A 230686-nucleotide genomic window follows, 5' to 3' on the forward strand; every position below is an offset into this window, starting at 1 on the left:
AGACTGCTTGCATGGCGAAAGGAGGTAAGCCGACGATTTCAGCGGGACGCTGAAACGGGAAAGCCCCTCCCGAGGAAGGGGCCATAAATAAGGAAAGGGTCATGATGAAGCTACTCATCATCGTGGTGCTCTTAGTCATAAGCTTCCCCGCTTACTAAGACTACCAGGGCGGGGGAAACCCCGCTCTACCCTCACTCCTGAAAGTATGCCTTCACGATAAGATTGTCAATCCGCAGGCTTTGTAGTCTGCGATCCTGCCAGCAAATATTCTTTGCGAGTCGTTACGCAATAATCACAGAGGAAACTATTTTATTCACGCGTTAGCGATAGACTGCATTCAGGGCGAAAGGAGGTAAGCCGATGATTTCAGCGGGACGCTGAAACGGGAAAGCCTCTCCCGGAGAAGAGGGCTTTTAATAAGGAAAGGGTTATGATGAAGCACGTCATCATACTGGTGATACTCTTAGTGATTAGCTTCCAGGCTTACTAAGAACACCAGGGGGAGGGGGAAACCTCTCCCTAACCCTCACTCCTGAAATTATGTCACTCCGCCCTTAGTGTCAATCGACGGCTCTCCGTTCTTGCGAGGCGAATAGCAAAATTTTCTGCGCCGCCGGGCCTAATTCTGAAAGTTTCTTCGTTTGCTCTTATTTCATTATTGCAGTCGGTATGATACCGGACCTCGATAATTCTCTAAGAAAGGATTTCTTATGAGCGAACAAATCACGTTTGCCACCAGCGATTTTGCCAGTAACCCGGAACCACGTTGCCCCTGCATTTTGCTGCTGGATGTTTCTGGTTCTATGAACGGTAGACCTATTAATGAACTTAACGCCGGATTGGTTACCTTTCGTGATGAACTGCTTGCTGATCCGCTGGCTTTAAAAAGAGTGGAACTCGGCATTGTGACGTTCGGCCCGGTGCATGTGGAACAACCCTTTACCAGCGCCGCTAATTTTTTTCCGCCCATCCTGTTTGCCCAGGGCGATACACCAATGGGTGCGGCCATTACCAAAGCCCTGGATATGGTAGAGGAGCGGAAACGTGAGTATCGTGCAAATGGTATTTCGTATTATCGCCCGTGGATTTTCCTGATTACCGATGGTGCACCAACCGATGAGTGGCAGGCTGCAGCCAACAAAGTGTTTCGGGGGGAAGAAGATAAAAGGTTTGCTTTCTTTTCCATCGGTGTTCAGGGGGCGGATATGAAGACGCTGGCACAAATTAGCGTTCGTCAGCCTTTGCCTCTGCAAGGATTACAATTCCGTGAACTGTTTAGCTGGTTATCCAGTTCGCTGCGTTCGGTTTCCCGCTCCACGCCGGGAACGGAAGTTGTGCTGGAAGCGCCAAAAGGCTGGACGTCAGTGTGAGCTGGCGTCTGGTCTATGCATCAACCGTTGGAACGTCGCACATCAGCGCGGACTTGCCTTGTCAGGATGCCTGCCAGATGCAGATTGCCTGGTTAAATGACCAGCAGCCATTATTGTCGGTATTTGTCGCTGATGGCGCAGGCAGTGTCTCGCAGGGTGGCGAAGGCGCGATGCTCGCCGTCAATGAAGCGATGGCTTATATGTCGCAAAAAGTGCAGGGCGGGGAATTGGGGCTTAATGATGTCCTCGCCACAAATATGGTACTGACCATTCGTCAACGACTTTTTGCCGAGGCGGAAGCCAAAGAATTAGCGGTTCGCGATTTTGCCTGCACATTTCTGGGACTGATTTCATCGCCTGACGGCACCTTGATTATGCAGATTGGCGATGGCGGCGTGGTGGTAGATTTGGGTCACGGTCTGCAATTGCCTCTCACGCCGATGGCGGGTGAATATGCCAACATGACGCACTTCATTACCGACGAAGATGCCGTTTCCAGACTGGAAACTTTCACCAGCACTGGGCGTGCGCACAAAGTTGCAGCATTTACGGATGGTATCCAGCGACTGGCGTTAAATATGCTGGATAATTCTCCTCATGTGCCTTTCTTTACCCCGTTTTTCAATGGACTGGCGGCAGCAACGCAGGAACAACTCGATTTATTACCTGAATTGTTAAAGCAGTTTTTGTCCAGCCCGGCGGTAAACGAGCGTACGGATGATGATAAAACGTTGGCACTGGCGCTGTGGGCAGAGTGAGTTTCTCATGGCGGTTGAAGACAACAATTCAACCGCCAGTTTAAACAATAAATATAACGGCTGATTAGCGAACTAATTTTGCTCTTAGCTCGTCGGCTTCTTCTTTTGGATAGGTGACCAATAAAGGATCAATGGTATAACCGCCGTAAATTTTATCCCCGCGCGTATACATCCAGTCTGAAATATCTTCTTTCTTGATTTTCCACTCCTGGCCATATTCTACGTTTGTAACAATACCAGGGTCATTGCTGATTACGCCAATAAACATGCCGTTAGAATAAGTGACATCCGTAAGCCAGAAATGCTCGGTTCTTCCGTGATCGGTTATCGGGGCTTTGACTGCGAAAGTATCGGCATCTTTTTTATTCATAACCTCGATGAATTTATCGGTTTCTTTCCGCGCATGTTTAATCGCGTCAGACATCGCTTGTTTATCATAACCTCCCGTCACTAACGTATCCGAAACTTCACTAAAGCCCGCGGTAGTAAAAAATAGCAGACTCAACATAAGTAATATCTTTTTCATTTTTTCTCCAGAATCCCTTTGTAGTCAAAGTTAGCAAAAACCTGTGGAAGTTAATCATTATCAGGCCGAAATTGAATTGTATCCTGATAAAATTGCATTATCATTTTTATTCTTGAGTGGGTTTTCCCCATATAGAAATAATTTTAATGGTTAGTTGTTATTATTCATTGAAATATAATATAACTACCCGCGAAATATTATGAAAACAAATATAAAAGTATTTACATCGACAGGTGAATTGACCACTCTTGGCCGTGAACTGGGCAAAGGTGGTGAAGGCGCGGTTTATGATATCGAGGAGTTTGTCGATAGCGTCGCCAAGATTTATCACACGCCGCCACCCGCCTTAAAACAGGACAAACTTGCCTTTATGGCTGCGACAGCTGACGCGCAGTTGTTGAATTATGTCGCCTGGCCGCAGGCAACGCTTCACGGTGGACGAGGCGGAAAAGTTATCGGTTTTATGATGCCAAAAGTTTCTGGTAAAGAACCGATTCATATGATCTATAGCCCGGCACATCGTCGCCAGAGTTACCCTCATTGTGCGTGGGATTTTCTACTCTATGTTGCGCGCAATATTGCTTCATCTTTTGCTACGGTTCACGAGCACGGGCACGTCGTGGGTGACGTAAACCAGAACAGTTTTATGGTAGGTCGCGACAGCAAAGTGGTACTGATTGATAGCGACTCCTTTCAAATTAACGCCAATGGCACACTGCATTTATGCGAAGTCGGCGTGTCGCATTTTACGCCGCCAGAGCTACAAACCTTGCCATCATTTGTCGGTTTTGAACGCACAGAAAATCACGATAATTTTGGCCTTGCGTTGCTAATTTTTCACGTCTTGTTTGGTGGGCGGCATCCTTATTCTGGTGTGCCGCTTATCTCTGATGCGGGTAATGCGCTGGAGACGGATATTACCCATTTCCGTTATGCCTACGCGTCAGATAATCAGCGACGTGGTTTAAAACCGCCGCCACGATCTATTCCGCTATCGATGTTACCGAGTGATGTTGAAGCCATGTTTCAGCAGGCATTCACGGAAAGTGGCGTGGCAACCGGGCGTCCGACGGCTAAAGCGTGGGTAGCGGCACTGGACTCTCTACGCCAACAGTTAAAGAAATGTATCGTTTCAGCAATGCATGTTTACCCCGCTCATTTGACTGACTGCCCGTGGTGTGCGCTGGATAATCAAGGTGTTATCTATTTTATTGATCTCGGCGAAGAGGTCATTACCACCGGCGGGAATTTTGTGCTGGCGAAAGTCTGGGCGATGGTGATGGCGTCAGTAGCACCGCCAGCATTGCAACTGCCATTACCCGATCATTTCCAACCGACTGGCAGGCCGCTTCCTTTAGGCCTGTTACGGCGCGAATACATCATTCTGCTTGAGATCGCACTGTCAGCATTATCGCTGCTGCTTTGCGGCCTTCAGGCAGAACCGCGTTATATTATTTTGGTTCCTGTGCTGGCGGCTATCTGGATTATTGGCAGTCTGACAAGCAAAGCGTACAAAGCAGAAGTTCAGCAACGCCGTGAGGCATTTAATCGTGCGAAAATGGACTATGACCATTTAGTCCGCCAGATCCAGCAGGTAGGCGGCCTGGAAGGTTTTATCGCCAAACGGACGATGCTCGAAAAAATGAAGGACGAAATTCTCGGGTTACCGGAAGAAGAGAAACGCGCTCTGGCAGCACTTCATGACACTGCAAGGGAACGGCAGAAGCAGAAGTTTCTGGAGGGATTTTTTATTGATGTTGCCTCTATTCCCGGCGTTGGCCCTGCGCGTAAAGCGGCGTTACGGTCTTTTGGTATTGAAACAGCCGCAGATGTTACCCGTCGTGGCGTTAAGCAAGTGAAAGGGTTTGGCGACCATCTGACCCAGGCGGTTATCGACTGGAAAGCGAGCTGTGAACGCCGTTTTGTGTTCAGGCCGAATGAAGCGATAACGCCAGCAGACAGACAAGCGGTAATGGCGAAAATGACCGCCAAACGACATCGGCTGGAATCGGCGTTGACAGTCGGCGCGACAGAGTTGCAGCGATTCCGCCTTCATGCTCCAGCACGGACCATGCCGTTGATGGAACCGTTACGTCAGGCAGCAGAAAAACTGGCTCAGGCGCAGGCAGATTTAAGCCGCTGCTGAGCCATTTTTCAATTAACGAAACACCACTTCCGCCCAGCGTGCCAGCCCGGCGGTGACGGAGCCAAAGTCATCGCCGCCTGCAATCGGAATGCCCGGCAACTGTTCTGCCAGCGCTTTTTTAATCAGCGGAGAACGGGCGCTACCGCCGGTCAGGTAGATAACGTCCGGTTTTTCCTGGGCGTTATCCAGGGCCAGTTGCACCTGTTCCAGAATCCGCGTCAGTGGCTGGCTGAGGGCGCTTTCCAGCCCTCGCTGGCTAATCAGCGTAGCCAGTTCATTGCTGATAAACGGCAGTGAGGCGCGGGTTTCCGCTACGCTTGAAAGAGCAATTTTGCACTCTTCTGCGCTACGCACCAGGCGATAGCTTAAACGCTGACGCCAGACTTTCTGTAACAGGGCCACTTTTTCCGGTTCGCGGGCATCGCGTACCAGATCGTTAAGCAGACGACCGTTGGCACTACTGTAGAAATCACTCTGCGCAGGTACGTCGTTGATGGCAACCGCATTCCACCACGGCAGGATCGGCAGGGCGATGCCTTTTTCGGTTTCGCCACCCATACCCAGCAGTGGCATCAGGTTTTTAAACGCCAGCGCGATATCCAGATCGTTACCGCCAATACGGCAACCACTGTGACCCAGCAGGCTGGCTTCACGATCGAGACGCGAACGCCACTGCGGCCCCATCAGCAGCAATGAACAGTCAGTCGTACCACCGCCGATATCCACCACCAGCACCCGTTTTTCTTCCTGCAAGGTGGCTTCGTAATCCAGCCCAGCCGCGACCGGCTCGTACTGGAATACCACGTCCCTGAATCCGGCACGCTTCGCCGCGCGTTCCAGAATCCCTTGCGCCTGGGTGTTTGCTTCATCACCGCCCAGCCCCTGGAAGTTGATCGGACGACCAATCACCGCCTGAGTAATCGCTTCTGGCAGCTGTGCCTGCGCCTGCTGGCGAATGTGCAACATCATTGCGCAGACCAGATCCTCAAACAGCGCTACCTGCTGCGGTTTTAAGCCGCTGGCACCGAGGAACGATTTTGGTGATTTCACAAACCACACTTCTTCTGGATCATCAATGTACTGTGCCAGTGAGGAAAGACCGAACTGCACGCTTTTCGCCGTAACATCGATATCTTCTTCGCGGTTATAACGAATCGCCCGACGTAACAGCGCCTGCGTTTCATCGTCGTCTGCCGGAACATCATGATGGCGGTACAGCCATTCGCTTACCGCTTCACGCGTTGGCGCGCAAAGCATTGAAGGCAGCAGCGTGCTGTCGTTTTCCATTTTTAGCAAATGCGGTTTACCGTCACGCATGACCGCCACTGAACAGTTTGCTGTACCGTAATCAAAACCAATAAACACGAAATAATCCCCATGCCGGTGAAGAAGGGGCGTGACTTTAGCGAAATGTTGCCGTCGCGACAACCGGAATATGAAAGCAAAGCGCAGCGTCTGAATAACGTTTATGCTGAAAGCGGATGAATAAGGAGATGCGATGTATACCCTGAACTGGCAGCCGCCGTATGACTGGTCGTGGATGTTGGGATTTCTCGCCGCCCGTGCGGTGAGCAGTGTGGAAACGGTCGCGGACAGTTATTATGCCCGTAGTCTGGCGGTGGGCGAATATCGCGGCGTGGTGACTGCTATTCCGGATATAGCCCGCCATACTCTGCACATAAATTTAAGTGCAGGTTTAGAACCTGTTGCCGCAGAGTGTCTGGCGAAAATGAGCCGCCTGTTTGATCTGCAATGTAACCCACAAATTGTTAACGGTGCGTTGGGCAGGTTAGGCGCGGCGCGGCCCGGATTGCGTTTACCCGGCTGTGTTGATGCTTTTGAGCAGGGCGTGCGGGCGATTTTAGGCCAACTGGTGAGCGTGGCGATGGCGGCAAAATTGACCGCCAGAGTGGCACAGCTTTATGGCGAACGGCTGGATGATTTTCCGGAGTATATCTGCTTCCCGACGCCTCAGCGGCTGGCAGCAGCAGACCCGCAGGCATTAAAAGCGTTAGGTATGCCGTTGAAACGGGCAGAGGCGCTGATTCATCTGGCAAATGCGGCGCTGGAGGGCACCTTACCAATGACAATACCGGGCGATGTGGAGCAGGCGATGAAAACGCTGCAAACTTTTCCGGGTATCGGGCGCTGGACGGCGAATTATTTTGCTTTGCGTGGCTGGCAGGCGAAAGATGTTTTCCTGCCGGATGATTATCTGATTAAACAGCGATTTCCGGGAATGACACCGGCGCAAATCCGCCGTTATGCCGAGCGCTGGAAGCCCTGGCGTTCTTATGCGCTGTTGCATATCTGGTATACGGAAGGCTGGCAACCAGACGAAGCATGACGTTGGTCGCCGGATGCGGTGCGAGCGCCTTATCCGGCCTGGGGAATGAGCGATTTGTAGGCATGATAAGACGCGTTAGCGTCGCATCAGGCGATGGGGAAGCACGCCTCAGTTAATCGCGAAATAACTACTATTCACCAGCAAATCCAGCGGTTGGGCATCGGCAATCACCTCACCATAAATCAGATCGACGCCGATGCCAGAAAGCGTATCCATCACTAAGGGTAAAACGACTGGCCCGGCGATGGTTTTCATCCCGAGTCGCTGAGCGTGCCCCTGAATAATCGTAATCAGCATCTCATCCATCAAATTACCCTGCACGTTGGCGCATAACTCACCATCAAGTAGCAGGTAATCTGCCATATTCGCTTTCAGCGAGTTGAAGATTTGCAGATCGCGGCCCACCTGGCTGAGCACTATCCGACATCCCGCCAGCCGCAGTTTTTGCACGCTTTCTGCGTGATCTAAAATCGCTTCAGCCGGAATAATCAGATGTAATAACCGTGGTGGTAGAGGGCTATTTTCCAGCTGCTCAAGCAGATCATTCACCAGCGTGGCGCTACTCAAACCGGCAACGGAAAGGGGGAGGGAGATGCTTATGCCTTTACTGGCAACCGCTTTTGCGGCCTGCTGGAAAAATTCGTGGAATACCCGGCGGTCAAGAGCATGGCTAAGCGCCGGATCGCTGAAGCTACGACGAAATGTTTGTTCATCAATAATCTCGCCTTCGCAACTCCAGAGCTTAAGTGAAATCAGCCACAAATTACGCGCTTCCGGGATCCGTGGCGAAGCGACACCGTGGGCGAGCATCATCAACTGATTCTCTTTAATCATCCGCCACTGTTCATCAAGCGACATCGCCGCCCGTTCGCTATGTGCGGCAGCTTGCTGCGGTTCGTAAACCGTCACCCGGCCCCGGCCACCATTTTTGGAGGCATAACAGGCGATATCAGCCTGCGACATCACTTCTGCCGCCTGATGATTGTTGTCATCAATCAAGGTAATCCCGGCACTGGCACCTACCCGATGCACACGGCCTTCCCATATAAAGTGATAGTCATTCACGGCACTGATAATGCGTGTAGCGATAAAACGCGCGCTTTCAACATTACAGTCTGGTAGCAGCAGACCAAATTCATCCCCACCGAGTCGCGCCAGCACGTCGCTGGAACGCAGCATACTCAGCATTAACGACGCCAGTTCGCGCAGCAAAGCGTCACCCGCCGCATGCCCGGCGCTGTCATTCACCGCTTTAAAGCGATCAAGATCGATAAACACCAGGGCATGTCGCTGATGTGTACTGTTTACCGTTTGCAGCAGGATACGCAGTTGTTTCTCAAAACTGGCGCGGTTGGCGAGATGCGTCAGTGCATCATGGGAGGCGCTGTAGCTCAGCTGGCGCAGCATTTTGCGTGATTCGGTAACGTCCTGAATCACCAGAACCGAACCAATATTGCTGCCGTCCAGAGTACTTAACGGCGTAATACTGTAATGCACGTCGTAACTGCCGCCGCTCCGACAGTGCAACACCACATCTTGCTCGATCGCGGAACGTGAGGTGTCGGCACTGTAAATGTTCTCCATTAATGGTCCGTTGTCGCCAAAAGTAATATGCAACACCGTCAGGAGCGGAACACCTAACGCTTCTTCCTGCGTCCAGCCGCTCATCTTCTCCGCCACTGGATTCATAAAGGTAATTTTCATCGCCATATCAATACAGACCACGGCTTCACCGATGGAATCAAGCGTAATGTGCAGGCGCTCTTTTTCCTGAAACAATGCCTCGTTAAGCTGTTTCACTTCGGTCATATCCATATTGATGCCGAGGAGACGTTCGACTTCGCCTTCTTTATTCAGTACCCGGTTGGCGAGGGCGCGGATATGGCGAATACCGTCTTTTACGGTAATGCGAAATTCCAGTTTAAAGGGCGAGCGTGATTGCAACGAATCACGAATCACTTTTTCGGCATGCTGGCGATCTTCCGGCAGCACGCACTCGTACCACACCTGCCAGTTCGGTTTGATATGTGGAGGAATTTCATACAGCTCGAACATCCGCTTATCCCAGCTAAAAATATTCGGCTTCAACTCCCACTCCCAGATGCCAATCCCGCCCGCTTCGTTAGCCAGAGTGATGCGCTCCATCAGTTGCTGATTGACCTGTTCGGTGCGTTTTAGCTCGTTAATGTCTTCAATCTGAGCGATAAAATAGAGCGGCGTGCCATCCGTGTGGCGCACCAGTGAGACGGCAAGCAACGCCCAGACAACATCGCCATTGCGGTTGTAGTAGCGTTTTTCCATTGAATAGGTGTTTATTTCACCGCTTATCAGCTTTTCAACCTGTTGGAGATCTTTATTGAGATCCTCCGGCCAGGTCAGTTGCTGAAAGGTGAGTCCGCGCAGCTCTTCCTGACTGTACCCGAGAAACTGGCAGAGCGCTTTGTTGGTTTGCAGCCATTGTCCCTCGGTGCCCACTAACGCCATACCGATAGCGGAATATTCCATCGCGTTCCGAAAGTGGGTTTCGCTTTCGGAAATGTGTTTGCGTTCCGCACGAAAGGCATACATCACCATGGTCATGATGTTGGCGGGCAGCAGGATCAGCAAAAACGGTAGCCACGGCATATGGCTCATCAGGTACGTACGCGGCGTAGCAAGCAGGGAGGGATCCGCGGCCATCATCAGCGACACCATCATCACCGTGGTAAGGAAGATCAAAAAGGCTTCCATTCGTGGCAGACGCACGGCGCTCCACATCAACAGCACAATAATGAAAGTAAAAGGCCACGGCAGATACAGCATCGAAAGCCAGCTTAACGTCAGTGTGATGGCTAACGTGAGCAGCGACTCAAAAAGCAACCGTGGGTTGCGATGGCGCAGCAGATAGTGTGGTTTAAATAACAATCCCAGCGGCACCAGTGCCAGAGCGCCGATGGATTCTGACAGTACCCATATCAAAAATGCCCTGAGAGGATCGTCTCCGGGCGTCAGCAGGACAACCAGAACACCCCCCAACAGAGGCGGAACAATGGCGCTGCCGAGTGCCAGACGCAGCCAGTCAGCCAGATTTTGCAAGGGGTTATACCACGGCAGCAATTTACGTAGCAGCACTGCCCCGACCACGGCTTCAACAATATTGATGGTCGTCCAGGTCATGTTCAGCGAGCTGGTGGAAAAAAGCAGGATGGATGCGGCGATATTTCCCAGCGAACAGCTCAGCGCAATTCCCGGCCACATGCGCCCGGCATGGCGATAAAACGCCACCATCATGATGGACGTCGGGAACCACAGTGGGGCGAGTTGGGTGCCAAACTGCGAAAGCTCAAGCGAGAAAAGGGTAAAGATAAACGAGACTAAACCTAAACTGACCAGGTGAAGCAGCGGGTGGGGCAGGGCAATTAATACATGCTGTGATTGTTTGCTCATTACCGCTTTATCCGCAAGACCTGGTCGCCAGTATTCGTTTCTGTGTTTATGCTAGTACAAAAGTTTTACATTTTATATGCGAATTGCTCATAAAGTGACGTAAAGGCGGATAATTTGCGCAACTGCGTTTAACATTTTTTACCTTACATAAAACTGATCAACGTAATTTGCCCCCGGGAATTCTTTGTCAACAATTAACTCTGAGCGCGCGGCAACGCTATTCGACTGGTATCAGACGGATGAAATCCCTATAATTGCCGCGTTTGGCGCTTCGTCGCCCCCTTCCTAACATCCAGGTTAATCAGGTCGCTAAATATATGACTGATCAGTCTCATCAGTGCGTCATTATCGGTATCGCTGGCGCATCGGCTTCCGGCAAGAGTCTTATTGCCAGTACCCTTTATCGTGAATTGCGTGAGCAAGTCGGTGATGAACACATCGGCGTAATTCCCGAAGACTGCTATTACAAAGATCAAAGCCATCTGTCGATGGAAGAACGCGTTAAGACCAACTACGACCATCCCAGCGCGATGGATCACAGTCTGCTGCTTGAGCATTTACAAGCGTTGAAACGCGGCTCGGCAATTGACCTGCCGGTTTACAGCTATGTTGAACATACGCGTATGAAAGAAACGGTGACGGTTGAGCCGAAGAAGGTCATCATTCTCGAAGGCATTTTGTTGCTGACGGATGCGCGTTTGCGTGACGAACTTAACTTCTCCATTTTCGTTGATACCCCGCTGGATATCTGCCTGATGCGCCGCATCAAGCGTGACGTTAACGAGCGTGGGCGTTCAATGGATTCAGTGATGGCGCAATATCAAAAAACCGTGCGCCCGATGTTCCTGCAATTCATTGAGCCTTCTAAACAATATGCGGACATTATCGTGCCGCGCGGCGGGAAAAACCGCATCGCGATCGATATATTGAAAGCGAAAATAAGTCAGTTCTTTGAATAAGCTTGATAAATTGTGTACCGTTCAGTGATAACCTAGTATGCCCTTGACGTAATTGGCGTTAAGGGAGTGATGCGCGAAAGGAGAAAATGCCATGCGTCTGTGTGACCGAGATATTGAAGCCTGGCTTGATGAAGGCCGTTTGTCGATCAACCCACGTCCGCCAGTGGAGCGTATTAACGGCGCGACGGTGGATGTACGCCTGGGCAATAAATTTCGTACCTTCCGTGGTCACACGGCAGCGTTTATCGATCTGAGCGGTCCCAAAGATGAAGTGAGCGCCGCGCTTGACCGCGTGATGAGCGATGAGATCGTTCTCGACGAGGGCGAGGCGTTCTATCTTCACCCAGGAGAGCTGGCGCTGGCGGTGACGCTGGAGTCGGTGACGCTGCCAGCCGATCTGGTGGGCTGGCTGGACGGGCGTTCCTCACTGGCGCGTCTGGGGCTGATGGTGCACGTCACCGCGCACCGCATCGATCCGGGCTGGTCTGGTTGCATTGTGCTGGAGTTCTACAACTCCGGTAAGCTGCCGCTGGCGCTGCGTCCGGGCATGTTAATTGGTGCGCTGAGCTTTGAGCCGCTTTCCGGCCCGGCGGTGCGACCTTACAACCGCCGTGAAGATGCGAAATATCGCAACCAGCAGGGCGCGGTAGCCAGCCGAATCGATAAAGACTAATTCAGGCCCATTGAGGATACCATGAGACGATTTCTGACGACGCTGATGATACTCCTGGTCGTGCTGGTGGCCGGGTTATCTGCGTTAGTGTTGCTGGTGAATCCGAATGATTTCCGCGACTATATGGTCAAGCAAGTTGCTGCACGTAGCGGTTATCAATTGCAGCTCGACGGGCCACTGCGTTGGCACGTCTGGCCGCAGCTTAGTATCCTCTCCGGGCGAATGTCTCTCACCGCCCAGGGCGCAAGCCAGCCACTGGTTCGCGCCGACAACATGCGTCTGGACGTGGCGCTTTTACCACTACTGAGTCATCAACTGAGCGTTAAGCAGGTGATGCTAAAAGGGGCAGTGATCCAACTGACGCCGCAGACGGAAGCGGTGCGCAGTGAAGACGCTCCGGTTGCACCGCGCGACAATACCTTGCCGGATCTGTCAGACGATCGCGGATGGTCGTTTGATATATCCAGTCTTAAGGTGGCGGACAGCGTGCTGGTGTTCCAGCATGAAGATGACGAGCAGGTGACAATCCGCAATATTCGCCTGCAAATGGAACAAGATCCCCAACATCGTGGTTCATTTGAGTTCTCCGGGCGGGTTAATCGCGATCAGCGCGATCTCACGATATCCCTTAACGGTACGGTAGATGCTTCTGATTATCCGCATGATTTAACGGCGGCTATTGAACAAATTAACTGGCAGTTGCAGGGTGCCGATTTACCAAAACAAGGTATTCAGGGGCAGGGGAGTTTCCAGGCCCAGTGGCAGGAGTCACATAAACGCCTTTCATTTAACCAAATTAGTTTGACCGCCAATGATAGTACGCTAAGCGGGCAAGCACAGGTTACGCTGACAGAGAAACCGGAATGGCAGCTGAGGCTGCAATTCCCGCAACTGAATCTTGACAACCTCATCCCGCTTAATGAAACCGCGAATGGTGAAAACGGTGCCGCGCAGCAGGGGCAGAGCCAATCAACGTTGCCGCGCCCGGTCATTTCTTCGCGTATTGATGAACCGGCCTATCAGGGACTGCAAGGCTTTACGGCTGATATTTTGTTGCAGGCCAGTAACGTGCGCTGGCGCGGAATGAATTTTACAGATGTTGCCACGCAAATGACCAACAAGTCGGGTTTGCTGGAAATTACTCAACTGCAGGGCAAACTTAACGGTGGACAGGTTTCACTGCCGGGCACGCTGGACGCGACATCAATAAATCCGCGGATAAACTTCCAGCCACGGCTGGAAAACGTTGAGATTGGTACCATTCTGAAGGCGTTTAACTATCCGATTTCGTTGACCGGAAAAATGTCACTGGCTGGTGATTTCTCCGGTGCTGACATAGATGCCGACGCATTCCGCCACAACTGGCAAGGACAGGCACATGTCGAAATGACCGACACGCGCATGGAAGGGATGAACTTCCAGCAGATGATTCAGCAAGCGGTAGAGCGTAATGGCGGTGATGTGAAGGCCGCTGAAAACTTTGATAACGTGACGCGGCTTGACCGCTTTACCACCGATTTGACGTTGAAGGATGGCGTCGTGACGTTAAACGACATGCAAGGTCAATCGCCTGTGCTGGCGCTGACAGGGGAAGGCATGTTGAATCTGGCAGATCAAACCTGCGACACCCAGTTTGATATTCGGGTCGTGGGTGGCTGGAACGGGGAAAGCAAACTGATTGATTTCCTGAAAGAAACGCCAGTACCGCTGCGGGTTTATGGCAACTGGCAGCAACTCAATTACAGCCTGCAAGTGGATCAGTTACTGCGCAAACATCTACAGGACGAAGCGAAACGTCGCCTGAATGACTGGGCCGAGCGGAATAAAGATTCCCGTAATGGCAAAGATGTGAAGAAGTTGCTGGAGAAGATGTAGGTTACCAGGTGACCAGTCCTGTAGGCCTGATAAGACGCGTAAAGCGTCGCATCAGGCGTTCGTGGCGGCATCATTATATTCTGAATATGTAAGATCGAAGGCTGTTCCGTTCACTTGATGTTCCTCGCTACTATGGAACGCTCAAGCCGGTGAACGTGCCAGGGTGGCTCAATCTCCACCACCCTGGCAACCCGGGCTCCCGGCGGTAAATCGCCGATGGCGCGGTTCCCTCATCTTATTCCTTTCGGCTATTGGGTAAAATGACCGATACCATCACACCTCGTACTCCATCTCGCCATCCTTACGCAGCGGTATAATCTGCACCTTCTGCACGCGATGGCTTTCTACCTGCAACGTTTTAAGCAAATAATCCCCCACCTGAACTTCTTCGCCAGGTTTTGGAATACGCTGCAAATACTCCATCAACAGCCCGGCAATGGTGTGATATTCACGTTTTTCATCCAGCGGCAGCGGCACATATTGCACCAGATCCTCCAGCGGCATATGACCATTCGCCGTCCAGGAACCGTCCGCATTCTTCTGAATATCATGGCGGGCGTCGATCTCTTCCACTTCGTTCGGTAAGTTACCGGCAATGGTTTCAGTGACGTCACTTAATGTCACAATCCCTTCCACCGAGCCAAACTCATCCACCACAAAAGCAAAGTGCGTGCGGGCATTACGGAACTGCTCCAGGGCAGGTAACAACGGCAAGGTTTCCGGGAACACCAGCGGCTGGCGAATCAACACCCGCAGGTTGAGCGGTTCGCCGCGCAGAGACTGTTGTAGCAGGTCGATAACGTGAACAACACCGAGCAAATCTTCTGCGTCATCACCGTCGGTAACCACCAGCCGCGTATGCTGATTTCGCTCCAGCAACTGGCGGATTTCTTCTTCCGGCGCGTTGAGATCGATATGCTCAATATCGTGGCGCGACGTCATAATGCTGCTGACGGTACGCTGGTTAAGATTAAGTACCCGCTCAATCATCCGCCGTTCCTGCGGATTAAAGATCTGCTGGTTACCATGATCCACCAGCATGGACGCGGTTTCGGCGTCCAGTTCCGCATCTTCTTTTTGCCCGCTAAGCAGGCGCATTACCGCTTCGGTAGTCCGCTGGCGCAGCGTCTGGTTAGCGGAAAGAAAACGTCGCCGGTTAAAGATAGCCAACTGATTGAGCGCCTCGATCATCACCGAGAAACCAATGGCAGCGTACAGGTAGCCTTTCGGAATGACGAAGCCGAAACCTTCTGCCACCAGGCTAAAGCCAATCATCAACAGGAAGCTTAAGCAGAGAATAACGATCGTCGGGTGACTGTTAACAAATTGCGTTAACGGCTTGCTGGCCATCAACATCAGGCTGATAGCGATAACCACGGCGGCCATCATGACCAGTAAATGGTCGACCATCCCGACGGCGGTAATCACTGAGTCGAGTGAGAAAATGGCGTCCAGTACCACAATTTGCGTCACCACGCCCCAGAACTTCGCACCTTTGCGTTGTGTGGGATTATTGCTGTCTTTCCCTTCCAGCCGTTCGTTCAGCTCCATCGTGGCTTTGAACAACAGGAAGAAACCACCAAACAGCATGATTAAGTCGCGGGCGCTAAAGGTAAACGAGCGGAAGCTGAACAGCGGTTGAGTCAGGGTGACCAGCCAGGAGATTGACGCCAGCAGTAACAGGCGCATTAACATTGCCAGCAGCAGCCCGGTAACCCGTGCGCGGTCACGCTGCTTCGGCGGTAGTTTTTCGGCGAGGATGGCAATAAAGACCAGGTTATCAATGCCGAGGACCAGTTCGATCACAATCAGCGTGATTAACCCGGCCCAGATAGACGGATCGGCAATCCATTCCATAGTAAGTACAAAACCTATTCGTTGTATGACAAATGTCACAATTCGATCATGGATAAATCGGGGCAAAAATGCAATGTTGCAGCACTATTTATCTCATATTATTTGAGGGTAATAACCTCACATTATCCCTGAATTAAAAGTGGTAATAATAAAACATTATTTAAGAAATATCGCATGTGGAGACACTATATTAAATATTGTCAACCTAAAGAAACTCCTAAAAACCATATTGAATGACACTTAATATAATTCTTAAAAATAGCCAATTACCGAATTGTTATCTTGCCTGCTATTCCGTTAGCTGTAACACTTCCTCCTGCATTATTGGAAAGCCAATATTCAATTACCATAATGTCACCTTATATTCGGAAGTTAATTTCCGTAATAACCCTTTCTCATCAACGACTGCATGCTGAGAGGGTGTGAAAAATTAAACTAAATCAGTGTATTGGTAGCTAAAAAGCCAGGGGCGGTAGCGTGTCTGGATGCCTGAAAGACCAGTCTGAATTATTCTGTCAATAGCCTGCGGATGAAATCAATTTTTTTAGGACTGATGCCAGTTAAATTTTTATTCAATTAACTGCAAGGTAAATGTGCATGGCGACATTGCTATTAATAGTGCACAGGATAATTACTCTGCCAAAGTGATAAATAAACAATGATGAAATCCAAAATGAAATTGATGCCATTATTGGTGTCAGTAACCTTGATAAGCGGTTGCACAGTACTTCCGGGCAGCAATATGTCGACGATGGGCAAAGACGTCATCAAACAGCAGGACGCTGATTTCGATCTCGACAAAATGGTGAATGTTTATCCGCTGACCCCGCGCCTGATTGACCAATTACGCCCACGCCCGAATGTAGCGCGCCCCAATATGACGCTGGAAAGTGAGATCGCGAATTACCAGTATCGCGTCGGGCCGGGGGACGTTCTTAATGTCACCGTCTGGGATCACCCGGAACTCACCACGCCAGCCGGTCAGTACCGCAGCTCCAGCGACACCGGCAACTGGGTACAGCCTGACGGCACTATGTTTTACCCGTATATCGGCAAGGTCCACGTAGTCGGGAAAACGCTCGCTGAAATCCGCAGTGATATTACCGGGCGCTTAGCGACGTACATCGCTGACCCGCAGGTGGACGTTAATATCGCCGCCTTCCGCTCACAAAAGGCCTATATCTCCGGTCAGGTGAATAAATCCGGTCAACAGGCGATCACCAACGTGCCACTGACTATTCTCGACGCCATCAACGCCGCAGGTGGCCTGACCGACACCGCTGACTGGCGCAACGTGGTGCTAACACACAATGGTCGTGAAGAGCGCATTTCTTTGCAGGCGCTGATGCAAAACGGCGACCTCAACCAGAATCGCCTGCTTTACCCCGGCGATATTCTCTACGTGCCACGTAATGATGATCTGAAAGTATTTGTGATGGGTGAAGTGAAGAAACAGAGCACCCTGAAAATGGACTTTAGCGGCATGACCCTGACTGAAGCCCTGGGCAATGCTGAAGGCATCGACATGACCACCTCCAACGCCAGCGGCATCTTTGTCATTCGTCCGCTGAAAGGCGAGGGCGGGCGTAACGGCAAGATTGCCAATATCTACCAGCTGGATATGTCCGATGCCACGTCGCTGGTGATGGCGACAGAATTCCGCCTGCAACCTTATGACGTGGTGTATGTCACCACCGCCCCGGTTTCCCGCTGGAACCGTCTGATCAATCAGTTGCTGCCAACTATTAGCGGTGTCCGTTACATGACGGATACAGCCAGCGACATTCATAACTGGTAATCGTCATGTTTAACAACATCTTAGTTGTCTGTGTCGGCAATATTTGCCGTTCCCCGACGGCGGAACGCTTACTGCAACGTTATCACCCGGAGCTGAAAGTGGAGTCCGCTGGACTCGGCGCGCTGGTCGGTAAGGGCGCTGATCCTACCGCTATCAGCGTCGCCGCAGAACATCAACTGTCTCTGGAAGGTCACTGTGCCCGTCAAATCAGCCGCCGTCTGTGTCGCAACTACGACCTGATTTTGACCATGGAAAAGCGCCATATCGAACGCTTATGCGAGATGGCACCGGAGATGCGCGGCAAAGTGATGCTGTTTGGTCACTGGGATAACGAATGTGAAATCCCCGATCCGTATCGCAAAAGCCGGGAAACGTTTGCAGCGGTGTACACATTACTTGAACGGTCTGCCCGCCAGTGGGCGCAGGCATTGAACGCAGAGCAGGTATAAGAATGACAGAAAAAGTAAAACAACATGCCGCTCCGGTAACGGGCAGTGATGAAATCGATATTGGTCGCCTGGTCGGCACCGTCATTGAAGCGCGCTGGTGGGTGATTGGCATCACCACCGTATTCGCCCTCTGTGCCGTGGTTTACACCTTCTTCGCCACGCCGATTTATAGTGCCGACGCACTGGTACAAATCGAGCAAAACAGCGGCAATTCGTTAGTGCAGGACATTGGTTCGGCATTAGCCAACAAACCGCCTGCATCGGACGCCGAGATCCAGTTGATTCGTTCGCGTCTGGTGCTTGGTAAAACGGTGGACGATCTCGACCTCGATATTGCAGTGAGCAAAAACACGTTCCCGATTTTCGGTGCGGGCTGGGATCGCCTGATGGGACGTCAGAACGAGACGGTGAAAGTGACCACCTTTAACCGCCCGAAAGAGATGGCGGATCAGGTGTTTACGCTTAATGTGCTGGACAACAAAAACTACACCCTGAGCAGCGACGGCGGCTTTAGCGCCCGGGGGCAAGCGGGCCAGATGCTGAAAAAAGAAGGCGTCACGCTGATGGTTGAAGCCATTCACGCCAGCCCGGGCAGTGAGTTTACCGTCACCAAATACTCCACGCTGGGGATGATCAACCAACTGCAAAACAGCCTGACGGTAACGGAGAACGGCAAAGACGCTGGCGTTTTGAGCCTGACTTATACCGGTGAAGATCGTGAACAGATCCGCGACATTCTTAACAGCATCGCCCGTAACTATCAGGAACAAAATATTGAGCGCAAATCGGCGGAAGCGTCGAAAAGCCTCGCCTTCCTCGCGCAACAGTTACCGGAAGTACGTAGCCGCTTGGATGTTGCCGAAAACAAACTGAATGCCTTCCGTCAGGATAAAGATTCTGTTGATCTGCCGCTGGAAGCAAAAGCGGTGCTCGATTCGATGGTGAACATCGATGCGCAGTTGAACGAACTGACCTTTAAAGAGGCGGAAATCTCCAAGCTGTACACCAAAGTTCACCCGGCGTACCGCACGCTGCTGGAGAAACGTCAGGCGCTGGAAGACGAAAAAGCCAAACTTAACGGTCGCGTAACGGCGATGCCGAAAACCCAGCAGGAGATTGTCCGTCTGACCCGCGATGTCGAGTCTGGTCAGCAGGTCTATATGCAACTGCTGAATAAAGAGCAGGAGCTGAAAATCACCGAGGCCAGCACCGTCGGCGATGTGCGCATTGTTGACCCGGCAATCACTCAGCCTGGCGTGCTGAAACCGAAGAAAGGGCTGATTATCCTCGGCGCGATTATCCTTGGCCTGATGCTTTCTATCGTGGGTGTGCTGCTGCGCTCGTTGTTTAATCGCGGCATTGAAAGCCCGCAAGTACTGGAAGAACACGGTATTAGCGTCTATGCCAGCATCCCGCTGTCGGAATGGCAGAAAGCGCGTGATAGCGTCAAAACCATCAAAGGGATTAAACGCTATAAACAGAGCCAGCTACTGGCGGTGGGGAATCCAACCGATCTGGCGATTGAAGCCATCCGTAGTCTGCGTACCAGTTTGCACTTCGCGATGATGCAGGCACAGAACAATGTGTTGATGATGACCGGGGTTAGCCCGTCAATTGGTAAAACCTTTGTCTGCGCCAACCTGGCGGCGGTGATCAGCCAGACCAATAAACGCGTGTTGTTGATCGACTGCGATATGCGCAAAGGCTACACCCACGAGCTGTTGGGCACTAATAACGTTAATGGCCTGTCGGAAATTCTGATTGGTCAGGGCGATATTACTACCGCTGCTAAACCGACCTCTATTGCCAAATTTGACCTGATCCCGCGCGGTCAGGTGCCGCCAAATCCTTCTGAACTGTTGATGAGCGAACGCTTTGCCGAACTGGTGAACTGGGCGAGTAAAAACTATGACCTGGTGTTGATTGATACGCCGCCGATTCTGGCAGTGACCGATGCGGCAATTGTTGGTCGTCATGTCGGAACCACGTTAATGGTGGCGCGTTATGCGGTCAACACATTGAAAGAAGTGGAAACCAGTCTGAGCCGCTTTGAGCAAAACGGTATTCCGGTGAAAGGGGTGATTCTGAACTCCATCTTCCGCCGCGCCAGCGCGTATCAGGATTATGGCTATTACGAATACGAATATAAGTCGGATGCGAAATAACGACGCCTGCATTCGCACCGCCCCGTAGGCCGGATAAGGCGTTCACGCCGCATCCGGCAAGCAAACCAGCTCATAAGCCGGGAGAACAACCTATGAAAAACAATCCGCTGATCTCAATCTATATGCCGACCTGGAACCGCCAACAACTGGCGATTCGGGCAATAAAATCGGTTTTGCGCCAGGACTACAGCAACTGGGAGATGATCATCGTGGATGATTGCTCCACCTCCTGGGAACAACTGCAACAGTACGTCACCGCCCTCAACGATCCGCGTATCACTTACATTCACAACGACATTAACAGCGGGGCGTGCGCGGTACGTAACCAGGCGATTATGCTGGCGCAAGGGGAATATATCACCGGGATTGATGACGATGACGAATGGACACCCAACCGTCTGAGCGTCTTCCTCGCCCATAAACAGCAACTGGTCACACACGCCTTTTTGTACGCTAACGACTACGTTTGCCAGGGCGAAGTCTATTCCCAACCGGCAAGCTTGCCGCTGTATCCCAAATCGCCGTATTCACGCCGCCTGTTCTACAAACGCAATATCATTGGCAACCAGGTCTTTACCTGGGCATGGCGTTTCAAAGAGTGTTTGTTCGATACCGAACTGAAAGCGGCACAGGATTACGACATCTTCCTGCGGATGGTGGTGGAGTACGGCGAACCGTGGAAAGTAGAAGAGGCGACGCAGATCCTGCATATCAATCACGGTGAAATGCAGATCACCTCGTCACCGAAAAAATTCTCCGGGTACTTCCACTTTTACCGCAAGCACAAAGACAAATTCGACCGCGCCAGCAAAAAATATCAGCTGTTTACCCTCTACCAGATCCGCAATAAACGTATGACCTGGCGCACTTTGCTGACGCTGCTGTCGGTGCGTAACGGCAAACGTCTGGCTGATGGTATTCGGGGGCGCTAAAGATGCTGGAAGATCTGCGCGCCAACAGCTGGAGTTTACGCCCGTGCTGCATGGTTCTTGCCTATCGTGTTGCTCATTTTTGTTCGGTGTGGCGCAAAAAGAACGTCCTCAACAATCTGTGGGCGGCCCCGCTGCTGGTGCTGTATCGCATTATCACCGAATGCTTTTTCGGTTATGAAATCCAGGCTGCCGCGACCATTGGCCGCCGCTTTACTATCCATCACGGTTACGCCGTCGTGATCAATAAAAACGTGGTAGCGGGGGATGATTTTACCATTCGCCACGGCGTCACTATCGGCAATCGTGGTGCCGATAACATGGCATGTCCACACATTGGCAACGGCGTCGAACTCGGTGCCAACGTCATTATTCTTGGTGATATCACGCTTGGTAACAACGTCACCGTGGGCGCGGGCAGCGTGGTGCTCGACTCTGTCCCGGACAACGCGCTGGTGGTGGGAGAAAAAGCGCGAGTGAAGGTAATTAAATGAATATTTTGCAATTTAATGTGCGACTGGCGGAAGGCGGGGCAGCAGGTGTGGCGTTAGATCTCCACCAGCGTGCGCTGCAACAGGGGCTGGCGTCACATTTTGTCTACGGTTACGGCAAAGGCGGCAAAGAGAGCGTCAGCCATCAGAACTATCCGCAGGTCATCAAACATACGCCGCGGATGACCGCGATGGCGAATATTGCTCTGTTTCGTCTGTTTAATCGCGATCTGTTTGGCAATTTCAATGAGTTATATCGCACCATTACTCGCACAGCGGGTCCGGTGGTCCTGCATTTTCATGTGCTGCACAGCTACTGGCTAAATCTTAAGAGCGTGGTGCGCTTTTGCGAAAAAGTGAAAAACCATAAACCGGACGTCACTCTGGTCTGGACGCTGCACGACCACTGGAGTGTTACCGGACGCTGCGCCTTTACCGACGGTTGCGAAGGCTGGAAAACAGGCTGCCAGAAATGCCCGACCTTAAATAACTATCCGCCGGTGAAGATTGATCGCGCACACCAACTGGTGGCGGGCAAACGCCAGTTATTCCGTGAGATGCTGGCGCTGGGCTGTCAGTTTATTTCCCCCAGCCAGCATGTGGCTGACGCTTTCAATAGCCTGTACGGTCCAGGGCGTTGCCGGATTATCAATAATGGCATTGATATGGCAACTGAAGCGATTCTGGCGGACTTGCCTCCGGTGCGCGAAACCCAGGGCAAGCCGAAAATCGCGGTGGTGGCGCATGATCTGCGTTACGACGGCAAAACTAACCAGCAACTGGTACGCGAGATGATGGCGCTGGGCGACAAAATTGAACTGCATACCTTTGGTAAGTTCTCGCCGTTCACCGCTGGCAACGTGGTTAATCACGGCTTTGAAACCGACAAACGTAAGCTGATGAGCGCGCTCAATCAGATGGATGCGCTGGTATTCAGTTCTCGCGTCGATAACTACCCGCTGATTTTGTGTGAGGCGCTATCGATTGGCGTGCCGGTGATTGCCACCCATAGCGATGCGGCGCGGGAAGTGTTGCAAAAATCCGGCGGTAAAACCGTCAGCGAAGAAGAGGTGCTGCAACTGGTGCAGTTAAGCAAACCGGAAATCGCGCAGGCGATATTTGGTACCACGCTGGCTGAGTTCAGCCAACGCAGCCGCGCCGCCTACAGTGGACAACAGATGCTGGAGGAGTATGTCAACTTCTATCAGAATCTGTAGCTACCTGTTGCTGCCGCTGATTTATCTGCTGGTTAACGTCAAAATCGCCCAGCTTGGCGAAAGTTTCCCCATCACCATCGTCACTTTTTTACCTGTCTTGTTACTGCTGTTTTTAGAACGCATCAGCGTTAAAAAATTGATGATTGCCTTAGGGATTGGCGCGGGACTCACGGCGTTTAACTATCTGTTTGGTCAGTCGCTGGATGCCAGTAAATACGTCACTTCAACTATGCTGTTTGTCTATATTGTGATCATTATTGGCATGGTGTGGAGTATTCGTTTTAAAACAATTTCGCCACACAACCATCGCAAGATATTACGTTTCTTTTATCTGGTGGTCGGGCTGGTGGTGGCGCTGGCGGCGGTGGAGATGGCACAAATTATCCTCACCGGTGGCAGCAGTATTATGGAGTCGATTTCGAAATATCTGATTTACAGCAACAGCTATGTGCTGAATTTCATTAAATTCGGCGGCAAGCGCACGACAGCACTTTATTTCGAACCGGCATTTTTCGCTCTGGCATTAATCTCAATTTGGCTCAGCATCAAACAGTTTGGTATCAAAACGCCTAAAACAGATGCTATGATTCTCGCAGGGATAATATTATCCGGATCGTTTTCAGGGGTTATGACCTTTATCCTGTTTTATTTGCTGGAGTGGGCATTTCAATATCTGAATAAAGAGGCGATTAAGAAAAAGTTACCGTTAGCATTGATTTCTCTGGCTGTATTCCTGGTTGGTGTGGTAATCGCGTTTCCTTATATTTCCACCCGTCTGGGCGATTTAGGTACGGAAGGATCGTCATCATATTATCGTATTGTCGGTCCGCTGGTGATGGTCGGTTATTCTTTGACCCATATTGACGGTGTAGTCAGATTTGGCTCACTTTATGAATATGTCGCATCATTCGGAATATTTAACGGTGCGGATGTCGGAAAAACCATAGACAATGGTTTGTATCTGCTGATTATTTATTTTTCCTGGTTCGCGGTGTTTTTATCACTGTGGTACATGGGGAAAGTGATAAAAATGATGATCAACGCTTTTGGTGATAACCGCAATTTTCGCGTGCAATTATATCTTTTTACTCCGGTATCGCTGTTTTTTACCGGTTCGATATTTAGCCCGGAATATGCATTTTTAATCGTCTGTCCGTTTATTTTGCGAAAAGCGTTAAATATTACGAGGTAAGAATAAGAACATGTTGCTTAGCATAATCACTGTCGCGTTTCGTAACCTCGAAGGGATAGTCAAAACACATGCCTCGCTGGCGCATCTGGCGCAGGTGGAAGATATCAGCTTCGAATGGATTGTTGTCGATGGCGGTTCCAACGACGGCACCCGTGAGTATCTGGAAAATCTCAATGGTATCTTTAACCTACGCTTTGTCAGCGAGCCAGATAACGGTATCTACGACGCCATGAACAAAGGCATTGCGATGGCACAAGGCAAGTTCGCGTTGTTTCTCAATTCGGGCGATATTTTTCATCAGAATGCCGCAAATTTTGTCCGTAAGTTAAAAATGCAAAAAGATAACGTGATGATCACCGGCGATGCGCTGCTGGATTTTGGCGACGGGCATAAAATTAAACGTAGCGCCAAACCGGGCTGGTATATTTATCACAGCCTGCCCGCCAGTCATCAGGCGATATTTTTCCCTGTATCCGGCTTGAAAAAATGGCGTTATGACCTGGAATATAAAGTTTCTTCCGACTACGCGCTGGCAGCCAAAATGTATAAAGCCGGTTATGCATTTAAAAAACTCAATGGCCTGGTGTCTGAATTTTCCATGGGTGGGGTATCTACCACCAATAATATGGAATTGTGTGCTGACGCGAAAAAAGTCCAACGACAAATATTACATGTGCCTGGCTTTTGGGCTGAATTATCCTGGCATTTACGCCAACGTACTACCTCAAAGACGAAAGCCTTATATAACAAAGTCTGAATATAAGGAAAACCAATGCAAGATTTAAGCGGTTTCTCGGTGCCGAAAGGGTTCCGGGGCGGCAACGCTATTAAAGTGCAATTATGGTGGGCAGTACAGGCAACAATATTTGCCTGGTCGCCACAAGTATTGTATCGCTGGCGGGCTTTTTTATTACGTTTATTCGGAGCAAAAATAGGAAAAAACGTAGTTATTCGTCCGTCAGTAAAAATTACCTATCCGTGGAAATTAACCTTAGGTGATTACGCGTGGGTCGGCGATGACGTCAATTTATATACCCTCGGTGAAATAACCATTGGCGCACATTCGGTGATATCGCAAAAAAGTTATTTATGCACCGGTAGCCACGACCATGCAAGTCAACATTTCACCATTAACGCCACGCCTATTGTGATTGGCGAGAAATGCTGGCTGGCAACCGATGTCTTTGTTGCCCCAGGCGTCACAATCGGCGACGGCACCGTCGTGGGTGCACGAAGCAGTGTTTTTAAATCGCTTCCGGCAAATGTGGTTTGCCGGGGGAATCCCGCAGTGGTGATACGCGAACGCGTTGAAACTGAATAAATTCAAAAATACAGAGGAATAATACATGTCAAAAGTCGCTCTCATCACCGGTGTAACCGGACAAGACGGTTCTTACCTGGCAGAGTTTCTGCTGGAAAAAGGTTACGAGGTGCATGGTATTAAGCGTCGCGCATCGTCATTCAACACCGAGCGCGTGGATCACATTTATCAGGATCCGCACACCTGCAACCCGAAATTCCATCTGCATTATGGCGACCTGAGTGATACCTCTAACCTGACGCGCATTTTGCGTGAAGTACAGCCGGATGAAGTGTACAACCTGGGCGCAATGAGCCACGTTGCGGTCTCTTTTGAGTCACCAGAATATACCGCTGACGTCGACGCGATGGGTACGCTGCGCCTGCTGGAGGCGATCCGCTTCCTCGGTCTGGAAAAGAAAACTCGTTTCTATCAGGCTTCCACCTCTGAACTGTATGGTCTGGTGCAGGAAATTCCGCAGAAAGAGACCACGCCGTTCTACCCGCGATCTCCGTATGCGGTCGCCAAACTGTACGCCTACTGGATCACCGTTAACTACCGTGAATCCTACGGCATGTACGCCTGTAACGGAATTCTCTTCAACCATGAATCCCCGCGCCGCGGCGAAACCTTCGTTACCCGCAAAATCACCCGCGCAATCGCCAACATCGCCCAGGGGCTGGAGTCGTGCCTGTACCTCGGCAATATGGATTCCCTGCGTGACTGGGGCCACGCCAAAGACTACGTAAAAATGCAGTGGATGATGCTGCAGCAGGAACAGCCGGAAGATTTCGTTATCGCGACCGGCGTTCAGTACTCCGTGCGTCAGTTCGTGGAAATGGCGGCAGCACAGCTGGGCATCAAACTGCGCTTTGAAGGCACGGGCGTTGAAGAGAAGGGCATTGTGGTTTCCGTCACCGGGCATGACGCGCCGGGCGTTAAACCGGGTGATGTGATTATCGCTGTTGACCCGCGTTACTTCCGTCCGGCTGAAGTTGAAACGCTGCTCGGCGACCCGACCAAAGCGCACGAAAAACTGGGCTGGAAACCGGAAATCACCCTCAGAGAGATGGTGTCTGAAATGGTGGCTAATGACCTCGAAGCGGCGAAAAAACACTCTCTGCTGAAATCTCACGGCTACGACGTGGCGATCGCGCTGGAGTCATAAGCATGAGTAAACAACGAGTTTTTATTGCTGGTCATCGCGGGATGGTCGGTTCCGCCATCAGGCGGCAGCTCGAACAGCGCGGTGATGTGGAACTGGTATTACGCACCCGCGACGAGCTGAACCTGCTGGACAGCCGCGCCGTGCATGATTTCTTTGCCAGCGAACGTATTGACCAGGTCTATCTGGCGGCGGCGAAAGTGGGCGGCATTGTTGCCAACAACACCTATCCGGCGGATTTCATCTACCAGAACATGATGATTGAGAGCAACATCATTCACGCCGCGCATCAGAACGACGTGAACAAACTGCTGTTTCTCGGATCGTCCTGCATCTACCCGAAACTGGCAAAACAGCCGATGGCAGAAAGCGAGTTGTTGCAGGGCACGCTGGAGCCGACTAACGAGCCTTATGCTATTGCCAAAATCGCCGGGATCAAACTGTGCGAATCATACAACCGCCAGTACGGACGCGATTACCGCTCAGTCATGCCGACCAACCTGTACGGGCCACACGACAACTTCCACCCGAGTAATTCGCATGTGATCCCAGCATTGCTGCGTCGCTTCCACGAGGCGACGGCACAGAATGCGCCGGACGTGGTGGTATGGGGCAGCGGTACACCGATGCGCGAATTTCTGCACGTCGATGATATGGCGGCGGCGAGCATTCATGTCATGGAGCTGGCGCATGAAGTCTGGCTGGAGAACACCCAGCCGATGTTGTCGCACATTAACGTCGGCACGGGCGTTGACTGCACTATCCGCGAGCTGGCGCAAACCATCGCCAAAGTGGTGGGTTACAAAGGCCGGGTGGTTTTTGATGCCAGCAAACCGGATGGCACGCCGCGCAAACTGCTGGATGTGACGCGCCTGCATCAGCTTGGCTGGTATCACGAAATCTCACTGGAAGCGGGGCTTGCCAGCACTTACCAGTGGTTCCTTGAGAATCAAGACCGCTTTCGGGGGTAATGATGTTTTTACGTCAGGAAGACTTTGCCACGGTAGTGCGCTCCACTCCGCTTGTCTCTCTCGACTTTATTGTCGAGAACAGTCGCGGCGAGTTTCTGCTTGGCAAAAGAACCAACCGCCCGGCGCAGGGTTACTGGTTTGTGCCGGGAGGGCGCGTGCAGAAAGACGAAACGCTGGAAGCCGCATTTGAGCGGCTGACGATGGCGGAACTGGGGCTGCGTTTGCCGATAACAGCAGGCCAGTTTTACGGTGTCTGGCAGCACTTTTATGACGATAACTTCTCTGGCACGGATTTCACCACTCACTATGTGGTGCTCGGTTTTCGCTTCAGAGTATCGGAAGAAGAGCTGTTACTGCCGGATGAGCAGCATGACGATTACCGCTGGCTGACGTCGGACGCGCTGCTCGCCAGTGATAATGTTCATGCTAACAGCCGCGCCTATTTTCTCGCTGAGAAGCGTACCGGAGTACCCGGATTATGAAAATACTGGTCTACGGCATTAACTACTCGCCGGAGTTAACCGGCATCGGCAAATACACCGGCGAGATGGTGGAATGGCTGGCGGCACAAGGTCATGAGGTGCGGGTCATTACCGCACCGCCTTACTACCCGCAATGGCAGGTGGGCGAGAACTATTCCGCCTGGCGCTACAAACGAGAAGAGGGGGCCGCCACGGTGTGGCGCTGCCCGCTGTATGTGCCAAAACAGCCGAGCACCCTGAAACGCCTGTTGCATCTGGGCAGTTTTGCCGTCAGCAGTTTCTTTCCGCTGATGGCGCAACGTCGCTGGAAGCCGGATCGCATTATTGGCGTGGTGCCAACGCTGTTTTGCGCGCCGGGAATGCGCCTGCTGGCGAAACTCTCTGGTGCGCGTACCGTGCTGCATATTCAGGATTACGAAGTGGACGCCATGCTGGGGCTGGGCCTTGCCGGAAAAGGCAAAGGCGGCAAAGTGGCACAGCTGGCAACGGCGTTCGAACGTAGCGGACTGCATAACGTCGATAACGTCTCCACGATTTCGCGTTCGATGATGAATAAAGCCATCGAAAAAGGCGTGGCGGCGGAAAACGTCATCTTCTTCCCCAACTGGTCGGAAATTGCCCGTTTTCAGCATGTTGCAGATGCCGATGTTGATGCCCTTCGTAACCAGCTTGACCTGCCGGATAACAAAAAAATCATTCTTTACTCCGGCAATATTGGTGAAAAGCAGGGGCTGGAAAACGTTATTGAAGCTGCCGATCGTCTGCGCGATGAACCGCTGATTTTTGCCATTGTCGGGCAGGGCGGCGGCAAAGCGCGGCTGGAAAAAATGGCGCAGCAGCGTGGACTGCGCAACATGCAATTTTTCCCGCTGCAATCGTATGACGCTTTACCCGCACTGCTGAAGATGGGCGATTGCCATCTGGTGGTGCAAAAACGCGGCGCGGCAGATGCCGTATTGCCGTCGAAACTGACCAATATTCTGGCAGTAGGCGGTAACGCGGTGATTACTGCTGAAGCCTACACAGAACTGGGGCAGCTTTGCGAAACCTTTCCGGGCATTGCGGTTTGCGTTGAACCGGAATCGGTCGAGGCGCTGGTGGCGGGGATCCGTCAGGCGCTCCTGCTGCCCAAACACAACACGGTGGCACGTGAATATGCCGAACGCACGCTCGATAAAGAGAACGTGTTACGTCAATTTATAAATGATATTCGGGGATAATTATGGCGCAGTCGAAACTCTATCCAGTTGTGATGGCAGGTGGCTCCGGTAGCCGCTTATGGCCGCTTTCCCGCGTACTTTATCCCAAGCAGTTTTTATGCCTGAAAGGCGATCTCACCATGCTGCAAACCACCATCTGCCGCCTGAACGGCGTGGAGTGCGAAAGCCCGGTGGTGATTTGCAATGAGCAGCACCGCTTTATTGTCGCGGAACAGCTGCGTCAACTGAACAAACTTACCGAGAACATTATTCTCGAACCGGCAGGGCGAAACACGGCACCTGCCATTGCGCTGGCGGCGCTGGCGGCAAAACGTCATAGCCCGGAGAGCGACCCGTTAATGCTGGTATTGGCGGCGGATCATGTGATTGCCGATGAAGACGCGTTCCGTGCCGCCGTGCGTAATGCCATGCCATATGCCGAAGCGGGCAAGCTGGTGACCTTCGGCATTGTGCCGGATCTACCAGAAACCGGTTATGGCTATATTCGTCGCGGTGAAGTGTCTGCGGGTGAGCAGGATATGGTGGCCTTTGAAGTGGCGCAGTTTGTCGAAAAACCGAATCTGGAAACCGCTCAGGCCTATGTGGCAAGCGGCGAATATTACTGGAACAGCGGTATGTTCCTGTTCCGCGCCGGACGCTATCTCGAAGAACTGAAAAAATATCGCCCGGATATCCTCGATGCCTGTGAAAAAGCGATGAGCGCCGTCGATCCGGATCTCAATTTTATTCGCGTGGATGAAGAAGCGTTTCTCGCCTGCCCGGAAGAGTCGGTGGATTACGCGGTCATGGAACGTACGGCAGATGCTGTTGTGGTGCCGATGGATGCGGGCTGGAGCGATGTTGGCTCCTGGTCTTCATTATGGGAGATCAGCGCCCACACCGCCGAGGGCAACGTTTGCCACGGCGATGTGATTAATCACAAAACTGAAAACAGCTATGTGTATGCTGAATCTGGCCTGGTCACCACCGTCGGGGTGAAAGATCTGGTAGTGGTGCAGACCAAAGATGCGGTGCTGATTGCCGACCGTAACGCGGTACAGGATGTGAAAAAAGTGGTCGAGCAGATCAAAGCCGATGGTCGCCATGAGCATCGGGTGCATCGCGAAGTGTATCGTCCGTGGGGCAAATATGACTCTATCGACGCGGGCGACCGCTACCAGGTGAAACGCATCACCGTGAAACCGGGCGAGGGCTTGTCGGTACAGATGCACCATCACCGCGCGGAACACTGGGTGGTTGTCGCGGGAACGGCAAAAGTCACCATTGATGGTGATATCAAACTGCTTGGTGAAAACGAGTCCATTTATATTCCGCTGGGGGCGACGCATTGCCTGGAAAACCCGGGGAAAATTCCGCTCGATTTAATTGAAGTGCGCTCCGGCTCTTATCTCGAAGAGGATGATGTGGTGCGTTTCGCGGATCGCTACGGACGGGTGTAAACGTCGCATCAGGCAATGAATGCGAAACCGCGGTGTAAATAACGACAAAAATAAAATTGGCCGCTTCGGTCAGGGCCAACTATTGCCTGAAAAAGGGTAACGATATGAAAAAATTAACCTGCTTTAAAGCCTATGATATTCGCGGGAAATTAGGCGAAGAACTGAATGAAGATATCGCCTGGCGCATTGGTCGCGCCTATGGCGAATTTCTCAAACCGAAAACCATTGTGTTAGGCGGTGATGTCCGCCTCACCAGCGAAACCTTAAAACTGGCGCTGGCGAAAGGTTTACAGGATGCGGGCGTTGACGTGCTGGATATTGGTATGTCCGGCACCGAAGAGATCTATTTCGCCACGTTCCATCTCGGCGTGGATGGCGGCATTGAAGTTACCGCCAGCCATAATCCGATGGATTATAACGGCATGAAGCTGGTTCGCGAGGGGGCTCGCCCGATCAGCGGAGATACCGGACTGCGCGACGTCCAGCGTCTGGCTGAAGCCAACGACTTTCCTCCCGTCGATGAAACCAAACGCGGTCGCTATCAGCAAATCAACCTGCGTGACGCTTACGTTGATCACCTGTTCGGTTATATCAATGTCAAAAACCTCACGCCGCTCAAGCTGGTGATCAACTCCGGGAACGGCGCAGCGGGTCCGGTGGTGGACGCCATTGAAGCCCGCTTTAAAGCCCTCGGCGCGCCCGTGGAATTAATCAAAGTGCACAACACGCCGGACGGCAATTTCCCCAACGGTATTCCTAACCCACTACTGCCGGAATGCCGCGACGACACCCGCAATGCGGTCATCAAACACGGCGCGGATATGGGCATTGCTTTTGATGGCGATTTTGACCGCTGTTTCCTGTTTGACGAAAAAGGGCAGTTTATTGAGGGCTACTACATTGTCGGCCTGTTGGCAGAAGCATTCCTCGAAAAAAATCCCGGCGCGAAGATCATCCACGATCCACGTCTCTCCTGGAACACCGTTGATGTGGTGACTGCCGCAGGTGGCACGCCGGTAATGTCGAAAACCGGACACGCCTTTATTAAAGAACGTATGCGCAAGGAAGACGCCATCTATGGTGGCGAAATGAGCGCCCACCATTACTTCCGTGATTTCGCTTACTGCGACAGCGGCATGATCCCGTGGCTGCTGGTCGCCGAACTGGTGTGCCTGAAAGATAAAACGCTGGGCGAACTGGTACGCGACCGGATGGCGGCGTTTCCGGCAAGCGGTGAGATCAACAGCAAACTGGCGCAACCCGTTGAGGCGATTAACCGCGTGGAACAGCATTTTAGCCGTGAGGCGCTGGCGGTGGATCGCACCGATGGCATCAGCATGACCTTTGCCGACTGGCGCTTTAACCTGCGCACCTCCAATACCGAACCGGTGGTGCGCCTGAATGTGGAATCGCGCGGTGATGTGCCGCTGATGGAAGCGCGAACGCGAACTCTGCTGACGTTGCTGAACGAGTAATGTCGGATCTTCCCTTACCCCACTGCGGGTAAGGGGCTAATAACAGGAACAACGATGACAAATCTAAAAAAGCGCGAGCGAGCGAAAACCAATGCATCGTTAATCTCTATGGTGCAACGCTTTTCAGATATCACCATCATGTTTGCCGGACTATGGCTGGTTTGCGAAGTCAGCGGACTGTCATTCCTCTACATGCACCTGTTGGTGGCGCTGATTACGCTGGTGGTGTTCCAGATGCTGGGCGGCATCACCGATTTTTATCGCTCATGGCGCGGTGTTCGGGCAGCGACAGAATTTGCCCTGTTGCTACAAAACTGGACCTTAAGCGTGATTTTCAGCGCCGGACTGGTGGCGTTCAACAATGATTTCGACACGCAACTGAAAATCTGGCTGGCGTGGTATGCGCTGACCAGCATCGGACTGGTGGTTTGCCGTTCGTGTATTCGCATTGGGGCGGGCTGGCTGCGTAATCATGGCTATAACAAGCGCATGGTCGCGGTGGCGGGGGATTTAGCCGCCGGGCAAATGCTGATGGAGAGCTTCCGTAACCAGCCGTGGTTAGGGTTTGAAGTGGTGGGCGTTTACCACGACCCGAAACCGGGCGGCGTTTCTAACGACTGGGCGGGTAACCTGCAACAGCTGGTCGAGGACGCGAAAGCGGGCAAGATTCATAACGTCTATATCGCGATGCAAATGTGCGACGGCGCGCGAGTGAAAAAACTGGTCCATCAACTGGCGGACACCACCTGTTCGGTGCTGCTGATCCCCGACGTCTTTACCTTCAACATTCTCCATTCACGCCTCGAAGAGATGAACGGCGTACCGGTGGTGCCGCTTTACGACACGCCGCTTTCCGGGGTTAACCGCCTGCTCAAACGTGCGGAAGACATTGTGCTGGCGACGCTTATTCTGCTGCTGATCTCCCCGGTGCTGTGCTGTATTGCGCTGGCGGTGAAACTCAGTTCACCAGGGCCGGTTATTTTCCGCCAGACTCGCTACGGCATGGATGGCAAGCCGATCAAAGTGTGGAAGTTCCGTTCCATGAAAGTGATGGAGAACGACAAAGTGGTGACCCAGGCGACGCAGAACGATCCGCGCGTCACCAAAGTGGGGAACTTTCTGCGCCGTACCTCGCTGGATGAATTGCCGCAGTTTATCAATGTGCTGACCGGGGGGATGTCGATTGTCGGTCCACGTCCGCACGCAGTAGCGCATAACGAACAGTATCGACAGCTCATTGAAGGCTACATGCTGCGCCATAAGGTGAAACCGGGCATTACCGGCTGGGCGCAGATTAACGGCTGGCGCGGCGAAACCGACACGCTGGAGAAAATGGAAAAACGCGTCGAGTTCGACCTTGAGTACATCCGCGAATGGAGCGTCTGGTTCGATATCAAAATCGTTTTCCTGACGGTGTTCAAAGGTTTCGTTAACAAAGCGGCATATTGATATGAGCTTACGTGAAAAAACCATCAGCGGCGCGAAGTGGTCGGCGATTGCCACGGTGATCATCATCGGCCTCGGGCTGGTGCAGATGACCGTGCTGGCGCGGATTATCGACAACCACCAGTTCGGCCTGCTTACCGTGTCGCTGGTGATTATCGCGCTGGCAGATACGCTTTCTGACTTCGGTATCGCTAACTCGATTATTCAGCGAAAAGAAATCAGTCACCTTGAACTCACCACGTTGTACTGGCTGAACGTCGGGCTGGGGATCGTGGTGTGCGTGGCGGTGTTTTTGTTGAGTGATCTCATCGGCGACGTGCTGAATAACCCGGACCTGGCACCGTTGATTAAAACATTATCGCTGGCGTTTGTGGTAATCCCCCACGGGCAACAGTTCCGCGCGTTGATGCAAAAAGAGCTGGAGTTCAACAAAATCGGCATGATCGAAACCAGCGCGGTGCTGGCGGGCTTCACTTGTACGGTGGTTAGCGCCCATTTCTGGCCGCTGGCGATGACCGCGATCCTCGGTTATCTGGTCAATAGTGCGGTGAGAACGCTGCTGTTTGGCTACTTTGGCCGCAAAATTTATCGCCCCGGTCTGCATTTCTCGCTGGCGTCGGTGGCACCGAACTTACGCTTTGGTGCCTGGCTGACGGCGGACAGCATCATCAACTATCTCAATACCAACCTTTCAACGCTCGTGCTGGCGCGTATTCTCGGCGCGGGCGTGGCAGGGGGATACAACCTGGCGTACAACGTGGCCGTTGTGCCACCGATGAAGCTGAACCCAATCATCACCCGCGTGTTGTTTCCGGCATTCGCCAAAATTCAGGACGATACCGAAAAGCTGCGTGTTAACTTCTACAAGCTGCTGTCGGTAGTGGGGATTATCAACTTTCCGGCGCTGCTCGGGCTAATGGTGGTGTCGAATAACTTTGTACCGCTGGTCTTTGGTGAGAAGTGGAACAGCATTATTCCGGTGCTGCAATTGCTGTGTGTGGTGGGTCTGCTGCGCTCCGTAGGTAACCCGATTGGTTCGCTGCTGATGGCGAAAGCGCGGGTCGATATCAGCTTTAAATTCAACGTATTCAAAACATTTCTGTTTATTCCGGCGATTGTTATAGGTGGGCAGATGGCGGGCGCGATCGGCGTCACGCTTGGCTTCCTGCTGGTGCAAATTATCAACACCATTCTGAGTTACTTCGTGATGATTAAACCGGTTCTTGGTTCCAGTTATCGCCAGTACATCCTGAGTTTATGGCTGCCGTTTTATCTCTCGCTGCCGACGCTGGTGGTCAGTTATGCGCTGGGCATTGTGCTGAAAGGGCAACTGGCGCTGGGGATGCTGCTGGCGGTGCAAATAGCCACGGGGGTGCTGGCGTTTGTGGTGATGATTGTGCTGTCGCGCCATCCGCTGGTGGTGGAAGTGAAGCGTCAGTTTTGTCGCAGCGAAAAAATGAAAATGCTTTTACGGGCGGGGTGAGTTGCTGTTTTCGGTTCCGACAACGGTTGCCGGATGCGGCGTAAAACGCCTTATCCGTCCTACGGTTCTGTGCTCGGGACCTGTAGGCCTGATAAGACGCGTCAGCGTCGCATCAGGCACTGAATGCCGGATGCGGCGTGAACGCCTTATCCGTCCTACGGTTCTGTGCTCGGGTCTTGTAGGCCTGATAAGACGCGTCAGCGTCGCATCAGGCAAAAAGCGGCAACGAACAAAACAAACGCAGCCTCACCTGGCATCAAATTTATGAGGAAAAAATGAAATTACTTATTCTGGGCAACCACACTTGCGGCAATCGTGGCGACAGCGCCATCCTGCGCGGCTTACTTGATGCCATCAACATTCTCAATCCACACGCCGAAGTGGATGTGATGAGCCGCTATCCGGTCAGTTCTTCCTGGCTGCTCAACCGCCCGGTAATGGGCGATCCGCTGTTCCTGCAAATGAAACAACACAACAGCGCGGCGGGCGTTGTCGGGCGCGTTAAAAAAGTCCTCCGTCGCCGCTACCAGCATCAGGTATTGCTCTCACGCGTCACCGACACTGGCAAGCTGCGCAATATCGCCATCGCCCAGGGATTCACCGACTTCGTGCGCCTGCTGTCAGGTTACGACGCCATTATCCAGGTCGGCGGATCGTTTTTTGTCGATCTCTATGGCGTGCCGCAGTTTGAACATGCACTTTGCACGTTTATGGCGAAAAAGCCGCTGTTTATGATTGGTCACAGTGTTGGCCCGTTCCAGGATGAGCAATTTAACCAACTGGCGAACTACGTTTTTGGTCACTGCGACGCGCTGATCCTGCGCGAATCGGTCAGCTTTGATCTGATGAAACGCAGCAATATCACCACCGCAAAAGTGGAACATGGCGTCGATACCGCGTGGCTGGTCGATCACCACACAGAAGACTTCACCGCCAGCTATGCCGTTCAACACTGGCTGGACGTTGCCGCACAACAGAAAACGGTGGCCATTACCCTGCGCGAACTGGCACCGTTTGACAAACGTCTCGGCACCACTCAACAAGCGTATGAAAAAGCCTTTGCCGGGGTGGTCAATCGCATTCTCGATGAAGGGTATCAGGTGATTGCGCTCTCCACCTGTACGGGCATTGACAGCTATAACAAAGACGACCGCATGGTGGCGCTCAACCTGCGCCAGCACATCAGCGATCCTGCCCGTTACCACGTAGTGATGGATGAACTCAACGATCTGGAAATGGGCAAAATTCTGGGGGCCTGTGAACTCACCGTCGGTACGCGCCTGCACTCTGCCATTATCTCGATGAATTTTGCCACTCCGGCAATTGCCATCAACTACGAACATAAATCCGCCGGGATTATGCAGCAGCTGGGACTACCGGAGATGGCAATTGATATCCGTCATTTATTAGACGGCAGCCTGCAAGCGATGGTTGCGGATACCTTAGGCCAGCTTCCGGCGCTGAATGCGCGACTTAGTGAAGCCGTCAGTCGTGAGCGTCAGACAGGAATGCAGATGGTGCAGTCTGTGCTTGAGCGCATCGGGGAGGTGAAATGAAGGTCGGCTTCTTTTTACTGAAATTCCCGCTGTCGTCAGAAACCTTCGTCCTTAACCAAATTACCGCGTTTATTGATATGGGATTTGAGGTAGAGATTCTCGCGCTGCAAAAAGGCGACACACAAAACACCCACGCGGCATGGACGAAATACAACCTTGCTGCCAGAACCCGCTGGTTACAGGACGAACCTACGGGCAAAGTGGCGAAACTGCGCCACCGAGCCAGCCAGACCTTGCGCGGCATTCATCGTAAAAATACCTGGCAGGCGCTCAACCTCAAACGCTATGGTGCCGAGTCGCGGAACCTGATTTTGTCTGCCATTTGCGGCCAGGTCGCAACACCGTTTCGCGCCGATGTGTTCATCGCTCATTTTGGTCCCGCGGGGGTAACCGCAGCAAAACTCCGCGAACTGGGTGTCATTCGCGGCAAAATTGCCACTATCTTCCACGGTATTGATATCTCCAGTCGGGAAGTGCTCAACCACTACACTCCCGAATATCAGCAACTGTTTCGCCGTGGCGACCTGATGTTACCGATAAGCGATCTGTGGGCCGGAAGGCTGCAAAAAATGGGCTGCCCGAGGGAAAAAATCGCCGTATCGCGCATGGGCGTAGATATGACGCGCTTTAGCCCGCGTCCCGTGAAAGCGCCCGCAACGCCGCTGGAGATTATTTCCGTCGCACGCTTAACCGAGAAAAAAGGCCTGCATGTGGCGATCGAAGCCTGCCGTCAGTTGAAAGAGCAGGGCGTGGCATTTCGCTATCGCATCCTCGGCATTGGCCCGTGGGAAAGACGCCTGCGCACCCTCATCGAACAATATCAACTGGAAGATGTGGTGGAGATGCCGGGCTTTAAACCGAGCCATGAAGTGAAAGCGATGCTCGACGACGCGGATGTCTTCCTGTTGCCATCGGTTACAGGTGCGGATGGTGATATGGAAGGTATTCCGGTGGCGCTAATGGAAGCGATGGCGGTCGGTATTCCGGTGGTTTCTACTCTGCATAGTGGAATACCGGAACTGGTGGAGGCTGACAAATCCGGCTGGCTGGTGCCTGAGAACGATGCTCGCGCACTGGCGCAACGACTGGCGGCGTTTAGCCAACTGGACACCGACGAATTGGCTCCGGTCGTCAAACGCGCGCGCGAAAAAGTTGAACACGATTTTAACCAGCAGGTGATCAATCGAGAACTCGCCAGCTTGCTGCAGGCTTTATAGAGGAGAACGCATGCCATTTAAAAAACTCTCCCGACGCACGTTCCTGACGGCAAGCTCGGCGCTTGCCTTCCTCCATACCCCTTTCGCCCGCGCGCTTCCCGCCCGACAAAGCGTTAACATTAACGACTACAACCCACACGACTGGATCGCCTCATTTAAACAAGCCTTCAGCGAAGGGCAAACAGTCGTCGTGCCTGCCGGATTGGTTTGTGACAATATCAACACCGGCATCTTTATCCCTCCCGGTAAAACGTTACACATTCTTGGAAGCTTGCGCGGCAACGGCAGAGGGCGATTTGTCTTACAGGACGGCAGCCAGGTGACAGGGGAGGATGGCGGCAGTATGCATAACATCACCCTGGATGTGCGTGGTTCTGACTGCACCATCAAAGGGCTGACTATGAGCGGCTTTGGCCCGGTGACGCAGATTTATATCGGCGGCAAAAACAAACGGGTCATGCGCAACCTGATCATCGATAACCTGACCGTTAGCCACGCTAATTACGCCATCTTACGCCAGGGATTTCATAACCAGATTATCGGTGCCAACATCACCAATTGTAAGTTCAGCGACTTACAAGGCGACGCCATTGAATGGAACGTGGCAATTAACGACCGTGATATTTTGATATCTGACCATGTCATCGAGCGCATCAACTGTACCAACGGCAAAATCAACTGGGGCATCGGCATAGGCCTTGCGGGAAGCACTTATGATAACAACTACCCGGAAGACCAGGCAGTGAAAAACTTTGTCGTGGCGAATATCACGGGATCGGATTGTCGGCAGTTGATACATGTTGAAAATGGTAAACATTTTGTTATTCGTAATATCAAAGCCCGCAATATCACGCCGGATTTCAGTAAGAAAGCGGGCATTGATAACGCGACAGTCGCTATTTACGGTTGTGACAATTTCGTGATTGATAATATTGAAATGATTAATAGCGCCGGGATGTTAATCGGCTATGGGGTAATTAAAGGCAAATATCTCTCGATACCGCAAAATTTCCGGGTGAATGATATTCAACTGGATAATACTCATCTTGCTTATAAATTGCGCGGCATTCAAATCTCCGCCGGGAATGCTGTTTCCTTTGTGGCGCTAACTAACATTGAGATGAAGCGTGCGTCGCTGGAGTTACACAACAAACCGCAACATTTTTTTATGCGAAATATCAATGTGATGCAGGAATCCTCAGTTGGACCCGCATTGAGCATGAACTTTGACATGCGCAAAGACGTTCGTGGTGTTTTTATGGCGAAAAAAGAAACACTGCTGTCTCTTGCAAATGTTCATGCGGTGAATGAAAAAGGACAAAGCTCCGTCGATATCGACAGGATTAATCACCATATTGTTAATGTGGAGAAGATTAACTTTAGATTGCCGGAACTGAGGGAGTAGATTTGCGACCATTCCTGGAAAAATGGAGTCATACTTAGGAACAATGCTACTGCAATCCACAACGAAGCGGCGTAACATCACAAGTAATTCAGTAATCAATTCAGGGTAATTGATGCTGGCGAAAAAAATCGAACAAGCTATAATTCAGCAACCATTTTACAGGTGGATGAAATAATGACGAATTTAAAAGCAGTTATTCCTGTAGCGGGTCTCGGGATGCATATGTTGCCTGCCACTAAGGCGATACCCAAAGAGATGCTACCAATCGTCGACAAGCCAATGATTCAGTACATTGTTGACGAGATTGTGGCTGCAGGGATCAAAGAAATCCTCCTGGTAACTCACGCGTCCAAGAACGCGGTCGAAAACCACTTCGACACCTCTTATGAGTTAGAATCACTCCTTGAGCAGCGCGTGAAGCGTCAACTGCTGGCGGAAGTACAGTCCATCTGTCCGCCGGGCGTGACCATTATGAACGTGCGTCAGGGCGAACCTTTAGGTTTAGGCCACTCCATTTTGTGTGCGCGACCTGCCATTGGTGACAACCCATTTGTCGTGGTACTGCCAGACGTTGTGATCGACGATGCCAGCGCCGACCCGCTACGTTACAACCTTGCTGCCATGATTGCACGTTTCAACGAAACGGGCCGCAGCCAGGTGCTGGCAAAACGTATGCCGGGTGACCTCTCTGAATACTCCGTCATCCAGACTAAAGAGCCGCTGGACCGTGAGGGTAAAGTCAGCCGCATTGTTGAATTTATCGAAAAACCGGATCAGCCGCAGACGCTGGACTCAGACATCATGGCCGTAGGTCGCTATGTGCTTTCTGCCGATATTTGGCCGGAACTGGAACGTACTCAGCCTGGTGCATGGGGACGTATTCAGCTGACTGATGCTATTGCCGAGCTGGCGAAAAAACAATCCGTTGATGCAATGCTGATGACCGGCGACAGTTACGACTGCGGCAAAAAAATGGGCTATATGCAGGCGTTTGTGAAGTATGGCCTACGCAACCTGAAAGAAGGGGCGAAGTTCCGTAAAGGTATTGAGAAGCTGTTAAGCGAATAATGAAAATCTGACCGGATGTAACGGTTGATAAGAAAATTATAACGGCAGTGAAAATTCGCAGCAAAAGTAATTTGTTGCGAATCTTCCTGCCGTTGTTTTATATAAACCATCAGAATAACAACGAGTTAGCAGTAGGGTTTTATTCAAAGTTTTCCAGGATTTTCCTTGTTTCCAGAGCGGATTGGTAAGACAATTAGCGTTTGAATTTTTCGGGTTTAGCGCGAGTGGGTAACGCTCGTCACATCATAGGCATGCATGCAGTGCTCTGGTAGCTGTAAAGCCAGGGGCGGTAGCGTGCATTAATACCTCTATTAATCAAACTGAGAGCCGCTTATTTCACAGCATGCTCTGAAGTAATATGGAATAAATTAAGTGAAAATACTTGTTACTGGTGGCGCAGGATTTATTGGTTCAGCTGTAGTTCGTCACATTATAAATAATACGCAGGATAGTGTTGTTAATGTCGATAAATTAACGTACGCCGGAAACCGGGAATCACTTGCTGATGTTTCTGATTCTGAACGCTATGTTTTTGAACATGCGGATATTTGCGATGCACCTGCAATGGCACGGATTTTTGCTCAGCATCAGCCGGATGCAGTGATGCACCTGGCTGCTGAAAGCCATGTTGACCGTTCAATTACAGGCCCTGCGGCATTTATTGAAACCAATATTGTTGGTACTTATGTCCTTTTGGAAGCCGCTCGCAATTACTGGTCTGCTCTTGATAGCGACAAGAAAAATAGCTTCCGTTTTCATCATATTTCTACTGACGAAGTCTATGGTGATTTGCCTCATCCAGATGAAGTAAATAATACAGAAGAATTACCCTTATTTACTGAGACGACAGCTTACGCGCCAAGCAGCCCTTATTCCGCATCCAAAGCATCCAGCGATCATTTAGTCCGCGCGTGGAAACGTACATATGGTTTACCGACAATTGTGACTAATTGCTCGAACAACTATGGTCCTTATCATTTCCCGGAAAAGCTTATTCCACTGGTTATTCTTAATGCACTGGAAGGTAAGGCATTACCTATTTATGGCAAAGGAGATCAGATCCGCGACTGGTTGTATGTTGAAGATCATGCGCGTGCGTTATATACCGTCGTAACCGAAGGTAAAGCGGGTGAAACTTATAACATTGGTGGGCACAACGAAAAGAAAAACATCGATGTAGTGCTCACTATTTGTGATTTGCTGGATGAGATTGTACCGAAAGAGAAATCTTATCGTGAGCAAATCACTTATGTTGCTGATCGTCCGGGACACGATCGCCGCTATGCTATTGATGCTGAGAAGATTGGTCGCGCATTGGGATGGAAACCACAGGAAACGTTTGAGAGCGGGATTCGTAAAACGGTGGAATGGTACCTGTCCAATACAAAATGGGTTGATAATGTGAAAAGTGGTGCCTATCAATCGTGGATTGAACAGAACTATGAGGGCCGCCAGTAATGAATATCCTCCTTTTTGGCAAAACAGGGCAGGTAGGTTGGGAACTACAGCGTGCTCTGGCACCTTTGGGTAATTTGATTGCTTTTGATGTTCACTCTACTGATTATTGCGGTGATTTTAGTAATCCTGAAGGTGTAGCTGAAACCGTAAGAAGCATTCGGCCGGATATTATTGTCAATGCAGCCGCTCACACCGCAGTAGACAAAGCAGAATCAGAACCGGAGTTTGCACAATTAATTAACGCAACAAGTGTCGAAGCGATTGCGAAAGCAGCAAATGAAGTTGGAGCCTGGGTTATCCATTACTCGACTGATTACGTCTTCCCTGGAAATGGCGATATGCCATGGCTGGAGACGGATGCAACCGCACCACTAAATGTTTACGGTGAAACCAAGTTAGCCGGAGAAAAAGCGTTACAGGAATATTGCGCGAAGCATCTTATTTTCCGGACCAGCTGGGTCTATGCAGGAAAAGGAAATAACTTCGCCAAAACGATGTTACGTCTGGCAAAAGAGCGTGAAGAATTAGCGGTTATTAACGATCAGTTTGGTGCGCCAACAGGTGCTGAACTGCTGGCTGATTGTACAGCACATGCCATTCGTGTCGCACTGAATAAACCGGATGTCGCAGGCTTGTACCATTTGGTAGCCAGTGGTACCACAACCTGGTACGATTATGCTGCGCTGGTTTTTGAAGAGGCGCGCAAAGCAGGCATTCCCTTGCACTCAACAAGCTCAACGCAGTACCAACAACAGCCTATCCTACACCAGCTCGTCGTCCACATAACTCTCGCCTTAATACAGAAAAATTTCAGCAGAACTTTGCGCTTGTCTTGCCTGACTGGCAGGTTGGCGTGAAACGAATGCTCAATGAATTATTTACGACTACAGCAATTTAATAGTTTTTGCATCTTGTTCGTGATGGTGGAGCAAGATGAATTAAAAGGAATGATGAAATGAAAATGCGTAAAGGTATTATTTTAGCGGGTGGTTCTGGTACACGTCTTTATCCTGTGACTATGGCTGTCAGTAAACAGCTATTACCTATTTATGATAAACCGATGATCTATTACCCGCTCTCTACACTGATGTTGGCGGGTATTCGCGATATTTTGATTATCAGTACACCTCAGGATACTCCTCGTTTTCAACAATTGCTGGGTGACGGTAGCCAGTGGGGCCTGAATCTTCAGTACAAAGTGCAACCTAGCCCAGATGGCCTCGCGCAGGCATTTATCATCGGTGAAGAGTTTATTGGTGGTGATGATTGTGCTTTGGTTCTTGGTGATAATATCTTTTACGGTCACGATCTGCCGAAGCTAATGGAGGCCGCTGTTAACAAAGAAAGTGGTGCAACGGTATTTGCCTATCACGTTAATGATCCAGAACGCTATGGTGTCGTTGAGTTTGATAAAAACGGTACGGCAATCAGTCTGGAAGAAAAACCGTTAGAACCAAAGAGTAATTACGCCGTTACAGGTCTGTACTTTTATGATAACGACGTGGTTCAGATGGCGAAAAACTTGAAGCCGTCTGCACGTGGTGAGTTAGAAATTACAGATATTAACCGTATTTATCTTGAGCAGGGACGTCTGTCTGTCGCGATGATGGGGCGTGGCTACGCGTGGCTGGACACGGGGACTCATCAGAGTCTGATAGAAGCAAGTAATTTTATTGCGACAATTGAAGAGCGCCAGGGATTGAAGGTTTCCTGTCCTGAAGAGATTGCATTTCGTAAAGGTTTTATTGATGTTGAGCAAGTAAGAAAATTAGCTGTACCACTAATAAAGAATAATTATGGGCAGTATCTTTATAAAATGACGAAGGATTCAAATTAATGAATGTGATTAGAACTGAAATTGAAGATGTGCTAATTCTGGAGCCAAGAGTATTTGGTGATGATAGAGGTTTCTTTTATGAGAGCTTTAATCAATCAGCATTTGAACATATTCTAGGCTATCCGGTCAGCTTTGTTCAAGACAATCACTCACGTTCATCAAAAAATGTACTCAGAGGCCTTCACTTTCAACGCGGCGAGTACGCACAAGATAAACTTGTACGCTGCACTCATGGAGCAGTTTTTGATGTTGCTGTTGATATTCGACCCAATTCGGTATCCTTTGGTAAATGGGTTGGTGTTCTGCTTTCAGCTGATAATAAGCAGCAGTTGTGGATACCAAAAGGGTTTGCTCATGGCTTTTTGGTTCTGTCTGATATCGCTGAATTTCAATATAAAACTACAAACTATTATCATCCTGAAAGCGATTGTGGAATATGTTGGAATGATGAACGCATTGCAATTGATTGGCCCCAAACATCAGGGTTAATCCTTTCGCCAAAAGATGAAAGGCTCTTTACGTTAGATGAGCTTATCAGATTAAAATTAATTGCATGAATACGAATAAATTATCTTTAAGAAGAAACGTTATATATCTGGCTGTCGTTCAAGGTAGCAATTATCTTTTACCATTGCTTACATTTCCATATCTTGTAAGAACACTTGGTCCTGAAAATTTCGGTATATTCGGTTTTTGCCAAGCGACTATGCTATATATGATAATGTTTGTTGAATATGGTTTCAATCTCACAGCAACTCAGAGTATTGCCAAAGCAGCAGATAGTAAAGATAAAGTAACGTCTATTTTTTGGGCGGTGATATTTTCAAAAATAGTTCTTATCGTCATTACATTGATTTTCTTAACGTCGATGACCTTGCTTGTTCCTGAATATAACAAGCATGCCGTAATTATATGGTCGTTTGTTCCTGCATTAGTCGGGAATTTAATCTACCCTATCTGGCTGTTTCAGGGAAAAGAAAAAATGAAATGGCTGACTTTAAGTAGTATTTTATCCCGCTTGGCTATTATCCCTCTAACATTTATTTTTGTGAACACAAAGTCAGATATAGCAATTGCCGGTTTTATTCAGTCAAGTGCAAATCTGGTTGCTGGAATTATTGCACTAGCTATCGTTGTTCATGAAGGTTGGATTGGTAAAGTTACGCTATCATTACATAATGTGCGTCGATCTTTAGCAGACGGTTTTCATGTTTTTATTTCCACATCTGCTATTAGTTTATATTCTACGGGAATAGTTATTATCCTGGGATTTATATCTGGACCAACGTCCGTAGGGAATTTTAATGCGGCCAATACTATAAGAAACGCGCTTCAAGGGCTATTAAATCCTATCACCCAAGCAATATACCCAAGAATATCAAGTACGCTTGTTCTTAATCGTGTGAAGGGTGTGATTTTAATTAAAAAATCATTGACCTGCTTGAGTTTGATTGGTGGTGCTTTTTCATTAATTCTGCTCTTGGGTGCATCTATACTAGTAAAAATAAGTATAGGGCCGGGATATGATAATGCAGTGATTGTGCTAATGATTATATCGCCTCTGCCTTTTCTTATTTCATTAAGTAATGTCTATGGCATTCAAGTTATGCTGACCCATAATTATAAGAAAGAATTCAGTAAGATTTTAATCGCTGCGGGTTTGTTGAGTTTGTTGTTGATTTTTCCGCTAACAACTCTTTTTAAAGAGATTGGTGCAGCAATAACATTGCTTGCAACAGAGTGCTTAGTTACGTCACTCATGCTGATGTTCGTAAGAAATAATAAATTACTGGTTTGCTGAGGATTTTATGTACGATTATATCATTGTTGGTTCTGGTTTGTTTGGTGCCGTTTGTGCGAATGAGTTAAAAAAGCTAAACAAAAAAGTTTTAGTGATTGAGAAAAGAAATCATATCGGTGGAAATGCGTACACAGAGGACTGTGAGGGTATCCAGATTCATAAATATGGTGCACATATTTTTCATACCAATGATAAATATATATGGGATTACGTTAATGATTTAGTAGAATTTAATCGTTTTACTAATTCTCCACTGGCGATTTATAAAGACAAATTATTCAACCTTCCTTTTAATATGAATACTTTCCACCAAATGTGGGGAGTTAAAGATCCTCAAGAAGCTCAAAATATCATTAATGCTCAGAAAAAAAAGTATGGTGACAAGGTACCTGAAAATTTGGAGGAGCAGGCGATTTCATTAGTTGGGGAGGACTTATACCAAGCATTGATAAAGGGTTATACGGAGAAGCAGTGGGGAAGAAGTGCAAAAGAATTGCCTGCATTTATTATTAAGCGAATCCCAGTGAGATTTACGTTTGATAACAATTATTTTTCCGATCGCTATCAAGGTATTCCGGTGGGAGGCTACACTAAGCTTATTGAAAAAATGCTTGAAGGTGTGGACGTAAAATTAGGCATTGATTTTTTGAAAGACAAAGATTCTCTAGCGAGTAAAGCCCATAGAATCATCTACACTGGACCCATTGATCAGTACTTCGACTATAGGTTTGGAGCGTTAGAATATCGCTCTTTAAAATTTGAGACGGAACGCCATGAATTTCCAAACTTCCAAGGGAATGCAGTAATAAATTTCACTGATGCTAATGTACCATATACCAGAATAATTGAGCATAAACATTTTGACTATGTTGAGACAAAGCATACGGTTGTTACAAAAGAATATCCATTAGAGTGGAAAGTTGGCGACGAACCCTACTATCCAGTTAATGATAATAAAAACATGGAGCTTTTTAAGAAATATAGAGAGTTAGCTAGCAGAGAAGACAAGGTTATATTTGGCGGGCGTTTGGCCGAGTATAAATATTATGATATGCATCAAGTGATATCTGCCGCTCTTTATCAAGTGAAAAATATAATGAGTACGGATTAATGATCTATCTTGTAATTAGTGTCTTTCTCATTACAGCATTTATCTGTTTATATCTTAAGAAGGATATATTTTATCCAGCCGTATGCGTTAATATCATCTTCGCACTGGTCTTATTGGGATATGAAATAACGTCAGATATATATGCTTTTCAGTTAAATGACGCTACGTTGATTTTTCTACTTTGCAATGTTTTGACATTTACCCTGTCATGTTTATTGACGGAAAGTGTATTAGATCTAAATATCAGAAAAGTCAATAATGCTATTTATAGCATACCATCGAAGAAAGTGCATAATGTAGGCTTGTTAGTTATTTCTTTTTCGATGATATATATATGCATGAGGTTAAGTAACTACCAGTTCGGGACTAGCTTACTTAGCTATATGAATTTGATAAGAGATGCTGATGTTGAAGACACATCAAGAAATTTCTCAGCATACATGCAGCCAATCATTCTAACTACTTTTGCTTTATTTATTTGGTCTAAAAAATTTACTAATACAAAGGTAAGTAAAACATTTACTTTACTTGTTTTTATTGTATTCATCTTTGCAATTATACTGAATACTGGTAAGCAAATTGTCTTTATGGTTATCATCTCTTATGCATTCATCGTAGGTGTTAATAGAGTAAAACATTATGTTTATCTTATTACAGCTGTAGGTGTTCTATTCTCCTTGTATATGCTCTTTTTACGTGGACTGCCTGGGGGGATGGCATATTATCTATCCATGTATTTGGTCAGCCCTATAATCGCGTTTCAGGAGTTTTATTTTCAGCAAGTATCTAACTCTGCCAGTTCTCATGTCTTTTGGTTTTTTGAAAGGCTGATGGGGCTATTAACAGGTGGAGTCTCTATGTCGTTGCATAAAGAATTTGTGTGGGTGGGTTTGCCAACAAATGTTTATACTGCTTTTTCGGATTATGTTTATATTTCCGCGGAGCTAAGCTATTTGATGATGGTTATTCATGGCTGTATTTCAGGTGTTTTATGGAGATTGTCTCGAAATTACATATCTGTGAAAATATTTTATTCATATTTTATTTATACCTTTTCTTTCATTTTTTATCATGAAAGCTTCATGACTAATATTAGCAGTTGGATACAAATAACTCTTTGTATCATAGTATTCTCTCAATTTCTTAAGGCCCAGAAAATAAAGTGAAAATGTATTTTTTGAATGATTTAAATTTCTCTAGACGCGATGCTGGATTTAAAGCAAGAAAAGATGCACTGGACATTGCTTCAGATTATGAAAACATTTCTGTTGTTAACATTCCTCTATGGGGTGGAGTAGTCCAGAGAATTATTAGTTCTGTTAAGCTTAGTACATTTCTCTGCGGTCTTGAAAATAAAGATGTTTTAATTTTCAATTTCCCGATGGCCAAACCATTTTGGCATATATTGTCATTCTTTCACCGCCTTCTAAAATTTAGAATAGTACCTCTGATTCATGATATTGATGAATTAAGAGGAGGAGGGGGTAGTGATTCTGTGCGGCTTGCTACCTGTGATATGGTCATAAGTCACAATCCACAAATGACAAAGTACCTTAGTAAATATATGTCTCAGGATAAAATCAAAGACATAAAAATATTTGATTACCTCGTCTCATCTGATGTGGAGCATCGAGATGTTACGGATAAGCAACGAGGGGTCATATATGCTGGCAACCTTTCTAGGCATAAATGTTCTTTCATATATACTGAAGGATGCGATTTTACTCTCTTTGGTGTCAACTATGAAAATAAAGATAATCCTAAATATCTTGGAAGTTTTGATGCTCAATCTCCGGAAAAGATTAACCTCCCAGGCATGCAATTTGGACTCATTTGGGATGGAGATTCTGTCGAAACCTGTAGTGGTGCCTTTGGCGACTATTTAAAGTTTAATAACCCTCATAAGACATCTCTTTATCTTTCAATGGAACTTCCAGTATTTATATGGGATAAAGCCGCCCTTGCGGATTTCATTGTAGATAATAGAATAGGATATGCAGTGGGATCAATCAAAGAAATGCAAGAGATTGTTGACTCCATGACAATAGAAACTTATAAGCAAATTAGTGAGAATACAAAAATTATTTCTCAGAAAATTCGAACAGGAAGTTACTTCAGGGATGTTCTTGAAGAGGTGATCGATGATCTTAAAACTCGCTAAACGATATGGTCTCTGTGGTTTTATTCGGCTTGTTAGAGATGTCTTATTGACTCGTGTATTTTACCGGAACTGTAGAATTATTCGATTTCCCTGCTATATTCGCAATGATGGTAGCATTAATTTTGGTGAAAATTTCACAAGTGGAGTCGGTCTCAGGCTGGATGCATTTGGACGTGGCGTGATTTTTTTTTCCGATAATGTGCAAGTTAACGACTATGTTCATATCGCCTCAATTGAGAGCGTTACGATAGGTCGGGATACGCTTATTGCAAGTAAAGTATTTATTACCGATCATAATCACGGTTCCTTTAAGCACTCTGATCCAATGAGTTCGCCAAATATACCTCCAGACATGCGCACGTTGGAATCTTCAGCTGTTGTAATTGGCCAGAGGGTTTGGTTGGGTGAGAATGTGACGGTTTTGCCTGGAACAATTATTGGTAATGGAGTCGTAGTCGGCGCCAATTCTGTTGTTAGAGGTTCTATTCCCGAAAATACTGTCATTGCGGGAGTACCAGCAAAAATCATAAAGAAATACAATCATGAGACCAAATTATGGGAAAAAGCATAGTCGTTGTTTCTGCGGTCAATTTTACCACTGGCGGTCCATTTACCATTTTGAAAAAATTTTTGGCAGCAACTAATAATAAAGAAAATGTCAGTTTTATCGCATTAGTCCATTCTGCTAAAGAGTTAAAAGAAAGTTATCCATGGGTTAAATTCATTGAGTTTCCTGAGGTTAAAGGGTCGTGGCTAAAACGTTTGCACTTTGAATATGTAGTTTGTAAAAAACTTTCAAAAGAGCTGAATGCTACGCATTGGATTTGTCTGCATGATATTACGGCCAATGTCGTCACTAAAAAAAGATATGTGTATTGTCATAACCCTGCACCTTTTTATAAAGGAATTTTATTCCGTGAAATTCTTATGGAGCCTAGCTTTTTCTTATTTAAAATGCTATACGGGCTGATATATAAAATAAACATTAAAAAAAATACTGCAGTGTTTGTTCAACAATTCTGGATGAAAGAAAAATTTATCAAGAAATATTCTATAAATAACATCATTGTCAGTCGGCCAGAAATTAAATTATCTGATAAAAGCCAACTTACTGATGATGATTCTCAATTTAAGAATAACCCTTCTGAGTTGACAATATTTTACCCTGCTGTTCCACGAGTATTTAAAAATTACGAGCTTATTATTAGTGCAGCAAGGAAATTGAAAGAACAATCCAATATTAAATTTCTGCTTACTATCAGTGGTACAGAAAATGCGTATGCAAAATATATTATCAGTCTTGCAGAAGGACTGGATAATGTTCATTTCCTCGGGTACTTGGATAAAGAAAAAATCGATCATTGTTATAATATTTCAGATATAGTTTGTTTTCCCTCTAGGTTAGAAACATGGGGATTGCCGTTGTCTGAAGCTAAAGAGCGAGGTAAGTGGGTATTAGCATCAGATTTCCCATTTACTAGAGAAACTCTTGGTAGTTATGAAAAGAAAGCTTTTTTTGATTCTAATAACGATGACATGTTAGTTAAACTTATTATTGACTTCAAAAAAGGTAACCTCAAAAAAGATATCTCTGATGCAAATTTCATTTATCGTAATGAAAATGTATTAGTTGGGTTTGATGAACTAGTTAATTTTATTACTGAAGAACATTGAAATGGTATATATAATAATCGTTTCCCACGGACATGAAGACTACATCAAAAAATTACTCGAAAATCTTAATGCTGACGATGAGCACTACAAGATTATCGTACGCGACAACAAAGACTCTCTATTATTGAAACAAATATGCCAGCATTATGCAGGCCTGGACTATATTAGTGGAGGTGTATACGGCTTTGGTCATAATAATAATATTGCGGTGGCGTATGTAAAGGAAAAATATAGACCCGCAGATGATGATTACATTTTGTTTTTGAATCCCGATATCATCATGAAGCATGATGATTTGCTGACATATATTAAATATGTCGAAAGTAAGCGTTATGCTTTTAGTACATTATGCCTGTTCCGAGATGAAGCGAAATCTTTACATGATTATTCCGTAAGAAAATTTCCTGTGCTTTCTGATTTTATTGTGTCATTTATGTTAGGGATTAAGGAAGGTGCGAACAAGTCCCTGATATGAGATCATGTTTGTCATCTGGAGCCATAGAACAGGGTTCATCATGAGTCATCAACTTACCTTCGCCGACAGTGAATTCAGCAGTAAGCGCCGTCAGACCAGAAAAGAGATTTTCTTGTCCCGCATGGAGCAGATTCTGCCATGGCAAAACATGGTGGAAGTCATCGAGCCGTTTTACCCCAAGGCTGGTAATGGCCGGCGACCTTATCCGCTGGAAACCATGCTACGCATTCACTGCATGCAGCATTGGTACAACCTGAGCGATGGCGCGATGGAAGATGCTCTGTACGAAATCGCCTCCATGCGTCTGTTTGCCCGGTTATCCCTGGATAGCGCCTTGCCGGACCGCACCACCATCATGAATTTCCGCCACCTGCTGGAGCAGCATCAACTGGCCCGCCAATTGTTCAAGACCATCAATCGCTGGCTGGCCGAAGCAGGCGTCATGATGACTCAAGGCACCTTGGTCGATGCCACCATCATTGAGGCACCCAGCTCGACCAAGAACAAAGAGCAGCAACGCGATCCGGAGATGCATCAGACCAAGAAAGGCAATCAGTGGCACTTTGGCATGAAGGCCCACATTGGTGTCGATGCCAAGAGTGGCCTGACCCACAGCCTGGTCACCACCGCGGCCAACGAGCATGACCTCAATCAGCTGGGTAATCTGCTGCATGGAGAGGAGCAATTTGTCTCAGCCGATGCCGGCTACCAAGGGGCGCCACAGCGCGAGGAGCTGGCCGAGGTGGATGTGGACTGGCTGATCGCCGAGCGCCCCGGCAAGGTAAGAACCTTGAAACAGCATCCACGCAAGAACAAAACGGCCATCAACATCGAATACATGAAAGCCAGCATCCGGGCCAGGGTGGAGCACCCATTTCGCATCATCAAGCGACAGTTCGGCTTCGTGAAAGCCAGATACAAGGGGTTGCTGAAAAACGATAACCAACTGGCGATGTTATTCACGCTGGCCAACCTGTTTCGGGCGGACCAAATGATACGTCAGTGGGAGAGATCTCACTAAAAACTGGGGATAACGCCTTAAATGGCGAAGAAACGGTCTAAATAGGCTGATTCAAGGCATTTACGGGAGAAAAAATCGGCTCAAACATGAAGAAATGAAATGACTGAGTCAGCCGAGAAGAATTTCCCCGCTTATTCGCACCTTCCTTAATAAAACAAAAATTCCTAAAGAAAGTATCTATTCTGATACGGTTGTTGATTGGTGCGCAGGATCATTTATGCTGGTACGTTTTTCAGATTTTGTGCGTGTAAATGGCTTCGATCAAGGTTACTTTATGTACTGTGAAGATATTGACCTGTGCTTGAGGCTTAGCCTGGCTGGTGTCAGACTTCATTATGTTCCCGCTTTTCATGCGATACATTATGCTCATCATGACAATCGAAGTTTTTTTTCAAAAGCCTTCAGATGGCACTTAAAAAGTACTTTTAGATATTTAGCCAGAAAACGTATTTTATCAAATCGCAACTTTGATCGAATTTCATCAGTTTTTCACCCGTAATATAAAGCCGTAAGCATATAAGCATGGATAAGCTATTTATACTTTAATAAGTACTTTGTATACTTATTTGCGAACATTCCAGGCCGCGAGCATTCAGCGCGGTGATCACACCTGACAGGAGTATGTAATGTCCAAGCAACAGATCGGCGTAGTCGGTATGGCAGTGATGGGACGCAACCTTGCGCTCAACATCGAAAGCCGTGGTTATACCGTCTCTATTTTCAACCGTTCCCGTGAGAAGACGGAAGAAGTGATTGCCGAAAATCCAGGCAAGAAACTGGTTCCTTACTATACGGTGAAAGAGTTTGTCGAATCTCTGGAAACGCCTCGTCGCATCCTGTTAATGGTGAAAGCAGGTGCAGGCACGGATGCTGCTATTGATTCCCTCAAACCATATCTCGATAAAGGAGACATCATCATTGATGGTGGTAACACCTTCTTCCAGGACACTATTCGTCGTAATCGTGAGCTTTCAGCAGAGGGCTTTAACTTCATCGGTACCGGTGTTTCTGGCGGTGAAGAGGGGGCGCTGAAAGGTCCTTCTATTATGCCTGGTGGCCAGAAAGAAGCCTATGAATTGGTAGCACCGATCCTGACCAAAATCGCCGCCGTAGCTGAAGACGGTGAACCATGCGTTACCTATATTGGTGCCGATGGCGCAGGTCACTATGTGAAGATGGTTCACAACGGTATTGAATACGGCGATATGCAGCTGATTGCTGAAGCCTATTCTCTGCTTAAAGGTGGCCTGAACCTCACCAACGAAGAACTGGCGCAGACCTTTACCGAGTGGAATAACGGTGAACTGAGCAGTTACCTGATCGACATCACCAAAGATATCTTCACCAAAAAAGATGAAGACGGTAACTACCTGGTTGATGTGATCCTGGATGAAGCGGCTAACAAAGGTACCGGTAAATGGACCAGCCAGAGCGCGCTGGATCTCGGCGAACCGCTGTCGCTGATTACCGAGTCTGTGTTTGCACGTTATATCTCTTCTCTGAAAGATCAGCGTGTTGCCGCATCTAAAGTTCTCTCTGGTCCGCAAGCACAGCCAGCAGGCGACAAGGCTGAGTTCATCGAAAAAGTTCGTCGTGCGCTGTATCTGGGCAAAATCGTTTCTTACGCCCAGGGCTTCTCTCAGCTGCGTGCTGCGTCTGAAGAGTACAACTGGGATCTGAACTACGGCGAAATCGCGAAGATTTTCCGTGCTGGCTGCATCATCCGTGCGCAGTTCCTGCAGAAAATCACCGATGCTTATGCCGAAAATCCACAGATCGCTAACCTGTTGCTGGCTCCGTACTTCAAGCAAATTGCCGATGACTACCAGCAGGCGCTGCGTGATGTCGTTGCTTATGCAGTACAGAACGGTATTCCGGTTCCGACCTTCTCCGCAGCGGTTGCCTATTACGACAGCTACCGTGCTGCTGTTCTGCCTGCGAACCTGATCCAGGCACAGCGTGACTATTTTGGTGCGCATACTTATAAGCGTATTGATAAAGAAGGTGTGTTCCATACCGAATGGCTGGATTAATCTGATTTAACCAACAATAAAATTGAGGCCCGGCGTATATTGCACCGGGCTTTTTTTTGCCAAATATCTTATAGACTAAATTTCACTGCTTAATATTAACTTAATAAATATCAGCTATTCTTATAAAGAAAATCTGAATTGTTTTTCGTTGCGTTGACCATCGAACAACGTAGCGTTAAAACTTTTAGCTCTTATCAGGATGCTAAAAACATCATGATTCACAGTTAAGTTAATTCTGAGAGCATGAAATGAAAATCACCATTTCCGGTACTGGCTATGTAGGCTTGTCAAACGGGCTTCTAATCGCACAAAATCATGAGGTTGTGGCATTAGATATTTTACCGTCACGCGTTGCTATGCTGAATGATCGGATATCTCCTATTGTTGATAAGGAAATTCAGCAGTTTTTGCAATCAGATAAAATACACTTTAATGCCACATTAGATAAAAATGAAGCCTACCGGGATGCTGATTATGTCATCATCGCCACTCCAACCGACTATGATCCTAAAACTAATTATTTCAATACATCCAGTGTAGAATCAGTAATTAAAGACGTAGTTGAGATAAATCCTTATGCGGTTATGGTCATCAAATCAACGGTTCCCGTTGGTTTTACCGCAGCGATGCATAAGAAATATCGCACTGAAAATATTATATTCTCCCCGGAATTTCTCCGTGAGGGTAAAGCCCTTTACGATAATCTCCATCCTTCACGTATTGTCATCGGTGAGCGTTCAGAACGCGCAGAACGTTTCGCTGCTCTGTTACAGGAAGGCGCGATTAAGCAAAATATCCCGATGCTGTTTACCGACTCCACTGAAGCAGAAGCGATTAAACTTTTTGCAAACACCTACCTGGCGATGCGCGTGGCGTACTTTAACGAACTGGATAGCTATGCAGAAAGTTTAGGTCTGAATTCCCGTCAAATAATCGAAGGCGTTTGTCTCGACCCACGTATTGGCAACCATTACAACAATCCGTCGTTTGGTTATGGTGGTTATTGTCTGCCGAAAGATACCAAGCAGTTACTGGCGAACTACCAGTCTGTGCCGAATAACCTGATCTCGGCAATTGTCGATGCTAACCGCACGCGTAAAGATTTTATTGCCGATGCCATTTTGTCACGCAAGCCGCAAGTGGTGGGTATTTATCGTCTGATTATGAAGAGCGGTTCAGATAACTTCCGTGCGTCTTCTATTCAGGGGATTATGAAACGTATCAAGGCGAAAGGTGTTGAAGTGATCATCTACGAGCCAGTGATGAAAGAAGACTCATTCTTCAACTCTCGCCTGGAACGTGATCTCGCCACCTTCAAACAACAAGCCGACGTCATTATCTCTAACCGAATGGCAGAAGAGCTTAAGGATGTGGCAGATAAGGTATACACCCGCGATCTCTTTGGCAGCGACTAACATCTTGTTATCAGGGCTATTTACGCCCTGATTGTCTTTTGTTACTTACACAACAATTCATTATTTTTATCACTTATCCTATAGCATTCACGAGGATTATCGCTAAACTATGCGGACTTGGAAATTTCCGTCAGTTAGGGTAATGATGAGAGTAGAAAATAATAATGTTTCTGGGCAAAACCATGACCCGGAACAGATTGATTTGATTGATTTACTAGTGCAGTTGTGGCGTGGCAAGATGACAATCATCATTTCCGTCATTGTGGCTATTGCCCTGGCTATTGGATATTTGGCAGTAGCGAAGGAGAAATGGACGTCAACAGCAATTATCACTCAGCCCGACGTGGGGCAAATTGCTGGCTATAACAATGCCATGAATGTTATCTATGGTCAGGCTGCACCGAAAGTATCGGATTTGCAGGAGACGTTAATTGGTCGCTTCAGTTCTGCCTTCTCTGCATTAGCAGAAACGCTGGATAATCAGGAAGAACGAGAAAAACTTACCATCGAACCTTCTGTTAAGAACCAGCAATTACCATTGACTGTTTCTTATGTTGGGCAAACTGCAGAGGGCGCACAAATGAAGTTGGCCCAATACATTCAGCAAGTTGACGATAAAGTGAATCAAGAGCTAGAAAAGGATCTCAAAGACAACATTGCTCTGGGACGGAAAAACTTGCAGGACTCTTTAAGAACGCAGGAAGTAGTCGCGCAGGAGCAGAAAGATCTGCGTATCCGTCAGATTCAGGAAGCGTTGCAGTATGCGAATCAGGCGCAGGTGACAAAACCGCAGATTCAACAGACTGGCGAAGATATCACACAAGATACGTTGTTCCTTTTGGGGAGCGAAGCGCTGGAGTCGATGATTAAGCATGAGGCGACCCGTCCGTTGGTGTTCTCGCCAAACTACTATCAGACTCGTCAAAACCTGCTGGATATCGAAAGCTTAAAAGTTGATGATCTTGATATTCATGCTTACCGTTATGTGATGAAACCGATGTTACCTATTCGTCGTGATAGCCCGAAAAAGGCAATTACCTTGATTCTGGCGGTGCTGCTGGGTGGCATGGTTGGCGCGGGGATTGTGCTGGGGCGTAATGCTCTACGCAATTACAACGCGAAGTAATCTTTTCGGTTTTAAAGAAAAAGGGCAGGGTGGTGACACCTTGCCCGTTTTTTTGCCGGATGCGGCAACAATATCGCATCCGCTTACCCCGCAACTCACTGATGCCGTTTACGCAGGTTCTCAATTACCGTCGTTAAATCCAGCCCCTGATCCTGCAACAACACCAGCAGGTGATACATCAAATCAGACGCCTCGTTGGTCAGCTCAAAGCGGTCATGTACCGTTGCTGCCAGCGCGGTTTCCACGCCTTCTTCACCCACTTTCTGCGCAATGCGTTTGGTGCCGCTGGCATACAGTTTGGCGGTGTAGGAGGTTTCCGGATCGGCAGATTTGCGCTCGGCGAGCAGTTGTTCCAGTTGATACAGGAACAGCCACTGGTGAGCGGTGTCGCCGAAGCAACTGCTGGTGCCTTTGTGGCAGGTCGGGCCGATGGGATTCGCCAGCACCAGTAACGTGTCGTTGTCGCAGTCCGGGGCAATACTCACTACGTTGAGGAAATTGCCCGACGTTTCGCCTTTGGTCCACAGTCGCTGTTTAGTGCGCGAGAAGAAGGTGACTTTGCCGCTTTCGAGGGTTTTGTCTAAGGCTTCCGGGTTCATATAGCCCAGCATTAGCACTTCGCCGGATACCGCGTGTTGCACAATCACCGGCATAAGTCCGTCGGTTTTTTCCCAGTCCAGTTCGCGACGTTGTTGTTCTGTTAACATATCCTGATCTCCACGCCCTGTGTTGCCAGGTACGCTTTTAATTCACCAATATTGATTATTTGTTTGTGGAATACGGAAGCTGCCAGCGCGCCGTCAACGTCGGCATCGCGGAAGGCTTCGAGGAAGTGTTCCATGGTGCCCGCGCCACCGGAGGCAATCAGCGGGACGTGGCAAACTTCACGCACTTTTTTCAGTTGTTCGAGGTCGTAACCGTTACGCACGCCGTCCTGATTCATCATATTGAGGACGATTTCTCCGGCACCGCGTTTTTGCACTTCCTGTACCCAGTCGAGCGTTTCCCATTGAGTGACGCGGGTGCGGCTTTCATCGCCGGTATATTGATTCACATGATATTTACCGGTTTCGGCGTCGTACCAGGTATCAATACCGACCACAATACACTGCACGCCAAAGCGATCGGCCAGGCGAGTAATTAATGTTGGGTCTGCCAGCGCAGGAGAGTTGATGGAAATTTTATCCGCGCCAAAGGAAAGAATTTTCGCGGCATCTTCCAGAGACTTAATCCCACCCGCCACACAAAACGGAATGTCGATCACTTCCGCCACGCGAGATACCCAGCTTTTATCTACCACACGGCCATCGCTGGAAGCGGTGATATCGTAGAACACCAGTTCGTCAGCGCCTTCTTCAGCGTAGCGTTTTGCCAGCGGCACGATATCGCCAATGATTTCATGGTTGCGAAACTGTACGCCTTTCACCACCTGACCATCACGAACGTCGAGACATGGGATTATGCGTTTTGCCAGCATGCGATGGCCTCCTTCACGGTGAATTTACCTTCCAGTAATGCCCGACCAACTATTACGCCGCGCACACCAGTGCCACGCAGGGCCGCCACATCATCAATGTCGCCAATACCGCCGGAGGACTGAAATGCCACCTGCGGATATCTGGCGCACACTTCTTCATATAAAGAGACGTTAGAGCCTGCCAGCGTGCCGTCGCGCGAGATATCGGTACACAGCACATGTTTCAGGCCGACGGGCAGATAGGTTTCCACCAGTTGTTCCAGTGAAACGCCCGAGTTCTCTTGCCAGCCGCTGACTGCCACCTGCTTGTTGCCTTGCTCGTCAATACGGACATCCAGCGCCAGCACTAAGGCATCGGCACCGAAGCGTTCAAACCAGCCTTTCACCATATCTTGTGATTTCACCGCGGTGGAGCCGACCACTACGCGCGCAACGCCCGCTTCCAGTAACGCCGCCACATCTTCTTCGCTACGCACGCCGCCGCCAACCTGCACCGGAACGTTAACGCCCGCGACCAGGGTTTTAATCAGCGGGATTTGACGTTTAGCCGGATCTTTTGCCCCGGTCAGATCCACCAGGTGCAGCACTTCGGCACCCTGCGCGGCGTAATCCTGCAATCGCGGCAGCGGGTCGTTACCGTAATCGCGCTGTTTGCCGTAATCGCCCTGATGGAGACGCACCACAGTGCCGTCGATTAAATCTAATGCCGGAATAATCATCACATCTCCAGGAAGTTTTTCAGCAACTTAGCACCAGCGGCACCAGAACGCTCCGGGTGGAACTGCACGCCGTAGAAGTTATCTTTTTGTACCGCCGCGGTGAACGGTTCGCCGTAATTACACTGGGCGATGGTCCACGGATTGACCGGCATTGCGTAGCTGTGAACAAAGTAAAAGTACGCGCCGTCTTCAATCCCCTGAAACAGGCGGTTGCCTGCCTGCGGGTAAACGCGGTTCCAGCCCATATGTGGCAGTGGCAGACCAAAGTCGGTCATTTTCGGCACGTCTTCGTCGATGATGCCCAGCAAGTCGACGCCGTTGCTCTCTTCGCTGCGCCGCCCCAGCAGTTGCATCCCTAAGCAGATGCCCAGCACCGGTTGGGTACAGGCTTTGATGAGATCAAACAGCTCGCGCTCACGTACCTGATCCATCGCCGCTTGCGCAGTGCCAACGCCGGGTAAAAACAGTTTATCGGCCAGCAACACGACGTCCGGGTCACGGCTGACTTTGGGTTCATAACCGTGACGCGCAATGGCAGACTTCACCGAGTTCAGGTTGGCGCAGCCGGTATCAAGGATCACCACGTTCATTACAGCACTCCTTTCGACGAGGGCAGGGTATCGCCTTCCACGCGGATGGCCTGGCGCAGGGTGCGACCAAAGGCTTTGAACAGACTCTCTACACGGTGATGATCGTTTTTACCTTTGGTTTTCAGGTGTAGCGTCACGCCCATGGTGTATGAGAGCGAACGGAAGAAGTGCTCGATCATTTCGGTGCTGAGATCGCCCACGCGCTGGTAGGTAAACTCGGCTTTATATTCCAGGTGCGGGCGACCAGAGATATCCAGCGCGCAGCGGGCAAGGCATTCGTCCATCGGTAGCACAAAACCAAAGCGGCAAATACCGCGTTTGTCTCCGAGGGCGATTTTTAGCGCTTCGCCCAGCGCCAGGCCGGTATCTTCGACGGTGTGGTGATCGTCGATATAGAGGTCGCCTTTGACGTTGATTTCCATGCGGAAACCGCCGTGGGTAGCGATCTGATCCAGCATATGATCAAAGAAGCCAACGCCGGTGTTAATCTTGCTGCCACCTTCACGATCCAGCCACACCTGAACGTCAATCTGCGTCTCTTTGGTATTACGCACTACGTGAGCGTAACGGTCACGTCTGGTGAGTTGCTCGCCAATCATTGGCCAGTTCAGGGTTTCGCGGTCGTAGCGTAAACCAGTAATGCCCATGTTTTCCGCCAGTTGAATGTCGGTCGCGCGATCGCCAATCACATAACTGTTAGCGCGATCCATCGCTTGCTCAGCCAGATAACGTTCCACCAGTTTTACTTTCGGCTTACGGCAGTCGCACTCATCGGCGGGCAGGTGCGGACAAATCAGCACTTCATCAAACTGTACGCCTTGCGAGGTGAAGATCTGCATCATCAGGTTGTGCGGGCCATCGAAATCCGCCTGTGGGAAACTTTGTGTTCCAAGACCATCCTGATTAGTGATCATCACCAGCTTGTAGCCCGCTTTTTGCAGCTTCAGCAGTTCCGGGATCACGCCCGGTTCAAAGGCGAGTTTATCAAAACGGTCCACCTGAAAATCACTCGGCGGTTCGCTAATCAGGGTTCCATCGCGATCGATAAAAAGATACTTCTGACTCATCAAACTTGCTCCGCACGTAAGGCGTCAATGACGCGCTGGCTTTCTTCACGGGTTCCGACGGTAATTCGCAGGCAGCCGCTTAAAGAGGGTTGTTTATTCTGATCACGTAAGATAATGCCCTGATCCCACAAAGATTTAAACACCGCACTGGAGGCTTTAAAGCGCGCCAGAATGTAGTTGGTTTCAGAGTCGAAAACCTGCTCTACGCAGGGGATCTCTTTCAGTGCGGCAATCAGGTATTCGCGTTCTGCAATAATTTGCGCTACCCGTTCGCGCATGGCGACGATTCCCTGTGGGCTTAACGCCTGGGCCGCAATGTCGGCAACCGGCGTCGAGAGCGGGTAGGGGGCGATCACTTTCATCAGCAGGTTGATGACTTCTTCGTTTGCCAGCGTAAATCCGCAACGAAGCCCCGCCAGAGCAAAAGCTTTCGACAGTGTGCGTAAAATAGCCAGGTGCGGATATTCCGCCAGCCAGCCAGCCAGCGATGCCTGCGGGCAAAACTCGATATAGGCTTCATCGGCAACCACAATCGCCTTACCGCGGGTTAACTCCAGCAGGGTGCGAAAATCCTGCGGATTGATCAGTTGCCCGGTCGGGTTATTGGGGCTGCAAACATAAACCACTTTTACGCCGTCCAGCTTGTCGGAAATGCCCTGTAAGTCCAGTTGCCAGTTGTCCAGCGTCGGCACTGTGCGGCACTCGACGCCAATCGTTTCGGCGCTGACGCTGTACATGCCGTACGTTGGCGGGCAGTAGAGGATGGCGTCTTTACCCGGTTCGCAAAAAGCGCGAATCAGCAGTTCAATACCTTCGTCCGCGCCACGGCTGACCAGCACCTGCTCCGGTTTTACGCCTGCATATTGCGCGTAATTTTCAATCACCGCTTTCGGCTGGCATTCCGGGTAGCGGTTGAGCGTTTGCTGAGTAAGCTGAAACTCCACGGCAGTGGGGTATTCGTTGGCGTTCAGCCAGACATCGCCGTTACCGCCCAGACGACGCGCCGACTGATACGGCGTCAGGTTGCGGACGTTTTCACGCGCTAAATCGGTAATAGTCACGGTGCTCATGCTTGCTCCTTAAGGGCGTTAACACGCAAAGTAACGGCATTTTTGTGGGCGGTCAGGCGCTCGGCGGCGGCCAGTGTTTCTATGGTTGAAGCCAGCGCGGAGAACCCCTCTTTCGACAGTTCCTGTACGGTCATGCGCTTCTGGAAATCTGCCAGCCCGAGGCTGGAACAGGTGGCGGTGTAACCGTAAGTCGGTAGAACGTGGTTGGTGCCGGAGGCGTAATCACCTGCCGATTCCGGTGACCAGTCACCAAGAAATACCGAACCGGCGCTGGTGATGCTATCGACCAGTTCACGGGCGTTGCGGGTCTGAATGATCAGGTGCTCCGGGCCGTACTGGTTGGAGATCTCCACGCACTGCGCTAAATCTTTAGTCACGATCAGGCGGCTGGCGTTCAGTGCCTGGCGGGCGGTTTCGGCACGCGGCAGTTCTGCCAGTTGGCGTTCGACGGCCTCGGCAACGCGACGCGCCATATCAGCAGCGGGCGTCAGTAAAATCACCTGTGAGTCCGGGCCGTGTTCAGCCTGAGAGAGCAAATCAGAAGCCACGAAATCCGGCGTAGCGCCGCTGTCAGCAATCACCAGCACTTCCGACGGGCCTGCGGGCATATCGATCGCCGCACCGTCCAGACGCTGGCTCACCTGACGTTTCGCTTCGGTGACAAAGGCGTTACCCGGCCCGAAGATTTTGTCCACTTTTGGCACAGATTCCGTACCAAACGCCAGTGCGGCAATGGCCTGTGCGCCGCCGACGTTAAACACGTCCTGCACACCGCACAGCTGCGCCGCATAAAGGATCTCATCGGCAATCGGCGGCGGTGAGCACAGCACCACTTTTTTACAGCCCGCAATACTCGCCGGAGTCGCCAGCATTAATACCGTTGAGAAGAGCGGGGCGGAGCCGCCAGGAATATACAACCCAACTGAAGCTACCGGACGCGTGACCTGCTGGCAACGCACGCCTGGCTGCGTTTCTACATCTACCGGCGGCAGTTTTTGCGCAGTGTGGAAGGTTTCAATATTCTTTACTGCCACCGCCATCGCCTGTTTTAGCTCGTCGCTCAGGCGTTCGCTGGCGGCGGCGATCTCCTCTGCAGACACCTTCAGCGCGGTAACCGTGGTTTTATCAAACTTCGCGCTGTATTCCCGCAGGGCCTCATCGCCGCGTGCTTTCACGTTATCGAGAATATCGTTAACAGTGCGGGTAATGCTTTCAGAGGCGGAAATCGCCGGGCGCATTAACAGCTGGCGTTGTTGCTCCGCAGTACAGCTATTCCAGTCAATGATTGTGTTAAAGCTCATGGCGATCACTCCATCATCTTCTCAATCGGCAGGACCAGAATTGAACTGGCACCCAGCGCTTTCAGTTTTTCCATGGTTTCCCAGAACAGGGTTTCGCTGCTGACCATGTGCATCGCTACGCGCTGTTGGTCACCCGCCAGCGGCAGAATAGTTGGGCGTTCGGCACCTGGCAGCAGGGCGATGACTTCATCCAGACGTTCGGTCGGTGCGTGCATCATGATGTATTTTGATTCGCGCGCCTGGATCACACCCTGAATACGGGTCAGCAGTTTGTCGATCAGTTGCTGTTTGGATTCTTCCATTTCGCCATCGCGTTGAATCAGGCAGGCTTTCGAGCGATAGATAACTTCGACTTCGCGCAGGCCGTTAGCTTCCAGCGTGGCACCGGTGGAAACCAGATCGCAAATCGCATCCGCCAGTCCGGCACGCGGGGCGACTTCAACAGAACCGTTCAGTAAGCAGGATTTAAAAGAGATGCCTTTCTGGTCGAGATAACGCTTGAGCAGGTGAGGATAAGAGGTGGCGATACGTTTACCGTTTAAGGAGAGCGGACCGTCCCAGGCTTCATCAACCGGCGTTGCCAGCGAAAGACGACAGCCGCCGAAATCCAGACGACGCAGGGTAAAGTAGCGTGGATCTTCACCCTGGGCGCGGCGGTTAAGCAGCTCTTCTTCCAGCACGTTTTCGCCGATAATCCCAAGGTCTACCACGCCATCCATTACCAGACCGGGAATGTCGTCGTCACGCACGCGCAGAATATCAATCGGCATGTTTTCTGCCATCGCGATCAGGCGCTGGGTGTGAAGATTAATTTTAATGCCACAGCGCGCCAGCAATTCGCGTGAGTCATCACTTAAACGGCCGGATTTCTGCATAGCTATGCGTAAACGAGTGTTGTCTGTCATTTTGTTATTCCTCTTTAAACCTGTCTGAACCGTTATCAACCGCGCAATAAAAAAGCCCCCGGAAGGTGATCTTCCGGGGGCTTTCTCATGCGTTCATGCACCACTGGAAGATCTGAATGTCTTCCAGCACACATCGCCTGAAAGACTAGTCAGGATGATGGTGATGATGGTGGTGTTTAAATTGAACGCGTGTCATAAAAGTCTCTGTGAATGTTTATTCAACTGATGTCTTTTAACCTAAACCACTTTCACGTTAGAAAGCAAGGGCTTTTTTATATATTTTATGGCAATGGATTTGTTTAATGAATGAGCGGGGAAAGGAGGGGGCTAAGAGGACTGTCCTCTTAGCTGATGGCACCAAAAATAGCGAAGCCTGGATTTTCGTCTCACTGACAATACCTTGATCTACAAACTAATTAATAAATAGTTAATTAACGCTCATCATTGTACAATGAACTGTACAAAAGAGGAGATTGACATGCGTACAATTAGCTACAGCGAAGCGCGTCAGAATTTGTCGGCAACAATGATGAAAGCCGTTGAAGATCATGCCCCGATCCTTATTACTCGTCAGAATGGAGAGGCTTGTGTTCTGATGTCACTCGAAGAATACAACTCGCTGGAAGAGACGGCTTATCTACTGCGCTCCCCCGCTAACGCCCGGAGATTGATGGACTCAATCGATAGCCTGAAATCAGGCAAAGGAACGGAAAAGGACATCATTGAGTGAAACTAATCTGGTCTGAGGAATCATGGGACGATTATCTGTACTGGCAGGAAACAGATAAGCGAATTGTTAAAAAGATCAATGAACTTATCAAAGATACCCGCAGAACGCCATTTGAAGGTAAGGGGAAGCCAGAACCCCTGAAACATAATTTGTCAGGTTTCTGGTCCCGACGCATTACAGAGGAGCACCGTCTGGTATACGCGGTTACCGACGATTCACTGCTCATTGCAGCATGTCGTTATCATTATTGAACAGATTCATTCATAGAATGAATTGTCAGTTTTGATACGCTAGCGTAGCCTTATAGATCTAAGGTGTATCAGGAGATAACGGATGAAAAAGGTCGCAATTGTCGGGTTAGGGTGGTTAGGCATGCCGCTGGCGATGTCACTTTCAGCGCGAGGCTGGCAAGTCACCGGGAGTAAAACCACACAAGATGGTGTCGAAGCGGCCCGAATGAGTGGCATTGATAGCTATCTGCTTCGCATGGAGCCTGAGCTAGTTTGCGATTCTGACGATCTGGATGCCCTGATGGATGCCGATGCGCTGGTCATTACGCTTCCGGCACGTCGTAGCGGCCCCGGCGATGAGTTCTATTTACAAGCGGTACAAGAGTTAGTGGATAGCGCGCTGGCCCATCGTATTCCCCGCATTATTTTTACCAGCTCAACATCTGTCTATGGCGACGCGCAAGGCACGGTGAAAGAAACCACCCCGCGTAATCCAGTAACCAACAGTGGACGAGTATTAGAAGAACTCGAAGACTGGCTGCACAATTTACCCGGTACTTCGGTCGATATTCTGCGTCTTGCGGGCCTGGTCGGACCGGGACGTCATCCCGGACGCTTCTTTGCCGGAAAAACCGCGCCTGATGGTGAACATGGTGTTAATTTAGTCCATTTAGAAGATGTTATTGGCGCTATCACTCTGTTGTTACAGGCACCTAAAGGCGGACACATCTATAATATATGTGCGCCAGCTCACCCTGCGCGTAATGTTTTCTATCCGCAGATGGCCCGTTTACTGGGGCTGGAACCTCCGCAGTTCAGAAATAGTCTGGACAGCGGCAAAGGTAAGATTATTGATGGCAGTCGGATTTGTAATGAACTGGGATTTGAATACCAGTATCCCGATCCGCTGGTAATGCCGCTGGAGTAAACGATCACGCCAGCAGGACGCCGCATGCACTGCAAGGGGGCGTGTATGAAACCACTGCTGGATGTGTTGATGATCCTCGATGCCTTAGAAAAAGAAGGCAGTTTTGCGGCGGCGTCGGCCAAACTCTACAAGACGCCGTCCGCTCTGAGTTACACCGTTCACAAGCTGGAAAGCGACCTTAATATTCAATTGCTTGATCGTAGCGGACACCGCGCTAAATTCACCCGCACCGGAAAAATGTTATTAGAGAAAGGGCGGGAAGTTCTGCATACCGTGCGGGAACTGGAAAAGCAGGCGATCAAACTGCATGAAGGCTGGGAAAACGAGCTGGTGATTGGCGTGGACGACACGTTTCCTTTTTCTCTGCTTGCGCCACTCATTGAAGCTTTTTATCAACATCATAGCGTGACGCGCCTGAAGTTTATCAATGGCGTACTCGGTGGTTCATGGGATGCCCTGACTCAGGGGCGAGCGGATATTATTGTTGGCGCGATGCATGAGCCACCATCTTCCAGTGAGTTTGGTTTTTCACGGTTGGGCGATCTGGAACAAGTCTTTGCGGTCGCGCCTCATCATCCGTTAGCCCTGGAAGAAGAGCCGTTAAATCGTCGTATTATTAAGCGATATCGGGCGATTGTGGTGGGGGATACTGCGCAGGCAGGCGCTTCTACGGCATCACAACTTCTCGACGAACAAGAAGCCATTACCGTTTTCGATTTTAAAACCAAACTGGAGCTGCAAATTAGCGGCCTCGGCTGCGGCTATTTACCCCGTTATCTGGCGCAACGTTTTCTCGATAGTGGCGCGTTAATCGAGAAGAAAGTGGTCGCCCAAACTCTCTTTGAACCCGTCTGGATTGGCTGGAACGAACAGACCGCAGGACTTGCCAGTGGCTGGTGGCGGGATGAAATTTTAGCAAATAGTGCGATCGCCGGTGTTTATGCAAAATCTGATGACGGAAAATCAGCCATTTAAAGAAAAATTATTCTGACAAGCCTCTCATTCTCTTGTCATTTCCCCCCCATTTAGGCACAATGCGCCGCTGTCAAAAAATGACTAAAAACCGACGTTTCATCAGCGTCGGTTATTTTTTGCTTCAAACCAATCATTCATACCAAGAGGCCGGGCTTCGTACCGGATAGATATTTACTAAAAATCGACAGTTGTTGTCGCTGAGGAATCCAAAAAAATGGGGCAATTTTTTGCTTACGCGACGGTTATCACCGTAAAGGAGAATGACCATGTCGCATAACGTTACTCCAAACACCTCTCGCGTGGAATTGCGTAAAACGCTTACGTTAGTTCCGGTTGTAATGATGGGTCTTGCCTATATGCAGCCGATGACGCTGTTTGATACTTTTGGTATCGTTTCAGGCCTCACGGATGGTCATGTGCCGACAGCCTATGCGTTCGCATTGATTGCGATCCTGTTTACGGCTCTGAGCTACGGGAAGCTGGTTCGCCGCTATCCTTCTGCTGGCTCTGCATACACTTACGCCCAGAAATCCATTAGCCCGACTGTCGGCTTTATGGTGGGTTGGTCTTCTCTGCTCGACTATCTGTTCGCGCCGATGATCAACATTCTACTGGCGAAAATCTATTTTGAAGCTCTGGTGCCTTCCATCCCATCGTGGATGTTTGTGGTGGCGCTGGTGGCCTTTATGACCGCCTTTAACCTGCGTAGTCTGAAATCCGTAGCGAACTTCAACACTGTAATCGTCGTGTTGCAGGTAGTGCTGATCGCGGTGATTCTGGGCATGGTTGTTTATGGCGTATTTGAAGGTGAAGGCGCTGGTACGCTGGCGAGCACTCGTCCATTCTGGTCTGGCGATGCGCATGTTATCCCGATGATTACCGGGGCGACAATCCTGTGCTTCTCCTTTACCGGCTTTGACGGCATCAGCAACCTGTCGGAAGAAACCAAAGATGCAGAGCGCGTGATCCCGCGTGCGATTTTCCTGACCGCGCTGATCGGCGGCATGATCTTCATCTTTGCAACTTACTTCCTGCAGCTGTACTTCCCGGATATCTCTCGCTTTAAAGATCCGGATGCGTCACAGCCTGAAATCATGCTGTACGTTGCGGGTAAAGCGTTCCAGGTTGGCGCGCTGATCTTCTCCACCATTACCGTACTGGCGTCCGGTATGGCGGCGCATGCAGGCGTAGCGCGTCTGATGTACGTAATGGGTCGTGACGGCGTATTCCCGAAAAGCTTCTTCGGTTATGTACACCCGAAATGGCGTACTCCGGCGATGAACATCATCCTGGTTGGCGCGATTGCCCTGCTGGCAATCAACTTCGACCTGGTAATGGCAACGGCGCTGATTAACTTTGGTGCGCTGGTGGCGTTCACTTTCGTTAACCTGTCGGTCATCTCGCAGTTCTGGATCCGTGAGAAGCGTAACAAGACGCTGAAAGATCACTTCCAGTATCTGTTCCTGCCGATGTGTGGTGCGCTGACCGTTGGTGCGCTGTGGGTTAACCTGGAAGAAAGCTCAATGGTTCTGGGTCTGATCTGGGCTGCTATCGGTCTGATTTACCTGGCTTGCGTCACCAAGAGCTTCCGTAATCCGGTTCCGCAGTACGAAGACGTAGCATAATCATCTTTTCTAATAATAAACCGGAGTCGAATGAACATTTGGCTCCGGTTTTTTTATTCTTTTGTATCGAACTCCTCATTAATAACCATTTGTTCTAATTTAGAGAATTTGGTTATTGGTCTGCATTCCACCAGTCATGAATAATTTCCTCATTAACATTCATCTGGTTAATTAATTTATGTTTTCAATGATATTAAGCGGGCTAATTTGTGGTGCTCTGCTGGGATTTGTCATGCAGCGTGGGCGTTTTTGCCTGACAGGTGGTTTTCGCGATATGTATATCGTGAAAAATAATCGCATGTTTTACGCCTTGCTGATTGCAATTTCGGTACAAAGCGTGGGGGTTTTTGCGTTAATTCAGGCGGGCCTACTGACTTACGAAGCCGGGGCGTTCCCGTGGCTTGGTACTGTTATAGGTGGGTATATCTTCGGGCTGGGAATTGTTCTGGCGGGTGGATGTGCCACCGGGACCTGGTATCGCGCGGGTGAGGGATTGATCGGCAGTTGGATCGCGCTTTTCACTTATATGGTGATGAGTGCGGTGATGCGTTCTCCACATGCCAGTGGTTTAAATCAAACCTTGCAGCACTACAGTACTGAACATAACTCTATTGCTGAGACTTTTAATTTGTCTGTGTGGCCGTTGGTTGCCGTTTTGCTGGTGATAACGCTCTGGGTGGTGATGAAAGAGTTGAAGAAGCCAAAACTCAAAGTCGCGACCTTACCGCCGCGCCGAACCGGGATCGCTCATATTCTGTTTGAAAAACGCTGGCATCCCTTTGTCACAGCTGTACTCATCGGTTTGATTGCGCTTTTAGCCTGGCCCCTGAGTGAAGCAACCGGACGCATGTTTGGGTTAGGAATCACTTCCCCAACGGCCAATATTCTGCAATTTCTGGTCGCGGGTGACATGAAATACATTAACTGGGGCGTTTTCCTGGTGTTAGGGATCTTCGTGGGGTCATTTATTGCAGCCAAAGCGAGCCGTGAGTTCCGCGTTCGCGCAGCTGATGCACAAACAACATTACGTAGCGGGTTAGGTGGTGTACTGATGGGCTTCGGTGCCAGTATTGCAGGTGGTTGCTCTATCGGTAATGGACTGGTTATGACTGCAATGATGACCTGGCAGGGCTGGATTGGCCTTGTATTTATGATTCTCGGAGTCTGGACTGCGTCCTGGCTTGTGTATGTTCGACCGCAGCGTAAGGCGCGACTGGCAACTGCTGCGGCAAATTAAGTAAGGTGTAAAGATGGTGATTAAAAAGCTGGATGTGGTGACGCAGGTCTGTCCGTTTCCACTCATAGAAGCAAAAGCAGCTCTGGCAGAAATGGTCAGCGGCGATGAGTTAGTGATTGAGTTTGATTGCACCCAGGCAACTGAAGCAATCCCACAGTGGGCGGCAGAAGAAGGACATGCCATCACCGATTATCAGCAGATTGGCGATGCAGCGTGGAGCATCACCGTTCAAAAAGCCTGACTCAACATTGTCCTCCGCCGTACCAGCGGCGGAGGCTTCAAATTAGACAATCTCTTCCGCGTACTGCCAAAGTGCTTTTAACAGCGCCACTTTCTCTTTGTCATCGGCATATTGTTGTACCAGCATCTGCAATTCATCAGCATAACCCTGCAAAAACTCTGGCGTGAAGACCTGGCGACGGTGCTCCAGCCAGCGTTGCTGCTCGGCATAATCCAGCGTCCCCGGGAAGTTGCGTGCCCGATAATTGAACAACAGCTTTTCAATCCGTTTATCAACAAAAGTGATATCCAGTGCCGGTAAATTACGCGGCTCGGTTTCCAGCACAATTTTCATTGCTGCACGATCTGCGTCACTGAAAAAGCCGTTATAAAGCTGTGCATCCACGTTATCTGAAGGCGTAAACGGTTCGGCTTCCGCGAATATCGCCACCACTTTTTCGCGCACTTGCGGATTTTCACGCAGAATTTTCAGGTTATCGAGGCAATGCTGACGATTAATTCCCAGTCGGTCGGCATCTTCCGGGCGTAGCGTATTCGCCTGGGCCAGCACCGGACATTTATTGATATGCACCAGCTTAACCGGAACGGCGGCGTTATCGCCAAGATCGGTTTTTGCGGTATATAAACGCTCGCGCAATGTGTCGCTATCCAGTTCCAGTAATGGCGAAATGTCTCCTGCCAAATCCACCATAATTACGGCATTGCGATTTTCAGGATGCCACGCCAGCGGTGCCACCCAGCTGGTATTGCCGCGCCATGCTCCAAACATTCCGGAAACGTGCACCAGGGGTTTCATCTGCGGAACATCAATCAACGCCATCAGTTTGTGTTTATTACGATGGGTAAAGAGATAATCAAACAGGCGTGGCTGACGCGTTTTTACCAGCTTTGCCATCGCAATAGTGGCGTACACATCAGCCATCGCATCGTGGGCGTTGCTATGTTCAATACCATTCGCTTTGGTTAAATGCTCAAGGCGAAAGCTCGGTAGACCGTCATCATTTTCAGGCCAGTTTATTCCTTCCGGGCGCAGGGCATAACAGGCACGCATAACATCCAGTAAATCCCAGCGCGAGTTATCATGCTGCCAGCTCCAGGCGTAAGGATCGTAGAAATTACGATAAAAAATGTTGCGTGTGACTTCGTCGTCGAAACGCACATTGTTGTAGCCCAGAATACAGGTCTTCGGTACGGTAAAAAGCGAGTGAATACGGGCGGCAAACGCGGCTTCGTTTTCTCCTTTCGCCCGTGCTTCCTGCGGGGTAATACCGGTAATTAATACGGCTCCTGGCTGGGGTAAATAGTCATCAGCGGGCTTGCAGTAAAAGACTTCGGGTTCGCCGATGACATTGAATTCGCTATCGGTGCGAATGGCTGCGAACTGTGCAGGGCGATCTAACGCGGGGTGCGTGCCAAAGGTTTCGTAATCGTGAAACAAAAAGGTAGATTGTTGCTTACCGTCATTCATCATTAGGTTAAATCCGTTATTTCTGCTGTCTGCCAGAGTATCAAATATCACCGTGCTAATCAGCTTTAGCGCCACAATTTGGCAGCGAGTGGCAACAGATCATGTCAGATAAAAATGAGAGGGTAGTCACATTTTCTTGCACTTTATTCCAGCCAGTTCATAAGTATTTCCGTAAAAAGAACAGCTATTTGAAACTCCTGAGGGTTTGCTGTTGAAACGCCGTCTTATTATTGCTGCTTCTTTGTTCGTTTTTAACTTATCGTCTGGTTTTGCGGCGGAAAACATTCCTTTTTCACCTCAGCCTCCAGAGATTCATGCCGGGTCCTGGGTATTGATGGATTACACCACCGGTCAGATCCTCACCGCGGGTAATGAGCATCAACAGCGCAATCCCGCCAGCCTGACAAAGCTGATGACGGGTTATGTCGTGGATCGCGCTATCGATAGTCATCGCATTACGCCAGACGATATTGTCACCGTGGGGCGCGATGCGTGGGCGAAAGATAATCCGGTGTTTGTCGGTTCTTCACTGATGTTTTTGAAAGAGGGCGATCGCGTATCGGTACGTGATTTAAGCCGTGGTTTAATTGTGGATTCCGGAAATGACGCTTGTGTTGCTCTGGCTGACTATATTGCCGGTGGGCAACGGCAGTTTGTTGAAATGATGAACAACTATGCCGAGAAGCTGCATCTCAAGGATACGCATTTTGAAACAGTGCATGGTCTGGATGCACCTGGCCAGCATAGCTCGGCTTATGATTTAGCTGTGCTTTCTCGTGCTATCATCCACGGCGAGCCCGAGTTTTATCATATGTACAGTGAGAAAAGTCTCACCTGGAACGGTATCACCCAGCAAAACCGTAACGGGTTGTTGTGGGATAAAACCATGAATGTTGACGGCCTGAAAACGGGTCATACTTCTGGTGCCGGGTTTAATCTCATTGCTTCGGCTGTAGATGGGCAGCGTCGTCTCATTGCAGTGGTAATGGGGGCTGACAGTGCAAAAGGTCGTGAGGAAGAGGCAAGAAAATTACTGCGTTGGGGGCAACAAAACTTTACTACGGTGCAAATTTTGCACCGTGGGAAAAAGGTCGGAACGGAACGCATCTGGTATGGCGATAAAGAAAATATCGACCTGGGAACGGAACAAGAGTTCTGGATGGTGCTACCGAAAGCCGAAATTCCACATATCAAAGCCAAATATACCCTTGATGGTAAAGAACTCACCGCGCCAATTAGCGCCCATCAGCGGGTAGGGGAAATTGAACTTTACGACCGTGATAAACAGGTGGCGCACTGGCCGCTGGTTACTCTGGAATCTGTCGGGGAAGGCAGCATGTTTTCTCGCCTGAGTGATTATTTCCACCATAAGGCCTGACCTTTCTTTTGCAGCAGACTGGCAGGAGTGCGAGTCTGCTCGCATAATCAACACTCATTCCTTGTGGTTTTAATTTTGCAACTATACTGTATATAAAAACAGTATCAATGGAGGCGTCATGAACTACGAGATTAAGCAGGAAGAGAAACGTACCGTTGCAGGTTTCCATCTCGTTGGCCCGTGGGAACAGACGGTAAAGAAAGGCTTTGAGCAGTTGATGATGTGGGTAGATAGCAAAAATATTGTGCCGAAGGAGTGGGTTGCTGTCTATTACGACAATCCAGATGAAACACCCGCCGAAAAATTACGCTGCGACACCGTCGTGACGGTGCCGGGTTACTTTACGCTTCCCGAAAACAGTGAGGGCGTCATTCTGACAGAAATTACAGGTGGTCAGTATGCGGTGGCGGTAGCTCGTGTAGTCGGTGATGATTTTGCTAAACCCTGGTATCAGTTCTTTAATAGTCTCTTGCAGGACAGTGCTTATGAAATGTTACCAAAGCCCTGCTTCGAGGTTTATTTGAACAATGGCGCGGAAGATGGGTACTGGGATATCGAAATGTATGTTGCGGTGCAGCCAAAACATCACTAATTCATCTCAGGGCGGTGTGTTAACGCGATGACCACTCTTTTTTTTGAAAGCGAAAAGAGTAAGATGCGCCTTTCAATTTTTTCGCTCCTGCCGGGAAATTACACTGTTCCCGGTTTGTCCGTCGGATAATTCAGAGGCGCGCCTTCTGGCCGACAGATGAGTTATGAGCGCTTTTAATCTCATTACGGAGTTTCTGCGTGCGTGCCGATAAGTCATTAAGCCCGTTTGAAATCCGGGTATACCGCCATTACCGCATTGTGCATGGTACTCGGGTCGCGCTGGCATTCCTGCTCACTTTTCTCATTATCCGCCTGTTTACTATCCCGGAAAGCACCTGGCCGCTGGTCACCATGGTGGTGATTATGGGGCCAATCTCGTTCTGGGGTAACGTTGTCCCTCGCGCCTTTGAGCGTATTGGCGGTACGGTGTTGGGTTCGATTTTAGGTCTTATCGCTCTGCAACTGGAGTTAATCTCGTTACCGCTGATGTTAGTCTGGTGCGCGGCGGCCATGTTCCTTTGCGGTTGGCTGGCGCTGGGCAAGAAACCGTATCAAGGTTTATTGATTGGGGTGACGCTGGCAATTGTTGTGGGTTCCCCGACAGGTGAAATTGATACGGCGTTATGGCGAAGCGGCGATGTGATCCTCGGCTCTTTACTGGCAATGTTGTTTACCGGTATCTGGCCACAACGGGCGTTCATCCACTGGCGCATTCAACTGGCGAAAAGTCTGACCGAGTATAATCGGGTCTATCAATCTGCATTCTCACCGAACTTACTCGAACGCCCACGTCTGGAAAGCCATCTACAAAAACTCCTGACCGATGCCGTGAAAATGCGTGGACTGATTGCGCCCGCCAGCAAAGAAACCCGTATTCCAAAATCGATATATGAAGGTATCCAGACCATTAACCGCAATCTGGTTTGTATGCTGGAGTTGCAAATCAATGCATACTGGGCCACGCGCCCCAGCCATTTCGTGTTATTGAACGCGCAAAAACTTCGTGATACCCAGCACATGATGCAGCAAATACTGCTGAGCCTTGTTCATGCGCTGTACGAAGGTAATCCGCAGCCGGTTTTTGCCAATACGGAAAAATTGAACGATGCTGTGGAAGAGCTGCGTCAGTTGCTCAATAACCACCATGACCTGAAGGTTGTGGAAACACCAATCTATGGTTATGTGTGGCTGAACATGGAAACGGCGCATCAGCTTGAGTTGCTATCGAATCTGATTTGCCGGGCCTTGCGCAAATAATTCCTGAACTTCAGAATCATCTTGCTGCTGCTTCGATTCAGCAAGGATAAAGGGTATGATAGTGAAAAGGGATAAAAGCATTGTCATCTGCGGCAGCTATGAGTAATGTTGGCCCTAACGAATAGCGGTTGCTTAAACGAATCCGACTCTCACATTATCAGGGGTATAAAAATGGAAACTACCAAGCCTTCATTCCAGGACGTACTGGAATTTGTTCGTCTGTTCCGTCGTAAGAACAAACTGCAACGTGAAATTCAGGACGTTGAGAAAAAGATCCGTGACAACCAGAAGCGCGTCCTGCTGCTGGACAACCTGAGCGATTACATCAAGCCGGGGATGAGCGTTGAAGCAATCCAGGGCATCATCGCCAGCATGAAAGGTGACTATGAAGATCGCGTTGACGATTACATCATCAAAAATGCCGAGCTCTCCAAAGAACGCCGCGATATCTCCAAAAAGCTGAAAGCTATGGGCGAAATGAAAAACGGCGAAGCGAAGTAATTCCCGTTTTATTCAATGAGGGTTGCCCGGCAACCCTCATTGCTCATTGATTCTTATCTGTGTATCACCGTCATCATTCTCATCCGAGAACCAATCGAAATTAACAACAGCCTTCTTCTGTATGCAGCAAGGCAAAAAGTTCTGTAACTCCATTGTTATTAACTGCACTGGTTACTAACACGTTGTGCGCTCCAGCTTCCCGTAACCAACTTTTCACCAAAGATATTTGTTCCATGCTGGCTAAATCTGCTTTGGTTACTACTCCAATGACCGGGTGATTCATGGCCCGGTAGGGCGTTTTTACCTCTAATTCCTGCTTCAGCGCTGAGATTCCTGCTTGTTGCCAGAAAAGCAGGCACCTGCCGTCTGAACGGTATCGATCCGGAAGCGTATCTGCGCCATATTCTGAGCATACTGCCGGAATGGCCCTCCAACCGTGTTGACGAACTCCTGCCATGGAACGTAGTTCTCACCAATAAATAAGCGTCAATACGGTGCTCCGTTGACGCTTACTTTAATCCGTTTTCTGAGCTTAGATTTTTCTGTTCCTACCCAGACCGTGGATTTGGAATTCATTTTTTGTCAGGTCAATGCTAATCGTTAAAACGGCCATAACGCACCTCCACTGGAAGGTTTATCAGTAATATCCTACCGTTGCTTCATGGTCGGGGCGTCCATTCCATTATTATCGGTTTTCCTTTCTGTTTATAAATGAAAACGCCAGCTGTATTCAGGCTGGCGTCAGGAGAAATGAAGCCTGTTGAGTGAGATTCACCGGTTCTGGTGCAGAAGCTGCAGATGGCGCAGGGTAAGGACATCTTCTCTTGCCTGCTTAATACAGGACAACAGTGCTGTTTCTGTGGTTAATGGCACTATACCCTGTATCACTGCATTGTCTTACAGCAACTGGTGAGGGCTGGCATAAGTTGCCGGTGTTTCGGTAGAGTCACGGTCATCCACCACGCGGAGTGAATAACCGTTTTCAGCGGCCTTATTAATCAGTTCAGTGATATTAACACCATCAATGTCAACGACAATGTGCCCCATATCCAGCGCCTGTACGTTAACGCTGTCGGCTTCCAGTGTCATCATTTCGCCTCCGGATACTTACCCAGGGTAATGTTATTTACCGTTCTGTAATTGTCGCGGGTCATCAGGCCGGTCGCCCTGCGAGCCCGGAGGATATCGATGCTGTTTATTAACTGAGAGCGGGTACAGGCGCTGAATCCCGGCTGGTCGGTACGCACCAGCGCGTATTTTTCCACGAGAAAGTTCACCGCATCACACAGTGAAATGCCTGCCTCAATATGCTGCTCAATCACACGTTCATCGGCAAAAGGTGTGTCATTCAGTGTGAGGCCATAGTGCTGGTCCAGCAGTCGGGACAGCAGTATCTGCCAGATTTCAACAGGAGACGGGCGAGAACTGGCCGCCTGCCCGGGTAATACAGGTAATGTTTTCATACTGAAGATTTTCCTGATATGCAGATATAAAAATGGAAAAGTGGCGTGGTGAAAACACCAGGCCGTAGCAGAAGGCTATTCTGGAGAGTTAATTTTTCATTTCGGGCGTCGGATAAACAGCCAGATAAACGTAATCACAACTGCTGAGGGTATCGGCTTTGCAGGTCAGCCCTTTTGCATACAGCGTGACGGTATGCTGATGGCGGGGATTCAGTTCACCGCTGGTGAGCATGAGTTCCAGTTGTTTCATCAGCAGCGGAAAGGCCTGGTCCAGGTGGTACGCATCTGCATCGCTGAACAGGCCTCTGATACCGGCGCGGTCGGCAAGGTAATGCAACCGGTTACCCTCCTGCACCAGACGTGCCCCGAAACAGGGCGTCACGGTGCAGGGCAGCCCCCACCAGGGGCGGTCGTGATTGTCGTCGGGAAGTGTTGTCCCGGGGAGTGTGTCTGACACGATAAAATCCTTACAGAAAATCGGCTAAGAATGGTCCGGTAGTGGCGATAATTCTGCTCATCAGAATTCCCACTCAGTTCAGGGTGACGCTCATCAGCCGGACATACGGACCAAAACTGTCCTTACGGCGTTCAGCAAACACGGCCAGCACACCGGGAATATCCTGCACTTCACGACCGGTATACGCTTCAGCACTGCCGTGCCAGCGGTATTTACCGGTACAGAACGGAAAAAGACGGGATGTCGGATGTTGTTGGTGAATACGCATGGCTTCACCACGGGTGATAATTTTCATAATGGGATACCTCTGAAGACAGAAGATAAAAGTGAAAACAGGTGTGATGTGGTTGTGAAGGGTTAAAGCAGACCATGTTCGGCAAAGGAGAAAACCTGGTTGCCACCGACTATCAGATGGTCCGGCACCCGGATATCCACCAGGCCCAGTGCCTGTACCAGACGTTCGGTGATAAGCCGGTCTGCCTTACTGGGTGTGACTTCACCGGACGGGTGATTGTGTGCCAGTACCACGGCAGCGGCATTGTGGTACAGGGCGCGTTTAATCACTTCCCGGGGATGGACTTCCGTGCGGTTGATGGTGCCGGTGAAGAGGGTTTCACCGGCAATCAGCTGATTCTGGTTGTTCAGATACAGCACCCGGAATTCTTCACGCTCCAGTCCCGCCATGTTCAGAATCAGCCATTCCCGTGCTGCACGGGTGGAGGTGAAGGCCACGCCGGGTTCATGAAGATGGCGGTCCAGGGTTTTCAGGGCCCGTTGAATGAGGCTGCGCTCGCCGGGCGTCATCTCTCCTCTACTTTACCTTCGCGGATCTTATTCCTCATGGTTTCAACAGCGCCGGCATACTGATCACGGGGGACTTCCAGTTGCATGGGGCCATTATTTCCCATGTAACGATACTGTCCGTTTTGTCCGTCGAATGCCGCACCGACGCTACGGGCTGCAGTTGAACAATATTTCGTCTGGATTTCTGTTCCGCTGACCAGTCTGTCTGCTCCATTTCTGGCATTATTATCACCGAGGATCCGTGCGTTTTTCAGACGGACTCTGTCGACAATATGGTTTCCCCGTTCAGCGGCAAACCCATGTCCCTGCCCTCCGGAAGCAAACATTTTCTCATTTGTACTCCAGGTTTCCGGCAGTTTCATGAGAATCAGACCATTCGCCGTTGCATCGGAAATAAAGCTGTTGTAAGGGCGTTCATAAATTTCCTGACACAGTGTTTCTGTTTCGCGACAAAGAGAGGAGCAGTACCATTCCGGATCCGGCTTATGATTTTCCGGGGCATGATGTACTTCTGTCAGCCCGCAGGAGGCACAGATACGAAGCTCATCCACGTGATGGAATGATACAAAACGGCGACCTTCTGAAAAGGGATACCAGTCACCGCCGTCCAGGCAACGATCGAGAAAATCGTCATTCGCTTCCGGTGATAAATTCAGGCGGTTCCGGAAGAGCGTTTTCAGTTCATCAGGTGTGAATGACAGGTTCTCTTTCAACTGTTCGTTAAACCCTGCCATGTTTCTTTCATACCAGGCATTGTTCAGTAACCAGTTTCCGTCTGCCAGTTCAAATTCCCTCAGCTCTCCCCGGGAAATCCGTTGAGAAATGAGCGTCAGCCAGATGCGCTCCGTCAGTGAGTCAGGAAGGCTGTAATCGTTTTGCAAACTGGTCAGCCACGATTTACTGTTGAGCACCGGTTGTTCTTCCAGTGTCTGGCTGATGGCACAGGTCAGTTTTTTCAGCGCCTGGATCTGGCTGGCCGCCCATAGCAGCGTCACTAATGCAGCCAGCCAGTACAACAACCCGCCCCACCACATCAGTGACGGTGAAATATCGTACTGTAACGCGATCAATGGTGCGCATGCAGAACACGCCATAAGGAAAAAGGCAGTATAAAAACAGCAGTAATACCCGTTAATTTCCTTGCTGATATCTTCTGGTGTGATCCCGTTCTGCTGAATGTTTTTGATCTGCAGGGGAACAGCCAGCAGACCACCGGCGAGAGCGGTGGTCAGAATAAATTTCACAGAGTCAAAGGTGTGAGCCTCCAGCGCGATATGTTTACCATCAAGTCCCCACATGAAGCTGATGATCATTCCGGCAATCGTCAGAAATACGCCTGCCAGCCAGCGAATATGGAACAACCGGGTTATGCGTTCGGTGATATAGCCAGCCAGTAAGGCCGGGCCGAACAGACACAGCAATATGAGCCCTGCCAGCGCAGAAGCCGTGCTGATTAATGCTCTGAACAAAAGGCGAAGAATGGCAAATCCTGCGATCAGCAGGATCAGCGCGCCGACTATCTGTAACATAGTCACTCCGTGATGAATATCATGTTATTGTTAATGCCAGCGAATGTGGCGTTGAAGATCCGTTGCGCCGGTCCGGGTCCCGGTCATGATGACCGGGACCACAGAGAGGCGATGGTTCTGTCAGAAGGTCACATTCAGTGTGGCCTGACCGTTATACCCTTCAGCGCTGCTGCCGCTGACGCTGTGGGCATAACCGGCCTGAACGCCCAGGGTGATATTTTCCCGGACACGGGCTTCCAGTCCGGCCTGCAGGTCCAGTGATGTGCCATTCTGTGAGGGAGAGAACGTCATCCCGCTGCCTGCAGTGGAAGTCCCCACACGCATATCTCCCCGGGAGCTGAAGGTGCGGATAACAGAAGGCTGTACCCACCAGTTCACCGGTAATTCACTCACACTGTGTTTTGCACTGTCACGCAGGGGGGCACGGGATGAGGTGCCTTCGCCAAAGGTCATATCGTTGTGGCTGCCCAGACGGAAACCGGCACGCACATGTTGTGCACTGCCATGCCCGAACTTCACATAACCGGCGTTGTCCTTACCGTCATCCAGGGAAAGTCCCTGCCAGGTATACTGCAGTTGTGGCTCCAGCATCAGGTTGTCAGTGATACTGAAGGGCAGACCGGTTTCCAGTGAGCCCAGCCAGCCCCAGCCCCGGGCGCGGAAGTCGTTATTGTCCGATGACGCTTTCATGCTGTGGCGGGTTCCCTGTGCCACAATGTCAGCCCACAGGCCGGAGGACGTGTGTACCAGATTCAGGTATCCGCCCAGGCTGCCGGCATCATCCCGGACCGTGCCGGCACGGGAGCCGTCATCATCCTTAACATCAACGGAAGAATGGCCAGCAGCACCATATACCCCCGCGGTCACAGACATACCGGCAACCTCTGTTCTCATCAGGTCACCCTCCAGACGGACGAATCCATAGCTGCCGCTGCTTTCCGGCGTGGCCCCACGGGCAATACCGCCATTGTTATCGTGACCGAGATGACCGCCCTGAATGCTGAGACGGACGCTGTTGTTTTCACCATTTACACCGGTCTGATGGCTGCGGGAGCCTGCCACAATCCGGTCATAGTCCATTGCCTGTGTCAGCATGGAGGCATACAGGGGGACTTCTGCACGATAAGCATTTTCACTGCGCAGATACCAGCTCTCATCACTGTCCCGGTTGAGGGAGTAGTTAAAGGCACCGGCCTGCAGCCTGTTCCCCTGGACAAAGGCCCCTTCCTCCGTGGTGGCACCGTTAATGGCTTCCACCACCTGAATACCCTTACCGCTGGTCGCCAGCCCCGACGCACTGTTGCCGGCGTTCACCAGGTTCAGGATGGTTTTTCCGGTTGCCCTGCCGCCGTCAATGACCAGTCTGTCAGCATTGTTCTGTGCCATATCCGGGCGTACACGCAGGCTGATGGTGCCATTCTGTCCGTTCAGGTTTTTCACTTTCAGGGTTGCCGGTACGAACTTCCCTGTGCGGGTGGAGGTGAAATGAATCTGTCCGGCATGGCTGAGGTCATCCACCACCGACTGCACCGTGGCGTTATCGGGGATATTCCAGGTGGCACCGGAGGCGAGAGTGACATTCGTGGGGTCAATGGCACCGTTCAGCACAGTGCTGCCGGTCAGCTTCAGGGCTGTACCGCGCTGAGCAATGACATCCGTGGTGACGGTACTGTCGTTCAGCGTCAGCGTGCCTTCATTCAGGTTGACGGCTTTCTGGGTGAGTGTGGTGTTGCTGACAGTGAGTGTGCCACTTCCTGATTTTTCCACGCTGCCGTTACCGGTGAGAGAGCCTCCCTGCAGGAGTGCATCGCCTTCACGGATGGTCAGGGTATCGTTGTTCACCGTCTTCCCGGAAAGGGTAAGTATGGCGCCGTTATTCAGCGTGGTGGTGCCCGCCAGTGTGCCGCCCCTGGCGGTGAACAGTCCGCCATTTACCGTGGTATCCGTGGCCGTATCACCGGCGTTCAGCGTGAATGAACTGCCTTTTTCCAGCATCAGGGCATCCGCCTGACCGCCTCCGATACTGAATGCCTTTCCGTCGCTCCGGGTACCACTGACAGCGGCACCGGAATCGGCCAGCAGTACACCGCCATTTCCCATGGATACGGTGGTGGCGGTGCCACCGTTGCGGACATCCAGCGTTCCGCCATCATCCACGCGGGTATTAGTGGCTGTGTGTCCGGTCAGCACATCCAGGCGTCCGCCATTTTCCAGTACGACATTATCAGCTTTACCCTCCACAACAGAGAATGCTCCCAGGCGGTTTATGCCGGTAACGGTTGCAGCCGTACTGGTAACCAGTGCGCCGCCCTGCTTCAGGGTGACATTCGTGGCTGTACCACCGGCGTCCACCTGCAGTCTGCCCTTCTGATTAACGGTGGTATTCCCGGCCACACCCCCGTTTTTGACAATCTGCCAGCCGTCACTGTTCACAACAGTGTCAGACGCTGTACCGCCGTTGTGCACATACTGGTATCCCCCATTCAGCGTGGTATCCAGTGCGTGACCATGTACAGTCTGGTCGCCGCCGGCATAAACCACAGTGGTATTTGCCGTTCCTTCAGCTCTCACAATCTGGCGACCGTTTTTATTGATGGTTGTGCGTACGGCATCCCCGCGAACAAACTGCCCGGTATCACCGTTTTCTGCATCCGGTCCCCCTTCCGCCCCGGTATTAACAACGGTATCCGTTGCCACTGTACCGGGCTTGACGACCTGCCAGCCCTTATCATTAATGACGGTTCCTGTGGCTATCGCCCCCTCATGCATCCACTGTTCGCCACCATTCAGCGTGGTGTTCACAGCCCGTCCCTGAAGGCTCTGTCCGCCTCCGGCACTGATAACCGTGTCTGAGACACTTCCACCGGGGTTCACTCTCTGAAGACCACCACTGGTGACAGTCGTTTTGTTGGCTGTTCCGCCATCCTGTACCCATTGCCCGCCGGTATTGGCCTCGTTATCCGGCCCATACTCCAGCCCGGTACTGATGGTCATTCCGTTGGTCGTACCGAAGACAATCTGGTTGTCATGATTTGCCAGTGTTCCGCCGTTCACGGTTTCTCCCGGGTGCACAACGATGTCAGCAGCCAGCACCGGGAGTGACGTGACTGCGGCAAGAGACAGTGCAACCGCCACACCGCCACGTTTACCCCGTGCGCGGGCCAGTTCGGAGGCAACCACGAAAGCGCCCGTCATGTGATTCCATACCAGCCTGTAGCAGGTATTCAGATGTCGTTTCATCAGCTTTTCCTTAGATTGAGGGTGAATAAAAAAGCCGGTACCCACAAACGTGGATACCGGCAGGTAAAGGGTTACAGTGCCGGAGGTCCGGCTGTGGGAGTTTCTGAATTGTGGTTCTGTTGTTCCCTGAATGTCTTTCTGTACGTATCTGTGCATGTTACTGACAAAGGTTATTATTAGCTTATCGATCGATATAAACGATCGATAAAATAGATATTGATCGTTTTATTCTATTATTGAGCTATTGCACGGACAAGAGAGACAGTAACGAAAACAGTGCTTTTGTGAGCAGACTCAGAGTCAGGGAGGGCATCAGTCACGACAGGTTCAGAAGAAAATCCAGTTCCATACCGCACGGGCAACAGAGACCACCGTGTCACGGACGGCACGCAGAACCGTGCGTGCAACAGAGGCAATACAGACGCTCTCCGCCGTGTCAAATATCCGGTCCACCGCACCGGTAAACTGTTCACGGGCCTGAGACCGGACAGATTCCGTGCGCAGCTCGTCCTGCAGTCGGGTCATCAGGGGACTGGCGGCATGGTCGGGAAGCGCTGTCATGAGCGCACTGACCAGCGTATCCAGTTCCCAGCCGGTGCGGGCCGATACGGCCACAACCGGATGTACGGGCCGGAACAGACGGAATACCGCCTCCGTTTTTTCGCGAATATTCTGTGCCTGTGCAGGAGAAGGCTGAATACCGGCCATATCCCATTCATGGCAGGGCTCCGTTTTGTCGGCCTGCGTCACCACAAACAGCACCTGCTGATGTCCGCACTGCAGGATGTGTCGCCAGAAATACTCATCCACAGACAGGGCACGGTCATCGGCTTTAATCAGCCACAGTACCAGGTCAAGTTCAGGCAGAATGTCACGGTACCCGCTTACGCGAGAGCAATAAGTGGCTGGCCACCATTCTCGATACAAAACTCTGCTGAATAGCAGCGATTTTCCCAGCGTGGTGCGTCTTTTGCATTTTACTGGTTCTGAGTTATCAATTATCTGTTCACTAATGACTACTCTAAAAAGTTGTATCAATTTAAGTGATATAGGGAGTCCGGAGATTCACCCTTTTTGGTGATGAAGTTAACAATACCGCCAATTGCCTGTGAACCGTACAGTACGGAATATGGACCTTTCACTACCTCAACACGCTCCAGCGCAGACTCATCTATCAACAGTCCCACACCATAATTATCTCCGGCGCGCTGATAAGTTACCTCCTGACCATCAATGAGAATTAAAACACGGGAGGATGCTTCGCCACTAGACTGGCCCCCTGAATCTCCAGACAACCAATATCACTTAAATAAGTGATAGTCTTAATACTAGTTTTTAGACTAGTCATTGGAGAACAGATGATTGATGTCTTAGGGCCGGAGAAACGCAGACGGCGTACCACACAGGAAAAGATCGCAATTGTTCAGCAGAGCTTTGAACCGGGGATGACGGTCTCCCTCGTTGCCCGGCAACATGGTGTAGCAGCCAGCCAGTTATTTCTCTGGCGTAAGCAATACCAGGAAGGAAGTCTTACTGCTGTCGCCGCCGGAGAACAGGTTGTTCCTGCCTCTGAACTTGCTGCCGCCATGAAGCAGATTAAAGAACTCCAGCGCCTGCTCGGCAAGAAAACGATGGAAAATGAACTCCTCAAAGAAGCCGTTGAATATGGACGGGCAAAAAAGTGGATAGCGCACGCGCCCTTATTGCCCGGGGATGGGGAGTAAGCTTAGTCAGCCGTTGTCTCCGGGTGTCGCGTGCGCAGTTGCACGTCATTCTCAGACGAACCGATGACTGGATGGATGGCCGCCGCAGTCGTCACACTGATGATACGGATGTGCTTCTCCGTATACACCATGTTATCGGAGAGCTGCCAACGTATGGTTATCGTCGGGTATGGGCGCTGCTTCGCAGACAGGCAGAACTTGATGGTATGCCTGCGATCAATGCCAAACGTGTTTACCGGATCATGCGCCAGAATGCGCTGTTGCTTGAGCGAAAACCTGCTGTACCGCCATCGAAACGGGCACATACAGGCAGAGTGGCCGTGAAAGAAAGCAATCAGCGATGGTGCTCTGACGGGTTCGAGTTCTGCTGTGATAACGGAGAGAGACTGCGTGTCACGTTCGCGCTGGACTGCTGTGATCGTGAGGCACTGCACTGGGCGGTCACTACCGGCGGCTTCAACAGTGAAACAGTACAGGACGTCATGCTGGGAGCGGTGGAACGCCGCTTCGGCAACGATCTTCCGTCGTCTCCAGTGGAGTGGCTGACGGATAATGGTTCATGCTACCGGGCTAATGAAACACGCCAGTTCGCCCGGATGTTGGGACTTGAACCGAAGAACACGGCGGTGCGGAGTCCGGAGAGTAACGGAATAGCAGAGAGCTTCGTGAAAACGATAAAGCGTGACTACATCAGTATCATGCCCAAACCAGACGGGTTAACGGCAGCAAAGAACCTTGCAGAGGCGTTCGAGCATTATAACGAATGGCATCCGCATAGTGCGCTGGGTTATCGCTCGCCACGGGAATATCTGCGGCAGCGGGCTTGTAATGGGTTAAGTGATAACAGATGTCTGGAAATATAGGGGCAAATCCAGCCACGAATGCGGATTTGTTTACGGCCTGCCAAGGAGTTGTCTGTTATCTCTACTCCGGGGATGTCCTGCAAATTATCGGCTATGGAGGCATTGGTGGAGTTCTGCAATGTTTGTTGGTCAATAACCTGTATAGTCGCCGGGCTTTCCCAAAGGTTGCTTGCCGAACGATTCGTGGTCACGACGAGCGTCTCTTCGTTGCTGATTTTTGTTTCTGAAGAAGTTGCGGTTGCAGTAGAAACTATCCCAGAAATGCATAATGACAGAGTGGAAAGGATATAAATTCGACAAGGTATATTATATAACATTTCATCCCTCATTAATACAAAGTACAAATGATTACTGTAATGATAATTATTTTCATTTATGTTCTCATATATCTATAATTATTGTCATCTTCATAAATTGTAAATATCAAACATTTTTGACCTTAATCATGTTTTTTGATAGATATTTTACGACTGAACATATCCGTCGTTTCCTCTGACTCGTGTCAGTCGGTCTCTGGTTGTATCCACGGACCGCACTCTTGACATAAGAGTGCGGTCCGTGGAAAACGGAGTTGAAAAAATGGTGTCTGAAAGAAGGTACCATCATTGTGATGACAAATACTTTGGCGTGGATAATGTAATTAATTGCTGAAATTGACCGTATATGCGGTAAGACTCATATCAGTATCAGGTCCGGTTAATTGCTGATACTAATATAAACTTTTTACAAAAGGATGAATGCAGAAGGTTACTCTAATGGCCAGAGTGATGACAATGATGGTCAGACGTTGACCTGCAGAAACTGCATTTTAATTGGTCTATAAAGTCTGCAAGAGGAATCAGGGTCAGATCAGTGAGTCTTATCGCGGCCCGAAGCTATGACTGAAAGAAGGCTGGATACAGAATTGCAACAATTTGGCAATGTCAGAACACAGAAGCTTTGCAAGCAGGTGAAAGGTTATGTCTAGCAAAAGGAGTATATCAGAATATATCTACTGATGTACAAAACACAACAATAGCTTCATGATATATAAATACGTGATGACGAGTGGTACTCCGCATGGTTATTTAACTTCTCAGCACCACTAATGATCCTGAGCAACTTCGTATTTGGGCCATTACCATGGAGTAGAAAGCTGTGTCTGAGAATGCAGAATTTGAGAAAAGAATTCGCTTTCTTGGAGAGCTTCTGAAAATGGCACGCTAACAACGTTTTGTTAAAAAATGTGAATCACTTGCCGGGGCTGCATTTTCTATTCGAGGAGAATGTTGACGTAGATATTACAGAAATCTCAGCGCATCAGGATAAACTGCTACCTTAGGTCAACCACCAAAAGAAAATACAATACGTCCAGTTTGTATGCCTTTAATAACACATCTTCTAAATGTTGAAGAATTATCCCGCCTGCTGAAGAACGTTGCTCTGAGTGTGATAAACCTTTTTATTCTTGATGATGTCAGCGAGAAGATGGAATATATCCCCGACTGGGTCGTGGTTACCCGGTTAAACATCTGGTGGCGCTAATAAATCTGGCAAGTCACATTCTGTTGAATGCTGTGACAGTGCCTTACCGAGAGAGCGAAATTGTGGTGTTCTAGGGAAGGTGCGAACAAGTCCCTGATATGAGATCATGTTTGTCATCTGGAGCCATGGAACAGGGTTCATCATGAGTCATCAACTTACCTTCGCCGACAGTGAATTCAGCAGTAAGCGCCGTCAGACCAGAAAAGAGATTTTCTTGTCCCGCATGGAGCAGATTCTGCCATGGCAAAACATGGTGGAAGTCATCGAGCCGTTTTACCCCAAGGCTGGTAATGGCCGGCGACCTTATCCGCTGGAAACCATGCTACGCATTCACTGCATGCAGCATTGGTACAACCTGAGCGATGGCGCGATGGAAGATGCTCTGTACGAAATCGCCTCCATGCGTCTGTTTGCCCGGTTATCCCTGGATAGCGCCTTGCCGGACCGCACCACCATCATGAATTTCCGCCACCTGCTGGAGCAGCATCAACTGGCCCGCCAATTGTTCAAGACCATCAATCGCTGGCTGGCCGAAGCAGGCGTCATGATGACTCAAGGCACCTTGGTCGATGCCACCATCATTGAGGCACCCAGCTCGACCAAGAACAAAGAGCAGCAACGCGATCCGGAGATGCATCAGACCAAGAAAGGCAATCAGTGGCACTTTGGCATGAAGGCCCACATTGGTGTCGATGCCAAGAGTGGCCTGACCCACAGCCTGGTCACCACCGCGGCCAACGAGCATGACCTCAATCAGCTGGGTAATCTGCTGCATGGAGAGGAGCAATTTGTCTCAGCCGATGCCGGCTACCAAGGGGCGCCACAGCGCGAGGAGCTGGCCGAGGTGGATGTGGACTGGCTGATCGCCGAGCGCCCCGGCAAGGTAAGAACCTTGAAACAGCATCCACGCAAGAACAAAACGGCCATCAACATCGAATACATGAAAGCCAGCATCCGGGCCAGGGTGGAGCACCCATTTCGCATCATCAAGCGACAGTTCGGCTTCGTGAAAGCCAGATACAAGGGGTTGCTGAAAAACGATAACCAACTGGCGATGTTATTCACGCTGGCCAACCTGTTTCGGGCGGACCAAATGATACGTCAGTGGGAGAGATCTCACTAAAAACTGGGGATAACGCCTTAAATGGCGAAGAAACGGTCTAAATAGGCTGATTCAAGGCATTTACGGGAGAAAAAATCGGCTCAAACATGAAGAAATGAAATGACTGAGTCAGCCGAGAAGAATTTCCCCACTTATTCGCACCTTCCCTAGTGCATAGTCGCCACCATTCCGGATAATTCTATTACGTTGTTTTACAAGTTCTTTTACAGCGCAGATCTGTCGCTGACGTTGAATCAATAGCCTGGATTTCAGAACACAATGCCCGTTTGCTGGTTGTTCCGGCAGTAGCATTAATTCATTATCTGAATGAAATGTGTCAATCCACAGAAACCGCTGTCAATGACGCATTTTGTCGGACGTTAACACGAGAAAGTCTGGCTATTCCGTAATGCCATCTTATTTCGTAATGGATTGAGAATGCTGGATTTTTAATTATATTACGCGCAGTATTAATCGCGTAAATGTTTTGCGGTCAGCAACGGTGGGGGATCCATTGTTCTGTTCAATGAATACCATCATACATTTGAATCAGGAGTCGGTATGATGATTTTGGTGACGGGGGGCGCACGGAGCGGGAAGAGTCGCCACGCAGAGGCGCTTATTGGGGACTCTTCACAGGTTCTGTATATCGCTACCTCGCAAATCCTTGATGATGAGATGGCTGCACGGATAGAACATCATCGGCAAGGCCGCCCGGAGCACTGGCGCACAGTGGAGCGCTGGCAACATCTTGATGAATTAATTCATGCAGACATTAACCCGAATGAGGTTGTGTTGCTTGAATGCGTTACCACAATGGTGACTAATCTGTTGTTTGATTATGGCGGCGATAAAGACCCTGATGAATGGGATTATCAGGCGATGGAACAGGCGATTAATGCTGAGATTCAGTCGTTGATTGCTGCCTGCCAACGTTGCCCCGCAAAGGTTGTATTAGTGACTAACGAAGTGGGAATGGGGATTGTGCCGGAGAGTCGTCTGGCACGACATTTTCGTGATATTGCCGGGCGGGTAAATCAGCAGTTGGCCGCTGCGGCAAATGAAGTATGGCTGGTGGTTTCGGGTATTGGAGTAAAAATCAAATGAGTAAATTATTTTGGGCGATGCTCTCATTTATTACGCGTCTGCCTGTACCGCGTCGCTGGTCCCAGGGACTGGATTTCGAGCATTATTCTCGCGGTATTATTACTTTTCCTTTGATTGGATTATTGCTTGGCGCGATTAGCGGGCTGGTCTTCATGGTGCTGCAGGCATGGTGTGGCGCACCACTGGCGGCACTGTTTAGCGTACTTGTGCTGGTGCTGATGACCGGGGGATTCCATCTGGACGGCCTCGCTGATACCTGTGATGGCGTATTTTCTGCACGTAGCCGCGATCGCATGTTGGAAATCATGCGTGATAGCCGTTTAGGCACCCACGGCGGTCTGGCATTGATTTTTGTGGTACTGGCAAAGATTCTGGTGTTAAGCGAGTTGGCTCTGCGTGGCGAATCGATCCTTGCATCGCTGGCGGCAGCATGTGCGGTCAGCCGCGGGACTGCCGCATTATTGATGTATCGTCATCGTTATGCGCGGGAAGAAGGGCTTGGCAATGTGTTCATTGGCAAAATTGATGGGCGACAAACCTGCGTCACACTCGGCTTAGCCGCTATTTTTGCTGCCGTATTATTGCCGGGTATGCATGGTGTGGCTGCTATGGTGGTGACGATGGTGGCGATTTTCATCCTCGGTCAGCTTCTCAAACGTACGCTGGGCGGGCAAACGGGCGATACGCTGGGAGCAGCCATAGAGCTTGGTGAACTGGTCTTCCTGCTGGCACTGCTATAAAGAGACGTGAGATGCAAATACTTGCCGATTTACTGAATACGATCCCAGCCATCGATTCTACCGCTATGTCGCGTGCACAACGGCATATTGACGGGTTACTCAAACCTGTTGGTAGCCTGGGAAAGCTGGAGGTGCTTGCCATACAACTGGCAGGAATGCCGGGGTTGAATGGCATACCGCATGTGGGCAAAAAAGCGGTACTGGTTATGTGTGCCGATCACGGCGTCTGGGAGGAAGGGGTCGCTATTTCTCCAAAAGAAGTGACAGCCATACAGGCTGAAAATATGACCCGTGGAACAACCGGCGTGTGTGTGCTGGCAGAACAAGCGGGCGCTAACGTCCACGTAATTGATGTTGGTATTGATACTGCTGAGCCTATCCCCGGGCTTATCAACATGCGTGTCGCACGAGGTAGCGGCAATATTGCTTCAGCTCCGGCAATGAGTCGCCGTCAGGCTGAAAAGTTGCTTTTGGACGTCATATGTTATACGCAGGAGCTGGCAAAAAACGGTGTCACGCTGTTTGGTGTAGGTGAACTGGGGATGGCAAACACGACACCGGCAGCAGCAATAGTCAGCACAATCACTGGCCGGGATCCTGAAGAAGTGGTTGGGATTGGCGCAAACCTGCCGACAGATAAACTGGCTAATAAAATTGATGTTGTGCGTCGGGCGATTACGTTGAATCAACCAAATCCTCAGGATGGTGTTGATGTCCTGGCAAAAGTGGGTGGATTTGATTTGGTCGGAATAGCTGGAGTGATGTTAGGTGCTGCTTCCTGCGGTTTACCCGTGTTGCTGGATGGATTTCTTTCTTATGCTGCTGCGCTCGCAGCCTGCCAGATGTCTCCTGCGATCAAACCGTATCTCATTCCTTCTCACCTGTCGGCAGAAAAAGGCGCGCGTATAGCGCTCTCGCATTTGGGGCTGGAGCCTTATCTCAATATGGAGATGCGTTTAGGTGAGGGGAGTGGCGCAGCTCTGGCGATGCCCATCATCGAAGCTGCCTGTGCGATATACAACAACATGGGCGAACTTGCTGCCAGTAATATTGTTCTACCGGGGAATACGACTTCTGATTTGAACAGTTAAAAACGAAAAGTCTGATAAAAGCTATACTTAACGGATAGCTTTCGCGACATAGGAAAGGGACATGATGCGTCGTGTAAATATTCTTTGCTCATTTGCTCTGCTTTTTGCCAGCCATACTAGCCTGGCGGTAACTTATCCATTACCTCCAGAGGGTAGCCGTTTAGTGGGGCAGTCGTTTACTGTAACTGTTCCTGATCACAATACCCAGCCGCTGGAGACTTTTGCCGCACAATACGGGCAAGGGTTAAGTAACATGCTGGAAGCGAACCCGGGCGCTGATGTTTTTTTGCCGAAGTCTGGCTCGCAACTCACCATTCCGCAGCAACTGATTTTGCCCGACACTGTTCGTAAAGGGATTGTTGTTAACGTCGCTGAGATGCGTCTTTATTACTACCCACCAGACAGTAATACTGTGGAAGTCTTTCCTATTGGTATCGGCCAGGCTGGGCGAGAAACCCCGCGTAACTGGGTGACTACCGTTGAACGTAAACAAGAAGCTCCAACCTGGACGCCAACGCCGAACACTCGGCGCGAATATGCGAAACGAGGGGAGAGTTTGCCCGCATTTGTTCCTGCGGGCCCCGATAATCCCATGGGGCTGTACGCGATTTATATTGGCAGGTTGTATGCCATCCATGGTACCAATGCCAATTTTGGTATTGGGCTCCGGGTAAGTCAGGGCTGTATTCGTCTGCGCAATGACGATATCAAATATCTGTTTGATAATGTTCCTGTTGGGACGCGTGTGCAAATTATCGACCAGCCAGTAAAATACACCACTGAACCAGATGGCTCGAACTGGCTGGAAGTTCATGAGCCATTGTCGCGCAATCGTGCAGAATATGAGTCTGACCGAAAAGTGCCATTGCCGGTAACCCCATCTTTGCGGGCGTTTATCAACGGGCAAGAAGTTGATGTAAATCGCGCAAATGCTGCGTTGCAACGTCGATCGGGAATGCCTGTGCAAATTAGTTCTGGTTCAAGACAGATGTTTTAAGAGCGTTGGTAATTAGAAAGCAAAAAGCCTGCTAGAAAGCAGGCTTTTTTGAATTTGGCTCCTCTGACTGGACTCGAACCAGTGACATACGGATTAACAGTCCGCCGTTCTACCGACTGAACTACAGAGGAATCGTGTGAACGGGGCGCATATTAATGGCAGTGCATGGTGATGTCAAAGGGTGAAATGCATTTTTTTGTTTGTTTGCTGTCAATTTCAACAAAGTGGTGAGCTTTCAATCTTATTGGGTAATGAACCATCGTGGTGCATACCCTCCTTTTATAGGGCAGGGGAACGCGACAGCTGATTAAAGGAGCAAATGACGAATCTATCATAATCTCTTATTTGACAGTTGGTTAGCTTGTACATCAACACCAAAATAAAACTGGCAAGCATCTTGCAATCTGGTTGTAAGTAATGGCGGCACTTGGGCCGATTCTTAAAAACCGGAGGCAACATGAACTTCAGACGCCTGAAATACTTCGTAAAAATTGTAGATATTGGTAGCCTGACCCAGGCTGCTGAAGTATTGCATATCGCACAACCAGCGCTCAGCCAGCAGGTTGCCACACTGGAAGGTGAGTTAAATCAACAACTTTTGATCCGTACAAAGCGGGGCGTTACACCAACAGACGCCGGAAAAATTCTCTATACCCATGCGCGGGCCATTTTACGTCAGTGTGAACAGGCCCAACTGGCGGTGCATAACGTTGGTCAGGCATTATCGGGGCAAGTCTCGATTGGCTTTGCACCAGGAACCGCTGCGTCATCCATCACCATGCCCTTATTACAGGCGGTTCGCGCTGAATTTCCGGAGATCGTTATCTATCTTCATGAAAATAGTGGTGCAGTGCTTAACGAAAAATTGATAAATCACCAACTCGATATGGCGGTGATTTATGAGCATTCCCCTGTGGCTGGTGTATCCAGTCAGGCTTTGCTGAAAGAAGATCTTTTTCTGGTAGGAACTCAAGATTGCCCGGGGCAAAGCGTTGATGTGAATGCTATTGCGCAAATGAACCTCTTTCTCCCCAGTGATTACAGTGCTATTAGACTTCGTGTTGATGAGGCTTTTTCCCTACGGCGACTCACGGCAAAAGTTATTGGTGAAATTGAGTCTATTGCCACGCTTACCGCAGCGATTGCCAGCGGCATGGGCGTTGCAGTATTACCCGAATCGGCCGCGCGTTCGTTATGTGGCGCAGTAAATGGGTGGATGTCACGCATTACCACTCCTTCCATGAGTCTCTCTTTGTCATTAAATTTACCCGCCAGAGCGAACTTATCGCCACAGGCACAGGCAGTGAAAGAGTTGTTAATGTCAGTGATTAGTTCTCCAGTGATGGAAAAAAGGCAGTGGCAATTGGTGAGCTAAGTGTTATATCGGGATGGAATAAGATGCGGGTTTTTATTATTTGTTATGCCGGGCATTAGACTTTAACAATAACGGGAAATCTGAACTGCCCGGAGTTTACCGTGAATTTCCAACAACTAAAGATAATCCGCGAGGCTGCACGTCAGGATTACAACCTGACAGAGGTTGCGAATATGCTTTTTACCTCACAGTCAGGCGTCAGCCGTCATATTCGGGAACTGGAGGATGAACTTGGCATCGAAATATTTGTTCGACGAGGTAAGCGACTGCTGGGCATGACTGAACCGGGCAAAGCATTACTGGTCATTGCAGAACGTATTCTGAATGAAGCCAGTAATGTTCGTCGGCTTGCAGACCTGTTTACCAACGATACGTCTGGCGTTCTCACTATTGCAACGACGCATACTCAGGCACGTTATAGCTTGCCAGAGGTCATTAAAGCTTTTCGCGAACTTTTCCCGGAGGTTCGGCTCGAGCTAATCCAGGGGACGCCACAGGAAATTGCGACATTGTTGCAAAATGGCGAAGCTGATATTGGTATCGCCAGCGAGCGTTTGAGTAATGACCCGCAGCTCGTCGCCTTCCCGTGGTTTCGTTGGCACCATAGTTTGCTTGTTCCACACGATCATCCCTTGACGCAAATTTCACCATTGACGCTGGAATCAATAGCGAAGTGGCCGTTAATCACTTACCGACAGGGGATTACGGGGCGCTCACGTATTGATGACGCATTTGCCCGCAAAGGTTTGCTGGCAGATATTGTATTAAGTGCGCAGGATTCTGATGTCATTAAAACCTATGTTGCTCTTGGGCTTGGGATCGGATTAGTTGCCGAGCAATCCAGTGGCGAACAAGAGGAAGAGAATTTAATCCGCCTGGATACGCGGCATCTTTTTGATGCTAATACTGTCTGGTTGGGACTGAAGCGAGGACAACTTCAGCGTAACTATGTCTGGCGCTTTCTGGAACTTTGTAATGCAGGACTGTCAGTTGAGGATATCAAGCGGCAGGTGATGGAAAGCAGTGAAGAGGAAATTGATTATCAGATATAGCAAAAATCCCGCTATAAAAGCGGGCTTTTCAGGAATTTGGCTCCTCTGACTGGACTCGAACCAGTGACATACGGATTAACAGTCCGCCGTTCTACCGACTGAACTACAGAGGAATCGTTGTTGAGGAACATCTTAACGGCGAAAAATCTTTTGTCAAACCCGATTTTTAAATTCCCCAACTGTTTGCCGTTTCTATCAACAGTTTGTTGCATTTGCAGACAATTTGTTGGCGAAAATCTTTGCAGCTTTGCTGATTCTCCCTCATTATTTGAAATGTGGTTTCACTTTCTGCAATTAAGGTCGGCTTTGAATATCTCCTCTGCTTTACGCCAGGTTGTTCACGGCACTCGCTGGCACGCTAAACGCAAGAGCTACAAAGTGTTGTTCTGGCGCGAGATAACCCCGCTTGCTGTTCCTATCTTCATGGAGAATGCCTGTGTCCTGTTGATGGGGGTTCTGAGCACTTTTCTGGTCAGCTGGCTGGGAAAAGATGCGATGGCCGGCGTGGGATTGGCGGACAGCTTCAATATGGTCATTATGGCTTTTTTTGCTGCTATCGATCTTGGTACTACTGTCGTTGTGGCATTTAGTCTCGGTAAGCGGGATCGACGACGAGCGAGGGTGGCGACGCGGCAGTCATTGGTGATCATGACGTTGTTTGCCGTACTGTTGGCAACGCTTATTCATCATTTTGGCGAACAAATTATTGATTTCGTCGCGGGTGATGCCACGACAGAAGTTAAAGCACTGGCGTTGACTTATCTGGAGCTGACGGTACTCAGTTATCCAGCAGCTGCCATCACTCTTATTGGTAGCGGGGCACTTCGTGGTGCAGGGAATACGAAAATACCGCTATTGATTAACGGTAGCCTGAATATTCTTAATATTATTATTAGCGGCATATTGATTTACGGCCTTTTCTCCTGGCCGGGACTGGGATTTGTCGGGGCAGGGCTGGGTTTAACCATTTCTCGTTATATTGGCGCAGTTGCAATTTTGTGGGTGCTGGCGATTGGTTTTAATCCTGCGCTAAGGATTTCGTTAAAGAGCTATTTTAAACCGCTGAATTTTAGCATTATCTGGGAAGTCATGGGGATTGGTATTCCCGCGAGTGTCGAATCAGTGTTATTTACCAGTGGTCGGTTATTAACCCAAATGTTCGTTGCCGGGATGGGGACCAGTGTTATTGCCGGAAATTTTATCGCGTTTTCAATTGCGGCTCTTATCAACTTACCCGGAAGTGCGCTCGGCTCTGCTTCTACGATCATTACAGGCCGAAGGTTGGGGGTAGGGCAGATAGCGCAAGCAGAGATTCAGTTGCGGCATGTGTTCTGGCTTTCCACTCTTGGATTAACGGCCATCGCCTGGCTAACGGCTCCCTTTGCCGGGGTTATGGCATCGTTTTACACCCAGGATCCACAGGTTAAACATGTCGTTGTGATTCTGATTTGGCTAAATGCTTTATTTATGCCTATTTGGTCCGCCTCATGGGTGCTACCCGCTGGATTTAAAGGTGCTCGTGATGCCCGTTACGCCATGTGGGTTTCGATGTTGAGCATGTGGGGTTGTCGGGTTGTAGTCGGTTATGTGCTGGGAATCATGCTTGGCTGGGGTGTGGTTGGTGTCTGGATGGGAATGTTTGCCGACTGGGCTGTGCGGGCCGTGCTGTTTTACTGGCGAATGGTTACTGGACGTTGGCTATGGAAATACCCTCGACCCGAGCCGCAAAAGTGTGAAAAAAAGCCAGTTGTGTCGGAATAAACGACAAAATGCAGATTATTTCAGCAAACGATTTCAAATTTAAAAAACAGGCTTTGACATTGTGGGTGGGCATCGCTAATATTCGCCTCGTTCTCACGATTCCTCTGTAGTTCAGTCGGTAGAACGGCGGACTGTTAATCCGTATGTCACTGGTTCGAGTCCAGTCAGAGGAGCCAAATTTTAGTTTTGAGACATCTCTATGAGTCTCAAAACAGTTAAAAAATAAAAATTATTTTTACCCGGTTACCTTGTAAAAAAGTGACCGGGTTTTTTGATTTCTGTGTTTCGTGCGCTTAATCGAGTCTCACGCTTCAGTGAGCAAATTGTCCCTCCCCAACAGACATCACGATTCGCAAGGTCAAAAACTCTGTTCCATGAAGTACCGTACAAAGATAAAGAGAAAAATGCCTTATGCGGGATGTCGCTATCGCGTCTTTATCGGGAAACTATGCGTAATTGCCACTTTGCCTTCTGTAATCAGAAAAAGAAGAACTGGAATTTTAATAAATATTATTTCTCTGGGAACGGGGGGGTATAATCAATATGACGAGTTGAATATTATATTTTTTATAAGAATTATATGAGATTAAAGAAATCTGCCGTAAAGACAGATTTCTTTAAAAGATAATTAGAGATTTGCGACGTTATGATAAACTTTTTGTACATCGTCGTCATCTTCAAGGGCATCAACAAGCCCTTCAAAGATTTCTAAATCTTCTGGGGAAAGCTCAACTTCAGATTGAGCAATCATTTCTAATTCTGTTGTTGAGAACTCAGTGATTCCAGCTGCTTTTAGAGCCGCGATTCCTTTATGAAGGTCAGTAGGTTCAGTATAAATAACAATGTTACCTTCTTCTTCAGTCACATCACGAACATCAACTTCAGCTTCAAGTAAAATTTCAAAAATATGGTCAGGGTCTGTCCCTTTAAATACAATCACACCCGTATTGTCAAACATATAGCTGACAGAACCTGCCGCTCCGATATTGCCGCCTTTTTTATTGAAAATTGTGCGAACGTTAGCAATCGTACGGTTAACATTTGAAGTCAATGTCTCGGCGATAATCATTGAGCCATTAGGACCAAAGCCTTCATAACGTCCCTGCACGAACGTTTCATCTCCGCCGCCTTTGGCTTTATCAATTGCTTTATCAATAACGTGCTTTGGAACTTGTGCCTGCTTTGCACGTTCAATAACGAATTTTAAAGATGTGTTTAATTCTGGATCGGGTTCACCTTGTTTAGCAGCAGCATAGATTTCTACACCGAATTTTGCATAAATTTTAGACGTTGCACCGTCTTTAGCCGTTTTTTTAGCAACAATATTGGCCCATTTACGTCCCACTGGAATGATCTCCTCGAAAATTTATTTACATTACTGGTAAATCGTTAACATGTGTTAATTCAGCATATTATATCATAACAGGAAAAATCTCGTCTATTAGAAATAAAAATATTCTAAAGCCATAATCTTATATTTAATTTTATAAAAACTTATATTGTTGGCGGGATTTTTTATAATTGTGTTTTGAAAGCATACTTGCTTTTAATATGTGGAAATCATTAAGACGATAATAAAACTCGTATCCGCCCAAGGAAGCAAACAGCCCACGATTATTGCAGGCTATTTGCCAGGTGTCTTACTTACTCCTTCACATCTATTTCTGATAAGAAGGTTCAGAACTTATTATCGGAACGGCGGCTCATTAAAGGTTCGTAATTTACGCGAATGCAGTCGGTCGCCTTCTGCGCGCAGCAAATCGATCGCCCGAATGCCAATTTGCAGATGTTCGGAAATAGCGCCTTCATAAAAACGGTTAGCCTGGCCGGGAAGTTTAATCTCGCCATGCAACGGTTTATCTGAAACACACAGTAGTGTCCCGTATGGCACGCGGAAACGATATCCTTGCGCGGCAATGGTTGCACTTTCCATATCAATTGCTACGGCCCGGCTTAAGTTAAAACGAAGTGCAGAAGCTGAGTAACGTAATTCCCAGTTCCTGTCATCTGTGGTTACCACAGTACCAGTACGTAGCCGCTGTTTGACTTCCTCACCGGGCCTGCCGCTCACCAGCTTGGTGGCGTCATAAAGCGCACGTTGCACTTCAGCAATGCTCGGAATAGGAATATCGGGCGGCAGAACCGCATCAAGAACGTGGTCATCGCGTAAATAAGCGTGTGCAAGTACATAATCGCCAATGGCCTGACTTTCACGTAATCCGCCACAGTGACCAATCATCAACCAGACATCCGGGCGTAGCACTGCCAGATGATCGCAGATGGTTTTAGCATTTGACGGTCCCACGCCAATATTCACCAGAGTAATACCCTGACCATCGGCGGTAATTAAATGCCATGCTGGCATCTGATGTTTTTTCCATGCAAGGTCGGAAATGGCTTCTTCTGGCGCTTCGGTTTCGGCGGTGATCCAGTTCCCGCCAGCACAAGAAAGGGCAATGTAGGGACTATCAGGATCGAGGATCTGGCTGCATCCCCAACGAACGAATTCATCCACATAACGTGTGTAGTTGGTAAACAAGACGAACGGCTGAAAATGTTCAACTGGCGTACCGGTATAATGGCGCAACCGTGCGAGGGAAAAATCGACGCGGCGCGCATCAAAATGCGATAGCGGGGAGAATTCAGTTGGATGATAAATGCCGTCTGCAGTTTCATCGCCAATTTGCGCCAGTTCTGTTGTCGGGAAGTAGCGAGTTAACCCAGCGCTCATTGAGCGATCAAGTGTCAATTCAGAGCCATCGATGACATAAGGATAAGGGATTTCATGCTGCGAGGGTTGCACTGAGATATGCGCACCATAATCCTGATACAGCAACGTAAGTTGTTCATTAAGATACGAACGAAAGAGAGTAGGGCGAGTAATCGTGGTGGTGTAGCTGCCTGCGTGGGTAAAGCGACCAAATGCGCGCGTTTTGGGGGGATTGGTTGTGCTACCGTCCCAGGTTACGGTCAGTGATGGATAGACAAAAAGACCTTGTTTGCGGGCGTTTTCATCAGGTAATTCGCCACTTGTAATATAGTTGCCAATGGCGTTGCGTAATGCGACTACAGATTGCTCATACAGCGCGTCGAGTTTATCCAGTGCCTGAGCTGGGGTCAGACCGGAGCCCTTATTATTCATGTGTGTCTCCTGTTCCATACAATTACCGCACATCCGATAGTATGTCACAGAAATGTGAAACAAAAGTGTAAGGCGAAGATCGGATGATCTTCGCCAGGCTATCAAGCGCGTTGACTGTCTTTCATCAACAAAGCGGTCATTGCGGAAATCAGGCATCCAGCCAGCAAATAAATGGCGACGCTATGCCAGTTCCCGGCAAAGTAAGTGATGAGTGCAGCGGCAATAAAAGGTGTAAATCCACCGCCAACCACACTGGCAACCTGATAACCGACTCCAGCGCCACTATAGCGATAACTGGCACCAAACATTTCGGTAAACATCGGTTGTTGCACACACACCACCATGTCATGCGCAATGTTTGCCAGCATTATGGAGAAGAAAACTATCCAGAAAATAGATTGTGCTTCAAGCGCCATAAAGAAAGGAAATGCGCTCAACGTTCCGATTAACGTACCTGTGATATAAACCCTACGGCGACCAAAACGATCGGCAAGCCAGGCAAAACAGGGAATTGTCAGGCAGCTTAATCCACCTACCAGCAAACCAATATTAAGGAAAAGTTCGCGCGGTAGCCCCATATTCTGGGTTGAATAATTAAGTGCAAAGGCAGTAACGATGTACATCGTCAGCAATTCGCACAGTCGTAGCGCAATAATCTTCAGGAAAGCACCGGGATGTCGTAACAGCGCTTCGATAACCGGGATGCGTTTTTTCGCGGCAGCTTGATAATGTTGCTGTTGTTCAAATTCCGCGGACTCCTCCATGCCATTGCGCACCCACAATGCTCCCAGTACCAGTACGATGCTAAACAGGAAAGGAATGCGCCAGCCCCAGCTTAAAAACTGTTCGTCAGTCGTCATCATACTGATCAATGAAACCAGTCCGGTTGAAAGCAGTAAACCTACACCGTAGCCAACTTGTACACCGCTACTGTAAAAGGCTTTTTTATTTTTCGGTGCACTTTCAACGGAAAGCAACGCCGCGCCTCCCCATTCGCCGCCGACTGCAAATCCCTGAATGGCACGCAGTGTCACCAGCAAAATAGGTGCCCACCACCCAATGGTCGAGAATGAAGGAAGAATACCAATCAAGGCTGTCGCGATGCCCATCATCCAGACGGTCAGCATTAACATGCGCTTACGTCCCAGTCGGTCGCCAAAGTGACCGAAAATGACACCGCCGAGCGGACGGAAAAGAAATCCGACGCCAAAGGTAGCAAATGCGGCGAGCGTTCCCATCGCCGGGCTTACTTGCGGGAAAAACTCGCGATTAAACACCAGTGCGGCGGTGATGCCATAGAGTAAAAAATCATACCAGTCGACGACGGCACCAGCGAAGCTGCCTAACGCAGCTCGTCGGGCGCGACTTAACGAAAGCGTCCCTTCATCGGGACGAGTGGAGATGAGCGTGGAGTCCATAATGATCCTGTTTGTACTGTCTTTTTATAATTAGTATGGAAAAGGTAACTCACATTGCCGTCGATCTATAAACGAACCTTATGAGACTACCTCGACAGAGCGCATCTGCAAATGATTTTATGGCTGATTAGCGGCAACATGAAAAATTCGATGGAAGATGAAAGCGCAGGAGTTGCTGGTGTTGTTTAAGGATTAAGCAGAGGACCCACAGGTTAGAGATATGAAACATAAAAGTCCGCATATGCACAAAATGGCACCCTGATGAGTCTGATAGACTGCATTGCATTATAACCAGTAGGGAGGCGAGGTTAGGTATGTTTTTAGCATCATTGTTGAGACGTATTGCATTTAGTTACTACGATTATAAAGCTTATAATTTCAATATTGAAAAAACAGACTTTGTTGTCATCCATATTCCCGATCAGATTGGCGATGCTATGGCCATCTTTCCTGTTATTCGGGCGCTTGAATTGCATAAAATTAAGCATCTTTTAATTGTAACGTCGACAATTAATTTAGAAGTCTTTAATGCGCTTAAACTTGAACAGACTAAATTAACATTAGTCACAATGACTATGCAGGATCACGCAACATTAAAAGAAATAAAAGATTTAGCAAAGAACATAACACAGCAATACGGTACGCCGGATCTTTGCATTGAGGGGATGCGTAAAAAGAACCTGAAAACGATGTTATTTATCAGTCAGTTGAAAGCAAAAACGAATTTTCAGGTTGTTGGTATAACCATGAATTGCTTCTCCCCTTTGTGCAAGAACGCGTCCAGTATGGATCAGAAACTCCGGGCTCCCGTACCTATGACATGGGCATTTATGATGCGTGAGGCGGGTTTTCCAGCAGTCAGGCCAATATATGAATTGCCACTAAGTGAGGATGTACTCGATGAGGTGCGCGAGGAAATGCGATCGTTAGGATCTTACATTGCGTTCAATTTAGAAGGTAGCTCGCAGGAACGTACATTTTCATTATCGATTGCAGAAAATCTAATAGCAAAAATTTAAAGTGAAACAGATATACCAATAGTGATCGTTCATGGACCCAAAGGTGAAGATAAAGCCAGGGCATTAGTGGATTGTTATAATAATGTCTACCGTTTATCCTTACCACCCTCGATTAAACGTTCAGCAGCAATCATAAAAGATGCTTATATCGCAATAACTCCTGACACCTCAATATTACATATGGCAAGTGCCTATAATACCCCTGTTGTTGCAATTTATGCTGATTACAAAACGCGATGGCCCGCAATGGCCGATGTCTCGGAGTCAGTCGTCGTTGGGCAAAAAATTGACAATATAAGTCTGGATGAATTCGCAAAGGCATTAAAAAGTGTTTTGGCGAGAATATGAGACAGTACTTATGCATAGTAATGCCGATCTGTTATGAACGGTGGTGTCATCAATACTCTGAGGCTGGTCAATCATCACAGAAAACCAGCCTTTAGATCAAAGCAGTACTCACCGAAAATGATCATAGTCACATCGAACGCGATTCTGGCGGTGCCGCATTTTTATTTATTCATTTTCTGTGAGAGAAGGGCTAGTTCTGTAGAGGGAATGTAAAAAAGAGTGCCCCGAATGGAACACTCTTTAAGAAATTATAACGGAAAATCACAGGTTTTTATAACATGTCGCATAAGCAAACCCAAGCTTTTCAAATACGCTTTGATCACCTGTTGCCAGGGAAACTACGTATTGTTCGCTTGAGTTTGCGGGACTAGATGACCAATACATATTTGATTGAAAACCAGCGTCAGTCGTGTAATGCCCCATATCTCCCCATTCACTGTACAGTGACCCGATGCCTCGGGAACTACAGTGGTTTAAATAGTTTGCTCTGGGGAGCGTGTAGCCATTGCTGCTGCAAAAATTTTCAGCAAGGCTGTATATCATGAAAGCCTCGCCGGCGTTCACCCACCAACTCTTCACACGGATTTCGTATACATAGCTAGGGCCTCCTGATTTTGGCGTCGCCGTAATCCTTTCCGAATTGCTGCCGACATTTTTAAATGTCACTTTACCGGTAGCATCAACATCGACCCAGGAGGCAGAGCTTGAAAACTCATAATCAGCCGCCGTTTTTCCTGGGGCAAAGTTGTCATTATTCAACTGATAATACGCCCCGGTGAACCCCTGCGAAGGGAATGTAGTTGTCGGTAGGTCAGTACCATTGACTGATACTGTACCGCTCATTATTTTGTCTTCTGCGCGAGTGAATTGTATTGTGGTACTCAGACCAGCTTGATGAACACCATTCAATACAGGGATCAGCGTTGCGATACCCTCTCCGCCTCCTGTAACAGTGGCTTTGTAATCACCGTTGATATTTAGACTGTAATCAATTGCGCTAATTTTTATATAGGGCACGTTAGTACCTGATTGCACAAATTCCATCCCTTCAGAAACTTTGATCGGATTGCCTGATATATCGTGCAGAACAAGACGTAATTCAGCACTATCGGTATAGTCCCCTTTCAGTGATGACCGATTGCTCTTAAGGACGGACTGCGAGGTGTCTGCCGGGCCAGCCACCAGCGTTATATCTACTGTTTGCATTCCACCAGCGGTCGTGACTGCGCTTACCGTGACGCTACCTGTCATCGCTCCTTTCACGCTTGTTGTCGCGATTCCGTTTTGATCGGTCACCGCTGTTAATGACGTTAATGTGGCAGAGCCGCTTTTTAAGGCGAAGTACACAGTGAGACCTTCGATCAGGTTACCACTGCCATCCTCAACCGTTGCCTTTAAGGTACTTAAATCAGTGTTGGTGGCGGCGATAGTCGATGGATCAGCGATAAAGCTAGCAACATGGGCGGTGCTTGAGTTGCCAGTGACTTTCACGGTTGTCTGTGTCTGTATTGTTACGCCGTTATGGAAAGATGCAGTCACCGTATATGTACCGACTTTATTGCTGGTCAAAACGACTGGAGCCTGACCTGAAGAGTTAGTTCTCACTTTTCCGCCACTTAACGTCGCCCCTTCTGGCGTTACGCTAAAGTTGATGACCTGACCCTCCACTGGAGTGCCATTTGCAGAGGTTAGCGTTGCCGTCAGAGTAGCGCCTGTAGGGGCATAGACACCGATAAGCGGACTGGACGCCGTGAGTGTCAGTTTTTCATCAATAGCCTCCAGTTGTTTCTCAAGTGAGGCTCCATTCGGCAGGGATGCTTTCACCATATACGAACCGTTTCTTTCGGGCGTCATGGTGACCTCGGCTACACCCTGCGTATTAGTAGAGACCGTATTCTGGCTGATGATCATTTGCGAGGATGGCTCTGCACTGAATGTCACGGGTTGATGCGCAACCGGGTTGCCAAACTGGTCGTTAACGTGAGCTTTAACTGCTACGTCTTGTGCGACCATTACCTGACCTTCCGGTATCTCCAGACTGGTAATCGTCGCAGAATTAACATCTGCACTGGCATTCAGTAATCGCGAGATGACTTCAGTAGGTTTATCTGCCAGAGAGGCTGAAACTGTTTTCAGTCCGACCTCGGTGCTTGTCACAAGAATTTCAGCGAAACCCCGATCATCCGTTTCAACGCTGGTGCTGCTTAGCGTGACGGAGGTTCCGCGGAAATTAACTTTTATGCCTTCTACCGGGTTGCCGTTAGCGTCAGTGACGCTTGCCGTCATGGTTGCGCCCTCGGTCGTGCTGACGACGAATGAGTATACAGAGGTTAAGGAGGCTAGTTTTGCGGTACCAGCATCGGCAATCAAAGTCACCTGTTTCGTATCACTGACACCATAATTGTTCACGCTAACTGTCACGGGGTAGGTGCCGGATTTTGTACCGCTCAGTGTAACTTCAGCCTTGCCGTTGATATCAGTAATGGCGGAACCGCCTTGTCCGAGAGTAAAGCTTGCGCTCACATCTGCCGGTAGCGTGAATGTCACCGCCTCATTGGCTAACGGGTTGCCGTTTCCATCAGTCACTGTTGCCTGCAGCCTGGTCATCCCGACGTTATTAGCGATAAAATTGTCCTCGGTAACGTTAAGATTAACCTGCGCAGTGAGCGTATCCGCAATAAAGTTCACCACCAACTGCTCACTCTTACCGCCAGTCATCGATGCTGTAACAGTATGAGCGCCTGCTTTTGTACCTTTCAGCGTGACTTTCGCTTTGCCTTCAGCATCAGTAATCACTTTACCGCCATCGCTCAGCGTGAAGTTCGCCTTCACATCTTCCGGCAGAGTAAATGTTACCTCAGTGTTGGCTATCGCATTGCCCTCTGTATCAGCGACTGTTGCTGTTAGTGTCGTGAGATCGTTATTGTCGGCAATCACCGGATCCTTCGAGGCTGCCAGCGTGATTTCAGCATTCGCGACGTTCGGCACATAGGTCACTGTTTGTTGCATCGAATCGCCATTTTCGAGGGTTGCCGTCAATTGATAAACCCCGGCTTTTGTAGCGGTAAAGCTTGCGTAAAAATTGCCGTCGTGGTTGGTAGTATATATAGCGTTATTACTGGGGGTCACGCCTTCACTTGGTGAAACGCTGAGGGTTACCTCCTGCTGGGGGACACCGTTGCCGTAATTATCCTTCACCTCAATATACAGACTGGTTGTCTCGCCTGCGGAGACTGTATCAAAAAGTGCCTGTAGCAAGGTGAGATGTGCCGTAGACGCATCAGCGTTGACATTAATTGATGTGCTAAGCGTGGAGCTACCATTTTCCAGACTGGCCTCAACGGTATCCGGTCTCGCTCCTGATTCTATCGAGGAGCGGGTATTGGTATAAGTGACGGTAGCCTTACCCTGTTCGTTCGTCACGGCTTGACCGCCGTTCGTCATTTCGGCTGTCGCTGCGTTGCTGGTGAAGTTCACAGTCACACCTTTCACCGGAAAGCCATTATTATCAACGACTGTGGCGGTGATGACGCTGCCGGAGCTGTTCTGCGGGGTACCGGCGATTATGCTGTCTGGGACAGGCGCCAACTCGATAATTTTTGCCGCCGCTGTGTCGCCAATAAAATGCACAGTTTTGTTGTCGCTGGCACCATTATTAGCCAGTGATGCAGTAACCGTCTTCTCACCAAAGGCAACGCCTGCGAGAGTGGCCTGCGCGATGCCAGACTCGTTGGTATTACTTACTCCCGGGGTCAGGGTGAGTCCTGAAGAGGCTGAGCTGAATGTTACCGGAAGATTATTCACCTCATTGTCGAACTGATCTTTAACCGTTGCAGTTAGCGTTGCGCTATCGACGCCATTACCTGTGATCTCATCTTTTGATATCTGCAGGACAACCTGAGCCGAGGCTTTGTCCGCCACAAATGTTACCGGCTGCGAATCACTGGTATTGTTATTACCCAGCGTTGCGGTAACCGTATGCGTGCCCGCTTTTTTACCTTTCAGCGTGACATGCGCTTCCCCATTGGCCTGAGTGATGGCAATACCGTTATTTTCAAGGGTAAAGTTTGCCGCAACGTCCTGTGGCATGGTGAAGTTTACCGTTATCCCCGCCACCGGATGATTCGACGGATCTTTCACTGTTGCTGTCAGAGTTGTCTCATCCACGCCATTCCCAATGATTTCCGCTTTCGATGTTTGCAAAACGACAACCGCTCTGTCTTTATCCGCCACAAACGTCATTGGCTGTGCATCGCTGACATTGCTGTTAGCCAGACGAGCCATGATCATATGCGTGCCCGCTAACGTGCCGGTCAGGGAGGCGATTGCAACCCCGTTACTATCCGTCATGCCTTTTCCTCCGTTGCTAATCGAGAACTTACTTGCGACGTCGTTTGGCACAGAGAAGGTGATTTCTTTATCTTTTAGTGGGTTGCCATTTTTATCCTGCAAGGTTGCAGTCATATATTGCGGAGCTGTGTTGGTGACGGTGATATCACCTGAAGGCACACTGAGGGTCAGGGCAGCAGTACTTTGATCACCGATAAAATTCACCTGTTGATTAGCCTGGGAACCAGAGCTCACAGAGGCCGTAACCCTATAATCACCATTTTTCAAACTGGTCAGCGTAGCTGTGGCGATCCCGTCGTGGCTATTCACTTCGGTTTGGCTCAGTTTCGCCTCTGCTGAATTAACATTGAAAGTGACCATGACGTCATTGAGCAGGTTGCCTTTTGCATCCCGGACGGTCGCGGTCATTGTGACGCTGTCATTGCCGTCAGCAACCACTTCATTTTTCGACTTCTGCAGATCAACCTGCGCAGTACTCGAGTCGCCGACAAAACTGACGATTAACGTTTGTTTCACGCCATTTTCAAGGGTGACTTCAACCGTGTTGTCTTCCTGCTTACTACTTTTCAGATCAAAAGTCGCCAGACCATTAACATCCGTTTTTGCGGTGTTTTGATTGTTGAAGGAAGTTGCCGATCCGCTTAATACCGCAAACGTGACGGTATGATCATTGATTGGGTTGCTTCCTTCATCAGCGACATTGACCGAGACGGTGTTTGCTGCATTCTCATTGGCGAGCACACCATTATTGCTGGCAGATAATGTCGCAATTTTCGCTGACTGCGGGTTGGCGTCGATGATAAATCCAGCGGTATGCAAATCTTCATTCCAGTTTTGCATTAATAGCTTCGCAGTAAGTCCACTGCCTTTGGTATAGGCGGTATAGGTCGCCTTATAGACGCCATCTGCGGTTTCTTTCCAGTCTGTAGTGACTCCTGGTTTCACGTTGTCGATGCTGACTGCGTTATTCAGTTGCTGTTTTTGTTCCTTAACAGGTTTGTCATTTTCATCTCTCAGTTCTACCGTCACCTCGATAGGATTGCCGGAGAGATAACGGTCCTTATCAATCTTAATTGACGAGTGAGTTCGGGATGACGAAACAGAAATGATATTCACCACGGCGGGGGCTTTAGCCGCATCCACACCATTCAGCTGTGGCATCAGCGTCAGCGTGCCAGACATCGCTCCTGTGGTCAGGATCTGGGTATAGCTTCCGTCACCATTATCTTTCCAGTCAGAAAGGGTGATGTCCTGAACACCTTCGTGACGCGTCGAGAGCACCAGCCCGACAACAGGATTACCTGCTGCATCATGCGCAATAAAAGTCAGTGTGGCGGTTGAATGGGAATCCGCGTTCAATGTTTGGGTACTTAACGATACCGAGGAATCTTTCTGGCTTAGCGTAGGTGCCTGAACGACCACCATGCTCTGTTCACGATTCGACAAATTGCCTTTGACATCTTCGGCGGTGACTTCAATCGGCCAGGTGTTATCGGTTTCTGGCGTACTGGTGAACCGGTAAGCCGGCAGGGTAACCAGAATATCTTTACCCGTTGTGACCACTTTGCCACCGGCAGCTTCCAGTGCGGTGGCTTCGACGTTATAGCCTTTCAGGGCATATTTGGTTTGTAGCGACGAAACCAGTGATTTCACTTCTCCTGACTTCCCTGTCACGGGGTCTGTCAGGGTCAGGCGAACCAGTTCTTTTTTGCGATATTCCAGAACGATATTGTTGTTGCGATCCACCAGATCATAACGGCTGCCTGCAAGGCTACGCCGTGCAGCGACTTCATTCGGGTCAAGCTGTTTCTGCATTGCGCTGCCAGGTTGCCAGGTAAAATCGACGGCAAAACGGGTGTCATTTTCGCCCTGTTTACCCTGGCGTTGCTCCGCGCTGAAGGTCATCAGCGGGAAGGGGGTATAGTTAAGTCCAGCGGTTATGGCATGAGGATTACTTTGCCGATCGTCTTTATCGAACAGGGCCACTTCATCGCCATAATACTGTTCATAGACCAGTTTACCGCCAAGGTGCGGCCAGGCGGGTAGCCAGCTTTCTGCGCGTACATCCCAGCCATTGGCCGGGCGTGCTTCATAATCGTTGTCCAGTTCAGGTGCGCTGCGCCAGTTGGTCAGTCGCAAATAGCCGTTACTGCTTAATTTTAGATAGTCGCGCCAGTACTCCGCGCCAATGCCGGCGCGGGAGTGGTAACGGCTAAGATCGTGGTCGAAAAAGAAGTTGATGCCCGACATCCATGTGGGAGTGAAATGACGCCAACCTAAGCCGTTGTTAATCTGCGTACGCTCGTCAGTACGATGGAGAGTATGCTGACTGAAAAAGAGATTATCAGGCGTTTCATACCACGGATGGAGAAAATCGAACTGGGAGTTCTTCAGGCTAAAATCTTCATCCACGCCCAGCGTGATTCTTGCGGTACCGAAGCGGCTTAACCAGTCTGTCATTGCGCCTGAAGCCTGAGAAGAGGCCCATCCACGCGCCATATTTGCCGCTTGCTCGCTGTTCATATCTTCGGCGAGCAGAGACCCGATTTGCTGTGAAGTACTGGCTATCTGTTGCTCGAGGTTGTCACTGCTATTACCCGGCGGCGGGGTTAATTTTTTTTCACTAACTTGTGCCGGGACATCCAGTTCATCACCCTGGCGGACATTATCAAAACCTCGAGCAAACGTACGAAACTGGTTGAGTTTGCGTAACTCAGCCACCGAAATACCGAAACGTTCGGCAACGCTTTGGGCCGATTCCAACGCTCCAAGGGTGTAGGGCACCGTATTGGCATTTGCAATGGCAATTTGTGCAGGAACTGGTTGTTGGGTTGCGGCGTTTACCACACCTTGTGCTGCCGCAGCCATAGGGAACGCAAGTTGAGTTATCAGACAGATACCCGCAGTTAAGCGGCGTAGTTTAATTCCCATCCCGCATAATATTTGTCGGTCATTTATTTCTTCTCCACTTCTCTTCTTCGTAGCCATGCTTACCTTCCCTGAACGAGCTAACATAAATGCGCCCTTTCTAGCACAGCGAAAAAATGTAAATACTGATAGCAATATGATTGAAAATTAATAACTTTTCGTTAGGCAGTTTTGGGTGTGAGTTGCAAGAGGGGAGACTACTGAATAACTCAAGTTTTATAATCGAGGGGAAAATGGTGATGGCGTTCATAGCAAAACGCCCTCAACCATAAAGGTCGAGGGCGCTTAAGATGTTAAAAACCCGCTATCCGTTAAAAAACAATGTTCAACTAAGGTCAGTGACATTGCGCTAAAAGAGCGAATTTTTAGAATTTGGCTCCTCTGACTGGACTCGAACCAGTGACATACGGATTAACAGTCCGCCGTTCTACCGACTGAACTACAGAGGAATCGTGTGAACGGGGCGAATATTACTTAGCGGTACCTTGTCTGTCAACACTAAATTTCATAAGTCATTTCAATTGGTTAATTAATCTGCAAAGTTGTTAATTAATGAACATTCGTCGCCGAAAACGAGTCTGTATCATTAGCGTGATGCAGTCTCTGCAAAGGATCTTGTTGATAAAATTGGCAGAAACGTTGCCACAATGAAGGGAAACGAGGAGCAAAAAGTTCTGGGGCGCTAAAGAAATATTCAGAAAGTACGGCAAAACATTCAGCAGGATCGCTGGCTGCATAAGCATCAATGCTCGCCGCATTCTCGCCAACCAATTCGATTTCTTCCTGAATGTTGTTCATTGCAGCATGAAGATCGTGTTCCCAGCCAGCAACCTCACGCAACGGAATAAAGGGAACTCCGCTGGCGCGATCGCCGTTACGGGTGTCCAGCTTATGAGCGACTTCATGAATAATCAGGTTAAAACCAGAAGCATCAAAAGAATCTTGTATATCCAACCAGTTCAAAACGATAGGCCCTTGCTGCCAGCTCTGACCTGACTGAACAATACGTTGGTTATGCACCAGACCGATATCGTCTTCCCATTCATCATCGACCACAAATGGCGCAGGATAAATTAAGACTTCATGAAAACCATCCAGCCATTCCAGTCCTAACTCCAGAACGGGTAGGCAAAATAGAAGTGCTATCCGGCAGCTTCTTAATGAATCCAGTTCAAAGCCCTGTAAAGGAACAAGCCGCTTTTGCTGTAAAAAACGTTCGGCAAGAGTGACTAATTTGCTTTGTTCCTGTTCCGTCAGACACGTTAAAAGGGGGATCGATAGTGCTTCCTGCCAGGGAAGGGCAGTTTGATGTGCTGATTCTTGTACTTTCCAGGGCCACTTAATCATCGTTTTGCTCGCAAACTCGTCACTTGAACAAAATTGCACGGACAGGGACTGTTAAAATGCCAAATTTCCTGGCATCATGGCAACCATCTGAACGGAGAGATGCCGGAGCGGCTGAACGGACCGGTCTCGAAAACCGGAGTAGGGGCAACTCTACCGGGGGTTCAAATCCCCCTCTCTCCGCCACTTTATCAATGACTTATCTCCCGACTTCCCGCCTTGCTTTTCCTAAACAGAACAATCGTAGAATATTCTTGAAGGGTTAGATCGTCACTGTTTTCTGTTCGATACTGTGACATTCAGCACTTGATTCGCTATGGATCTGACAGGAAGCTTTCGAGCGAAAATGTGCAGTTATTCAGTCGTTTTCTTATCGCTCACCATTATTCTTTTAGACATTCATCCTATGAAACTGCCGCAAAGTTGGTGGTGGGAACTGAAGTTGCGTAGAGAAGGGTTCAATAATTGAGTCAAAAAAGGAACGCGGCCGTCAGATTAAAGCCGCGGGACAAAGTCCATAATTTCCAAGAGTTGTTGAATTTCGCAGCTTTTTTGAAAGCCTTTGTATCATACTAACAAGTAAAAAAGGTTTAAATACCAAAATTAACCTGTATTTTTGATAAGTCTTACCATTGTACGATTTACACAGTTTCTGCTCCTCCTTGTTGATAGTGGAAAGGGTGCATTGTGCACTTGCGTAAACATTTATGACGCGTTGATGTCCATGGTTCACATTTCCTTGTAAGGGGATCGACTTATTTGCGGCGAGGCATCATTCGTAACAGAGTATTATCTTTCTGAATGTAGTGATGAAAGAGTGCTGCGCCAGCGTGAGCTGCGATTAAAAAGTAGCCTATATTTGCCCAGGTTTCGTGAATATTTTTTATCAGTGCTTTAATTTCGCTGTTTGGGGTAACAAAGGGAGACACATTGAAACCAAGGAAACTCCACGATTTTCCACTGTAAGCCATCAAAGCAATCCCCAGCAGAGGAAGTGCAAGGAAGGTTATATAAAGCATGATGTGCATTAGCGAAGCCGCTTTCATTTGCCAGGCAGGTGGCGGTGGCACAATAGAAGGATCACTATAACGGTGTTTTATAATCAGGCGTGAAAACATTAACACCCAAACGAATATACCCGCATTGTAATGTGTTTCTCGCATCAGCAGATAAGTACTACTACCTTTAGGAAACCAGCCACGGAGTTCCATCGCGGCATAGGTTATTGCAACGAAAAGCAGCGTTATCCAATGTAAATAAATTTGAGTTTTTGAGAATCGGTTCATTTTTGTAGCTCCTGTGATTTTCACAGTCAAGCTATCCCACGAACCTTAAAAATTCCTTATACAGATGTGGTTTTAATAATTTGTTATTTAAAAAATTGATAGTGCATATTGTAACCAGCCAATATAAGCAATGGCGTGAGCACAGGTATCTTTCTCTGTTGGCCGTATTGTGTATGGAATCCGTTATTGGTTAACTTAATGCGGGTTAGCTTATTAATATACAGACACGTCATAGTGATGAGCGTGTCTGTAGCTAGCTTGCGTTCAGTGGCGTTTGTGGATGGACCAGTGGCAGTTATGATAACTTACTAAAGCGGCATCGAGGCGTTATCATGAGAATACTCAATGAGACATCATTTCCTCGACCACTTCTTCGCTACTCAACTGATATGGATAATACGTTGGCCAGTTTTCCATTTCATTTAATAAAGATTGCTGTGAATCATTACCCATAAAAATGTGAAAATGAGATGATTTTCGTGGTGCAATTATATGATCGCTAAATTGTATATATTTAGGGGCTTTGCTTTCAGGATCTTTACATTCGAATAAGTAACGAACGCCTTTCTTGCCTGATTTATAGGTGAGTATTTTGTATCCATCGTAATCATATTTACACGATGTTGTTTCATTATTTCTATGGAATTCAACAATGCCGTCCTCAATGCCAATCATCTCGATATCTGTTGCATAACCTTTGTGATAATAATCTTTAATTTCAGCAAATGTTTTAGTTTTATCTGCATCCGCTTTCTTCTGAAAGACGGGGTCAAGTTTGCCACTTTGCAGTAAAGGATAAACGGATTGCCAGACTCCATCCCAGTCACTGAGCGTTCGGTTTTGTACATTGGCATCATCAAAAACACCATTAGCAGCTTTTTGTTCGACCTCTGTTAAGGGTTTGCCGTGTGAGTGATGACCATGCGAAAAGGCAGGAGCGCTAACAATAAAGACACCTAAAGCAACAGCCAGTTTGTAAAGACGAATCGCCAAAACAGTTTCCTCCAGAGTTAATGTATATGATGTGTAATGTTATATTGTAACATATAGCAAAATGCAACAACTCTTAGGAAACGAGAGCATGGCTTTCTCAGTTCTACTTATCTATCTTATTGAAATAAAATAAATTATTTTGGTGATTTGAGGTTGATGACAAACGAAACATAACCTGATGCGATCTGTGTATGCCGGATAGGGCGCTCGCGCCACATCCGGCAGGGATAACGCGTACTTTGTCGGCAATATGAAGTTATACAGATAATTTGTTGTGAACCTGCTTGCGTAACCGGTTAAAAAGGGAACGCAACTTCTTATACCGTAAGGCTAAAAGCAGTACAGCCAGCCCAGCGTAGATGAGCGGCTGCGGTGAAATAATCTTCACGGACCACAGATAATGTATTGGGGCCAGAATCGCGACAAGATAGACGAAATTATGCAACTGTTGCCAGTGCTTGCCGAGTTTTCGCTGCATCGCCTGGGTTGAAGTGAACGCTAAAGCAAGCAAAATTACCCAGCTGATAATACCTAACGTTAAATAAGGCCGGGTAATTAACTCCTTACCTAATAACGCCAGATTATTCACGCCCAGCTCCAGCAATGCGTAACTTGTTAAATGCAGTGTCGCCCAGGCAAAGCACCATAATCCTAACAGGCGGCGAGTGCGTATCAATAACGGCTGTTTTGCGTAGCGTGCCAGAGGGGTGATTAACAAGGTCGCCAGCAAAAATTTCAGTGCAGTGCGACCAGTAAAATGCTGAATATCTTTCACCGGATCGGCACCCAGTCCACCGTGATTGATCGCCCAGACCAGCCAGAGAAACGGCAACAATCCGGCAAGATGCAGGCAAACTTTCAGCCATGTCACCTGTTTTGCTGTCAGACGCATTTAGAAATTCTCCCGCAAATCCAGGCCACGATACAGCGATGCCACCTGGTCGGCGTAACCATTAAACAGTAGCGTTGGCTGGCGCTGTACATCGAGGATGCCGCCTGAACCAATAAATCGTTCGGTAGCCTGTGACCAGCGCGGGTGATCAACATACGGATTAACGTTGGCGTAAAAACCGTATTCGTCAGGCGCTGCCAGATTCCAGGTGGTTGGCGGACGCTCGCGGGTCAGCTTAATACTGACTATCGATTTAATCCCTTTAAAGCCATATTTCCACGGCACAATCAGTCGCACCGGCGCGCCATTTTGTGGCGGTAACGCCTTGCCATAAACACCTACGGTCATCAGTGTGAGCGGATGCATTGCTTCGTCGAGACGCAATCCTTCGACATAAGGATATTTCAGCCCACCGCCGATAAAGCGGTCCTGCTGGCCTGGCATCTGTTCCGGTGCATAAATTGTTTCGAAAGCGACATACTTCGCATTGCTGGTAGGTTCGGCAAGCGCCAGCAATTTGTGCAGCGGAAAACCAATCCACGGCACCACCATCGACCACGCTTCCACGCAGCGCATACGATAAATACGCTCTTCCAGCGGGAAGCGACGGGTTAAGTCATCATGATCGAGGGTCAATGGTTTTGCCACTTCGCCGCTGATTTTCAGTGTCCATGGATCGGTTTTCAGGCTACCAGCATTAGCGGCGGGATCGGCTTTATCCAGCCCGAATTCATAGAAGTTATTATAACCGGAAACTTTATCTGCTGGCGTCAGTGGCAGGTTATTTTGCCAGGCGGCAGGCTTGCTGAACTCCAGCGCTTTTCCGGCGGGGGCGGGCGGGCGATCGTTCCCTTTAAACCAGCTAAGCAGATCGGCATGCGCAGCGTGAGGCAAAGAAAGTGCAGTTGCACTGATGCCCAGTGCTTTTAACACCTGCCGACGCTTCATAAAGAATACCGACTCGGCCGTAACATCTGATTCTTTTAAAAATTGATTCTTTTTCATAAGCCATCACACTTTTTTGTCGTTAGCCAGCAAGAGCCGTTTACTGTTAATCTGTCAGGGAGTGTCCTCCCTAACAGTAGCAGAGATCTGCTTTTACATATTTATGCATTAACTGCCACGATAGGTTGAATACCCATATTGGCTAAGTAATAAAGGCACATGATAATGCTCGTTCACTTTATTAATATGAAATTCAACGGGGATCTCAGGGAAGAAACTTTCAAGATTTTGTTTCTTGAAATAGTCCCCGGTTTTAAATACGACACGGTAATCGCCCGTAGTTGCAGTTTGCTCGGGCCACAGTGCCTTAATTCGTCCATCCTTATCTGTTTTGGCGGTATTAAGTTGTAACCAGCCGTTATCCGCCTTCTTTTCAAGAGTGACTGTCACGTCAGCAGCGGGTTTTCCTGTTTGCTGGTTCAAAATGTGCACGCTAAGAATGTTTTGTTGTGCGGCATTAACCAAAGAAGGTAATGAAAATGCTGCCGTTGCTACCGAGAGTACTAAATAACGCTTTAACATGTTTATATCCTTGTCATGTGAATGAGTTTTGAGGATAGCGAAAAAGCGTCCAGGGTAACCTTACAGCAGCATTACAATTTTGTAATGAACCAGGCTGTTTCTATAACATATGATTTATGGCATATTATTTTCATGAAGATTCTACTTATTGAAGATAATCAAAGGACCCAGGAATGGGTAACGCAGGGGCTTTCCGAAGCGGGTTATGTCATCGATGCCGTTTCTGATGGCAGAGATGGGCTTTATCTTGCGCTGAAGGATGATTATGCATTGATCATTCTGGATATTATGCTTCCGGGTATGGATGGCTGGCAGATCTTACAAACGTTAAGAACAGCAAAGCAAACCCCTGTTATTTGCCTTACTGCAAGGGATTCTGTCGATGACAGAGTCAGAGGGCTGGACAGTGGGGCAAATGATTATCTGGTAAAACCTTTTTCATTTTCTGAGTTGCTGGCAAGGGTTCGGGCACAATTAAGGCAACATCACGCTTTGAATTCAACATTAGAAATCAGCGGCTTAAGAATGGACTCTGTTAGTCATAGTGTGAGCAGGGACAATATCAGTATTACACTGACGCGCAAGGAGTTTCAGTTACTTTGGCTACTGGCCTCCAGAGCTGGCGAAATTATACCCAGAACGGTTATTGCGAGTGAAATTTGGGGAATCAACTTTGATAGTGATACCAATACGGTGGACGTCGCCATTCGCAGGCTCCGCGCAAAAGTTGATGATCCTTTTCCTGAAAAGCTAATTGCCACAATCCGGGGGATGGGCTATTCATTCGTAGCGGTAAAAAAATAATGAAAAGACTATCTATAACCGTCCGTTTAACCTTGCTTTTTATATTGCTACTGTCTGTTGCTGGCGCCGGAATTGTCTGGACTCTCTATAATGGCCTGGCAAGTGAGTTGAAATGGCGCGATGATACAACACTCATTAACCGGACAGCGCAGATCAAGCAGTTGTTAATTGATGGGGTAAATCCAGATACGTTACCTGTGTACTTTAACCGGATGATGGATGTTAGTCAGGATATCTTGATTATTCATGGTGATAGCATCAATAAAATTGTTAACCGGACAAATGTCAGTGATGGCATGTTAAATAACATACCTGCTAGTGAGACAATCAGCGCAGCTGGCATTTACAGAAGCATTATTAATGATACAGAGATAGATGCTTTACGAATTAATATTGATGAAGTTTCGCCATCATTAACGGTTACTGTGGCTAAATTGGCTTCAGCCAGACATAACATGCTTGAACAGTATAAAATTAATAGCATTATAATTTGCATTGTCGCCATTGTACTTTGCTCAGTATTAAGTCCGCTGTTAATCAGAACGGGATTACGAGAGATCAAAAAGTTGAGTGGTGTAACGGAAGCGCTGAATTATAACGATAGCCGAGAGCCTGTTGAGGTTAGCGCATTACCGAGAGAACTAAAACCTCTTGGGCAGGCGTTGAATAAAATGCATCATGCTTTAGTCAAAGATTTTGAGCGTCTAAGTCAGTTTGCTGACGATCTCGCTCATGAACTTAGAACGCCAATTAATGCATTACTGGGTCAGAATCAGGTTACGCTCAGTCAAACCAGAAGTATCGCTGAATATCAAAAAACAATTGCCGGAAACATTGAAGAGCTGGAAAATATTTCGCGGTTAACAGAGAACATACTGTTTCTTGCCAGGGCAGATAAAAACAATGTTTTGGTGAAACTGGACTCGCTTTCTCTCAATAAGGAAGTCGAAAATTTGTTGGACTATCTTGAATACCTTTCAGACGAGAAAGAGATTTGCTTTAAGGTCGAGTGCAATCAGCAAATCTTTGCGGATAAAATTTTACTACAACGAATGTTATCGAATCTTATTGTTAATGCCATTAGATATTCGCCAGAAAAATCGCGTATTCATATAACCAGTTTTCTTGATACCAACAGCTATCTTAATATTGATATCGCCAGCCCTGGAACGAAAATTAATGAGCCTGAAAAACTCTTCCGTAGATTTTGGCGGGGAGATAATTCGCGTCATTCCGTAGGTCAGGGACTAGGCCTTTCTTTAGTCAAAGCGATTGCCGAATTGCATGGGGGAAGTGCTACGTATCACTATCTCAATAAGCATAATGTGTTCCGGATTACGTTACCGCAAAGAAATTAACATAGGGCTTCAGTACGCCATAAATTAACCGTGAAAAAACGCAGCCACGTCGTGAGTACTAACGCGGCCGCGATTGATTATGCGCTTACATTCAAACGTAACAGGGATTAACCCGCGTAAGCTGCCAGCATTTCCTGCGCCGCCAGTTTACCCAACGCATTCGCTGCAAAAGGACTGTCGCCGGTGAGAAGTTTACGGTCCTTATGTACTCGCCCGGTGATGTCGTCATTAATGATATTCATGCCCATTTTCTTCAGTTCTTCGCCGAAGTACCAGGTGAGATGACCCGGCATATAGCCAATCTCTGGCGTTTGTTTGTCTGCGGCGTCTGGGAATGCGCAAATGGAATAACCATTCAGTGGGTTATCGCCGTGGCGAAGCGCCAGAAAAGCCGCCGGGCCGTGGCAAAGGGAGATAACAAAACGGTCATTTTTGATTGCCCACTGTAAAGCGGCAGCCACGTCCTGGCTTTCAGGTAAACCAATAAGTGCGCCATGACCACCAGGAACAAAGATTGCTGCATATTCGCTATCAGCGTTGAGGCTGGCAACAACATCCGCGAGTTTCTTCGGATTGCGGAACAACGATTTATGCTGCTCAAAGAATGGCATTACTTTTTCATCTTTGTGCGGCATAGCCCAGTATTCAAACTTGGTCATCAGACCGGAAATGGTCGCCACTTCGAATTCGAAACCTGCAGCATGGAGATGATACAACGGCAGCAACGTTTCAATCGGATGGTTACCGGTCGAGAACAGTTTTCCGTTATCGGTCGGCAAATAACGTTCGTCCGCGGCGATCACCAGAATTTTATGTTTACCGCGATAAGGTTTTGGATAGTCCACGCCATCAAGATCAGAGACAGGACTGGTATATTGGCTAAGCGAATATTCTGAAGGGAAGAATGCATTATCTTCAGCAATATCGACCTGCGGATTTTTACTTGTTTGAACAGTCATAGTGTATTCCTTATTGTTGCTTAGTTAGGGTAGTCACTATATTTGCGACTGAGCTGGTCGCTATTTTTAACCAGGCTGGAAAATTGAGTCAATATATCGAAAGCGGTAGTCGGCGGCTGTAAGTATGTAATGATGATGCTGCACTGGTGTTGAATATTATTCACGCCAAATTTTCCTTATTGAGCAACGTCGTCGCAAGTGGCTTCAATGATTTTAGACCATTATCAGAGGTACGGGGTGGCGGGGAGAGATTTAGTGCTGTGGAATATTGTGGTGCTGATGAATATTTATATCCCGGATTGGTAGAGAAAAAGCTTATTTCATGCACTATTTTTGCAAATATTTCTATATGGGAAGCGTGTTTGTTACGGATTAATTCATAAAGAAATGCATTTGGGTGTTAGCTTGAAGAGTAGCTGGTTGATGTTATTGTGCCAGGAGGGGCAGGGTAAGGTGCTGTATCGATATGCTTCGGCAATTGCGTGTGCCGCAGATGGAGATGAAATGCCAATAAAAAAGCCTGAGTTCGATGAGGGACGAACTCAGGCTAGTGTTCAGTTTTACAGTAACACGCCGCAGCGAGTTGACTGATTAGAACTGGTAGACTAAGCCCACAGCAACGATATCATCGGTAGCGATGCCGTTTGCTTCGTAGAAGTCATCGTCGTTGTCCAGCAGGTTGATTTTGTAATCAACATAGGTGGACATGTTTTTGTTGAAGTAGTAGGTCGCACCAATATCAACGTATTTAACCAGATCTTTATTGGTGTAACGTGGGTCGCCGTTGCCGTCATGAGCCCAACCGCCTAAATCCTTACCTTTAGATTGCAGGTAAGCGATGGACGGGCGCAGGCCAAAGTCGAACTGATACTGAGCAACAACTTCAAAGTTTTGGGTTTTGTTAGCGATGGCTGATCTTGATTCACCATTATCAAACTCGCCACCACCATATGGGGTCATATTGCGAGTTTCAGCGTACATAGCTGCTAAATACACATTATTAGCATCATATTTTGCACCAACAGTCCATGCTTCAGCGGTTTCACCACCAGCATTTCTGTTGCTATGGTTACGATCATTTAAACCAACTCCAACCTGACGATCTGAACGATCAGAGTTTGATATGCAGCACCCAGACTTAAACCGAAGTCGAAGTCGTAGGATGTTGACATACCGAAACCATCACCATTTTCTTTGGAAAGGCTACGGCCATCACCACTACCGGAACCTTCCTGCCCGAATGGTCCACCACTTTCATTATTACCCTGATATTGCAAAGCAAAGTTCAAGCCATCGACCTAACCAAAGAAGCCATTGTTACGGTAGGTTGCAACACCATTAGCACGACCGTTCATGAAGTTGTCAGCGCCAGCATAGGTATCGCCACCAAATTCTGGCAGCATATCGGTCCATGCTTCTACGTCATATACGACACCGTAGTTACGACCATAGTCGAAAGTACCATTCTGACCAAAGCCTAAACCTGCAAATGCCAGACGCGTTGCGGTATTACCCTTGTCGCTTTCAGGACCGTTTGCGCCAATGTTAAATTCCCACTGACCATAACCAGTGAATTGATCAGCGATCTGAGTTTCACCTTTGAAACCGATACGGGCATATGACATGTCGCCATCGCTGCCAGAATCATCAGAGAAGTAGTGCAGACCCACTACTTTTCCGTACAAATCCAGTTTATTACCATCTTTATTATAGACTTCAGCCGCATTTGCTGCGCCAGCAACTAATAACGCCGGGACCAGCATTGCCAGAACTTTTCTTTTCATTATGTATTCCCTTGTGATTATAATCTTCATGAATATATCAATAAGTGCCGTTATCCAAAAAAAAGCACATTTGGATACTATTCTATGAAGTTCATTTTATTTTAAGGATTACATGTAACAAATGTATTTAAAAGATATCAAAATGTTTCTAATCTATTTAATATAATTCATAATTATGAATTCTAAATATAAATATTCATGAAAATTATAAATGTATATCAATATGTTATGAGTTGAGCGGAAACATAGGGGGTATCAATGATTGTTGCGCCAAACGGCTGGTGTGATCAGGCGCACATTAATGAAGGCATAAAAAAAAGCCGGCATCATGCCGGCCCAAAAAATATAAACAAGACGATAAAAGGCTAATAACGGAAGCATCATGACACAGAATAATAAAAAGGTATAATTGTAATCAGTGCTAATATATTGATTAAATGAATTAATAAAGCCGATATCAAAGATAAATAAAATCGCTCAAAACGATTTTTCCTGTATTCACTGCCGTTGCGCAAAATTTATCTATTTGTTCAAAAAATGATTGAGTCTTGACTGGCTCATCCAATGTGGAAAAATGTGACTTTTATCACATAATAGTACTAAGTCTGAATTTTCCGGGTTATCTCAAAATGGAATACGGTTCGACAAAGATGGAAGAGAGACTCTCTCGCAGCCCTGGCGGCAAACTGGCTTTGTGGGCTTTCTATACATGGTGTGGCTATTTCGTCTGGGCAATGGCGCGTTACATCTGGGTGATGAGCCGGATTCCCGATGCCCCCGTGTCGGGATTTGAAAGCGATTTAGGCTCTACCGCGGGAAAGTGGTTAGGGGCACTGGTCGGATTTTTATTTATGGCTCTGGTCGGGGCATTGTTAGGCAGCATTGCCTGGTACACCCGACCTCGTCCCGCACGTAGCAGACGCTATGAATAAAAACTGCTAAGGTGGCGACTCTTTGGCAACGGAGCGCGTATGGACTTACAACACTGGCAGGCACAGTTCGAAAACTGGTTGAAAAACCATCATCAGCACCAGGACGCGGCCCATGACGTGTGTCATTTTCGCCGCGTCTGGGCTACGGCACAGAAGCTGGCGGCAGATGACGATGTCGATATGCTGGTGATTTTAACCGCCTGTTATTTTCACGATATTGTGAGCCTGGCGAAAAATCATCCGCAAAGGCAGCGTTCTTCAATCCTGGCGGCAGAAGAGACGCGTCGCCTGCTCCGTGAAGAGTTCGAGCAATTTCCGGCGGAGAAAATCGAGGCCGTTTGTCATGCCATTGCCGCTCACAGTTTCAGCGCGCAAATCGCCCCCTTAACAACGGAAGCTAAAATTGTCCAGGATGCGGATCGGCTGGAAGCCCTGGGGGCGATTGGCCTGGCGCGCGTGTTTGCCGTTTCAGGGGCATTGGGCGTGGCGCTGTTTGATGGTGAAGATCCGTTCGCACAGCATCGCCCGCTTGATGATAAACGCTACGCGCTGGATCATTTCCAGACTAAGTTGCTGAAGCTACCGCAAACCATGCAAACCGCAAGAGGCAAGCAGCTGGCGCAGCACAACGCGCATTTTTTAGTCGAGTTTATGGCGAAGCTCAGTGCCGAACTGGCGGGGGAGAATGAAGGTGTCGATCACAAGGTGATAGATGCGTTTTCATCCGCTGGCTGAGCGCGTGGCCCTAAATGGCTGTAATTATGTTAACCTGTCGGCCATCTCAGATGGCCGGTGAAATCTATGCAGGAAAATATATCAGTAACCGATTCATACAGCACCGGGAATGCCGCACAGGCAATGCTGGAGAAACTGCTGCAAATTTATGATGTTAAAACGTTGGTGGCGCAGCTTAATGGTGTAGGTGAGAATCACTGGAGCGCGGCAATTTTAAAACGTGCGCTGGCGAATGACTCGGCATGGCACCGTTTAAGTGAGAAAGAGTTCGCCCATCTGCAAACGTTATTACCCAAACCACCGGCACATCATCCGCATTATGCGTTTCGCTTTATCGATCTATTCGCCGGAATTGGCGGCATCCGTCGCGGTTTTGAATCGATTGGCGGACAGTGCGTGTTTACCAGCGAATGGAACAAACATGCGGTACGCACTTATAAAGCCAACCATTATTGCGATCCGGCGACGCATCATTTTAATGAAGATATCCGCGACATCACCCTCAGCCATAAAGAAGGCGTGAGTGATGAGGCGGCGGCGGAACATATTCGTCAACACATTCCTGAACACGATGTTTTACTGGCCGGTTTCCCTTGTCAGCCATTTTCGCTGGCTGGCGTATCGAAAAAGAACTCGCTCGGGCGGGCGCACGGTTTTGCCTGCGATACCCAGGGCACGCTGTTTTTTGATGTGGTACGCATTATCGACGCGCGTCGTCCGGCGATGTTTGTGCTCGAAAACGTCAAAAACCTGAAAAGTCACGACCAGGGTAAAACGTTCCGCATCATCATGCAGACGCTGGACGAACTGGGCTATGACGTGGCTGATGCAGAAGATAATGGGCCAGACGATCCGAAAATCATCGACGGCAAACATTTTCTGCCGCAGCACCGTGAACGCATCGTGCTGGTGGGTTTTCGTCGCGATCTGAATCTGAAAGCCGATTTTACCCTGCGTGATATCAGCGAATGTTTCCCTGCGCAGCGAGTGACGCTGGCGCAGCTGTTGGACCCGATGGTCGAGGCGAAATATATCCTGACGCCGGTGCTGTGGAAGTACCTCTATCGATATGCGAAAAAACATCAGGCGCGCGGTAACGGCTTCGGTTATGGAATGGTTTATCCGAACAATCCGCAAAGCGTCACGCGTACGCTGTCTGCGCGTTATTACAAAGATGGCGCGGAAATTTTAATCGATCGCGGCTGGGATATGGCCACGGGTGAGAAAGACTTTGACGATCCGCTGAATCAGCAACATCGTCCACGTCGGTTAACGCCTCGGGAATGCGCGCGCTTAATGGGTTTTGAAGCGCCGGGAGAAGCGAAATTCCGTATTCCGGTTTCGGACACTCAGGCCTATCGCCAGTTCGGTAACTCGGTGGTCGTGCCGGTCTTTGCCGCGGTGGCAAAACTGCTTGAGCCAAAAATCAAACAGGCGGTGGCGTTGCGTCAGCAAGAGGCACAACATGGCCGACGTTCACGATAAGGCCACTCGCAGCAAAAATATGCGCGCGATTGCCACGCGTGATACGGCGATAGAGAAGCGCCTCGCCAGTCTGTTAACCGGGCAGGGCCTGGCATTTCGCGTTCAGGACGCCAGTCTGCCCGGACGTCCGGATTTTGTCGTTGATGAATATCGCTGCGTGATATTTACCCATGGCTGCTTCTGGCATCATCATCACTGCTATCTGTTTAAAGTGCCTGCGACTCGAACCGAGTTCTGGCTGGAGAAGATAGGTAAAAATGTTGAGCGCGATCGCCGCGATATCAGTCGCTTGCAGGAACTCGGCTGGCGCGTATTGATTGTCTGGGAGTGCGCGTTACGTGGGCGCGAGAAGCTGACGGATGAAGCGCTTACCGAGCGTCTGGAAGAGTGGATCTGCGGCGAAGGTGCCAGCGCGCAGATCGACACGCAGGGGATTCATTTACTCGCTTGATGCGTCCTGAATAACTGGCGCAACTACGGGTTTTGCCGGGAAGAGATATTTTCCCAACGTGACCAGTACCACCGCGAAGACAATTACGCCGAGCGCCAGCCATTCAATCTTCGACAGTGTTTCTCCACCCAGTCCCGTACCCAGCAAGACCGCGACCACCGGGTTAACGTAAGCGTAGCTGGTGGCGAGAGCCGGACTGACATTACGGATTAAATACATATAAGCGTTGATGGCGATAATCGAACCAAACAGCGCCAGATAGCCGACCGCAAGGAAGCCTGAAAGGGAAGGGAGCGCCGTCAGTTTTTCACCCGCAATCATCGACGCGATCATTAACACCACGCCTGCCGCCAGCATCTCAATCGCACCCGCCATCATCCCTACAGGTAAGGTAATGCGCGAGCCATAAACTGAGCCAAACGCCCAGCTAATCGAGCCGATTAAAATCAGAATCGCGCCCCACGGATTGCCGCTTAAATTTCCACCGCTATTGAGCATGATGATTCCGGCAAGCCCAATGGCAATACCCACCCATTCCAGTTTGCGCGTTTTAATGCCAAACAGGCGGCTGAAGCACAGGGTAAAGAGGGGCACGGTTGCAACCACTACGGCGGCGATGCCGGAAGGAACATTTTGATGTTCGGCAACCGTCACCATGCCATTACCGACAGCCAGCAATAACAGGCCAATCAGCGCGGCATTGAGCAGCGGACGTAGCGGGGGGAGTTTGTGTCCGCGCAGTAGCAAAAATGCCAGCAATAAAATACCGGCTGCCAGGAATCGAACGCCCGCCATCATTAACGGAGGCCAGCTTTCCACGCCAATCCGAATGACAAAATAGGTTGAGCCCCAAATGATATACAACGCAAACAGCGCGCCAAAAAGCGGTAACAACTGGCGGAAACGCATAATCCCTCACGGTGGAAATAAAAAGGTGGTTCATAGTAAACGTGAAAATCATTCTGCTGGCGAGAGATATAATTGCACTTGATTGTTAAAAAAATGTTGACCTGTGAAGCAAGTATCAGAGCTGCCGTTTTTGCTTCATACTTACACCCTTCAACAATAAAAATGAGAGGGAATGCTTTTGGCCGGGAGTAGTTTACTGACGTTGCTCGATGATATCGCCACACTACTGGACGATATCTCCGTGATGGGCAAACTGGCGGCGAAGAAAACCGCCGGTGTATTAGGGGATGACTTATCGCTCAATGCGCAACAAGTTTCAGGCGTGCGGGCCAACCGGGAACTTCCCGTGGTCTGGGGCGTGGCGAAAGGATCGCTGATTAATAAAGTGATTCTGGTGCCGCTGGCGCTGATCATCAGTGCGTTTATCCCGTGGGCGATTACGCCTCTGTTGATGATTGGTGGCGCGTTTCTCTGCTTTGAAGGAGTAGAGAAAGTGCTGCATATGCTGGAGGCGCGTAAACATAAAGAAGATCCGGCGCAGAGCCAGCAGCGTCTGGAGAAGCTGGCGGCGCAGGATCCGCTGAAGTTTGAAAAGGACAAAATAAAAGGGGCGATTCGTACCGATTTTATATTGTCTGCGGAAATCGTCGCCATCACGCTGGGGATTGTGGCCGAAGCGCCGTTGCTTAATCAGGTGCTGGTGCTTTCAGGCATCGCGCTGGTAGTGACCGTGGGCGTCTACGGTCTGGTAGGGGTTATCGTTAAGATTGATGACCTGGGGTATTGGCTGGCGGAAAAATCCAGCGCGCTGATGCAGGCATTAGGTAAAGGGTTATTGATTATCGCGCCCTGGCTGATGAAAGCGTTATCGATTGTCGGCACGCTGGCGATGTTCCTCGTCGGCGGTGGGATTGTGGTACATGGAATTGCGCCGCTGCATCACGCCATTGAACATTTCGCCGGGCAGCAAAGTGCAGTAGTGGCGATGATATTACCGACTGTTTTAAATCTGATTCTTGGATTTATCATCGGCGGCATCGTGGTGCTGGGAGTGAAAGCCGTAGAGAAAATGCGCGGTCAGGCACATTAATACTCGCACTGGCTATTATGCAAAATTCGCCATCTTCAACTAAGGTGAACAAGTTTCACTCGAAAAAAGGAGGCGAGTATGAGCTTTATGGTTAGTGAGGAAGTTACGGTTAAAGAGGGCGGCCCGCGGATGATTGTCACTGGATACTCCAGCGGTATGGTTGAGTGTCGTTGGTATGACGGTTACGGGGTCAAGCGGGAAGCTTTTCATGAAACCGAGCTTGTTCCGGGGGAGGGGAGTCGTTCTGCGGAAGAAGTGTGAAAGGGTATCATTAACATCAGGCCGGATCACATCCGGCCTGGTGTGCTAATGCCTGCAATGAATGATAGTCGCGTCTTATCATGCCACCATTATAAAATTATCGCTGTTTTGCGGTACGCTATCGCCAGGTTATGCCAGAATCATAAAAAAGCAGGTTGGGAGTCGTCAGGGTGCAGCACGAGACAAAAATGGAAAACCAGAGCTGGTTGAAAAAACTCGCACGCCGCCTGGGGCCTGGTCATGTCGTTAATCTCTGCTTTATCGTGGTATTGCTTTTTTCCACCTTGCTCACCTGGCGTGAAGTGGTGGTGCTGGAAGATGCCTATATCTCCAGCCAGCGTAATCATCTGGAAAACGTTGCCAACGCGCTCGATAAGCATTTGCAGTATAACGTCGACAAACTGATCTTTTTACGTAATGGCATGCGCGAAGCTCTCGTAGCGCCACTGGATTTCACCTCTCTGCGTGATGCTGTAACCGAGTTCGAACAGCATCGCGACGAGCACGCCTGGAAAATCGAACTCAACCGACGACGCACTCTGCCAGTTAATGGTGTGTCGGATGCATTAGTCAGCGAGGGGAATCTCCTGTCTCGCGAAAATGAAAGCCTCGACAATGAAATTACCGCTGCACTGGAAGTTGGTTACTTGCTGCGACTAGCGCACAACTCCTCGTCGATGGTTGAACAGGCGATGTATGTCTCGCGTGCCGGATTTTACGTTTCGACGCAGCCGACCTTGTTTACGCGCAATGTTCCAACGCGTTATTACGGCTATGTCACCCAACCCTGGTTTATTGGCCATTCACAACGAGAAAATCGTCACCGCGCGGTACGCTGGTTCACTTCGCAACCGGAACACGCCAGCAATACTGAACCGCAGGTTACCGTCAGTGTTCCGGTAGACAGTAATAACTACTGGTATGGCGTGCTGGGGATGAGTATTCCCGTGCGTACTATGCAGCAATTTTTAAGAAACGCCATCGATAAAAACCTCGATGGTGAGTATCAGCTCTATGACAGTAAGCTGAGATTTTTGACCTCTTCCAATCCTGACCATCCAACAGGGAATATTTTTGATCCTCGTGAACTGGCCTTGCTGGCGCAGGCAATGGAACATGACACGCGGGGCGGCATTCGTATGGACAGTCGCTATGTTAGCTGGGAACGTCTGGACCATTTCGACGGTGTGCTGGTGCGTGTCCATACGTTAAGCGAAGGCGTGCGCGGCGATTTCGGCAGTATCAGCATTGCATTAACCCTGCTGTGGGCGCTCTTTACCACCATGTTACTCATCTCCTGGTATGTGATTCGCCGGATGGTTAGCAACATGTATGTTCTGCAAAGCTCGTTGCAGTGGCAGGCGTGGCACGACACCTTAACGCGTTTATATAACCGTGGCGCACTGTTCGAAAAAGCCCGTCCGCTCGCTAAATTGTGTCAGACGCACCAACATCCTTTTTCTGTCATTCAGGTCGATCTTGACCATTTTAAAGCGATTAATGACCGCTTTGGTCATCAGGCGGGCGACCGTGTTCTTTCTCATGCTGCCGGATTAATTAGCAGTTCCTTGCGTGCGCAGGACGTTGCCGGGCGGGTCGGTGGTGAGGAGTTTTGTGTGATTCTGCCAGGCGCGAGTCTGACGGAGGCTGCGGAGGTCGCAGAACGTATTCGACTGAAATTAAATGAAAAAGAGATGTTGATCGCCAAGAGTACGACGATACGCATCAGTGCCTCGCTGGGGGTAAGCAGCAGCGAGGAAACCGGTGATTATGATTTTGAACAACTCCAGTCACTGGCCGACCGTCGGCTTTATCTCGCTAAACAGGCTGGGCGTAATCGGGTATTCGCGAGCGATAACGCTTAACGGGCGGAGAAAAAATGGTCCAGCCCTTCACGCCATCCTTCCGGTCCTTCACGCTGCGTTCGCCAGACGCGGGCCGGATCCTCATCATGCAGATGCACCCCTTCACGATTTAGCCCTTTCACAATCACCGCGTAATCCATTACCTCCAGTAAGGGCGCATCGTTTGGCCCATCGCCCAGGCCAAGTGTGGTTGGGCGTTTGCCTGACAATTGTTGATAGGTCGCGATAATCCAGTTGGCAGCCTGATCTTTTCCGGCAGAAGCATCCAGTACGTGCCAGAAGCGCGCACCCTGCATAAACTGTAAGCCCAGTTCGTTCAGACGAGCGGTAAATTGTGCCATACGCTCGTCACTGTCGCGCCAGATTAGCGTTACCGACGCCTCATGAAGCTGCGTCAGCGCCGCCTGGCTACGGCTTAATCCCGTCCATTCGGCGATGGTTGCATCGTCGACATCATCAAAAGTCGTGAATTTAAAATGTTCTTTCTCGCGTAGCGTATTTAAAACCAGGCTGATTTCGCCATGGCTAATACCTGAGATGATGCGTGGAAAACCGTCTATCTCCTGCCATTGCTCAGCAAGCTGGATCACTGCGCCATTTTCGGCAATCAGCGGTAAACCTTGTAGCCCCAACGTTTTTTGCAAGTACAGCATTTCCGCTGATGTTTTACTGCTACAGAGAATGACGGGAACATTTGCTTCGCGTAAACGGGTGAGCCAGGGGGCTGCCGGTTGCCAGTCATAACTATGACTGTCCAGCAGGGTGCCATCAAGATCGCTAAAAACCAGTAGTGGTTGTTGAATTGAAAACATAGTCGCGCAGTACTCCTCTTACCAGGATGATTCTCAAAACCGCACAAATTATCAAAGATGATTTTTTCGGGAGCGATCCCGCTGACGCCAGAGCCACCAAGGGGTGACGTGCGTCACATTTCTATTCATAAGTAGCGTTAATCATTCATATGGCGAATATTTTCTTGTCAGCGAAAAAAATTGCGGATAAGGTGATGAACACATCAGATTTCCTGGTGTAACGAATTTTTTAAGTGCTTCTTGCTTAAGCAAGTTTCATCCCGACCCCCTCAGGGTCGGGATTTTTTTATTGTGCATTCAACGATTCACTTCAGAGACGCTGAAGTCATGAATATCCAGTTCGAAGGCATCCGCCAATTCACGCCATGTATGATATTCACGTCCATCGACGCTAACGTGTTCAGAATCGTTCTGGCTGCGATGAACTTCGCTTTCGCTAATTTCATTGATCGCCGCCAGCAGGGCATCGACATCGACGCTGACCTCACGTTTTGCGGTATCGCTGTACTCTTTTGCGGTTTTCATCATCTTTCCTCGCAACCGTTACTCTGTTGTTGCCGCCAGTCGTTAAGTCCGCCTGGCATCTCTTAAGTATAGACCGTCGAGAAAATCAGCACTCGCGCGCGCCTGGCGCTGCCAGAAAAACGAAATTGTTCTACACTGGCACAAAGCCACAGGAGGAAAACGATGAAGGTGAATGATCGGGTAACAGTCAAAACGGATGGCGGTCCGCGTCGTCCTGGCGTGGTACTGGCAGTTGAGGAGTTTAGTGAAGGCACAATGTACCTGGTTTCGCTGGAAGACTACCCGCTCGGCATCTGGTTCTTTAATGAAGCAGGGCATCAGGACGGTATCTTTGTGGAGAAAGCAGAGTAATCTTATTCAGCCTGACTGGTGGGAAACCACCAGTCAGAATGTGTTAGCGCATGTTGACAAAAATACCATTAGTCACATTATCCGTCAGTCGGACGACATGGTAGATAACCTGTTTATTATGCGTTTTGATCTTACGTTTAATATTACCTTTATGCGATGAAACGGTCTTGGCTTTGATATTCATTTGGTCAGAGATTTGAATGGTTCCCTGACCTGCCATCCACATTCGCAACATACTCGATTCGGTTCGGCTCAATGATAACGTCGGCATATTTAAAAACGAGGTTATCGTTGTCTCTTTTTTCAGAATATCGCCAAGGATATCGTCGAGAGATTCCGGTTTAATCGATTTAGAACTGATCAATAAATTTTTTCTGACCAATAGATATTCATCAAAATGAACATTGGCAATTGCCATAAAAACGATAAATAACGTATTGGGATGTTGATTAATGATGAGCTTGATACGCTGACTGTTAGAAGCATCGTGGATGAAACAGTCCTCATTAATAAACACCACTGAAGGGCGCTGTGAATCACAAGCTATGGCAAGGTCATCAACGGTTTCAATGTCGTTGATTTCTCTTTTTTTAACCCCTCTACTCAACAGATACCCGGTTAAACCTAGTCGGGTGTAACTACATAAATCCATAATAATCGTTGACATGGCATACCCTCACTCAATGCGTAACGATAATTCCCCTTACCTGAATATTTCATCATGACTAAACGGAACAACATGGGTCACCTAATGCGCCACTCTCGCGATTTTTCAGGCGGACTTACTATCCCGTAAAGTGTTGTATAATTTGCCTGGAATTGTCTTAAAGTAAAGTAAATGTTGCGATATGTGAGTGAGCTTAAAACAAATATTTCGCTGCAGGAGTATCCTGGAAGATGTTCGTAGGTATTATTTTTCGGATAATCCTTAGGATAACATGATAAACGTTACGGAATTATATTAATGGCAATTCACTAATAATATCAGCCAGCAAATTAAAAATTTCACTGAATAAATGTTCGCAAAAAGGTGCAATTAACGGCATTAATGCCGCCATTAAAGAGATGCCGACAGTCAGAGTTAATGGAAATCCAATAACAAAAATGGATAATTGCGGGGCCATACGATTAAGTAAACCTAATGCCAGATTCAGTGTCAGCAGCAGAGTAATGAGCGGTAACGCCAGCATCAGCCCGTTAAGGAAAATCAAACTCCCTGCTTTGGTGAGTGCCAGAAACGCATTGCTGTTCAACGGTTCGCCACCAATCGGCAGGGTGTGAAAGGTATCGACCAGCAGTGAAATCAACCATAAATGACCGTTAAATGTCAGGAACAGCAGTAACGCCAGCATATCCATGATACGCGCTAAAACGGGCATATTAAGATGGCTGGCCGGATCGACAAACGTCGCAAATGACAGCCCCATTTGCAGACCGATAATTTCGCCAGCGGTTCGCACAGCGGCAAAGGCAAATTGCATGGTAAAACCAAGCGCAATGCCGATCAGGATCTGCTGCACGGCCAGCCACAGAGCAAAGAACGAAAAAACAGGAACATCGTTGGCAGGTAATGATGGGGCAATGGCGAACGTGATCATCATTGCCAGACCCAGTTTTACCCGTTTCGGTACGCTGCGTTCGCTCAGAATCGGCGCGGTGGAGATCAGCGCCAGCACGCGCAGTAACGGCCAGAAGTACAGGTTTAACCAGGATAGCCATTGTTCGCTTGTCACCTGCAACATAGTACGGCTACCCGATGATATACGGCAGGTTAGTGAACAAGGTGCGGACGTAATCCAGCAACAGATTGAGCATCCACGGTCCGGCAATAATAATGGCGATAAATACGGCGATGATTTTCGGAATAAACGACAGCGTCATTTCGTTAATCTGCGTGGCGGCCTGCAAAATACTGATGATAAGGCCCGTGACCAACGCTACCAACAATAGCGGGGCAGCCAGTGCCAGCGCGACTTTCATCGCTTCAGTCCCCATCATCATGACCGATTCAGGTGTCATTTTGCCTCTCTAGCTGTAAAAGCTCTGCGCCAGCGAACCGACCAGCAATTGCCAGCCATCCACCAGTACAAACAGCATCAGTTTAAAGGGCAGAGCAATGGTGGCTGGGGGAACCATCATCATCCCCAATGCCATCAACACGCTGGCTATCACCAGGTCGATAATCAAAAAAGGGATGAAAATCGTGAAGCCTATCTGAAATGCGGTTTTCAACTCGCTGGTCACGTAGGCCGGGAGCAAAATGCGCATCGGCACGGCTTCAGGTCCCTGCAACGGGCCGGTATTCGCCAGTCTGGCAAACAACCCTAAATCTGCCTCACGGGTCTGACGCAGCATAAACTCACGCAGCGGCTGCGCCCCTTTTTCCAGCGCCTCCTGCATTGATATTTTCTCTTCGCTGAATGGCTGGTACGCATCTACATAAATTTTGTCGATCACCGGTGACATAATAAAAAAGGTCAAAAACAGTGCCAGCCCCAGCAATACCTGGTTAGGTGGCGCGGAGGGTGTTCCCAGCGCGTTACGCAATAAACCAAAAACAATGATGATGCGGGTGAAACTGGTCATCATCAGTAAAATTGCCGGAATAAACGTCAACGAGGTGATGAACACCAGCGTCTGCACCGGGAGCGACCAGCTTTGTCCACCGCCAGGCAGCGGCTGGCTGGTGATACCCGGCAGTTGCGCGAAGGCGAGGGGCGTAATCAGCCAGAGAAGGACAGGTGCGACAGACAATAAACGACGCATCAGGATCTCCCGCTACGCTTAAGCAAATTTTTCATGACCGACTGAAAATCGGTCTGCGGTATCTCTTCCGTTGGTGCAGAAGGGGGAAGTTTATGCAGCAGATTGATTTGACCTGCGGTAACGCCGAGCACCAGCCGTGCATCTTCCACATCGACCACCACAACCCTTTCACGCGCGCCCAGTGAAGCACTGGCGCTAATTTTCAGACCGTTAACGCCAGTGCGTTTAGGGGCAAATCCCAACCGTTTTACCAGCCAGGCAGCAGCGAGGATCAGGGCAATAATGGCGATGAGTGCGCCGCTCACCTGCAGCAGTGGCGCAGCAGAAACCGGCGCGGAAGATTGCACAGTAGCGTGGTTATTCATCACTAACGGCTCAGGCGGCGCATTCGCTCAGACGGAGTAATGATATCGGTGATCCGCACGCCATATTTATCGGCAACGACCACCACTTCGCCCTGGGCGATTAAATAACCGTTGATCAGAATATCCAGTGGTTCGCCCGCCAGACCGTCCAGCGCCACGACGGACCCTTGCGTCAGACGCAACAGCTCTTTGATGGTCATCCGCGTACGGCCCAGCTCGACGGTCAGCTTGACCGGAATATCCATAATCAGGTCGATATCCTGCAACGTTCCGCTGACATCACCACCGCCAAATTGCTGGAACACCGTCTCGGCAGCGCTTTTGCTGCTGGTTGATTTTTGTTCGCTCAACGCTTCAGCCCACAGATCGTCCATTGCGCCGTTGTTGTCATCGGCCGGATTATTCATGTCACTCATTTGGGCTGTTCCTCGTTCAGAGAATTTAAAATCGGGTTAATCAAATGTTCTATCCGTAACGCATACTGACCGTTGAGGGTGCCATACTGACTGGTCAGCACCGGGACGCCGTCAACATGGGCGATGATGCGATCGGGTTTTTCTATCGGCAGGACGTCGCCGGGGTTCAGTTTTAAAATCTGCGACAGGCGTAGCGAGATATCGGCAAAGTTGGCGACCAGCTCCAGCTGTGAATGCTGCACCTGGCGCACCAGGTTATCGCGCCAGTTCTGATCTTCATTACGCGAGTTTTCCAGCGGCGGGTTAACCAACAATTCCCGTAGCGGCTCGATCATGCTGAATGGCAGGCAGATATTAAATTCGCCGGTCAGGTTGCCAATCTCCACATGGAACGGCGTGTTAACCACAATGTCGTTCGGCGAGGTGGTGATATTGGTAAATTTCACCTGCATTTCCGAACGCACGTACTCAACTTCCAGCGGATTAATCGCCTTCCAGGCGTCGCTATAGCCTTCAAGCGCCAGTTTCAACATGCGGTTGATGACGCGCTGTTCGGTATGGGTAAACTCGCGACCTTCCACTTTGGTCGGGAAGCGTCCATCGCCGCCAAACAGGTTATCCACGGCGATAAACACCAGACTCGGTGAGAACACCACCAGCCCAGTGCCGCGCAGCGGTTTCAGATGGATAAGGTTCAGGTTGGTCGGCACCGGCAGGTTGCGGGCAAATTCATGGTACGGCTGAATGCGGATGGCCCCGACGGTTATATCCGGGCTACGACGCAGCAGGTTGAACAGCCCCATACGAAAATGGCGGGCAAAGCGCTCATTAATGATTTCCAGCGCCTGCAAACGTTCGCGCACAACCCGTCGTTGGGTATTCGGATCGTACGGACGAATGTCACTTTCGCCGCTAACACTGGCTGTCGGTTCGTCTTTGACTTCGCTGTCACCATTCAACAGCGCATCAATTTCAGCTTGAGAAAGAATACTATCGCCCATGTCGTTATCGCAGAATAAAAGCGGTATACAGCACGTCGGTGACATCCTGTTTCGGTTGCCCGGCAACAAGCGGGGTGGAAAGTGTGGTTTTAATCTCGGCAATCAGGTTTTTCTTGCCTTCTTCTGTCGCCAGTACGGCAGCATCCTGACGCGAAAACAGTAACAGCAAGCGACTACGGACTTCCGGCAAATACTCACTCAGCCGCGAGCGGGTAGCTTCATCTTTCAGGCGCAGGGTTATGCCGATATAAAGTACGCGATCCGCATCGCCCAAATTGACCGTGAAGGTATCCAGCGCGTAGAAGACCGGTGAGGGCACGACGCGTTGCTGCGCTTTGTCGTCAGCGGCAACCTGATGCGAATGCCAGTAGCTGTAACCTGCGCTGGCACAGGCCGCGAGGGTAATGAATACCAGAATCGGGATCCAAAGCGATCGCTTGCTTTTCTTGCTTATCGCGTAATCAGTCATGTGTTGCGGTCTTCCTGTGTCGCTACTGCTTATCGGCTAATTATCCTGCGTCTTGAGCGCAACAAAGCGGGGAAAAGACGCGGATTACGGTGCTACCTCTGACGTTAGGCGAAAATATCAACGCCGCTGTTGCCTGTTACACGCCCTTGTAAAGAGACGGGAACCGGAAGCGTATCGTCGTCTTCCCCCGCCAGAGGTTCATGGTTTGCTGTGCGTTGGCTTTGCTGTTGCTGGGAAGCGGCCTGCTGCTGACCACTAAAGCTTTCGCCACTGATGTTGCTTTGCCCTAACTGAATGCCACTTTCGGCCAGCTGCGTGCGCAGTACCGGCAGCGCTGCTTCCAGGGCGGCGCGTACATGCTGATGCGGTGAAACCATCTGGATTTGCGCCTGGTTATCATCCACTTTGAGGGAGATTTGCACTTCACCTAAATCCTGCGGGTGCAGACGCAACTCTGCACTTTGTTGCCCCTGGCGGGTGAACAGCGAAATATGCTGGCTTAATGATTGTTGCCATTCGTGAGAACCCAGCGGTGCACTCAAAACAGGTGCGGCGACGGTGGGCAGTGGCTGTGTCTGGTGTGGAGTGATTAGCGGGCTGGCGGCAGCGGTCACCGGTGAAGGTGTGCTGATGACTTCCGCTTTACTCTGGGCTTCTGCTACCAGCGGTGTTAATGGCTGAGCTGGTGTGCCGGGGGCGTCATCAGGCTGTGCTGTTGTGAGTTGCTCAGAAGTCAGTTTTGTGAAGAGCGTTGGTTTCTCTGTCGGTAACACGGTTGACGGCGCATCAGTCACTTTGGGCGTATTGTCAAAACCCGGCAACATCGCAAAAAGGGCGCTCAGGCTTGCGGTGACGTCTTCATTCAGATCATCCGCTTTTTCGTCTTTTGTCGTATTTTTGTCAGCCACCGCAGCCAACGCCATCGTCTGAGCGGTGGTTAACGGTGTTGATGTGGATTGTTCGTCGTTGATGACAGGCGGTGTTTCATCCACAGGGATCAGTAAATTAGCTTGTTGCGCGTCGGAAACAATATCGCTGATCAGCGGCTCGCCTTTTGTCGTGGGCTTATCTGTTGCCACCAGCAACTGGGGGGCCGCTTTGTCGGTAGTTGTCTCGCCTGCTAATGCTTCGCTCAACAACGCGAGAAAATCTTGTGCAGCATCGCTGGCTTTGCCGCCAGGCAATGTGGTGGTGTCAACGTCGGCGGTAATCAAGGGCGCTAAGCGAATCATTCAGGTTTCCTCATGGCGGCGCGCTGGGCGAACTCATCCATCTTTTTCTGATCGAGGCGGTTTTCTGCAAGCAGTGCCGCCGTGGATTGCCGTTCCTGCAGTGTCTGCCAGGCCTGCAAACGTTGTTTTTTTTCTCGCCAACTGTTCAGGGCAATGTCAACTTTCTGCGTCCACTGATTAAGTTGCTGGCGATGCTGAGTAATGGCTTTTTCCAGCGTCTGGATAAACTGCTGATAGTTGATCCAGCGGTTGCTGGTTATCCCGGCACTCATATCGCTGTTGAGGTTATTGCGATATTCATTCTGATAATCAATCAGCATTTTGAGCTGTTCTTCCGCCTGCTGACATCCGCGACGCATTTCACCCAGCAGGCGCGCGGCATCCTCTACCTCTTTTTCTGCCAGATCTTTCAGGGTCGCCAGCGCACCATGTTCTGCCATCTGCCGTTATCTCCTGGGTTATGACACTGTCGGGAAAATACGCTCCAGCCCCTGGAGAGACGCTTCCCAGTCCGCGCGTTCAAAAATGCCTTGTTGCAAATAGCCCTCCAGCTGCGGCCACAGGGCGATGGCTTTATCGAGCATCGGATCGCTGCCTTTGGCATACGCGCCGACGCTAACCAGATCGCGGTTACGCTGAAAACTCGACAACAGCTGTTTGAAGGTGCGCACTCGCGCGTAATGTTGCTCACTGATCAACGCCGTCATTGCGCGGCTGATCGACGCTTCAATATCGATAGCCGGATAGTGCCCGGCTTCCGCCAGTCGGCGAGACAGCACAATGTGACCGTCGAGGATCGCCCGCGCGGAGTCGGCAATCGGATCCTGCTGGTCATCGCCTTCAGTGAGCACGGTATAAAACGCGGTAATCGAGCCGCCGCCGCTAATGCCATTTCCGGCACGCTCGACCAGTGCCGGTAATTTGGCAAACACCGACGGTGGATAACCTTTGGTGGCGGGGGGTTCGCCAATCGCCAGCGCAATTTCACGCTGGGCCATCGCGTAGCGGGTGAGGGAGTCCATAATCAGCAACACATGCTGACCACGATCGCGAAAATCTTCGGCAATGCGCGTGGCATAGGCGGCACCCTGCATTCGCAGGAGCGGAGAAACATCCGCCGGAGCGGCAATCACCACTGAGCGTGCACGCCCTTCGGCACCGAGGATGTTCTCAATAAAATCTTTTACTTCGCGCCCACGTTCACCAATCAAACCCACGACAATGACATCGGCGCGGGTGTAACGTGCCATCATCCCCAGCAGCACACTTTTACCAACGCCGGACCCGGCAAACAGCCCCATACGCTGCCCACGCCCAACGGTAAGCAGGGCATTGATTGGGCGCACGCCGGTGTCCAGCACATGTTCAATCGGTGTACGTTGCAACGGGTTAAATGGCGGGGTAATCAGCGCACCGGTTTCCGTCGTATCGGGGGAGGGCAGGCCATCGAGCGGTTTACCGCTGCCGTCCAGAACGCGACCTAATAACGCCGGACCGAGCGGCAACTGCTTGCCGCTTTGCAGCCCTTCTGCCGAAATGTTTTTGGCATAAACACGCGCGCCGGGCAGGACACCTTCGACTTCCTCCAGCGGCATTAAAAACAGCCGTTGACCGTTAAAGCCAACGACTTCGCTTTCTACTTCGTGCGTTTCGCTGCCGTTCTGGCGCTCAATGACACAGGTTGCGCCGAGCGGCAATTGTAATCCGGTGGCTTCCAGCACCAGCCCGGTAGCGCGGGTTAATCGCCCGTAGCGACGTACCGCAGGCAACTGCGCCATTTTGGCTTCAAAGTTATCCAGCGTGGTTAGCCAGCGAGTCAGGCGCGTGGTCATTACACCACTCCTGGTGCTGCCAGACGGCAGAGTTCTTGCCAGCGAGTGGCGACACTGGCGTCGAGATCGCCTTCATCGGCGGAGACTTTACAGCCGCCAGGATGGAGGGTGGGATCGCCCCGCAAGCGCCAGCCATGCAAACTTAAGGTAGCGCCGAGCATATCATCCACACGTTGCAGATCATCCGGGTGCACGCGCAGCTGTGGTTTACCGCTGAATAACGGTTCTTGCTGCAACAACTGTTGGATCTGTTTGATCAGTGCCGAGTTATCCACCGTTGGCGTCTGACCGATGACCTGACGTGCCGCCTCCAGCGCCATCTGCATCAGGCGCGACGCTATCACACTATCAAGTGCATCAAGGGTAGTTTGAAATTCGCTGACCAGTTGCTGCATCCGGGCATGAATTGGCGCTTGTTGAGACTTCGCCTCTGCCAGACCTTGCTCCAGCCCCTGGGCCAGTCCTTCCTGATAGCCCTGCTTATGACCTTGCTGGCGACCTTCGGCAATACCCGCCTGATAACCTTGCTCATGGGCCTGCATTTGCAGTTGCGCCAGTTGCTGCTCAAGGCTGGGTTCAGCCTCTTCAATGATGGTTTCTTCCGGCTCGACTATGGGCACAAACTCTGCCTGTGGTGGCGCGAGATCGTCCGGCGTCCAGGTTTTCCACGGCAGATTATCAGACATAGGTATCCTCGCCGCTGCCAATTACCATCTCGCCAGTTTCGGCAAGGCGGCGCACAATCAGCAGAATCGCTTTCTGTTCGTTTTCCACCTGCGACAGACGCACCGGACCACGGTTGGCGAGATCGTCGCGCAGAATATCGGCGGCACGCTGCGACATATTGCGCAAGAATTTCTCGCGCAGTGGCTGCTCGGCTCCTTTCAGCGCGATCAACAGCGATTCGGAATCCACTTCCTGCAACAGACGCTGAATGCTGCGATCGTCGACATCCACCAGATTCTCGAACAGGAACATCTCGTCGATGATTTTCTGCGCCAGCTCGCCGTCGAATTCACGCACGGCGGTAATAACGGCTTCTTCCTGCTGAGTTTTCATCAGGTTGATAATTTCGGCTGCCGTTCTCACGCCGCCCATTTTGCTGCGCTTGAGATTCTGACCGTCGAGCAAGCCATTCAGTACTTCGGTCAGCTCCGCCAGCGCGGCTGGCTGCACGCCGCCAAAGGTGGCGATACGCAACATCACGTCGTGGCGCAGACGTTCATCGAACAACGCCAGAATATCGGCGGCTTGGGCGCGCTTCAGATGCACCAGAATGGTGGCGATAATTTGCGGATGCTCATCGCGAATCAGATCGGCGGCGCTCTGTGGCTCCATAAAGTTGAGCGTTTCAATACCGCTGGCGGTATCGCGAGTTTCGAGAATATCTTCCAGCAGGCTGGCGGCACGTTCTTCACCCAGAGCTTTGACCAATACCGAGCGCAGATAATCGTTGGCGTTGATATTCAGTGCGGCAAACTGTTCAGCTTCTTGCTCAAACTCCGCCAGCACATCGGTTAGCTGCTTGTTGGAGATCTGCGTGACGTTCGCCATTGCAGCGCTCAGGGTTTGTACTTCACGCTGGGAGAGGTGCTTGAACACCTCTGCCGCCCGGTCTTCGCCAATGGTCATCAGCAGGATGACGCTTTTATCGGTGCCTGTCAGGTTACTCATGATCGTTATTTATCCACTGGCGAATGACCAGCGCCACCACGCGCGGATCGTTATCAGACATTTCACGGATACGCTGGCTCATGACTTCTGCCCCCAGACGTTGGTTAGCGCGCCGTTGTTGTAGTTGTTCGTCTTTGCTCAGGCGGACTTCCACCGCATCTTCCACTTCCTCGCGGGCCTGCGCCTGTTGCTGTACAGCTTTCATCGCCTCAGCGCGACGTGTTAGCTGCGGACGTACCGCTTTCCGCCACAGCAGCCACGCCACCAGCAGTACCAGCAACCAGCGACCGGCAGCAAGTAACTGATCGATAAACGCTTGCTGTTGCCAGAATGGCAGTTCTCCGCCGCTTTCGTCACTGCTATTGAACGGCGAGTTAACGACATTGAGCGAGTCACCGCGTTTTTCAGAAAAGCCCATCGCCTCGCGGGTCAGATCTTCAATTTGCTTCATCTGTTCGTTGCTGAGAGGCAACGGTTTGCCATCTGGCAAGGTTTTGTAATTCACCACGACCGCGACTGACAGACGTTGCACATCGCCCACGTTCATTTTGGTATGACGAATGGTGCGATCGACTTCGTAGTTACTGGTTTCATTCCGCTGTGTGCTACGCGGCCCACTATTGCTGGTGGTGCTCGCCTGCTGCTGGCGGTTATTTTGATTTGCCGGAGGCGTGCTGATTGGCGCGTTATTCGCAGGTGCCGGTTGATTCGACAACGCCCCCGGTACGCCGCCCGGATAACCGGAACCGCTTTGCTCGCTCTCATTAAGCTGGCGTGAACGAAGCGCCGCATGAGATTCATCACCGTTAGGGCGATACTGTTCTTCCGTTTGTTCTTTACTGGCGAAGTCCAGCTGCGCCGTAACCTGGGCGTGAATATTACCGTTACCAACAATAGGCGACAGGATCGCTTCAATACGCCGCTGAATACGGCCTTCGACATCGCTGGCATATTTCAACTGAGCGTCATTAAGATCGCGCCCGCTGGTATTGGACTGGGTTAACAGATGTCCGCCCTGATCCACCAGCGTGACGTTTCCCGGCGGCAGACCAGCAACGGCGCTGGAAACCAGATGCACAATGGCGCTAATTTGCCCTTCATCGAGTGCGCGGCCGGGTAACAGATTTACCGTCACCGATGCAGAAGGGGATTTTTGTTCACGGACGAATAAAGACGGTTTCGGCATTGCCAGATGTACGCGCGCCCCTTTTACCGGGCCGATAGTTTCGATGGTACGAGAAAGCTCGCCTTCCAGCGCCCGCTGATAATTCACCTGTTCGCTGAACTGGCTGATACCAAACTTTTCCTGATCAAGCAGTTCGAAACCGACCGCGCCGCCTTTTGGCAAACCTTGTTGTGCCAGGCGCAGACGCAGTTCGTGAACTTTATCTGCCGGAACTTCAATAGCGCCGCTGGCTTCGCTGAAGCGGTAAGGAATATTCATTTGCGTCAGTTGGCTGACAATTGCGCCACCATCCTGATCGGAAAGATTGCTGAATAATGTGCGGTAGTCGGGGGCTTTCGCCCACAGGATCAGTGCGACCATGACCGCCACTGCCGCGGAACCGGCAACAATCAATGGAATTTTCGGATTCGCACGCAGGCGATTAAGCCACTCAAGAGATTTTGTCTGGGCTGCAGTCGCATTCATCGCGCACCTCGTGGCTGATTATGGACGGCGTTATTGGCAAAGTGGAACAAGACTCACTCCCGGGTCAGCAAACTCGAAAAATTGACGCTCCCATTATTTGTGCTTTCGTTTTTTTCTATCCGCCAATAAACCCGTTTTTTTGTTGCTATTTAGCGCCTTTGTCTTATTGACTTACTGGTAGGCTTTGCTACCAGAAATTATCCGGGAGACGAGAATGTCAGCGATACAGGGGATTGAAGGGGTTATCAGCCAGTTACAGGCTACGGCGATGAGTGCGCGTGCGCAGGAATCACTGCCGCAACCGACCATTAGTTTTGCCGGGCAGCTGCACGCCGCGCTCGATCGCATTAGTGATACACAAACAGCTGCCCGCACGCAGGCAGAAAAATTCACTCTCGGTGAACCCGGCGTGGCGTTAAACGATGTGATGACCGATATGCAAAAAGCCTCAGTTTCTATGCAAATGGGGATTCAGGTGCGTAATAAGCTGGTGGCGGCGTATCAGGAAGTGATGAGCATGCAGGTGTAGGTTTTGTAACCTGTTGTTAATTACATCCGATCTCACCGCGTGGGGCATGGATGGGGCAAACTCACTCAATTTCTGGTTTAAAATGGATACCTGATCCTGAACGTTTTCTGCCATCCACGATCCGTATACGCGATAACCCCCCTGAACATCAGAGCGTCTCATTTGACACATCACCACGTCGGATGTTGTTACGACCACAGACGCAACAGTAACCTCTGGATAATTTAATCTTTGTTGATGTTTTTATTCATATTCCGGGCGATGGATATGAGCGATTTTTGATAGTGGTAATTTTATTGTGTTTTAGAATGCGCCCTGGGCAATATAATTTATTAAACAGGAGTGTAAATGTTTCCATTAAATGATCTTTCGTTAAAAACTCAGCCGGTTCAATTAAATAAAGTCACATCTAATACTGAATCTACGATAAAACAACATGAGTTAGTATCTGATGATGCAATCATAAATGAATTATCAAGTGAGTTAGTCAGTTGTCTTGGAAATGGTAAGTTTACACCAATTAGTGAAGACAGCAAATTATTTAATATGCTGTCAGAATTTAAGTTATTGCACTCAGAATATTTCGAATGGGGTGATTATAGTCTCTGGTTTCAAGATTTCTCGATTTATAATAAGATAGGTTTTATCATGATAGAAAAAATCAGGGAACTGGTAACCCACCCATTCGGCATAAATTAGAGTTTATATCGACTAATATTGCAGAGTTTCTAGACAACTTTACGAAAATTACAGATTCCAGACTTTGCAAAGGTTTCAGCGACTGGGCTAATTCAGTAAAAGAAGGCGCATCGAATGACTTCAAAAAAAATGTGGATATAGCATTGGTGAGATTGTTTAAATGTGTTGAACTCCACAATAGTAAACTTGACTTAACAGATCTTCACTTGGGGTCTTTGCCACCTCTTCCATCCTGGATTGAGGTGCTTTATCTTCGTCATAATGGCCTTGCCACAATACAAATTCCCAAATTCTGCAAAGAATTAGAGCTCGATTTCAATAATTATATGGTATTTCCAAAAGTATCCGATGGAATTACCCAGGTCTCCGTAGATAATAATCTGATATCGCGTGTTGACTCATCTCCGTCAAAGGCTATGACAATTTCTATTTATCGCAATAAAATATGGTAAATACCAGCAATGCCTGAGACTACTAAGCTGTTTAATTGTGGCGATAATAAGATAAAAGAAATTCAATACTTCCCAAATCATCTGGAGAAAGCACGTATGGAGTGTGATATTGAGGTTGTCTCTGCGATATATAGCAATAAAGAATTACTTTTTAAAGAATGTAATTCTTTTGAAGAGACATTTTTATATCATGGACTTTGACAGGGATTTGCTATGAAAGATCGCAGCGAAAATATATTGTTACGAATCCCGCTGATTATGATAAATATTCCGATATGGTTAAAAAGTATGTAATAGATGGTGAGGAACTCATAATTAAATATTAAATGTAATTAATTAGGCGCAATTGTGTCACTGGAATAGAGGTTTCTTGTGGCGCATGTGGAAGGGGCGTCTATGGACAAGGCGTTTCCTGCTGGTGATAAATAAAGGCGCAGCACGTCGAATGCAAGAATGTGCTGCGTCTGGCTCATGGCAATTCATTATTTTCGCATAGCGTCAATGATAAAAATCGACTGTGTGGATCAAGTCGATAATCAGCAAACGGTTCGCAATCAGCGAAACCATGCTTCAAATAAAGTTGATGGCAGGCCGTAAATCCAGCCTGTGTACCCGTTTCTAAGCTCAGGCGATGAAGGCATCTGTCCTGGGCGACCTGCAAAATGTGGCGTAAAATCAGACTGGCGACACCACGACGTAAATAATTTGGCGCGGTACGCATTGATTTCAGCTCGCCGTGTTTATCATCCAGCAACTTCAGCGCACCAATTCCTGCGAGTTGTTCGCCTTCCCATACTGACCAGAATGTCACTGTCGGGTTACGTAATTTTTGCACATCTAAAGCATGACTGCTTTCGGGGGGAGACTGCTGCAGCATGCCGGAAATATGGTAAGCCACTAATGCTTGCACTGCTGGATGGGTGAGATCATCTGTTTTAATCGTGAACATGACGATTCCGTATTGGTGTTATTTTTGCAATATGCCAACAGGTAATGAAATCTTTGTCTAATAGAGATTTCTTATGACGCAGTATTGTTGATCAATAATCTCCAGGCTTATCAAACAGGTTGAATTAACTCCGCGCCCTGGTTTTTAACATTACCCACCGCGCGCGATACCGGGTGCCAGGAGAACTGGTTTGCTGGAACACAGCCACTGGCCGCGATTTCTGAGGCTTCTTTACCGCTAATCTCTTGCCGCATCCATTCCCGCGCAGCTTCTGGCGACAGTACCAGTGGGCGGCGGTCATGAATATCTACCAGACCTTGATCTGCCGCAGCAGTGACGATCAAAAATCCTTCGGCTTCGTCACCACGCTCAAATGGTGTGCTACCTATCGCGGCCATAAAAATAGGTTGTCCATCAGCACGATAGATAAAAAAAGGCTGTTTTTTGTCGCCTTCTTTTTTCCACTCAAACCAGCCATCGGCAAAACAGATTGCCCGACCATGTTGCCAGAGCGGTTTAAACATACGACTGGTTGCCGCAGTTTCTACGCGGGCGTTAATCAGCGGCGGTTTATCCCACCATCCGGGAGCATATCCCCAGAAAACCGGATCCAGATGAAGGTGTTCATCACGTTCACTGAGCAGTAGGACTTTGGTTCCCGGCGCGACGTTGTATCTGCCAATGGGTTCGGGATCATAGGGAATATCGCGTTCAATATCTTCCGCGAGAAGCGCAAGGTAATCTTCACGCGTTTGGGATTGGGCAAAGCGTCCACACATAGAAACCTCCTGAGATCATACTGAAAAGAATAGGAGTGGGGGCGGGTAAAATCTATGTGATACAAAGGTAACGATGTTCCCGCTGTGGGTCACAGCGGGAATGAGGGATTACTTCTGAATTAAATAACGAATGGTCGGCCCGTCTTGCTGAATATCCAGCACCGTATAGCCGTGATTACGCGCATCCAGTGGAATATTATTGATCGACTGCGGACAGTCGCTCACCACTTCCAGGATTTCCCCTTTTTTTAACTGCGGCATCGCCTCAAGGGTTGCGACTGCCGGATAAGGGCAGGGTTCACCCACCATATCAAGGCGGTAATCAGGAACGATATTTTTCATGCGATCTCCTTAGCAGTCTGCGGTGCCGCACGGCGGAAGAAGCGTTTTTCCCAGCCGATAATCAACATCAGCGCAGCAAACAACAGCAAATATGTCACCAGCAGGCCACCCATCGGACCAAAGGTTTTCAGCAGGTTGATTTTGTCCCAGTCGGTGGCCAGCGCCGGAGCGAAATCATCCCAGTAATACGCCAGAATCGTTGAGCCGATCACATTGCCCAGACCGACCCACCAGTAGTGCACCTGGCCTTCTACCGCGCGGTACATCCAGCCGGTTTCGCAGCCGCCAGCCAGCACGATGCCAAAACCAAACAGTAAACCACCAATTACCGCGTTTGGTCCCGCCCACATGATTTTGGGTTCAACGCCTAACTGTACGTAACTGAAGATCCCGATGGCACTCACCGCCATACCGATAATGATTGCTTTCGCCATATGGGTACGTCCGGTGATCCACATATCGCGGAACGCTGAAGTAAAGCAGATTTGCGCACGTTCAATCAGTAAACCAAAGCCGACGCCAAACAGCATTGCCAGCCCCAGTTTGGGTTGGTTCATCGCTGTGAGCAGCGCCCAGCCCAGCATGCCGAAAAAGACCAGCATCCCGAGACGAAAACGACGCCGCGCCTGATCCGGTTTTTGCGTCAGCGGTGAGGCGGCAGAAACTTTCTGCATTTTCACGGGAATACGGAAGATGGGCAGCAGGGTAAAGCGCGCGCCAAACCATGAACCAATGGCAGTGGCGATGGCAAAGAACCAGGCATGCAGCGAGAACTGAGGAATACCGGTAAAGAACGCCGCCAGGTTACAGCCCATTGCCAGACGCGCGCCAAAACCGGCGATAATGCCGCCAATGATGGCCTGCATAATGCGGATACGGCTGCGCGGCATTCGCAGTTTGACATTGTTGGCCCACAGCGCTGCGGCAAAGCAGCCGCCAAACATACCGAGGATCATCATCCCGTCGATGCGGGTTAATGGCGATCCTTCCAGATGGATAATTTTAAAGTAACCCCACTCTTCAGCATGGACGCCGAACAGTTGCAGGAGCTGGCCGCCCCAACGGGTAAATTCACCCGTGACAGCCCAAAAGGTGCCAGTAATGCCAAAATAGTAAGTAGAGAGAATACCCGCCGCGATGACCGCAGGGATGGGGGCCCAGAATTTAATCAACCAGGCGTGTTTGAATTGCTGCCATGACATGAATGTAGCCTCTGAACTCAGAAGGTTTGAAACAAGAGTCGCGAATCATACACCATGCAAATTTATTTTCGGGGTAATAATTCACAAAAATAATAGTTAGATCAAATTTCTCTCTGAACCTTGAAAGGCTGGCGACATCAGGGCTTTAATGCCACAATCCTCTTTTCTTCTCATGCAGGACGAATGATGAAAAAACTCGCAATTGCAGGCGCGCTCTTGTTGCTGGCGGGCTGTGCCGAAGTCGAAAACTATAACAATGTCGTGAAAACCCCCGCGCCGGACTGGCTGGCGGGCTACTGGCAGACCAAAGGGCCGCAACGTGCGCTGGTCAGCCCGGAAGCGATAGGCAGCCTGATTGTCACTAAAGAGGGCGATACCCTGGATTGCCGTCAGTGGCAGCGGGTGATTGCCGTGCCGGGTAAGTTGACATTGATGTCTGATGATCTCACTAACGTTACCGTAAAACGTGAGCTGTACGAGGTTGAGCGTGACGGTAACACCATTGAGTACGATGGTATGACGATGGAGCGTGTGGATCGCCCGACAGCAGAGTGTGCCGCCGCGCTGGATAAAGCGCCGTTACCGACGCCACTGCCGTAATGAAATCTCCCCGGCTTGCCGCCGGGGATGAATTTAAATCACCTCTTCGATAACCCACACGCTGACGCTGCCGCCGTTGCAAAAGAAGGTTGCTTCGCCGTTTTCGTCGGTCACTACTCTCTCTTGCCGGTTCCCCAGAAAATCACGCCAGGTTTTATTGCCGTAATTCTCTCCCAGATGAATGGTTTTTTCGCCATCATCCCCGTTCGACATGACCACCACGCAGCCGGGAAATTCGTCGGTGCCACTGCGGCTAAAGGCAATGCAGTTCGGATGGTCGAAAAATAACGTCTGTACACCGTGGGCGAAACGCTGACGGGCGAGAATTAACTCATCAAGCTGTTCGATTATTGGCATATCTATCGGATAGGTTTGCCCGTCACCACCGACATCTTCGTAATGCGCACCGTAGAGGTCCGGATAGAATACCGAAGGAACGCCATTTTCCCGCAACAAAATTAAGGCATACGCCAGCGGTTTAAACCACGGTTCGACCGGCGCTTCGAGGGCTTGCAACGGTTGGGTGTCGTGATTGGCAACGAGCGTCACGGCGTGGAAAGGATCGGCTTCCACTAATGTACCCGTGAAAATCTGCGTCATGTCGTAGTCGCGCCCCATGCGCGATGCTTCATGGAATTTCATCTGCAGCGGCGCATCAAACAGCATGGTTTTGCCTTCCACCTGATCAATATACGTTTGCAGCTTATCAACTTCATGCGACCAGTACTCCGCCACAATAAACAGCGGCTTTGGCGCAACTTCCTGTACGTGTTCGATCCACTCTTTATAAAACCAGGCTGGAATATGTTTGACCGCATCAAGACGAAAACCGTCGCATTGCGTTTGTTCCATCACCCAGCGCGCCCAGTATTTAATCTCTTCCGTCACGGCATGATTGCGAAAATCGATATTCTCGCCCATCAGATAATCGAAATTACCTAATTCATCATCAACCTGATCGTTCCAGCCTTCGCCGGTGTAGTCGTTAACAATTTTAAAAATGCCATCTTCGTCAGGGTTTTCGATATGGTCGATACCGCTAAAACATTTGAAATCCCAGATAAACTGCGAGTATTGCCCGGCACGGGCGGGGAAGGTGTAACGCGTCCAGCCTTCACACTCAATGATTTCTTCGTCAATTTGCGTACGGTCATCAGCATTTACACGCTGCACGCGAATAGCTTCTTTTTCATCCGCGCCCATTTTGTGGTTGACTACCACATCCAACAGCACCGCAATGTCATTACGTTTCAGAGCATCAATGGCGGCCAGCAGTTGTGCTTTATCGCCATATTTAGTAGGGATGCTGCCTTTCTGATCAAACTCGCCTAAATCAAATAAATCATAGGAGTCGTAGCCGACCGAATACCCGCCCGATGCGCCTTTATAGGCGGGCGGCAACCAGACCATATTGATACCAATATCATTAAAACCGTCGGCGCGCTCGGCCAGTTCAGGCCAGAGCTTACCGCCTTCCGGGTAATACCAGTGAAAACATTGTAACAGCGTGGGATTACGCATTCTTCGACTCCATTCAAGGGGAACATTAGAAGCGTAGCCGTAATCGGATTATTCGCGAGCCATCGACTCATTCAGATTCAAAAGAGGTTATCCTGCGGAGCCAGCACAAAGCCGCCCTGATCGCCATAGGCACTTAACACCGATTTTTGCACCGATGACTGACCGACCAGTTTCGCCAGTTCATCCATCCGAATCTGTAATAACTGCTTTACCTTGCTTTCGTTGTCGAGAATCAGGCGCAGCATCGGGCGGAGCTGCTCCTGCATCGTGGTGGACGGGTCAACCTCTTCAGTCAAATGTGCAATCTCCTGCACCGCATTCACATACGCCATTTCGCTGGCGATGAGTTCGTCCCATTGTTCTTCCGTTGCCAGGCGTAACATGAGCTGGCTTTTTTCGACGAGTTGTTGCCAGGCGAAATATAAATGCGGTGCATGGTTCATCAGACTGGGTCCTGAATCAAAGAAGGGGAGAGTAACGACTCTTTCCAGGCATCGGCAATATTGCGCATTAATGCTTCCACTTCTTCGACTGCGGAGACATCGTTGCGTAAATTGGCTTGCAGCAAGCGCCTGACCATATAGCTATAAAGAGCAATCAAGTTTTGGGTTAGTTCGTCTTTGCTCTCTTCATCAAGACTCACCCGCAGTCCGTTCTCAATGATGTTGATCGCTTTTGACAAAGAGACGCCTTTGCCTTGCTGATTGTTGTCCTGCATAAACAGGCTCGCTCTAACCAGTGCGCTCAGCACTCCATCAAATAGCATGGTGACCAGCTGCTGCTGGCTGGCGCTCATTACGGCGCTTTCGACGCCAATTTGTGCATAGGCCTGGGTGCCTTTTGCCGCGTACATGACCTGTCTCCCGATGAATATTGCTTACTTGGAATTACTGTTGTTTTCGAACTGCTGCGTTAAGTAGCTGCTGGTGCTGTTTAACGAGGTCATTAAAACGTCCAGTTGGGTAAATTGTTCTTTGTAGCGAGCGACCTGCGCATCAATGCGATCGCTGGCGGCGTTGTAGTCTTTAGTTAATTTATTCAGGGTCTTACTAACGCCATCGGTAGCGGCTTTAATAATGCCCGTTGTCGAAAGCCAACTGGTCAGGTTGCTGCCGATGGTGGTCGTGATGCCGGTTTTTTTACCATCGCCAACAATCAATGCACCTACGCCGCTGGCATCTTTTTTCAGTGCAGCGGTGAGTTTGTCGGCATCCAGTTCCAGTTTGCCATCGCTGGGATCGGTCGTGATACCAATCTGCGCCAACGTTTTATAGCTGGAAGAACTGACGGTATTACTCAGCATCGATTTCAACTGCGTCTGAATCGTCCGCAGCGTGGAGTCGCCGAGCAGTGCACCATTGCTAGAACTCTGGCTATCAGCTCCCGCATCTACGGCGGTGTATTTGGTCAGGCTGCTGAAGGTATCTATTAGCGAGTTGTAGGCATTCACCCAGTCTTTAATCGCCGTTTGCGCTTTGGAGGTGTCCTGAGTGATGGTTAGCGTCTGGTTGCCCGTGGTGACATCGTTCAGGTTCAGGGTGATGTTTTCCAGCGCGTCGCTGATGGTGTTGCTGCTGTTCTCGATGGCGACGTTGTTGACTGTCAGCTGCGCATTCTGGGCGGCAACCGAGACCTCCATACCGTTGCTGCTGGCACTGGCGTCATAGCCCATAAAACTTTGTAGCGCATCATCACCGCTGACCGAGAGTGTCATCGCATTATCAAGGCCGGTGTCATTTGATGTGACTGACAGACGATATTCACCGTTACCCACGTTAATGATGCTTGCGCTTACGCCTGCTTTTGCGTTGTTGATGGCATCACGGATCCCGCTTAACGATGAGTTAGCCGCGCTGATATCAATGGTAATCGGATCTTTGTCGCCGCCTTGTTGAATGGTGAGTTTACTGTCGCTGGTGGCGATCGCCGTTTTCGTATCGTCTCTGGTGGTGCGCGTGGTCAGGGTTTGCGCCTGCGCCAGATGGGTGACGCTGATGGTGTATTTCCCGGCGATGGCGTTACCCGCAGTGGTGGCACTGAACGCGGTGGTGCTGCTGGTGGTGCTGGTGGCGGAAAAAAGATCGGCTTTAGACAATGCAGTATTGGCGGTCTGGAAAGTCGTCAGCGCGCTTTTCAGCGTACCGTAGGCGCTAAGTTTAGCGGTAAACGACGATTGCTGATTTGAAATGGGGGTTAGCGTCGCTTTTTGCGCGGCGGTGAGGCTATCAAGGATGGAACTTAAATCCAGACCTGACCCGACTCCCAGCGATGAAATACTTGCCATGCGATTTCCTTTTATCTTTCGACACGTAAAACGAATACCGGGGTTATCGGTCTGAATTGCGCAAAGTTTACGTTTAATTGTTTTTTTTAATAGCGGGAATAAGGGGCAGAGAAAAGAGTATTTCGGCGACTAACAAAAAATGGCTGTTTTTGAAAAAAATTCTAAAGGTTGTTTTACGACAGACGATAACAGGGTTGACGGCGATTGAGCCGACGGGTGGAAACCCAATACGTAATCAACGACTTGCAATATAGGATAACGAATCATGGCACAAGTCATTAATACCAACAGCCTCTCGCTGATCACTCAAAATAATATCAACAAGAACCAGTCTGCGCTGTCGAGTTCTATCGAGCGTCTGTCTTCTGGCTTGCGTATTAACAGCGCGAAGGATGACGCAGCGGGTCAGGCGATTGCTAACCGTTTCACCTCTAACATTAAAGGCCTGACTCAGGCGGCCCGTAACGCCAACGACGGTATCTCCGTTGCGCAGACCACCGAAGGCGCGCTGTCCGAAATCAACAACAACTTACAGCGTGTGCGTGAACTGACGGTACAGGCCACTACCGGTACTAACTCTGAGTCTGATCTGTCTTCTATCCAGGACGAAATTAAATCCCGTCTGGATGAAATTGACCGCGTATCTGGTCAGACCCAGTTCAACGGCGTGAACGTGCTGGCAAAAAATGGCTCCATGAAAATCCAGGTTGGCGCAAATGATAACCAGACTATCACTATCGATCTGAAGCAGATTGATGCTAAAACTCTTGGCCTTGATGGTTTTAGCGTTAAAAATAACGATACAGTTACCACTAGTGCTCCAGTAACTGCTTTTGGTGCTACCACCACAAACAATATTAAACTTACTGGAATTACCCTTTCTACGGAAGCAGCCACTGATACTGGCGGAACTAACCCAGCTTCAATTGAGGGTGTTTATACTGATAATGGTAATGATTACTATGCGAAAATCACCGGTGGTGATAACGATGGGAAGTATTACGCAGTAACAGTTGCTAATGATGGTACAGTGACAATGGCGACTGGAGCAACGGCAAATGCAACTGTAACTGATGCAAATACTACTAAAGCTACAACTATCACTTCAGGCGGTACACCTGTTCAGATTGATAATACTGCAGGTTCCGCAACTGCCAACCTTGGTGCTGTTAGCTTAGTAAAACTGCAGGATTCCAAGGGTAATGATACCGATACATATGCGCTTAAAGATACAAATGGCAATCTTTACGCTGCGGATGTGAATGAAACTACTGGTGCTGTTTCTGTTAAAACTATTACCTATACTGACTCTTCCGGTGCCGCCAGTTCTCCAACCGCGGTCAAACTGGGCGGAGATGATGGCAAAACAGAAGTGGTCGATATTGATGGTAAAACATACGATTCTGCCGATTTAAATGGCGGTAATCTGCAAACAGGTTTGACTGCTGGTGGTGAGGCTCTGACTGCTGTTGCAAATGGTAAAACCACGGATCCGCTGAAAGCGCTGGACGATGCTATCGCATCTGTAGACAAATTCCGTTCTTCCCTCGGTGCGGTGCAAAACCGTCTGGATTCCGCGGTTACCAACCTGAACAACACCACTACCAACCTGTCTGAAGCGCAGTCCCGTATTCAGGACGCCGACTATGCGACCGAAGTGTCCAATATGTCGAAAGCGCAGATCATCCAGCAGGCCGGTAACTCCGTGTTGGCAAAAGCTAACCAGGTACCGCAGCAGGTTCTGTCTCTGCTGCAGGGTTAATCGTTGTAACCTGATTAACTGAGACTGACGGCAACGCCAAATTGCCTGATGCGCTGCGCTTATCAGGCCTACAAGTTGAATTGCAATTTATTGAATTTGCACATTTTTGTAGGCCGGATAAGGCGTTTACGCCGCATCCGGCAACATAAAGCGCAATTTGTCAGCAACGTGCTTCCCCGCCACCGGCGGGGTTTTTTTCTGCCTGGAATTTACCTGTAACCCCCAAATAACCCCTCATTTCACCCACTAATCGTCCGATTAAAAACCCTGCAGAAACGGATAATCATGCCGATAACTCATATAACGCAGGGCTGTTTATCGTGAATTCACTCTATACCGCTGAAGGTGTAATGGATAAACACTCGCTGTGGCAGCGTTATGTCCCGCTGGTGCGTCACGAAGCATTGCGCCTGCAGGTTCGACTGCCCGCGAGCGTGGAACTTGACGATCTGCTACAGGCGGGCGGCATTGGGTTACTTAATGCCGTCGAACGCTATGACGCCCTACAAGGAACGGCATTTACAACTTACGCAGTGCAGCGTATCCGTGGCGCTATGCTGGATGAACTTCGCAGCCGTGACTGGGTGCCGCGCAGCGTGCGACGCAACGCGCGTGAAGTGGCACAGGCAATAGGGCAACTGGAGCAGGAACTTGGCCGCAACGCCACGGAAACTGAGGTAGCGGAACGTTTAGGGATCGATATTGCCGATTATCGCCAAATGTTGCTCGACACCAATAACAGCCAGCTCTTCTCCTACGATGAGTGGCGCGAAGAGCACGGCGATAGCATCGAACTGGTTACTGATGATCATCAGCGAGAAAACCCGCTACAACAACTACTGGACAGTAATCTGCGCCAGCGGGTGATGGAAGCCATCGAAACGTTGCCGGAGCGCGAAAAACTGGTATTAACCCTCTATTACCAGGAAGAGCTGAATCTCAAAGAGATTGGCGCGGTGCTGGAGGTCGGGGAATCGCGGGTCAGTCAGTTACACAGCCAGGCTATTAAACGGTTACGCACTAAACTGGGTAAGTTATAACGTCAGTAAATGCCGCACTTTAACTTTGACTACCAGGAGTTCTTAATGATGGTGCAGCACCTGAAAAGACGGCCATTAAGCCGCTATCTTAAAGACTTTAAACACAGCCAGACCCATTGCGCGCATTGCCGTAAATTACTCGATCGCATTACCTTAGTTCGCGACGGCAAAATAGTGAATAAAATCGAGATTTCCCGCCTGGACACGCTGCTTGATGAAAATGGCTGGCAAACGGAACAAAAATCATGGGCGGCATTGTGCCGATTTTGCGGTGATTTACATTGCAAAACGCAGAGTGATTTTTTCGATATTATCGGCTTTAAGCAATTTCTTTTTGAGCAAACTGAAATGAGCCCAGGTACGGTGCGTGAATATGTCGTTCGTTTGCGCCGTTTGGGGAATCATCTACACGAGCAAAATATTTCCCTCGATCAGCTGCAGGACGGTTTCCTTGATGAAATCCTCGCCCCGTGGCTGCCCACCACCAGCACCAACAATTACCGCATCGCGTTACGGAAGTATCAACACTATCAGCGCCAAACCTGTACCAGACTTGTGCAGAAATCCTCCAGCCTGCCTTCTTCTGATATATATTAAATAAGAATAAGATGTAGCGGAGTTGTTTTTGTGTTTACAAACAATGGCTCTACACTGCAAACAGACATAACAACATTCGGGGTGAATATGAAATTAGCACATCTGGGACGTCAGGCATTGATGGGTGTGATGGCCGTGGCGCTGGTTGCGGGCATGAGCGTTAAAAGTTTTGCAGATGAAGGTCTGCTTAATAAAGTTAAAGAGCGCGGCACGCTGCTGGTAGGGCTGGAAGGAACTTATCCGCCGTTCAGTTTTCAGGGAGATGACGGCAAATTAACCGGTTTTGAAGTGGAATTTGCCCAACAGCTGGCAAAACATCTTGGCGTTGAGGCGTCACTAAAACCGACCAAATGGGACGGTATGCTGGCGTCGCTGGACTCTAAACGTATTGATGTGGTGATTAATCAGGTCACCATTTCTGATGAGCGCAAGAAAAAATACGATTTCTCAACCCCGTACACCATTTCTGGTATTCAGGCGCTGGTGAAAAAAGGTAACGAAGGCACCATTAAAACAGCCGATGATCTGAAAGGCAAAAAAGTGGGGGTCGGTCTGGGCACCAACTATGAAGAGTGGCTGCGGCAGAATGTTCAGGGCGTCGATGTGCGTACCTATGATGATGACCCGACCAAATATCAGGATCTGCGCGTAGGGCGTATCGATGCGATCCTCGTTGATCGTCTGGCGGCGCTGGATCTGGTGAAGAAAACCAACGATACGCTGGCAGTAACCGGTGAAGCATTCTCCCGTCAGGAGTCTGGCGTGGCGCTGCGTAAAGGAAATGAGGACCTGCTGAAAGCAGTGAATGATGCAATTGCGGAAATGCAAAAAGATGGCACTCTGCAAGCCCTTTCCGAAAAATGGTTTGGTGCTGATGTGACCAAATAATCAGCATAATGACAAAAAAGGGCGCTTTCACTAGCGCCTTTTTTATTTACGCGTTTTCAGCGTGCATAATAAGAAAATCACAACAACACACATCGGAGGCTGTTATGCCACTGCATAATTTAACCCGTTTTCCACGGCTGGAGTTTATCGGCGCGCCAACGCCGCTCGAATATCTGCCGCGCTTTTCTGATTATCTAGGACGGGAAATTTTCATCAAACGGGATGACGTCACCCCCATGGCAATGGGCGGCAATAAATTACGTAAGCTGGAATTTCTCGCGGCAGATGCTCTGCGTGAAGGTGCCGATACGCTGATTACTGCCGGGGCGATCCAGTCTAACCATGTGCGGCAGACTGCCGCAGTCGCTGCCAAACTCGGTCTGCACTGCGTGGCGCTGCTGGAAAATCCTATTGGCACAACCGCAGAAAACTATTTAACCAACGGCAATCGCTTGTTGCTGGATCTGTTCAATACCCAGATTGAAATGTGCGACGCACTGACCGATCCCAATGCCCAACTGGAAGAGCTGGCGACGCGAGTCGAAGCACAAGGCTTTCGCCCGTATGTCATTCCGGTTGGCGGTTCTAATGCTCTTGGCGCGCTAGGTTATGTGGAGAGTGCGCTGGAAATCGCGCAACAGTGTGAAGGGGCGGTTAATATTTCATCGGTGGTAGTCGCATCGGGCAGTGCCGGAACTCACGCCGGACTGGCTGTTGGGCTGGAACACCTGATGCCTGAAAGCGAACTGATTGGCGTGACCGTGTCGCGTTCCGTTGCCGATCAATTGCCGAAAGTGGTTAACCTACAACAGGCGATTGCGAAAGAACTGGAGCTGACCGCATCAGCGGAAATTTTACTCTGGGATGACTATTTTGCACCTGGCTACGGCGTGCCGAACGACGAAGGCATGGAAGCAGTGAAATTGCTGGCGCGGCTGGAAGGCATTCTGCTTGATCCTGTGTATACCGGAAAAGCGATGGCGGGGCTGATTGACGGTATCAGTCAGAAACGCTTCAAAGATGAAGGGCCGATTCTGTTTATTCATACCGGCGGTGCGCCTGCGCTGTTCGCCTATCATCCCCACGTTTAGCTCCGGAAACGCTCATGCAAGAAAGTATACAACTGGTTATTGATTCCTTGCCGTTCCTGCTGAAAGGGGCTGGGTATACGCTGCAACTCAGTATCGGCGGCATGTTTTTTGGCTTACTGCTCGGGTTTATTCTCGCGCTGATGCGTCTGTCGCCAATCTGGCCCGTGCGCTGGCTGGCGCGTTTTTATATCTCTATTTTTCGTGGTACGCCGCTCATCGCACAACTGTTTATGATCTATTACGGCCTGCCGCAGTTTGGTATCGAATTAGATCCCATTCCGTCAGCAATGATTGGTCTGTCGTTGAACACTGCCGCCTATGCTGCCGAAACGCTGCGCGCCGCCATTTCTTCTATTGATAAAGGTCAGTGGGAAGCGGCAGCCAGTATTGGTATGACGCCGTGGCAGACCATGCGTCGCGCGATTTTGCCACAGGCGGCGCGTGTGGCGTTGCCGCCGCTGTCGAACAGCTTTATTAGCCTGGTAAAAGATACGTCGCTGGCCGCGACAATCCAGGTGCCGGAGCTGTTCCGTCAGGCGCAGTTGATTACCTCGCGTACGCTGGAGGTGTTCACCATGTATCTGGCGGCTTCGCTCATCTACTGGATCATGGCGACTGTGTTATCGACGTTGCAGAACCATTTTGAGAATCAACTTAATCGCCAGGAGAGAGAACCAAAATGAGTGCCATTGAAGTTAAGAACCTGGTGAAAAAATTCCACGGTCAGACGGTGCTGCACGGTATCGACCTTGAGGTAAAGCCTGGCGAAGTGGTGGCAATTATCGGTCCGAGTGGTTCCGGCAAAACCACGTTGCTACGCAGCATAAATCTGCTGGAACAACCCGAAGCGGGAACGATCACCGTTGGCGATATCACTATTGATACTGCACGTTCATTAAGTCAGCAAAAATCTCTGATTCGCCAGTTGCGTCAGCACGTCGGGTTTGTCTTCCAGAACTTTAATTTGTTTCCGCATCGTACGGTGCTGGAGAACATTATTGAAGGGCCGGTGATCGTCAAAGGTGAACCGAAAGAAGAGGCCACGGCGCGCGCTCGCGAGCTGCTGGCAAAAGTTGGGCTGGCAGGTAAAGAAACCAGCTATCCACGTCGTTTGTCTGGCGGTCAACAGCAGCGTGTTGCGATTGCGCGTGCGCTGGCAATGCGTCCTGAGGTGATTTTGTTTGACGAGCCAACGTCAGCGCTGGATCCAGAGCTGGTGGGTGAAGTCCTGAACACCATCCGTCAGCTGGCGCAGGAAAAGCGCACGATGGTGATTGTGACGCACGAAATGAGCTTTGCCCGGGATGTTGCGGACCGGGCGATCTTTATGGACCAGGGGCGGATAGTCGAGCAGGGGGCCGCAAAAGCGTTATTTGCCGACCCCGAGCAGCCTCGCACCCGCCAGTTCCTCGAGAAGTTTCTGCTGCAATAATAAGAAAAAATCAGCCCCGACGATTCACCTGTCGGGGCTGGACGCCATTTCAAGCCTGATAAAACTGCTTAACAAATCAGCATAACTCATTAATAACATAAGAGAATGCGATGGCTTGCAAAAGTAATTCATTGCCTGAATAATATAAATTATATATAAATCTTATTTATGTGATAGTTTGAATTATCATTATAAATGATACTCACTCTCAGGGGCGTTGCGGTTTACTATGCAGGATAAGGATTTTTTCAGCTGGCGTCGCACGATGCTGTTGCGTTTTCAGAGGATGGAGACCGCAGAAGAGGTCTACCATGAAATTGAGCTTCAGGCTCAGCAGCTGGAGTACGATTACTATTCGTTATGTGTCCGCCACCCGGTACCATTCACTCGACCTAAAGTGGCTTTTTACACCAATTACCCTGAGGCGTGGGTTAGTTATTATCAGGCAAAAAACTTTCTCGCAATTGATCCGGTGCTGAACCCTGAAAACTTTAGTCAGGGCCATTTAATGTGGAATGATGACTTATTCAGCGAAGCACAGCCGTTATGGGAAGCCGCGCGCGCACATGGTTTACGCCGCGGTGTCACTCAGTATTTAATGCTGCCAAACCGGGCGCTGGGCTTTTTGTCCTTTTCCCGTTGCAGCGCGCGCGAAATACCCATTCTTAGTGATGAACTGCAATTAAAAATGCAGTTACTGGTGCGCGAAAGTCTGATGGCTCTGATGCGTTTAAATGATGAAATAGTGATGACGCCAGAGATGAATTTCAGCAAGCGCGAAAAAGAAATTCTGAGGTGGACGGCGGAAGGGAAAACATCAGCAGAGATAGCGATGATTTTGTCAATCTCTGAGAATACGGTCAATTTCCACCAGAAAAACATGCAGAAAAAAATTAATGCACCAAATAAGACCCAGGTTGCCTGTTACGCGGCCGCTACTGGCTTAATTTGATCTCTTTTCTGTCCTGCGTGCCAGATGCAAAAACCGGCTGAAAGGCACGCTATCAGCCGGTTTTATATTACTGACGGTAGGCTTGTTTAATTTGCTTAACCGTTTTGGAAAATACTGCAGCCTGGGTTTCGTCTTCGATCAGCGCAAGCTGTTTTTCCATCTTTAACATCACGCGGCCCGCGTCAGCTTGTCCCATCGCCTGCAGCATCAGCGTCAGCATCGCTTTCAGGCAGGAGACTTCATTTGCCAGTTCTTGATTATTCTCGGCAGTAGAAAAATCAGGCGTACTCATTTATTTTCCTCGTCATGTTGCAATGAAAATTTGCGGTGAAAAATGTTAAGGCGGCGGAGTATACCATAAGCTTTGCTAAAAATAGCAGTGGTTGTTTTTTGAGCGTGATATCGGCAGTGCTATAAAATACGTTAATATAATGACCAATAAATATTTTTATCATGAATGTTTTTTGCCCGTATTGTTCGGGTTAATTAATGTTACATATTCAGCGGGCTGATTTTCATTTTTGCTGAATAAAGTCAATTTTTGTCACATTTCATCGTAGGGCTTACTGTGAAACGATCCGGTAAGCCGTTGGTGACGGGCGTGACCATAACTGTGGACAATCGAATTGACAAAAACGAGAGAAAAATCGAATACCCACCATTTTTAACGTTTCAAAGTTGCAATAAAAACCGCTAATATACGAATGACTAACTATCAGTAGCGTTATCCCTATTTCTGGAGATATTCCTTTGATCAACGTTCTACTTGTTGATGACCACGAACTGGTGCGCGCAGGGATACGACGCATTCTGGAAGATATAAAGGGTATAAAAGTCGTCGGTGAGGCATCGTGCGGTGAAGACGCCGTTAAGTGGTGCCGGACAAATGCCGTTGACGTGGTGCTAATGGACATGAGTATGCCGGGCATTGGCGGTCTTGAGGCGACGCGTAAAATCGCGCGTTCCACAGCTGATGTCAAAATCATCATGCTTACCGTCCATACAGAAAACCCTTTACCAGCGAAAGTCATGCAGGCCGGTGCTGCGGGCTACCTCAGCAAAGGCGCGGCTCCGCAGGAAGTCGTGAGTGCGATTCGTTCTGTCTATTCAGGGCAGCGTTACATTGCTTCTGACATCGCTCAACAAATGGCGTTAAGCCAGATCGAACCAGAAAAAACAGAAAGCCCATTTGCCAGTTTGTCTGAACGTGAATTGCAGATTATGCTGATGATCACCAAGGGCCAGAAGGTCAATGAGATCTCAGAACAGCTCAATCTCAGTCCGAAAACGGTGAACAGCTACCGCTATCGTATGTTCAGTAAACTAAACATTCATGGCGATGTTGAGCTGACTCACCTGGCAATTCGCCATGGTCTGTGTAATGCGGAGACATTATCAAGTCAGTGAGTGATCAGTTTGACGCAAAAGCGTTTTTAAAAACCGTAACCAGCCAGCCAGGCGTTTATCGCATGTACGATGCTGGTGGTACGGTTATCTATGTCGGCAAAGCGAAAGACCTGAAAAAACGGCTTTCCAGCTATTTCCGTAGCAACCTCGCTTCGCGCAAAACCGAAGCGCTGGTCGCCCAGATCCAGCAAATTGATGTAACGGTTACTCACACAGAAACCGAAGCGCTGTTGCTGGAACACAACTACATCAAACTCTATCAGCCGCGTTACAACGTTTTGCTACGCGATGATAAATCATATCCTTTTATCTTCCTGAGTGGTGATACCCACCCGCGTCTGGCGATGCATCGTGGTGCGAAGCATGCCAAAGGTGAATATTTCGGCCCGTTCCCGAATGGCTATGCCGTACGTGAAACACTGGCGCTACTGCAAAAGATTTTCCCCATTCGCCAGTGCGAAAATAGTGTTTATCGCAATCGCTCGCGTCCGTGTCTGCAATACCAGATAGGGCGCTGTCTGGGACCGTGCGTTGAAGGACTGGTGAGTGAAGAAGAATACGCTCAGCAGGTCGAGTATGTGCGCCTGTTTTTGTCTGGCAAAGATGATCAGGTGCTTACGCAACTCATTAGTCGTATGGAAACTGCCAGCCAGAATCTGGAGTTTGAAGAAGCTGCACGTATTCGCGACCAAATTCAGGCGGTGCGACGCGTCACCGAAAAACAATTCGTTTCCAATACCGGCGACGACCTCGACGTTATTGGTGTGGCGTTCGATGCGGGCATGGCTTGTGTCCACGTATTGTTCATTCGTCAGGGCAAAGTGCTCGGCAGCCGCAGCTATTTCCCGAAAGTGCCTGGCGGTACGGAACTGAGCGAGGTGGTAGAAACCTTCGTAGGCCAGTTCTATTTACAAGGCAGCCAGATGCGCACCTTACCGGGTGAGATCCTGCTCGATTTTAATCTTAGCGATAAAACGCTGCTCGCCGATTCCCTTTCAGAACTGGCGGGACGCAAGATTAATGTTCAAACCAAACCTCGCGGCGATAGGGCGCGTTATCTGAAACTCGCGCGCACCAATGCGGCGACGGCCTTAACCAGCAAACTTTCGCAGCAATCTACCGTTCACCAGCGACTGACCGCGCTTGCCAGCGTGTTGAAATTGCCGGAAGTGAAGCGGATGGAGTGCTTTGACATCAGCCATACCATGGGCGAACAAACCGTCGCTTCCTGTGTGGTGTTTGATGCTAACGGCCCGCTGCGTGCGGAGTATCGGCGCTATAACATTACAGGCATCACGCCGGGCGATGATTATGCGGCGATGAATCAGGTGCTGCGTCGGCGTTATGGTAAAGCCATTGACGACAGTAAGATCCCGGATGTGATCCTTATCGACGGCGGCAAAGGCCAGCTTGCGCAGGCGAAAAATGTCTTCGCCGAACTGGATGTCTCATGGGATAAAAATCATCCGCTGCTACTTGGCGTTGCCAAAGGAGCAGATCGTAAGGCTGGACTGGAAACGCTGTTCTTTGAGCCGGAAGGTGAGGGATTTAGTTTGCCGCCAGATTCACCCGCGCTGCATGTTATCCAGCATATTCGCGATGAATCACATGATCACGCGATTGGCGGGCACCGTAAAAAACGGGCGAAGGTCAAAAATACCAGTTCCCTGGAAACCATTGAAGGCGTCGGGCCAAAACGTCGGCAAATGTTGTTGAAATATATGGGCGGTTTGCAAGGTTTACGTAACGCCAGCGTCGAGGAAATTGCAAAAGTGCCGGGTATTTCGCAAGGTCTGGCAGAAAAGATCTTCTGGTCGTTGAAACATTGATGTCTCTGTAGCAACATAGGGGTAATCTTACTGACAACAGATAGTTACCCGTCATTATGCAATTTAATATCCCTACGTTGCTTACACTGTTCCGTGTCATCCTTATCCCATTCTTTGTATTGGTCTTTTATCTGCCTGTCACCTGGTCGCCGTTTGCCGCCGCGCTCATTTTCTGCGTCGCGGCGGTGACTGACTGGTTCGATGGTTTTCTGGCACGCCGCTGGAACCAGAGTACCCGGTTTGGTGCTTTCCTTGACCCTGTGGCAGATAAAGTTCTCGTGGCTATCGCCATGGTGCTGGTAACCGAGCATTATCACAGCTGGTGGGTGACATTACCGGCGGCAACGATGATCGCCCGTGAAATTATTATTTCTGCGCTACGCGAATGGATGGCGGAGTTGGGTAAACGCAGTAGCGTGGCCGTCTCCTGGATTGGGAAAGTGAAAACCACTGCCCAGATGGTGGCGTTGGCATGGCTGCTGTGGCGTCCGAACATTTGGGTTGAGTACGCCGGTATTGCACTTTTCTTTGTGGCTGCGGTACTGACTCTGTGGTCAATGTTGCAATATTTGAGCGCTGCGCGTGCAGATTTGCTTGATCAGTGATCGTTTCGGCGTAATTTTCAGCAAACGATCAAAAGTGGTGAAAAATATCGTTGACTCATCGCGCCAGGTAAGTAGAATGCAACGCATCGAACGGCGGCACTGATTGCCAGACGATAATAAAATCAAGTGATTAACTGATTGCTTGATGAATGCGGGAATAGCTCAGTTGGTAGAGCACGACCTTGCCAAGGTCGGGGTCGCGAGTTCGAGTCTCGTTTCCCGCTCCAGTTTAAAAGACATCGGCGTCAAGCGGATGTCTGGCTGAAAGGCCTGAAGAATTTGGCGCGTTAACAAAGCGGTTATGTAGCGGATTGCAAATCCGTCTAGTCCGGTTCGACTCCGGAACGCGCCTCCACTTTCTTCCCGAGCCCGGATGGTGGAATCGGTAGACACAAGGGATTTAAAATCCCTCGGCGTTCGCGCTGTGCGGGTTCAAGTCCCGCTCCGGGTACCATGGGAAAGATAAGAATAAAATCAAAGCAATAAGCAGTGTCGTGAAACCACCTTCGGGTGGTTTTTTTGTGCCTGCAACTTGTCGTTACACCCTCCTTAATTTTTAATCACCAGCAAAGCCACTCAAAAAGTATCTCTGATACGGACCGGCATGTAAGATAGGTGCTGGCGAGTTGAGATCCACAAGGAAAAGCGTATGAAAACGGGACCGTTAAACGAAAGTGAGTTGGAATGGCTGGACGATATTCTGACCAAATACAACACTGACCACGCCATCCTTGATGTGGCGGAGCTGGACGGTTTATTGACGGCGGTGTTGAGTTCTCCGCAAGAGATTGAACCGGAACAGTGGCTGGTTGCCGTGTGGGGTGGGGCTGACTATGTGCCGCGCTGGGCGTCAGAGAAAGAGATGACGCGCTTTATGAATCTGGCTTTTCAACATATGGCCGATACCGCAGAGCGTCTGAACGAATTCCCGGAGCAGTTTGAGCCGTTATTCGGCTTGCGAGAAGTTGATGGCAGCGAGCTGACGATTGTTGAGGAGTGGTGCTTTGGCTATATGCGGGGCGTGGCACTTTCTGACTGGTCAACGTTGCCCGATTCGTTAAAACCAGCGCTGGAGGCGATTGCGCTGCACGGTACTGAGGAAAACTTCGAGCGGGTAGAAAAGATGTCGCCAGAAGCGTTTGAAGAGAGCGTAGATGCCATTCGACTGGCGGCGCTTGATCTACATGCGTACTGGATGGCGCATCCGCAGGAAAAAGCTGTTCAGCAACCGATCAAAGCAGAAGAGAAACCGGGGCGTAACGATCCTTGCCCGTGCGGTAGTGGTAAGAAATTTAAGCAGTGCTGCCTGCATTAAGAGGCCAAATTGGGTGTCAGCGTTAATTCTGGCACCCAATAAGGAATTTGAGGCTATCTGATCACCCCACTTCTGGTAACAACCCTGCCGCAATCAAAAATTGCACGCCAATCACAGCAATACCACAGAGAAACACCACCACCAGCGCCGGACGACCACCTTTGACCCGGTAACCCGCCTGAGGATTGTGCTTTCTGCTTTGCCAGGTCAACAGCGAAGGGATAATCAATGCCAGTACCGCCAGCGCCACACCGGCGTAACCCAGCGCCATCACAAATCCTCGTGGATAAAACAGTGCAAACGCCAACGGCGGCAGAAACGTAATTGCACCAGTTTGCAACCGTCCACCAACGGTATTTGAACGCTGAAATAAATCAGCCAGATAATCAAATAAGCCTAACGCAACGCCGAGAAATGACGTGGCGAGGGCTAAATCAGCAAATAAATGCACTGCCAGCTCAACATGCGGAGAGGCCACCATTTCGCGTAACGCCTGTAACAGCCCGTTTAATCCAGCATGATTAGCCAGCAATCCCATAAAGGTTGTTGAATCAATGCTGCCAAGCGTCGCCACCTGCCAGAAAATATATGCCACCAGGGGGATCGCACTACCGATTATAAACACCCAGCGTAGCTTACGAATGTTGCCATCCATATAGCTGACAATACTCGGCACGCTACCGTGAAAACCAAACGACGTAAAAATCACCGGGATTGCAGACAGAGCCAGCCCCTGTTGCAACGGCAGGGTTAAAAGATTCACTTTGTGAATATGCGGCAGCAGTAGTACCAGCATTACCACCAGAAAAATAATCTTGGCGCTGAACAGAAAACGGTTAAATAAATCGACCAGTGAAGTTCCGACACAAACCACGCCACCGGCAACAAAAGTGAACAACAGCACGCCAGCGGTTGCCGACATAGAAATACCTGTCCAGTCGCTGATGCTGGAGGCCAACAATTCACCGGCACCGCTGATGTATGCCGCAGTCAGAGCATACATTAAGAACATCATACTGAAGCCCGTCAGCCATTGACCGTAGCGTCCCAGATAGCGTTTTGCCAGCGTGCCCAGACCGGTATCTGCCGGAACATGCTGGTACACCTCCAGCAGTAATAGCGCCGTGTAGCACATCAACGCCCAAAGCCCAATCAACAAGATTAACATAACGCTAAAACCAACACCGGCCGCAGCCAGCGGCATTGCCAGCATGCCTGCGCCAATTGTGGTTCCCGCCACGATAAAAACACTTCCCAGGGTTCTGTTTTTCACGCTTTCTTCTGTCCTGACGATCTTTATGAGTGATATCTGCGGCGCAGGTTAAGGCATAACGGCTGCTTCGTCAAACCGACGTTACATATGGTGTAAATATAAATGTACAATAAAAAGCATTCAGTCCTGCGCTGGCGCAAAGTCTTCATAAGCGGCAATCGCTACGCTAGGCTTTTTTTGAGGAGGGACGATGGACTCTATTCACGGTCATGAAGTGTTAAATATGATGATTGAATCAGGCGAGCAATATACGCATGCCAGTCTGGAAGCTGCGATTAAAGCGCGTTTTGGTGAACAGGCACGTTTTCACACCTGCTCGGCAGAAGGGATGACAGCGGGAGAGCTGGTAGCGTTTCTGGCAGCAAAAGGCAAATTTATACCTTCGAAAGACGGTTTTTCGACCGATCAGAGTAAGATTTGCCGTCACTGATTTGAAACGGCGGCAGTAAACCTGCCGCCGGAGAGCATTAGTTTTGTGTGTCGAGGGTAGAGAGTTCTTTGTCGATAAAATACAGACCTTCGCCGCTTTTGCCTGCCAGGCTTAATTTATCAATAATCGATTTGAACAGTTTCTCTTCTTCATGCTGCTCAGAAACATACCATTGCAGGAAATTAAATGTTGGGTAGTCCTGATTGGTCATTGCAGCATGAGCCAGTTCGTTAATTTTCTGGGTGATTAATTGTTCGTGTTTATAGGTTTCCTGGAATAATTCATCAAGTGAGGAATATTCAGCAAACGGAGATTCAACGGTATTAATACGCGGTAAATTGCCGGTATCAGTCAGGTAATCAAACAGACGCTGCATATGCGTCATCTCTTCCTGGGCGTGACGGCGCAGGAACGCGGCAGCACCTTCGAAGGTATGATAGCTGCACCAGGCGCTCATTTGCTGATAAAGCAGTGAAGAGTACAGTTCCAGGTTCATCTGCTCATTAAGTTTTTCAATCATTTCTGGTTTCAGCATGATAGTGCTCCACAAAGGTTATATTTGTTGCTGTGGCGTCACTATAATTTGTTATTTTATTATTTGCAAAAGGTAAAATATAAACTTCAATTATTAAAAATACGAATGGGAATAAAACGCATTACCGCTATTTCTTTAATCAGCGAAGATCCCCTCGCTGATTAAAATATTTAGAGAAAGACAGGGAAGGCGGAATGATGGCACTGATATGACAAAGTGAATTCCGTATTCAAACATAAGGAACCCGCAAAAAGGCTACAGTTGCCTACTGGCTGACCAAAGGGGACCGCGTGGGTATAGCCTTCCTGCTGGCATGCGCGATCGGCGATCCCGCGACTGACATAACGATCGGTATGGGCATGCTGCAAAAAAGCCTGGTCATAAACTAACCGTACAATACCTGTTGCCGCGTCAACTTCGCTCACATGGGCTTGGCGAGTAACCGTACACCCCGCCAGCGTTATTAATGAAAGAGTCAGAATCAGAAGTCTCATGGTCCAGCCAGAAGAGTAAGAGAAAGCACTATTTTACGCGTTACAGTGCTGCGACAATGGCCGGAAAAGACGCCTGGCAGGCGCTATTTCTTGCCATCTGTAGGTGTCAGAAATAGGGGGGCTGTTTTTTGATTATCATTTTTATAACATTAAAGGGGTATTTATGTGATTTGTATCACATAAAGATTGATTTTTGTGATGGTTGTCATATTATAAGCGCAAAGACAATAACACCTGTATAACAAATGGTCGGAGTGCCGCGATGAAACTGCGCAAAATCCTGAAAAGTATGTTCAATAACTATTGCAAGACGTTCAAAGACGTACCGCCAGGCAATATGTTCCGATAACAAAAAACCTGCTCCGGCAGGTTTTTTTGTGTCCTGATGACGGTGGATGTGACTATCGCTGAAGATGTGAAGTCGCTACTATAACGGCTTTCAAAATGCTATCAGGAGTTTACGATGTCCCAGCCGCTGAATGCCGATCAGGAATTGGTTTCTGATGTGGTTGCTTGCCAGTTGGTTATCAAACAAATTCTGGATGTTCTCGATGTAATCGCGCCCGTTGAAGTTCGTGAAAAAATGTCCAGTCAGCTGAAGAATATCGACTTTACTAACCATCCCGCCGCCGCAGACCCGGTCACCATGCGGGCAATCCAAAAAGCCATCGCGCTTATTGAACTCAAGTTTACCCCACAGGGTGAATCCCATTAAAAAAACCGCTGCTTCAAACAGATGAGGCAGCGGTTTCTCAAAACCTTCATCGGCGCAATGCATTAGCGCCGATGATGATCAATGCAGCTGGTGTGACACGACATTCAGAACATGTTGGTCGGTCTGCACAGGGCACATACCCGCAAGTTTCGCACTGCGCACTTCATCAAGAATGGTTTGCAGCAACAGACCATCATGCTGCTGTTCTTTTTCCAGATCGCGCAGGAAATTGACGGTTGAATCATCATTCAGTTCTTTCGCTTCATCGGCTAACTGTGCCAACGTACTAGAACGTTGCTCGTATTCTTCCATCGTTTTTTGGAACAGTTCTTCCAGAGAGTTCAGTTTTTCACCGGGAACATCAATGGCTTTAACGATGGGGGTAGCGCCGACACTCTTCATAAAGTTAAACATGCGCATCATTTGGGTCACATTACTCTGTGCCTGGGCGCGAAGGAAAGTGGCGGTGCCGTTCAGACTCTGTTCAGAACACCAGTTACTCAGGTGAAGGTAGAGATTGGATGCGTAAAACTCGCGGTTCATTTGAGAGTTGAGTTTGAGAAGCATTCCAGCGGTTGCCATACCTAATATCCTTATATCCAGAAGTGGAGAGGTGCAAGATAAATCAAAACACCATAATTACTGTTTGCAGAATAATTCCTTTCTGCCGGTCCGAAATGTGATCGTGGAGTCAATTCTGACGATGATCTGAAATAAGAATAACGTCTGAACGGGTATAAGAAAATGCTTAAATCATCAAGTTTATATATTTTTACATTTCATTGATGAAATCAATGTAACTGCAATGAATTTTAATGATAGTGCTTTTTGTATCTTGTTGATATTAATCAATGAATTTGAATTCATGATGAAGTGATGATTTTATAAAACGTTTTTTCATTTTTGCGAGATGGCTCTCATTATACGTGTTCTGTTAATTAATGAGCACAGTGATAATTAATGACGAAATGAATGACGTGCATTTTCCACATCTTTGAGTTGCGGTTATTACACCATTTCAAAAACTCAACGCCAGGTAATGCGGCCTATTGACTGGTTAAAAAGAAGACATCCCGCATGGGTACCAAAGACAACAAGGATTTCCAGGCTAATCTTATGGATTAATCTGCTGTGCATTCGACAATTTGTCTGACAAATTGGCTTTCCCTTATGTCTTTTCCCGCTAAATTTATGCACGTTCTCACTGTAATTCTGCGATGTGATATTGCTCTCCTATGGAGAATTAATTTCTCGCTAAAACTATGTCAACACAGTCACTTATCTTTTAGTTAAAAGGTAATGCTTTGTTTTCCGATTAATTTAACGAATGTCATTCGTTTTTGCCCTACACAAAACGACACTAAAGCTGGAGAGAACCATGCACAAATTTACTAAAGCCCTGGCAGCCATTGGTCTGGCAGCCGTTATGTCACAATCCGCTATGGCGGAGAACCTGAAGCTCGGTTTTCTGGTGAAGCAACCGGAAGAGCCGTGGTTCCAGACCGAATGGAAGTTTGCCGATAAAGCCGGGAAGGATTTAGGGTTTGAGGTTATTAAGATTGCCGTGCCGGATGGCGAAAAAACATTGAACGCGATCGACAGCCTGGCTGCCAGTGGCGCAAAAGGTTTCGTTATTTGTACTCCGGACCCCAAACTCGGCTCTGCCATCGTCGCGAAAGCGCGTGGCTACGATATGAAAGTCATTGCCGTGGATGACCAGTTTGTTAACGCCAAAGGTAAGCCAATGGATACCGTTCCGCTGGTGATGATGGCGGCGACTAAAATTGGCGAACGTCAGGGCCAGGAACTGTATAAAGAGATGCAGAAACGTGGCTGGGATGTCAAAGAAAGCGCGGTGATGGCGATTACCGCCAACGAACTGGATACCGCCCGCCGCCGTACTACGGGATCTATGGATGCGCTGAAAGCGGCCGGATTCCCGGAAAAACAAATTTATCAGGTACCTACCAAATCTAACGACATCCCGGGGGCATTTGACGCTGCCAACTCAATGCTGGTTCAACATCCGGAAGTTAAACATTGGCTGATCGTCGGTATGAACGACAGCACCGTGCTGGGCGGCGTACGCGCGACGGAAGGTCAGGGCTTTAAAGCGGCCGATATCATCGGCATTGGCATTAACGGTGTGGATGCGGTGAGCGAACTGTCTAAAGCACAGGCAACCGGCTTCTACGGTTCCCTGCTGCCAAGCCCGGACGTACATGGCTATAAATCCAGCGAAATGCTTTACAACTGGGTAGCAAAAGACGTTGAACCGCCAAAATTTACCGAAGTTACCGACGTGGTACTGATCACGCGTGACAACTTTAAAGAAGAACTGGAGAAAAAAGGTTTAGGCGGTAAGTAATTTGCCGGAAAAATTCCCCTCTGCATGATGCAGAGGGGGTGTGAACGACCAGTGATTCACGGAGACGTTATGCAACAGTCTACCCCGTATCTCTCATTTCGCGGCATCGGTAAAACGTTTCCCGGCGTTAAGGCGCTGACGGATATTAGTTTTGACTGCTATGCCGGTCAGGTTCATGCGTTGATGGGTGAAAATGGCGCAGGAAAATCAACTCTCTTAAAAATCCTCAGCGGCAACTATGCGCCAACCACGGGTTCTGTAGTGATTAATGGGCAGGAAATGTCCTTTTCCGACACGACCGCAGCACTTAACGCGGGCGTGGCGATTATTTACCAGGAACTGCATCTCGTGCCGGAAATGACCGTCGCGGAAAACATCTATCTCGGCCAGCTGCCGCATAAAGGCGGCATTGTGAATCGCTCATTGCTGAATTATGAGGCGGGTTTACAACTTAAACATCTTGGTATGGATATTGACCCGGACACGCCGCTGAAATATCTCTCCATTGGTCAGTGGCAGATGGTTGAAATCGCCAAAGCGCTGGCGCGTAACGCCAAAATTATCGCCTTTGATGAGCCAACCAGCTCCCTCTCTGCCCGTGAAATCGACAATCTTTTCCGCGTTATTCGTGAACTGCGAAAAGAGGGGCGGGTAATCTTATACGTTTCTCACCGTATGGAAGAAATATTTGCCCTCAGCGATGCCATTACTGTCTTTAAAGATGGACGTTATGTCAAAACCTTTACCGATATGCAGCAGGTTGACCACGACGCGCTGGTGCAGGCGATGGTCGGGCGCGACATTGGCGATATCTACGGCTGGCAACCGCGTAGTTATGGCGAGGAGCGCCTACGTCTTGATGCTGTGAAAGCACCAGGCGTGCGTACGCCAATAAGTCTGGCGGTTCGCAGTGGTGAAATTGTTGGGCTGTTTGGTCTGGTAGGGGCGGGGCGTAGCGAATTAATGAAAGGCATGTTTGGCGGGACGCAAATCACCGCCGGTCAGGTTTATATCGACCAACAGCCGATCGATATTCGTAAACCGAGCCACGCCATTGCCGCAGGCATGATGCTCTGCCCGGAAGATCGCAAAGCGGAAGGCATTATTCCCGTGCACTCCGTTCGCGACAATATCAACATCAGTGCCAGACGTAAACATGTGCTCGGCGGTTGTGTAATCAACAACGGTTGGGAAGAAAACAATGCCGATCACCACATTCGTTCGCTCAACATCAAAACGCCGGGCGCGGAGCAACTGATCATGAATCTCTCAGGCGGAAATCAGCAAAAAGCCATTCTGGGCCGCTGGTTATCGGAAGAGATGAAGGTCATTTTGCTGGATGAACCTACGCGCGGCATTGATGTTGGCGCTAAGCACGAAATATATAACGTAATTTATGCGCTGGCGGCGCAGGGCGTGGCGGTGCTGTTTGCCTCCAGCGACTTACCTGAAGTCCTCGGCGTTGCCGACCGGATTGTGGTGATGCGGGAAGGTGAAATCGCCGGTGAATTGTTACACGAGCAGGCAGATGAGCGTCAGGCACTGAGCCTTGCGATGCCTAAAGTCAGCCAGGCTGTTGCCTGAGTAAGGAGAGTATGATGTCTTCTGTTTCTACATCGGGGTCTGGCGCACCTAAGTCGTCATTCAGCTTCGGGCGTATCTGGGATCAGTACGGCATGCTGGTGGTGTTTGCGGTGCTCTTTATCGCCTGTGCCATTTTTGTCCCAAATTTTGCCACCTTCATTAATATGAAAGGGTTGGGCCTGGCAATTTCCATGTCGGGGATGGTGGCTTGTGGCATGTTGTTCTGCCTCGCTTCCGGTGACTTTGACCTTTCTGTCGCCTCCGTAATTGCCTGTGCGGGTGTCACCACGGCGGTGGTTATTAACCTGACTGAAAGCCTGTGGATTGGCGTGGCAGCGGGGTTGTTGCTGGGCGTTCTCTGTGGCCTGGTCAATGGCTTTGTTATCGCCAAACTGAAAATAAATGCTCTGATCACGACATTGGCAACGATGCAGATTGTTCGAGGTCTGGCGTACATCATTTCAGACGGTAAAGCGGTCGGTATCGAAGATGAAAGCTTCTTTGCCCTTGGTTACGCCAACTGGTTCGGTCTGCCTGCGCCAATCTGGCTCACCGTCGCGTGTCTGATTATCTTTGGTTTGCTGCTGAATAAAACCACCTTTGGTCGTAACACCCTGGCGATTGGCGGGAACGAAGAGGCCGCGCGTCTGGCGGGTGTACCGGTTGTTCGCACCAAAATTATTATCTTTGTTCTCTCAGGCCTGGTATCAGCGATAGCCGGAATTATTCTGGCTTCACGTATGACCAGTGGGCAGCCAATGACGTCGATTGGTTATGAGCTGATTGTTATCTCCGCCTGCGTTTTAGGTGGCGTTTCTCTGAAAGGTGGCATCGGAAAAATCTCATATGTGGTGGCGGGTATCTTAATTTTAGGCACCGTGGAAAACGCCATGAACCTGCTTAATATTTCTCCTTTCGCGCAGTACGTGGTTCGCGGCTTAATCCTGCTGGCAGCGGTGATCTTCGACCGTTACAAGCAAAAAGCGAAACGCACTGTCTGATGCTTTTTTCTGCAACAATTTAGCGTTTTTTCCCACCATAGCCAACCGCCATAACGGTTGGCTGTTCTTCGTTGCAAATGGCGACCCCCGTCACACTGTCTATACTTACATGTCTGTAAAGCGCGTTCTGCGCAACACAATAAGAAAAGAGAAGGAGGAGAACCGGGTGACAGAACCGTTAACCGAAACCCCTGAACTATCCGCGAAATATGCCTGGTTTTTTGATCTTGATGGAACGCTGGCGGAAATCAAACCGCATCCCGATCAGGTCGTCGTGCCTGACAATATTCTGCAAGGACTACAGCTACTGGCAACCGCAAGTGATGGTGCATTGGCATTGATATCAGGGCGCTCAATGGTGGAGCTTGACGCACTGGCAAAACCTTATCGCTTCCCGTTAGCGGGCGTGCATGGGGCGGAGCGCCGTGACATCAATGGTAAAACACATATCGTTCATCTGCCGGATGCGATTGCGCGTGATATTAGCGTGCAACTGCATACAGTCATCGCTCAGTATCCCGGCGCGGAGCTGGAGGCGAAAGGGATGGCTTTTGCGCTGCATTATCGTCAGGCTCCGCAGCATGAAGACGCATTAATGACATTAGCGCAACGTATTACTCAGATCTGGCCACAAATGGCGTTACAGCAGGGAAAGTGTGTTGTCGAGATCAAACCGAGAGGTACCAGTAAAGGTGAGGCAATTGCAGCTTTTATGCAGGAAGCTCCCTTTATCGGGCGAACGCCCGTATTTCTGGGCGATGATTTAACCGATGAATCTGGCTTCGCAGTCGTTAACCGACTGGGCGGAATGTCAGTAAAAATTGGCACAGGTGCAACTCAGGCATCATGGCGACTGGCGGGTGTGCCGGATGTCTGGAGCTGGCTTGAAATGATAACCACCGCATTACAACAAAAAAGAGAAAATAACAGGAGTGATGACTATGAGTCGTTTAGTCGTAGTATCTAACCGGATTGCACCACCAGACGAGCACGCCGCCAGTGCCGGTGGCCTTGCCGTTGGCATACTGGGGGCACTGAAAGCCGCAGGCGGACTGTGGTTTGGCTGGAGTGGTGAAACAGGGAATGAGGATCAGCCGCTAAAAAAGGTGAAAAAAGGTAACATTACGTGGGCCTCTTTTAACCTCAGCGAACAGGACCTTGACGAATACTACAACCAATTCTCCAATGCCGTTCTCTGGCCCGCTTTTCATTATCGGCTCGATCTGGTGCAATTTCAGCGTCCTGCCTGGGACGGCTATCTACGCGTAAATGCGTTGCTGGCAGATAAATTACTGCCGCTGTTGCAAGACGATGACATTATCTGGATCCACGATTATCACCTGTTGCCATTTGCGCATGAATTACGCAAACGGGGAGTGAATAATCGCATTGGTTTCTTTCTGCATATTCCTTTCCCGACACCGGAAATCTTCAACGCGCTGCCGACATATGACACCTTGCTTGAACAGCTTTGTGATTATGATTTGCTGGGTTTCCAGACAGAAAACGATCGTCTGGCGTTCCTGGATTGTCTTTCTAACCTGACCCGCGTCACGACACGTAGCGCAAAAAGCCATACAGCCTGGGGCAAAGCATTTCGAACAGAAGTCTACCCGATCGGCATTGAACCGAAAGAAATAGCCAAACAGGCTGCCGGGCCACTGCCGCCAAAACTGGCGCAACTTAAAGCGGAACTGAAAAACGTACAAAATATCTTTTCTGTCGAACGGCTGGATTATTCCAAAGGTTTGCCAGAGCGTTTTCTCGCCTATGAAGCGTTGCTGGAAAAATATCCGCAGCATCATGGTAAAATTCGTTATACCCAGATTGCACCAACGTCGCGTGGTGATGTGCAAGCCTATCAGGATATTCGTCATCAGCTCGAAAATGAAGCTGGACGAATTAATGGTAAATACGGGCAATTAGGCTGGACGCCGCTTTATTATTTGAATCAGCATTTTGACCGTAAATTACTGATGAAAATATTCCGCTACTCTGACGTGGGCTTAGTGACGCCACTGCGTGACGGGATGAACCTGGTAGCAAAAGAGTATGTTGCTGCTCAGGACCCAGCCAATCCGGGCGTTCTTGTTCTTTCGCAATTTGCGGGAGCGGCAAACGAGTTAACGTCGGCGTTAATTGTTAACCCCTACGATCGTGACGAAGTTGCAGCTGCGCTGGATCGTGCATTGACTATGTCGCTGGCGGAACGTATTTCCCGTCATGCAGAAATGCTGGACGTTATCGTGAAAAACGATATTAACCACTGGCAGGAGTGCTTCATTAGCGACCTAAAGCAGATAGTTCCGCGAAGCGCGGAAAGCCAGCAGCGCGATAAAGTTGCTACCTTTCCAAAGCTTGCGTAGGAGCGGTTAATCTCCCGTAAGTGGAACTAACAGCACATCGACCTCACTTGAGGCAATAACTCTTTTCGCCGAGCAGGATGCTCGCGAAAAGAAACTGTGATTGTGATTACCGCAAATCACCAAATCGAAATGATGCTTGTGACATACTTCCAGAATATGTTCGCTTAACTCACCGTAGGCAATAAACGTCTTGTCAACGGGATACCCCGCATCCTGAATTAACTTATCAAGAAAGCTTTGCGTTTCTTCATGCATCACGCTGCGTAAATCTTCAAGCATCGGCGCAGCTAATTGATTGTACATTTCCGGGTCGGAAGCGAGAGTAATTAAACTGATGTGTCCCTTTACTGGCCTGGCGATAGATACCGCTTTTGCCAGCAGTTGCTGACTTTCCGGTGTAACCGCAACAGCGACAAGAATATTGCTATAGCTCATAACCTGTTCCTTATTCTGTGAACTTCAGGTGACATTAAAGCTTTACTCCTAATGGAGAAACGACGCAATCCCAACTCGGTCAAACAGGTAAATATTAGTCTGATTATTAGTAAAGATAATTAATCAATCACTCCCGGTGATCATATAATTTCAAATGTAATTATAAGAAAATAGTGTACTGATTCTCCGCATTAAACAAGTGGTTAATATATGTAAAACATTTCATTAACATTAAGTTGATTGTTGCCTTTCTTTGTATTTAATTAGTTTGTTGTGCGGTAAGTGTCTGTTTAAAAATAGCTTATCTGGTATTGCATGAAAGTGATTATTTATAGCAGATGATTATTTACGGTGAGTTATTTTGACTGTGCGCAACATCCCATTTCGATTATTCCTGTTTCATTTTTGCTTGCTAGCGTAGCGAAAAACTTTTTAACAGATTGAAATACACCCAAAACAAAAGTATGACTTATACATTTATGTTAAGTAATTGAGTGTTTTGTGTGATCTGCATCACGCATTATTGAAAATCGCAGCCCCCCTCCGTTGTATGTGCGTGTAGTGACGAGTACAGTTGCGTCGATTTAGGAAAAATCTTAGATAAGTGTAAAGACCCATTTCTATTTGTAAGGACATATTAAACCAAAAAGGTGGTTCTGCTTATTGCAGCTTATCGCAACTATTCTAATGCTAATTATTTTTTACCGGGGCTTCCCGGCGACATCACGGGGTGCGGTGAAACCGCATAAAAATAAAGTTGGTTATTCTGGGTGGGAATAATGCATACCTCCGAGTTGCTGAAACACATTTATGACATCAACTTGTCATATTTACTACTTGCACAGCGTTTGATTGTTCAGGACAAAGCGTCCGCTATGTTTCGTCTCGGCATAAATGAAGAAATGGCGACAACGTTAGCGGCACTGACTCTTCCGCAAATGGTTAAGCTGGCAGAAACCAATCAACTGGTTTGTCACTTCCGTTTTGACAGCCACCAGACGATTACTCAGTTGACGCAAGATTCCCGCGTTGACGATCTCCAGCAAATTCATACCGGCATCATGCTCTCAACACGCTTGCTGAATGATGTTAATCAGCCTGAAGAAGCGCTGCGCAAGAAAAGGGCCTGATCATGAGTGAAAAAAGCATTGTTCAGGAAGCGCGGGATATTCAGCTGGCAATGGAATTGATCACCCTGGGCGCTCGTTTGCAGATGCTGGAAAGCGAAACACAGTTAAGTCGCGGACGCCTGATAAAACTTTATAAAGAACTGCGCGGAAGCCCACCGCCGAAAGGCATGCTGCCATTCTCAACCGACTGGTTTATGACCTGGGAACAAAACGTTCATGCTTCGATGTTCTGTAATGCATGGCAGTTTTTACTGAAAACCGGTTTGTGTAATGGCGTCGATGCGGTGATCAAAGCCTACCGTTTATACCTTGAACAGTGCCCACAAGCAGAAGAAGGACCACTGCTGGCATTAACCCGTGCCTGGACATTGGTGCGGTTTGTTGAAAGTGGATTACTGCAACTTTCCAGCTGCAACTGCTGCGGCGGCAATTTTATTACCCACGCTCACCAGCCTGTTGGCAGCTTTGCCTGCAGCTTATGTCAACCGCCATCCCGGGCAGTAAAAAGACGTAAACTTTCCCAGAATCCTGCCGATATTATCCCACAACTGCTGGATGAACAGAGAGTACAGGCTGTTTAACTGATACGGTGAGGCGCAACATTCCAGCAGCGGTAACGACGTACCGCTGCTTTTTTTTGCCCCAATCGCGCGTTAACGCCTGACGACTGAACATCCTGTCATGGTCAACAGTGGAAGGATGATGTCGTGCTTATCTTATTAGGTTACCTGGTTGTTCTCGGTACAGTTTTCGGCGGTTATTTGATGACCGGTGGAAGCCTTGGAGCACTCTATCAACCCGCTGAACTGGTGATTATTGCCGGTGCAGGGATTGGGTCGTTTATCGTCGGCAATAATGGCAAAGCGATTAAAGGCACGCTGAAGGCGCTGCCGTTGCTGTTTCGTCGCTCCAAATACACCAAAGCAATGTATATGGATCTGCTGGCTCTGCTTTATCGGTTGATGGCGAAATCGCGGCAGATGGGGATGTTTTCGCTGGAACGTGATATTGAAAATCCCCGTGAGAGCGAGATCTTCGCCAGCTACCCACGCATCCTCGCGGATAGCGTCATGCTTGATTTTATCGTCGATTATCTGCGCCTGATTATCAGCGGTCACATGAACACCTTCGAAATCGAAGCTCTGATGGATGAAGAGATTGAGACGCACGAAAGCGAGGCAGAAGTCCCGGCGAACAGTCTGGCGCTGGTCGGGGACTCACTTCCGGCGTTTGGTATTGTTGCGGCTGTAATGGGGGTCGTTCACGCGTTAGGTTCAGCCGATCGTCCTGCCGCCGAGCTGGGTGCGCTTATCGCACATGCGATGGTGGGGACTTTCCTCGGCATTTTATTGGCTTACGGATTTATTTCCCCATTAGCGACTGTTTTACGTCAGAAAAGCGCCGAAACCAGCAAAATGATGCAGTGCGTCAAAGTCACTCTGCTTTCTAATCTGAACGGTTACGCACCGCCTATCGCCGTTGAGTTTGGTCGCAAAACGCTCTATTCCAGCGAACGTCCGTCGTTTATTGAACTGGAAGAGCATGTGCGTGCGGTGAAAAATCCGCAACAACAGACGACAACCGAGGAAGCATGAAGAATCAAGCGCATCCGATTATTGTCGTCAAACGACGCAAAGCCAAAAGCCACGGGGCAGCACATGGATCGTGGAAGATTGCTTATGCCGACTTTATGACTGCGATGATGGCCTTTTTTCTGGTGATGTGGCTGATCTCCATCTCCAGCCCAAAAGAGCTGATTCAGATTGCGGAGTACTTCCGGACTCCACTGGCGACTGCGGTTACGGGCGGCGATCGCATTTCTAATAGTGAAAGCCCAATTCCCGGCGGTGGTGATGATTACACCCAAAGCCAGGGGGAAGTGAATAAGCAGCCGAACATCGAAGAGCTGAAAAAACGCATGGAGCAAAGTCGATTGCGGAAATTGCGGGGTGATCTCGACCAGTTGATAGAGTCCGATCCGAAACTGCGGGCGTTACGTCCCCATCTCAAAATCGATCTGGTCCAGGAAGGTCTACGTATTCAGATCATCGATAGCCAGAATCGCCCGATGTTTAGAACCGGCAGTGCCGATGTCGAACCCTATATGCGCGACATTCTGCGCGCCATTGCGCCTGTACTGAACGGTATTCCCAACCGTATTAGCCTTTCAGGTCATACCGATGATTTCCCCTACGCCAGCGGTGAGAAAGGATATAGCAACTGGGAGCTTTCTGCCGATCGGGCCAATGCATCCCGCCGCGAACTGATGGTCGGAGGGTTGGATAGCGGCAAAGTGTTACGTGTCGTCGGCATGGCGGCAACGATGCGCTTAAGCGATCGCGGACCTGATGATGCCGTCAACCGTCGCATCAGCCTGCTGGTACTGAACAAACAAGCCGAACAGGCCATTTTGCATGAAAACGCCGAAAGCCAGAATGAGCCAGTAAGCGCCCTGGAAAAACCTGAGGTTGCACCACAGGTCAGTGTTCCCACAATGCCATCAGCCGAACCGAGGTGACAGCGTGAGCATGGATATAAGCGATTTTTATCAGACATTTTTTGATGAAGCGGACGAACTGTTGGCTGACATGGAGCAGCATTTGCTGGTTTTGCAGCCGGAAGCGCCAGATGCCGAACAATTGAATGCCATCTTTCGGGCTGCCCACTCGATCAAAGGAGGGGCAGGAACTTTTGGCTTCAGCGTTTTGCAGGAAACCACGCATCTGATGGAAAACCTGCTCGATGAAGCCAGACGAGGTGAGATGCAACTCAACACCGACATTATCAATCTGTTTTTGGAAACGAAGGACATCATGCAAGAACAGCTCGACGCTTATAAACAGTCGCAAGAGCCGGATGCCGCCAGCTTCGATTATATCTGCCAGGCCTTGCGTCAACTGGCATTAGAAGCGAAAGGCGAAACGCCATCCGCAGTGACCCGATTAAGTGTGGTTGCCAAAAGTGAACCGCAAGATGAGCAGAGTCGCAGTCAGTCGCCGCGACGAATTATCCTTTCGCGCCTGAAGGCCGGGGAAGTCGACCTGCTGGAAGAAGAACTGGGACATCTGACAACGTTAACTGACGTGGTGAAAGGGGCGGATTCGCTCTCGGCAATATTACCGGGCGACATCGCCGAAGATGACATCACAGCGGTACTCTGTTTTGTGATTGAAGCCGATCAGATTACCTTTGAAACAGTAGAAGTCTCGCCAAAAATATCCACCCCACCAGTGCTTAAACTGGCAGCCGAACAAGCGCCAACCGGCCGCGTGGAGCGGGAAAAAACGACGCGCAGCAATGAATCCACCAGCATCCGTGTAGCGGTAGAAAAGGTTGATCAATTAATTAACCTCGTCGGCGAGCTGGTTATCACCCAGTCCATGCTTGCCCAGCGTTCCAGCGAACTGGACCCGGTTAATCATGGTGATTTGATAACCAGCATGGGGCAGTTACAACGTAACGCCCGTGATTTGCAGGAATCAGTGATGTCGATTCGCATGATGCCGATGGAATATGTTTTTAGTCGCTATCCCCGGCTGGTGCGTGATCTGGCGGGAAAACTCGGCAAGCAGGTAGAACTGACGCTGGTGGGCAGTTCTACTGAACTCGACAAAAGCCTGATAGAACGCATTATCGACCCGCTGACCCACCTGGTACGCAATAGCCTCGATCACGGTATTGAACTGCCAGAAAAACGGCTCGCCGCAGGTAAAAACAGCGTCGGAAATTTAATTCTGTCTGCCGAACATCAGGGCGGCAACATTTGCATTGAAGTGACCGACGATGGGGCGGGGCTAAACCGTGAGCGAATTCTGGCAAAAGCGGCCTCGCAAGGTTTGACTGTCAGCGAAAACATGAGCGACGACGAAGTCGCGATGCTGATATTTGCACCTGGCTTCTCCACGGCAGAGCAGGTCACCGACGTCTCCGGGCGCGGCGTCGGCATGGACGTCGTTAAACGTAATATCCAGAAGATGGGCGGTCATGTCGAAATCCAGTCGAAGCAGGGTACTGGCACTACGATCCGCATTTTACTGCCGCTGACGCTGGCCATCCTCGACGGCATGTCCGTACGCGTTGCGGATGAAGTTTTCATTCTGCCGCTGAATGCTGTTATGGAATCACTGCAACCCCGTGAAGCCGATCTCCATCCACTGGCCGGCGGCGAGCGGGTGCTGGAAGTGCGGGGTGAATATCTGCCCATCGTCGAACTGTGGAAAGTGTTCAACGTCGCGGGCGCGAAAACCGAAGCCACCCAGGGAATTGTGGTGATCTTACAAAGTGGCGGTCGCCGCTACGCCTTGCTGGTGGATCAATTAATTGGTCAACACCAGGTTGTGGTTAAAAACCTTGAAAGTAACTATCGCAAAGTCCCCGGCATTTCTGCTGCGACCATTCTTGGCGACGGCAGCGTGGCACTGATTGTTGATGTCTCCGCCTTGCAGGCGATAAACCGCGAACAACGTATGGCGAACACCGCCGCCTGAATGAGTAAAAAGGTAACAATATGACCGGTATGACGAATGTAACAAAGCTGGCCAGCGAGCCGTCAGGCCAGGAATTTCTGGTATTTACCCTTGGTGATGAAGAGTACGGTATTGATATCCTGAAAGTGCAGGAGATCCGTGGCTACGATCAGGTAACACGGATTGCGAACACGCCAGCGTTTATCAAAGGCGTCACGAATCTGCGCGGCGTTATTGTGCCGATTGTTGACTTACGAATTAAGTTCAGCCAGGTGGATGTGGACTATAACGACAACACGGTAGTTATCGTCCTGAATCTCGGACAGCGGGTGGTCGGCATCGTGGTTGACGGCGTCTCAGACGTGCTTTCATTGACGGCGGAGCAAATTCGTCCGGCACCGGAATTTGCCGTGACGCTTTCAACAGAATATCTCACTGGACTGGGCGCACTGGGCGACCGGATGTTGATTCTGGTGAACATCGAAAAACTGCTGAACAGCGAAGAGATGGCGCTGTTAGATAGCGCGGCGTCAGAAGTGGCGTAATTCTCCCGATTTCCTCAATTGAAATGAACCCGATGATCTGCGCATCGGGTTTTTTATTTCAATTTCGCGGCGGGTGGCATCAGCAATAAAGTTTCCCCCCTCCTTGCCGATAACGAGATCAACTTGTTTTCAGGAAGGTGCCTTATGATTAACCGTATCCGCGTAGTCACGCTGTTGGTAATGGTGCTGGGGGTATTCGCACTGTTACAGCTTATTTCCGGCAGTCTGTTTTTTTCTTCCCTTCACCATAGCCAGAAGAGCTTTGTGGTTTCCAATCAATTACGGGAACAGCAGGGCGAGCTGACGTCAACCTGGGATTTAATGCTGCAAACGCGCATTAACCTGAGTCGTTCAGCGGTACGGATGATGATGGATTCCTCCAATCAACAAAGTAACGCCAAAGTTGAATTGCTCGATAGCGCCAGGAAAACATTGGCGCAGGCAGCGACGCATTATAAAAAATTCAAAAGCATGGCACCGTTACCTGAAATGGTCGCTACCAGTCGTAATATTGATGAAAAATATAAAAACTATTACACAGCGTTAACTGAACTGATTGATTATCTAGATTATGGCAATACTGGAGCTTATTTCGCTCAGCCAACCCAGGGAATGCAAAATGCAATGGGCGAAGCGTTTGCTCAGTACGCCCTCAGCAGTGAAAAACTGTATCGCGATATCGTCACTGACAACGCAGATGATTACCGATTTGCCCAGTGGCAACTGGCGGTTATCGCGCTGGTGGTGGTATTGATTCTGCTGGTGGCGTGGTACGGCATTCGCCGTATGTTGCTTACTCCGCTGGCAAAAATTATTGCTCACATTCGCGAAATCGCCGGTGGTAACCTGGCGAATACCCTGACCATTGACGGGCGCAGTGAAATGGGCGACCTGGCGCAGAGCGTTTCACATATGCAACGCTCTTTGACTGACACCGTCACTCATGTCCGCGAAGGTTCAGATGCCATCTATGCCGGTACCCGTGAAATTGCGGCGGGCAACACCGATCTTTCCTCCCGTACTGAACAGCAGGCATCCGCGCTGGAAGAAACTGCCGCCAGCATGGAGCAGCTCACCGCGACAGTGAAGCAAAACGCCGATAACGCCCGCCAGGCCTCGCAACTGGCGCAAAGTGCCTCCGACACCGCCCAGCACGGCGGCAAAGTGGTGGATGGCGTAGTGAAAACGATGCATGAGATCGCCGATAGTTCGAAGAAAATTGCCGACATTATCAGCGTTATCGACGGTATTGCCTTCCAGACTAATATCCTCGCGCTGAATGCCGCGGTTGAAGCCGCGCGTGCGGGTGAACAGGGCCGTGGTTTTGCCGTGGTGGCGGGTGAAGTGCGTAATCTTGCCAGTCGCAGCGCCCAGGCGGCAAAAGAGATCAAAGCCCTCATTGAAGACTCCGTCTCACGCGTTGATACCGGTTCGGTGCTGGTCGAAAGCGCCGGGGAAACAATGAACAATATCGTCAATGCTGTCACTCGCGTGACTGACATTATGGGCGAGATTGCATCGGCATCGGATGAACAGAGCCGTGGCATCGATCAAGTCGCATTGGCGGTTTCGGAAATGGATCGCGTCACGCAACAGAACGCATCGCTGGTGCAGGAATCAGCTGCCGCCGCCGCTGCGCTGGAAGAACAGGCGAGTCGTTTAACGCAAGCAGTTTCCGCGTTCCGTCTGGCAGCCAGCCCACTCACCAATAAACCGCAAACACCATCCCGTCCTGCCAGTGAGCAACCACCGGCTCAGCCACGACTGCGAATTGCTGAACAAGATCCAAACTGGGAAACATTTTGACGAGTATTTACTAACGCGGTCATTGCCGCCTGATGGGGAGCGTTGATGTTTAATCGTATTCGAATTTCGACCACGCTGTTTTTAATTTTGATTCTCTGCGGGATCTTGCAGATTGGCAGTAACGGCATGTCTTTTTGGGCATTTCGCGACGATTTGCAACGACTGAATCAGGTCGAGCAGAGCAATCAGCAACGTGCGGCATTAGCGCAAACTCGGGCGGTAATGTTACAGGCCAGTACCGCGCTGAACAAAGCGGGCACTCTGACGGCACTTAGCTATCCGGCGGATGACATTAAAACGTTGATGACGACGGCGCGCGCCAGTCTGACGCAATCCACCACGCTGTTTAAAAGTTTTATGGCGATGACTGCGGGCAACGAGCACGTCAGGGGATTGCAAAAAGAGACGGAGAAAAGTTTTGCCCGCTGGCACAACGATCTCGAACATCAGGCGACCTGGCTTGAAAGTAATCAACTTTCGGATTTCCTCACTGCGCCGGTGCAGGGATCACAGAATGCGTTTGACGTTAACTTTGAGGCCTGGCAGCTGGAGATCAACCATGTGCTGGAAGCCGCCAGTGCGCAAAGCCAGCGTAACTATCAGATTTCGGCACTGGTGTTTATCAGCATGATTATTGTTGCGGCGATCTACATCAGCAGTGCGCTGTGGTGGACGCGCAAGATGATTGTTCAACCACTGGCCATTATCGGTAGCCATTTTGACAGCATTGCTGCGGGTAATCTGGCGCGTCCGATTGCGGTATATGGTCGTAATGAGATCACCGCCATTTTTGCCAGTCTGAAGACCATGCAGCAGGCTTTGCGTGGGACGGTAAGTGATGTGCGTAAGGGAAGCCAGGAGATGCACATTGGTATCGCGGAGATTGTCGCAGGCAATAACGATCTCTCAAGTCGTACCGAACAGCAGGCGGCATCGCTGGCACAAACGGCCGCCAGTATGGAGCAATTAACCGCCACGGTAGGGCAAAACGCCGATAACGCACGACAGGCGTCGGAACTGGCAAAAAATGCCGCGACAACGGCGCAGGCGGGCGGTGTTCAGGTCAGTACCATGACTCACACCATGCAGGAGATCGCCACCAGCTCGCAAAAAATTGGCGACATTATCAGCGTTATCGACGGAATTGCTTTCCAGACCAATATTCTGGCCCTGAATGCGGCAGTGGAAGCGGCTCGCGCCGGAGAGCAGGGGCGTGGTTTTGCGGTAGTGGCAGGTGAAGTGCGCAATCTTGCCAGCCGTAGCGCGCAGGCAGCAAAAGAGATCAAAGGGCTGATCGAAGAGTCAGTCAATCGTGTCCAGCAGGGTTCGAAACTGGTGAATAACGCCGCCGCGACCATGATCGATATTGTCAGTTCGGTGACCCGCGTGAACGACATTATGGGAGAAATTGCCTCTGCGTCGGAAGAACAACAGCGGGGGATTGAGCAGGTTGCACAGGCTGTCAGCCAGATGGATCAGGTGACTCAGCAGAACGCCTCGCTGGTAGAAGAAGCGGCGGTGGCAACGGAACAACTGGCGAATCAGGCCGACCATCTTTCGTCGCGTGTGGCGGTATTTACCCTTGAAGAACATGAAGTAGCACGACATGAGTCGGTGCAGTTACAAATTGCGCCAGTGGTATCCTGAAGTGATTGAGAAGGCGCTATGACTTCATCTCTGCCCTGTGGGCAAACGTCTTTATTGTTACAGATGACCGAGCGCCTGGCGCTTTCCGACGCGCATTTTCGGCGGATAAGTCAATTGATCTATCAACGAGCCGGGATCGTTCTGGCTGACCATAAACGCGACATGGTTTACAACCGACTGGTTCGTCGTTTGCGTTCGCTGGGACTGACGGATTTCGGTCATTATCTGAACTTGCTGGAATCTAATCAGCACAGCGGTGAGTGGCAGGCGTTTATCAATTCGCTGACCACGAATCTGACGGCATTTTTCCGTGAGGCACATCATTTCCCTCTGCTCGCGGATCACGCACGTCGCCGTTCTGGCGAGTATCGCGTATGGAGCGCGGCGGCTTCGACCGGCGAAGAGCCGTACAGCATTGCGATGACGCTGGCTGACACATTGGGCACCGCGCCCGGACGCTGGAAAGTGTTTGCCAGTGATATCGACACCGAAGTGCTGGAAAAAGCCAGAAGCGGTATCTATCGCCATGAAGAGTTGAAAAACCTGACGCCGCAGCAACTGCAACGGTATTTCATGCGAGGGACGGGGCCGCATGAAGGGCTGGTACGCGTGCGTCAGGAGCTGGCGAACTATGTTGATTTTGCCCCGCTGAATCTACTGGCGAAACAGTACACCGTGCCGGGGCCGTTTGATGCGATCTTCTGTCGTAACGTCATGATCTACTTCGATCAAACTACCCAGCAGGAGATTTTGCGCCGCTTTGTTCCGCTCCTTAAACCCGACGGATTGCTGTTTGCGGGTCACTCTGAAAACTTTAGCCACCTTGAGCGCCGCTTCACGCTGCGTGGTCAGACGGTGTATGCGCTAAGTAAGGATTAACGATGAGCAAAATCAGGGTGTTATCTGTCGATGATTCGGCACTGATGCGCCAGATCATGACAGAAATCATCAACAGCCATAGCGACATGGAAATGGTGGCGACCGCGCCTGATCCGCTGGTCGCGCGTGACTTGATTAAGAAATTCAATCCCGATGTGCTGACGCTGGATGTTGAAATGCCGCGGATGGACGGACTGGATTTCCTCGAAAAATTAATGCGTTTGCGTCCAATGCCCGTTGTGATGGTTTCTTCCCTGACCGGCAAAGGGTCAGAAGTCACGCTGCGCGCGCTGGAGCTGGGGGCGATAGATTTTGTCACCAAACCGCAACTGGGTATTCGCGAAGGTATGCTGGCGTATAACGAAATGATTGCTGAAAAGGTGCGTACGGCAGCAAAGGCGAGCCTTGCAGCACATAAGCCATTGTCGGCACCGACAACGCTGAAGGCGGGGCCGTTGTTGAGTTCTGAAAAACTGATTGCGATTGGTGCTTCAACGGGTGGAACTGAGGCAATTCGTCACGTACTGCAACCGTTGCCGCTTTCCAGCCCGGCACTGTTAATTACCCAGCATATGCCGCCCGGTTTCACCCGCTCTTTTGCCGACAGACTTAATAAGCTTTGCCAGATCGGGGTTAAAGAAGCCGAAGACGGAGAACGTGTCTTGCCGGGGCATGCCTATATTGCGCCGGGCGATCGGCATATGGAGCTGTCGCGTAGTGGCGCAAATTACCAAATCAAAATTCACGATGGCCCGGCGGTTAACCGTCATCGGCCTTCGGTAGATGTGTTGTTCCATTCTGTCGCCAAACAGGCGGGGCGTAATGCGGTTGGGGTGATCCTGACCGGTATGGGCAACGACGGCGCGGCGGGAATGTTGGCGATGCGTCAGGCGGGGGCATGGACCCTTGCGCAAAACGAAGCAAGTTGCGTGGTGTTCGGCATGCCGCGCGAGGCCATCAATATGGGTGGTGTCTGCGAAGTGGTCGATCTTAGCCAGGTAAGCCAGCAAATGTTGGCAAAAATTAGTGCCGGACAGGCGATACGTATTTAAATCAGGAGTGTGAAATGGCGGATAAAGAACTTAAATTTTTGGTTGTGGATGACTTTTCCACCATGCGACGCATAGTGCGTAACCTGCTGAAAGAGCTGGGATTCAATAATGTTGAGGAAGCGGAAGATGGCGTCGACGCTCTCAATAAGTTGCAGGCAGGCGGTTATGGATTTGTTATCTCCGACTGGAACATGCCCAATATGGATGGCCTGGAATTGCTGAAAACAATTCGTGCGGATGGCGCGATGTCGGCATTGCCAGTGTTAATGGTGACTGCAGAAGCGAAGAAAGAGAACATCATTGCTGCGGCGCAAGCGGGGGCCAGTGGCTATGTGGTGAAGCCATTTACCGCCGCGACGCTGGAGGAAAAACTCAACAAAATCTTTGAGAAACTGGGCATGTGAGGATGCGACTATGATGCAACCATCAATCAAACCTGCTGACGAGCATTCAGCTGGCGATATCATTGCGCGCATCGGCAGCCTGACGCGTATGCTGCGCGACAGTTTGCGGGAACTGGGGCTGGATCAGGCCATTGCCGAAGCGGCGGAAGCCATCCCCGATGCGCGCGATCGTTTGTACTATGTTGTGCAGATGACCGCCCAGGCTGCGGAGCGGGCGCTGAACAGTGTTGAGGCGTCACAACCGCATCAGGATCAAATGGAGAAATCAGCAAAAGCGTTAACCCAACGTTGGGATGACTGGTTTGCCGATCCGATTGACCTTGCCGACGCCCGTGAACTGGTAACAGATACACGACAATTTCTGGCAGATGTACCCGCGCATACCAGCTTTACTAACGCGCAACTGCTGGAAATCATGATGGCGCAGGATTTTCAGGATCTCACCGGGCAGGTCATTAAGCGGATGATGGATGTCATTCAGGAGATCGAACGCCAGTTGCTGATGGTGCTGTTGGAAAACATCCCGGAACAGGAGTCGCGTCCAAAACGTGAAAACCAGAGTTTGCTTAATGGACCTCAGGTCGATACCAGCAAAGCCGGTGTGGTAGCCAGTCAGGATCAGGTGGACGATTTGTTGGATAGTCTTGGATTTTGATTTGTATTGCCTGATGTGGCGTGACCACGTCATATCAGGCGGTCTGATAAGGCGATGACGCCGCATCCGACAAACGCACACTATGCTTGATGTGTGGCAGCAAAAGCCCTAAATCCCGCCTGTTTTGCCCCTTACTCAAACCATTGAACGCTTTGCGCTCTGGCATCATTCACGCTTAATACTCTTTCCAGGATTGGCGACGTGTCTGACGAGAGCGACGACAAAACAGAAGCCCCCACACCTCACCGACTAGAAAAAGCGCGGGAAGAGGGGCAAATCCCGCGTTCCCGTGAACTGACCTCACTGCTGATTTTGCTGGTGGGCGTTAGTGTTATCTGGTTTGGCGGTGTGTCGCTGGCCCGTCGATTGTCGGGCATGCTCTCCGCTGGGCTGCATTTTGATCACAGTATTATCAATGACCCGAATCTGATCCTCGGGCAGATTATTCTGCTGATCAGAGAAGCCATGCTGGCGCTGCTGCCGCTGATTAGCGGCGTGGTGCTGGTGGCGCTCATTTCTCCGGTCATGCTGGGAGGGCTGGTATTTAGCGGCAAATCCTTGCAGCCGAAGTTTTCCAAACTCAACCCGCTACCGGGCATTAAACGGATGTTCTCGGCTCAGACTGGCGCGGAGTTGCTTAAAGCAATTTTGAAAACCATCCTGGTTGGCAGCGTGACGGGGTTTTTTCTCTGGCATCACTGGCCGCAGATGATGCGCTTGATGGCCGAGTCTCCGATTACCGCCATGGGTAATGCGATGGATTTGGTAGGGCTATGCGCACTGCTGGTGGTGCTTGGTGTCATTCCAATGGTGGGATTTGACGTCTTTTTCCAAATATTCAGCCACCTGAAAAAGCTGCGTATGTCACGGCAGGATATTCGTGATGAGTTCAAACAAAGCGAAGGTGACCCTCATGTTAAAGGGCGGATCCGTCAGATGCAGCGAGCTGCTGCACGGCGTCGGATGATGGCCGATGTGCCGAAAGCGGATGTCATTGTCAATAACCCGACCCACTATTCGGTAGCGTTGCAGTATGACGAAAACAAAATGAGCGCACCGAAAGTGGTCGCTAAAGGTGCAGGGCTGGTCGCGCTGCGCATTCGTGAAATTGGCGCTGAAAATAACGTCCCGACGCTTGAAGCGCCGCCGCTGGCGCGAGCGCTGTATCGACATGCGGAGATTGGTCAACAAATCCCGGGTCAACTGTACGCCGCGGTGGCGGAAGTGCTGGCCTGGGTCTGGCAACTGAAACGCTGGCGTCTGGCTGGTGGACAGCGCCCTGTACAACCTACTCATCTTCCGGTGCCGGAAGCCCTGGATTTTATTAACGAGAAACCGACCCATGAGTAATCTGGCCGCGATGCTGCGCCTGCCCGCAAACCTGAAATCGACACAATGGCAGATCCTTGCCGGACCGATTTTGATCCTGTTGATCTTGTCGATGATGGTGCTGCCACTGCCCGCATTCATACTCGACCTGTTGTTTACCTTCAATATTGCCTTGTCGATCATGGTGTTGCTGGTGGCGATGTTTACCCAGCGCACGCTTGAGTTTGCTGCGTTTCCGACCATTCTGTTGTTTACCACGCTGTTGCGTCTGGCACTTAACGTGGCTTCAACCCGTATCATTTTAATGGAAGGGCATACCGGCGCGGCGGCGGCAGGGAAGGTGGTCGAAGCGTTCGGTCACTTCCTCGTTGGTGGCAATTTCGCTATCGGTATCGTGGTGTTTGTCATTCTCGTGATCATCAACTTTATGGTCATTACCAAAGGTGCCGGGCGTATCGCAGAAGTGGGTGCGCGCTTTGTTCTCGATGGTATGCCGGGTAAGCAGATGGCGATTGACGCCGACCTTAACGCCGGATTGATTGGTGAAGATGAGGCGAAAAAACGCCGCTCCGAAGTGACTCAGGAAGCCGATTTTTACGGCTCAATGGACGGGGCAAGTAAGTTTGTTCGCGGCGATGCCATCGCCGGGATCCTCATCATGGTCATTAACATTGTCGGCGGGTTGCTGGTCGGCGTGCTGCAACATGGCATGAGCATGGGACACGCGGCGGAAAGTTATACGCTATTGACCATTGGCGACGGTCTGGTGGCACAAATTCCGGCGCTGGTGATTTCTACCGCCGCGGGGGTCATCGTTACGCGTGTCAGCACCGATCAGGATGTTGGCGAGCAGATGGTGAATCAGCTTTTCAGTAACCCAAGCGTTATGTTGTTAAGCGCCGCCGTGCTCGGTTTACTCGGCCTGGTGCCTGGAATGCCGAACCTGGTATTTTTGCTGTTCACTGCCGGATTGCTCGGGCTGGCCTGGTGGATACGCGGACGCGAACAAAAAGCGCCTGCCGAACCCAAACCGGTAAAAATGGCAGAGAATAATACCGTTGTCGAAGCGACGTGGAACGATGTACAACTGGAAGATTCTCTGGGAATGGAAGTGGGTTATCGACTGATCCCGATGGTCGATTTCCAGCAGGATGGTGAGTTGTTGGGCCGTATACGCAGTATCCGCAAGAAATTTGCCCAGGAGATGGGATTTCTGCCGCCAGTGGTGCACATTCGCGACAATATGGATCTGCAACCTGCCCGCTATCGCATTTTGATGAAAGGCGTGGAGATTGGCAGTGGTGATGCTTATCCGGGGCGCTGGCTGGCGATTAACCCTGGAACCGCTGCCGGGACGTTACCTGGTGAGGCGACCGTCGATCCGGCATTTGGCCTGAATGCTATCTGGATTGAAAGTGCGCTAAAAGAACAGGCGCAGATTCAGGGGTACACAGTGGTTGAGGCCAGCACGGTGGTAGCAACGCATCTTAACCACCTCATTAGCCAGCATGCCGCAGAGCTGTTTGGTCGTCAGGAGGCGCAACAGCTGTTGGATCGCGTCGCCCAGGAGATGCCAAAGCTGACGGAAGATCTCGTTCCTGGCGTCGTCACGCTCACCACACTGCATAAAGTGCTGCAAAATCTCCTCGATGAAAAAGTACCGATTCGCGATATGCGCACCATTCTCGAAACGCTGGCGGAACATGCGCCCATCCAAAGCGATCCACATGAATTAACCGCCGTCGTGCGCGTGGCGTTGGGACGGGCGATTACCCAGCAGTGGTTTCCTGGCAAAGATGAAGTCCATGTTATTGGCCTCGATACACCGCTGGAACGTTTGTTACTACAGGCGCTGCAGGGCGGGGGAGGACTGGAGCCAGGGCTGGCGGATCGTTTACTGGCGCAAACTCAGGAAGCGCTATCCCGTCAGGAGATGCTGGGTGCGCCGCCAGTATTGTTGGTGAACCACGCGCTGCGACCATTATTGTCTCGCTTCCTGCGCCGCAGCTTGCCGCAGTTAGTGGTCCTGTCGAATCTGGAACTGTCTGATAACCGACATATCCGCATGACGGCGACAATTGGCGGCAAATAATGAGAACCTTATTAGCAATATTATTGTTTCCGCTGCTGGTGCAAGCCGCCGGGGAGGGGATGTGGCAGGCAAGTAGTGTAGGAATTACGCTAAATCATCGCGGTGAGTCGATGTCGTCTGCGCCTCTTTCTACGCGACAACCTGCTTCAGGATTGATGACGCTGGTAGCGTGGCGTTATCAGCTTATCGGCCCGACACCTTCAGGACTGCGGGTTCGCTTGTGTTCGCAATCTCGTTGTGTCGAATTAGAGGGGCAGAGCGGAACCACCGTGGCCTTTTCCGGTATAGCGGCAGCAGAACCGTTGCGATTTATCTGGGAAGTGCCAGGCGGTGGGCGGTTAATTCCACCGCTAAAGGTACAACGTAATGAAGTGATTGTGAATTATCGCTGAAGGACAAAAAAATTACGCGCTCGCGAGTATGTTTAATAACTCAGTGAAAAAGGCTCGATGTCTTGTTGCAATTATTTATCAGGAATAGCTTGCAACAAAACATGCCAAAAAGATGTGAATTATCCTCTTGTCAAAGGGCTTGGATAAAAATCTTCAGAGTTACGGTATAGCTGCAACTGGCGAGTTCGCGTATTGGTCTGTATGATCATACATGAGAGCCATTCTGATTCAGAATAAGGGTCACTTAAATCCTGAACGTCCTCATTTGAAAGGATTAATTCACATTCTTTGTCCCTAAAATCCAGCCAGGCTCGCTGTGATTTTTTAAGCAAGTTAAGTTGTTCGGTATCAGGTTTTTTTACACCTGTGCGTGGCACTTGTTCTATATAACGATAAGCTTCACCATAGGCTTTATTTAATTGCGCATCGACGAGATTGTATTCTTGTCGCAGGCATGATTTGATCACGTTAACGTCAGTATCATCATCTGAATTTTTTTGCCAACAATCTTTGATGGCTGAAATGTCATGGTCGTTTACTATAACCGTATCTTCTGCGTAAGCCTGGCAAGAGATAATGCCTAATGTTAATACAAGAAATTTAAACACTGCGGTATTCCTTAAATTCAACCGTTATCGTTTCCCTGGGGCCGGATATTACGCTTCTGGCCTCTTATCCAACAGTGAGAAAACAATGGCATGTCCATTTTCAGAATACATTTAGATGGCAATAAAAAAGCCTGATCGGCTAACCCTGATCAGGCTTCACTCTCACGAAAAATCGATTACATACGCTCTACAGTCTCAATACCCAGCGTATCCAGACCCAGCTTCAGCGTCTTCGCCGTCAGTTGTGCCAGTTTTAGACGGCTGTTACGCACTTCTTCGTTTTCTGCGCTGAGGATCGGGCAGTGCTCGTAGAAGCCAGAGAACAGACCGGCCAGATCGTACAGGTAAGCACACATTACATGCGGCGTGCCTTCACGGGCAACCACGGTGAGGGTTTCTTCAAACTGCAGCAGGCGAGCTGCCAGTTGCGCTTCACGATCTTCACGGATGATAACCGGAGCTGCAGCCAGTTGCTCTTCGTCAATTTCTGCTTTACGGAACACGGACAATACACGCGTGTATGCATACTGCATGTATGGCGCGGTATTACCCTCAAACGCCAGCATGTTGTCCCAGTCGAAGATGTAGTCCGTGGTGCGGTTTTTGGAGAGATCCGCATATTTCACCGCACCAATACCAACCGCGTTAGCCAGTTTTTCCAGCTCGTCGGCTGGCATATCCGGGTTCTTTTCTGCCACCAGACGGCGTGCACGTTCCAGGGCTTCATCCAGCAGATCGGCCAGTTTCACTGTACCACCCGCGCGGGTTTTGAACGGTTTGCCGTCTTTACCCAGCATCATGCCGAACATGTGGTGTTCCAGCGGTACGGATTCCGGTACATAGCCTGCTTTACGGACGATCGCCCATGCCTGCATCAGGTGTTGATGCTGACGGGAGTCGATGTAATACAGCACGCGATCGGCATGCAGTGTTTCATAACGATATTTCGCACAGGCGATATCAGTGGTGGTGTAGAGATAGCCGCCATCTTTCTTCTGAATGATCACGCCCATCGGTTCGCCTTCCTTGTTTTTAAACTCATCAAGGAATACGACGGTCGCCCCTTCGCTTTCTACTGCCAGACCTTTGGCTTTGAGATCCGCCACAATTCCTGGCAGCATCGGGTTGTAGAGGCTTTCGCCCATCACGTCATCACGGGTCAGCGTCACGTTGAGACGATCGTAGGTGATCTGGTTCTGCGTCATGGTGATGTCGACCAGTTTGCGCCACATCTCGCGGAAATATTCGTCACCGCTTTGCAGTTTTACCACGTAGTTACGTGCGCGCTCGGCGAACTCTTCATCTTCATCGTAATGCTTTTTCGCATCGCGGTAGAAACCTTCAAGGTCAGCCAGCTCCATTTCACCGGCGTTTTCCTGCTGCTGCTTTTCCAGCCATGCAATCAGCATACCGAACTGAGTGCCCCAGTCGCCGACGTGGTTTGCGCGAATCACTTTGTGACCGAGGAACTCCAGAGTACGCACTGCTGCGTCACCAATAATGGTAGAGCGCAGGTGACCGACATGCATCTCTTTCGCCACGTTTGGCGCAGAGTAGTCAACCACAATGGTCTGTTTTTCTGGCGTAGCAACACCGAGACGATCGGACGCCAGCGCCTGCTGAACATGTTCAGCCAGGAATGCCGGATCAAGGAAAATGTTGATAAAGCCTGGACCGGCGATCTCAACTTTGCTGGCGATACCGTTAAGATCCAGATGAGTCAGCACCTGCTCTGCTAATTGTCGCGGTGCCATACCCAGTTTTTTAGCAACTGCCATCATGCCGTTAGCCTGATAGTCGCCGAACTGAACTTTTGCTGACTGACGAACCTGCGGTTCGCAATCCGCAGGCGCGCCTGCCGCAATCATGGCCTGACGGACTTTTTCTGAGAGAAGAGCCTGAATATTCACCGGAATACCTTACATTGATGAAGCGAGCAAAAATTGCCCGCACCAGTTAAAGAAATTAGGGCGGGAGTATACTGCAAATGGCTGTTTTCGTCAGCAACGTGCGCGTGGCGTATTGCCGTTTTCACTATTGCATCAGAAGCGGCGTGAAATCAGCGGTTGGTTGGCACAGGGCAACAGGGTAAATTAACGCTTTTACTGAAAGACGAAGAGTGATTATGGCGAACTGGCAATCTATCGACGAGCTGCAGGATATTGCATCGGATTTACCGCGATTTATCCACGCATTAGATGAACTTTCCCGCCGTCTGGGGTTGAATATCACTCCGCTGACTGCCGATCACATTTCTTTGCGTTGCCATCAAAACGCCACTGCTGAACGCTGGCGTCGCGGGTTTGAACAGTGTGGCGAGCTTTTGTCAGAAAATATGATCAATGGCAGACCGATTTGTCTGTTTAAATTGCATGAACCGGTACAGGTTGCGCACTGGCAGTTTTCTATTGTGGAGCTACCGTGGCCCGGGGAAAAACGTTACCCACACGAAGGTTGGGAACATATTGAAATCGTTCTGCCGGGTGATCCAGAAACGCTGAATGCCCGTGCGCTGGCATTGCTTTCTGATGAAGGACTCAGCCTACCGGGGATCTCAGTGAAAACCAGTTCGCCAAAAGGTGAGCATGAGCGATTACCGAATCCGACGCTGGCGGTCACCGATGGCAAAACAACTATTAAGTTTCATCCGTGGTCCATTGAAGAGATCGTTGCCAGCGAGCAGTCGGCGTAATTAAGGAGTAAAAATGGCATTACTGGAAATTTGCTGTTACAGCATGGAATGTGCACTAACGGCGCAGCAAAACGGCGCAGACAGAGTTGAATTATGCGCAGCCCCAAAAGAGGGGGGCTTAACGCCGTCGTTGGGTGTACTGAAATCCGTGCGCCAGCGGGTGACGATCCCTGTGCATCCGATAATTCGCCCACGCGGTGGTGATTTTTGCTACAGCGACGGTGAGTTTGCCGCCATTCTTGAGGATGTGCGCACGGTCCGCGAATTAGGTTTTCCTGGACTGGTGACGGGCGTTCTCGATGTTGACGGGAATGTCGATATGCCACGAATGGAAAAAATAATGGCTGCTGCCGGTCCGCTGGCAGTGACTTTTCATCGCGCCTTCGATATGTGCGCTAACCCTTTATATACACTCAATAATCTTGCGGAATTGGGCATTGCCCGGGTACTGACATCAGGGCAAAAATCAGACGCACTGCAAGGTTTATCAAAAATTATGGAACTTATTGCCCATCGTGATGCTCCAATCATTATGGCCGGAGCAGGAGTCCGTGCAGAAAACCTGCACCACTTCCTCGATGCCGGAGTGCTGGAAGTCCATAGCTCCGCGGGAGCGTGGCAAGCCTCACCGATGCGTTATCGTAATCAAGGATTGTCCATGTCATCAGATGAACACGCGGACGAGTATTCGCGTTATATCGTAGACGGGGCGGCGGTTGCTGAAATGAAAGGAATCATTGAACGCCATCAGGCCAAATGATTTTTACCGTTGCATCATGTCGCCCAATATGATGCTTGCTCGTACCAGGCCCCTGCAATTTCAACAGGGGCCTTTTTTTATCCCTGAACAGTATAAAAAACGAACGATAACCGTGATCTGTTGAGCGGGTGACAGTGCGCATAGCGTTGTGCTAAAAATATTGTATATATTCACATTAATTATGGGATTTAAATTACTAAAACTGATAAATATATATTCTAAATAGCAACTGGGTTATTCCTTAGCAATTAATGATTACATTGTAATAAATCATATTCTTTATCGATTGTTTCAGGCAGTGTTGTGCCTAATTATGCAAGCGGTTAATTCGTTGTATATTTAATTATACAATGATTTCGGTGTCCAGTAATTTAATTAGAGGAATCTATGCGAGGGAAAAAACGCATTGGGTTATTGTTTTTGCTGATAGCGGTTGTGGTTGGTGGCGGCGGGTTATTGCTGGCGCAAAAAGTCTTACATAAAACGTCGGATACAGCATTTTGCCTTTCCTGCCACTCGATGAGTAAACCTTTTGAGGAATATCAGGGAACTGTCCACTTTTCGAACCAGAAAGGGATACGTGCGGAATGTGCCGATTGCCATATTCCAAAGTCAGGGATGGATTATTTATTTGCTAAATTAAAGGCATCTAAAGATATTTATCATGAATTTGTTAGCGGCAAAATAGACAGTGACGATAAGTTCGAAGCTCATCGCCAGGAAATGGCCGAAACAGTATGGAAAGAATTAAAAGCCACTGACTCTGCAACGTGCCGTAGTTGCCATTCTTTTGATGCCATGGATATTGCCTCGCAAAGTGAATCTGCGCAGAAAATGCATAACAAAGCACAAAAGGACAGCGAAACCTGTATCGATTGTCATAAAGGCATTGCCCATTTTCCGCCAGAAATAAAAATGGATGACAACGCGGCGCATGAGCTGGAAAGTCAGGCCGCTACTTCAGTTACTAATGGCGCACATATTTATCCTTTCAAAACTTCTCACATAGGCGAGCTGGCTACCGTGAATCCTGGAACCGATCTCACCGTCGTTGATGCCAGTGGCAAACAGCCGATCGTTCTGTTGCAGGGTTATCAAATGCAGGGCAGTGAAAACACGCTCTACCTGGCGGCAGGTCAACGGCTGGCGCTAGCCACATTAAGTGAAGAAGGTATCAAGGCGCTCACTGTAAACGGGGAATGGCAGGCTGACGAATACGGCAATCAATGGCGTCAGGCGTCTTTACAGGGTGCGCTTACCGATCCCGCATTAGCGGACCGTAAACCGCTATGGCAATACGCTGAAAAACTTGACGATACCTATTGCGCTGGTTGTCATGCCCCTATTGCCGCCGACCATTACACCGTCAATGCGTGGCCGTCCATTGCCAAAGGAATGGGGGCACGAACCAGCATGAGCGAAAACGAACTGGACATTTTAACGCGGTATTTCCAGTACAACGCCAAAGATATTACCGAGAAACAGTGATCCTCGTTGATCAGGGAGGAAGTTATGACATTAACAAGACGTGAATTTATTAAACACAGCGGTATTGCCGCTGGAGCGCTGGTGGTGACATCGGCAGCACCGCTCCCCGCATGGGCAGAAGAGAAGGGCGGTAAAATCCTCACCGCGGGACGTTGGGGAGCGATGAACGTAGAAGTGAAGGACGGCAAGATTGTTTCTTCAACAGGCGCGCTGGCGAAAACCATACCGAATTCCTTACAGTCTACGGCGGCGGATCAGGTACACACCACGGCGCGTATTCAGCATCCGATGGTGAGAAAAAGCTATCTCGATAATCCACTGCAACCGGCGAAAGGTCGTGGCGAAGATACCTATGTACAGGTGAGCTGGGAACAGGCATTAAAACTGATTCATGAGCAACATGATCGTATTCGTAAAGCTAACGGACCATCGGCCATTTTTGCCGGATCTTACGGCTGGCGCTCTTCTGGCGTGTTGCATAAAGCGCAAACCTTACTGCAACGTTATATGAACCTGGCGGGCGGTTATTCCGGGCATAGCGGCGATTATTCAACCGGGGCAGCACAGGTGATCATGCCGCATGTGGTCGGTTCTGTAGAGGTGTATGAACAGCAGACCTCCTGGCCGCTGATTCTGGAAAACAGCCAGGTTGTGGTGCTGTGGGGAATGAACCCGCTGAATACCTTAAAAATTGCCTGGAGCAGTACCGATGAGCAAGGGCTGGAATACTTCCATCAGCTGAAAAAATCTGGCAAACCAGTGATTGCCATTGATCCTATCCGCTCCGAAACCATCGAATTCTTTGACGATAATGCCACCTGGATCGCGCCGAATATGGGCACCGACGTGGCACTGATGTTAGGGATTGCGCATACCCTGATGACACAAGGCAAACACGATAAAGTGTTCCTTGAAAAATACACTACCGGGTATCCGCAGTTTGAAGAGTATCTGACAGGTAAGAGCGATAATACGCCGAAGAGCGCGGTCTGGGCGGCGGAAATTACTGGCGTACCGGAAGCGCAGATAGTCAAACTCGCTGAACTGATGGCGGCGAATCGCACAATGCTGATGGCAGGCTGGGGAATTCAGCGCCAGCAATATGGTGAACAGAAACACTGGATGCTGGTGACGCTGGCGGCGATGTTAGGGCAGATTGGTACACCGGGCGGCGGTTTTGGTTTCTCTTATCATTACTCCAACGGTGGCAACCCGACGCGTGTTGGCGGCGTGCTGCCGGAAATGTCTGCGGCGATTGCCGGACATGCCAGCGAGGCCGCTGATGATGGCGGAATGACGGCGATTCCTGTTGCCCGTATCGTCGATGCGCTGGAAAATCCTGGCGGCAAATATCAGCATAACGGTAAAGAACAAACGTATCCGAATATCAAAATGATCTGGTGGGCGGGTGGCGGTAACTTTACCCATCACCAGGATACTAATCGTCTGATTAAAGCATGGCAGAAACCGGAGATGATCGTCGTTTCTGAATGCTACTGGACCGCAGCAGCCAAACACGCAGATATCGTATTACCGATCACCACATCGTTTGAGCGCAATGACTTGACGATGACCGGTGATTACAGCAACCAGCATATTGTGCCGATGAAGCAGGCTGTTGCTCCGCAATTTGAAGCGCGTAACGATTTTGACGTGTTTGCCGATCTTGCGGAATTACTCAAACCTGGCGGAAAAGAGATCTATACCGAAGGTAAAGATGAAATGGCGTGGCTGAAATTTTTCTATGATGCCGCTCAGAAAGGTGCCCGTGCGCAACGCGTCACTATGCCAATGTTTAATGCCTTCTGGCAGCAAAATAAACTGATCGAAATGCGCCACAGCGAGAAGAACGAACAGTACGTTCGTTATGGTGATTTCCGCGCCGATCCGGTGAAAAATGCGCTGGGTACGCCAAGCGGCAAAATTGAAATCTATTCAAAAACGTTGGAAAAATTTGGCTATAAGGATTGCCCGGCACACCCAACCTGGCTGGCTCCTGATGAATGGAAAGGTACCGCCGACGAGAAGCAGTTACAGCTTCTGACCGCACATCCGGCACACCGTTTACACAGTCAGCTTAACTATGCGGAACTGCGTAAAAAATATGCGATCGCCGATCGTGAACCAATCACTATTCACACCGAAGATGCTGCACGCTTTGGTATTGCGAATGGCGATCTGGTGCGTGTCTGGAACAAACGTGGTCAGATTTTGACAGGCGCGGTGGTGACTGACGGGATCAAAAAAGGCGTGGTATGCGTGCATGAAGGTGCATGGCCAGATCTGGAAAATGGCTTGTGTAAAAACGGCAGTGCGAACGTGTTAACGGCGGATATCCCCAGCTCGCAGCTGGCAAATGCCTGTGCCGGTAACTCAGCGTTGGTGTATATCGAAAAATATACGGGCAATGCACCGAAGTTAACGGCGTTTGATCAGCCAGCTGTTCAGGCGTAAGACGTGAATAGCGCCCGGAAACGGGCGCTGAGGTTATGCAAACGTAAAGCTGCCTGATGCGCTATGCTTATCAGGCCTACATAGTCCCTGCAATATATTGAATTAGCAAGGTTTTGTAGGCCGGATAAGGCGTTCACGCCGCATCCGGCAGTAATACCAGACCTTTACGGCTTGCGCGCAATCAGCACCGCGCGTTTAGGTGCCGGATAACCTTCCACCGTTTTACCCGGATCATGTGGGTCGAGGAAATCGGCCAGCGATTCGGTAACCATCCATTCGGTGCGTCGCTGCTCTTCTGTGGTGGTAACGCTCACATCCGCAATGCGGATATCTACAAAACCACACTTCTTCAGCCAGTTTTTCAGCGCCAGCGCGGAAGGGATGAAATAGACATTACGCATTTGCGCGTAACGATCGCCTGGTACCAGCACCGTGTTCTCATCACCATCAATAACCAGCGTTTCCAGCACCAGTTCACCTTCATTGACCAGTTGATCTTTCAACTGCCATAGATGCTCCAGCGGTGAACGGCGATGGTAAAGCACGCCCATCGAAAAGACGGTATCAAAGGCTTTCAGTGCCGGAAGTTGTTCAATACCTAACGGTAACAAATGCGCGCGCTGATCATTACCCAGTAGTTTACGCACCGCTTCAAACTGGCACAGAAACAGTTGCGTAGGGTCGATCCCCACCGCGAGGTGCGCGCCTGCGCCAATCATGCGCCACATGTGATAACCGCTGCCGCAGCCGACATCCAGAATGGTGCGTCCGGTTAAATCAGAAAGATGGGGCAGAACACGATCCCATTTCCAGTCGGAACGCCATTCGGTATCGATGTTGACGCCATACAGTGAGAACGGCCCTTTGCGCCACGGCATCAGGTTGCGCATCAGCGTTTCAATGCGTTTAATTTGCCCTGCGCTCAGTGGCTCTTCGCTTTCTGCCGTAACGCTATGCAATAAATCAAGACGATACGGTTTAATTTCAGGTAGAAACTCCACCGCATTTGACCACTGCTTAAACAACCCGTGCTGCTGCTCGCGCTGCCAGTTAGCAATCTGCGCGGGCAGCGTTTCGAGCCAGTGTGAAAGATGATTTTTGGCAATCAGAGAATAAAAGTTACCAAAGTCGATCATGCAGCGTCCTCTGCTTTTAATGCCACCAGTGAACCAAAGTTAAAGCACTGGAACCACAGCTCACTATGCTCAAAACCGGCGTTATGCAGGCGTGCTTTATGGGTTTCCACGGAATCGGTCAGCATCACGTTTTCCAGCATGCTGCGCTTCTGGCTGATCTCCAGTTCGCTGTAACCGTTGGCACGTTTAAAGTCGTGGTGCATGTTGAACAACAGTTCACCAACTTTGGCATCTTCGAAACTGAATTTTTCCGAAAGCACCAGCGCGCCGCCGGGGTTCAGCCCTTGATAAATTTTATCCAGTAACGCCTGGCGCTCGGAAGGTTCCAGGAATTGCAGGGTAAAATTCAGCACCACCATCGATGCGTTTTCAATGGCGATATCGCGAATATCACCTTCAATGACGTCTACTGGCGTAGGGGCTTTATAGGCGTCAATATGACGACGGCAGCGTTCAATCATCGCCGGGGAGTTGTCGATGGCAATAATTTTGCAATTATCATGATGAATGTTGCGACGCACCGAGAGCGTCGCCGCGCCCAGAGAACAACCCAGATCGTAAACCTGCGTACCAGGTTGAACGAAGCGCTCGGCTAACATACCAATCATGGAAATAATATTGGAATAGCCGGGTACGGAACGCTGGATCATATCCGGGAAGACTTCAGCTACCCGTTCATCAAAGGTCCAGTCGCCCAGTCTGGCGATAGGGGCAGAAAATAGCGTGTCGCGGTGAGACATAACGTAAAAATCCGGGAAAAAGAAAGTGGCGTATTGTGCGCTAACGCAGGGAGAAAACCAACTCCCAGGGCATATACCAAAGATTCGCCAGCACCATCAGCAACAGCGCACACCAGGTGGCGCTCATGCCGGAACGTCGCCAGCGGAACAGACGGTGATGAAAACCGTAATAATGCATCAGACGACCAGCAAGCAAAACGATGCCGCAAATATGCACCATCCAGGTTTCTGCGCCATTCATTTCCATAAACAGCATCAGCACAATCGCGATGGGAATATATTCCACCGCGTTACCATGAATGCGAATAGCGCTTTGCAGTTCGCTAAAACCGCCGTCGCCATAGGCAACGCGGTACTGCATTCGCAGGCGAACGACATCAAAAGAGAACTTCATTAATAACAACGCACTTAAAACGGCGTACAGCGCGCTTACCATACAAACTCCCTTTAAAATGGCCGATGGCACCTGTCTATGATAGGTGGCAAATTCAGAAAAGAGAAGATTGCTGTGGAATAGCCGGAACTGCTCCGATCTCTGGAAGCGTTTTACGTAAGTCTTCCCACAGGGTATGTACCAGTTCCGGTGCCTGGGCAATGTCTGGCGTATGTAAAAAAAGATAAGGCGTAGTGGTCTGATGCCACTGCGCTAATTTTTGTAACCAGACCTGAAATAATTCCCGGTTTTGCGTCATATCATCACTACCGATAAAACGGATCAGCGGATTTGTCGCCGTCAGTACAGCATGTACCGGAACTTTAGGTTTTTTTCGTTGAGCGTCGCGAATAGCTTCACTGTGTGGACGTGCTGCATGAACCGGGCGGCTGTCTAAAATCACCCGATTAACGCCGCGCTGATGTAAACCGCGATTAAGCGTTTGTTCCTCTTCTCCTTTGGCGAAAAACTGTGGATGGCGGACTTCCACGCCATAATTAAATTCGCCAGGAAGAGAATCGAGAAAATGCCAAAGCGCAGGCAGCTCCCGTGGGCCGAATGTGGCAGGCAGTTGCAGCCAGTATTGCCCAATGCGCGGAGCCAACGGTGACATGCGGGTCAAAAATTCAGTCACTAAATCATCGCAATGCCGTAATGCTGCCTGATGCGAAATGGTCGCCGGAAACTTAAAACAGAAGCGGAAGTCATCTGTGGTCTGCTCACGCCAGCGCAGGACAACCTCGGGTTTCGGCAGGGCGTAAAGCGTGGTGTTGCCCTCCACGCAGTTAAAGTGGCGGGCATACTCTTCAAGGCTGGTGATCCCCAACCGCACCCATTTAGGATGCGACCATTGCGGTAGACCGATGTAAATCATAACGCGTTGAGGATCTCTTCCACGCTACGCACACGGGCGATGCGCGGGTAGATATGGTTGATACTGTTATTGTGCTGCTCGGCGCTGGCGGCACTACAGGCGTCTTCGGCAATCACCAGATTAAAGCCAAGTTCCCAGGCATTGCGGGCGGTGGATTCAACACCGATATTGGTCGAGATCCCACATAACACTATTGTATCGATACCTCGGCGGCGTAATTGCAACTCCAGATCCGTACCGTAAAACGCACCCCATTGACGTTTGATGATTTCGATATCGCTGTCGGTTGCACCTAATGCAGCAGGATGTTGCCACCAATTTTCGGGCAACACTTTAGCCGGTGAGGGCGCATCGACCGGCTGTTTTAATGCTTCAGCGTAATCGGCAGACCAGCCAACGCGCACCAGAAACACGGGCTGACCGCTGGCGCGAAATTTCGCCGCCAGCTTCCCGGCGCGATTAACTACCTCATCGGCAGTATGTGGACCACCGGCAAAAGGTAAGATGCCTTCTTGTAAATCGATCACCACCAGCGCAGTGGTTTTAGCATTAAGTTCAAGCATAATGACTCCTGAAAAAACAAAATCGTGCCTCACACCTTAATGCGATTAGCCGATGGCGGAACGACAAATTTTGTTAATTTTTATGAGTTCGGGCAACACCTTTATAGCAAACTGGCGTAGAGTCTGATTTCAGGCCCGATATAAAGTGGTAACGAGGCGTTCCAGCGCGGGCCAGGCTCTTACGGTGCGGCAGAATTTCCAGTATAATAGCCGCCTTTTTTCATTCAGTTGTGACATACAGCTAACGCTGCGACTTGGTCACCTGCGCAGCAGGGGGCATCCGCCGGCAGCTAAGTTAAGGGATATCTCATGCGTACAGAATATTGTGGACAGCTCCGTTTGTCCCACGTGGGGCAGCAGGTGACTCTGTGTGGTTGGGTCAACCGTCGTCGTGATCTTGGTAGCCTGATCTTCATCGATATGCGCGACCGCGAAGGTATCGTGCAGGTATTTTTCGATCCGGATCGTGCGGACGCGTTAAAGCTGGCCTCTGAACTGCGTAATGAGTTCTGCATTCAGGTCACGGGCACCGTACGTGCGCGTGACGAAAAAAATATTAACCGCGATATGGCGACCGGCGAAATCGAAGTGCTGGCGTCCTCGCTGACTATCATCAACCGCGCAGATGTTCTGCCGCTTGACTCTAACCACGTCAACACCGAAGAAGCGCGTCTGAAATACCGCTACCTCGACCTGCGTCGTCCGGAAATGGCTCAGCGCCTGAAAACCCGCGCTAAAATCACCAGCCTGGTGCGCCGTTTTATGGATGACCACGGCTTCCTCGACATCGAAACTCCGATGCTGACCAAAGCCACGCCGGAAGGCGCGCGTGACTACCTGGTGCCTTCTCGTGTGCACAAAGGTAAATTCTACGCACTGCCGCAATCCCCGCAGTTGTTCAAACAGCTGCTGATGATGTCCGGTTTTGACCGTTACTATCAGATCGTTAAATGCTTCCGTGACGAAGACCTGCGTGCTGACCGTCAGCCTGAATTTACTCAGATCGATGTGGAAACTTCTTTCATGACCGCGCCGCAAGTGCGTGAAGTGATGGAAGCGCTGGTGCGTCATCTGTGGCTGGAAGTGAAGGGTGTGGATCTGGGCGATTTCCCGGTAATGACCTTTGCGGAAGCAGAACGCCGTTATGGTTCTGATAAACCGGATCTGCGTAACCCGATGGAACTGACTGACGTTGCTGATCTGCTGAAATCTGTTGAGTTTGCTGTATTTGCAGGTCCGGCGAACGATCCGAAAGGTCGCGTAGCGGCTCTGCGCGTTCCGGGCGGCGCATCGCTGACCCGTAAGCAGATCGACGAATACGGTAACTTCGTTAAAATCTACGGCGCGAAAGGTCTGGCTTACATCAAAGTTAACGAACGCGCGAAAGGTCTGGAAGGTATCAACAGCCCGGTAGCGAAGTTCCTTAATGCAGAAATCATCGAAGACATCCTGGATCGTACTGCCGCGCAAGATGGCGATATGATTTTCTTCGGTGCCGACAACAAGAAAATTGTTGCCGACGCGATGGGTGCACTGCGCCTGAAAGTGGGTAAAGACCTTGGTCTGACCGACGAAAGCAAATGGGCACCGCTGTGGGTTATCGACTTCCCGATGTTTGAAGACGACGGTGAAGGCGGCCTGACGGCAATGCACCATCCGTTCACCTCACCGAAAGATATGACGGCTGCAGAACTGAAAGCTGCACCGGAAAATGCGGTGGCGAACGCTTACGATATGGTCATCAATGGTTACGAAGTGGGCGGTGGTTCAGTACGTATCCATAATGGTGATATGCAGCAGACGGTGTTTGGTATTCTGGGTATCAACGAAGAGGAACAGCGCGAGAAATTCGGCTTCCTGCTCGACGCTCTGAAATACGGTACTCCGCCGCACGCAGGTCTGGCATTCGGTCTTGACCGTCTGACCATGCTGCTGACCGGCACCGACAATATCCGTGACGTTATCGCCTTCCCGAAAACCACGGCGGCAGCGTGTCTGATGACTGAAGCACCGAGCTTTGCTAACCCGACTGCACTGGCTGAGCTGAGCATTCAGGTTGTGAAGAAGGCTGAGAATAACTGATATGACTCAAATACACGAAATCATTCGCGTTGCATCGAGGCGGCAACTGAGTGAACTCCCATGAGCATAGATAACTATGTGAATGGGATGAGCGAAGGCAGTCAACGAAGAGGCAGCGTGAAGGATAAAGTGTATAAGCGTCCCGTTTCGATCTTAGTGGTCATCTACGCACAAGATACGAAACGGGTGCTGATGTTGCAGCGGCGTGACGATCCCGATTTCTGGCAGTCGGTAACCGGCAGCGTGGAAGAGGGTGAAACCGCGCCGCAAGCTGCCATGCGCGAAGTAAAGGAAGAGGTCACCATTGATGTTGTCGCTGAACAACTGACCTTAATTGACTGTCAGCGCACGGTAGAGTTTGAAATTTTTTCACATTTACGTCATCGCTATGCGCCGGGCGTGACGCGTAATACGGAATCATGGTTCTGTCTTGCGCTTCCGCACGAGCGGCAGATCGTTTTCACTGAACATCTGGCTTACAAGTGGCTTGATGCGCCTGCTGCGGCGGCGCTCACTAAGTCCTGGAGCAACCGGCAGGCGATTGAACAGTTTGTAATTAACGCTGCCTGAACAGGCAGGGCTATCTGGAGATATTTTTATGGCAGGTCATAGTAAATGGGCCAACACCAGACATCGTAAAGCTGCGCAGGATGCTAAGCGCGGTAAAATCTTCACTAAAATCATTCGTGAGCTGGTAACCGCGGCTAAGCTGGGCGGTGGCGATCCGGACGCTAACCCGCGTCTGCGTGCGGCGGTGGATAAAGCACTGTCTAACAACATGACCCGTGACACACTGAACCGCGCAATTGCACGTGGTGTGGGCGGTGATGATGATGCAAACATGGAAACCATCATCTACGAAGGTTACGGTCCTGGCGGCACGGCAATCATGATTGAATGTCTGTCTGACAACCGCAACCGTACCGTTGCTGAAGTGCGTCATGCATTTAGCAAATGTGGCGGTAACCTCGGTACTGATGGTTCCGTTGCCTATCTGTTCAGCAAAAAAGGCGTGATCTCCTTCGAGAAAGGCGATGAAGACACCATCATGGAAGCAGCACTGGAAGCAGGTGCTGAAGACGTTGTGACCTATGATGACGGCGCGATTGATGTCTACACTGCATGGGAAGAAATGGGTAAAGTGCGCGACGCTCTGGAAGCGGCAGGTCTGAAAGCAGACAGCGCGGAAGTTTCCATGATCCCGTCTACCAAAGCTGATATGGATGCAGAAACCGCACCGAAACTGATGCGTCTGATCGATATGCTGGAAGATTGCGACGACGTGCAGGAAGTTTACCATAACGGTGAAATCTCTGATGAGGTCGCAGCGACTCTCTGATGAGGCCTGCTAAACAGCAAAACGGAGACGCGTGATGGCTATTATTCTCGGCATTGATCCGGGTTCGCGCGTGACCGGCTACGGCGTCATCCGCCAGGTAGGTAGGCAACTGTCCTACCTGGGTAGCGGATGCATCCGCACCAAAGTGGATGATTTACCGTCTCGTCTGAAACTCATCTATGCGGGCGTGACGGAAATCATCACCCAGTTCCAGCCTGATTATTTCGCCATTGAACAAGTCTTTATGGCAAAGAACGCTGACTCAGCCCTGAAACTGGGCCAGGCGCGCGGCGTGGCGATTGTGGCGGCGGTGAATCAGGAGTTGCCAGTATTTGAATACGCGGCACGTCAGGTAAAGCAAACGGTGGTAGGTATTGGCAGTGCCGAAAAAAGCCAGGTGCAGCATATGGTCCGCACCTTGCTGAAACTGCCCGCTAATCCACAGGCGGATGCCGCCGATGCGCTGGCGATTGCTATCACCCACTGCCACGTTAGTCAGAATGCGATGCAGATGAGCGAATCGCGGCTGAACCTGGCGAGAGGGCGACTGCGTTAAGTTATACCGCCTCGGTCAGTTCCGGCTGAGGCGTTTCCACTCCCTCCGCATGAATCAACACCAAACCCGGATGATGCCACAAACTGGCTGGCGTGACGGTTTTACGCTCCCACGGAATAGAACCCAGGAACCAGAATTTCCAGAAAGTGAGTTTTGCATTCGGATTGCTATTTAACAATTCTCCAAACGTCTCTATTTCACCCACCGGAATACATAGCGCTTCTTTATAAATATCAAAAACAAATTTTGAACAGAACTGGCGCGAAGATTCGTATTTAAAACCGGTGTGGTAAAGTTTGCGTAGCCGGGAGGGAACCTGTTCAACAATTCGTTGTTTTTGTCGTTCTGTCAGCCCAGCGTCTAATCGCTTTATAGCATAGCGTTGATTAGACGAACGTTTAATAAAACGAGATAGCGTGGTGATGGTTGAAAGGGGAACCCGGCTTTCTGCAACCAGGAAGTCTTCACCGTTATGACCGATAATGATCCCGACGTGATTACTCCAGCAATTTGATGCAGCTGATATTTGACCAAATAAGGCAGCACCTATACATGTAAAGACGATATCTCCAATTTCATATTCAGCAGGGTAATTAATATTCACGTTGTCATTCCATTGAAATAGATACAAATATACGTAATAGCATAAAAAATTTATTTTTTCAGGAGGCGCAATGTATATTTTTATTACGCATTTCTTCACTGAATATGTAATATTAAAATATTTGCTTCCAATATAACCTGTAGAATAAATTATACTGTGCCATTTTTCAGTTCATCGAGACACCTCGCAAGTTTTCTTCATCCTTCGCTGGATATCTATCCAGCATTTTTTTATCATACAGCATTATCTTTGATTCATTACGCAGGAGCGTCATGTGATAGGCAGACTCAGAGGCATCATCATTGAAAAACAACCCCCGCTGGTGTTAATTGAAGTGGGCGGCGTAGGCTATGAAGTGCATATGCCGATGACCTGTTTTTATGAACTCCCTGAAGCGGGTCAGGAAGCGATCGTTTTCACCCACTTTGTGGTGCGTGAAGACGCGCAACTGCTGTACGGTTTTAACAATAAACAAGAGCGCACATTGTTCAAAGAGTTGATCAAAACCAACGGCGTCGGCCCGAAGTTGGCGCTGGCGATCCTCTCCGGAATGTCAGCGCAGCAGTTCGTTAATGCCGTTGAGCGTGAAGAAGTGGGGGCACTGGTGAAACTGCCGGGTATTGGCAAAAAAACCGCCGAACGCTTGATTGTTGAAATGAAAGACCGATTTAAAGGTTTGCATGGCGATCTCTTTACGCCAGCCGCCGACCTGGTACTCACGTCTCCTGCCAGCCCGGCGACCGACGATGCTGAACAAGAAGCGGTTGCCGCGCTGGTGGCGCTGGGCTATAAACCACAAGAAGCAAGCCGCATGGTGAGCAAAATCGCTCGCCCTGACGCCAGCAGTGAAACTTTAATTCGCGAAGCCCTACGCGCCGCGTTATGAGGTAAAGGATGATTGAAGCAGACCGTCTGATTTCTGCCGGTACCACTTTGCCGGAAGATGTAACAGATCGCGCCATTCGCCCCAAATTACTGGAAGAGTATGTTGGTCAGCCGCAGGTTCGTTCACAGATGGAGATTTTCATCAAAGCAGCGAAACTGCGCGGCGATGCCCTCGATCATTTGTTGATTTTTGGTCCTCCGGGGTTGGGTAAAACTACGCTTGCCAACATTGTCGCCAATGAAATGGGCGTTAATTTACGCACGACTTCTGGTCCGGTGCTGGAAAAGGCGGGCGATTTGGCTGCGATGCTCACTAACCTTGAACCGCATGACGTGCTGTTTATTGATGAGATCCACCGTCTATCGCCAGTTGTTGAAGAAGTGCTGTACCCGGCAATGGAAGACTACCAACTGGATATCATGATTGGTGAAGGTCCGGCGGCACGCTCCATTAAAATTGATTTGCCGCCGTTTACCCTGATTGGTGCAACCACGCGCGCAGGTTCGCTGACATCACCGTTGCGCGACCGTTTTGGTATTGTGCAACGTCTGGAGTTTTATCAGGTGCCGGATCTGCAATATATCGTCAGTCGCAGCGCACGCTTTATGGGGCTTGAGATGAGTGATGACGGCGCGCTGGAAGTTGCTCGTCGCGCTCGCGGTACGCCGCGCATTGCCAACCGTCTGCTGCGTCGAGTGCGTGATTTCGCCGAAGTGAAGCACGATGGCACCATCTCGGCAGATATCGCTGCTCAGGCGCTGGATATGTTGAATGTCGATGCTGAAGGTTTCGATTATATGGACCGCAAATTGTTGCTGGCGGTAATCGATAAGTTCTTTGGTGGACCTGTAGGTCTGGATAACCTGGCGGCAGCCATTGGCGAAGAACGTGAAACCATTGAGGATGTGCTGGAACCTTATTTGATTCAGCAAGGCTTTTTGCAGCGTACACCGCGTGGGCGTATGGCGACGACGCGGGCGTGGAATCACTTTGGCATAACGCCGCCAGAAATGCCGTAAGTCGGATTGGTCGCTCGCGCCGCATCCGGCACTGGCAATATGCCTGATGCGACGCTGTTCGCGTCTTACCAGGACTACCAGAGATACCGAACCGTAGGTCGGATAAGGCGCTCGCGCCGCATCCGACAAATGTGTTCAGCGATAGATTAGCTGGCCTGCTTTTTCATCATACTGAGAATAAATAACAGTGCCGCACATAGCACCACCGACGGACCCGCCGGCGTATCGTAAACCGCGGAAAAGGTTAAACCGCCAGTCACTGCCACCATCCCCACCAAAACAGCGACACCAGCCATCTGTTCCGGCGTGCGGGCAAAGCGACGCGCAGTAGCAGCAGGAATAATCAGCAACGAAGTAATAATCAACGCACCGACAAATTTCATCGCTACACCAATCGTCAATGCCGTCACCAGCATCAACAACAATTTCACTCGCTGTAATTTCACACCATCAACAAACGCCAGATCCGGGCTTATCGTCATTGACAGCAAATTGCGCCATTGCCAGAACAAAATAGCCACCACGATGACCACGCCAATCGCAATAGAGATGAGATCTTCTGGCGTCACTGCCAGCAAATCACCGAACAGGTAAGCCATCAAATCAACACGAATATTAGACATCAGACTCACGACCACCAGGCCCAGCGACAGGGCACTGTGCGCCATAATCCCTAATAACGTGTCGATCGCCAGCTGTGGACGCTTCTCCAGCCATACCAGACCGCCCGCCAGCAGCAGCGTAACGGCAATCACCGCATAGAATGGATTCACGTCCAGCAACAAACCAAACGCGACGCCAAGTAATGAGGCATGAGCCAGCGTATCACCGAAATAAGACATACGACGCCAGACTACAAACGAACCCAGCGGACCCGCGGCACAGGCGAGCATGATCCCGGCTAACCAACCGGGAAATAATAATTCAATCATGAGCGATCATTTCCCCGACGCAAAACAATTCGTCCCTGTAAATCGTGACGATGGTTATGATGATGGCGATAGATACCCAGTTGTTCAGCACCACGAGGACCAAACATTGAAATAAACTCCGGATGCAGGGAAACAACTTCCGGTGTGCCGGAACAACAAATGTGGTGATTCAGGCACAGCACTTCATCGGTTTTTGCCATCACCAGATGCAGATCGTGAGAAACCATTAAAACGCCACAATCCAGTTCACGACGCAGTTGGTCAATAAGGTCATATAACGCCACCTGGCCATTTACATCCACGCCTTGAGTGGGTTCATCCAGCACTAATAATTGCGGGCGATTTAACAATGCTCGCGCTAATAGTACACGCTGCGTTTCGCCACCAGAGAGCTTTTGCATCGGTGCGTTAATCAGGTGCCCGGCCTGGACACGTTTCAGTGCAGGCAAAATATCTTCTTTATGTGTACCAGGGCGTAAGCGTAAAAAACGGTTTACGGTCAGTGGCAACGTGGTGTCGAGATACAGCTTCTGCGGTACATAGCCGATGCGCAGTTTTCCGTTGCGCTTGATAACCCCTTCATCGGGTGTTACCAGCCCGAGCACTACCCGTACCAGTGTCGACTTACCTGCGCCATTTGGCCCAAGTAAAGTCAAAATTTTTCCAGGTTTAAGTTCCAGCGACACATCAGAGAGGACGCGGCGTTGGCCAAAAGAAACCGAGACATTTTCCAGGGAAACCAGACTTGTCATGTTAATTTTAGTCTTGCAGTAGTCATGAAATGTTATAATATCACACTTCTCATATTCATTACGATTATTGGTCGCATTATGTTACATAAAAAAACGCTTCTTTTCGCAGCATTATCCGCCGCTCTCTGGGGAGGTGCAACACAGGCCGCAGATGCCGCCGTTGTCGCTTCGCTTAAACCCGTTGGGTTCATCGCTTCTGCCATTGCTGATGGGGTAACAGAAACAGAGGTTTTACTTCCTGACGGCGCTTCAGAACATGATTATTCACTGCGCCCATCGGATGTAAAACGCTTACAGAACGCGGACTTAGTCGTTTGGGTTGGCCCGGAGATGGAAGCGTTTATGCAAAAACCGGTAAGCAAATTACCAGGAGCGAAGCAGGTAACGATTGCGCAGCTTGAAGATGTGAAACCGCTACTGATGAAAAGTATTCACGGCGATGATGATGATCACGACCACGCGGAAAAAAGTGACGAAGATCACCATCACGGCGATTTCAACATGCATCTTTGGCTTTCCCCAGAGATAGCGCGGGCTACAGCGGTTGCAATCCATGGAAAATTAGTGGAACTTATGCCGCAAAGTCGAGCCAAACTTGACGCCAACCTGAAGGATTTTGAGGCACAATTAGCCTCAACCGAAACGCAGGTTGGTAACGAGCTCGCGCCGCTCAAGGGGAAAGGTTATTTCGTTTTTCACGATGCTTACGGCTATTTCGAAAAACAGTTTGGACTGACACCGCTTGGTCATTTTACCGTTAACCCTGAGATTCAACCTGGCGCGCAGCGTTTACATGAAATAAGAACACAGTTGGTTGAGCAAAAAGCAACCTGCGTTTTTGCTGAGCCACAGTTCAGGCCAGCGGTCGTTGAGAGCGTCGCACGAGGGACATCCGTTCGTATGGGAACGTTGGATCCCCTGGGGACGAATATCAAACTGGGTAAAACAAGCTATTCAGAATTCCTGAGTCAATTAGCCAACCAGTATGCGAGCTGCCTGAAAGGAGATTAATGAGGAAGTGATTACGTGCAACAGATAGCCCGCTCTGTCGCCCTGGCGTTTAATAATTTACCGCGACCACACCGCGTTATGTTGGGGTCGCTCACCGTTCTTACTCTGGCCGTCGCTGTCTGGCGGCCTTATGTTTATCACCGTGATGCCACGCCAATTGTCAAAACCATTGAGCTGGAACAGAACGAAATTCGTTCGCTCTTACCTGAAGCCAGTGAGCCGATTGATCAAGCTGCACAAGAAGATGAAGCCATTCCCCAGGACGAACTGGATGACAAAATCGCCGGTGAAGCGGGCGTGCATGAATATGTTGTTTCCACTGGCGATACGCTAAGCAGCATTCTCAATCAGTATGGTATTGATATGGGTGATATCACCCAACTGGCTGCGGCCGACAAAGAATTGCGTAACCTGAAAATCGGTCAACAACTCTCCTGGACATTAACCGCGGACGGCGAACTGCAGCGCCTCACCTGGGAAGTGTCTCGTCGTGAAACCCGAACCTATGACCGTACTGCCGCTAACGGTTTTAAAATGACCAGCGAAATGCAGCAAGGAGAGTGGGTTAACAATCTGCTGAAAGGTACCGTCGGGGGAAGCTTTGTTGCCAGCGCCAGAAACGCCGGTTTAACCAGCGCCGAAGTGAGCGCAGTGATTAAAGCCATGCAGTGGCAAATGGATTTCCGCAAACTGAAAAAAGGCGATGAATTTGCGGTGTTAATGTCTCGAGAAATGCTTGATGGTAAACGTGAGCAAAGCCAGCTGCTGGGCGTACGTTTGCGTTCAGAAGGTAAAGATTATTACGCTATCCGCGCTGAAGATGGCAAATTCTACGATCGTAACGGTACTGGTCTGGCGAAAGGATTCTTGCGATTCCCGACGGCGAAACAGTTCCGTATCTCGTCTAATTTTAACCCGCGTCGTACTAATCCGGTGACCGGTCGCGTTGCACCACACAGAGGTGTTGATTTCGCCATGCCGCAGGGTACGCCAGTGCTTTCAGTGGGTGACGGTGAAGTGGTGGTTGCCAAACGCAGTGGCGCAGCAGGTTATTATGTGGCTATTCGTCATGGTCGCAGCTACACCACGCGTTATATGCACTTGCGCAAGATTCTGGTGAAACCGGGACAGAAGGTGAAACGTGGCGACCGTATCGCGCTTTCCGGTAATACCGGACGTTCAACCGGGCCGCATCTGCACTATGAAGTATGGATAAACCAGCAGGCCGTAAACCCGCTGACGGCAAAACTGCCGCGTACCGAAGGGCTGACCGGCTCCGATCGTCGCGAATTCCTGGCGCAGGCCAAAGAGATTGTGCCGCAGCTACGGTTTGATTAATTAACATCCATTCGCAGCCGGTACGCAGTCAGTACCGGCTTTTTTTATTTGGTGCGGGGCAAGTTGCGCCGCTACACTATCACCAGATTGATTTTTGCCTTATCCGAAACTGGAAAAGCATGGAAACGAAAAAAAATAATAGCGAATACATTCCTGAGTTTGATAAATCCTTTCGCCACCCGCGCTACTGGGGAGCATGGCTGGGCGTAGCAGCGATGGCGGGTATCGCTTTAACGCCGCCAAAGTTCCGTGATCCCATTCTGGCACGGCTGGGACGTTTTGCCGGACGACTGGGAAAAAGCTCACGCCGTCGTGCGTTAATCAATCTGTCGCTCTGCTTTCCAGAACGTAGTGAAGCTGAACGCGAAGCGATTGTTGATGAGATGTTTGCCACCGCGCCGCAAGCGATGGCAATGATGGCTGAGTTGGCAATACGCGGGCCGGAGAAAATTCAGCCGCGCGTTGACTGGCAAGGGCTGGAGATCATCGAAGAGATGCGGCGTAATAACGAGAAAGTTATCTTTCTGGTGCCGCACGGTTGGGCCGTCGATATTCCTGCCATGCTGATGGCCTCGCAAGGGCAGAAAATGGCAGCGATGTTCCATAATCAGGGCAACCCGGTTTTTGATTATGTCTGGAACACGGTGCGTCGTCGCTTTGGCGGTCGTCTGCATGCGAGAAATGACGGTATTAAACCATTCATCCAGTCGGTACGTCAGGGGTACTGGGGATATTATTTACCCGATCAGGATCATGGCCCAGAGCACAGCGAATTTGTGGATTTCTTTGCCACCTATAAAGCGACGTTGCCCGCGATTGGTCGTTTGATGAAAGTGTGCCGTGCGCGCGTTGTACCGCTGTTTCCGATTTATGATGGCAAGACGCATCGTCTGACGATTCAGGTGCGCCCACCGATGGATGATCTGTTAGAGGCGGATGATCATACGATTGCGCGGCGGATGAATGAAGAAGTCGAGATTTTTGTTGGTCCGCGACCAGAACAATACACCTGGATACTAAAATTGCTGAAAACTCGCAAACCGGGCGAAATCCAGCCGTATAAGCGCAAAGATCTTTATCCCATCAAATAAAAAAGCCTCTCGCGAGGAGAGGCCTTCGCCTGATGATAAGTTCAAGTTTGCTTCAGAATATTCGAAATCTGTTGAACTATCATTGAACTGTAGGCCGGATGTGGCGTTTTCGCCGCATCCGGCAACGTACTTACTCTACCGTTAAAATACGCGTGGTATTAGTAGAACCCACGGTACTCATCACGTCGCCCTGGGTGACAATCACCAGGTCACCAGACATCAAGTAACCTTTATCGCGCAGCAGATTAACCGCTTCGCTGGCAGCTGCTACGCCGTCATTAGCGCTATCAAAGTGCACCGGCGTAACGCCACGATAGAGAGCAGTCAGGTTCAGCGTACGTTCATGGCGCGACATGGCGAAAATTGGCAGACCAGAGCTGATACGGGAGGTCATCAGCGCGGTACGACCCGATTCGGTCATGGTGATGATCGCCGTAACGCCTTTCAGGTGGTTAGCTGCGTACATTGCTGACATGGCAATAGCTTCTTCCACATTGTCGAACTGAACGTCCAGACGGTGTTTAGAAACGTTGATGCTCGGGATTTTTTCCGCACCCAGGCAAACGCGCGCCATGGCTGCAACGGTTTCTGACGGATACTGCCCAGCGGCAGTTTCTGCAGACAGCATCACAGCGTCAGTACCATCCAGAACGGCGTTTGCTACGTCCATGACTTCTGCACGCGTCGGCATCGGGTTAGTAATCATTGACTCCATCATCTGGGTCGCCGTGATTACCGCTCGGTTTAGCTGACGCGCACGACGGATCAACGCTTTCTGAATGCCGACCAGTTCCGGGTCGCCAATTTCCACACCGAGGTCGCCACGTGCAACCATTACCACGTCAGAGGCGAGGATGATGTCATCCATTGCATCCTGGCTGCAAACGGCTTCCGCACGTTCAACCTTGGCAACAATTTTCGCATCACATCCTGCATCGCGTGCCAGGCGACGGGCATAGTTCAGATCTTCGCCACAGCGTGGGAAGGAGACAGCCAGGTAATCTACGCCAATCAACGCCGCAGTCTTAATGTCTGCTTTGTCTTTTTCGGTCAGCGCTTCAGCCGACAAACCGCCGCCAAGTTTGTTGATACCTTTATTGTTGGAGAGGGGACCACCGACGGTGACTTCGGTGAACACTTTCATGCCCTGAACTTCCAGTACTTTTAACTGGACGCGACCATCGTCCAGCAGCAGGATGTCACCAGGCACGACGTCAGCAGGCAGGCCTTTGTAGTCGATACCGACTTTTTCTTTGTCGCCTTCACCTTTACCCAGGTTGGCGTCGAGCAGGAATTTATCCCCAATATTGAGGAAAACTTTGCCTTCTTTAAAGGTGGATACACGGATTTTGGGCCCCTGGAGGTCACCCAGAATAGCCACATGACGCCCCAGTTTTGCGGCAATCTCACGAACTTTATCCGCGCGCATTTTGTGATCTTCAGGCGAGCCGTGAGAAAAGTTCATACGTACAACGTTGGCACCCGCCGCGATAACTTTTTCAAGATTATTATCGCGATCTGTTGCTGGGCCTAACGTGGTAACGATTTTTGTTCTGCGAAGCCTTCTGGACATGTAATACTCCGTTGACTGAAACAACCAGGTGTTGCTTGAACATGAAATCCGAATGAAATAACGCCGCGATGGCGATAAATTAATCTCATTCGGATGTCGTATAAGATTAGGACAGTGACAGTCGTTTTTAGCGATCGTCACTTAAATTAAGTAACTGCTTATCAAAACGCGATTCCTTCAGCGCTTCTTTGACCCGCTTCAAGTTATCTCTGAATTTTGCACCGCGTCGCAAAGTAAATCCTGTCGCCAGCACATCTATCACGGTCAGCTGTGCAAGTCGAGAAACCATGGGCATATAAATGTCAGTATCTTCCGGTACGTCGAGGGTAATTGCCAGCGTTGCTTCCCGGGCGAGCGGGGTACCCGCAGAGGTGAGGGCAATCACCATGGCGTCGTTTTCGCGTGCCAGCTGCGCCAGCTCGACCAGATTTTTTGTTCTTCCAGTGTGAGAAATCAGCACCACCACGTCTCCGTCGCTACAATTCATACAACTCATGCGTTGCAGCACGATATCATCGGAGTACACCACCGGAACATTAAAACGAAAGAACTTATTCATCGCATCGTGGGCAACGGCGGCTGAAGAGCCTAATCCGAAAAAGGCGATTTTTTTTGCCTGAGTGAGCAAGTCGACGGCGCGGTTGATGGCAGATTTATCCAGTGAATGACGGACATGATCAAGCGTTGCCATTGCGGACTCAAATATTTTCCCTGTGTATGATTCAACGCTGTCATCTTCATTGACATTGCGATTAACATAGGGAGTGCCATTCGCCAGACTCTGTGCCAGATGAAGTTTAAAATCAGGAAAACCGCGCGTGTCCATGCTGCGACAGAAACGATTCACCGTCGGTTCGCTAACATTGGCTTCCAGTGCCATAGCAGCAATACTCGAATGGATCGCGTTATCGGGCGAAGCCAGAATGACCTCGGCAACTTTGCGCTCTGATTTGCTCAAATGTTCCAGCTGAGACTGGATTTTTTCCAGCATATTCATGATGTAAAGAGACTCACGGGTAATGACGATTTCCGCACTGAAAGAAATCGAAATGCAGTTTTGTCAGATATTACGCCTGTGTGCCGTGTTAATGACAAAAGCAGATAAAAAAGTTGTTATTTTTTTTCATAACATGATCAGTGTCAGATTTTTACCCAATGGAAAACGATGATTTTTTTATCAGTTTTGCCGCACTTTGCGCGCTTTTCCCGTAATCGCACGGGTGGATAAGCGTTTACAGTTTTCGCAAGCTCGTAAAAGCAGTACAGTGCACCGTAAGAAAATTACAAGTATACCCTGGCTTAAGTACCGGGTTAGTTAACTTAAGGAGAATGACATGGCGGTAACGCAAACAGCCCAGGCCTGTGACCTGGTCATTTTCGGCGCGAAAGGCGACCTTGCGCGTCGTAAATTGCTGCCTTCCCTGTATCAACTGGAAAAAGCCGGTCAGCTCAACCCGGACACCCGGATTATCGGCGTAGGGCGTGCTGACTGGGATAAAGCGGCATATACCAAAGTTGTCCGCGAGGCGCTCGAAACTTTCATGAAAGAAACCATTGATGAAGGTTTATGGGACACCCTGAGTGCACGTCTGGATTTTTGTAATCTCGATGTCAATGACACTGCTGCATTCAGCCGTCTCGGCGCGATGCTGGATCAAAAAAATCGTATCACCATTAACTACTTTGCCATGCCGCCCAGCACTTTTGGCGCAATTTGCAAAGGGCTTGGCGAGGCAAAACTGAATGCTAAACCGGCACGCGTAGTCATGGAGAAACCGCTGGGGACGTCGCTGGCGACCTCGCAGGAAATCAATGATCAGGTTGGCGAATACTTCGAGGAGTGCCAGGTTTACCGTATCGACCACTATCTTGGTAAAGAAACGGTGCTGAACCTGTTGGCGCTGCGTTTTGCTAACTCCCTGTTTGTGAATAACTGGGACAATCGCACCATTGATCATGTTGAGATTACCGTGGCAGAAGAAGTGGGGATCGAAGGGCGCTGGGGCTATTTTGATAAAGCCGGTCAGATGCGCGACATGATCCAGAACCACCTGCTGCAAATTCTTTGCATGATTGCGATGTCTCCGCCGTCTGACCTGAGCGCAGACAGCATCCGCGATGAAAAAGTGAAAGTACTGAAGTCTCTGCGCCGCATCGACCGCTCCAACGTACGCGAAAAAACCGTACGCGGGCAATATACTGCGGGCTTCGCCCAGGGCAAAAAAGTGCCGGGATATCTGGAAGAAGAGGGCGCGAACAAGAGCAGCAATACAGAAACTTTCGTGGCGATCCGCGTCGACATTGATAACTGGCGCTGGGCCGGTGTGCCATTCTACCTGCGTACTGGTAAACGTCTGCCGACCAAATGTTCTGAAGTCGTGGTCTATTTCAAAACACCTGAACTGAATCTGTTTAAAGAATCGTGGCAGGATCTGCCGCAGAATAAACTGACTATCCGTCTGCAACCTGATGAAGGCGTGGATATCCAGGTACTGAATAAAGTTCCTGGCCTTGACCACAAACATAACCTGCAAATCACCAAGCTGGATCTGAGCTATTCAGAAACCTTTAATCAGACGCATCTGGCGGATGCCTATGAACGTTTGCTGCTGGAAACCATGCGTGGTATTCAGGCACTGTTTGTACGTCGCGACGAAGTGGAAGAAGCCTGGAAATGGGTAGACTCCATTACTGAGGCGTGGGCGATGGACAATGATGCGCCGAAACCGTATCAGGCCGGAACCTGGGGACCCGTTGCCTCGGTGGCGATGATTACCCGTGATGGTCGTTCCTGGAATGAGTTTGAGTAATATCTGCGCTTATCCTTTATGGTTATTTTACCGGTAACATGATCTTGCGCAGATTGTAGAACAATTTTTACACTTTCAGGCCTCGTGCGGATTCACCCACGAGGCTTTTTTTATTACACTGACTGAAACGTTTTTGCCCTATGAGCTCCGGTTACAGGCGTTTCAGTCATAAATCCTCTGAATGAAACGCGTTGTGAATCATCCTGCTCTGACAACTCAATTTCAGGAGCCTTTATGAATCCACAATTGTTACGCGTAACAAATCGAATCATTGAACGTTCGCGCGAGACTCGCTCTGCTTATCTCGCCCGGATAGAACAAGCGAAAACTTCGACCGTTCATCGTTCGCAGTTGGCATGCGGTAACCTGGCACACGGTTTCGCTGCCTGCCAGCCAGAAGACAAAGCCTCTTTGAAAAGCATGTTGCGTAACAATATCGCCATCATCACCTCCTATAACGACATGCTCTCCGCGCACCAGCCTTATGAACACTATCCAGAAATCATTCGTAAAGCCCTGCATGAAGCGAATGCGGTTGGTCAGGTTGCGGGCGGTGTTCCGGCGATGTGTGATGGTGTCACCCAGGGGCAGGATGGAATGGAATTGTCGCTGCTAAGCCGCGAAGTGATAGCGATGTCTGCGGCGGTGGGGCTGTCCCATAACATGTTTGATGGTGCTCTGTTCCTCGGTGTGTGCGACAAGATTGTCCCGGGTCTGACGATGGCAGCCCTGTCGTTTGGTCATTTGCCTGCGGTGTTTGTGCCGTCTGGACCGATGGCAAGCGGTTTGCCAAATAAAGAAAAAGTGCGTATTCGCCAGCTTTATGCCGAAGGTAAAGTGGACCGCATGGCCTTACTGGAGTCAGAAGCCGCGTCTTACCATGCGCCGGGAACATGTACTTTCTACGGTACTGCCAACACCAACCAGATGGTGGTGGAGTTTATGGGGATGCAGTTGCCAGGCTCTTCTTTTGTTCATCCGGATTCTCCGCTGCGCGATGCTTTGACCGCCGCAGCTGCGCGTCAGGTTACACGCATGACCGGTAATGGTAATGAATGGATGCCGATCGGTAAGATGATCGATGAGAAAGTGGTGGTGAACGGTATCGTTGCACTGCTGGCGACCGGTGGTTCCACTAACCACACCATGCACCTGGTGGCGATGGCGCGCGCGGCCGGTATTCAGATTAACTGGGATGACTTCTCTGACCTTTCTGATGTTGTACCGCTGATGGCACGTCTCTACCCGAACGGTCCGGCCGATATTAACCACTTCCAGGCGGCAGGTGGCGTACCGGTTCTGGTGCGTGAACTGCTCAAAGCAGGCCTGCTGCATGAAGATGTCAATACGGTGGCAGGTTTTGGTCTGTCTCGTTATACCCTTGAACCATGGCTGAATAATGGTGAACTGGACTGGCGGGAAGGGGCGGAAAAATCACTCGACAGCAATGTGATCGCTTCCTTCGAACAACCTTTCTCTCATCATGGTGGGACAAAAGTGTTAAGCGGTAACCTGGGCCGTGCGGTTATGAAAACCTCTGCCGTGCCGGTTGAGAACCAGGTGATTGAAGCGCCAGCGGTTGTTTTTGAAAGCCAGCATGACGTTATGCCGGCCTTTGAAGCGGGTTTGCTGGACCGCGATTGTGTCGTTGTTGTCCGTCATCAGGGGCCAAAAGCGAACGGAATGCCAGAATTACATAAACTCATGCCGCCACTTGGTGTATTATTGGACCGGTGTTTCAAAATTGCGTTAGTTACCGATGGACGACTCTCCGGCGCTTCAGGTAAAGTGCCGTCAGCTATCCACGTAACACCAGAAGCCTACGATGGCGGGCTGCTGGCAAAAGTGCGCGACGGGGACATCATTCGTGTGAATGGACAGACAGGCGAACTGACGCTGCTGGTAGACGAAGCGGAACTGGCTGCTCGCGAACCGCACATTCCTGACCTGAGCGCGTCACGCGTGGGAACAGGACGTGAATTATTCAGCGCCTTGCGTGAAAAACTGTCCGGTGCCGAACAGGGCGCAACCTGTATCACTTTTTAAGACGACAAATTTGTAATCAGGCGAGAGAAAACTCTGATGAAAAACTGGAAAACAAGTGCAGAATCAATCCTGACCACCGGCCCGGTTGTACCGGTTATCGTGGTAAAAAAACTGGAACACGCGGTGCCGATGGCAAAAGCGTTGGTTGCTGGTGGGGTGCGCGTTCTGGAAGTGACTCTGCGTACCGAGTGTGCAGTTGACGCTATCCGTGCTATCGCCAAAGAAGTGCCTGAAGCGATTGTGGGTGCCGGTACGGTGCTGAATCCACAGCAGCTGGCAGAAGTCACTGAAGCGGGTGCACAGTTCGCAATTAGCCCGGGTCTGACCGAGCCGCTGCTGAAAGCTGCTACCGAAGGGACTATTCCTCTGATTCCGGGGATCAGCACTGTTTCCGAACTGATGCTGGGTATGGACTACGGTTTGAAAGAGTTCAAATTCTTCCCGGCTGAAGCTAACGGCGGCGTGAAAGCCCTGCAGGCGATCGCGGGTCCGTTCTCCCAGGTCCGTTTCTGCCCGACGGGTGGTATTTCTCCGGCTAACTACCGTGACTACCTGGCGCTGAAAAGCGTGCTGTGCATCGGTGGTTCCTGGCTGGTTCCGGCAGATGCGCTGGAAGCGGGCGATTACGACCGCATTACTAAGCTGGCGCGTGAAGCTGTAGAAGGCGCTAAGCTGTAAAAGTCAAAATGCCCGATCGAGGATCGGGCATTTTTGTAGCGTTTTTTTGCCGGGTTTAACCCTGTACTTTTACCTGTCCGGCGGCGTGCTTCGCGCGTTCAATGGCGTCAACAACACTCTCTGCAGTAGCCAGTGCCACCCCCAGACGACGGCTGCCATCAATTTCCGGCTTACCAAATAAACGAATCTGCAAATCTGCGCCTACGGCATTCTGCACATTATCAAACGTGACATTCTGACTGGTCAGTTGTGGCAGAATAACGGCAGAAGCTGCAGGACCATACTGACGGATCCCGCCAACCGGAAGTCCGAGGAAGGCACGTACATGCAGGGCAAACTCTGAGAGATCTTGAGAAATTAACGTCACCATCCCGGTATCATGTGGACGAGGGGAGACCTCACTGAAAATCACCTCATCACCACAGACAAATAGCTCGACACCAAACAACCCATAACCGCCCAGTGCCAGCACCACTTTACGGGCAATCTCCTGCGCACGTTCAAGGGCAAGCGGGCTCATTTGCTGTGGTTGCCAGGATTCACGGTAGTCGCCATCTTCCTGGCGATGACCTACTGGTGCACAGAAATGGACGCCATCCACCGCGCTGACGGTTAGCAGGGTAATTTCGAAGTCAAACTTAACGACGCCTTCAACAATTACGCGGCCCGCTCCGGCGCGACCGCCTTGCTGAGCGTACTTCCATGCCTGAGCAAGTTGCTCTGCAGAACGAATAAACGTCTGCCCCTTGCCGGAAGAGCTCATCACCGGTTTTACAATGCAGGGATAGCCAATGTCAGCAACCGCCTCGCGGAAAAGGCTTTCGCTATCGGCAAAACGATAAGTGGAAGTGGGCAGCTGCAGCTCTTCTGCCGCCAGGCGACGGATACCCTCGCGATTCATCGTTAATTTCGTTGCGCGAGCGCAGGGGACAACATTCAGTCCTTCCTCTTCAAGTTGGATCAGCATATCGGTGGCAATAGCTTCGATCTCCGGCACGATATAATGTGGTTTTTCCAGTTCAACCACACGGCGTAATGCATCACCATCAAGCATATTAATGACATGGGAGCGATGCGCGACATGCATGGCTGGTGCGTCGGCATAGCGATCGACGGCAATCACCTCTACGCCGAGACGCTGACACTCGATTGCCACTTCTTTACCCAGTTCACCGGAGCCTAATAACATCACGCGAGTTGCTGCCGGACGCAGCGCAGTGCCTAATAACGTCATAACGAATATCCCCTGATTAATTCCGCGCGCAGTATAAACGAAAACGTTTGCGTGTGTCTTTATTGCTGATGTTGATTTCTCAACCGAAAAGAAATATACTGTATAAAATCACAGTTATTATGAGAGGCTGCAAATGGCGGTTGAAGTTAAATACGTAGTCATTCGTGAGGGCGAAGAGAAAATGTCGTTTACCAGCAAAAAGGAAGCCGATGCTTATGACAAAATGCTTGATACGGCGGATCTGCTTGACACCTGGCTGACAAATTCTCCAGTGCAAATGGAAGACGAGCAACGTGAAGCCCTTTCGCTATGGCTGGCAGAACAAAAAGATGTGCTGAGCACCATTCTGAAAACCGGCAAATTACCGTCCCCACAGGTCGTCGGTGCTGAATCCGAAGAGGAAGATGCCTCACACGCGGCCTGAAGCAACTTGCGCTCCTGACAATTTGTACCATGCTTTCTCCTGAATCATTGTGCTATGGAGAAAAACATGAAAAAAAGAGGGGCGTTTTTAGGGCTGTTGTTGGTTTCTGCCTGCGCATCAGTTTTCGCTGCCAATAATGAAACCAGCAAGTCGGTCACTTTCCCAAAGTGTGAAGATCTGGATGCTGCCGGAATTGCCGCGAGCGTAAAACGTGATTATCAACAAAATCGCGTGGCGCGTTGGGCAGATGATCAAAAAATTGTCGGTCAGGCCGATCCCGTGGCTTGGGTCAGTTTGCAGGACATTCAGGGTAAAGATGATAAATGGTCAGTACCGCTAACCGTGCGTGGTAAAAGTGCCGATATTCATTACCAGGTCAGCGTGGACTGCAAAGCGGGAATGGCGGAATATCAGCGGCGTTAATGGCTTCTGATAATTCGATTGACTGTTGGCGGATGCGGCGCGAGTGCCTTGTCCGCCCCAGAACGCACCACAATCGTAGGCCTGAGAAGACGCAACAGCGTCGCATCGGGCAATCAGCATCAAACAATGCCACTCAAAACGACAAACTACTTTCACCTAAAATACCCTTATCACCTGATATACAGTAAATACCTTACCTGGCGCGAATTTCTTTGAATAACGGCCTACCGCCCCGCTTATTTGCGCATCTTTTGTCTCGATATACATTTTCTGACATCCTCATCCGCTATGCTACAGGCACTAAAAATGGTTATTGAGGAGCAAATATGGCTAACTGGTTAAATCAACTGCAATCCCTGCTTGGGCAAAGCAGTTCTTCTACCTCCTCGTCTGCGGATCAGGGATTGGTCAAACTGTTAGTGCCAGGCGCATTAGGCGGACTGGCTGGGCTGCTGGTCGCAAATAAATCAGCACGTAAACTTCTTACGAAATATGGCACCAACGCGTTACTGGTTGGCGGCGGAGCGGTAGCGGGTACGGTGCTGTGGAATAAATACAAAGATAAAATTCGCGCGGCGCATCAGGACGAACCGCAGTTTGGCGCGCAAAGTACGCCGCTGGATGAGCGTACAGCACGTTTGATCCTTGCGCTGGTCTTTGCCGCTAAAAGTGATGGTCATATTGATGCCAAAGAACGTGCGGCAATCGACCAGCAATTGCGTGGAGCCGGCGTGGAAGAGCAGGGGCGTGTACTCATTGAGCAGGCAATCGAACAACCGCTGGATCCACAACGCCTGGCTACCGGGGTCCGCAATGAAGAAGAGGCGCTGGAAATCTATTTCCTGAGTTGCGCGGCTATTGATATTGACCATTTTATGGAACGCAGTTACCTGAATGCACTGGGTGACGCGCTGAAAATCCCCCAGGATGTTCGTGACGGCATTGAACGCGATCTCGAACAGCAAAAACGCACTTTGGCGGAATAATTCCGCTCTCTGGATAGCCTGAAGTTGACTATTTCGGGCTATCCAGAATCGCACAGCCATTTGAACAGGCTGATTTTCTCTGTCTGCATAACATTCGATATCCGCGCCATTACCTGTCATCATCTAAGCAATGACTCCCCTGTTTCGCTTGCATCCCCGGTGAGTTTTGCCACCCTTATAAGATGTTTCAACCAGAAAGAACAATAACATGCTACCAAAAGCCGCCCGCATTCCCCACGCCATGACGCTTCATGGCGATACGCGCATCGATAATTACTACTGGCTGCGGGACGATACGCGTTCTCAGCCAGAAGTCCTGGACTACCTGCAACAAGAAAATAGTTACGGTCATCGGGTGATGGCCTCACAACAAGCCTTGCAGGATCGCATCTTAAAGGAAATCATCGACCGCATTCCGCAACGAGAAGTTTCTGCGCCCTACATCAAAAATGGCTACCGCTATCGGCATATTTATGAACCAGGCTGTGAATATGCTATCTACCAGCGTCAATCGGCATTCAGTGAAGAGTGGGATGAGTGGGAAACATTGCTCGATGCCAATAAGCGCGCAGCTCATAGTGAGTTTTATTCGATGGGCGGAATGGCGATTACGCCCGATAACACCATTATGGCGCTGGCAGAAGATTTTCTTTCCCGACGCCAGTACGGCATTCGTTTTCGTAATCTGGAAACTGGTAACTGGTACCCGGAACTGCTGGATAACGTTGAACCCAGCTTTGTCTGGGCAAATGACTCCTGGATTTTCTACTATGTTCGCAAGCATCCGGTGACGCTGCTGCCTTATCAGGTCTGGCGTCACGCCATCGGTACGCCAGCATCGCAAGATAAACTGATCTACGAAGAAAAAGACGATACCTATTACGTCAGCCTGCATAAAACGACCTCGAAGCACTATGTAGTCATTCATTTGGCCAGCGCCACCACCAGTGAAGTTCGCCTGCTGGACGCGGAAATGGCCGATGCCGAGCCGTTTGTTTTTCTGCCGCGCCGCAAAGATCACGAATACAGCCTTGATCACTACCAGCATCGTTTTTATCTGCGTTCCAACCGCCACGGCAAAAACTTTGGCTTATACCGTACCCGTATGCGTGATGAGCAACAGTGGGAAGAGTTAATTCCGCCACGCGAAAACATCATGCTGGAAGGGTTTACGCTGTTTACCGACTGGCTGGTGGTTGAAGAGCGTCAGCGCGGGTTAACCAGTTTGCGCCAAATTAACCGCAAGACCCGGGAAGTCATTGGTATTGCCTTTGATGATCCGGCCTATGTGACCTGGATTGCCTACAATCCAGAACCTGAAACCGCGCGATTGCGTTATGGTTATTCTTCCATGACTACACCAGACACTTTGTTTGAACTGGATATGGATACCGGTGAGCGTCGTGTATTAAAACAAACGGAAGTTCCTGGTTTTTATGCGGCGAATTACCGCAGTGAACACCTGTGGATAGTCGCCCGTGATGGCGTCGAAGTTCCGGTTTCGTTGGTCTACCATCGCAAACATTTTCGCAAAGGACACAACCCGTTGCTGGTGTATGGCTATGGTTCTTACGGCGCAAGTATTGATGCCGATTTCAGTTTTAGCCGCTTGAGTTTGTTAGATCGTGGCTTTGTCTACGCCATTGTCCATGTTCGCGGCGGTGGTGAGCTGGGGCAACAATGGTACGAAGACGGAAAATTTCTGAAGAAGAAAAATACGTTTAATGATTATCTTGATGCCTGCGATGCATTGTTAAAACTGGGCTATGGCTCTCCTTCGCTTTGTTATGCGATGGGCGGGAGTGCGGGGGGCATGTTGATGGGCGTTGCAATTAATCAACGCCCGGAATTATTCCACGGCGTTATCGCCCAGGTACCGTTTGTTGATGTTGTAACAACGATGCTTGATGAATCAATTCCTCTTACCACTGGTGAGTTTGAAGAGTGGGGTAACCCGCAGGATCCGCAATATTACGAGTACATGAAAAGCTACAGCCCGTATGACAACGTCACCGCACAGGCTTATCCGCATTTACTGGTAACGACCGGTTTGCACGATTCTCAGGTGCAATATTGGGAACCGGCAAAATGGGTCGCTAAATTGCGCGAGCTGAAAACCGATGACCATCTTTTATTGCTCTGTACCGACATGGACTCAGGCCATGGCGGTAAATCTGGTCGCTTTAAATCGTACGAAGGCGTAGCGATGGAATATGCTTTTCTGGTCGCGCTGGCGCAGGGAACATTACCCGCTACGCCTGCGGACTAAGTATTTTCCAGATAATGTTTCAGTGTTAAACGCAGCTCCGGGCTCATGCTGTCCAGGTTATTAAATAACCAGCGCAGATAGCCCGGATCGCGTTCGGCAACGTCGGAAACCGCTTTGCCACGGTATTTGCCAAAGGTGAAGGTCGTCATCAACGACGGACGTCCGGTGATATCGGCCATCTGTTCTGCCGTCCAGCCGGAGGTGTTCATAATATCGATAAGCAACGCGGCGGTGATATAACAGTCATACAACGCGCGGTGATGATGCAGGCCCGGCGGCGTCTGTACATTGAGCTTGCGTGTTTTATATAACGCCATATTGCTGTACTTGATCCCAGGCCACAAACGACGGGCCAGTTTCATAGTGCAAATCCACTCACCGGGCATCTCAGGCAGTACGCGGCGGTCAAAGCTGGCGTTATGCGCGACATACCATTCACTACCGTAATAGTGTGGGATCACATCTTCAATCCACGGTTTATCGGCGACCATGGCTTCGGTGATGCGATGAATCGCCATCGCTTGTGGACTAATAGGACGATCGGGGCGCACCAGGTGGCTCATGGGGTTGACGATTTTTCCGTCAATGACATCAACAGAGGCAATCTCAACGATCCCTCCCTGCAAACCGCAGGTTTCTGTATCGATAATGCGCAACATGGCATGCTCCAGGCCGAAAAAGCCTAGCGTAATGGAATGATATCGCCTTGCCAACCCTGTGATGAACGCTGACCGACTAACAATAATGAACCACGATCGGCGCGAACGATGAGACGACCATATTCATCCCATAGTGCACTGTTACCACGGGCATTTGCCATCAGCACGGCAATCGAGTACTGATGTGAAAAAAATTGTAAGCGACGGGCCGACGCCAGCAGGTCGGGTTCTCCCAGACATTGCCCTGTAGTAAACAGTGAACAGGTCGGGTCCATATCCATACCTTGCGGTTGTTCATCGACCACCGTGATGGTTCTGGAACGACGGCCCAGACATGCACCATGACTCTGATGGTAGATCCCAGGCGTTTTTCGCCACGGTGCGAACACCGCAATTCCACGAATAAAGCGATCGTTATATTCAACGGGAAGGCCGGCAATGATGGTCATTCGCCAGGTCGTTGCGGCATAACAAAGCGGGTCTAACAGTGAGAGATCGGGTGGGGCAGGAAGGGCACGTCGCGAATAATCACACCCCAGTAAAGAAAGCGATGGAAAAACTAACAGCTGACATTGTTGCCTGGCGGCGGCCCTCACAAACTCCAGATGATGAGCTACCTGTTCGGTGAGTGAGGTTTTACGAGGCTCATATTGCGCTGCTGCAACTTTCCAGAACGACATAATGACTTCCTTTTCAAAATGACTGCAAATTATGAGTGCGGTTTAGAAAATACTCATAATTTAGCAGGCGTTATGTAAGAAAGTGTAACTCTGTATAAGTTTTATTTAAGTTTGGGCTCGTAAGGTAAACGTGACAGATTGACCGAAGCCAAACGGTGGGCAATAAGCCGCTCGCGAAACCAGCTGCGCAAATGTTCAGGCTGTTCACGTTCAACCGCTTCAGCGATCACCGGCATATTGTAGCGTTCTTTAAATGCCACCCCGGCCGCCGCCAAATCGACATTCACTTTATCCATTTCTGTTTGATCCAGTTTAGCCAGATTCTTCAGCATTCTTAATCTCCTCATCATTCGCGGGCAAAAGTTACTAAGAGTGAGCCAGGATGGCAAGCCGGAATTGATGATCCTCGACTCAGACATTAGACAAGGTTATGCTCTGTAAAAAAGTTATTACAAAAAGGAATAGATAATATGGCTTCAACTGCACGCTCCCTTCGCTACGCGCTGGCAATCCTGACCACTTCGTTGGTGACACCTTCCGTCTGGGCACATGCGCATTTAACGCATCAGTATCCTGCGGCAAACGCGCAAGTGACAGCTGCACCGCAGGCAATCACTTTAAACTTCTCGGAAGGTGTTGAAACAGGATTCAGTGGTGCAAAAATCACGGGGCCAAAAAACGAAAATATTAAAACATTACCGGCGAAGCGAAATGAGCAGGACCAAAAGCAACTGATTGTTCCACTGGCCGATTCGCTGAAACCCGGAACCTACACCGTTGACTGGCATGTTGTTTCGGTGGACGGGCATAAAACGAAAGGACACTACACCTTTAGCGTGAAATAAATCATGCTGGCGTTTACCTGGATCGCGCTGCGATTTATCCATTTCACCTCGCTGATGCTGGTTTTTGGCTTCGCAATGTACGGTGCCTGGCTGGCCCCCTTGACGATTCGTCGCTTGCTGGCGAAGCGTTTTCTGCGTTTACAACAGCACGCTGCCGTCTGGAGTTTGATCAGTGCCACTGCAATGCTCGCCGTTCAGGGCGGGTTGATGGGAACGGGATGGACAGATGTATTTTCGCCAAACATTTGGCAGGCTGTTTTGCAAACGCAGTTTGGTGGCATCTGGTTATGGCAAATTGTTCTCGCCCTCGTAACGTTGATCGTCGCCCTTATGCAACCGCGGAATATGCCACGTTTGCTGTTTATGCTCACTACCGCGCAATTTATTCTGCTGGCGGGAGTGGGGCATGCGACGCTGAATGAAGGGGTAACAGCGAAAATCCATCAGACTAATCACGCGATTCACCTGATTTGTGCGGCGGCGTGGTTTGGGGGATTACTGCCGGTGCTCTGGTGTATGCAACTCATCAAAGGCCGTTGGCGACACCAGGCTATTCAGGCGCTGATGCGTTTTTCCTGGTGCGGGCATTTTGCGGTGATCGGCGTACTGGCAAGCGGCGTGCTTAATGCATTGTTGATTACCGGATTTCCCCCCACGCTTACGACTTACTGGGGCCAACTCTTATTGCTCAAAGCCATCCTGGTGATGATTATGGTGGTCATTGCGCTGGCTAATCGTTATGTTCTTGTACCGCGCATGAGGCAGGATGAAGATCGTGCGGCACCCTGGTTTGTGTGGATGACTAAACTCGAATGGGCGATAGGTGCGGTAGTGCTGGTGATCATCAGCCTGCTTGCGACTCTCGAACCTTTTTGATGGATTACGAAAATGATGAAAAAAAGTATTCTGGCGTTTCTGTTACTCACCAGTTCTGCAGCGGCGCTGGCTGCACCGCAGGTGATTACCGTCAGTCGTTTTGAAGTGGGTAAAGACAAATGGGCGTTTAATCGCGAAGAGGTGATGCTGACTTGCCGACCGGGTAATGCTTTGTATGTTATTAATCCGAGTACCCTCGTGCAGTATCCTTTAAACGATATCGCACAAAAGGAAGTTGCCAGTGGGAAGACCAATGCCCAACCCATTTCGGTGATTCAGATTGATGATCCTAACAATCCCGGCGAAAAAATGAGTCTGGCACCGTTTATAGAACGAGCTGAAAAACTCTGTTAATTACCTAAAATAGCCTTTTGATTTCCAATAAAAAAACCGCCTCAGTTCTTTCACCAGAACGGGCGGTTTTTAACATTTCAGCTGATGACCACCACGCTTTTTATTGACCATTTTGCACGCAAACTGGAAAACCTGGCGTCGTCATCTATTCTTAAAGGGCAAGGCAACTAAGCCTGCATTAATGCCAACTTTTAGCGCACGGCTCTCTCCCAAGAGCCATTTCCCTGGACCGAATACAGGAATCGTGTTCGGTCTCTTTTTATCTGTTAAAAGCCAGAAGCATTTCCTTCGCTGACTTTATAGTCAACCATAACACACACTCTACTGTCTGAGTCCAGCGTTTTTTAACATTCTTGTTAAGATTATGTGATCTTTAGCGCGGGAGGAAAATATTGATGAAACAGCCTGCGCCCGTTTATCAGAGAATTGCGGGTCATCAATGGCGACATATCTGGCTTTCTGGCGATATACACGGTTGTCTTGAGCAGTTGCGCCGCAAATTATGGCATTGTCGTTTTGATCCGTGGCGAGATTTACTTATCTCAGTGGGAGACGTTATCGATCGTGGGCCGCAAAGTTTACGTTGTCTGCAGTTACTGGAACAACATTGGGTTTGTGCGGTAAGAGGCAATCATGAACAGATGGCGATGGATGCGCTGGCATCCCAGCAGATGTCTTTGTGGTTGATGAATGGCGGCGACTGGTTTATTGCGCTGGCAGATAATCAACAGAAACAAGCGAAAACGGCGCTGGAAAAATGTCAGCATTTGCCCTTTATTCTTGAAGTACACAGTCGCACCGGCAAGCATGTTATTGCTCATGCCGATTATCCAGATGATGTTTATGAATGGCAAAAGGACGTTGATTTGCATCAGGTCTTGTGGAGCCGCTCGCGATTAGGTGAACGCCAAAAAGGGCAGGGAATTACAGGTGCTGATCATTTCTGGTTTGGTCATACACCGTTGCGACATCGCGTGGATATTGGCAAC

At 49.6% G+C, this 230686-nt stretch carries 218 protein-coding genes, 8 tRNA genes, 13 pseudogenes and 1 other annotated feature (1 of these 240 only partly in view); of the genes and pseudogenes, 149 read left to right on the top strand and 90 right to left on the bottom strand.

Going from position 1 to position 230686, the window contains the following annotated elements; translation table 11 throughout:
• Positions 1-101: 101 nt before the first annotated feature.
• From KXD89_RS08185 to pphC, 4 genes are all read left to right on the top strand, one after another.
• Positions 102-158, top strand: a complete 57-nt coding sequence (locus KXD89_RS08185; RefSeq protein ID WP_001386899.1) for a type I toxin-antitoxin system Ibs family toxin — start codon at positions 102-104, stop codon at positions 156-158.
• Positions 159-430: 272 nt separating this feature from the next.
• Positions 431-490, top strand: coding sequence for a type I toxin-antitoxin system toxin IbsA (gene ibsA, locus KXD89_RS08190; RefSeq protein ID WP_010723109.1), 60 nt, complete (start codon positions 431-433; stop codon positions 488-490).
• 220 nt (positions 491-710) lie between these two features.
• On the top strand, positions 711-1370 hold the full coding sequence (locus tag KXD89_RS08195) for a VWA domain-containing protein (RefSeq protein ID WP_000003154.1): 660 nt from the start codon (positions 711-713) through the stop codon (positions 1368-1370).
• Positions 1367-2128 carry a protein-serine/threonine phosphatase PphC gene (gene pphC, locus KXD89_RS08200; RefSeq protein WP_000119090.1) on the top strand — a complete coding sequence of 254 codons (762 nt, stop codon included), beginning with the start codon at positions 1367-1369 and terminating at the stop codon, positions 2126-2128. The genes KXD89_RS08195 and pphC overlap by 4 nt, the downstream gene beginning before the upstream one ends.
• A 64-nt stretch (positions 2129-2192) precedes the next feature.
• Here pphC and KXD89_RS08205 read toward each other — a convergent pair whose 3' ends face one another.
• The gene (locus KXD89_RS08205; RefSeq protein ID WP_000722348.1) at positions 2193-2654 is read right to left on the bottom strand and encodes a YegJ family protein; all 462 of its coding nucleotides are present in this window, start codon (positions 2652-2654) and stop codon (positions 2193-2195) included.
• A gap of 199 nt (positions 2655-2853) precedes the next feature.
• Here KXD89_RS08205 and yegI point away from each other — a divergent pair, with 199 nt between their 5' ends.
• The gene (yegI, locus tag KXD89_RS08210) at positions 2854-4800 is read left to right on the top strand and encodes a protein kinase YegI (RefSeq protein ID WP_000856081.1); all 1947 of its coding nucleotides are present in this window, start codon (positions 2854-2856) and stop codon (positions 4798-4800) included.
• 12 nt (positions 4801-4812) lie between these two features.
• On the opposite strand, the gene yegD is transcribed toward yegI, so the two are convergent.
• Positions 4813-6165 carry a molecular chaperone gene (yegD, locus tag KXD89_RS08215; protein ID WP_000469708.1) on the bottom strand — a complete coding sequence of 451 codons (1353 nt, stop codon included), beginning with the start codon at positions 6163-6165 and terminating at the stop codon, positions 4813-4815.
• Positions 6166-6298: 133 nt separating this feature from the next.
• Here yegD and alkA point away from each other — a divergent pair, with 133 nt between their 5' ends.
• Positions 6299-7147, top strand: coding sequence for a DNA-3-methyladenine glycosylase 2 (gene alkA, locus KXD89_RS08220; RefSeq protein ID WP_000288420.1), 849 nt, complete (start codon positions 6299-6301; stop codon positions 7145-7147).
• Positions 7148-7255: 108 nt separating this feature from the next.
• Here alkA and KXD89_RS08225 read toward each other — a convergent pair whose 3' ends face one another.
• Complete coding sequence (locus tag KXD89_RS08225) at positions 7256-10573, bottom strand: diguanylate cyclase (RefSeq protein WP_000043761.1); 3318 nt, start codon at positions 10571-10573, stop codon at positions 7256-7258.
• A 317-nt stretch (positions 10574-10890) separates the two neighbouring features.
• Between KXD89_RS08225 and udk the strand changes: the two genes are divergently transcribed.
• The 3 genes from udk (at position 10891) to asmA (ending at position 14080) form a co-directional block, all read left to right on the top strand.
• Positions 10891-11532 (top strand): uridine kinase, encoded by a 642-nt coding sequence (udk, locus tag KXD89_RS08230; RefSeq protein ID WP_001295424.1) that lies wholly within the window; start codon positions 10891-10893, stop codon positions 11530-11532.
• Between the two features lie 91 nt (positions 11533-11623).
• Positions 11624-12205 carry a dCTP deaminase gene (dcd, locus tag KXD89_RS08235; RefSeq protein ID WP_001234768.1) on the top strand — a complete coding sequence of 194 codons (582 nt, stop codon included), beginning with the start codon at positions 11624-11626 and terminating at the stop codon, positions 12203-12205.
• A gap of 21 nt (positions 12206-12226) precedes the next feature.
• A complete protein-coding gene (gene asmA, locus KXD89_RS08240; RefSeq protein ID WP_001252331.1) occupies positions 12227-14080 on the top strand; it encodes an outer membrane assembly protein AsmA in 1854 nt (617 codons plus the stop codon).
• A gap of 273 nt (positions 14081-14353) precedes the next feature.
• Here the strand turns inward: asmA and KXD89_RS08245 are convergent, their stop codons facing one another.
• Positions 14354-15937 (bottom strand): TerC family protein, encoded by a 1584-nt coding sequence (locus tag KXD89_RS08245; protein WP_000454701.1) that lies wholly within the window; start codon positions 15935-15937, stop codon positions 14354-14356.
• 658 nt (positions 15938-16595) lie between these two features.
• On the opposite strand from KXD89_RS08245, the gene wza reads away from it, so the two are divergent.
• The 37 genes and pseudogenes from wza to wzzB all read left to right on the top strand — a co-directional run bounded on the left by wza (position 16596) and on the right by wzzB (position 56517).
• Complete coding sequence (gene wza, locus KXD89_RS08250; RefSeq protein ID WP_000978094.1) at positions 16596-17735, top strand: polysaccharide export protein Wza; 1140 nt, start codon at positions 16596-16598, stop codon at positions 17733-17735.
• Between the two features lie 5 nt (positions 17736-17740).
• Positions 17741-18184, top strand: coding sequence for a low molecular weight protein-tyrosine-phosphatase Wzb (wzb, locus tag KXD89_RS08255; RefSeq protein ID WP_000482901.1), 444 nt, complete (start codon positions 17741-17743; stop codon positions 18182-18184).
• Between the two features lie 2 nt (positions 18185-18186).
• Complete coding sequence (gene wzc, locus KXD89_RS08260) at positions 18187-20349, top strand: tyrosine-protein kinase Wzc (RefSeq protein WP_000137196.1); 2163 nt, start codon at positions 18187-18189, stop codon at positions 20347-20349.
• Positions 20350-20441: 92 nt separating this feature from the next.
• On the top strand, positions 20442-21281 hold the full coding sequence (gene wcaA / locus KXD89_RS08265) for a colanic acid biosynthesis glycosyltransferase WcaA (RefSeq protein ID WP_000794699.1): 840 nt from the start codon (positions 20442-20444) through the stop codon (positions 21279-21281).
• Positions 21282-21283: 2 nt separating this feature from the next.
• Positions 21284-21772, top strand: coding sequence for a colanic acid biosynthesis acetyltransferase WcaB (wcaB, locus tag KXD89_RS08270; protein ID WP_000888740.1), 489 nt, complete (start codon positions 21284-21286; stop codon positions 21770-21772).
• Positions 21769-22986: a colanic acid biosynthesis glycosyltransferase WcaC gene (gene wcaC, locus KXD89_RS08275; RefSeq protein ID WP_001023871.1), complete on the top strand. Its 1218-nt coding sequence runs from the start codon at positions 21769-21771 to the stop codon at positions 22984-22986. Before wcaB ends, wcaC begins: the two co-directional genes overlap by 4 nt.
• Complete coding sequence (wcaD, locus tag KXD89_RS08280) at positions 22961-24178, top strand: colanic acid polymerase WcaD (protein WP_000107816.1); 1218 nt, start codon at positions 22961-22963, stop codon at positions 24176-24178. Before wcaC ends, wcaD begins: the two co-directional genes overlap by 26 nt.
• A 10-nt stretch (positions 24179-24188) precedes the next feature.
• A complete protein-coding gene (gene wcaE / locus KXD89_RS08285) occupies positions 24189-24935 on the top strand; it encodes a colanic acid biosynthesis glycosyltransferase WcaE (RefSeq protein ID WP_000927089.1) in 747 nt (248 codons plus the stop codon).
• Between the two features lie 15 nt (positions 24936-24950).
• Positions 24951-25499, top strand: a complete 549-nt coding sequence (gene wcaF / locus KXD89_RS08290; RefSeq protein ID WP_001153547.1) for a colanic acid biosynthesis acetyltransferase WcaF — start codon at positions 24951-24953, stop codon at positions 25497-25499.
• A 25-nt stretch (positions 25500-25524) separates the two neighbouring features.
• Positions 25525-26646: a GDP-mannose 4,6-dehydratase gene (gene gmd, locus KXD89_RS08295; RefSeq protein WP_000048190.1), complete on the top strand. Its 1122-nt coding sequence runs from the start codon at positions 25525-25527 to the stop codon at positions 26644-26646.
• Positions 26647-26648: 2 nt separating this feature from the next.
• On the top strand, positions 26649-27614 hold the full coding sequence (gene fcl / locus KXD89_RS08300) for a GDP-L-fucose synthase (RefSeq protein ID WP_000043654.1): 966 nt from the start codon (positions 26649-26651) through the stop codon (positions 27612-27614).
• A gap of 2 nt (positions 27615-27616) precedes the next feature.
• On the top strand, positions 27617-28096 hold the full coding sequence (gene gmm / locus KXD89_RS08305; RefSeq protein WP_001393539.1) for a GDP-mannose mannosyl hydrolase: 480 nt from the start codon (positions 27617-27619) through the stop codon (positions 28094-28096).
• Positions 28093-29316 (top strand): colanic acid biosynthesis fucosyltransferase WcaI, encoded by a 1224-nt coding sequence (wcaI, locus tag KXD89_RS08310; RefSeq protein WP_000699693.1) that lies wholly within the window; start codon positions 28093-28095, stop codon positions 29314-29316. The genes gmm and wcaI overlap by 4 nt, the downstream gene beginning before the upstream one ends.
• Before the next feature lie 2 nt (positions 29317-29318).
• On the top strand, positions 29319-30755 hold the full coding sequence (cpsB, locus tag KXD89_RS08315; RefSeq protein ID WP_000079274.1) for a mannose-1-phosphate guanyltransferase: 1437 nt from the start codon (positions 29319-29321) through the stop codon (positions 30753-30755).
• Between the two features lie 104 nt (positions 30756-30859).
• A complete protein-coding gene (gene cpsG / locus KXD89_RS08320) occupies positions 30860-32230 on the top strand; it encodes a colanic acid biosynthesis phosphomannomutase CpsG (RefSeq protein ID WP_001350528.1) in 1371 nt (456 codons plus the stop codon).
• 54 nt (positions 32231-32284) lie between these two features.
• Positions 32285-33679 (top strand): undecaprenyl-phosphate glucose phosphotransferase, encoded by a 1395-nt coding sequence (wcaJ, locus tag KXD89_RS08325; RefSeq protein ID WP_000183107.1) that lies wholly within the window; start codon positions 32285-32287, stop codon positions 33677-33679.
• 1 nt (position 33680) lies between these two features.
• Positions 33681-35159 carry a colanic acid undecaprenyl disphosphate flippase WzxC gene (gene wzxC / locus KXD89_RS08330; protein WP_000058424.1) on the top strand — a complete coding sequence of 493 codons (1479 nt, stop codon included), beginning with the start codon at positions 33681-33683 and terminating at the stop codon, positions 35157-35159.
• A 275-nt stretch (positions 35160-35434) separates the two neighbouring features.
• Complete coding sequence (wcaK, locus tag KXD89_RS08335; protein WP_000770780.1) at positions 35435-36715, top strand: colanic acid biosynthesis pyruvyl transferase WcaK; 1281 nt, start codon at positions 35435-35437, stop codon at positions 36713-36715.
• Positions 36712-37932 carry a colanic acid biosynthesis glycosyltransferase WcaL gene (gene wcaL, locus KXD89_RS08340; protein ID WP_000862592.1) on the top strand — a complete coding sequence of 407 codons (1221 nt, stop codon included), beginning with the start codon at positions 36712-36714 and terminating at the stop codon, positions 37930-37932. The genes wcaK and wcaL overlap by 4 nt, the downstream gene beginning before the upstream one ends.
• A gap of 10 nt (positions 37933-37942) precedes the next feature.
• Positions 37943-39337 carry a colanic acid biosynthesis protein WcaM gene (gene wcaM, locus KXD89_RS08345; protein ID WP_001116026.1) on the top strand — a complete coding sequence of 465 codons (1395 nt, stop codon included), beginning with the start codon at positions 37943-37945 and terminating at the stop codon, positions 39335-39337.
• A 174-nt stretch (positions 39338-39511) separates the two neighbouring features.
• Complete coding sequence (galF, locus tag KXD89_RS08350) at positions 39512-40405, top strand: UTP--glucose-1-phosphate uridylyltransferase GalF (RefSeq protein ID WP_000183060.1); 894 nt, start codon at positions 39512-39514, stop codon at positions 40403-40405.
• A gap of 372 nt (positions 40406-40777) precedes the next feature.
• A complete protein-coding gene (gene rfbB / locus KXD89_RS08355; RefSeq protein ID WP_000699460.1) occupies positions 40778-41863 on the top strand; it encodes a dTDP-glucose 4,6-dehydratase in 1086 nt (361 codons plus the stop codon).
• A pseudogene (rfbD, locus tag KXD89_RS08360) lies at positions 41863-42761 on the top strand (dTDP-4-dehydrorhamnose reductase). Before rfbB ends, rfbD begins: the two are co-directional and overlap by 1 nt.
• Before the next feature lie 57 nt (positions 42762-42818).
• Complete coding sequence (gene rfbA / locus KXD89_RS08365; RefSeq protein ID WP_000783975.1) at positions 42819-43700, top strand: glucose-1-phosphate thymidylyltransferase RfbA; 882 nt, start codon at positions 42819-42821, stop codon at positions 43698-43700.
• The gene (gene rfbC, locus KXD89_RS08370; protein WP_001100981.1) at positions 43700-44257 is read left to right on the top strand and encodes a dTDP-4-dehydrorhamnose 3,5-epimerase; all 558 of its coding nucleotides are present in this window, start codon (positions 43700-43702) and stop codon (positions 44255-44257) included. The genes rfbA and rfbC overlap by 1 nt, the downstream gene beginning before the upstream one ends.
• Complete coding sequence (gene wzx / locus KXD89_RS08375; protein ID WP_001393538.1) at positions 44254-45501, top strand: O16 family O-antigen flippase; 1248 nt, start codon at positions 44254-44256, stop codon at positions 45499-45501. Before rfbC ends, wzx begins: the two co-directional genes overlap by 4 nt.
• A 7-nt stretch (positions 45502-45508) precedes the next feature.
• A complete protein-coding gene (glf, locus tag KXD89_RS08380; RefSeq protein ID WP_000272486.1) occupies positions 45509-46612 on the top strand; it encodes a UDP-galactopyranose mutase in 1104 nt (367 codons plus the stop codon).
• Positions 46612-47778 carry an O16 family O-antigen polymerase gene (gene wzy, locus KXD89_RS08385; RefSeq protein ID WP_000639866.1) on the top strand — a complete coding sequence of 389 codons (1167 nt, stop codon included), beginning with the start codon at positions 46612-46614 and terminating at the stop codon, positions 47776-47778. Before glf ends, wzy begins: the two co-directional genes overlap by 1 nt.
• 2 nt (positions 47779-47780) lie before the next feature.
• Positions 47781-48773, top strand: coding sequence for a beta-1,6-galactofuranosyltransferase (wbbI, locus tag KXD89_RS08390; protein WP_001407542.1), 993 nt, complete (start codon positions 47781-47783; stop codon positions 48771-48773).
• On the top strand, positions 48754-49344 hold the full coding sequence (locus KXD89_RS08395; protein WP_000601187.1) for a DapH/DapD/GlmU-related protein: 591 nt from the start codon (positions 48754-48756) through the stop codon (positions 49342-49344). Before wbbI ends, KXD89_RS08395 begins: the two co-directional genes overlap by 20 nt.
• A complete protein-coding gene (locus KXD89_RS08400; RefSeq protein ID WP_000520320.1) occupies positions 49329-50447 on the top strand; it encodes a glycosyltransferase family 1 protein in 1119 nt (372 codons plus the stop codon). Before KXD89_RS08395 ends, KXD89_RS08400 begins: the two co-directional genes overlap by 16 nt.
• A gap of 1 nt (position 50448) precedes the next feature.
• Positions 50449-50898, top strand: a pseudogene (gene wbbL / locus KXD89_RS08405) (N-acetylglucosaminyl-diphospho-decaprenol L-rhamnosyltransferase WbbL); the annotation flags it as partial.
• Positions 50899-50962: 64 nt separating this feature from the next.
• Positions 50963-51943 carry an IS5-like element IS5 family transposase gene (locus KXD89_RS08410; protein WP_000019403.1) on the top strand — a complete coding sequence of 327 codons (981 nt, stop codon included), beginning with the start codon at positions 50963-50965 and terminating at the stop codon, positions 51941-51943.
• A 145-nt stretch (positions 51944-52088) separates the two neighbouring features.
• Positions 52089-52442: pseudogene (gene wbbL / locus KXD89_RS08415) on the top strand (N-acetylglucosaminyl-diphospho-decaprenol L-rhamnosyltransferase WbbL); the annotation flags it as partial.
• A 127-nt stretch (positions 52443-52569) separates the two neighbouring features.
• Positions 52570-53976 carry an NADP-dependent phosphogluconate dehydrogenase gene (gene gndA, locus KXD89_RS08420; protein WP_000043484.1) on the top strand — a complete coding sequence of 469 codons (1407 nt, stop codon included), beginning with the start codon at positions 52570-52572 and terminating at the stop codon, positions 53974-53976.
• A 248-nt stretch (positions 53977-54224) separates the two neighbouring features.
• Entirely contained in the window at positions 54225-55391 is a 1167-nt protein-coding gene (gene ugd, locus KXD89_RS08425; RefSeq protein ID WP_000704857.1) for a UDP-glucose 6-dehydrogenase, read from the top strand.
• A gap of 145 nt (positions 55392-55536) precedes the next feature.
• Positions 55537-56517 carry an LPS O-antigen chain length determinant protein WzzB gene (gene wzzB, locus KXD89_RS08430; protein WP_001393575.1) on the top strand — a complete coding sequence of 327 codons (981 nt, stop codon included), beginning with the start codon at positions 55537-55539 and terminating at the stop codon, positions 56515-56517.
• A gap of 95 nt (positions 56518-56612) precedes the next feature.
• On the opposite strand, the gene hisIE is transcribed toward wzzB, so the two are convergent.
• The 9 genes from hisIE to hisL form a co-directional block, all read right to left on the bottom strand.
• Positions 56613-57224, bottom strand: coding sequence for a bifunctional phosphoribosyl-AMP cyclohydrolase/phosphoribosyl-ATP diphosphatase HisIE (gene hisIE / locus KXD89_RS08435; RefSeq protein ID WP_000954911.1), 612 nt, complete (start codon positions 57222-57224; stop codon positions 56613-56615).
• Positions 57218-57994, bottom strand: a complete 777-nt coding sequence (gene hisF, locus KXD89_RS08440) for an imidazole glycerol phosphate synthase subunit HisF (protein ID WP_000880182.1) — start codon at positions 57992-57994, stop codon at positions 57218-57220. Before hisF ends, hisIE begins: the two co-directional genes overlap by 7 nt.
• Positions 57976-58713 (bottom strand): 1-(5-phosphoribosyl)-5-[(5-phosphoribosylamino)methylideneamino]imidazole-4-carboxamide isomerase, encoded by a 738-nt coding sequence (gene hisA, locus KXD89_RS08445; RefSeq protein ID WP_000586462.1) that lies wholly within the window; start codon positions 58711-58713, stop codon positions 57976-57978. The genes hisF and hisA overlap by 19 nt, the downstream gene beginning before the upstream one ends.
• Complete coding sequence (hisH, locus tag KXD89_RS08450; protein ID WP_001103560.1) at positions 58713-59303, bottom strand: imidazole glycerol phosphate synthase subunit HisH; 591 nt, start codon at positions 59301-59303, stop codon at positions 58713-58715. Before hisH ends, hisA begins: the two co-directional genes overlap by 1 nt.
• Positions 59303-60370, bottom strand: coding sequence for a bifunctional histidinol-phosphatase/imidazoleglycerol-phosphate dehydratase HisB (gene hisB / locus KXD89_RS08455; protein WP_000080105.1), 1068 nt, complete (start codon positions 60368-60370; stop codon positions 59303-59305). Before hisB ends, hisH begins: the two co-directional genes overlap by 1 nt.
• Positions 60370-61440, bottom strand: coding sequence for a histidinol-phosphate transaminase (gene hisC / locus KXD89_RS08460; protein ID WP_000108941.1), 1071 nt, complete (start codon positions 61438-61440; stop codon positions 60370-60372). Before hisC ends, hisB begins: the two co-directional genes overlap by 1 nt.
• Positions 61437-62741: a histidinol dehydrogenase gene (hisD, locus tag KXD89_RS08465; protein WP_000009594.1), complete on the bottom strand. Its 1305-nt coding sequence runs from the start codon at positions 62739-62741 to the stop codon at positions 61437-61439. The genes hisC and hisD overlap by 4 nt, the downstream gene beginning before the upstream one ends.
• Before the next feature lie 5 nt (positions 62742-62746).
• The gene (hisG, locus tag KXD89_RS08470; RefSeq protein ID WP_000131782.1) at positions 62747-63646 is read right to left on the bottom strand and encodes an ATP phosphoribosyltransferase; all 900 of its coding nucleotides are present in this window, start codon (positions 63644-63646) and stop codon (positions 62747-62749) included.
• Positions 63647-63692: 46 nt separating this feature from the next.
• Positions 63693-63816, bottom strand: a sequence feature (His leader region).
• Positions 63792-63842 carry a his operon leader peptide gene (hisL, locus tag KXD89_RS08475; protein ID WP_001364200.1) on the bottom strand — a complete coding sequence of 17 codons (51 nt, stop codon included), beginning with the start codon at positions 63840-63842 and terminating at the stop codon, positions 63792-63794. It overlaps the preceding feature by 25 nt.
• Positions 63843-64124: 282 nt before the next feature.
• On the opposite strand from hisL, the gene yefM reads away from it, so the two are divergent.
• The 8 genes from yefM to tsuB all read left to right on the top strand — a co-directional run bounded on the left by yefM (position 64125) and on the right by tsuB (position 69612).
• On the top strand, positions 64125-64376 hold the full coding sequence (gene yefM / locus KXD89_RS08480; RefSeq protein WP_001259255.1) for a YoeB-YefM toxin-antitoxin system antitoxin YefM: 252 nt from the start codon (positions 64125-64127) through the stop codon (positions 64374-64376).
• The gene (gene yoeB / locus KXD89_RS08485; RefSeq protein ID WP_000767829.1) at positions 64373-64627 is read left to right on the top strand and encodes a type II toxin-antitoxin system mRNA interferase toxin YoeB; all 255 of its coding nucleotides are present in this window, start codon (positions 64373-64375) and stop codon (positions 64625-64627) included. Before yefM ends, yoeB begins: the two co-directional genes overlap by 4 nt.
• A gap of 82 nt (positions 64628-64709) precedes the next feature.
• Positions 64710-65534, top strand: a complete 825-nt coding sequence (locus tag KXD89_RS08490) for an SDR family oxidoreductase (protein ID WP_000754737.1) — start codon at positions 64710-64712, stop codon at positions 65532-65534.
• A gap of 45 nt (positions 65535-65579) precedes the next feature.
• Complete coding sequence (locus KXD89_RS08495; RefSeq protein ID WP_000803351.1) at positions 65580-66509, top strand: LysR substrate-binding domain-containing protein; 930 nt, start codon at positions 65580-65582, stop codon at positions 66507-66509.
• Positions 66510-66723: 214 nt separating this feature from the next.
• Positions 66724-66786, top strand: coding sequence for a membrane protein YoeI (gene yoeI / locus KXD89_RS08500; protein ID WP_010723108.1), 63 nt, complete (start codon positions 66724-66726; stop codon positions 66784-66786).
• A complete protein-coding gene (gene plaP, locus KXD89_RS08505; RefSeq protein WP_000019197.1) occupies positions 66776-68134 on the top strand; it encodes a putrescine/proton symporter PlaP in 1359 nt (452 codons plus the stop codon). The genes yoeI and plaP overlap by 11 nt, the downstream gene beginning before the upstream one ends.
• Before the next feature lie 178 nt (positions 68135-68312).
• Positions 68313-69371 carry a thiosulfate utilization transporter TsuA/YeeE gene (gene tsuA, locus KXD89_RS08510; protein WP_000492339.1) on the top strand — a complete coding sequence of 353 codons (1059 nt, stop codon included), beginning with the start codon at positions 68313-68315 and terminating at the stop codon, positions 69369-69371.
• A gap of 13 nt (positions 69372-69384) precedes the next feature.
• Positions 69385-69612 carry a thiosulfate utilization sulfurtransferase TsuB/YeeD gene (gene tsuB / locus KXD89_RS08515; protein ID WP_000234896.1) on the top strand — a complete coding sequence of 76 codons (228 nt, stop codon included), beginning with the start codon at positions 69385-69387 and terminating at the stop codon, positions 69610-69612.
• A 42-nt stretch (positions 69613-69654) separates the two neighbouring features.
• Here the strand turns inward: tsuB and sbcB are convergent, their stop codons facing one another.
• On the bottom strand, positions 69655-71082 hold the full coding sequence (sbcB, locus tag KXD89_RS08520) for an exodeoxyribonuclease I (protein WP_000980589.1): 1428 nt from the start codon (positions 71080-71082) through the stop codon (positions 69655-69657).
• Between the two features lie 208 nt (positions 71083-71290).
• On the opposite strand from sbcB, the gene dacD reads away from it, so the two are divergent.
• From dacD to KXD89_RS08540, 4 genes are all read left to right on the top strand, one after another.
• A complete protein-coding gene (gene dacD / locus KXD89_RS08525) occupies positions 71291-72457 on the top strand; it encodes a serine-type D-Ala-D-Ala carboxypeptidase DacD (protein WP_000830156.1) in 1167 nt (388 codons plus the stop codon).
• A gap of 118 nt (positions 72458-72575) precedes the next feature.
• Complete coding sequence (sbmC, locus tag KXD89_RS08530) at positions 72576-73049, top strand: DNA gyrase inhibitor SbmC (protein ID WP_001105415.1); 474 nt, start codon at positions 72576-72578, stop codon at positions 73047-73049.
• Between the two features lie 197 nt (positions 73050-73246).
• A complete protein-coding gene (locus KXD89_RS08535; RefSeq protein ID WP_001200891.1) occupies positions 73247-74305 on the top strand; it encodes an FUSC family protein in 1059 nt (352 codons plus the stop codon).
• Between the two features lie 171 nt (positions 74306-74476).
• The gene (locus KXD89_RS08540) at positions 74477-74806 is read left to right on the top strand and encodes a DUF496 family protein (RefSeq protein ID WP_000450409.1); all 330 of its coding nucleotides are present in this window, start codon (positions 74477-74479) and stop codon (positions 74804-74806) included.
• Between the two features lie 100 nt (positions 74807-74906).
• Here the strand turns inward: KXD89_RS08540 and KXD89_RS08545 are convergent, their stop codons facing one another.
• A complete protein-coding gene (locus KXD89_RS08545) occupies positions 74907-75089 on the bottom strand; it encodes a EutP/PduV family microcompartment system protein (protein ID WP_001016348.1) in 183 nt (60 codons plus the stop codon).
• A gap of 71 nt (positions 75090-75160) precedes the next feature.
• Between KXD89_RS08545 and KXD89_RS08550 the strand changes: the two are divergent.
• A pseudogene (locus KXD89_RS08550) lies at positions 75161-75289 on the top strand (transposase domain-containing protein); the annotation flags it as partial.
• A gap of 288 nt (positions 75290-75577) precedes the next feature.
• Here KXD89_RS08550 and KXD89_RS08555 read toward each other — a convergent pair.
• The 10 genes and pseudogenes from KXD89_RS08555 to KXD89_RS08600 form a co-directional block, all read right to left on the bottom strand.
• Positions 75578-75670 (bottom strand): annotated as a pseudogene (locus tag KXD89_RS08555) (DUF957 domain-containing protein); the annotation flags it as partial.
• A gap of 33 nt (positions 75671-75703) precedes the next feature.
• Positions 75704-75898, bottom strand: coding sequence for a DUF5983 family protein (locus KXD89_RS08560; protein ID WP_000988600.1), 195 nt, complete (start codon positions 75896-75898; stop codon positions 75704-75706).
• Complete coding sequence (gene cbtA, locus KXD89_RS08565; RefSeq protein WP_000854814.1) at positions 75895-76269, bottom strand: type IV toxin-antitoxin system cytoskeleton-binding toxin CbtA; 375 nt, start codon at positions 76267-76269, stop codon at positions 75895-75897. The genes KXD89_RS08560 and cbtA overlap by 4 nt, the downstream gene beginning before the upstream one ends.
• Positions 76270-76357: 88 nt before the next feature.
• Complete coding sequence (cbeA, locus tag KXD89_RS08570; protein ID WP_001285584.1) at positions 76358-76726, bottom strand: type IV toxin-antitoxin system cytoskeleton bundling-enhancing antitoxin CbeA; 369 nt, start codon at positions 76724-76726, stop codon at positions 76358-76360.
• 73 nt (positions 76727-76799) lie between these two features.
• Positions 76800-77021 (bottom strand): DUF987 domain-containing protein, encoded by a 222-nt coding sequence (locus KXD89_RS08575; protein WP_000692323.1) that lies wholly within the window; start codon positions 77019-77021, stop codon positions 76800-76802.
• A gap of 62 nt (positions 77022-77083) precedes the next feature.
• Positions 77084-77530 carry a RadC family protein gene (locus tag KXD89_RS08580; protein WP_000187523.1) on the bottom strand — a complete coding sequence of 149 codons (447 nt, stop codon included), beginning with the start codon at positions 77528-77530 and terminating at the stop codon, positions 77084-77086.
• Entirely contained in the window at positions 77527-79059 is a 1533-nt protein-coding gene (locus KXD89_RS08585; protein ID WP_001350525.1) for a protein YeeR, read from the bottom strand. The genes KXD89_RS08580 and KXD89_RS08585 overlap by 4 nt, the downstream gene beginning before the upstream one ends.
• 120 nt (positions 79060-79179) lie before the next feature.
• Complete coding sequence (agn43, locus tag KXD89_RS08590) at positions 79180-82299, bottom strand: autotransporter adhesin Ag43 (protein WP_000820410.1); 3120 nt, start codon at positions 82297-82299, stop codon at positions 79180-79182.
• A 327-nt stretch (positions 82300-82626) separates the two neighbouring features.
• Positions 82627-83178, bottom strand: a pseudogene (locus KXD89_RS08595) (GTPase family protein); the annotation flags it as partial.
• A gap of 188 nt (positions 83179-83366) precedes the next feature.
• Positions 83367-83567, bottom strand: a pseudogene (locus KXD89_RS08600) (TonB-dependent receptor plug domain-containing protein); the annotation flags it as partial.
• Between the two features lie 90 nt (positions 83568-83657).
• Here KXD89_RS08600 and KXD89_RS08605 point away from each other — a divergent pair.
• Positions 83658-84886, top strand: a protein-coding gene (locus tag KXD89_RS08605) for an IS3-like element IS2 family transposase (RefSeq protein WP_088895425.1) whose coding sequence is annotated in 2 segments (ribosomal slippage) — positions 83658-83973 and positions 83973-84886 — 1230 coding nt in all. Because the reading frame shifts where the segments join, the coding sequence is not laid out codon by codon here.
• Between the two features lie 11 nt (positions 84887-84897).
• On the opposite strand, the pseudogene KXD89_RS08610 reads toward KXD89_RS08605, so the two are convergent.
• Positions 84898-85203, bottom strand: a pseudogene (locus KXD89_RS08610) (TonB-dependent receptor plug domain-containing protein); the annotation flags it as partial.
• Positions 85204-86552: 1349 nt separating this feature from the next.
• Here KXD89_RS08610 and KXD89_RS08615 point away from each other — a divergent pair.
• From KXD89_RS08615 to ldtA, 6 genes and pseudogenes are all read left to right on the top strand, one after another.
• Entirely contained in the window at positions 86553-87533 is a 981-nt protein-coding gene (locus tag KXD89_RS08615) for an IS5-like element IS5 family transposase (RefSeq protein WP_000019403.1), read from the top strand.
• A gap of 245 nt (positions 87534-87778) precedes the next feature.
• Positions 87779-87922, top strand: a pseudogene (locus tag KXD89_RS22290) (cobalamin biosynthesis protein); the annotation flags it as partial.
• 151 nt (positions 87923-88073) lie between these two features.
• Entirely contained in the window at positions 88074-88619 is a 546-nt protein-coding gene (cobU, locus tag KXD89_RS08620; protein WP_000973176.1) for a bifunctional adenosylcobinamide kinase/adenosylcobinamide-phosphate guanylyltransferase, read from the top strand.
• Positions 88616-89359 (top strand): adenosylcobinamide-GDP ribazoletransferase, encoded by a 744-nt coding sequence (cobS, locus tag KXD89_RS08625; RefSeq protein WP_001326708.1) that lies wholly within the window; start codon positions 88616-88618, stop codon positions 89357-89359. Before cobU ends, cobS begins: the two co-directional genes overlap by 4 nt.
• 11 nt (positions 89360-89370) lie before the next feature.
• The gene (gene cobT / locus KXD89_RS08630) at positions 89371-90450 is read left to right on the top strand and encodes a nicotinate-nucleotide--dimethylbenzimidazole phosphoribosyltransferase (RefSeq protein ID WP_001166160.1); all 1080 of its coding nucleotides are present in this window, start codon (positions 89371-89373) and stop codon (positions 90448-90450) included.
• Between the two features lie 61 nt (positions 90451-90511).
• Entirely contained in the window at positions 90512-91447 is a 936-nt protein-coding gene (ldtA, locus tag KXD89_RS08635; RefSeq protein WP_000986321.1) for a L,D-transpeptidase, read from the top strand.
• Between the two features lie 55 nt (positions 91448-91502).
• On the opposite strand, the gene KXD89_RS08640 is transcribed toward ldtA, so the two are convergent.
• A tRNA-Asn gene (locus KXD89_RS08640) sits at positions 91503-91578 on the bottom strand.
• A gap of 326 nt (positions 91579-91904) precedes the next feature.
• Between KXD89_RS08640 and nac the strand changes: the two genes are divergently transcribed.
• Both nac and cbl read left to right on the top strand, forming a co-directional pair.
• A complete protein-coding gene (gene nac / locus KXD89_RS08645; RefSeq protein WP_001011462.1) occupies positions 91905-92822 on the top strand; it encodes a nitrogen assimilation transcriptional regulator NAC in 918 nt (305 codons plus the stop codon).
• A gap of 101 nt (positions 92823-92923) precedes the next feature.
• On the top strand, positions 92924-93874 hold the full coding sequence (cbl, locus tag KXD89_RS08650; RefSeq protein WP_001011008.1) for an HTH-type transcriptional regulator Cbl: 951 nt from the start codon (positions 92924-92926) through the stop codon (positions 93872-93874).
• A gap of 37 nt (positions 93875-93911) precedes the next feature.
• Here the strand turns inward: cbl and KXD89_RS08655 are convergent.
• Positions 93912-93987 (bottom strand) — tRNA-Asn (locus KXD89_RS08655).
• Between the two features lie 160 nt (positions 93988-94147).
• Between KXD89_RS08655 and yeeO the strand changes: the two genes are divergently transcribed.
• Entirely contained in the window at positions 94148-95635 is a 1488-nt protein-coding gene (yeeO, locus tag KXD89_RS08660) for a toxic metabolite efflux MATE transporter YeeO (protein WP_001323172.1), read from the top strand.
• Positions 95636-95735: 100 nt separating this feature from the next.
• Positions 95736-95811, top strand: a tRNA-Asn gene (locus KXD89_RS08665).
• Between the two features lie 452 nt (positions 95812-96263).
• On the opposite strand, the gene KXD89_RS08670 is transcribed toward KXD89_RS08665, so the two are convergent.
• The 3 genes from KXD89_RS08670 to shiA all read right to left on the bottom strand — a co-directional run bounded on the left by KXD89_RS08670 (position 96264) and on the right by shiA (position 100195).
• Positions 96264-96980, bottom strand: coding sequence for a YebC/PmpR family DNA-binding transcriptional regulator (locus KXD89_RS08670; protein WP_000532923.1), 717 nt, complete (start codon positions 96978-96980; stop codon positions 96264-96266).
• Between the two features lie 342 nt (positions 96981-97322).
• Positions 97323-98777 (bottom strand): AMP nucleosidase, encoded by a 1455-nt coding sequence (amn, locus tag KXD89_RS08675; protein WP_001060244.1) that lies wholly within the window; start codon positions 98775-98777, stop codon positions 97323-97325.
• A 101-nt stretch (positions 98778-98878) separates the two neighbouring features.
• Complete coding sequence (shiA, locus tag KXD89_RS08680; RefSeq protein WP_000378575.1) at positions 98879-100195, bottom strand: shikimate transporter; 1317 nt, start codon at positions 100193-100195, stop codon at positions 98879-98881.
• A 314-nt stretch (positions 100196-100509) separates the two neighbouring features.
• On the opposite strand from shiA, the pseudogene KXD89_RS08685 reads away from it, so the two are divergent.
• Positions 100510-101562, top strand: a pseudogene (locus KXD89_RS08685) (glycosyltransferase family 9 protein).
• Positions 101563-101823: 261 nt separating this feature from the next.
• Here KXD89_RS08685 and yeeJ read toward each other — a convergent pair.
• The 3 genes from yeeJ to mtfA form a co-directional block, all read right to left on the bottom strand.
• On the bottom strand, positions 101824-108900 hold the full coding sequence (gene yeeJ / locus KXD89_RS08690; RefSeq protein WP_010723107.1) for an inverse autotransporter adhesin YeeJ: 7077 nt from the start codon (positions 108898-108900) through the stop codon (positions 101824-101826).
• 313 nt (positions 108901-109213) lie between these two features.
• Positions 109214-109289 (bottom strand) — tRNA-Asn (locus tag KXD89_RS08695).
• Positions 109290-109389: 100 nt separating this feature from the next.
• A complete protein-coding gene (mtfA, locus tag KXD89_RS08700; RefSeq protein ID WP_001302302.1) occupies positions 109390-110187 on the bottom strand; it encodes a DgsA anti-repressor MtfA in 798 nt (265 codons plus the stop codon).
• A 93-nt stretch (positions 110188-110280) separates the two neighbouring features.
• Here mtfA and KXD89_RS08705 point away from each other — a divergent pair.
• Positions 110281-110370, top strand: a tRNA-Ser gene (locus KXD89_RS08705).
• 569 nt (positions 110371-110939) lie between these two features.
• Here the strand turns inward: KXD89_RS08705 and KXD89_RS08710 are convergent.
• The 5 genes from KXD89_RS08710 to hiuH all read right to left on the bottom strand — a co-directional run bounded on the left by KXD89_RS08710 (position 110940) and on the right by hiuH (position 114882).
• Positions 110940-111470, bottom strand: a complete 531-nt coding sequence (locus KXD89_RS08710) for a cytochrome b (RefSeq protein ID WP_001079074.1) — start codon at positions 111468-111470, stop codon at positions 110940-110942.
• A 342-nt stretch (positions 111471-111812) separates the two neighbouring features.
• The gene (gene zinT, locus KXD89_RS08715) at positions 111813-112463 is read right to left on the bottom strand and encodes a metal-binding protein ZinT (RefSeq protein ID WP_001007805.1); all 651 of its coding nucleotides are present in this window, start codon (positions 112461-112463) and stop codon (positions 111813-111815) included.
• Between the two features lie 256 nt (positions 112464-112719).
• Positions 112720-113355: a protein-methionine-sulfoxide reductase heme-binding subunit MsrQ gene (gene msrQ, locus KXD89_RS08720; RefSeq protein WP_001240091.1), complete on the bottom strand. Its 636-nt coding sequence runs from the start codon at positions 113353-113355 to the stop codon at positions 112720-112722.
• Positions 113356-114360, bottom strand: coding sequence for a protein-methionine-sulfoxide reductase catalytic subunit MsrP (msrP, locus tag KXD89_RS08725; protein ID WP_000740107.1), 1005 nt, complete (start codon positions 114358-114360; stop codon positions 113356-113358). It lies immediately after the preceding gene.
• 108 nt (positions 114361-114468) lie between these two features.
• Positions 114469-114882, bottom strand: a complete 414-nt coding sequence (gene hiuH / locus KXD89_RS08730; RefSeq protein ID WP_000920120.1) for a hydroxyisourate hydrolase — start codon at positions 114880-114882, stop codon at positions 114469-114471.
• A 132-nt stretch (positions 114883-115014) separates the two neighbouring features.
• On the opposite strand from hiuH, the gene hprR reads away from it, so the two are divergent.
• Together hprR and hprS are read left to right on the top strand one after the other, a co-directional pair.
• Positions 115015-115686: a response regulator transcription factor HprR gene (gene hprR / locus KXD89_RS08735; protein ID WP_001395354.1), complete on the top strand. Its 672-nt coding sequence runs from the start codon at positions 115015-115017 to the stop codon at positions 115684-115686.
• Positions 115686-117044, top strand: coding sequence for a two-component system sensor histidine kinase HprS (gene hprS / locus KXD89_RS08740; protein ID WP_000826792.1), 1359 nt, complete (start codon positions 115686-115688; stop codon positions 117042-117044). Before hprR ends, hprS begins: the two co-directional genes overlap by 1 nt.
• Positions 117045-117151: 107 nt before the next feature.
• On the opposite strand, the gene hchA is transcribed toward hprS, so the two are convergent.
• Both hchA and ompC read right to left on the bottom strand, forming a co-directional pair.
• On the bottom strand, positions 117152-118003 hold the full coding sequence (gene hchA / locus KXD89_RS08745) for a glyoxalase III HchA (protein ID WP_000218212.1): 852 nt from the start codon (positions 118001-118003) through the stop codon (positions 117152-117154).
• A 591-nt stretch (positions 118004-118594) separates the two neighbouring features.
• Positions 118595-119787 (bottom strand): annotated as a pseudogene (gene ompC, locus KXD89_RS08750) (porin OmpC).
• Between the two features lie 650 nt (positions 119788-120437).
• On the opposite strand from ompC, the gene drpB reads away from it, so the two are divergent.
• The 4 genes from drpB to vsr all read left to right on the top strand — a co-directional run bounded on the left by drpB (position 120438) and on the right by vsr (position 123390).
• Positions 120438-120719 (top strand): cell division protein DrpB, encoded by a 282-nt coding sequence (drpB, locus tag KXD89_RS08755; RefSeq protein WP_001297704.1) that lies wholly within the window; start codon positions 120438-120440, stop codon positions 120717-120719.
• Between the two features lie 39 nt (positions 120720-120758).
• Positions 120759-121454, top strand: coding sequence for a phosphohydrolase (locus KXD89_RS08760; protein ID WP_000365562.1), 696 nt, complete (start codon positions 120759-120761; stop codon positions 121452-121454).
• 66 nt (positions 121455-121520) lie between these two features.
• Entirely contained in the window at positions 121521-122939 is a 1419-nt protein-coding gene (gene dcm / locus KXD89_RS08765) for a DNA-cytosine methyltransferase (protein ID WP_001157239.1), read from the top strand.
• The gene (gene vsr / locus KXD89_RS08770; protein ID WP_000786005.1) at positions 122920-123390 is read left to right on the top strand and encodes a VSPR family DNA mismatch endonuclease; all 471 of its coding nucleotides are present in this window, start codon (positions 122920-122922) and stop codon (positions 123388-123390) included. The genes dcm and vsr overlap by 20 nt, the downstream gene beginning before the upstream one ends.
• Here the strand turns inward: vsr and yedA are convergent.
• Positions 123379-124299 carry a drug/metabolite exporter YedA gene (yedA, locus tag KXD89_RS08775; RefSeq protein WP_001212226.1) on the bottom strand — a complete coding sequence of 307 codons (921 nt, stop codon included), beginning with the start codon at positions 124297-124299 and terminating at the stop codon, positions 123379-123381. The two genes, vsr and yedA, sit on opposite strands and share 12 nt — an antisense overlap.
• A 172-nt stretch (positions 124300-124471) precedes the next feature.
• On the opposite strand from yedA, the gene KXD89_RS08780 reads away from it, so the two are divergent.
• The 3 genes from KXD89_RS08780 to dgcQ all read left to right on the top strand — a co-directional run bounded on the left by KXD89_RS08780 (position 124472) and on the right by dgcQ (position 127515).
• Complete coding sequence (locus tag KXD89_RS08780) at positions 124472-125389, top strand: DUF808 domain-containing protein (protein WP_000922686.1); 918 nt, start codon at positions 124472-124474, stop codon at positions 125387-125389.
• A gap of 78 nt (positions 125390-125467) precedes the next feature.
• The gene (locus KXD89_RS08785) at positions 125468-125650 is read left to right on the top strand and encodes a YodC family protein (protein WP_000009307.1); all 183 of its coding nucleotides are present in this window, start codon (positions 125468-125470) and stop codon (positions 125648-125650) included.
• A 170-nt stretch (positions 125651-125820) separates the two neighbouring features.
• Positions 125821-127515 carry a cellulose biosynthesis regulator diguanylate cyclase DgcQ gene (gene dgcQ / locus KXD89_RS08790; protein ID WP_001350521.1) on the top strand — a complete coding sequence of 565 codons (1695 nt, stop codon included), beginning with the start codon at positions 125821-125823 and terminating at the stop codon, positions 127513-127515.
• Here dgcQ and KXD89_RS08795 read toward each other — a convergent pair.
• Both KXD89_RS08795 and yodD read right to left on the bottom strand, forming a co-directional pair.
• Positions 127512-128327 (bottom strand): mannosyl-3-phosphoglycerate phosphatase-related protein, encoded by an 816-nt coding sequence (locus KXD89_RS08795; RefSeq protein ID WP_000491520.1) that lies wholly within the window; start codon positions 128325-128327, stop codon positions 127512-127514. The two genes, dgcQ and KXD89_RS08795, sit on opposite strands and share 4 nt — an antisense overlap.
• Positions 128328-128624: 297 nt before the next feature.
• The gene (gene yodD / locus KXD89_RS08800) at positions 128625-128852 is read right to left on the bottom strand and encodes a peroxide/acid resistance protein YodD (protein ID WP_000844800.1); all 228 of its coding nucleotides are present in this window, start codon (positions 128850-128852) and stop codon (positions 128625-128627) included.
• 162 nt (positions 128853-129014) lie between these two features.
• On the opposite strand from yodD, the gene dsrB reads away from it, so the two are divergent.
• A complete protein-coding gene (gene dsrB / locus KXD89_RS08805; RefSeq protein WP_000867217.1) occupies positions 129015-129203 on the top strand; it encodes a protein DsrB in 189 nt (62 codons plus the stop codon).
• Between the two features lie 43 nt (positions 129204-129246).
• Here dsrB and rcsA read toward each other — a convergent pair whose 3' ends face one another.
• The 14 genes from rcsA to fliF form a co-directional block, all read right to left on the bottom strand.
• Positions 129247-129870, bottom strand: coding sequence for a transcriptional regulator RcsA (rcsA, locus tag KXD89_RS08810; RefSeq protein ID WP_000104001.1), 624 nt, complete (start codon positions 129868-129870; stop codon positions 129247-129249).
• A 289-nt stretch (positions 129871-130159) separates the two neighbouring features.
• A complete protein-coding gene (gene fliR / locus KXD89_RS08815; RefSeq protein ID WP_000942319.1) occupies positions 130160-130945 on the bottom strand; it encodes a flagellar biosynthetic protein FliR in 786 nt (261 codons plus the stop codon).
• A 7-nt stretch (positions 130946-130952) separates the two neighbouring features.
• Complete coding sequence (fliQ, locus tag KXD89_RS08820; RefSeq protein WP_000187358.1) at positions 130953-131222, bottom strand: flagellar biosynthesis protein FliQ; 270 nt, start codon at positions 131220-131222, stop codon at positions 130953-130955.
• A 9-nt stretch (positions 131223-131231) separates the two neighbouring features.
• Positions 131232-131969 carry a flagellar type III secretion system pore protein FliP gene (gene fliP, locus KXD89_RS08825; protein WP_001253441.1) on the bottom strand — a complete coding sequence of 246 codons (738 nt, stop codon included), beginning with the start codon at positions 131967-131969 and terminating at the stop codon, positions 131232-131234.
• Positions 131969-132334, bottom strand: coding sequence for a flagellar biosynthetic protein FliO (gene fliO / locus KXD89_RS08830; protein WP_001302429.1), 366 nt, complete (start codon positions 132332-132334; stop codon positions 131969-131971). The genes fliP and fliO overlap by 1 nt, the downstream gene beginning before the upstream one ends.
• Positions 132335-132336: 2 nt before the next feature.
• Positions 132337-132750, bottom strand: a complete 414-nt coding sequence (gene fliN, locus KXD89_RS08835) for a flagellar motor switch protein FliN (protein WP_001282101.1) — start codon at positions 132748-132750, stop codon at positions 132337-132339.
• Positions 132747-133751 (bottom strand): flagellar motor switch protein FliM, encoded by a 1005-nt coding sequence (fliM, locus tag KXD89_RS08840; protein WP_001350520.1) that lies wholly within the window; start codon positions 133749-133751, stop codon positions 132747-132749. Before fliM ends, fliN begins: the two co-directional genes overlap by 4 nt.
• 4 nt (positions 133752-133755) lie before the next feature.
• Entirely contained in the window at positions 133756-134220 is a 465-nt protein-coding gene (fliL, locus tag KXD89_RS08845; protein WP_000133106.1) for a flagellar basal body-associated protein FliL, read from the bottom strand.
• 104 nt (positions 134221-134324) lie between these two features.
• Positions 134325-135452, bottom strand: coding sequence for a flagellar hook-length control protein FliK (locus KXD89_RS08850; RefSeq protein ID WP_000620071.1), 1128 nt, complete (start codon positions 135450-135452; stop codon positions 134325-134327).
• On the bottom strand, positions 135449-135892 hold the full coding sequence (gene fliJ, locus KXD89_RS08855) for a flagellar export protein FliJ (protein WP_000807579.1): 444 nt from the start codon (positions 135890-135892) through the stop codon (positions 135449-135451). Before fliJ ends, KXD89_RS08850 begins: the two co-directional genes overlap by 4 nt.
• A gap of 18 nt (positions 135893-135910) precedes the next feature.
• Complete coding sequence (gene fliI, locus KXD89_RS08860) at positions 135911-137284, bottom strand: flagellar protein export ATPase FliI (RefSeq protein WP_000213294.1); 1374 nt, start codon at positions 137282-137284, stop codon at positions 135911-135913.
• Complete coding sequence (gene fliH / locus KXD89_RS08865) at positions 137284-137970, bottom strand: flagellar assembly protein FliH (RefSeq protein ID WP_001282683.1); 687 nt, start codon at positions 137968-137970, stop codon at positions 137284-137286. The genes fliI and fliH overlap by 1 nt, the downstream gene beginning before the upstream one ends.
• Complete coding sequence (gene fliG / locus KXD89_RS08870; protein ID WP_000067950.1) at positions 137963-138958, bottom strand: flagellar motor switch protein FliG; 996 nt, start codon at positions 138956-138958, stop codon at positions 137963-137965. Before fliG ends, fliH begins: the two co-directional genes overlap by 8 nt.
• Positions 138951-140609 carry a flagellar basal-body MS-ring/collar protein FliF gene (gene fliF / locus KXD89_RS08875; protein WP_000994427.1) on the bottom strand — a complete coding sequence of 553 codons (1659 nt, stop codon included), beginning with the start codon at positions 140607-140609 and terminating at the stop codon, positions 138951-138953. The genes fliG and fliF overlap by 8 nt, the downstream gene beginning before the upstream one ends.
• A 214-nt stretch (positions 140610-140823) precedes the next feature.
• Between fliF and fliE the strand changes: the two genes are divergently transcribed.
• Entirely contained in the window at positions 140824-141138 is a 315-nt protein-coding gene (gene fliE, locus KXD89_RS08880) for a flagellar hook-basal body complex protein FliE (RefSeq protein ID WP_001274299.1), read from the top strand.
• A 348-nt stretch (positions 141139-141486) separates the two neighbouring features.
• Positions 141487-142615 (top strand): annotated as a pseudogene (locus KXD89_RS08885) (DUF5503 domain-containing protein).
• A 143-nt stretch (positions 142616-142758) separates the two neighbouring features.
• Here KXD89_RS08885 and KXD89_RS08895 read toward each other — a convergent pair.
• The 4 genes from KXD89_RS08895 to yedE form a co-directional block, all read right to left on the bottom strand.
• Positions 142759-143238 carry a GNAT family N-acetyltransferase gene (locus KXD89_RS08895; protein ID WP_000494172.1) on the bottom strand — a complete coding sequence of 160 codons (480 nt, stop codon included), beginning with the start codon at positions 143236-143238 and terminating at the stop codon, positions 142759-142761.
• A 110-nt stretch (positions 143239-143348) separates the two neighbouring features.
• A complete protein-coding gene (locus tag KXD89_RS08900) occupies positions 143349-144017 on the bottom strand; it encodes an SOS response-associated peptidase (protein WP_000334583.1) in 669 nt (222 codons plus the stop codon).
• Positions 144018-144125: 108 nt separating this feature from the next.
• Positions 144126-144359, bottom strand: a complete 234-nt coding sequence (yedF, locus tag KXD89_RS08905; RefSeq protein ID WP_000790504.1) for a sulfurtransferase-like selenium metabolism protein YedF — start codon at positions 144357-144359, stop codon at positions 144126-144128.
• Entirely contained in the window at positions 144356-145561 is a 1206-nt protein-coding gene (gene yedE / locus KXD89_RS08910; RefSeq protein WP_000118897.1) for a selenium metabolism membrane protein YedE/FdhT, read from the bottom strand. The genes yedF and yedE overlap by 4 nt, the downstream gene beginning before the upstream one ends.
• A 186-nt stretch (positions 145562-145747) precedes the next feature.
• Between yedE and yedD the strand changes: the two genes are divergently transcribed.
• Positions 145748-146161, top strand: a complete 414-nt coding sequence (gene yedD, locus KXD89_RS08915; protein WP_001350519.1) for a lipoprotein YedD — start codon at positions 145748-145750, stop codon at positions 146159-146161.
• Positions 146162-146194: 33 nt separating this feature from the next.
• Here yedD and amyA read toward each other — a convergent pair whose 3' ends face one another.
• The 4 genes from amyA to fliD form a co-directional block, all read right to left on the bottom strand.
• Positions 146195-147682 (bottom strand): alpha-amylase, encoded by a 1488-nt coding sequence (gene amyA / locus KXD89_RS08920; RefSeq protein WP_001245695.1) that lies wholly within the window; start codon positions 147680-147682, stop codon positions 146195-146197.
• Between the two features lie 77 nt (positions 147683-147759).
• Positions 147760-148125: a flagella biosynthesis regulatory protein FliT gene (fliT, locus tag KXD89_RS08925; protein WP_001015033.1), complete on the bottom strand. Its 366-nt coding sequence runs from the start codon at positions 148123-148125 to the stop codon at positions 147760-147762.
• Positions 148125-148535 (bottom strand): flagellar export chaperone FliS, encoded by a 411-nt coding sequence (fliS, locus tag KXD89_RS08930; protein WP_000270671.1) that lies wholly within the window; start codon positions 148533-148535, stop codon positions 148125-148127. Before fliS ends, fliT begins: the two co-directional genes overlap by 1 nt.
• 24 nt (positions 148536-148559) lie before the next feature.
• Entirely contained in the window at positions 148560-149966 is a 1407-nt protein-coding gene (gene fliD, locus KXD89_RS08935; RefSeq protein ID WP_000146784.1) for a flagellar filament capping protein FliD, read from the bottom strand.
• A gap of 265 nt (positions 149967-150231) precedes the next feature.
• Between fliD and fliC the strand changes: the two genes are divergently transcribed.
• The 8 genes from fliC (at position 150232) to sdiA (ending at position 157728) form a co-directional block, all read left to right on the top strand.
• The gene (gene fliC / locus KXD89_RS08940) at positions 150232-151728 is read left to right on the top strand and encodes a H48 family flagellin FliC (protein ID WP_000079739.1); all 1497 of its coding nucleotides are present in this window, start codon (positions 150232-150234) and stop codon (positions 151726-151728) included.
• A gap of 320 nt (positions 151729-152048) precedes the next feature.
• Positions 152049-152768, top strand: a complete 720-nt coding sequence (gene fliA, locus KXD89_RS08945) for an RNA polymerase sigma factor FliA (protein WP_001087467.1) — start codon at positions 152049-152051, stop codon at positions 152766-152768.
• 45 nt (positions 152769-152813) lie between these two features.
• Positions 152814-153365, top strand: a complete 552-nt coding sequence (gene fliZ, locus KXD89_RS08950; RefSeq protein WP_001350518.1) for a flagella biosynthesis regulatory protein FliZ — start codon at positions 152814-152816, stop codon at positions 153363-153365.
• Between the two features lie 87 nt (positions 153366-153452).
• A complete protein-coding gene (tcyJ, locus tag KXD89_RS08955) occupies positions 153453-154253 on the top strand; it encodes a cystine ABC transporter substrate-binding protein (RefSeq protein ID WP_001296168.1) in 801 nt (266 codons plus the stop codon).
• Positions 154254-154357: 104 nt separating this feature from the next.
• Complete coding sequence (gene dcyD / locus KXD89_RS08960; protein WP_001128215.1) at positions 154358-155344, top strand: D-cysteine desulfhydrase; 987 nt, start codon at positions 154358-154360, stop codon at positions 155342-155344.
• Positions 155345-155358: 14 nt separating this feature from the next.
• Entirely contained in the window at positions 155359-156027 is a 669-nt protein-coding gene (gene tcyL, locus KXD89_RS08965; protein ID WP_001158220.1) for a cystine ABC transporter permease, read from the top strand.
• Entirely contained in the window at positions 156024-156776 is a 753-nt protein-coding gene (tcyN, locus tag KXD89_RS08970) for an L-cystine ABC transporter ATP-binding protein TcyN (protein ID WP_001272991.1), read from the top strand. Before tcyL ends, tcyN begins: the two co-directional genes overlap by 4 nt.
• Positions 156777-157005: 229 nt before the next feature.
• Positions 157006-157728, top strand: a complete 723-nt coding sequence (gene sdiA / locus KXD89_RS08975; protein ID WP_001152715.1) for a transcriptional regulator SdiA — start codon at positions 157006-157008, stop codon at positions 157726-157728.
• Positions 157729-157795: 67 nt separating this feature from the next.
• Here sdiA and yecF read toward each other — a convergent pair whose 3' ends face one another.
• The 3 genes and pseudogenes from yecF to KXD89_RS22430 form a co-directional block, all read right to left on the bottom strand.
• Positions 157796-158020 (bottom strand): DUF2594 family protein YecF, encoded by a 225-nt coding sequence (yecF, locus tag KXD89_RS08980; protein ID WP_000106474.1) that lies wholly within the window; start codon positions 158018-158020, stop codon positions 157796-157798.
• The gene (gene yecU / locus KXD89_RS08985; RefSeq protein ID WP_000590347.1) at positions 158007-158183 is read right to left on the bottom strand and encodes a protein YecU; all 177 of its coding nucleotides are present in this window, start codon (positions 158181-158183) and stop codon (positions 158007-158009) included. The genes yecF and yecU overlap by 14 nt, the downstream gene beginning before the upstream one ends.
• Positions 158184-158265: 82 nt before the next feature.
• Positions 158266-158337 (bottom strand): annotated as a pseudogene (locus tag KXD89_RS22430) (transcriptional regulator); the annotation flags it as partial.
• Positions 158338-158478: 141 nt separating this feature from the next.
• Between KXD89_RS22430 and uvrY the strand changes: the two are divergent.
• The 7 genes from uvrY (at position 158479) to yecA (ending at position 162884) form a co-directional block, all read left to right on the top strand.
• Positions 158479-159135: a UvrY/SirA/GacA family response regulator transcription factor gene (gene uvrY, locus KXD89_RS08990; protein WP_000611335.1), complete on the top strand. Its 657-nt coding sequence runs from the start codon at positions 158479-158481 to the stop codon at positions 159133-159135.
• A complete protein-coding gene (gene uvrC, locus KXD89_RS08995) occupies positions 159132-160964 on the top strand; it encodes an excinuclease ABC subunit UvrC (protein WP_001283421.1) in 1833 nt (610 codons plus the stop codon). Before uvrY ends, uvrC begins: the two co-directional genes overlap by 4 nt.
• 56 nt (positions 160965-161020) lie before the next feature.
• Positions 161021-161569, top strand: a complete 549-nt coding sequence (pgsA, locus tag KXD89_RS09000; protein WP_001160187.1) for a CDP-diacylglycerol--glycerol-3-phosphate 3-phosphatidyltransferase — start codon at positions 161021-161023, stop codon at positions 161567-161569.
• 151 nt (positions 161570-161720) lie between these two features.
• A tRNA-Gly gene (locus tag KXD89_RS09005) sits at positions 161721-161796 on the top strand.
• A gap of 54 nt (positions 161797-161850) precedes the next feature.
• A tRNA-Cys gene (locus KXD89_RS09010) sits at positions 161851-161924 on the top strand.
• A 12-nt stretch (positions 161925-161936) separates the two neighbouring features.
• A tRNA-Leu gene (locus tag KXD89_RS09015) sits at positions 161937-162023 on the top strand.
• A 195-nt stretch (positions 162024-162218) separates the two neighbouring features.
• Positions 162219-162884: a UPF0149 family protein YecA gene (gene yecA / locus KXD89_RS09020; protein WP_000847902.1), complete on the top strand. Its 666-nt coding sequence runs from the start codon at positions 162219-162221 to the stop codon at positions 162882-162884.
• 61 nt (positions 162885-162945) lie between these two features.
• On the opposite strand, the gene tyrP is transcribed toward yecA, so the two are convergent.
• On the bottom strand, positions 162946-164157 hold the full coding sequence (tyrP, locus tag KXD89_RS09025) for a tyrosine transporter TyrP (RefSeq protein WP_072647318.1): 1212 nt from the start codon (positions 164155-164157) through the stop codon (positions 162946-162948).
• A 190-nt stretch (positions 164158-164347) separates the two neighbouring features.
• Between tyrP and KXD89_RS09030 the strand changes: the two genes are divergently transcribed.
• Entirely contained in the window at positions 164348-164587 is a 240-nt protein-coding gene (locus KXD89_RS09030; RefSeq protein ID WP_000377225.1) for a YecH family metal-binding protein, read from the top strand.
• Between the two features lie 37 nt (positions 164588-164624).
• Here the strand turns inward: KXD89_RS09030 and ftnA are convergent, their stop codons facing one another.
• A complete protein-coding gene (gene ftnA, locus KXD89_RS09035; RefSeq protein ID WP_000917208.1) occupies positions 164625-165122 on the bottom strand; it encodes a non-heme ferritin in 498 nt (165 codons plus the stop codon).
• Positions 165123-165292: 170 nt separating this feature from the next.
• The gene (locus KXD89_RS09040; RefSeq protein WP_001237869.1) at positions 165293-165616 is read right to left on the bottom strand and encodes a YecR-like lipofamily protein; all 324 of its coding nucleotides are present in this window, start codon (positions 165614-165616) and stop codon (positions 165293-165295) included.
• 262 nt (positions 165617-165878) lie between these two features.
• Here KXD89_RS09040 and azuC point away from each other — a divergent pair, with 262 nt between their 5' ends.
• Together azuC and yecJ are read left to right on the top strand one after the other, a co-directional pair.
• Complete coding sequence (gene azuC, locus KXD89_RS09045; protein WP_010723106.1) at positions 165879-165965, top strand: stress response protein AzuC; 87 nt, start codon at positions 165879-165881, stop codon at positions 165963-165965.
• Positions 165966-166079: 114 nt separating this feature from the next.
• A complete protein-coding gene (gene yecJ / locus KXD89_RS09050) occupies positions 166080-166331 on the top strand; it encodes a DUF2766 family protein YecJ (RefSeq protein WP_000082127.1) in 252 nt (83 codons plus the stop codon).
• 78 nt (positions 166332-166409) lie between these two features.
• On the opposite strand, the gene KXD89_RS09055 is transcribed toward yecJ, so the two are convergent.
• Positions 166410-166913 carry a non-heme ferritin-like protein gene (locus KXD89_RS09055; protein ID WP_000179469.1) on the bottom strand — a complete coding sequence of 168 codons (504 nt, stop codon included), beginning with the start codon at positions 166911-166913 and terminating at the stop codon, positions 166410-166412.
• Between the two features lie 796 nt (positions 166914-167709).
• Here KXD89_RS09055 and araF point away from each other — a divergent pair.
• The 5 genes from araF to otsA all read left to right on the top strand — a co-directional run bounded on the left by araF (position 167710) and on the right by otsA (position 173650).
• Positions 167710-168699, top strand: a complete 990-nt coding sequence (gene araF, locus KXD89_RS09060; RefSeq protein ID WP_000548675.1) for an arabinose ABC transporter substrate-binding protein AraF — start codon at positions 167710-167712, stop codon at positions 168697-168699.
• A 69-nt stretch (positions 168700-168768) separates the two neighbouring features.
• Complete coding sequence (gene araG, locus KXD89_RS09065) at positions 168769-170283, top strand: arabinose ABC transporter ATP-binding protein AraG (protein WP_001187819.1); 1515 nt, start codon at positions 168769-168771, stop codon at positions 170281-170283.
• 14 nt (positions 170284-170297) lie between these two features.
• Entirely contained in the window at positions 170298-171284 is a 987-nt protein-coding gene (gene araH / locus KXD89_RS09070; protein ID WP_000100205.1) for an arabinose ABC transporter permease AraH, read from the top strand.
• A gap of 166 nt (positions 171285-171450) precedes the next feature.
• Positions 171451-172251: a trehalose-phosphatase gene (gene otsB, locus KXD89_RS09075; protein ID WP_001295645.1), complete on the top strand. Its 801-nt coding sequence runs from the start codon at positions 171451-171453 to the stop codon at positions 172249-172251.
• On the top strand, positions 172226-173650 hold the full coding sequence (otsA, locus tag KXD89_RS09080; protein WP_001295646.1) for an alpha,alpha-trehalose-phosphate synthase: 1425 nt from the start codon (positions 172226-172228) through the stop codon (positions 173648-173650). The genes otsB and otsA overlap by 26 nt, the downstream gene beginning before the upstream one ends.
• 6 nt (positions 173651-173656) lie before the next feature.
• Here the strand turns inward: otsA and uspC are convergent, their stop codons facing one another.
• Positions 173657-174085 carry a universal stress protein UspC gene (gene uspC, locus KXD89_RS09085; RefSeq protein ID WP_000122416.1) on the bottom strand — a complete coding sequence of 143 codons (429 nt, stop codon included), beginning with the start codon at positions 174083-174085 and terminating at the stop codon, positions 173657-173659.
• A gap of 779 nt (positions 174086-174864) precedes the next feature.
• Between uspC and flhD the strand changes: the two genes are divergently transcribed.
• The 15 genes from flhD (at position 174865) to flhe (ending at position 190482) form a co-directional block, all read left to right on the top strand.
• Positions 174865-175215 (top strand): flagellar transcriptional regulator FlhD, encoded by a 351-nt coding sequence (gene flhD, locus KXD89_RS09090; RefSeq protein ID WP_001295647.1) that lies wholly within the window; start codon positions 174865-174867, stop codon positions 175213-175215.
• A gap of 2 nt (positions 175216-175217) precedes the next feature.
• Complete coding sequence (gene flhC, locus KXD89_RS09095; protein ID WP_001291603.1) at positions 175218-175796, top strand: flagellar transcriptional regulator FlhC; 579 nt, start codon at positions 175218-175220, stop codon at positions 175794-175796.
• 126 nt (positions 175797-175922) lie between these two features.
• Positions 175923-176810, top strand: coding sequence for a flagellar motor stator protein MotA (gene motA / locus KXD89_RS09100; protein WP_000906340.1), 888 nt, complete (start codon positions 175923-175925; stop codon positions 176808-176810).
• The gene (gene motB, locus KXD89_RS09105; RefSeq protein ID WP_000795630.1) at positions 176807-177733 is read left to right on the top strand and encodes a flagellar motor protein MotB; all 927 of its coding nucleotides are present in this window, start codon (positions 176807-176809) and stop codon (positions 177731-177733) included. The genes motA and motB overlap by 4 nt, the downstream gene beginning before the upstream one ends.
• Positions 177734-177737: 4 nt before the next feature.
• Entirely contained in the window at positions 177738-179702 is a 1965-nt protein-coding gene (gene cheA / locus KXD89_RS09110; protein WP_001350517.1) for a chemotaxis protein CheA, read from the top strand.
• 20 nt (positions 179703-179722) lie between these two features.
• The gene (cheW, locus tag KXD89_RS09115) at positions 179723-180226 is read left to right on the top strand and encodes a chemotaxis protein CheW (protein WP_000147302.1); all 504 of its coding nucleotides are present in this window, start codon (positions 179723-179725) and stop codon (positions 180224-180226) included.
• A gap of 144 nt (positions 180227-180370) precedes the next feature.
• Positions 180371-182032: a methyl-accepting chemotaxis protein II gene (tar, locus tag KXD89_RS09120; RefSeq protein WP_001297437.1), complete on the top strand. Its 1662-nt coding sequence runs from the start codon at positions 180371-180373 to the stop codon at positions 182030-182032.
• A gap of 45 nt (positions 182033-182077) precedes the next feature.
• Positions 182078-183679 (top strand): methyl-accepting chemotaxis protein IV, encoded by a 1602-nt coding sequence (gene tap / locus KXD89_RS09125; RefSeq protein ID WP_000483239.1) that lies wholly within the window; start codon positions 182078-182080, stop codon positions 183677-183679.
• Between the two features lie 18 nt (positions 183680-183697).
• Positions 183698-184558: a protein-glutamate O-methyltransferase CheR gene (gene cheR, locus KXD89_RS09130; RefSeq protein WP_000204337.1), complete on the top strand. Its 861-nt coding sequence runs from the start codon at positions 183698-183700 to the stop codon at positions 184556-184558.
• A gap of 2 nt (positions 184559-184560) precedes the next feature.
• Positions 184561-185610 carry a protein-glutamate methylesterase/protein glutamine deamidase gene (gene cheB / locus KXD89_RS09135; RefSeq protein WP_000036361.1) on the top strand — a complete coding sequence of 350 codons (1050 nt, stop codon included), beginning with the start codon at positions 184561-184563 and terminating at the stop codon, positions 185608-185610.
• A gap of 14 nt (positions 185611-185624) precedes the next feature.
• Positions 185625-186014 carry a chemotaxis response regulator CheY gene (gene cheY, locus KXD89_RS09140; RefSeq protein WP_000763867.1) on the top strand — a complete coding sequence of 130 codons (390 nt, stop codon included), beginning with the start codon at positions 185625-185627 and terminating at the stop codon, positions 186012-186014.
• A 10-nt stretch (positions 186015-186024) separates the two neighbouring features.
• Entirely contained in the window at positions 186025-186669 is a 645-nt protein-coding gene (gene cheZ, locus KXD89_RS09145) for a protein phosphatase CheZ (RefSeq protein ID WP_000983609.1), read from the top strand.
• 201 nt (positions 186670-186870) lie between these two features.
• Complete coding sequence (gene flhB, locus KXD89_RS09150) at positions 186871-188019, top strand: flagellar biosynthesis protein FlhB (protein WP_001278954.1); 1149 nt, start codon at positions 186871-186873, stop codon at positions 188017-188019.
• Positions 188012-190090, top strand: a complete 2079-nt coding sequence (gene flhA, locus KXD89_RS09155) for a flagellar biosynthesis protein FlhA (protein WP_000066951.1) — start codon at positions 188012-188014, stop codon at positions 190088-190090. The genes flhB and flhA overlap by 8 nt, the downstream gene beginning before the upstream one ends.
• A complete protein-coding gene (gene flhe / locus KXD89_RS09160; RefSeq protein WP_001259583.1) occupies positions 190090-190482 on the top strand; it encodes a flagellar protein FlhE in 393 nt (130 codons plus the stop codon). The genes flhA and flhe overlap by 1 nt, the downstream gene beginning before the upstream one ends.
• A 119-nt stretch (positions 190483-190601) precedes the next feature.
• On the opposite strand, the gene KXD89_RS09165 is transcribed toward flhe, so the two are convergent.
• On the bottom strand, positions 190602-191090 hold the full coding sequence (locus tag KXD89_RS09165; protein ID WP_001299676.1) for a lysozyme inhibitor LprI family protein: 489 nt from the start codon (positions 191088-191090) through the stop codon (positions 190602-190604).
• A 90-nt stretch (positions 191091-191180) separates the two neighbouring features.
• Between KXD89_RS09165 and yecV the strand changes: the two genes are divergently transcribed.
• Positions 191181-191225, top strand: a complete 45-nt coding sequence (gene yecV, locus KXD89_RS09170) for a protein YecV (protein WP_211180499.1) — start codon at positions 191181-191183, stop codon at positions 191223-191225.
• A gap of 41 nt (positions 191226-191266) precedes the next feature.
• On the opposite strand, the gene argS is transcribed toward yecV, so the two are convergent.
• On the bottom strand, positions 191267-193000 hold the full coding sequence (gene argS, locus KXD89_RS09175; RefSeq protein WP_001025322.1) for an arginine--tRNA ligase: 1734 nt from the start codon (positions 192998-193000) through the stop codon (positions 191267-191269).
• Between the two features lie 215 nt (positions 193001-193215).
• Here argS and KXD89_RS09180 point away from each other — a divergent pair, with 215 nt between their 5' ends.
• The 4 genes from KXD89_RS09180 to torZ all read left to right on the top strand — a co-directional run bounded on the left by KXD89_RS09180 (position 193216) and on the right by torZ (position 198484).
• Complete coding sequence (locus tag KXD89_RS09180; RefSeq protein ID WP_001326725.1) at positions 193216-193782, top strand: VOC family protein; 567 nt, start codon at positions 193216-193218, stop codon at positions 193780-193782.
• Between the two features lie 13 nt (positions 193783-193795).
• Positions 193796-194542, top strand: a complete 747-nt coding sequence (gene cutC / locus KXD89_RS09185) for a copper homeostasis protein CutC (protein ID WP_001185741.1) — start codon at positions 193796-193798, stop codon at positions 194540-194542.
• A 387-nt stretch (positions 194543-194929) separates the two neighbouring features.
• Positions 194930-196030, top strand: coding sequence for a NapC/NirT family cytochrome c (locus tag KXD89_RS09190; RefSeq protein ID WP_001214331.1), 1101 nt, complete (start codon positions 194930-194932; stop codon positions 196028-196030).
• Between the two features lie 24 nt (positions 196031-196054).
• Positions 196055-198484, top strand: a complete 2430-nt coding sequence (torZ, locus tag KXD89_RS09195) for a trimethylamine N-oxide reductase TorZ (protein ID WP_000176781.1) — start codon at positions 196055-196057, stop codon at positions 198482-198484.
• Between the two features lie 164 nt (positions 198485-198648).
• Here the strand turns inward: torZ and cmoB are convergent, their stop codons facing one another.
• The 5 genes from cmoB to KXD89_RS09220 are packed head-to-tail and all read right to left on the bottom strand — an operon-like array spanning position 198649 to position 202230.
• Complete coding sequence (cmoB, locus tag KXD89_RS09200) at positions 198649-199620, bottom strand: tRNA 5-methoxyuridine(34)/uridine 5-oxyacetic acid(34) synthase CmoB (protein WP_000564725.1); 972 nt, start codon at positions 199618-199620, stop codon at positions 198649-198651.
• A complete protein-coding gene (gene cmoA, locus KXD89_RS09205; RefSeq protein WP_000019590.1) occupies positions 199617-200360 on the bottom strand; it encodes a carboxy-S-adenosyl-L-methionine synthase CmoA in 744 nt (247 codons plus the stop codon). The genes cmoB and cmoA overlap by 4 nt, the downstream gene beginning before the upstream one ends.
• A 40-nt stretch (positions 200361-200400) precedes the next feature.
• On the bottom strand, positions 200401-200796 hold the full coding sequence (locus KXD89_RS09210) for an MAPEG family protein (protein WP_000252980.1): 396 nt from the start codon (positions 200794-200796) through the stop codon (positions 200401-200403).
• A gap of 52 nt (positions 200797-200848) precedes the next feature.
• Positions 200849-201667 carry a DUF72 domain-containing protein gene (locus KXD89_RS09215; protein ID WP_000639274.1) on the bottom strand — a complete coding sequence of 273 codons (819 nt, stop codon included), beginning with the start codon at positions 201665-201667 and terminating at the stop codon, positions 200849-200851.
• Positions 201664-202230, bottom strand: coding sequence for a hydrolase (locus KXD89_RS09220; RefSeq protein ID WP_000891621.1), 567 nt, complete (start codon positions 202228-202230; stop codon positions 201664-201666). Before KXD89_RS09220 ends, KXD89_RS09215 begins: the two co-directional genes overlap by 4 nt.
• A 309-nt stretch (positions 202231-202539) precedes the next feature.
• On the opposite strand from KXD89_RS09220, the gene aspS reads away from it, so the two are divergent.
• From aspS to ruvC, 4 genes are all read left to right on the top strand, one after another.
• Complete coding sequence (aspS, locus tag KXD89_RS09225) at positions 202540-204312, top strand: aspartate--tRNA ligase (RefSeq protein WP_001258678.1); 1773 nt, start codon at positions 202540-202542, stop codon at positions 204310-204312.
• A gap of 117 nt (positions 204313-204429) precedes the next feature.
• Complete coding sequence (nudB, locus tag KXD89_RS09230) at positions 204430-204882, top strand: dihydroneopterin triphosphate diphosphatase (protein WP_001300367.1); 453 nt, start codon at positions 204430-204432, stop codon at positions 204880-204882.
• 28 nt (positions 204883-204910) lie between these two features.
• Positions 204911-205651 carry a YebC/PmpR family DNA-binding transcriptional regulator gene (locus tag KXD89_RS09235; RefSeq protein ID WP_000907248.1) on the top strand — a complete coding sequence of 247 codons (741 nt, stop codon included), beginning with the start codon at positions 204911-204913 and terminating at the stop codon, positions 205649-205651.
• A 34-nt stretch (positions 205652-205685) separates the two neighbouring features.
• Positions 205686-206207, top strand: coding sequence for a crossover junction endodeoxyribonuclease RuvC (gene ruvC, locus KXD89_RS09240; protein ID WP_001295503.1), 522 nt, complete (start codon positions 205686-205688; stop codon positions 206205-206207).
• A gap of 1 nt (position 206208) precedes the next feature.
• Here ruvC and KXD89_RS09245 read toward each other — a convergent pair whose 3' ends face one another.
• Entirely contained in the window at positions 206209-206811 is a 603-nt protein-coding gene (locus KXD89_RS09245) for a YebB family permuted papain-like enzyme (protein ID WP_001024932.1), read from the bottom strand.
• A gap of 70 nt (positions 206812-206881) precedes the next feature.
• On the opposite strand from KXD89_RS09245, the gene yobI reads away from it, so the two are divergent.
• The 3 genes from yobI to ruvB all read left to right on the top strand — a co-directional run bounded on the left by yobI (position 206882) and on the right by ruvB (position 208716).
• The gene (gene yobI, locus KXD89_RS09250; RefSeq protein ID WP_010723105.1) at positions 206882-206947 is read left to right on the top strand and encodes a stress response small protein YobI; all 66 of its coding nucleotides are present in this window, start codon (positions 206882-206884) and stop codon (positions 206945-206947) included.
• A gap of 138 nt (positions 206948-207085) precedes the next feature.
• The gene (gene ruvA / locus KXD89_RS09255) at positions 207086-207697 is read left to right on the top strand and encodes a Holliday junction branch migration protein RuvA (RefSeq protein ID WP_000580323.1); all 612 of its coding nucleotides are present in this window, start codon (positions 207086-207088) and stop codon (positions 207695-207697) included.
• Between the two features lie 8 nt (positions 207698-207705).
• On the top strand, positions 207706-208716 hold the full coding sequence (ruvB, locus tag KXD89_RS09260) for a Holliday junction branch migration DNA helicase RuvB (RefSeq protein ID WP_072647317.1): 1011 nt from the start codon (positions 207706-207708) through the stop codon (positions 208714-208716).
• 146 nt (positions 208717-208862) lie between these two features.
• Here the strand turns inward: ruvB and znuB are convergent, their stop codons facing one another.
• Positions 208863-209648 (bottom strand): zinc ABC transporter permease subunit ZnuB, encoded by a 786-nt coding sequence (gene znuB, locus KXD89_RS09265; protein WP_000571480.1) that lies wholly within the window; start codon positions 209646-209648, stop codon positions 208863-208865.
• Entirely contained in the window at positions 209645-210400 is a 756-nt protein-coding gene (znuC, locus tag KXD89_RS09270) for a zinc ABC transporter ATP-binding protein ZnuC (protein ID WP_000202996.1), read from the bottom strand. Before znuC ends, znuB begins: the two co-directional genes overlap by 4 nt.
• A 78-nt stretch (positions 210401-210478) precedes the next feature.
• On the opposite strand from znuC, the gene znuA reads away from it, so the two are divergent.
• From znuA to lpxM, 3 genes are all read left to right on the top strand, one after another.
• A complete protein-coding gene (znuA, locus tag KXD89_RS09275) occupies positions 210479-211411 on the top strand; it encodes a zinc ABC transporter substrate-binding protein ZnuA (protein ID WP_001300644.1) in 933 nt (310 codons plus the stop codon).
• Between the two features lie 15 nt (positions 211412-211426).
• Complete coding sequence (mepM, locus tag KXD89_RS09280) at positions 211427-212749, top strand: murein DD-endopeptidase MepM (RefSeq protein WP_001184045.1); 1323 nt, start codon at positions 211427-211429, stop codon at positions 212747-212749.
• A 119-nt stretch (positions 212750-212868) separates the two neighbouring features.
• A complete protein-coding gene (lpxM, locus tag KXD89_RS09285) occupies positions 212869-213840 on the top strand; it encodes a lauroyl-Kdo(2)-lipid IV(A) myristoyltransferase (RefSeq protein ID WP_000448381.1) in 972 nt (323 codons plus the stop codon).
• Between the two features lie 130 nt (positions 213841-213970).
• Here lpxM and pyk read toward each other — a convergent pair whose 3' ends face one another.
• Together pyk and hexR are read right to left on the bottom strand one after the other, a co-directional pair.
• The gene (gene pyk, locus KXD89_RS09290) at positions 213971-215413 is read right to left on the bottom strand and encodes a pyruvate kinase (RefSeq protein WP_000091148.1); all 1443 of its coding nucleotides are present in this window, start codon (positions 215411-215413) and stop codon (positions 213971-213973) included.
• Positions 215414-215540: 127 nt separating this feature from the next.
• The gene (gene hexR, locus KXD89_RS09295) at positions 215541-216410 is read right to left on the bottom strand and encodes a DNA-binding transcriptional regulator HexR (protein ID WP_001056706.1); all 870 of its coding nucleotides are present in this window, start codon (positions 216408-216410) and stop codon (positions 215541-215543) included.
• A gap of 337 nt (positions 216411-216747) precedes the next feature.
• Here hexR and zwf point away from each other — a divergent pair, with 337 nt between their 5' ends.
• The 3 genes from zwf (at position 216748) to kdgA (ending at position 220947) form a co-directional block, all read left to right on the top strand.
• On the top strand, positions 216748-218223 hold the full coding sequence (gene zwf, locus KXD89_RS09300; RefSeq protein ID WP_000301727.1) for a glucose-6-phosphate dehydrogenase: 1476 nt from the start codon (positions 216748-216750) through the stop codon (positions 218221-218223).
• Positions 218224-218457: 234 nt separating this feature from the next.
• Positions 218458-220269 carry a phosphogluconate dehydratase gene (edd, locus tag KXD89_RS09305; RefSeq protein WP_001069467.1) on the top strand — a complete coding sequence of 604 codons (1812 nt, stop codon included), beginning with the start codon at positions 218458-218460 and terminating at the stop codon, positions 220267-220269.
• A 36-nt stretch (positions 220270-220305) separates the two neighbouring features.
• Complete coding sequence (gene kdgA, locus KXD89_RS09310) at positions 220306-220947, top strand: bifunctional 4-hydroxy-2-oxoglutarate aldolase/2-dehydro-3-deoxy-phosphogluconate aldolase (protein WP_000800512.1); 642 nt, start codon at positions 220306-220308, stop codon at positions 220945-220947.
• A gap of 55 nt (positions 220948-221002) precedes the next feature.
• Here the strand turns inward: kdgA and purT are convergent, their stop codons facing one another.
• The gene (gene purT, locus KXD89_RS09315; RefSeq protein WP_000173484.1) at positions 221003-222181 is read right to left on the bottom strand and encodes a formate-dependent phosphoribosylglycinamide formyltransferase; all 1179 of its coding nucleotides are present in this window, start codon (positions 222179-222181) and stop codon (positions 221003-221005) included.
• A gap of 133 nt (positions 222182-222314) precedes the next feature.
• Here purT and yebG point away from each other — a divergent pair, with 133 nt between their 5' ends.
• The 4 genes from yebG (at position 222315) to ptrB (ending at position 226283) form a co-directional block, all read left to right on the top strand.
• Complete coding sequence (gene yebG / locus KXD89_RS09320; protein WP_000257738.1) at positions 222315-222605, top strand: DNA damage-inducible protein YebG; 291 nt, start codon at positions 222315-222317, stop codon at positions 222603-222605.
• Between the two features lie 66 nt (positions 222606-222671).
• On the top strand, positions 222672-223028 hold the full coding sequence (gene yebF / locus KXD89_RS09325) for a protein YebF (RefSeq protein ID WP_001350516.1): 357 nt from the start codon (positions 222672-222674) through the stop codon (positions 223026-223028).
• A 326-nt stretch (positions 223029-223354) separates the two neighbouring features.
• Positions 223355-224014 carry a tellurite resistance TerB family protein gene (locus KXD89_RS09330; protein ID WP_000024757.1) on the top strand — a complete coding sequence of 220 codons (660 nt, stop codon included), beginning with the start codon at positions 223355-223357 and terminating at the stop codon, positions 224012-224014.
• 208 nt (positions 224015-224222) lie between these two features.
• The gene (gene ptrB / locus KXD89_RS09335) at positions 224223-226283 is read left to right on the top strand and encodes an oligopeptidase B (RefSeq protein ID WP_000936927.1); all 2061 of its coding nucleotides are present in this window, start codon (positions 224223-224225) and stop codon (positions 226281-226283) included.
• Here the strand turns inward: ptrB and exoX are convergent.
• From exoX to holE, 3 genes are all read right to left on the bottom strand, one after another.
• Positions 226280-226942: an exodeoxyribonuclease X gene (exoX, locus tag KXD89_RS09340; protein ID WP_000944256.1), complete on the bottom strand. Its 663-nt coding sequence runs from the start codon at positions 226940-226942 to the stop codon at positions 226280-226282. The two genes, ptrB and exoX, sit on opposite strands and share 4 nt — an antisense overlap.
• Before the next feature lie 23 nt (positions 226943-226965).
• Entirely contained in the window at positions 226966-227622 is a 657-nt protein-coding gene (yobB, locus tag KXD89_RS09345) for a carbon-nitrogen hydrolase family protein YobB (protein ID WP_000011658.1), read from the bottom strand.
• A gap of 101 nt (positions 227623-227723) precedes the next feature.
• Positions 227724-227954 carry a DNA polymerase III subunit theta gene (gene holE, locus KXD89_RS09350; RefSeq protein ID WP_000916763.1) on the bottom strand — a complete coding sequence of 77 codons (231 nt, stop codon included), beginning with the start codon at positions 227952-227954 and terminating at the stop codon, positions 227724-227726.
• Positions 227955-228092: 138 nt separating this feature from the next.
• Here holE and yobA point away from each other — a divergent pair, with 138 nt between their 5' ends.
• The 4 genes from yobA to pphA all read left to right on the top strand — a co-directional run.
• Positions 228093-228467, top strand: coding sequence for a CopC domain-containing protein YobA (yobA, locus tag KXD89_RS09355; RefSeq protein ID WP_000168747.1), 375 nt, complete (start codon positions 228093-228095; stop codon positions 228465-228467).
• A gap of 3 nt (positions 228468-228470) precedes the next feature.
• Positions 228471-229343, top strand: a complete 873-nt coding sequence (gene copD, locus KXD89_RS09360) for a copper homeostasis membrane protein CopD (protein ID WP_000879289.1) — start codon at positions 228471-228473, stop codon at positions 229341-229343.
• 12 nt (positions 229344-229355) lie between these two features.
• The gene (locus KXD89_RS09365; RefSeq protein WP_000976476.1) at positions 229356-229697 is read left to right on the top strand and encodes a YebY family protein; all 342 of its coding nucleotides are present in this window, start codon (positions 229356-229358) and stop codon (positions 229695-229697) included.
• 395 nt (positions 229698-230092) lie between these two features.
• Positions 230093-230686, top strand: the 5' portion of a protein-coding gene (pphA, locus tag KXD89_RS09370; protein WP_000812724.1) for a protein-serine/threonine phosphatase. The gene runs 63 nt beyond the window's last position; only the first 594 of its 657 coding nucleotides appear in the window; it begins with the start codon at positions 230093-230095; its stop codon lies off the right edge, out of view.

Source organism: Escherichia sp. TC-EC600-tetX4, assembly GCF_019356055.1.
Classification (GTDB): domain Bacteria; phylum Pseudomonadota; class Gammaproteobacteria; order Enterobacterales; family Enterobacteriaceae.

What these genes read in the sequence shown, in the direction of transcription:
- KXD89_RS08195 (WP_000003154.1), top strand. Translation starts at nt 711, where the DNA reads ATGAGCGAACAAATCACGTTTGCCACCAGCGATTTTGCCAGTAACCCG.
- KXD89_RS08205 (WP_000722348.1), bottom strand. Translation starts at nt 2,654, where the DNA reads ATGAAAAAGATATTACTTATGTTGAGTCTGCTATTTTTTACTACCGCG.
- yegI (WP_000856081.1), top strand. Translation starts at nt 2,854, where the DNA reads ATGAAAACAAATATAAAAGTATTTACATCGACAGGTGAATTGACCACT.
- alkA (WP_000288420.1), top strand. Translation starts at nt 6,299, where the DNA reads ATGTATACCCTGAACTGGCAGCCGCCGTATGACTGGTCGTGGATGTTG.
- KXD89_RS08225 (WP_000043761.1), bottom strand. Translation starts at nt 10,573, where the DNA reads ATGAGCAAACAATCACAGCATGTATTAATTGCCCTGCCCCACCCGCTG.
- udk (WP_001295424.1), top strand. Translation starts at nt 10,891, where the DNA reads ATGACTGATCAGTCTCATCAGTGCGTCATTATCGGTATCGCTGGCGCA.
- dcd (WP_001234768.1), top strand. Translation starts at nt 11,624, where the DNA reads ATGCGTCTGTGTGACCGAGATATTGAAGCCTGGCTTGATGAAGGCCGT.
- asmA (WP_001252331.1), top strand. Translation starts at nt 12,227, where the DNA reads ATGAGACGATTTCTGACGACGCTGATGATACTCCTGGTCGTGCTGGTG.
- KXD89_RS08245 (WP_000454701.1), bottom strand. Translation starts at nt 15,937, where the DNA reads ATGGAATGGATTGCCGATCCGTCTATCTGGGCCGGGTTAATCACGCTG.
- wza (WP_000978094.1), top strand. Translation starts at nt 16,596, where the DNA reads ATGATGAAATCCAAAATGAAATTGATGCCATTATTGGTGTCAGTAACC.
- wzb (WP_000482901.1), top strand. Translation starts at nt 17,741, where the DNA reads ATGTTTAACAACATCTTAGTTGTCTGTGTCGGCAATATTTGCCGTTCC.
- wzc (WP_000137196.1), top strand. Translation starts at nt 18,187, where the DNA reads ATGACAGAAAAAGTAAAACAACATGCCGCTCCGGTAACGGGCAGTGAT.
- wcaA (WP_000794699.1), top strand. Translation starts at nt 20,442, where the DNA reads ATGAAAAACAATCCGCTGATCTCAATCTATATGCCGACCTGGAACCGC.
- wcaB (WP_000888740.1), top strand. Translation starts at nt 21,284, where the DNA reads ATGCTGGAAGATCTGCGCGCCAACAGCTGGAGTTTACGCCCGTGCTGC.
- wcaC (WP_001023871.1), top strand. Translation starts at nt 21,769, where the DNA reads ATGAATATTTTGCAATTTAATGTGCGACTGGCGGAAGGCGGGGCAGCA.
- wcaD (WP_000107816.1), top strand. Translation starts at nt 22,961, where the DNA reads ATGTCAACTTCTATCAGAATCTGTAGCTACCTGTTGCTGCCGCTGATT.
- wcaE (WP_000927089.1), top strand. Translation starts at nt 24,189, where the DNA reads ATGTTGCTTAGCATAATCACTGTCGCGTTTCGTAACCTCGAAGGGATA.
- wcaF (WP_001153547.1), top strand. Translation starts at nt 24,951, where the DNA reads ATGCAAGATTTAAGCGGTTTCTCGGTGCCGAAAGGGTTCCGGGGCGGC.
- gmd (WP_000048190.1), top strand. Translation starts at nt 25,525, where the DNA reads ATGTCAAAAGTCGCTCTCATCACCGGTGTAACCGGACAAGACGGTTCT.
- fcl (WP_000043654.1), top strand. Translation starts at nt 26,649, where the DNA reads ATGAGTAAACAACGAGTTTTTATTGCTGGTCATCGCGGGATGGTCGGT.
- gmm (WP_001393539.1), top strand. Translation starts at nt 27,617, where the DNA reads ATGTTTTTACGTCAGGAAGACTTTGCCACGGTAGTGCGCTCCACTCCG.
- wcaI (WP_000699693.1), top strand. Translation starts at nt 28,093, where the DNA reads ATGAAAATACTGGTCTACGGCATTAACTACTCGCCGGAGTTAACCGGC.
- cpsB (WP_000079274.1), top strand. Translation starts at nt 29,319, where the DNA reads ATGGCGCAGTCGAAACTCTATCCAGTTGTGATGGCAGGTGGCTCCGGT.
- cpsG (WP_001350528.1), top strand. Translation starts at nt 30,860, where the DNA reads ATGAAAAAATTAACCTGCTTTAAAGCCTATGATATTCGCGGGAAATTA.
- wcaJ (WP_000183107.1), top strand. Translation starts at nt 32,285, where the DNA reads ATGACAAATCTAAAAAAGCGCGAGCGAGCGAAAACCAATGCATCGTTA.
- wzxC (WP_000058424.1), top strand. Translation starts at nt 33,681, where the DNA reads ATGAGCTTACGTGAAAAAACCATCAGCGGCGCGAAGTGGTCGGCGATT.
- wcaK (WP_000770780.1), top strand. Translation starts at nt 35,435, where the DNA reads ATGAAATTACTTATTCTGGGCAACCACACTTGCGGCAATCGTGGCGAC.
- wcaL (WP_000862592.1), top strand. Translation starts at nt 36,712, where the DNA reads ATGAAGGTCGGCTTCTTTTTACTGAAATTCCCGCTGTCGTCAGAAACC.
- wcaM (WP_001116026.1), top strand. Translation starts at nt 37,943, where the DNA reads ATGCCATTTAAAAAACTCTCCCGACGCACGTTCCTGACGGCAAGCTCG.
- galF (WP_000183060.1), top strand. Translation starts at nt 39,512, where the DNA reads ATGACGAATTTAAAAGCAGTTATTCCTGTAGCGGGTCTCGGGATGCAT.
- rfbA (WP_000783975.1), top strand. Translation starts at nt 42,819, where the DNA reads ATGAAAATGCGTAAAGGTATTATTTTAGCGGGTGGTTCTGGTACACGT.
- rfbC (WP_001100981.1), top strand. Translation starts at nt 43,700, where the DNA reads ATGAATGTGATTAGAACTGAAATTGAAGATGTGCTAATTCTGGAGCCA.
- wzx (WP_001393538.1), top strand. Translation starts at nt 44,254, where the DNA reads ATGAATACGAATAAATTATCTTTAAGAAGAAACGTTATATATCTGGCT.
- glf (WP_000272486.1), top strand. Translation starts at nt 45,509, where the DNA reads ATGTACGATTATATCATTGTTGGTTCTGGTTTGTTTGGTGCCGTTTGT.
- wzy (WP_000639866.1), top strand. Translation starts at nt 46,612, where the DNA reads ATGATCTATCTTGTAATTAGTGTCTTTCTCATTACAGCATTTATCTGT.
- wbbI (WP_001407542.1), top strand. Translation starts at nt 47,781, where the DNA reads ATGTATTTTTTGAATGATTTAAATTTCTCTAGACGCGATGCTGGATTT.
- KXD89_RS08395 (WP_000601187.1), top strand. Translation starts at nt 48,754, where the DNA reads ATGATCTTAAAACTCGCTAAACGATATGGTCTCTGTGGTTTTATTCGG.
- KXD89_RS08400 (WP_000520320.1), top strand. Translation starts at nt 49,329, where the DNA reads ATGGGAAAAAGCATAGTCGTTGTTTCTGCGGTCAATTTTACCACTGGC.
- KXD89_RS08410 (WP_000019403.1), top strand. Translation starts at nt 50,963, where the DNA reads ATGAGTCATCAACTTACCTTCGCCGACAGTGAATTCAGCAGTAAGCGC.
- gndA (WP_000043484.1), top strand. Translation starts at nt 52,570, where the DNA reads ATGTCCAAGCAACAGATCGGCGTAGTCGGTATGGCAGTGATGGGACGC.
- ugd (WP_000704857.1), top strand. Translation starts at nt 54,225, where the DNA reads ATGAAAATCACCATTTCCGGTACTGGCTATGTAGGCTTGTCAAACGGG.
- wzzB (WP_001393575.1), top strand. Translation starts at nt 55,537, where the DNA reads ATGAGAGTAGAAAATAATAATGTTTCTGGGCAAAACCATGACCCGGAA.
- hisIE (WP_000954911.1), bottom strand. Translation starts at nt 57,224, where the DNA reads ATGTTAACAGAACAACAACGTCGCGAACTGGACTGGGAAAAAACCGAC.
- hisF (WP_000880182.1), bottom strand. Translation starts at nt 57,994, where the DNA reads ATGCTGGCAAAACGCATAATCCCATGTCTCGACGTTCGTGATGGTCAG.
- hisA (WP_000586462.1), bottom strand. Translation starts at nt 58,713, where the DNA reads ATGATTATTCCGGCATTAGATTTAATCGACGGCACTGTGGTGCGTCTC.
- hisH (WP_001103560.1), bottom strand. Translation starts at nt 59,303, where the DNA reads ATGAACGTGGTGATCCTTGATACCGGCTGCGCCAACCTGAACTCGGTG.
- hisB (WP_000080105.1), bottom strand. Translation starts at nt 60,370, where the DNA reads ATGAGTCAGAAGTATCTTTTTATCGATCGCGATGGAACCCTGATTAGC.
- hisC (WP_000108941.1), bottom strand. Translation starts at nt 61,440, where the DNA reads ATGAGCACCGTGACTATTACCGATTTAGCGCGTGAAAACGTCCGCAAC.
- hisD (WP_000009594.1), bottom strand. Translation starts at nt 62,741, where the DNA reads ATGAGCTTTAACACAATCATTGACTGGAATAGCTGTACTGCGGAGCAA.
- hisG (WP_000131782.1), bottom strand. Translation starts at nt 63,646, where the DNA reads ATGACAGACAACACTCGTTTACGCATAGCTATGCAGAAATCCGGCCGT.
- yefM (WP_001259255.1), top strand. Translation starts at nt 64,125, where the DNA reads ATGCGTACAATTAGCTACAGCGAAGCGCGTCAGAATTTGTCGGCAACA.
- KXD89_RS08490 (WP_000754737.1), top strand. Translation starts at nt 64,710, where the DNA reads ATGAAAAAGGTCGCAATTGTCGGGTTAGGGTGGTTAGGCATGCCGCTG.
- KXD89_RS08495 (WP_000803351.1), top strand. Translation starts at nt 65,580, where the DNA reads ATGAAACCACTGCTGGATGTGTTGATGATCCTCGATGCCTTAGAAAAA.
- plaP (WP_000019197.1), top strand. Translation starts at nt 66,776, where the DNA reads ATGTCGCATAACGTTACTCCAAACACCTCTCGCGTGGAATTGCGTAAA.
- tsuA (WP_000492339.1), top strand. Translation starts at nt 68,313, where the DNA reads ATGTTTTCAATGATATTAAGCGGGCTAATTTGTGGTGCTCTGCTGGGA.
- tsuB (WP_000234896.1), top strand. Translation starts at nt 69,385, where the DNA reads ATGGTGATTAAAAAGCTGGATGTGGTGACGCAGGTCTGTCCGTTTCCA.
- sbcB (WP_000980589.1), bottom strand. Translation starts at nt 71,082, where the DNA reads ATGATGAATGACGGTAAGCAACAATCTACCTTTTTGTTTCACGATTAC.
- sbmC (WP_001105415.1), top strand. Translation starts at nt 72,576, where the DNA reads ATGAACTACGAGATTAAGCAGGAAGAGAAACGTACCGTTGCAGGTTTC.
- KXD89_RS08540 (WP_000450409.1), top strand. Translation starts at nt 74,477, where the DNA reads ATGGAAACTACCAAGCCTTCATTCCAGGACGTACTGGAATTTGTTCGT.
- KXD89_RS08545 (WP_001016348.1), bottom strand. Translation starts at nt 75,089, where the DNA reads ATGAATCACCCGGTCATTGGAGTAGTAACCAAAGCAGATTTAGCCAGC.
- KXD89_RS08560 (WP_000988600.1), bottom strand. Translation starts at nt 75,898, where the DNA reads ATGATGACACTGGAAGCCGACAGCGTTAACGTACAGGCGCTGGATATG.
- cbtA (WP_000854814.1), bottom strand. Translation starts at nt 76,269, where the DNA reads ATGAAAACATTACCTGTATTACCCGGGCAGGCGGCCAGTTCTCGCCCG.
- KXD89_RS08575 (WP_000692323.1), bottom strand. Translation starts at nt 77,021, where the DNA reads ATGAAAATTATCACCCGTGGTGAAGCCATGCGTATTCACCAACAACAT.
- KXD89_RS08580 (WP_000187523.1), bottom strand. Translation starts at nt 77,530, where the DNA reads ATGACGCCCGGCGAGCGCAGCCTCATTCAACGGGCCCTGAAAACCCTG.
- KXD89_RS08585 (WP_001350525.1), bottom strand. Translation starts at nt 79,059, where the DNA reads ATGTTACAGATAGTCGGCGCGCTGATCCTGCTGATCGCAGGATTTGCC.
- agn43 (WP_000820410.1), bottom strand. Translation starts at nt 82,299, where the DNA reads ATGAAACGACATCTGAATACCTGCTACAGGCTGGTATGGAATCACATG.
- KXD89_RS08615 (WP_000019403.1), top strand. Translation starts at nt 86,553, where the DNA reads ATGAGTCATCAACTTACCTTCGCCGACAGTGAATTCAGCAGTAAGCGC.
- cobU (WP_000973176.1), top strand. Translation starts at nt 88,074, where the DNA reads ATGATGATTTTGGTGACGGGGGGCGCACGGAGCGGGAAGAGTCGCCAC.
- cobS (WP_001326708.1), top strand. Translation starts at nt 88,616, where the DNA reads ATGAGTAAATTATTTTGGGCGATGCTCTCATTTATTACGCGTCTGCCT.
- cobT (WP_001166160.1), top strand. Translation starts at nt 89,371, where the DNA reads ATGCAAATACTTGCCGATTTACTGAATACGATCCCAGCCATCGATTCT.
- ldtA (WP_000986321.1), top strand. Translation starts at nt 90,512, where the DNA reads ATGATGCGTCGTGTAAATATTCTTTGCTCATTTGCTCTGCTTTTTGCC.
- nac (WP_001011462.1), top strand. Translation starts at nt 91,905, where the DNA reads ATGAACTTCAGACGCCTGAAATACTTCGTAAAAATTGTAGATATTGGT.
- yeeO (WP_001323172.1), top strand. Translation starts at nt 94,148, where the DNA reads ATGTGGTTTCACTTTCTGCAATTAAGGTCGGCTTTGAATATCTCCTCT.
- amn (WP_001060244.1), bottom strand. Translation starts at nt 98,777, where the DNA reads ATGAATAATAAGGGCTCCGGTCTGACCCCAGCTCAGGCACTGGATAAA.
- shiA (WP_000378575.1), bottom strand. Translation starts at nt 100,195, where the DNA reads ATGGACTCCACGCTCATCTCCACTCGTCCCGATGAAGGGACGCTTTCG.
- yeeJ (WP_010723107.1), bottom strand. Translation starts at nt 108,900, where the DNA reads ATGGCTACGAAGAAGAGAAGTGGAGAAGAAATAAATGACCGACAAATA.
- mtfA (WP_001302302.1), bottom strand. Translation starts at nt 110,187, where the DNA reads ATGATTAAGTGGCCCTGGAAAGTACAAGAATCAGCACATCAAACTGCC.
- KXD89_RS08710 (WP_001079074.1), bottom strand. Translation starts at nt 111,470, where the DNA reads ATGAACCGATTCTCAAAAACTCAAATTTATTTACATTGGATAACGCTG.
- msrQ (WP_001240091.1), bottom strand. Translation starts at nt 113,355, where the DNA reads ATGCGTCTGACAGCAAAACAGGTGACATGGCTGAAAGTTTGCCTGCAT.
- msrP (WP_000740107.1), bottom strand. Translation starts at nt 114,360, where the DNA reads ATGAAAAAGAATCAATTTTTAAAAGAATCAGATGTTACGGCCGAGTCG.
- hiuH (WP_000920120.1), bottom strand. Translation starts at nt 114,882, where the DNA reads ATGTTAAAGCGTTATTTAGTACTCTCGGTAGCAACGGCAGCATTTTCA.
- hprR (WP_001395354.1), top strand. Translation starts at nt 115,015, where the DNA reads ATGAAGATTCTACTTATTGAAGATAATCAAAGGACCCAGGAATGGGTA.
- hprS (WP_000826792.1), top strand. Translation starts at nt 115,686, where the DNA reads ATGAAAAGACTATCTATAACCGTCCGTTTAACCTTGCTTTTTATATTG.
- hchA (WP_000218212.1), bottom strand. Translation starts at nt 118,003, where the DNA reads ATGACTGTTCAAACAAGTAAAAATCCGCAGGTCGATATTGCTGAAGAT.
- drpB (WP_001297704.1), top strand. Translation starts at nt 120,438, where the DNA reads ATGGAAGAGAGACTCTCTCGCAGCCCTGGCGGCAAACTGGCTTTGTGG.
- KXD89_RS08760 (WP_000365562.1), top strand. Translation starts at nt 120,759, where the DNA reads ATGGACTTACAACACTGGCAGGCACAGTTCGAAAACTGGTTGAAAAAC.
- dcm (WP_001157239.1), top strand. Translation starts at nt 121,521, where the DNA reads ATGCAGGAAAATATATCAGTAACCGATTCATACAGCACCGGGAATGCC.
- vsr (WP_000786005.1), top strand. Translation starts at nt 122,920, where the DNA reads ATGGCCGACGTTCACGATAAGGCCACTCGCAGCAAAAATATGCGCGCG.
- yedA (WP_001212226.1), bottom strand. Translation starts at nt 124,299, where the DNA reads ATGCGTTTCCGCCAGTTGTTACCGCTTTTTGGCGCGCTGTTTGCGTTG.
- KXD89_RS08780 (WP_000922686.1), top strand. Translation starts at nt 124,472, where the DNA reads ATGCTTTTGGCCGGGAGTAGTTTACTGACGTTGCTCGATGATATCGCC.
- KXD89_RS08785 (WP_000009307.1), top strand. Translation starts at nt 125,468, where the DNA reads ATGAGCTTTATGGTTAGTGAGGAAGTTACGGTTAAAGAGGGCGGCCCG.
- KXD89_RS08795 (WP_000491520.1), bottom strand. Translation starts at nt 128,327, where the DNA reads ATGTTTTCAATTCAACAACCACTACTGGTTTTTAGCGATCTTGATGGC.
- yodD (WP_000844800.1), bottom strand. Translation starts at nt 128,852, where the DNA reads ATGAAAACCGCAAAAGAGTACAGCGATACCGCAAAACGTGAGGTCAGC.
- dsrB (WP_000867217.1), top strand. Translation starts at nt 129,015, where the DNA reads ATGAAGGTGAATGATCGGGTAACAGTCAAAACGGATGGCGGTCCGCGT.
- rcsA (WP_000104001.1), bottom strand. Translation starts at nt 129,870, where the DNA reads ATGTCAACGATTATTATGGATTTATGTAGTTACACCCGACTAGGTTTA.
- fliR (WP_000942319.1), bottom strand. Translation starts at nt 130,945, where the DNA reads ATGTTGCAGGTGACAAGCGAACAATGGCTATCCTGGTTAAACCTGTAC.
- fliQ (WP_000187358.1), bottom strand. Translation starts at nt 131,222, where the DNA reads ATGACACCTGAATCGGTCATGATGATGGGGACTGAAGCGATGAAAGTC.
- fliP (WP_001253441.1), bottom strand. Translation starts at nt 131,969, where the DNA reads ATGCGTCGTTTATTGTCTGTCGCACCTGTCCTTCTCTGGCTGATTACG.
- fliO (WP_001302429.1), bottom strand. Translation starts at nt 132,334, where the DNA reads ATGAATAACCACGCTACTGTGCAATCTTCCGCGCCGGTTTCTGCTGCG.
- fliN (WP_001282101.1), bottom strand. Translation starts at nt 132,750, where the DNA reads ATGAGTGACATGAATAATCCGGCCGATGACAACAACGGCGCAATGGAC.
- fliM (WP_001350520.1), bottom strand. Translation starts at nt 133,751, where the DNA reads ATGGGCGATAGTATTCTTTCTCAAGCTGAAATTGATGCGCTGTTGAAT.
- fliL (WP_000133106.1), bottom strand. Translation starts at nt 134,220, where the DNA reads ATGACTGATTACGCGATAAGCAAGAAAAGCAAGCGATCGCTTTGGATC.
- KXD89_RS08850 (WP_000620071.1), bottom strand. Translation starts at nt 135,452, where the DNA reads ATGATTCGCTTAGCGCCCTTGATTACCGCCGACGTTGACACCACCACA.
- fliJ (WP_000807579.1), bottom strand. Translation starts at nt 135,892, where the DNA reads ATGGCAGAACATGGTGCGCTGGCGACCCTGAAAGATCTGGCAGAAAAA.
- fliI (WP_000213294.1), bottom strand. Translation starts at nt 137,284, where the DNA reads ATGACCACGCGCCTGACTCGCTGGCTAACCACGCTGGATAACTTTGAA.
- fliH (WP_001282683.1), bottom strand. Translation starts at nt 137,970, where the DNA reads ATGTCTGATAATCTGCCGTGGAAAACCTGGACGCCGGACGATCTCGCG.
- fliG (WP_000067950.1), bottom strand. Translation starts at nt 138,958, where the DNA reads ATGAGTAACCTGACAGGCACCGATAAAAGCGTCATCCTGCTGATGACC.
- fliF (WP_000994427.1), bottom strand. Translation starts at nt 140,609, where the DNA reads ATGAATGCGACTGCAGCCCAGACAAAATCTCTTGAGTGGCTTAATCGC.
- fliE (WP_001274299.1), top strand. Translation starts at nt 140,824, where the DNA reads ATGTCAGCGATACAGGGGATTGAAGGGGTTATCAGCCAGTTACAGGCT.
- KXD89_RS08895 (WP_000494172.1), bottom strand. Translation starts at nt 143,238, where the DNA reads ATGTTCACGATTAAAACAGATGATCTCACCCATCCAGCAGTGCAAGCA.
- KXD89_RS08900 (WP_000334583.1), bottom strand. Translation starts at nt 144,017, where the DNA reads ATGTGTGGACGCTTTGCCCAATCCCAAACGCGTGAAGATTACCTTGCG.
- yedF (WP_000790504.1), bottom strand. Translation starts at nt 144,359, where the DNA reads ATGAAAAATATCGTTCCTGATTACCGCCTTGATATGGTGGGTGAACCC.
- yedE (WP_000118897.1), bottom strand. Translation starts at nt 145,561, where the DNA reads ATGTCATGGCAGCAATTCAAACACGCCTGGTTGATTAAATTCTGGGCC.
- yedD (WP_001350519.1), top strand. Translation starts at nt 145,748, where the DNA reads ATGAAAAAACTCGCAATTGCAGGCGCGCTCTTGTTGCTGGCGGGCTGT.
- amyA (WP_001245695.1), bottom strand. Translation starts at nt 147,682, where the DNA reads ATGCGTAATCCCACGCTGTTACAATGTTTTCACTGGTATTACCCGGAA.
- fliT (WP_001015033.1), bottom strand. Translation starts at nt 148,125, where the DNA reads ATGAACCATGCACCGCATTTATATTTCGCCTGGCAACAACTCGTCGAA.
- fliS (WP_000270671.1), bottom strand. Translation starts at nt 148,535, where the DNA reads ATGTACGCGGCAAAAGGCACCCAGGCCTATGCACAAATTGGCGTCGAA.
- fliD (WP_000146784.1), bottom strand. Translation starts at nt 149,966, where the DNA reads ATGGCAAGTATTTCATCGCTGGGAGTCGGGTCAGGTCTGGATTTAAGT.
- fliC (WP_000079739.1), top strand. Translation starts at nt 150,232, where the DNA reads ATGGCACAAGTCATTAATACCAACAGCCTCTCGCTGATCACTCAAAAT.
- fliZ (WP_001350518.1), top strand. Translation starts at nt 152,814, where the DNA reads ATGATGGTGCAGCACCTGAAAAGACGGCCATTAAGCCGCTATCTTAAA.
- tcyJ (WP_001296168.1), top strand. Translation starts at nt 153,453, where the DNA reads ATGAAATTAGCACATCTGGGACGTCAGGCATTGATGGGTGTGATGGCC.
- dcyD (WP_001128215.1), top strand. Translation starts at nt 154,358, where the DNA reads ATGCCACTGCATAATTTAACCCGTTTTCCACGGCTGGAGTTTATCGGC.
- tcyL (WP_001158220.1), top strand. Translation starts at nt 155,359, where the DNA reads ATGCAAGAAAGTATACAACTGGTTATTGATTCCTTGCCGTTCCTGCTG.
- tcyN (WP_001272991.1), top strand. Translation starts at nt 156,024, where the DNA reads ATGAGTGCCATTGAAGTTAAGAACCTGGTGAAAAAATTCCACGGTCAG.
- sdiA (WP_001152715.1), top strand. Translation starts at nt 157,006, where the DNA reads ATGCAGGATAAGGATTTTTTCAGCTGGCGTCGCACGATGCTGTTGCGT.
- yecF (WP_000106474.1), bottom strand. Translation starts at nt 158,020, where the DNA reads ATGAGTACGCCTGATTTTTCTACTGCCGAGAATAATCAAGAACTGGCA.
- yecU (WP_000590347.1), bottom strand. Translation starts at nt 158,183, where the DNA reads ATGATAAAAATATTTATTGGTCATTATATTAACGTATTTTATAGCACT.
- pgsA (WP_001160187.1), top strand. Translation starts at nt 161,021, where the DNA reads ATGCAATTTAATATCCCTACGTTGCTTACACTGTTCCGTGTCATCCTT.
- yecA (WP_000847902.1), top strand. Translation starts at nt 162,219, where the DNA reads ATGAAAACGGGACCGTTAAACGAAAGTGAGTTGGAATGGCTGGACGAT.
- KXD89_RS09030 (WP_000377225.1), top strand. Translation starts at nt 164,348, where the DNA reads ATGGACTCTATTCACGGTCATGAAGTGTTAAATATGATGATTGAATCA.
- ftnA (WP_000917208.1), bottom strand. Translation starts at nt 165,122, where the DNA reads ATGCTGAAACCAGAAATGATTGAAAAACTTAATGAGCAGATGAACCTG.
- KXD89_RS09040 (WP_001237869.1), bottom strand. Translation starts at nt 165,616, where the DNA reads ATGAGACTTCTGATTCTGACTCTTTCATTAATAACGCTGGCGGGGTGT.
- azuC (WP_010723106.1), top strand. Translation starts at nt 165,879, where the DNA reads ATGAAACTGCGCAAAATCCTGAAAAGTATGTTCAATAACTATTGCAAG.
- yecJ (WP_000082127.1), top strand. Translation starts at nt 166,080, where the DNA reads ATGTCCCAGCCGCTGAATGCCGATCAGGAATTGGTTTCTGATGTGGTT.
- KXD89_RS09055 (WP_000179469.1), bottom strand. Translation starts at nt 166,913, where the DNA reads ATGGCAACCGCTGGAATGCTTCTCAAACTCAACTCTCAAATGAACCGC.
- araF (WP_000548675.1), top strand. Translation starts at nt 167,710, where the DNA reads ATGCACAAATTTACTAAAGCCCTGGCAGCCATTGGTCTGGCAGCCGTT.
- araG (WP_001187819.1), top strand. Translation starts at nt 168,769, where the DNA reads ATGCAACAGTCTACCCCGTATCTCTCATTTCGCGGCATCGGTAAAACG.
- araH (WP_000100205.1), top strand. Translation starts at nt 170,298, where the DNA reads ATGTCTTCTGTTTCTACATCGGGGTCTGGCGCACCTAAGTCGTCATTC.
- otsA (WP_001295646.1), top strand. Translation starts at nt 172,226, where the DNA reads ATGAGTCGTTTAGTCGTAGTATCTAACCGGATTGCACCACCAGACGAG.
- uspC (WP_000122416.1), bottom strand. Translation starts at nt 174,085, where the DNA reads ATGAGCTATAGCAATATTCTTGTCGCTGTTGCGGTTACACCGGAAAGT.
- flhD (WP_001295647.1), top strand. Translation starts at nt 174,865, where the DNA reads ATGCATACCTCCGAGTTGCTGAAACACATTTATGACATCAACTTGTCA.
- flhC (WP_001291603.1), top strand. Translation starts at nt 175,218, where the DNA reads ATGAGTGAAAAAAGCATTGTTCAGGAAGCGCGGGATATTCAGCTGGCA.
- motB (WP_000795630.1), top strand. Translation starts at nt 176,807, where the DNA reads ATGAAGAATCAAGCGCATCCGATTATTGTCGTCAAACGACGCAAAGCC.
- cheW (WP_000147302.1), top strand. Translation starts at nt 179,723, where the DNA reads ATGACCGGTATGACGAATGTAACAAAGCTGGCCAGCGAGCCGTCAGGC.
- tar (WP_001297437.1), top strand. Translation starts at nt 180,371, where the DNA reads ATGATTAACCGTATCCGCGTAGTCACGCTGTTGGTAATGGTGCTGGGG.
- tap (WP_000483239.1), top strand. Translation starts at nt 182,078, where the DNA reads ATGTTTAATCGTATTCGAATTTCGACCACGCTGTTTTTAATTTTGATT.
- cheR (WP_000204337.1), top strand. Translation starts at nt 183,698, where the DNA reads ATGACTTCATCTCTGCCCTGTGGGCAAACGTCTTTATTGTTACAGATG.
- cheB (WP_000036361.1), top strand. Translation starts at nt 184,561, where the DNA reads ATGAGCAAAATCAGGGTGTTATCTGTCGATGATTCGGCACTGATGCGC.
- cheY (WP_000763867.1), top strand. Translation starts at nt 185,625, where the DNA reads ATGGCGGATAAAGAACTTAAATTTTTGGTTGTGGATGACTTTTCCACC.
- cheZ (WP_000983609.1), top strand. Translation starts at nt 186,025, where the DNA reads ATGATGCAACCATCAATCAAACCTGCTGACGAGCATTCAGCTGGCGAT.
- flhA (WP_000066951.1), top strand. Translation starts at nt 188,012, where the DNA reads ATGAGTAATCTGGCCGCGATGCTGCGCCTGCCCGCAAACCTGAAATCG.
- flhe (WP_001259583.1), top strand. Translation starts at nt 190,090, where the DNA reads ATGAGAACCTTATTAGCAATATTATTGTTTCCGCTGCTGGTGCAAGCC.
- KXD89_RS09180 (WP_001326725.1), top strand. Translation starts at nt 193,216, where the DNA reads ATGGCGAACTGGCAATCTATCGACGAGCTGCAGGATATTGCATCGGAT.
- cutC (WP_001185741.1), top strand. Translation starts at nt 193,796, where the DNA reads ATGGCATTACTGGAAATTTGCTGTTACAGCATGGAATGTGCACTAACG.
- KXD89_RS09190 (WP_001214331.1), top strand. Translation starts at nt 194,930, where the DNA reads ATGCGAGGGAAAAAACGCATTGGGTTATTGTTTTTGCTGATAGCGGTT.
- torZ (WP_000176781.1), top strand. Translation starts at nt 196,055, where the DNA reads ATGACATTAACAAGACGTGAATTTATTAAACACAGCGGTATTGCCGCT.
- cmoB (WP_000564725.1), bottom strand. Translation starts at nt 199,620, where the DNA reads ATGATCGACTTTGGTAACTTTTATTCTCTGATTGCCAAAAATCATCTT.
- cmoA (WP_000019590.1), bottom strand. Translation starts at nt 200,360, where the DNA reads ATGTCTCACCGCGACACGCTATTTTCTGCCCCTATCGCCAGACTGGGC.
- KXD89_RS09210 (WP_000252980.1), bottom strand. Translation starts at nt 200,796, where the DNA reads ATGGTAAGCGCGCTGTACGCCGTTTTAAGTGCGTTGTTATTAATGAAG.
- KXD89_RS09215 (WP_000639274.1), bottom strand. Translation starts at nt 201,667, where the DNA reads ATGATTTACATCGGTCTACCGCAATGGTCGCATCCTAAATGGGTGCGG.
- KXD89_RS09220 (WP_000891621.1), bottom strand. Translation starts at nt 202,230, where the DNA reads ATGCTTGAACTTAATGCTAAAACCACTGCGCTGGTGGTGATCGATTTA.
- aspS (WP_001258678.1), top strand. Translation starts at nt 202,540, where the DNA reads ATGCGTACAGAATATTGTGGACAGCTCCGTTTGTCCCACGTGGGGCAG.
- KXD89_RS09235 (WP_000907248.1), top strand. Translation starts at nt 204,911, where the DNA reads ATGGCAGGTCATAGTAAATGGGCCAACACCAGACATCGTAAAGCTGCG.
- ruvC (WP_001295503.1), top strand. Translation starts at nt 205,686, where the DNA reads ATGGCTATTATTCTCGGCATTGATCCGGGTTCGCGCGTGACCGGCTAC.
- ruvB (WP_072647317.1), top strand. Translation starts at nt 207,706, where the DNA reads ATGATTGAAGCAGACCGTCTGATTTCTGCCGGTACCACTTTGCCGGAA.
- znuB (WP_000571480.1), bottom strand. Translation starts at nt 209,648, where the DNA reads ATGATTGAATTATTATTTCCCGGTTGGTTAGCCGGGATCATGCTCGCC.
- znuC (WP_000202996.1), bottom strand. Translation starts at nt 210,400, where the DNA reads ATGACAAGTCTGGTTTCCCTGGAAAATGTCTCGGTTTCTTTTGGCCAA.
- znuA (WP_001300644.1), top strand. Translation starts at nt 210,479, where the DNA reads ATGTTACATAAAAAAACGCTTCTTTTCGCAGCATTATCCGCCGCTCTC.
- lpxM (WP_000448381.1), top strand. Translation starts at nt 212,869, where the DNA reads ATGGAAACGAAAAAAAATAATAGCGAATACATTCCTGAGTTTGATAAA.
- pyk (WP_000091148.1), bottom strand. Translation starts at nt 215,413, where the DNA reads ATGTCCAGAAGGCTTCGCAGAACAAAAATCGTTACCACGTTAGGCCCA.
- hexR (WP_001056706.1), bottom strand. Translation starts at nt 216,410, where the DNA reads ATGAATATGCTGGAAAAAATCCAGTCTCAGCTGGAACATTTGAGCAAA.
- zwf (WP_000301727.1), top strand. Translation starts at nt 216,748, where the DNA reads ATGGCGGTAACGCAAACAGCCCAGGCCTGTGACCTGGTCATTTTCGGC.
- edd (WP_001069467.1), top strand. Translation starts at nt 218,458, where the DNA reads ATGAATCCACAATTGTTACGCGTAACAAATCGAATCATTGAACGTTCG.
- kdgA (WP_000800512.1), top strand. Translation starts at nt 220,306, where the DNA reads ATGAAAAACTGGAAAACAAGTGCAGAATCAATCCTGACCACCGGCCCG.
- purT (WP_000173484.1), bottom strand. Translation starts at nt 222,181, where the DNA reads ATGACGTTATTAGGCACTGCGCTGCGTCCGGCAGCAACTCGCGTGATG.
- yebG (WP_000257738.1), top strand. Translation starts at nt 222,315, where the DNA reads ATGGCGGTTGAAGTTAAATACGTAGTCATTCGTGAGGGCGAAGAGAAA.
- yebF (WP_001350516.1), top strand. Translation starts at nt 222,672, where the DNA reads ATGAAAAAAAGAGGGGCGTTTTTAGGGCTGTTGTTGGTTTCTGCCTGC.
- KXD89_RS09330 (WP_000024757.1), top strand. Translation starts at nt 223,355, where the DNA reads ATGGCTAACTGGTTAAATCAACTGCAATCCCTGCTTGGGCAAAGCAGT.
- ptrB (WP_000936927.1), top strand. Translation starts at nt 224,223, where the DNA reads ATGCTACCAAAAGCCGCCCGCATTCCCCACGCCATGACGCTTCATGGC.
- exoX (WP_000944256.1), bottom strand. Translation starts at nt 226,942, where the DNA reads ATGTTGCGCATTATCGATACAGAAACCTGCGGTTTGCAGGGAGGGATC.
- yobB (WP_000011658.1), bottom strand. Translation starts at nt 227,622, where the DNA reads ATGTCGTTCTGGAAAGTTGCAGCAGCGCAATATGAGCCTCGTAAAACC.
- holE (WP_000916763.1), bottom strand. Translation starts at nt 227,954, where the DNA reads ATGCTGAAGAATCTGGCTAAACTGGATCAAACAGAAATGGATAAAGTG.
- yobA (WP_000168747.1), top strand. Translation starts at nt 228,093, where the DNA reads ATGGCTTCAACTGCACGCTCCCTTCGCTACGCGCTGGCAATCCTGACC.
- copD (WP_000879289.1), top strand. Translation starts at nt 228,471, where the DNA reads ATGCTGGCGTTTACCTGGATCGCGCTGCGATTTATCCATTTCACCTCG.
- KXD89_RS09365 (WP_000976476.1), top strand. Translation starts at nt 229,356, where the DNA reads ATGATGAAAAAAAGTATTCTGGCGTTTCTGTTACTCACCAGTTCTGCA.